The sequence below is a fragment of the Spirosoma sp. KCTC 42546 genome (genome assembly GCF_006965485.1).
Lineage (GTDB): Bacteria > Bacteroidota > Bacteroidia > Cytophagales > Spirosomataceae > Spirosoma.
Window position 1 is genome coordinate 115343 of the sequence record NZ_CP041360.1, and the last position, 230686, is coordinate 346028.

The window sequence follows — 230686 nt, forward strand, 5'->3', positions numbered from 1 at the left end:
TCCGAAATATACTTAGAAAATATACATATGTAAAGGACTAACATGCTGAAAGTGAGCACGACTTTATTAAGTGGTTGTTTTTTTTGATCCCATTATTACATGAACACCCTTTTATGGATATGGGTGGTTACCTGTAAGTAAGTGATCCCCAGGGAATAGACACAATTCAGGCTACTGTCAAACCTAATCAGGAGTAGCTAAGTATCGTTCATTGACGAACTATACCCGGCTACTCCTGATTAGGTTTGAACTGCTAGTTGATAACTTTATTTTTGCCGGAAGAATACCGTGATTGGTACGCCCGTAAAGTCAAAATGATCCCGAAGTCGGTTTTCTAAAAAGCGCTGGTAAGCCTCCTGAACGTATTGGGGAAGATTACAGAAAAATACAAACGTGGGCGAAGGAGTTGGTACCTGAAGCATATACTTAATCTTGATATGCTTGCCTTTGATGGCTGGCGGAGGATACTTTTCGATTTCGGGCTGCATAGCCTCATTCAATTTCGAGGTTGCCACTTTCTTAGTCTTATTCTCGTAGACCTCCATCGCTTTTTCCATTACCTGAAAAATGCGTTGTTTCTCATGAACCGAGGCAAAAATGATTGGCAGATAGTCAATGGGCATCATCCGCTGAATCATTTCTTTCCGGAGTGTATCGGCAGTACGATGGTCTTTTTCAACGGCATCCCACTTGTTCACCATAATGACCACACCCTTTTTCGCTTTCACGGCCTGGCCAATAATGGTCAGATCCTGCGCTTCAAGTCCTCGTGTAGCATCGAGCAGAATAATGCAGACATCCGAATCCTCCATCGCTTTAATCGAGCGCAGGGTCGAATAAAACTCAATATTGGAGTCAATACGAGCTTTACGCCGAATACCGGCGGTATCGGTCAGGATGAAATCTTTACCATAGGCTTTGTAACGCGTGTCGATAGCATCGCGGGTGGTGCCGGCAATAGACGTTACGATACTGCGTTCCTGCCCGGTCAGGACATTCAAAAACGACGATTTACCCACGTTAGGGCGGCCCAAAATAGCGATGCGAGGAATACCCGCGTCAGGATTTTCAACACCAGCTGTTGGAAAATGCTTGATCACTTCGTCCAGTAGATCACCTGTGCCTGTTCCAGTTTGCGACGAAATTGGATATGGATCACCTAAACCTAGTGAATAAAATTCGCTGGCAGCGTGCGCCCGTTCTCCGGTTTCGGCTTTATTAGCCACTACATACACCGGCTTTTTAGTCCGGCGCAGCACGTTAGCAAAATCTTCGTCCAGTCCTGTAATGCCCGTTTGCGTATCAACCACAAAGAGCAATACAGTTGATTCCTGAATGGCAATTTCGACCTGTTCACGAATCGACTCTTCAAACACATCTTCGGAACCAACAACGTACCCCCCTGTGTCGATAACGGTAAAATATTTATCATTCCACTCGGCCGTGCCATAATGCCGGTCGCGAGTAACACCACTTTGGTTATCCATAATGGCCTGTCGCTGTTCCGTCAGGCGGTTAAACAGCGTGGACTTGCCCACATTTGGGCGGCCAACGATTGCAACTATGTTTGCCATTTTTTTTGAAGGAGGAAAGGGAGGAAGGGGAGGAGAGGAAGGAGAAGGCATGGATTTTAAACCCTTTTCCCTTTCCTCCCTTTCCTCCTTCCTCCTTTAACAATTATTCGTCATATCCCAACCGCTTGAGCATACGCTCTTTTTGGCGCCAATCGGGTTCTACCTTAACGAACTGTTCTAAATATACTTTCTTGCCGAAGAAACGCTCGAGTTCTTCTCGGGCCATAATTCCCGTTTTCTTAATCATATTACCCCCCTCACCGAGCAGAATTGCCCGTTGAGTAGCTCGTTCGACCAAAATTTCGGCCTGGATAACAATGATGTCTTCCTTCTCTTTGAAGCCTGTAATGACAACCTCGCTACTGTAAGGGACTTCCCGCTTATAATTCAGGAAGATCTTCTCCCGGATAATCTCAGACGCGAAAAACCGTTCGGGTTTGTCGGTTAGTTCATCCTTTGGGAAGTAGGGTGGATGTTGCGGCAGACGGCTGATAATACCTTCAAATACCTTATCAATATTGAAGTTATTCAGGGCTGAAATTGGAATGATCTCCTGCGCATGGAAGTGCTCCTGCCAGTAGGTGATCTTCTCATTAACCTGGTCCTGTGTAGCCTGATCAATTTTATTGATCAGCAACAGAACGGGAACTTCAGATTTTTGAAGCCGTTCGATGACGTCATTCTCATCGTGTTCTTCGAAGATGTCTGTTACAAACAGAACCACATCGGCATCTTCAATAGAGCCACGCACAAAACTCATCATAGACTCATGAAGTTTGTACTGAGGCTTAATGATACCGGGCGTATCGGAGTAAACGAGTTGAAATTCCTGACCGTTGTGGGTTCCATTAAGGATACCCATAATGCGGTGGCGTGTAGTCTGGGCTTTCGAGGTGATAATAGACAGCCGTTCGCCAACGAGCTGATTCATCAGGGTAGACTTACCGACATTGGGCTTACCAACGATACTGACAAAGCCAGCCTTATGATCGGCCGCTGGATCGTCGGCCGGAAAATTTTCAATGATTTCCTTATTCATCTTTGAGGTGATCCCGCTGGCTGATTACCAGCGGCTTTAGCAAACAACTCCCTGCCGACAAAAAACGTTTCAGGCAGTGCGTAAACTTTTTTTTACAAAGATAGTTGTTTTATAAGAAAGTTTCCGTACTTTTGCAGTCCCAACATCGCGGGATGGAGCAGTTGGTAGCTCGTTGGGCTCATAACCCAAAGGTCGCTGGTTCGAGTCCAGCTCCCGCTACTATATCAAAACCCAATTATCTATAAACTAGGTAATTGGGTTTTTTTTTGTTCACTGTGGGACGGATACGGGGACGGATAGAGTAGAGTGATGTTAAAATCTTATTAGGTAAATTAACTACATTGCTTACTAGTACATGAATGCACACTTTCCACTTGGATAATATTAAGTCCTGTAACAAACGCTTTTTACATATTTTGCATACGAAATGGTTCTAAAGGCATGTTGTTCACATTTAATATCAGAAAATGCCTAGCACAGCTCAGAAAGAAATAACAGTTAGTGTATCAAATTTACACTTTGATCCACTAAACCCACGGCTACCTTCCACGAAGTCAGGCAGTAATGAAGCAATTGTATTAGCATACATGCTGGATAAAGGCACTGTTACTGATATTATGCTTTCAATCGCTGAAAATGGCTTTTATTCACAAGAACCATTACTGGTAGTACCTTCAGCTCATGGTAAAGATCAATATGACGTAGTAGAAGGCAACAGACGTTTAGCGGCGTTAAAGTTATTACTTAACCCTGATTTAGCCCCAACTAAAAAGGGTGCTGTTAAACAAATAGCTGATGAAGCTACAAATAAACCGGAAGAGGTTCCCGTATTAAAATATGAAAGTAGAGATGATATTTTGTTGTATTTAGGTTACAGACATATAACTGGCGTTCATGAATGGGATTCATTGGCTAAGGCACGATATTTATTTCAACTAAAGAATGATAAATTTAAACATTTAGGCTATTTAGATGCTCTCAAAGCAATGGCAAAGACTATTGGGAGCCGTTCGGACTATGTTCATCGCCTATTAAGTGGATTTATATTATATCAGAAGATTGAGCAAGCTAACTTTTTCAATATACCCGGTTTAAATGAAGAAAGCTTTAGCTTTTCATTATTAACTACTGCAACATCATACAAAAACATAGCAGATTTCATAGGGGTCAACGCTAATGTAATTAATGATGGAGGGCCATTAGAAATAAAAGATAAAAACTTAAAGGAGCTTACAGAATGGATGTTTAAAGAAAATGCTGAAGGGTATACTCGTCTAGGTGAATCACGTAATTTAAAATCATTAAATGCTGTGGTTGCTCACGATGCTGCAATAAAAATTTTTAGAGACGGACGTTCGCTCAAAGAAGCTGAAATTTTTACAGATGCACCAGCACAAACTTTTGAAAGTGCTTTAACTATAGCTGCAGAATCACTTAGAGATGCATGGATCACTCTACCAAGCATAGAAATCACATACCCATATCATTTGGATAAGCTGAAAGATATGAATACGTTAATTAGAAATATATTTAATACAGTAACTGTAAAGTTGGTAAAAGACGGGTTAGAAGATTTGCAGTAATTTCATTCTAATGTTCAAGTAACTAATGCTTCAAATTGAGGGAATACCAAATTACAGAAAATTAGATAAACATCTTTGGGCTGATTATGCAGAATTTAAATGCATGTTATCTAAAGATAAGGAATATACGGGTGCAGATTTAGCGGATAATTTATTTACAGCGATTAAAGACTTAAATGTTGAATTCGACTCATTTAATGATGAACAAAATATTATTGATGTACCGTTACTAAAAGATAATGAAGAGCTATTTATTAATGATATTTTCTCTGTAATTAACTATAGGTCAGCTGCTTATGCGTCTAGCTATCCTTTTTATGTTGAAAATAAAAAAATAAAGCAAAAAAAAATCCTTAACCAATTACATCGCTTATATTTATACTTGTTGTTGTGTTCGCATTTAAGATTTATTCCCCAGACAAATTGGGCAGTATTGACTGGTGATTTTGAATATATTTCTAGTTTAGCATTAAAAAAGTGTTTGCCCGAAAGAGCTATTATAAAGATATTTGGTACTACTAAAAGTGGAGGCCCGCCACAGTATGTTGGTACTACTTTTAATAAAATTAAACAACTTGCTGCTGACTTAAATGAAGTATTATTAGCAAACAAAGATGATTTTGCTCCTACTGCAAGTAAAGATAAAGGAATTGATTTAGTGGCATGGATTCCATTTAAAGATAAACAAAATAGCCGATTGATATGCTTTGGACAATGCAAATGCAGCGATCAATGGCCAGCTATGCGTTTCAGCTCTAGTTTAGCACAGTGGAATAATTGGATACATTTCAACAACCATTTGAATAATTTTGCATTCATACCATACTGTTATCGAAAGACAGGTGGATCATGGTTTGATAAATCAAGCATAGGCGATACAATTGTTGTTGATCGCCAACGTATAATCGAATTAATTGAAAGTTTGGGTAAAACTTTCAAATTTAGTTCTCTATCATCAGACAAATTTTTAAGCCAATTACTTGACACAAGTAAATCGGCAACTGTTTAATTTATAAAAATATGTTAACAGCAGTATCTCTTTTTTCAGGCTGTGGAGGGTTTGATTTCGGAGCAAGTAAAGCAGGTATAAAAGTAATATGGGCAAATGATGTTGACAAAACAGCAGCATTGGCTTATAAAAGCTTATTACCTGATGTTGATTTTGTGCAAGGTGATATTAGAAAAGTACTAGATTTTCCAAAAGCTGATGTCCTGATTGGTTGTTATCCATGCACTGGATTTAGTTTAGCAGCTCGTCGTAAATGGCATGAGCGTGAGGATAGAAATCTACAACATATAGAAGGAAATTTTTTGTACCGTGAATTTATTCGAGCAATTGATTACGTCAGACCAAAATACTTATTCATTGAGAATGTCGGTGGAATGACCTCAGCTGATGGAGGGTGGTTTTTCAAACAACAATTAGAAGGTCTTCGTGATAAAGGTTTTGTGGTAAAGCATCATATGCTACATTCTGAAAAATTTGGTCTGGCTCAAACCCGTAAACGTGTCTTTTTAGTAGGTGTTCACAAAGACATAGCAGAAAGTGGATTCACATACAACTTTCCAACGGCAACTCATGGAGAAAAGCTGCTACCATTACAGACAATGTATGATGTACTTAATGGGGTAGAAACAAACATTGAAACAGATGTATGTAATAATCCTTTTCATGGACATTACTTAACCCGTAATCGTAAACGTAGTTGGAATGACCCAAGTTTTACAATAGTTGCAACGGATTCCCATGTTCCGTTACATCCTGCTGGTGAACCCATGGTAAAGGTGGGAAAAGATAATTGGGCTTTACAGGGTCAAATTAATCGTCGTCTATCATGGAAAGAGTGTGCTATTATTCAAGGTTTTCCAGTAGATAAGTTAAAATTTGATGCACCATTAACCCAAAAGTATAAAGTGATTGGGAATGCTGTACCGCCTAATTTCGGCTATGCTATAGTTAAACCAGTAGTCGAGTATGAAGAAAGTACCTGCTTGCCCAATACTTTTGCAGAAGCTTTAGAGCAAATGAATTCAAGTGGTTACTAAATAGAAGCGTGTATTTTAACTAACGTTTTATAATTAACATTTATATCGAAATAATCATATTTAATATGAGCACTTTCTAAATCCTTATGAAAAGATTCATAACACTAAGTTAACATACATTAAATTTTGATTAAAAAATAACCTAATAACTAGGTTATTTTTTTTATTTCAAAAAAAATAGAGAAAATAAAAATTGTATTATAATATAAGATGCTATGAATTTTTAAAGCAAAATAGATAAATTTTTATTTAAAAATATTTAATTAAATATTCGGTAATTTTTTAAAAATTAAAGTGAAAATTTTGAACAAAAAGCGCGAATGGGTCATGTGCAAAAGGATCTATTGACAACCATGTTTTTGCAAATTACCTTTGTTCCATAAATGCTGAATCAAAATGGAAGGAACATTTCAAATAGTAAGGTTTTTAAATAAACTAACACGTGCAATAAGATGAGCATTTACCCTATATTATAAACACAAAAATGCTTGAAAAACTAACACGCCGAAAATTTAAACATGATAATTTTTTAGTCTGCCGTCTAAATAACGAATTATAGTAATACTTCTAACTGTAATTTAAATAAAACTTGACAATAAAATGATAACTACCAATAGTATAGTAATTGAAAATTTACACCCACAAGTTATAAATAATTTAGTAGATCTAATAGCTAATATAAATTCTAAAATAGACCTACTTCTAAATAAAGATATTAGTAATCCTGTAAAATTTATTACAAAGAAGGATGTGGCAATAATTTTTGGGGTTAGTACAAGAACTGTAGCTAATTGGACTGAACTTGGTTTGATACAAAGCTATTATATGGGCGGGCTAATTGTTTATAAAGAACACGAAATTAATGCTGCTCCAATACCAGTATTTAAAAATAAAAATTAGACAAAGCTTATAACAATAAAACAATACTATCAAAAAAATACTCAAAAATTTACCATTATCTATGGATACTATAAGACTTATTTACTTTTTCGAAAATAACCTGCAACTATTACATCATTCACAAGAATTTTTAGAAAATAATTTTGAAGTAAAATTCAATCCATATAATATCAGAAATGAAATGGATGATAAAAAACTTTATAGGTTATATTTTATAAAAAATATGGCAATAAAACTTTATACCAATAGAGTTGTTATTCAAGGAAGTATTCCTATTTATTACTCAGGGACTAATGTTACTGAACTAACAGATGCTGAAATAATAGAATCATTTCAATTAATTCAATTTCAACTCCCATTTGTAAATTGGAGTCAAAGTATTGTTTCAAGATTAGATATTGGAATATGTTTCAAATTGCCCTTTAACCCAAATCTAGTTACACGTTATATTACTGGTTCTAAATACAGTAAAAAAATGGTTTATAAAAGTAATGGAAATACCACAATAATTGGTAATAAGAGCCATCAATTTGAAATCTACAATAAAACTGAAGAATGTGATACAGCCGAAAACAATATCATTAGATTAGAGTACAAAATGTTAAAGTCTTTAATTGTTAGAAAAACGTTTAATGAAGATACAGTTACTTTAAAATATTTATTAAATAATTTGAAAGAGCTACCAAAGATATGGTTTAATTCTTATTCAAATTTAGAGAAAGACTACAATCCTATTTTTGAAACAATAAATAATAAACAGGACTTAGCTCATGCTGCATATCATAGTTTAGGTTATGAAAATTGTTTGACTATTATTGAAAATAGCTATAAAAAGAACTTAATTTCTGAGCCAAAAAAAAGCAATATGAAAAGATTCATTCGAAAACTGCAAAAAGAAGGTAAAGAATTTGCTTCCGTTAAAAGCCCGATGCTAACACTTGATAAAATTGTGGATGAATATATATGTGCTAAGTTAACTGCTAATAATGACCATATAAATTAATGCCAAAAACATGAAAAATTATTTAAATAAGATCTTTGTATTCGGCGCTAATCAAAATGATGAGTTTTCAATGAATAGCGCATTTAAAAGTTACTCGGTTCAATTGTGTTATTTTAAAACAAATATAAGTTCGATTAATTATTTATTCAAAAATTTTATCTCTAATTATAAAAGCCCTTTTTCTATGATTGTTTTAAATGCTGAAGATAATAATCATGAGGAAATTTATGAAAAATTAAAAAAATTTAAATTTACTGAAAACATTCCAATTATTGCATATGGTCTAGAAAATTCAACTGAACAGCTTAAAAATTTGTATTACATTGGTGTAGAACAAATAATTATTAAAGATGATTTCTTTTATGAAAAATTACCAACTCTTTATGATGCATACTATTCAATGAATGAAAAATATACAGCTCATAACATACAAATGTTTATTGATAATGAACTAACTTCTCCATTTCCAATTGTATTGCACTTAAATTAACTAAAAGGTGAAATTTTTATGGAATTAATGTAAAAATGTATAGCTTATTTTAGAAAGCGAATGTTGTCATGATATTTAATGATGGTATTGTTATTGTTATGAATTATCATGTTATAGTTTAATATTTGCCTTTACAACTTACATATTGAATGTTTTAGCATATAAGTAAAGATGGACTTTGATACATATGTGAATGGCTTATCTTCGAACGATCCTTTGAAGATTAAATTGGTTGAATCTGAAGCCAGATACGAAAATATTAAAACAAAATTATTGCAGAATATTTCAATATCTTTCGATGAAACAAAAGTTTTTTGTACTGAATTACTAAATAAAGTTCCTAGTTCAGATGAATTAAAACTTTGCCATCACTGCGAGGATTACACTTTTTGGAATACTTATCTTACTTACTTTAGAAATTTAGCAGGAGGAATAGAATATAAAAAATTTGATTCTAATAAACTGAAAAAAACGTTAGAAAACCAATTAGCTACTACTGGCACAATTGATGCCACATCATTGAGTAAAATTCCAATGCTATACGTAGTAGATCCAGTAGAAGTTGAAAAGGATCTTAATTATTTGTACAACGTTGCCGATCAATGGAAAACGATAATTTATTCTAATAATCAAAATAATAAAGTACTTGAAGCATCTTGTAAAGAAGCAAGAGATCAATTAAAGCTTTTAGAAAAATCTGTGAGAAATTTTCCATTTGATAAAGGAAAATTTTTGTATAAACGTAAAGAAAGAGGTATAATATTAAGGGCAAAATATATCTATTTGCTTGCAAAAGATGTTTTAGAAACTTATAGCTTGCAAGATTTAACGCTCAGTATTTTTGGGAAAGAAATTGTTGTTAATGAATATAGTATAGTTCATATTGTAAGTAGGCATTTTGCTGCTGCTGCACATCAACATTTTGTTGATAAGACTTACCATAATGAAGAAGTTCACCCTAAAAAAATGCATTTATTTTTAAAAAAAATATTTGATATTTACTCTAAACATATTAATCCAAATGGAATGTCACTAGATAAAATTATGTTTAAATTCAAAGGTCAGTTATATATTATTTATACGAGTATACAACAAATTCATTTACGTGGAGTGGGACTTCATAAATACCGTAGATTAAATACGATGTTTCCGGCATCAGAAGAAAAGAAAAAGTTAGAGATGGCTAATGGGTATAATGAAATTGTTGTTGATAAAGATATGTCCATTTACCTTGTTCCTGTTTAAATGTAGAGAACGTAATAATAGTTTTTTAAAAATATTGTTTGCGTATGAATAAAATTTTCCTAGAAATAATAACCCCAGAGTTGATAGATCAGTTGGGAACTATGTGCTTACTTGCCCAAAATATCATTTATAGGGAAATTAACTAAAACTGATTGGTTCCAAAAATTTTGCATTATTTCAGCATGTTCTTCTTCTGAAAGTTTTATGTAGCGTAAAAACGACTTTTCTGATTTATGACCAGTAACTTTCATAATGGTAATTGTTGGAATATTTAGCTTGTACATATTGGTCGCAAAAGAACGACGAGCTGTATGTGTACTTACTAGTTCAAATTTTCTGAAATTTTTGATAATTCTTGCCCCTCCTTTTGTTATTCCTTTACTTACTACTTCATTTAATCCAGCTAATTCGCATACCTCTTTAATGTAATCATTCATTTTTTGATTTGATATACTTCTTGGCAATTTTCCATTGTATTTTTCTAATATTAAATTAACAATTGGATGGCAAGGTATAACAACCTTATCCATTGTTTTTAATTGCTCAAGTTTTATCTTTCCATTCTTTATATGTTCTGGCCGAAGATTAGTTAAGTCTGAAAACCTCAAACCCGTGTATGCACCTACCAAAAATAAATCCCTTATACGTTCTAGTCGCTCATTATTTGATAGATTAAAAGCATATAATAATGTTAACTCGCTTTCAGTTAGGTAAATACTATCAGAATCCTCTTGTGTAACTTTAAAATTTCGACTTTTATAATCTAATTTGTTATTATGACCACTAATTGTAGCTTCATTTAGAAATGTTTTTAACGTTTGTATGTATTTGCCAATGTTATTTTTTGAGAAACTTTTGGCCGTTAAATATTTATTGAAATCAAAATAAAATTCAAGATCAATAGTTTCAAAATCTAACTTTCTACTGTAACTAACGGAGAATTCTGTTAATACATGAAGAACAGTATTATATTTTTGTATTGTTCTTCGTTCAATTTTTTTGCCTGTGTTTGGATTAATACGTTCAGGAGAATTTTTTATAAAGTTTTTAATGAACTTAAATATTTTTGGTTCACTATTTATAGGATCCTTAGTTATTGGGTTCAGATGAGAGATAATTTTTGCTTTCAACGATTCTTTGGAAATATAATCAGTTTCTGATCCAATTTCTTCAGATGCGCTTTGAACGGCTTTTTCAATTTTTAGGAGTTCTGCATTTATTTTCTCTCGATTTTTAGCTGCTAATATTGGTTTGACTCGTTGTTTATCGCAGTTCCAGTGTTCAGGTAGCACCTTATATCCTGTTGGGAGCTTGATACGAGTGTTGTGAAATCGAATTAGGCTGATTATTGGTGTAACAGTAGTCGCATTTGGATCTCTTAGTACAAATGTGGGGTGTAAATCAGTCGTTCTAGGCATAATAAAAGCTATTTCAAAAATTTCAAGTTGAAGTTAGCTATTTTCTATGGGGGACGTTACGGGGGACGGATAACTTTCATAATTATTCACCACAAACACATGTGAGTATCTAATTAAATACTAAGTTATTGATAATCAGCATTTAATTAAATACTTTAGCGAAAGTAAAAGAAGATAAAGGAAAAGGATTACGTTAGGTGAGAGTCCAGCTCCCGCTACTCTGAGAATAAAGCCGTTACGATTCAAAACCGTAACGGCTTTTTCGTTGCACCCCAATAAAGAGTAATCAAGCCAGTTTAAGGCGTCAAATACAATTGCAGTATACGACCAATCTGCGCAATGGTTGCTGGCTTACTGAACAACGAGTTATGTTCACCAAGCAGTTGATGTACTTCAACGCCCTGACGGGCATAGCGACCCCAACCAAAATCTACTTTGCCCTGGCTTGTCCCAAACGCATCCAACTGGGTAACCCGCAGAAACACAAGTTTCCCCTCATAGGACTTAAATTTGTACTGACTATACGCTTCCCGAAAACTTCTGGTCAGCAAATCTGCGGCTTCAACGCTGAGGGATTCAGTTGGACTAGTACCTGCTGAACCCGATAAGCTGGGTACCGATTGCCAGATACGCCGGAGCAAATAGTGACTAATCCAAGGGACTTTTTGTCGAAGAATGGGCAAGAGCACCGCAGGTTGTTTAGGTAAGGAGCGCCAATAATGATAATAATACCGGACGAGCTGATGGATTGGAAACTTGGTATGATTAGCCGCATCTGGATTGATGGGGTAGGCATCAATTAGGGCAAGTAAATGTATCTCTTTGCCCATTTCCTGAAGCTGGCGAGCCATCTCAAAAGCAATAATACCACCTAATGAAAAACCACCAATAGCATAAGGGCCATTCGGTTGCTTCTGGAGGATAAGCTGAATGTAGTAAGCGGCCATAGCCTCAATGGACTCCAGGGGCTGGGTAACCCCGTCCAGTCCAACCGCCCGCAGGCCATACAGTGCCTGTTTCTCCGGCAAGTAGGGAGCCAATTGATAGACATAATTCACATCCCCCGATATAGGATGAATTAGGTAAAGTGCATTTCCGTCCCCTGGTGTCTTCACGCCAACCAGCGATTGCCAGGCCACATCGGATTGACTGGTTTGCAGATAAAGGGTCAGCTGGCGAAGGGTGGGATGGGCAAAGATGCTGCTAATAGGCAGTGAATGAGTAGTCTGACGCTGAATGGCAGCGGTCAGCTGAAGGGCCAACAGGGAGTGACCGCCCAGCGTAAAGAAATCATCATCCAGGCCAACCGTTGGTAAGTCAAGCAGCTCACACCAAATCGTTTTCAACAGCCTGACGACTGACTGATTTAACGATGGGGTATGCCGGACTTGTTCTACTGGATGGGTTATTTCGATAGGGGCTGGTGGGGTAAGTGGAGGAACCGGTTGACTACCAAATAACTGTCCGAAGCCTTGATCGGGCTGGCTCAGAAGTTGCTCCAGTGTCTGAATGAACTGATCGGCCAGTGTGCTCACGGCTTGCTCCGTGAATAAATCGGTCCGGTAGGTAAAGGTACCCATCAGCCCATCCGCGGTCTCCTGGCAGGAAAGACTCAGGTCGAATTTGGCCCTGTGCTGCTGGAAAGGGACTTGCTCAATCTCTAGCTCGTTTAGTCTCCAGAAGTTCGACGTATCTTCCTGCAAGTCAAAAAGTACCTGAACTAATGGCGAATATGCCCGGCTTCGCACGGGACTAACCTCCTCCACAATCTGTTCAAAGGGTAGGGTCTGATGCGTATAGGCGTCTAAGGCCAACTGGCGTACGTTACGGAGAAGTTGCCGGAAGGACAGATCAGCGGAAATGTCTATACGAAGCACAAGCGTATTGACAAAAAAACCGATCAAGCCGTCCAGTTCAGGCTGAGTACGTCCAGCTACGGGGATGCCAATGACGATATCCTGAGTACCCGTGATCTGACGAAGCCAGACTGCGTAAACAGTCAGAATCCGTAGAAATAGTGTCGTGCCTGCCTCCTGAAAGTCGTGCCGAAGCGGCTGCCAGTGTGACTTAGGAACTACAAAGCAGTAATCGGCACCCTTAAATGACTCGATGGCTGGACGGGGTTTATCAATCGGTAACTTAAGTAGGGGTGCTACCCCCGCTAGCTGATTCCGCCAGTAGGCCCGCTGGTGAGTCAGTGTCTCTGGTAGGAAGTGCTCAGTTTGCCACCGCGCATAATCCGCATATTGAATAGGCAAGGGGGGCAGACTTACTGGCTGATCCTGTAGTTTAGCCGTATACAGTAAACTAAGTTCCTTAGCCAATACCTGCGTTGATAACCCATCAAAAATAAGGTGATGGAAATTCAGCAGTACCATCCAGGATTGATCCCCGAGTTTCGCAACATTTACCCGTATTAAAGGCCCCTTTTCCAGATCAAAGGACTGGTAACCTACCTCCCGTAGCCAAGTGGCAATCGTCTCGTTTTGGGCCAAATTCGTTGGTTCGACTAAAAAACTTACCGGAATATCTATTAAAAATGCAGGCTCAATTTTTTGAAAAGCTTCCCCATTAAAATGTCCAAAGGTGGTGCGCAGGATTTGATGTCGGTCAATAAGTTGGTTTAGACTCTGCTGCAAGAACGGTAGGTTCAGCGAGCCTCGAATGCGAAGCACAATCGGTACATTATAGGTCTCCTGTAGAGGATGAATTTGCTCCAAAATCCATAATCGGTTCTGAGCAAAGGAAAGCGGAAACTGGGCTGTTGAATCTGTTCCGTCTGGCGTGTTTACTATGGGTGAAATGGACTGTCGAGGCAACTGATCCAGGTAAGTACTCAGTTGTTGTAAGGTCGGGTGTTTGAAAACATCATTCATGCTTAGCCGTACCCCAAACTGCTGAGAAATAAGAGCGATTAACTGGATCACCATCAGGGAACTTCCCCCCAGATCAAAAAAGTGATCAGTCTCGTTCAGTTCTGCTACATTCAGTACCGATGTCCATAAGAGGATCATCGCTTGTTCGGTCGAGGTCTGTACATCGCTCTGACGGTGGGTTGCGTTTGGGGAGGCCGTTGGCAAGTTTGCCTTGTCGACCTTCCCATTTACCGTCAACGGAATGGCCGTCAAGGGAACAAACACATTCGGAATCAGATAATCAGGCAGGCTGGTTTTCAGAAAAACCCGCAAACTCTCGACCTGAATAATTTCGCCGGATTTAGGGACGATATAGGCTACTAACCGTTTCATCCCGGAGCTTAATTCATCAGCTACCACCAAAGCCTCGCCAATGGTAGGATGCTGACAAAGCGCCTGTTCAATCTCCACAGGTTCAATCCGAAAGCCGCGTATTTTTAATTGATCGTCCAATCGCCCCAGAAAGTCAATAGTGCCGTCGGACTGATACCGGGCCTGATCGCCGGTTCGGTAAAGCCGACTTCCCGGCCGATCACTGAAGGGGTCGGGAATGAATTTGAGTTGCGTAAGCTCGGGTTGATGGAGGTATTCCCGTGCCAGCCCATCACCGCCAATGAGCAGTTCGCCGGGTACGCCCACGGGCATGGGATTCAGAAATGAATCAACAATGTAGAGCTGGGTGTTACTAAGCGGTTTGCCAATCGGTACAGAGCTGGTTTCCCAATGGCCCGTCGATAGGTTATAAAAACTGGCAAATGTGGTGCTTTCTGTCGGGCCATACCCGTTAATTAAGGTGCAGTTAGGCAATTGATGTCGCGCCCGAATGACGTGCTTGGCCGATGCCGCTTCGCCACCAGTTGCCAGTTGGGTCAACGTCACTAAGGAATCAATGCCGCTGTCGACCAACACATTAAATAAGGCGGCTGTAAAAAAAGCAGCATTTACGGAATTAGCCTGAATGGTTTGTTTAATGTCGTCCAGCGACGGCGGATTTTCCATTACCAGAACTAGCCGTCCGCCATTGGCCAGACTTCCCCAGATCTCCAGCGTAGACGCATCAAAAGCCAGGGGAGCCAGTCCCAGCATACAGATTGATTCGTCCAGTCGCATGTAGTTTGCCCCCTGAACGGTGCGCAGGATGGCCCGGTGCGGAATGGCTACACCTTTTGAGCGGCCGGTGGAACCCGATGTAAACAGAACATACGCCAATTGATCGGATCGGATTGGCAGCGACAGGTTATGAACGCTTTGCTGGGTAATCAGGGCCTGGTTTTCATCGATTAGAACTGTGGTAGTCGTTGCTGGCAGGCGATCCAGCCAGATTTTTCGGGTAATGATTGTGTGAATACCCGTTTGAGCAACTAAGCCCGCCAACCGGGCGGCTGGAAACGTAGGATCAAGGGGTACGTACGCTCCCCCAACCTTCAGAATAGCCAGTAAGCTAACGATCATATCGGGCGAACGCTCCAGACAAATACCGATTAACGTCTCAGATTTCACTCCCTGGTTTCGCAGGTGCCAGGCCAGTTGATTGGCCCGATGGTTTAGTTGCTCGTAGGTCAGGGCAAGCGCCCCAAAGCGTAGTGCTTCGGCTTGAGGTCGGAGCTGGACCTGGGCTTCTACCAGTTGATGAATGGTCTGATTGGCTGGGTAGGGAACCTTGGTTGCATTCCAGTCAATGAGCATACGCTGCCGCTCATCTGGAGTCAGCAAGGACACCGAGCGAAGAGGTTGATCTGGATGAAAAACCAGATCTTCCAACAGCATTAGCCAGCGATTCACTAAATCACTCACCCAGTGGACTGACCAGATTGCCGGGTCAAACAATACCTGACTGTCTTGATTCCCTTCTGTAGACAGAATGATCTGTAGCGCCTTTTTCGGAGGGAGTGAATAATCCAGTTCAGCGGTCTTGCAGCCAATAACAATAGGGAACAAAACCGGATCGTTCTCAACAGTCAATGGTTTTAAGGCAGTCTGGGTTGCTAGATTGTCCTGAGTAAAGGTCAGGTGGTTATTTACAGCTATAAGTTCCTGCTGTGTGTCATTCAGCGCCTTTTCAAAGCCAGCATCCCAATCAAATGCCACCTCAACAGGGATATATTCGGCAAACAATCCGACGGTTTCAGCTGATATCTGCGCACTTCGTTCGGATCGATACCCAACACTAACGGATTGCTGATTGGTCAGGCGGGCCAATAGAATCAACAGGGCTGTCATGGCCTGATGACTCTTCTCCGTGCTTTTTAAGCCATTTTTGCCTTCAAAAACCTTATAGAGCGGGATATTGATTTGGCTACGTTCCGGCTGGTTTTCGTTTACTTTATTGGCTGGGACTGACCAGGGGAGCGTTGTAGGTTGAAAATTACTAAGTTTATTTACCCAGTAGGACTGATAAACAGCGCATTGCTTATCATTTTTCCCAATGGCCTGAATGACTTCCGGCGCGGGTAGGGTTAGCAATTGACCTTCAGTAAGCGAAGTCTGTTCATAAAACGTCGCCATTGAAACGGGTTCGCCAGTCAGATTCTGGATCGCACCAATGACCAACAGATAGTCGTTGGTGGCGACCAGCAGTTTGTCAGGCAAAAGGGCTTCGATTGATCCGGAGAGGCACTGTGCCTTTGTTTGGGTTGCCGTTACCTCCCTCACCAGCCAGAACCGTCCCCCCGCCCATAGCTTCAAAAAACCAAAAGGGTTTGACTGAAACCCAAAATCCAGCGCCCGATGCAGACGAGAAATCGTAATTGCTGACTGAGCGAAATTAAGGACCAGATCAGGCCGTTTATTCCGGGCGTAATAGGACCGATGCGTAGGATCCTGTGGCTGTGTCGTTAACGTACCGACTTCTAGTTCATCGAGTATGTCTCGAAAGCAATCAACGGCAACCGAATAACATGTAATATTTAGGCTGATCGAGGTCTCGGTTTCCTGAATCGGGAAGTGCTTTTGCTTTACAATAGCCCCCGTATCAACACCCTTATCGATCAGATGCCAGGTTACGCCATGCGTCTTTTCACCATTGGCCAGTGCCCAAAATGAGGCATGTACCCCGGCATAAGCGGGCAGAGGGCCATCGTGATAATTAAAGGCATATAAGCGGGGAAGCGCCAGTAGTTCCTCGGAGAGGATATATCCGTTCGAAATGCTGAACAAGTAATCGAAAGGCTCCTGGTTTAAAACGGTAATAAAGTGCGACGATGAATCAATAAAAGGAAGCCCGGCCTTCTTGCAATAAGAATGCACCTGAGGGTCCTGACTGATAATTCCTTTAACTAGAAAACCTCGCTGGCAGAGGATTGTTGAGCACTCAATCAGCAGGGTACCCTCACCGATTATAAAACAGCTAGGGGGCATAGAAAAGAACGATATGGATAGACAGTGGGACCATCTATGGATGAGTGCCTCTCCAAAATTAACTACTTTTTAGTAACATATTATCATCTAGATTTTCGATTTAAACCACTAAATGCCAATGAATACCAAATGTCGTTCTGCAAGGCAATACTAAGTGGCTTACTTATGTACTACTTTGTCAATTTCCTAAATAGGATGTTCTGTATGGCGAGAAGTCGATAGCTCAACCATTTTCCAGAAAGGGTGGACGAGTTCGCCTATGAGTAATAATTTCTTCAAGTTGCTTCTGGTAAAAGGAATTACTAGATGGTTAATTATTTCTCATCTAAGTCAATATAAACCAGACTGTTGTCAGTAGACATTTCTTAGTCTTAATTAGGTCTTACTAATGGATAAACTGCCGTTTACTTCTCTTTTAGCCTTCTTTTTACTGACTGGTTTTGTGCTTTATGCACGGCCCTATAAGCTTCTAAGCAGGAAAGCGGGCAGATTAACTTTACTAACTGTTACCCATAATTCCTTGCCTACTACTTTCAATTAACGCCTTTATGCAAACCAGGGAAACTAGTAACGAGGGGGCAGTCAGTAACCTGTACCGAAATTATGTCCTAGCGATGTTGACGCTGGTATACGTCTTCAACTTTGTTGATCGTCAACTCCTGGTTATCCTGCAGGAGTCGATTAAACGAGATTTACACTTATCCGATACCCAGCTTGGCGTGCTTTCTGGGTTTACGTTTGCTCTATTTTACGTCACCCTGGGCATCCCTATTGCACGTTTGGCCGATAAAACCAACCGCAGGAATACCGTAGCAGCCTCCTTAGCCATATGGAGTATAATGACTGCTGGCTCGGGTCTGGTAAGAAACTACATTCAGTTACTATTGGCCCGTGTTGGCGTGGGGATTGGGGAAGCAGGAGGAAGCCCTCCGGCTCATGCGATGCTATCCGATTACTTCCCGCCTGAAAAACGATCTACGGCACTCTCAATCTACTCAACAGGTATTTATTTCGGGATATTGACGGGTTTTTTACTGGGTGGTTATTTGAACCAGCGTCTTGGATGGCGAACCGCATTTTTCGTGGTGGGTATACCGGGCATTATTTTTTCATTGCTGTTTTACACGTCGGTGAAAGAGCCTCAACGTGGAGTAATGGATAGGGATGAAGCACTGGTAATTGACCCTCCTTCGTTGCGTGAGGTGCTAAAGCGGTTGTACTCAACCAAAACTTTTGTTTACCTGGCAATGGCTACAGGCCTGCATGTTTTTTGTATATATGGGCTGCTTAATTGGGCTCCTTCTTTCCTGGCGAGGCTTCATGGGATGACGCAGTCAGAAATAGGCGCTTTACTTGGTCCGATCTTCGGCATTGGTGGAGCAGTTGGTTCGTTCGCTGGTGGGCTCCTGACGGATTATTTGGGGAAAAGGGATAAAGGGTGGTACCTGAAAGCGCCGGCTTATGCAATTATTGTCTCTATCCCATGTGCAGCCGGAGCACTTTTTCTGCAGAATACAGTGTATTCGGTAATCTGTTTAGGCTTGAGTGCGTCGCTTCATAGTATGTATCTGGGGCCATCTGTTGCCGTAGCTCATAGTCTTGTTCCGGCTTCAATGCGTTCCCTTACGTCCGCTATCCTGTTTTTTGTGCTCAACTTTATCGGTTTAGGGTTTGGACCCCTGGTTGTCGGCATGATTAGCGATCAGCTCACCCCGTCTCTGGGTATCGAATCCCTGAGATGGGCCATGTCGATCATAATCATTATAAGTTTTGGATCGACCGCACTCTTTTTAATTGCTGCCAAAAAACTAGCAGTCGATCTAAAGCTGGCGAGATAAGCCTCTGTGCGATGAATTAGTCTGGCCCTGGAAATTACCTGGCTTTTCCGCTATTGCCCTTAAGTGATTTTATTAACTATCTGTTTTTGATACATCCCAACCTAAAAACTATGAACCGTTACATAATCACTCTGTTTTCTCTATTTGCCTTTATTCCGTACTCAACTACGGTACAAGCCCAATCAAAAGCCTTGACGGAAGCTGCTCCTGGGGCTGGTGGGTTTTCTGTAGCCCGCCTTGCTCGATTGGATTCAAGTATGAATGACTGGGTCAGGCAGAAATGGGTGAATGGTTCTGTGGTCCTTATTGCCCGACACGGCAAAATTGTTTTCTATAAGGCTCATGGATACAATGATCCAACTACGAAAGTGCCGCTCGACAGAAATGGGATCTTTCGTGTGGCTTCACAAACAAAAGCACTCACTACGGTGGCCGTAATGATGTTGTGGGAAGAAGGGAAGTTTTCGCTGGACGATCCAGTTTCCAAGTTCATTCCCTCCTTTGCTAATGAAAAAGTGCTGGCTACCTTCAATCCAAAAGATACCACATACACTACTGTTCCGGCTAAACGGCCCGTCTCTATTCGCGATTTATTAACCCATACATCGGGTCTGGGGTATCCAGCAATTGGTACTCCTGCGGAAAATGCCATTTATGCAAAAAACTATGTTACCGGAGGAGTTGGTGTTAAGGGGCAAAAACTTTCCGATGCAATGAACCGCCTGGGCAGCTTACCACTCTTTTTTCAACCCGGTGAACAATGGAAGTATGGATTGAATATGGACGTATTAGGCTACCTGGTTCAGCTCTGGTCAGGTATGACCCTGGACGTTTTTTTTGAGAAGCGTATTTGTCAGCCCCTTGGAATGAAAGATACCAATTTTAATGTGCCGCCCGAAAAAGGCTCCAGACTGGTCAACTTTTTCCTGGGCGATTCTACCGGAACGATCAAAAAGCAGGAATCGGTTTTTGGCGGATCGCTTGATATGAACTATCCCCTCCAAAAAACCGACTATTTTTCGGGTGGTGGTGGTTTGTCATCCACTATTTATGATTATGCTATTTTCCTGCAGATGTTGTTGAATGGTGGGGAATACAACGGTGTGCGCCTGTTAGCCCGCAATACGGTTCGTATGATGACCATGAATCAAATTGGCAACATGAGCCCTACTATGGGTGACCATGCCAGTGAGAACAAATTTGGCTTTGGCTTTTTCATTATCTCTGAAAATGGCAGTAGGTTTACCCCCAGCCAAGCCGGTACTTACTCCTGGGGTGGGGTGTTTTCTACCTCTTACTGGGTTGATCCAAAAGAGAATATGTTGGTATTGATATACCGGCAAATGTGGGGGCCTTATATTACAAATATAGACAAAGTAGTTAAGCCTTTAGTGTATCAGGCAATTAATGATTGATACGTAACGAATACGGGCCATAGGGAGCTGTATCGTGAAAGCAGAATCGGTTTGGCAGTCCGGCGCAACGTACACAAATAAGCTGTAAGTATACTATAGAAAAGTTGAATATTCTTCTGATAATCAACTTTTTACATAAAAAGATATTTGCTTGATACGGGAGCTATTCAGGGAGTATGATTGTTATTAATCAGTGTGGGTGATGTGCTGTTTAGCTCGATAGTTACCCGCTCTTCTACTCCGTTATGACGTCTGAATTAATGCCTATTTTGCCAGTTCTATCAACCCCTCAGCCCCTTGTAAAGTCACCCCGTTTTTGGATGCCCAGGCGGGTCGTTTTTACGGCCGATGCCCTCAAGGAGCCCTATGGCCAGGCTATCTATGAACGCATATCGGCGCTTGATCTACCCATCGAAATCGCCAAAAGCAATCGAATTGCCGGGCTAAGGGGAGCTAATGAACGCGAGACCTATCGAATTGCCAAGAATACCTTAGCCATTGTGAATGCTCCGCCGGGTGCCTTTAAGTTCCAACCCATTCCCCCCTCGGCCGACTGGCAAATGAACCTGGCCGAAGGTTGCCCGGCCCATTGTCAATACTGTTATTTAGCCGGAAGCTTAGCTGGTCCGCCCGTCGTGCGGGCCTACGCCAATCTGCCTAAGTTGCTCGCGCACACCGCTACGTACGAGGGCACTTATCCACCCAACCGGAGCTGGCAGGGTTATGACGTGAACCACCCCACCACCTTCGAAGTTAGCTGTTATACCGATGTGTTAGGCATTGAACACCTGACCGGTGGCTTAGCCGAGTCTATCCGTTACTTCGGAACACGGCTAGTAGGCCACCGTGAACACGGGCAGTTGCGCTTTGTGTCTAAGTACGATCAGGTGGATAGCCTGCTCAACCTGCCCCACAATGGGCAGACCCGCGCGCGCATCAGCCTTAATGCCGATACCATAGCCCGGCGTTTGGAGGGTGGAACGGCTTCGGTAGAGTCGCGGTTGCAGGGCCTGCGCAAACTAGCCCTACCGAAGCAGTTGGGCGGTGGGGGATACCCCATTGGTGTTGTTATTGCGCCTATTATGCCCATTCCCGATTGGCGTGAGCACTACGCATCCTTGCTCGATCGCATCGCTGAGGTTATCGACTTCCCCTGCGATATGAATGCTGAGTTCATTAGCCACCGCTTTACACCTGGTTCCAGGAACATCTTGTTGGCGTGGTACCCTAATACGTCGCTGGAGATGGACGAAACGAAGCGTGCCGAGAAGCGCAACAAGTTTGGTGGCACTAAGTATGTTTATCGCCCCGAGGAGATGAAAGAGATGAAGACTTTCTTCTATGCCGAATGGCAGAAGCGTTTCCCCGAAGCGCCAGTACTTTATTGGACATAAGAGGAATGAGCCGTGGCTTTGCGACGGACCAAAGTTGGTAGCCGTACGTTTCCTGGCCTGTCTTGGGCCTAAACGGGAAAATAGGCACTAAAGGTAGTGCCCAGGCCAGGTTGGCTCGTGGCGGTAATGGCTCCTCCATGATTACTGACTACCTTTTCGCAAATGGCTAAACCCACTCCCGTACCGGCAAACTCGTTTTTGCCGTGCAGACGCTGAAAGACCTGAAAGATCCGATCCAGGTATTTTTCATCGAAACCAATTCCGTTATCAGTCACATCAAGGCGGTGGTAAGCCAGGGCAGGGCGTTTTGGGCTAACGCTGGCTGGCAGGTTTTCGAAGGCAACCCAACTGGCGCTCACTTCAATTAGGGACGCAACCTCAGGTCGACGAAATTTTAAGGCGTTACTGAGGAGGTTCCGAACCAGTTGCTGTAATTGTAAGCGGTCTCCTTCAAGTGTGGGTAACTTTCCAACCACAACACTTGCCTCACTTTCGGCGATCATCAAGTCCAGGTCGAGCAATACGGTCTGAACAATCGTGTCCAGCGATATGGGCGCACTGGTATCTCGGTGCGTAGAGATCCGTGAAAAGCTAAGTAAGTCCCGAATCAGCGTAGACATGCGGCTGGCCGCCGATTGCATTCGTTCCAGATAAACCAGTTCATCGCCTTCGGAACTGGCATACCTAGTCTTTAACAAATCGCCAAATTGCTGAATCTTACGCAGGGGCTCCTGTAAATCGTGGCTGGCAATGTAAGCGAACTGTTGTAAGTTTTCGTTGGATCGCCGTAAATCCTCATTCGAAATTTCCAACTGCTGGGTACGTTGCGTTACCTGCTGCTCCAGAGCGAATTGGGCCCGCCGTTGTGGGGTCACATCCTGAACCATGCCGCTAATCTTGTAGGCCTGACCGGCCTGATTGACATACGCTTTTCCGTGGGAGTGCAAAATTCGTTCTGCTCCATTGGAGTCTGATACGCGGTATTCAACATCATAATGTCCATCAGATCCGCCGGAAATGGCTTGCTGCATGGATGTCCGAACGAGTGCCCAGTCTTCTAACCGCACGAGTCGAAAAGCAAGCTCAGTGGTAATGGGTTCAGTGGGCCCAATGCCATGCCAGGCGCGTAGTCTGGATGAGTACTCAATATGGCCCGTGATCAGATCATAGTGCCAGGTGCCCAACTGGGCCAGCTCGATGGCCGATTGTAGTCCTTCCTGAGCCTCTTCTGTCAGTTGCCGGGTGAGTACCTGCTGGGTAATGTCCTGAGCGGTGCCCGAAAACCGATAAGCCCGTCCCTGCTCATCGAAATAGGCCTGCCCTTTGGCCAGTAACCAGCGGATCTGGGTATCATCCTGACGGATAATTCGGTACTCAATTTCATAGTGCCCGCCCGATTCTGGATTCAATGCCCACTGCATGGCTTTCTGAACCCGTTGCTGATCATCGGCGTGTACATACTGCATGAGCTGTTCGGGTGACTTAAAGTCCCGGACATCCGTTCCGGCAAACCCGTAGAGTTCTTGAGTGCGCTGATCCCACCAGGCAACCTGAGTCCGGAAGTTTAAATCCCAGGTACCAATACCAGCTGCCTGGAGGGCAAATCGCAATCGTTCATTTTCGGCCCCCTGGTCTTGGTTGGGGGGTGTACTACTAACTGCCATCCGTCTCCTGTATTAGTGCCTGATGATTGCTGCTCTGGTCATCTAGTTTACCTGTCTCAAGCTCAACTTTTCCTGGTGACGTTTGTTTGGTCAGGCTCTAGTTTATGGGCTAATGGTCAATTTTGTGCGATAAGGCCGCTCCCTCACTCGACGGTGTTTAGTTACAGCGGGGTATCTACAAAACAAGCGCTGGATGCCATGTCCCAGCTTGTTGAGTGGGTACAAAGTGAACAACTTCGCCAGGCGTTGCAGGGCAGGTTCATCAGCGTGAATCTGAAAGCCAGGTTACCCGATTGGAACAGATAGCCAAACAATTGGGTATTGACCCGGATGGCGAAACCTGTATGGCCATGGAGGAGGAGCCACAACAGCGTGCGCCGGGGGCGGAAGATTTTGATCCGCAGGTGTTCTCCGATATGGCTAAAAAGATGGGTATTAAATACGAATATTAAACGTCAAGCAGCCAATCTTTTTTACGATTTTCAGCACCCACTCCTGTTCCTGATTTTGTAAAGGCTTCACATAGGTGATGTAAATCTAGTATTTGGACGGCTTCTACCCCTAAATCCCCTGAAGGGGACTTTGTCTAAGCATGAGCAAAGTCCCCTTCAGGGGATTTAGGGGTAAAAAAGCTTACTAAAACTCCTAGTGGATCAATTTCTCAAGTCCCCTAAAAGAATAGGAATATGAGTGAGGGCTGGAAATATATAGAATCTGAATCCGTAAGCGGCTATTGGGGAAGTTGGATAACAACAGTAGCTATACCCCGGTTGAGCCCCGATTCCATTCCAGCCGGAGTCGTAAATGACCCTGAACCTGATACTCCTGATACGTTTTAGCGGTTTCGCTGGGCTTGAGTGGCTCATTGTTGGCAGCGTCTTCATCGTACAGATATAGCGTGGGGAGCGTTCCACTTTTAGCGAATAACCGTACCCGGCAAGTGCAACTGCTGGTGCCAGCCAGTCGAATCACCGCATAGCCACTCGTTTTCGTGATCAACTGGTATTCAGCCTGATAAACGGGATAATCCAAAAATACCATGATCGGAACATCTGGAAACCGCTTGTAGGCATAGCTGGTCAAAATATAGGCCAAAGCGCCCCCATACACTTCCTGCCCAACGGAACCGGCCTGTTTCCAGCCCGTCGGCATATCTTCCAGCGGAATGGGTAAGTCATGAATGATGCGCCCTTCCTTGGGGGATTGACTGACCGAATCAGCAGCCAGTTCCGATGGATAATAATAGCGGCCCCGGTGTAGCAAGTATTTCATATACTCCGAAAAAAACAGTCGGATGGAGTCGGGAACATCACGCCCTACCTCCTTGAGATAGTTGATCATGGTAGCCACAATTTCGCCCTCTTCGTAGGCCGCCAGATACGGGGCATCCCGGAGAGGAGCCACGCCCAGAAACGTACTCCGATCAGTGCCAAAGCCGAACTGACAGTCCCAGATCCAGAGCCGGGCAATAACGTTGGCCAGACCTAGTCGACTCAAATCGAAATACAATCGGTTGCCGGTAATTTTCCACAACTTGGCCAGCGTGAGCGCACTCATGATCGTGATATTGCTCTGATAGAGTAGTTCAAACCCTTTACCCCGGAGCCGCTCAGCCGAAGCGATGGCTTCGTCCAGGTAACGGGCTTCTTTCGTGAATTCATAGACCTGTACCATCACGTGGGTGTACAGACCAGCTACGTCCAGCTCCCCGCCTTTCCCGATATCGGTTTCGGCCTTGACCACCTCCAGCGTTCGTACATCGTAAAATACCGGCCAGTCATAGTTGAAATGATGAGCCGCCTTGATAACGAACTCCAGCGAGTTAACCAGTAAGTCCTTGGCCTGGGCATTGCCCTGATGGGCTAACCGGCCTAAATTCATCAATGTGTGTAACAGGTACCAGGAGTCGATCTTAGCTGGGTCCTGTTCCTCACTACGACTAGCCTTATCCTCGGTAAATGTACCGCCGGGTAACCAGCGCATGAGCGTTTGCCGGTTCTCATCATAAAACGAGGGCAGGCTCTGTTGCAGGCTCTCGACCAAGGGCACCGGTTTTTCACTCCAGTGCTGATACTCCCAGAGCGGCACCAGAATAGCCAGTTGCACCATGCTTTCGGGTGGCTTATAGGTTGCATCGACGTAGGCATTCAGATAGAAGTGCTTTTTAATCATTCGCCCGCAATCCGCCGATTCGCTTAAAGCCTCGATTGTTCGTTCGGCCGCTTTGGGCCAGTGATAATACTGGGTTTGGGATTTAGGAAGATGAAGATAAATGCTGGCCATCGCGTCCAGAAACTGGTCCGCGGCTTCGAACTCGCTTTGGGGAATCCGGTCGCTTAAATAAAGAAAGGCATCCGAGATCGTCAGTTCCTGTCCGGCTGGCAATGGAGAGGTGGCCGCTGGTAAGGCGAAGCCTACTTCGGGCCACTGCACACTGACTGTACCAGAGGGTTCGGTTTCTGTTGTCTGGAAATAGTCATTCAGCGCCGTAAAGTTCTGGAAGTATACCAAGGATCCTTCGGCTGGTTTGGCAACAGATAAATAGGCTAGTCCAGAGGTTGGCCCAGACTGTGTGACATAAACCATGCCCTGAGTTGTGGCCGGATTATAGTCCTTGTCCAACACATATACATCCTGTGGGAACGCCTGAACAGTAAAGGGCTGATTGGGTGTCAATGAAGTCGTATAGCGGAGTAGCGGGTAATCACTCCTGGGCAATTCGACGGTTACCTGAAATTGCCCAAGAGCGCCCTCAATCAGGTACTCGACTTTTGTCTTACTTATTTTACCCACCTTGTAGCCCTTGATCATCTGCGGATCAAAGCAGGTGCGAATGGCTAACTGGCCCAACTTGCCAATGGTGTACAGTAGCCAAAATGAATTGGTCGTCAGGCAAATAGCTAAGTGTCCCGTTTCAAGTTGCACATGGGCGTCGGCCCGGTGGGTAGCCTGTTTAAGCTGGTCATTGATACCCGTTACCCATTGGGATGTTTCTTCAGTTTTGGTAAAGGGTTGCCAGTAAGTCGGACTGTTGTACGATTTAGTACGCATTGGCTAGTGTTTGATCAACGTAGATTCTCTAGACTCTAATTGATTCTATCGCTTCTGATAATCAGTACAATAGGATCGGTAGAATCTAAATTAGGAGAGTACCAGGTAATCCGTTAGAAGTTGCCACTGGATTTTCTGATAAAATAGCCATCCTGTTTCGGCAATGAGCGTATTGACAAGGGCTCGATCGCCAGCCTGTGGCTGCTGGTTGTTAATGCCTTCCTGTTTGCCAATCTGGAATGCGCTGAGTGTACACCCCGCAACCTCTACCCGAAACGTGCTGCGAGCCTGATCATTAAAAAAATGCTCGATCTGGTCCGGCTTATTGGCCATCGGATCAGGGCTTGGTTGAACCGTGAACTCCGCCCGCGTTTTGTCTAACGACTTATGGATGACGCGCACCCAATTTTCGGGCGTTGGGCCAGGTAACAGAATCTGAATAAAATCGCCCACGTCGACCGGGCCGTCTGGTTTTGATTTGCCAACCGGGCTATACAGCGCAAAATCTGCCGAAATACTGGACAGGGCCGACCAGCCATTCACATTCAGTAGTTTCGCTACCGACGAGCCGAACGCTGCGCCTGCCGCCAATTCATCCGGAAACGTAGTGTGACTCACATAGATACTGTCTTTGGTTGCCTCGCCCTGCACTACGTTCGCTTCGTGTTGAAGCTGATCAACAATCGACTTAAGTTTCATAGTCTCCAGGTGTCTTGAATCCTTTTCGTACTGGCTCCTTACCGGATCGACTTTTTCTTTTTACGAGATAAAAGGGCGATCACTGCCGTGGTAACAACGACGCCAACCAATAGATTTTTTACCAGCCCTTCGCGGTTATATTTCCAGTCCGCTTTCCAGCCTTTCTCCGCAAAAATATTCGGTATGTGGCCTTGTCGGAGATCATCGACGATTCCTTCCACCACATTGATCCGGTCGGCCAGTAGCAAGGGAAGCCAGTGGCCGTATTCAGACTCACTTGACTTGAAGGCATACCGCCGAATGATGCCACTAAGACCAGATGGGGGAGAAGACGTGCCAAAAACAGCCGTGAGATTAGGCCGTTCGTTGGACTTAAGGACTTCTACCGTTACAGCTTGAAGCGGAGGCCTTTCCCAGTTGAGCCGCTGGTGGTCGTCACCCGTATAGTTTTTTATCGGGTGGGTCGGCTCATTGGTTGGGTCGGCATCCACCCCCCAGCCATTAATATGCGCATACTCGTTTGGCGTTGATTCCATGATTTGAGGGGTTATTTTCTGGCGGATGGCGGAATAAGAATAGGTTTGATGCAATTGTCCAGTTTGGCCGAAAAGATATGATAGGCATCGGCAACTTCTTCCAGAGGTACCCGGTGCGTAATGATTTCCTTTGGATTCAGTCGACCGGCCTGAATATGGTCGATGAGCCTGGGCAGCAGTCGTTTAACCGACGCCTGATTGGCTCGAATCGTGATGCCTTTATTAACCACGTTACCAATTGGTACCAGATTATCGGTAGGACCATACACACCCACAATCGACACAATGCCCCCTTTCTTAACGGAGTTGATTGCCCAGTGAAGCGCCGTGGCCGATCCTGCCTGGAGCAGTAATTTCTTTCCCGTGATGGTTTGTAAGGCACTGCCTGAGGCATCACCGCCCACAGCATCGATACAAACATCGGCCCCAAACCAATCGGTGGTTTTTTTGAGGAATAGAACCGGATCATCCATCGACTTGAAATTGTACGCTTCACACTGGGCATAGTTCCGAACGAAGTCGAGTCGGTACTCCAGATGGTCGATCACAATTACGCGGCCTGCCCCAAATAACCAGGCGCATTTGGCGGCCATGATGCCTACTGGGCCAGCCCCAAAAATGACCACGGTGTCGCCCATTTTGATCCCGCCCATCTCGGCGGCCTGATAGCCCGTTGGTACCACATCGGTTAACAGAACCGCATCATCATGATCCATCCAGTCCGGAATGATAGTGGGCCCCACATCGGCATAAGGAACCCGAACAAACTCTGCTTGTCCACCATCATAGCCACCCGCTGTGTGGGAGTAGCCAAATATGCCTCCCACGGCCGTAGCCTGCGAATTTGATTCGTGGCAGTTACCAAACAGCCCTTGCTTACAAAAAGCGCAGGTGCCACAGGCCACATTAAACGGAACGATGACGTTATCGCCAACGGCCAGTTTTTGAACCGACGAACCAATTTCTTCGACAACGCCAATAAATTCGTGGCCGAACGTCATCCCCACCCGGGTGTCAGGCACAAGTCCATGGTAGAGGTGCAGATCCGAGCCGCAAATGCAGGAACGGGTAACCCGAACAATGGCATCGCCGGGATGAAGGATTTCTGGATACGGTTTATGAGCAGCCCTGACCCGGAAGGGGCCTCTATAATTCATCGCTAGCATGAAGGTATGTCGTTTATGACTTATCTTTTTTTTACTTACTTATTGATTCCCCGTTTTCGATGAAGGATTTCCGGTTTTAGTAGTAGACTTGTGGCCAACACTTCGCTCCCGCTGAGCGGCATGACTTCCGGGTGTCTTAGCCTCTTGTGCTGCATCGGAGGTTTCAGGCCCACTGCTAACCGATGAGGGTGGTATTGGGCCGCTTTTCTTTGTTGACGTTTGTTTGCCAAACTGTTGTTTGTCCTTATTGTAGGGTACTCCCGTACCCTTAAGCTGGCTGTTATTCGCTTTGCTGGTCTGGCTGGTCGACAATGGCGCCTGTTTATCCGTCTTGCTTTGGGCACTTGTCCCTGACTGAGCCCATCCGCTTAGACTGCCTACCAGCAACGTCATGGCAACTGTCATTGTGAATTTTTTCATTTGTTGAGTTGGTTTACGCAGGAGATAATCACCTTACTAGCAAACCTAACCCATACAACACATAGCACATCTGCTGCCGTTGGTTGTAAGGCAACGGTACCCTACCATTGACAGGGCCGATGCCTCACACCTCATCGTTTATCTTGGGTCACTTCCGGATTGAACCGGGTTGAGTAGCTATGAAGTTTTATGTTCCCTTTACCATCGGTGTTTCGCAGGCAGAACAGATCTATGCCGTTAGTAAAAAACGACTCGATGAAATTGGATTTCGGGTTAGCGCCCGGCGTATCAAAAGCCTGTCTTATTGGGTCAATGGTCAACTGGTTTGTCAACAGGTTGGTGATCAGGCTGCTAATGGGGAGATCATTGCCGCCATTTTTGAGAGCGATGTTGGTTATTTTATCAGTACGTATACGGCCAATGAGGAATTGGCTGAATCCATGAGCGTTCGCTACTCCATGCTGATTATGCGTTCAACTGTGGAAGACATCGACAGGTTCGATCAGGAATAACCCATTAGATCACTTACCTGAAAATTGCCTGTCAATTAAGTACTAACCAGGGCGCGGATGAGTTTAGTTGAGTAGCGAAGCGGCTAGACAAGTACTATATCCTTATGGAACCCATTTTGTCAGATTCTCCCCAGCCCTTATCGGCTATTGTCGCTTATTTGTTCGCACAGCGGGAAACCATTTTAAACAACTGGCGAACGGTTTGTCAGGCAGATAGCACGTTAAAAAAAGGCTCCTCGTTGAGCCGGGAGGAATTCAATAATTTACTTCCCCTGATTTTAGACATTCTGGAAGCGCGTCTGCTCGGAAATGCTCCCGAGGCCGACCCGGCTCTGACGGCTCAGGCGCATGGTCTGCATCGCTGGCAAAAATCATTCTCCTTACTCGATACGATGCGGGAGGTTTCTCACTTAACCCAAATTCTATACGATGAATTGAAGCGCTTTCAGGGTTTATTTCCCCAAACAGATGCGCAACTCCTGCTGACTGTTATCCAGAAGATTTCCCAAATCATGCAGGAAGCCATGGAGGGTAGTGTGGTCAAATACGATGAATTGCAACGACTGGAAGCCGTTCAGCGGTCGGCTACACTTCAGCAGGTTATCGAAAAAATGACGGCTTTATCGGATCAACGGATCAATATGCTTCGAACATCCACCCATGACCTACAGGGCGGCTTAGGCATCATTAACGGGGCGGCTTATATGCTCAAACTGGAGGGATTGCCGGACGACCAACGACAGCAGTATCTGGACATGTTGAGCCGTAATCTGGCTAATGTGGAGGTAATGCTGGCAAATTTAATGGACCTCTCCCGGTTGGAAGCGGGCGAAGAAAAACTGCAGCTTGAGTCGATTGATGTGGCTCCGTTCCTGCATGAAATGGTCCAGGCCGGGCAGCCACTCGCTGCTGAACGAAACCTGTTACTCAGGGCCGAGGGGCCTGCCTCGTTATCTGTCGAAACTGATCCTGTCAAACTGCAACGGATTGTGCAGAATCTATTGCTGAATGCCTTAAAATATACCGCCAGCGGATTTATCTCGATTTCCTGGGCGCTGGAGAATGATGCCCGCTGGATCGTGAGTGTTCAGGATTCGGGGCCGGGTTTGCCCTCTACACTAGCAGGCGTATTTGGTGATCAACTAAAGCCGACCGTTGAAGCAACCAGCGTCCTGTCGGTAAATGCGGCAGAGCCTGTGGCCGTTTTGCCCACCAATGTGCCAACCATTCCTTCGCCTGATCAACTGAATGAATTAGGCCATCAGGTTAATCAGGGGGAGGGAATTGGGTTACAAATTGTGAAGCGATTGTGTGAACTATTGAGTGCTAATCTGGAAATCGAAAGCATTTCGGGCCGGGGTACCTTATTTCGTATTCGCCTACCCTTGCGTTATACCTCTAATAAGTAGTTGACTACGAATCCTGCCTGTGTATCAACCACTATACAAGTACTTACGTATTGACATGAACACCTATAGTAACTTCTTTTCGCCTGAACTATCCCACTTTTTGCAAGGCGAGACACCAGTTGAAAACTAGTCCTGAGGGCCTTTTCTTTAGCAACTCCCTGGCTCCATCCCTTAGCTAGTACGTTAGTTATGTTTTTAACCATTAGTTAAGTCTGCCTGATGAAGCCTTTAATTTATGTAATCGATGATGAAGCCGATTATCTTCAACTGGTTCGCTATGTATTTGGTGAATTCTTGCCTGAGTATACCGTTTTGTCGTTTCCAGGCGGTGAGGCTATGCTAAACAGCCTGGAGACGGATCTGAAACGGCCCGCTTTACTGTTGCTTGATTTACACATGCCCGGTATGAGCGGCCTACAGACGCTGGGGCAACTCAAGACCCGAGCAGACTGGAAACTAATTCCGGTCGTGATGGTAACCAGTGCCACTTCAGAAGGCGAAATCCAGGCGTGTTATCAGGCAGGTGCCAATTCCTGTCTGGTAAAACCCATGAGCATACTATCCATGACGAAGCTATTTAAACAGGTCTGTGCCTACTGGGTTAATACCAGTGGGTCAGTAATTCCCTGATCACCTGTGATTTTCTCTACCTACAAACCGAAACAAACGTGCTATTAATTCACCAACTTCTTGAACAGCCGTCCTTACTGGCCTACTTCATTGGAGCGGATAATTATGCCTGGCTTCAGTTTCGCAGTGGCGAACGACGATTACTGGCCAAACCACTAATTTATTTCGAAGAACGGCTCCCGTCTTTCATTCGCATTCACAAAACAGCCCTCATTAACCCGACTTGCATAGCCCATATCCAACAGCCGCCCCGGCCTAAAATGGCAGGATCGGTACGGTTGGTGGATGGCACGGAACTACCCGTGAGCCGTCGGCGATGGCGGCAGGTAGCTCAGTTCTTACAAACTGGCAGTGTGCCAGTTCAAGTCGATAGTTCCCCGTTAGCTATTCAGGCCGACCTGAACGAAGTGACACCACTCCAGATACAGGTAATTATGAGTGGAGATACCTTACTGTTAACAGAGCAGTGCCTTCGTGAACTAGGCGTACCCTATGTATTGCAATCGGCCAAAATAGGGTCAGAACTGGCCTCTGCCTTACTGCTTAGCCCATCCATACAGTGGCCAAAACTCATTCTTATTGATTCCCGATTGAACCGGACTGATAGCCTGTTGACGTTACAAACGCTGAAGGGAAACGCTCGCTTGCGGGCAATTCCAGTGATTTATCTGATACCCCCGACAGAGAATATGATGCAGGCCTACCAACTGGACGCCAATTCGGTGGTAGTTATTCCCGACGATCCAAGTGCACTGGCTCGAATCCTCAACCAGGTAGTCGATTATTGGCTGAGGATCGTTCAATTGGTAGACTAACCAAACCGCTTTCGGCTAAAATAAAGAAATTTCCACCTTGGGTAACGTAACCGTTTCCCACCAATACGTGCGCAGGCTTTGAAAATAACGCAGCCAGTCGGCAGCCAACCGGGGTTTTATTAAATACGATGAGCAGCCGCGCTGGTAGGCTTCGAGAATATCCTGCTGGTTACTAGATTGACTTAATAGTACAACTGGTATTTTGCCCATGGCTGCTGGCATCGCTTTAATTTGCTCCAGAAGTCGCCAGCCATTCTGGCGTTCGGGCAGGTACAGATCCAGCAGAATTAGTTTCGGATAGTTCCATTCTTCGGTGCGGCACTGGTTCAAAAAGAAAAGAGCTTCGGCTTCGGAAGACACCAGCGCAGCGTTTACTTCAGGCAAACACTGGCCGATCGAATCCTTCATTAGCTTCCCGTGGTCGGGATTATCTTCAATAATTAATAGGTTGGCATTTCTAAAATTATCCCGAAGGGCTGGGTTAGTAGAGGCTAGATTTTTCATGAACGTTAATTAGGTGTTTTAGTAGTCAAAAATACAACATAATGTAGCTAAAAACTAGGGACTTACTAGATAAATAGGCTCATTTTAAACTAAGCTGATCGGCTACTGGTAGGAGCCGTTCCCTCACTTGCAGACGAAATGGGGCCATTAAAATTCGGTCCAATGGGTTGAGTTTATAATAAGTTCTCTACTTAACTAAACTGGCTCCTGTAGCCGATTAGCCCTGACCCGCTTACGTATGAACTCAATGTCTGAACCGGCCCCAACCTTACCGTACAAGGGTAAGCAATCCCAATCCATCCTTCATAAACGGCCAACCCGATTGGCTGATTCTACGTCAATAGCTAGTCCAGGCTCAGCACCGGGATTTACGAATCTACTTTGTTTTGCCCACCTTCGATGGAATTTTGTTTATCAACGCCCACAGCACCTCCTTAGCCGAGCGGCCCACCAGTGCCGGGTTTGGTATATAGAAGAGCCCGTCTGGCAGGATAAGTTAGCCCTCGACATACGTAAAGTGTCTGAAAATATTACTGTTGTGGTGCCCCAGCTGCCCCGCGGCATTGACGAACCAACGGCCATTCGGCTCCAGCGGCAGTTAGTCGATCAATTAATTGATCAGCAGACGATAATCGATTATATGACCTGGTACTACACTCCAATGGCACTTCCGTTCACGGATCATCTTCGCCCAAAGTTGGTTTTGTATGATTGCATGGATGAATTGTCGGCCTTTCTGGGTGCGTCGCCACAGTTGATTGAGCAGGAGCAGCGGCTACTGAACCGGGCCGATGTGGTGTTTACCGGGGGCTATAGCTTATATGAAGCCAAGCAAAAACGTCATCTGAATGTGCATGCGTTTCCAAGCTGTATCGATTATGATCATTTTTCTCAGGCCCGAAAAAGCGCCGGACACACCGGTCTGGATGATCCGCACGATCAGGCAGCCATTCAGGGGCCGCGGATCGGCTACAGTGGTGTCATTGATGAACGACTGGATCTGGAGTTACTGGATAATCTGGCAAAACAGCAGTCCGATTGGCAGTTCATTTTATTGGGGCCAATTGTCAAGATCGACCCCGCTACGTTGCCAAAGGGCTCTAATCTTCATTTCCTGGGCATGAAAGCGTATACCGAGTTGCCCGCTTATTTTAGCAACTGGCAGGTAGCTATGATGCCCTTCGCCATCAATGAGGCAACACGGTATATCAGTCCAACGAAAACCCCGGAGTATTTGGCCGCTGGTTTACCAGTTGTGTCAACCCCGATCCGGGATGTGGTACGCACCTATGGTGGTTGGGATCGGGTGGTTATTGCCGATTCTGTATCTGCTTTCCAGCGCGGTATTTCTCTGGCATTGCAGCAGCCATTGGGCAATGATGAATTGGCATTGGACCAGTTTTTACGTAAACAGTCCTGGGACCGGACTTGGCAACACATGTATCGTATCCTTAATGAACAGACTGCTCCTGTAACCTGGGCGTAGTCCACTAAACCATTACCCTCGCGTCAACTTGCCTCCTGACTAATCAGCGTTATAGAGCCGGCCTGGGGATAGTAATAACCAACTGTGGGGCAGAAGGTTGTACTTTTTCGATGCCGGTTCTATAGCGAGAGTGGCTGTTTAATCTTGCCAGCCTTCGGGTTTATACGGTGTTCGGCTATCACTGGAGACGCAAACGGCCAGGGGAGGGCGATCCCGACCAGATGGGGGTTCATTATAGGGAGGATGTCCGTTCATGGCTACAAATAAGCCAGGGGCAGTACCAGTGGCATCACTTCGGGTTAACCAGTAACGAACGGAAGAAACACTCGATACGGTGAAATAACCCACTACGGGTTCATTTTGCTTAGCCACATTATGCACGTTGCCGACTAACAAAGCAGGCTGGCCGCCCGCCACACCGCCTGTAGTCTGGGTCTGGTCGTTCAATCGCTTCAGGTAATCGTAAGCCTTTTTTGTTAGGGAACTTTGCCTAAGTTCAATCAGGCAAGCTTCTTGCGAGTACAGAGGTACCCGGCCAATGCGTATGCCTTTGACTGGATTCCCATTGCTGTACGCATCATTGAATAAAACCAAATCATGACTGTAAAGAATTTCCCAACAGGTCGTTCGACAATTGTAATCAAAAGTAGCCGCGTAGGAGTAGTTTAAATTAAAACTGACACAATCTTCGATTAGCTTACCTTGAGCATCCTTGATTTGGTAAAGTCCGCCATTGCAACTCCGGCACCATTCCTGTCGTTCCCAATCAATCCAGTCCCACCGGTAATAATTGGTTTGGTCAGCCGGATCGGTAAAGTCCACGTAGAAATCATGAGCCGCCGTGTACGTATTGTTTAACCGCTCTGTTGCACTTAGACTGGTGGGATTAAACAAGGCACGCACTTGCCCAATGGGAGCTACAGGCTGTAAGTGCTCCGGGTTTGATTCGTATCGGGTGCCATCCGATAGTGTGAACCTGAGTTGGTAAACATGACCAACTTGCCCCTTGAAGTCGGCGGGTAGTTGATAGCGGCCATCGGTCGTTTCCTCACAGATCACGACCTCTACTGAATCAACAACGATCTGCACGTTCGCCTTAGTAACGGGTACGTACCCAAATCGACCCGTAAGTCGATCTGCCTGGGAGCGATTCAGCCGAACAACCTGAGTCTCTGCTTTATCGGTAATGGTGCAATCAACAATTAAGACATTCAACGAGCTATTGATGGTTGATTCAACCGGATCCACACAGGTAAGTAAGCTTAGACCAGTGCTTAAGCAAATCAACAACTTCACCGCCAGTGAGCGCATAGTTAGCTAAAAACAATCCATCTGGTAAAGAGGATTAGTAGTCTAACCTACTTCTATTCTGTAGCTTCTATGGACGAATGAAATTGTGCCCCAATGCCGACAATTTACTTTTTCTATTGTTCACTTAGCTGATTCCTGATTATCAGGCTTTTGTGTTGCCTAAAAGCCTGACGAGACTTGCCTTACTATACTCCTCTATGAATAACATACAAATTGGCACTTGCGGGCTTAGCGGATCTAAAGCAGGGTATGCCGAGCTATTTTCCTGCGTTGAGATTCAACAAACCTTTTATCAACCGCCCCAACTTAACACGCTGGAGCGCTGGCGGAGGGAGGTGCCAGCTGATTTTGAATTCACACTGAAAGCGTGGCAACTCATTACACACCCAGCCAAAAGTCCAACCTATAAACGGCTGAAACGAAAATTATCGGAGCAGGAGCAGGCAGAGGCTGGATTTTTCAAGCCGACTGTCCTCGTCGATGAGGCCTGGAAATACACACTGGCCTGTGCGCAGGCATTGGGCGCTAAAATGATTCTATTTCAATGTCCAGCCAGTTTTACACAGACGTCAGAACATATCCACAATCTAGTTCATTTCTTTTCCCGTATTGATCGGAGCGGCTTTACCTGCTGTTGGGAACCTCGTGGCCCCTGGGATAAGCACGTTATAAAAGATCTGTGTGAAGATCTTCAGTTGTGGCATGTGGTCGATCCGTTTGTCACGACAACCATGACCCCGGAACAGTGCTACTTTCGGTTGCATGGTCGACAGGGCTGGCGGTACCAATATGAGTCTGATGAATTAGCGGACTTAGTGGAGCTGTTACCAAAGGAAAAAGCCGGATACGTTTTCTTCAACAATATTCACATGCGGCAAGACGCTTTGGTATTAAAGAAACTACTGGAAGCAAGTGTTCATTGAGTCAGGGCTTTCGCAAAAAGGCGTGCCACCATCGCGGAGGCACGCCTTTTTGCGTAACTTCACCACCTTATGCGCCGGCATCAGGGGTAAAATGAATTAGCCCTATACTACGTCATGGAACGATTCTGCCCCTACTAGTTTCTTATAGAGTGTTAACGCCTGCGCCACAACCTGATCCATATTGTAGTAGCGGTATGTTCCTAACCTTCCTACGAAATGCACATCCTGTAGTGAGTCTGCCAGTTGCTTGTATTGACGATAAAGCTCCGCGTTTTCAGGACGTGGCACCGGATAGTAGGGGTCGCCTTCATCCTGCGGGTATTCGAAGGTAAGGCTGGTTTTGGGGTGTTGCTGGCCGGTTAATTTCTTATACTCTGTAATGCGGGTATAAGCATGGTCGTTGGGATAATTGACTACCGCAACGGGCTGATAATCGGCTACATCCAGCGTTTGATGGTCAAACCGAAGGGATCGATAGGGGAGCTTGCCATAACAATAATCAAAATATTCATCGACTGGACCCGTATAGATCAGCTCATCGAATGAGATCTGGTCTTTTACCTCCTTAAAGTCGGTGCTCAGCATCTGATGGATATTGGGATGAGCTACCATCTTTTCAAACATCTTTGTATAGCCCTGAAGCGGCATGTACTGAAATTCGTCCGTAAAGTAGCGGTCATCCTGATTAGTGCGGGTCGGAATTCGGGAGGTCACCATTTTGTCCAGTTCCGATGGGTCAACCCCCCACTGCTTCCGGGTATAACCCCGGAAGAATTTTTCGTACAGATCACGACCTACCTGACTCACTACAACATCTTCGGATGTCCGGATGTCATTGACCGGTTCACCTACCGACTTGAAATAGTCGGCCAACTCCTCGGACGTAAACGTATAGCCGTAGAGCTTGTTGACCGTATCGAGATTGATTGGAATGGGAAGCAGTTGACCATCTACCGAAGCCAGCACCCGGTGTTCATAGGGTCGCCATTCGGTAAACTGCGATAGGTAAGCGAACACATCGGGCGAATTGGTGTGAAAGATATGCGGCCCGTACTGGTGAATCAGGATACCCTCTTCATTGGGGCAATCATACGCGTTACCGCCTATATGGGGTCGTTTGTCGATCAATAATACTGTTTTTCCCGATTGACTGGCTAAACGCTCAGCCAGGACACTTCCGGCAAAACCGGCACCCACAATAGCAAAATCGTATGTCATAAACAGAAAGTATAGTATGAATGGTACTATTCATATAAGATCAACATCAGGGCTTACACAACGGCTTTTCGAATCGTTCCTGTGTGAGGGAACGGTCCCTGTTAGCCACGACCTATTCAACTCTATAGAGGTCCATTCCCTAACTTTATAGTGCATTGCGAGCGTATCTATGTTGTCATAAAGAGACCTCAAATTTTGCCATGAAACGTGTATATGGGTCATCTCAGCCTTTAGCAGGTTTATACCTCTGGTTAGACAGGATGAAGCATTCTGTCTGCTTTGGAATCCTGCCATGCTTTCTCTTCGTTGGCTGTACCAAAAATTCCATTTCGAATTGGTTTGTCGAAGAAGTCTCAAAACCTAATGCCACCGAGGTTACCGCCGTGCGTCTAACGCCAGCCTATACGATTCTGGATGTACAATTTACCAATCCTGGAAAAACCTTTTATACCCAAAAAAAGCAATCCTTACCAATTGGCTACATTTGTGTCAGCCCCAATAGTAAGCTAATTGCTTCATCGGTAAATCGAACTTATTCACTCATCAAAGCGAAAGGCATTCGCCTATTACCTCATGTCGTCAGGGTAGATCCTTTTGAACAGGTGAGCTTCTCGCTGTATTTTGAGCGTCTGGATAAAGGAATTGAATCCTTTGACTGGATTGACACAATCGTGACTGACACGCATACGTTTCACTATGAATTTCCTGGTTTGTCTGTTGAGAATCCAGGTGATAATACCCACGCTCGCTAGCCATGGGCAACCTACAGCCCCAGCTTATTAAATGGTGATTTAGCCACTCAAATCATCAGGTGTTTAGGCGTTAGTCTATAATTGACGCGACCCACTCTTAGTAAAGTTTTTACTTAACTGCGAAAGGTGGTAATACCCTCTTCGTAGATGCGTACTCCTGGTATTTCCCGCACACCATTGGCGATATCGGCTTTAATAGCTGTTTCATCAATGACCCAATATCCGTTGGGCACTTGATTGGGGTCCAGGATGTCAAAGGTCCACCGCATTTGTACGCCTTTCGGTTTAGCAACCAGAGCGACTTCCGGAGTGAGCCAGTTGGTCTCCCCAGGCTTAGCCAGCGAGGCTTGCTGAGCGGCCTCCGTCTGCTGGTGTTCCCGCACACGCAGGAGTTCCCGGTTATAATGCTCTACAGCATCTTTAAGGGGTTGCATAGCTGCCAGGATAGGAGCCGTCATTTCCTTTTCCAACTCCATCCATTCATGTTTCTGCTGATCGAGTTGACGCGTAATCTTGAGCCGTTCTGCCGCCACAAGTTTAATCAAATCGTGCCCCTGAGCAACGTGCTTGATAAGGGCTTCCTGTTGCTCAGGAGTTCCACATACAGCGGGTTGTCGACGTAAGAATGTTACGTAATCCGAAAGTGTTGCCTGAAGTTGCTGGCGCCCGCTGGAATCATTGAGTGAGAGGCCAGTGGCTGGAGTAGTTTGGGTAGTCATACTGCTAAAAGCAATGAAGAGGTATAAATGTTGGCTAAATCATATAGCTGGTTAATTATTATACTTCCATGAATAGGGCAAGGAGAACGAGACACTTAACTACCTGGCTACCGAATCGGCCTGTTTAGCCATTAATTCAATTCCGCTTTAGGTTGGTTAAGCGGGACTATTAAATGACTTGTATAAACAATCCGGTATAGCCGCTGTTAGGAAGTATTAACTCCGCGGTTTTGTCCGCTAGCTAAAACCCAGATGATCATGTTTGAAACCATCTTGAATCTTGTCCGCCAGCATGCTGGACAGTCTGTTGTTAACAACTCAGCCATTCCCAATGAGAAGAACGATACGGTTCTGCAAACGGTCACCAGTAGCATCATGAACGGATTGGGCCAGCAAGCACAGAGTGGTGGCTTAGGTAGTTTATTAGGAATGGTAACTGGTCAGGGGGGAAGTGTAGATGACCATCCTGTCTCCCAGGGGGTTCAACAGACGGTACAACAGGACCTGATGAGCAAATTGGGAATCTCACCCCAGGTAGCTATGTCGGTGGCCGCAGCTATAGTACCCATGGTACTCAGTAAGTTGATGCATAAAGCCAATGACCCTACTGATTCAAGTGTTGATGCCGGAAGTTTGCTCAATTCACTGGGTGGTCAGGGAGGTGGCCTTGGCAACATACTCGGTGGTCTGTTCGGTGGCCACTAAAATCGCTCTCAACTGGTCAGGCAGAGATCAGCGATGATAATTTGAGTTGAGACTGCTAATCAATCAGGCATACGAAAGCAGAATTAGCCTCCTCTACGGTGGTGACTTTCTTTGTGTAATGGAATCTAAATGATATTGACGCATAGTTTAAAGCCCGTGATGCACTCTGCAACCGGGCTTTTTTATGACGTTCAGGCTCAGGCAGGTTTCTATCTATCCATATTGAGTTAGCTCAAGGGTAATCAAAAGAGAGGGGGCTTTCCTAAACTTGGAAGAAGCGAATGGGAGGGGCAACCGATTGGTCTACTTGATCCATGTCGGTTTTATCGCTTTGAGTAGGCTGTAATGGTCGTAACCATCGGTACCGTTAAGGCATGAGCCAGTTCGTCAAGCTGGGTAAAAGCGGGTCCACGCATATCATTCTTACCCGTTCGGTAATCAATAGGCTTCCCTTTATCCACAACAGTCTTTTTTCGACGGGTAAACTTTAGTGTGTTTCGCAGCACACCCGTAATCTTAATGGTTCCTTGATGAATGACGAGGTTGGCAGAATAGTGAAAAGCAGGCGAATCGGGCAAGGGCCGTTCAGTGGTGATAAACAGCAATAGGGCTTTGTCTGATTTAAATGTATATCCCTCTTCAAGCAGCGTATGGCCAATCGTTCTGTACATCACCGAATCGGGCAGTGTGGTGGTTAACTCAATGACCTTAGCTCCCCGAGCGGGCTCTAACGGTTGTGCATAGACCGCTACTTTTGCCAGAAGAAAAAGAAACAGTAGTCCACTTGGGCGATGATTCATCGGCGATGATTTTGTAGTGTCCCGGAAACAAGAAAGTTATCACGACTGACTAACCCCTAAAGAGCAAAAGTCTGAGGTGGACGGCCATAATTACCCCTAAAACAATAGACGGTGGGAACAGTTTATAAACTGCTGATTTCCTCAGAGAAGCCAACTGCTTTTAAGTCGTTGGTTTTTTAATTTCCTCTGAATTTGTTGCAACCATCTTGACTCTTCATTCCATGCATATTCTACTTTTGCTCTCCCTATCAGGCTTCTGGCTCAACGTATCGTCAGATCGACTCCATACTCCTAAAGCTGCTTTGAAAGCGGAGCCTAAATCGGTGAGCGTAGCACAAGGTGAGGTAGCCCGCTGGGCAGGAAACTGCCTACGCTGTAGCTTTGAGAAACGAGCCTGGTCGGCCGTTAACGGTACCTGCTACTACCCCGTTGATATGGATATGAAACCGGGCTCGTATACTATCTCCCGCCGAACGACCGGTGGAAAACTGGAAACGGCTACCATTCATGTCGCCACTAAAGCCTGCGTCCAGGAAGATATAAAAAACTTTCCCAAGAAGGAATACGTCAATGTATCCCCTCAAAATCAGTCTCGTGCTGCTAAAGAAGCCGCTATTGTTAATCCTCTGATTCGCTATAAAGCAACCGTGCGTCCTGCCGTTTTCGATCTGCCGGTGGGTAAGCCTGCCAGTCCACTGCCAAAAGGGGAAGGCAACTTTGGTGCTTGCCGGACGTTTGATGGCCAGCCCCGCGATCGGCATACGGGACAAGACTATCCAGTTGAGCTAGGCGAGTCTGTATTAAGTGTTGGAAATGGCCGTGTATTGCTGGCGGCCAACCAGTTCTATAGCGGAAATGCAGTCTACATTGACCACGGCAATGGCTTAATTTCAGAGTATTTTCATCTGAAGAGCTATTCGGTTAAACCCAATCAAACTGTTACCAAGGGACAGAAGATTGGCCTGGTTGGAGAAACGGGTCGGGTAACGGGTCCTCACCTGCATTTTGGGGTACGCTGGCACGGGGCTTGTATCAATCCAGGCTTTTTACTAATTGATCCTTCTGACATGCAGCAAGTTCAATAAAGGAGAGCCAATAGTCCGGTCGTTCTTTCGGTTGAAGAAATCAACTGGTTTTGTACAAAAAAGGGCACCAGGAACCGGGAGCATAGCAGCTGGATGAGAAATCATGGCTGAGATGTTCGTTGATAAGAAAACAAATCTCTGTAGAGGATTGATCGGATTCTATTTGCGACGCAGCACAGGCTTGCTTCCTGGCTGACTCGTATAAACGCGACTACTAGTTGTTCTGGTACGAGTAGAATCTACAGTTCCAGTGGCGATACCCCGCGTGGCAGCTTCATAACGATCATACGTAGGCCCCGTATAGCGCGTAGGAATAAATGGATTCCCTGATTTTGAGACTTCAGTGATATAGTAAACGCCTGCATAGCCAATTTGCCCCAACATGTCGATGCGCCAATAACTGTAATCATGCCGCCTTACCTTTAGAACGGCTCCTTTAGGTAGCTTGAATAGCGTCTCGGATCGTGAATTTGGTTCTTTTTGGATAGGGCACGACACACTAACCCGCCCGTACCAGGTAGTTGTATCGGGTGGGAGAGGAGGGGAAGCCACTCCCTTACTCTTGATTTCATCAATCGGTTTGTGGGGATAATTGCGGCTTTTAAACGTTTCGTAATCCTTTTCAAGGAAAATGTAAGGGATATAGCCAGTCCTGTTATTGTAGATTACTTTATAGAATTCGCTATCTTTTTGAATAATACTTACCTCTGCCTGTGCAGGCACTGTTACTAAAGTTGGAGAGGTGATAACAGGCTTTTCTTTTAAGGGGGCGTCTGCTAATATATTCTTGCTAAGAGGGTATCTAAATTGATATCTGTCTTGTAGTGTGTCGCTTTGGGCTAACCCAGTTTGGGACAGCAAAAGCAATAAAAGCACGACAGTTTTCATACTACATCGTTCCCGCACAAAGCATACCAATTCTCTCGGCTACACAGGGCGATTTTACTAAACGGTTATAGACTTACCTATTATTTTAAAATGAAACGACTATTTAGGTAATATGTTACTCATTGGCTCGATTATTGCCTATTTTGTTTACGATTGTATCTCGATAGGCGGGGTTACAAGTTCTTATGGGTTAGGTTTAAAACGCTGACCTTACTAAGGTCGGCGTTTTTTGTTAGCACGAGCCCTGAGAAATTTATCAGAGACTCCCGTAGATGTAAATAAATCAGCCTCGCTATACTTAGCGGGGCTGATTACTTTTTTGGGGCTATGGTTAATTTATAGTCAATGGATTGATTTCTAATTCACTAGTTACCTGAGCCTTACACTTCTTTATAGTTGCTGAAGAGATGTGTTTCCGGTGTTTGATCTGGTTAAGGGGTTAGAAGAAAGAATACTACAACAAAGGAGGGTGAGCCAGAAGAGCATATACGTCTGGTAGATTTTACAAACTACCTTCTGAATTGGCAGGATTTTGGAGATTCGTATTTTTTACGAAACTCAGCAAGTATGGCCAACCAAATCAACGTAGACTTACTCAAGGAATATATTAAGACCCTGATTGCCTCTGAGGTAGTATTTCCAGGTACACTACCTCGCCAGTGGGGCAAAGAATTTAGTAAGGATGAGTTGGAAGATATTAATCTTGGCCTAAAAATGATACTCAGGATGGCTGATCCCAGTGTTGATAAAGAACTTCTTCGGGAGTTTAAGCGGGTGGATGCATCGGGTACGTATATCCACTGGTTTCTGTGCAATAACTGGCGAAAGATCGTTCAGTTAATGGCCGAATATCCTTATTTATCTACCCGCGCTAATTTGAAGAGAACCCCAAATTTGCCCAGAAGATAGATGATAGCGTAGCTCCATTATTATTGAGAAATAGCCGGGAATAACGATGCTTATCAACAATAAATCGTTTTTCGAATCCAGGGTTATTTATAAACAATTGTGGGTTAATCAGGTGATGCCTTACCAAAAAAACGCTGACTTCATTGAGGTCAGCGTTTCCGATTCTATCCACACCATCCATACACAAATAGGTGCATGGATATAGTTTGTTAAAAAGAGAAGGCCTTCAGTAACTTACCCTATTATCTGTAAAAAAATAGTATTCCTTCGGTGGTTCACAGAGTTAACAACAACTTCATGGTCTGTCAGCGCCAATACCTCCATACGATAACAATTCTGGCGTGGGTATGCCTGGCTGGTTAAACTACCTGAATACGTATATAGGGACTGGTAAGTCGTAACATAATTCCTATTAATGCGGTTAACTAGGTCTGATTCTTATAGCAACTAGTTTGGTGGTCATTTTACGAAATATAATTATCAAAATTTGCCAATGGGTAGGCGTAATAGTTTTGGTAACCTCGTTTTCAGTAGCACAGTCGGCAGAACCCTGGCCGTTGCAACCCGGAATTTATTTCCCACAGGCACCTCTTCCCGGAAAGTGGCGCAAATCTGTTGGCGTGGTATTTACGACCACACCGCCTGAACTAACCGAAGAGGTTCGGGTGAGTGTGCCTGCTATTGATTTCAATATTCAGCGAGGATTAACGAAGCATTTGTTTTTGACCAGCCGGTTTCAAACCCAGTTTGTGCAGAGCAACCTGGGCCTGGGCCTTCGGTGGGCTACTCCGTTAACGAATCGATTATTCCTGTCAGCTGGGTATGAAATTACAGGATGGCTGGGTGCCTTGCAGGTCAAGGATGTGTTTGCCAGCCAGGCCTATGGAGTTGAAACGTTTCCCAGTGTATCAGTAGGTTATAAGCTTACAAAGGATCTTCGGCTAACGGTTAGGTCAGAGGCTATCATCGACCTGTATTACCGCTCACAGGTAGGTTCGTTGGCCGTTGTATATAATCGCCGGGAAATTAATGGGGTGGCCTTCACTTTTATGCTGGAGCAACCCTTTTATTACAAGCGCCATGTTTCGGTAGGAATACGGGCCGCTTACTCCAATTTCAACTGGCAGCTTTGGTCACTCTACGACACCTTTGACCGAAACCTGTTTTACCCACAACTTATTTTTGGCTTTATCCTGTGAAACTGTCTTTTTATATAGTACTAGGCTCATTAGTTATACTCTTTGACGGCTGTCGAAAGACCTATGAAGCAATCGTTCCCTATGACTTTACAAACCAACCGGGTTCAGGACAATTTGTGCCGGCTATTCGGAAGTCAATGGAAGGTGTTTATACCATTTCAAACGGAGCCAGCCAATTTGGCGAGCTGGCGGCTTTAAAATGGACCTACCTGCTTAATGGAGCCGATACCACTCACTATCTATCCATTTTCACCGGCACTGATGCTACTTATTTTAATCTGGAAAGTGCGCCCGATGCCGACAGTCTGGTGTTGAACGGCTATTGGCGTAAGCTGGTGAATGAGGAAATTGGTGAAGTTCGCCTGATTCTGAGGGAGAAGCATAACGGAAAGCTGCAACTCTTCAAGGGTAGTTTAGCCCAAGGCGACACGCTGGTTGTAGATGGATTATACGGTGATAAATCCGCAGAGCCTAATCATCAGATTACCCTAACCTATAACCGACCCTTAAACCCCAGGCCATTTTCTATCATGGCCCACCGGAGCGGTGGACGAACATCGGACCTGTTGCCTGCTTCAGAAAATTCTATAGAAATTATTAAGCTGGCTTCCCGGCTGGGCGCAACAGGGATTGAAATTGACGTGCGCTATACCAAAGATGGTGTTCCCATTTTATACCACGACAATACCCTGAATCTGCGGCTCATTCAGAAAAGCGGCCTGACTGGCCCTGTTGAAGACTATACCTATCAGCAACTGAGTACCCTGGTTCGGCTGGTTAATGGGGAGAAAATTCCGACTCTTGAAGAAGCGCTGGAAACGGTTGTCAACAACACATCCCTGAATTTTGTCTGGCTCGATACCAAATACATTGGGCCAATGGATAAAGTACAGGCTCTTCAGCAGAAATACCGGCAAAAAGCGATTCTGGCCGGTCGTAACTTACGAATCGTGATTGGCTTGCCCAGCACAGAGGCTGTAGATTCTTATCAGGCACTGGCCGATAAGGCAAACACGCCCATTTTGTGCGAGCTGGATACGGCTATTACAAAAGGATTAGGTGCTCGTATCTGGGCACCTCGCTGGACACTTGGCCCTCAAACGGAGGAAGTGCTGGCCATGCAGGCGGCTGGCCTGACGGTTTTCGTCTGGACACTCGATGAGCCTGAATTTATTCGGGAGTTTATTAGTCAGAATCATTTCGATGGTATTCTGTCTAACTATTCGCCAGTGGTTGCGTATTATCATTATATCGAACAACAGTAAGCGCATGACTATCCGTTTACAAACAATACTAGGGCTGGTTTTTCTGTTTAGTATGAACCTGACCGTACAGGCACAATCGAGAACTCGCCGAATGCGCCAGTTGCCCGTTTTAACGGATACAACACGCGGGCCTTATACGATTGTCGTATCGGCCGGTGGCGGGTTATCTTATTACTCAACACATCTGGGAGTTCCGGCTGCGTTGGAGCAGACCCATGTTAGTCGGTTTGGAGTTCCGGGATCACTGCGTGTGATGTGGTATCCCGATCATCGGCTACGAGTGGGGCTGGAAACGGGCTGGACAACGATGTATAGTTACCGGGGGCAAGTGGCAGGCGACAATGCCCATGTATATGTGTCGGCTGTTCCAATTCTGCTGGTATTCTCGATGCCGTTGGCCTGGTTAAGGGGAACGGATAAAAGCCTGGTCCGTCGGCTTGCCATAACCGCCGGAACGGGTATGTATGTGAATCACTCGCGGCTCGATTATGCCGGAACCGTGTTCAGCAATACAAATAGTCTGGGCTGGATGGCTGCCGCTTCGTATACGTACCCCATTGGACGCAAGTTTCGGGTGGCGGGTGAGTTAAAGTGGTTCGATGCCGTGGCGGCTGAAAACGCTGCGTTTACCGCAGAGCTTCAGCTGGTATGGCGGGCATTTTCCTGGTAACTGGAAGCACGTTATGGAACAAGATACAAACAAACGCGAAATTCTGTTTTTAAGCGATACACAGGCTCCCATGTGGGTAGAACGCCTGGTGCTGCGAACGCATCAGAATACAAAAGCAACCCAGGCAATTTTCAACGAAATCCTGCGAATTCGTCCGGCTGTGCTGTATTGGCTGGGCGATATTGTTTCTCTGGGGTATCGCAACAATAAGTGGCGGATCATTGACCGGTTCCTATTACAATGCACAGAGGTCCGAACGGCCGTGTATGCTATCATGGGAAATCATGATGTGATGGGCCGCCCCCGAAAGGGCGCTAAGAATTTCCAGCAGCGATTTCCTGAACACATTCATACGGGCTATGTAAAAACTACCGATGAGATTGCCGTGGTGATGCTGAATTCCAATTTCAGTACGCTCTCCATTGCTGATCTGGTAACGCAACAAACCTGGTATGAGCAAACGTTAAAGGATCTGGATAACGACCCATCGGTAAAAGTCGTTATTGTGACTTGCCACCACGCGCCCTATTCGAACAGTAAATTAGTGGGTTCGTCTAAACTGGTGCAACAACGATTTGTGCCACCGTATGTCAAATCGCAGAAAGCACGCTTGTTTATTACGGGCCACTCGCATGCCTTTGAGCGGTATGAATTTGAGGGAAAAACATTTCTGGTTATCGGCGGTGGCGGTGGATTGCGTCAGCCCCTCAATACCTCGCCAAGTCGTTTGCCCGATTTAGCTTTAACCTACAAACCAATGTTTCACTACCTCGCTGTTCGGCGAGAAGGTGATGGTTTAGTGTTGAAGTCATACTGTCTCAAAAATGATTTTTCAGGTTTTTCTGAGGGGTATCAATTCGAAATTCCATCCGAAGTATCCGCCTGAGCGGCTCAGCAAAGGTATCAGGGCTTTATACTTACAACTGATTCGCCATTGCTAGGGTCTGGTAGGTATGAAACGAACATTAGCTGGCTTGCTTCTTTTTAGTACATTGTTTAGCTGCCACAAGGAGTCCAGTGTATTTGGTAGCATTGCCAACTGTCAGGTAGCAAACCCGCTCCTTGATTTACCCTGGCTGAAACGTATTATAAATGAACAGTCTGTTCCTTATCTACAAATTGAGCAGGGACAGTACCAGCAGAAAACGGTTTATATTGTTAGTACCTGCGGTTTATGTTTTGCGGGAGGGATTGCTACTGTTTACCAGTGTGATGGTGCTGAAATCTGTCATACTGGCACCTATATACTGGAACCAAATCCATCATGCAGACAGCTCAACGAGGCAATCACCGATAGAAAAGTATTGTTAAGCCGATAGTCACTCTTCATTCAGCATACCAGCGCCTAAGGTCGAAAACAGCGTTTGCCAATACTGCGTTACGGCAGGGTTGTTTTCTTTAATGGATGCATTGGGTTCGAAGGGCAGAATCATCGTAATATCGGGGCTGCCAATGGTGTATCGCTTGAGCTGCTCGGCATCGGCTTTGGCCCATTCGTCGGCCTGAGCGTTGTCTTTTGGGGCTTTTACCTGAAAATCGCGTCGTCCCGGTCCTTTCACACTCTCGATCATATCGCTCAGGTAATAGACCTTGACCGTTGCACCGGTTTCATTCGCTTTCGCAATAACGGGCAAGCTGGCCCAGATGTCCGTTTCCTGATTCGACTTCCCCGTATTTTGAGCAACTAATTGCTGGAGCACCCGCTGCCGTATCTGCGCTTTTTCACGCGTCAGCATCAAATTGAATTCAGTTTCGGCGGCTTCCCGATCTGTTGGGCTAGCCGCTGATACGTCCTCCATTTCAGAACGAACAGTCAAATTCAGCGCACGAGCTTTGGACGTATTTTCATGGATGAAGTACACGTCAAGTTTATCGCCTTTCTGGCGAATGTTTTCGTCAATAATGGCGGTTAGTGCCTGTTGGTATTTCTGAGCGACAAACGCTTTATTGACATTGACACTACGAGTCTTATCCAGAAAAATCAAAGTGTAAACGGGCCCATCGGTAAGGGTTTTCGTTTTGTCGCTACCATCGGAACAGGAAAAGAAAAGGCTAGTACACAGAGAGAAAAAGAGGATGAGCGTGGCACGAAGATTTCGTTGAGTAGCTCTTGTATATCTCTGTGGCATAACAAATTGTTGCATAAGCTTAGTTGATTAATTCCTTGCGTAACGTGCTGTCGGCGGGGGCTTTATGATTCCAGTAATCCGTTTGACTCGTCTTCTTAAGAACTGCCCGCGAGGTCAGAAGGTTATCTTTGGTGTCGTAGGTTTCTTCCCAGCCAACAATTTTATGCGGGAACAGCTTCTCGAAAATAATTACCAGTGTCCGGTCGTCAGTTGGGTATTCAATAGTGTACGATTTAAGAAACGTACCCGGATACAGAACGCCTTCGTAGTTGGCCAGGGTGGCTTTGGCGGGTAGTGGTTCGAGCGATTTGTGCCGTAAGTGCACGGCCATTGTGCCGGGAATCAACTGGATTTCGCCCGTAGGCAATTTGTCCGGATTCAGCCGAATACGGTTCCAGAGTTCATCTTCGAATAGCGCTTTGGCAATGGTATAATTTTCGTCAACCGCTTTTTCCTGATAAGACTTGCCACTTACCTGATACCCATTGTTGCGGTAGTTCACCTGCAGATAGCTGTGACCATCCCACTCCTGATCAGATAGGCTGACTTTCAGTGTATTCGGGAAAAGGGGCGGGCCATCAGTACGGGCGTTAACTGGTGTAAAAACAGAGGTAAGAAGGGAATACTCATAAAGCCCGGTTGAAAATTTTTTTGAATAGGATGTCTTCAGAACGGGTATGGTGTTGTCACCTTTTTCAGCTCTCACCTGCTTGTCGGGCCGGAAATCTTCGGTCATGAAGATCAGCATGGCCTCTCCGGCATTCAGGGCACCGTTTTTAGCCTGCTTAAGTTGGTAGGTATTCAACTCGGCTTTTCCCGAAAACCAGTAGCTGGTGAATTCGGCTGGCAGTGTATCTGCTGGTTTTGGTTTTGTATCGGGTTGTTTCTGAAAAATAGTTGCTTTCTTAACGAAGGCAACTACCACGGCTAGTATCAGAACAATCAGCAGGAAATTTTTGGTAATAATCTGTTTCATAAGATGCCAGCTTCGATCCGGCCACATTGCAAAAGTCAGGCAGATTCGTTTATCTTACAACTGTTTACCAAAACGATTTGCCCAATCATGATACAACCTCTCGCTCGACTCTTCTTTATTCTTCACTTTTCACTCATCACACTTCACGCCCTTATTGCTCAGGTCGAAAAATCACCGCCACGGCATGAAGGCGATGGCCCGTTTGGGAAACTCATCATTCGGGGTGTTACGCTGGTCAACAGTACAGGTGCCCCGCCGGTTGGACCCGTCGACATTGTGGTCGAGAAAAATAGGATTACTCAGATCCGTCAGGTGGGCTATCCTGGGGTTCCAATCGATCCGCGAAGCCGGCCACAGGCTTCGCCTGGCGATAAAGAACTAAACTGTGAAGGCATGTACCTGATGCCGGGTTTTGTGGACATGCATGGTCATATTGGCGGACAGGCGCAGGGAGCGAATGCCGAATATGTGTTTAAACTCTGGCTAGGGCATGGTATCACTACCATCCGTGATCCATCCTGCGGAAACGGTCTCGACTGGGTACTTGAGCATCGGGCTAAAAGCGAACGGAATGAAATTACGGCCCCTCGCATCAAAGCGTACACCGTGTTTGGGCAGGGGTCAAAAGAACCCATCAGTACGCCCGAACAAGCCCGTGCCTGGGTACAACAGAATGCCAAACGTGGTGCCGACGGCATTAAATTCTTTGGTGCTGAGCCGAACATATTTCGGGCAGCCCTGGAAGAGAACAAGAAACTTGGTCTTCGGTCGGCTTGTCACCACGCCCAACTGGAGGTAGCCCGTATGAACGCCCTTGCCACCGCCAAAGCCGGGCTGACTTCACTCGAACACTGGTATGGCCTCCCCGAAGCTCTTTTTGAGGACAAAACCGTACAGAATTACCCGGTTACCTACAATTACAGCAATGAACAGAACCGATTTGAGGAAGCGGGAAATCTTTGGCAGCAAGCGGCTAAACCGGGTTCTGATCGCTGGAATAAAGTGATGGATGAACTCATTGCGCTGGATTTTACCCTCGATCCAACGTTTAATATATACGAAGCCAACCGGGAATTGATGCTGGCCCGGCGCGCCGAGTGGCACGAAGATTACACCATGCCGAGCTTGTGGCGGTTTTATGGGCCAAGTCGTATTTCGCATGGGTCGTATTGGCAGTCGTGGGGTACGGAGCAGGAGGTGGCCTGGAAAAAGAATTACCAACTCTGGATGGCGTTTATTAACGAGTATAAAAACCGGGGTGGACGCGTTACGGCAGGGTCAGACTCCGGCTTCATCTATCAACTTTACGGATTTGCCTACATCCGCGAACTCGAACTCCTGCGCGAAGCTGGTTTCCATCCGCTCGAAGTAATTCGGGCTGCCACTTTAAAAGGTGCCGAAGCACTTGGAATGGCCGATCAGATTGGTTCGGTTGAGGTTGGCAAACTGGCCGATTTTGTGATTGTCGATCAGAATCCACTGGCGAATCTGAAAGTTCTTTATGGAACGGGAGCCATTCACCTGAACGAAAAAAACGAAGTTGAGCGCGTGGGTGGCGTAACCTATACCGTAAAAGATGGCATTGTGTATGACGCCAAAAAACTTCTGGCCGACGTTCGTAAACTGGTAGCAGACGCCAAGCTGAAAGAAAATTTCGAGATTACTCAACCGGGCGTTCCGGCTAAGGCAGGGAAAGTGGGTGGAGGGAAAAATGACTAAAATTGAGTTGTGCCATACGCTATATCCCCAAGATATAGCGTATGGCACAACGCTAAAACTCAACTGTTACAGTGGTTCCCTGGCCGGGGATACTGTCAATGAGCAGTTGGCCTTTGTTTAGCCGTACAAACTCCCGGCTAATTTCCAGACCCAGGCCAGTACCTTTCTCACCCGCGGTACCATAGCTTGTAGCACCAATGCTGGTTGTCTGCTCCAATTGTTCGGCAGCAGTCATGCCTATACCTGAGTCCTGAATAATAAACTGAGACCGGCCGTTTTGCTGACGCGTACTAAGTTGGATGTGCCCACCTTTAGGCGTAAACTTAATGGCATTGTGGAGCAGATTACGCGCTATAATCGTTACCTGATGCTCGTCGGCGGCAACGGGGGCCGTTTCATAATGTGTTGTTACCGTTAACTGCTTGCCGGGAAGTTCGGCACTGTAGAGTTGAAGGATGGATTCGCCTATTTCCGACAAATCGAAGTGCGTCGGATGAACGCGTATGCCTCCCCGCTGGAGTAATGCCCAGTTTAGCAGATTATCCAGCGTAACGAACACCCCATCGACCGTTTGCTGCAATTGAGCGCTTGCCTTCTCATACTGCTGGGCAGTTGCATATCCCTTCTGTACATTCATGAGCTGAATTTTGAGACTCACAATGGGGCTGCGAAGATCATGGCCTATTATGGCAAAGAGTTTGTCCTTTACGTGGTTGAGTTCGCCAAGCTCATGGTTTTTCTGTTGTAACTGTTTGTATTGTTGTTGTACAACCTCCTGAATAGTACCGGCTATTTTCTTAACGGTGTAGGTAACATAAGTAAGTACAATAAAGACGCCTATACCAGAGTTGAATTGTCCAATTTCAAAAGGAAGATTTAACTGCCTAAATACGAGTAGTCTGGCTGTTGCATAACTAATTGCCATTAAAATTGAGACAATCACCGATATTTTACCTTCCAATAAAAGTATTGAAAAGAGAGCAATCATGATAAAATACATCTCAATGTGTACATCTACGTGGGCCAGCAGTCTGGTATAAAGACCCCAGACTGCTGCGACGTACATCGTACTGATCCAATACCATGAAGCAAGCTTTAATTTATATCGATAGGTTAACCATAGAGTTGGGAATACATATAAAGAAATGGTTACCAGATTGTTAAGTGCTCGGTCATAGTTTTTGAAAACAAGGTTGATGGCTATCAGAAGTGCCAACAGCGGTATACCAAACCAACCAATATTAACTAACGTTACAAATCTGACCTGATCAAACGTAGGAAGTTCATCAAGGCGCTCTTTCGGATAAAGTCTTGCCCAAAGACGAGTTGCCCAGTTCATAGCACGGTTAATTATTGGTAACTACGACACCTGCTTGTTGCATAAACTGGAGTACAGCCGGGCGGTATGTGGTGCCAATTGGGAACTTTTTCGTTGACACTTGCACATGGTTGGCTTCCAAATTGCTAAGATGCTGGACATTAATAATGAAGGACTTATGTATTCTAACAAAGCGGTCGCTGGGTAATTCGTTTTCCAGCGTTTTTAAACGCTGATTCAATACTACGGGACCATTCTGCGTATATACTTTTATGTATGTACCGTAGGCTTCAGCGTATAAGATATCATCGAGTACAAATCGATTCAATTTCCGGCCCGATTTAAAGAACATGTGCTTTTTTTCTTCGACGACTGGAGCTGGCTCTACCACCTTCGTAACAACGGGTTGGGGCTGGAGAGCTAATGCCCGACGAATACCCCGTAAAAAACGGAGGTAATCAAATGGTTTAACCAGAAAATCGGCAACTGAATCCAGGTCGTAACAGGATATGGCTGGCTCAACGTGAGCACTTATCATAATAACAGGAGGTAGATTGATCAGACCCTGAAGGAGTTCGACTCCGGTCATACCCGGCAGATTATAATCTAAAAGCAGGAGATCGACGCTGGTATTATTCAGTAGTGAAAAGGCCTCCATGGCCGTGGAACAAACTAACGGTGGCTCAAAAAGAGTTGTCTGAGCCAGATACGCCCTAAGTTGATCAACAAAGGCGGAATCATCCTCAACAATAAGACACGAATACATGAGAAGTTACGGTTTATAACAAGTTACTTGGTAAAGACCATAAATATCAGGCCAAAATGACTGAATAAGTTATGGTTAATGGCATAAAAAAGATTTTTACTGTCAGTAACCGCTAATATGCATAGAATAAGGGCTTATTGATATACTAACAAGTGTATTGTTATATCAATATTTTATTGAATAATATACATAGGAAAGATTTAGTGCCAAACTTAAAAGGTGCAAACGTAGCAGGTATTCTCAACCCAGATAGCCATGCTAGCCGTAGTGAGTGAGCGGGTAGTACGAAGGGTTAATAGGTAAGAAAGTGTGAATGAGTTCTGTTGATAGGTAACATATAATTTGCATTAAATATAGGATCAGTCTTTGTCATAAAGTATAAGTAAAATAGTGGTCAGATTGGGCGCTATAAATATCGGGCCAAAAATCAATGTCGCTCTGAATACCAATGACCTAAACCTTCAGATTTTATCATCTAAAAGCGGTGAATTGGCCCTTATAACGCTGTTTTGGCGTTGAAAAGAAGTGAATAGACGCGTGTATGTTTTCTGGAAACCATCCTACACATCTCAGTATCGTTCACAAGGGAAAATGCCATATACGTATACTAAAAACAGCTGTATACCTATAATTTCTTCTAAAATGGCCTAAAGTAAATCTTACTAGGACGCATTGGCATCAGTTTGGCTAACCATATAGTAACTGATATCTTATAATGAATACCTATTTCTAGAAAAAGAATCGGTTTTAGTATAATGATCAATATTTGTCACTAAGAGCTGTATAAATGAGTATATATTTGCGCGACTACATACACTCATGGTGGGTATATCGTTGATTGACACCACAGATTACAGGTTTCTGAGTATGTAATACGATTCGCCGTTCGGTGCCTGGTCACAAGGTTTTTAGTGCAACACCCACCGGTTACTTGTCAATGATCTTGAAAGAGTTTTACGCTATTGAAAACTTATATAAGCAACCGGTTAATATCATGCGTATTGGTATGCGATGCCCCTTACTTGTTCTGGTACTGATTTTTGCCGGGGAATTGGCGCAGGCACAACTGTATCTTGTTAATGGTAGATGAAGCATCCGGTATTGATTGGTACCCTGCTTACGGAAACACCAGCGGGCTTGGGTAAGTACCAACTGTCATTTACCCATGAAGATAATGTAGGCTATACGGTAAAGGTGAGTAGGCGACACCATTACTGTTAAGCTACTGATTACACCTACCGATATAACCCAATGCTCGTTCACAGTTATACAAACGGTGCTCATCAGTTCGGTGGAGTGTACCCCATTGCTTGGTAGTATTGGCGATTTCGTCTGGAATGACCAGAACAAAGACGGGCAACAGGATTCGAATGAACCCGGCGTTGATGGCGTAATCGTACGGCTATTACAGGAAACAACTCCCGGTAACTACACCGTCGTTTCGACAACCGTGACCTCAGGTGATGGCGCTTACCTGTTCCCGAGCTTGCCAGAAGGAACCTATGTAGTTGAATTTGACAAAACAACGCTGCCCGCCAACTTTACCTTAACCACTGTTAACGCATTAGGCGTAACTAGTTCATTGGATAGCGATGCTGACCCCCTTACCGGACGCTCTGGTTTGATTGCGTTAGTGCCTACGAATCCTGCCCTGCGCGATAGGTTAACAATCGACGCTGGGATTGTTAATTCAGATTGTCCACCTACTGTGAAGTGCATACCTATTGCGATCAAACGAATTCGATAAACAAGCCGTAACTCCGTTTTCTTAACCTAAAAATGTATTATGTCTCCTACCGTATTTCTTGAATCACTGAATTCCTTTTTTAATCTGTCTAACGCAATACTCCATCAAACCCATCTTGATAGAAAAAACACGAGTGTTTTGGGCGATATGGTGGGATTGAGCCACAATAGTGTACGGAATCGATACCGTAATCCTAAGCTTTGGCGCATTAGCGAAATCAAAGTCCTGGCAGATCATTACCATCTGCCCACCCGCAGTTGCACGCATATGCATAATACACTGCCGGATTTGGTTGGGTATCTACAGCAATTGCCTTCTCAGGAACGTCGTAAATTTGAGCGGTTGAGCCAGGTCAAAACGATTAATATGGCAAAGCGCTTAAATGATGACTGGTCACTTCTGGATCTCGAAAAAATACAGAGCGGATTTAAACAGTGGGTTACTAAATAGCTGTTTATCAGAAAGCTAACTAAAGTAAGTTCTGTAGATTCTCGTGAATGCCGTTGATTCTTTATTGGTTGATTATCAGCATGGTTCATGAGAATCTATAGAAACTAGTTTGGGAAACGCTAGGATTGCGTCTTGAATGCATTGGCTAAGGCCTGCAAGGTTGGACTAAGATTGGATAGCTTGTAGCAGATAGCGGCATTGATGACAACCTCCGTGAGGGGTGATCCATCCGCATTGACCAGGTCTTTACAAACGACACCCGGAATAGCGGAGGTATCAAAAAAGGTAGGTACTACGGCAATCCCAATCCCTAAACTGACCAGCCCACTGAGTAATTCGATTGACGAAACCTCCTGAACGATAGCGCCTTCCCGGCTGAATCCGGCTTTTTTACACATTCGCTCAATATCATCGTAAACGGTGTGAATGGCTCGGTTAATATCTACCCATTTTTCATCCCTGAGTTGATCAACAGTGAGTATATCCTTATGGGCGAGCGGATGGTTCCTGGCTAACATCACTTTAAGATAACCCGGTTTTAACGCAATGCCATCCAACTGATTGTAGTGGAAAGGCAGCAACGTTACCCCCAGATCAAGTTGCCCATCCATCAGAGCATCCTGCACCGCCAAGTGAGTTGGGAACTCAATGATTTTTAGATCTATATCCGGAAAACGTTGCGAGCAAACGGTCAGAATGTCCAGAATTCGGCTCCTGATCATCATTCGGTAGGTACCCAATTTTATTTCTTTCTGAGTCAGCCCAATTTTCCGGGTAGCCTCAATGGCCTTTTCTGAGGCCTGTAAAATCTTTCTGGCCTCCTGTAAGAAAAACGATCCAGCTTTAGTGAGCTCAACTTTACGAAGCAACCTGCGTTTCTCCCGTAAAAATAGTTCTACGCCCACTTCCGCTTCCAATAGCTGGATTTGTTGACTAAGAGCGGGTTGTGAAACGGAAAGCTTGTGAGCTGCCCGGCCAAAGTGCAATTCTTCCGCAACAGCCACATAATAGCGTAATCGCCTTAGCTCCATCGGTACGTTTAGTCCAATAAGTTTTTCTTATTACAAGATTACAAAAAACGATTAGACTTTAGCTTTATTTTTTTAGATTATTGTAAGCTATTGGTGGTTGTAAACGACTACCTCCTTTTGACTTCACATGATAAGTCATCTACTTAAATCGGGATGCATATTTATTCTGCTGATTACAATCAGTAGGTATACGGCAGCGCAAAAGTCGGATAGCCCACCCGCGCCGGGATTGTCGTTTGTTGGTCAATTGAACGTGAAAGTAGGTGCACCTTATGTGGTAGGCGAAACCCCGCATGGTCTACGCCGGATTATTCCGATCCTTGGCGGCACCGTTGATGGCCCCAATCTAAAAGGCGAAATCCTGAGCGGTGGAGCCGACTGGCAAATTGTTCGGAAAGATGGGGTAGCCGAACTGGAAGCCCACTATCAGTTTAAAACCGACGATGGCGTTATTATCTATGTCAAAAACGTGGGCTTGCGTGTTGCCACGCCCGAAGTAGCCGCCCGTATAGGCCGGGGTGAACAGGTAAGTCCAACAGAATACTATTTCCGGGCCGTTCCCAGGTTTGAAGCACCACCTGGAAAGTACGACTGGATGAACAACGCGATTTTTATCTGTACGGCCTTTCGGAACCCGGAAACCGTAGTTATTCAAGTTTGGAAGGTCCTTTAATCGCTTCTTTACCTCTTTATCTTACTTTCCGCATGGCTGATCAGTCGAAATGGCTAAACGTTGAGGAACGAGACGACCTCCTGCTGGTTCAACTTACCCGACCCGAAAAACGGAATGCCATCAATGACACCCTGTTGCTCAGTCTGGAGGCTGTTTTTTCGACGGTTCCGGAAGGCGTAAAATGCGCTGTTCTGTATGCTGAAGGTCCACATTTTAGTGCGGGGCTTGATCTGTCGGAGTTACAGGAGCGGGATGTGATCGAGGGTCTGCACCATTCGCGGATGTGGCACCGGGTGCTGGATCGTATTCAGTTTGGTACAGTGCCGGTAGTGGCCGTGCTGAAAGGAGCCTGTGTGGGCGGTGGCCTCGAAATCGCTTCGGCCTGCCATATCCGGGTTGCTGAACAGAGCACATTTTATGCCTTGCCGGAGGGTCAGCGAGGCATTTTTGTAGGCGGTGGTGCTTCCGTCAGACTGCCGAAGCTGATTGGGATGGCGCGGATGGCCGATATGATGTTCACCGGTCGGGTTATTTCGGCCGATGAAGGCATCTGGATGGGCCTCTCACAGTATCTGGCGCTTGACGGCGACGGGCTGACTAAAGGGATTGAACTGGCTACCAAAATTGCCCAGAACGCGCCCATGACCAATTACGCCCTGATGCATGTACTACCCCGCATTGCCGATTCGACCCAATCGGAAGGGCTATTGCTCGAAAGCCTGATGGCCACCATCGCGCAATCATCGCCGGAGGCCAAGCAACGGCTCCGTGATTTTTTGGAAGGACGAGCGAAAAAAGTTGGAGAATGAAACAGGTATACGGTTTATTGTTTTCGGTGGCTACTACGCCACATCCTCAGTCTGTGAGGATACAGAATCATTATAAACCTCAAACCGTAAACCAAAAATCATATACCAATGTCTTTTAAACAGATAGCTTTCGGTCCAACCAAAACCCACAAGACGATTCATCCCGACGGGTCAACCCGATTGCGGCTGGATCAACCGTTGGGTTCGTATCCCGAGAAGCTGACGGAAAAGCTGGTTTATTGGGCACAAATCCAACCGGATCACACATTTCTGGCTCGGCGGGATGCGTTTGGGGAGTGGGTTCGGTATTCGTATAAACAAACACTCGATGCCGTCAGGGCGATTGCGCAGTATTTGCTGGATCAGAAGCTGGGGCCGGATGATACGATCGTTATTTTGTCCGAAAACAGCCTTGAACACGCATTACTGGCCTTAGCTGCGGTTCACGTAGGGATCACCTATTCGCCGATTTCGCCCGCCTATTCGCTGATGTCGAAGGATTTGGGGCGCTTGCAACACTGTCTGGAGTGCATGACGCCAAAGGTCATTTTCGCGCAGGATAGTCGGGTTTACAGTCAGGCATTGGCACTAGCGAAGTCGTTGTTTCCGGAGGCTGTTAGTAGTTCGACAGATTCGGGCAGCGAAATCAACTTTGCGGAAATACTCCAAACAATACCTACTCCGGCTGTTGAACAGGCATTTGCCAACGTGAAGGCCGATACGGTTGCGAAAGTCCTGTTTACGTCTGGCTCAACCGGGCTGCCGAAGGGCGTCATCAACACGCAGCAGATGTGGTGCGCTAACTTGCAGCAGATCACGCAGGTGTTTCCGTTTATGATGACCGAGCCACCCGTAATGATCGACTGGCTTCCCTGGAATCATACCTTCGGAGGTAACCATAACGTTGGGCTGGCCCTTTATAACGGCGGAACGCTTTACATTGACGATGGCAAGCCGACGCCCGCAGGCATTGAAACGACGGTGAAGAACTTACGGGAGATTTCGCCGACCGTTTACTTCAACGTACCAAAAGGGTTTGAGATGCTTATTCCCTATTTCGAACGCGAACCCAGGCTTCGTCAAACTTTTTTTGCCCGGATGAACATGCTGTTTTATGCGGGGGCTAGCCTGGCGCAACCCATCTGGAATCGCTGGGAGGAGTTGGCAGTTGAAACCATCGGCGAGCGAATTCCAATCATCACGGGGCTAGGCTGTACCGAATCTGGGCCATCAGCCTTGTTTGCCAACTGGGGTGGTAGTTTTTCGGGCTTGCTGGGCGTACCCGTAGCGGGCATGGACGTGAAGCTAGTACCCGACGGCGATAAACTCGAAGCTCGCTACAAAGCGCCTAACGTCACGCCTGGTTACTGGCGAAATGCCGAAGCCACGCAAAAGTCGTTTGATGAGGAAGGCTTCTACCAAACCGGCGACGCCGTAAAATTCCTCGACGAGAGTAATCCTGATAAAGGCCTTGTCTTTGATGGCCGTATTGCCGAAGATTTCAAACTCTCGACCGGAACTTGGGTCAATGTGGGCATTCTGAAAGCTAAAGTCATAGCGGCCGGTTCACCCATTGTGCAGGATGTAGTGATTGCCGGTCTCGACCGCCATTATGTTGGAGCTATCCTGTTCCTGAATGTTGATGCCTGTCGAAAACAGACTAATCTTGGTTCCGAGGCAGCATATGCCGATGTACTTCGGCATCCCACCATCAATGATTTTGTGAATGAATTGCTGATCCGGCTTAACCAAACCGCTAAAGGTACCTCTGATCGGATTGAACGGGCCGTTGTTGCGCTTGATCCGCCCTCCATCGACCTGGGTGAGATTACCGACAAAGGTTCGCTGAATCAGCGGGCTATTCTGAAATATCGAACACAATTGATAGACGAGCTTTACCAACCTATGAACAGTGCCCACTTCCCGAAAAGTTAACTTTTCGGGAAGTTTTAACCCCAAACCATGCTGATGAAAACTCCTCCTTTTCGTGCCGACCACGTTGGCAGTTTACTGAGAACCCCCGAAGTCAAAGAAAATCGCCTGAAATGGAAAAAAGGCGAGATTTCTGCCGAAGAACTACGGGCGATTGAAGACATGGCGATTGCCGAAACCGTTAAAAAACTTGAGTCGACCGGCATGCGCTCCATTACGGATGGCGAGTTTCGGCGAGATTATTTTCACCTCGATTTTCTGAAAGAATTATCGGGTGTAACCGTTACCGGTGGTATTGACGCGAACCCCAACGCCAAAGTGGCTGCCGATGGGTTTACACCCCCGGTCCTGAGCGTGACGGGTAAACTCAAACACGTGAAGGATATTCAGGTCGCTGATTTTAACTTCCTGAAATCGGTGGTGACCCAAACACCTAAGGTATCTATTCCTTCACCGACGATGATTCACTTTCGGGGTGGGCGCAAATCCATCGACATTAATTCGTACCCGGATATGGATGAGTTCTTCCATGATTTGGCCGTGGCGTATCGGGAGGAAATTGACCATTTATATAAAGCTGGCCTTCGATACCTGCAATTGGATGATACCAACCTGGCCTACCTCTGCGACCCTAAAATGCGGGCTGCTGCCGTCGAACGGGGCGAAGACCCGAATGAGTTGCCCCGAACCTACGCTGCCCTGATCAATTCAGTCATCGACAATCGTCCTGACGATTTGACGGTGGGTATTCACCTATGCCGGGGCAACTACCGGAGCACCTGGTTTGCCGAAGGGGGCTATGAACCGGTGGCCGAAGTGCTCTTCAATGAGATTAACGTCGACGCTTATTTTCTGGAATACGATGACGAACGCTCGGGCGATTTTGCACCCCTGCGATTCGTACCCAACGACAAGATGGTTGTGCTGGGCATTGTGTCATCGAAAACACGCGAACTGGAAGACATCGACGACCTCTGCAAACGCATTGACGAAGCGGCCCAGTACATGCCGCTCTATAACCTGTGCGTCAGTCCACAATGCGGGTTTTCGTCAACCCACCACGGCAACGACCTAACCCACGACGATCAATGGAAGAAACTAGAGTTGGTTGTGAATACAGCCGTGAAGGTGTGGGGAACGGCGTAAATATGGTTTCGTTACGTGGTTTTCTGTCATTCCGACGTCAGGAGGAATCTCAAGCTTGAATTATGTGAGACTTGAGATTCCTCCTGACGTCGGAATGACAGAAATTCTCAAAGTTCAATCCTTTAAAAACATGAAACGTTACTTCGGCCTCCTAATCACCTTAAGCTTCATATCCCACGCCTTTGCCCAGAATCCCGTTGCCAAAATCGACTCGGGTAGCATCAGCGGAGCCAGGTACGTTATCCTTTTTCCCGAAAACTGGAAAGGGAAGCTGGTGATGTACGCCCATGGCTATGAATTTATGGGCGCTAAACCCCGGCAGAGTCAAAACCCAGGTTTCGCCAAAAATATGAAGCCGTTTCTGGATCGGGGATTTGCGGTGGCCGCGTCGGATTATCAATATCAGGGATTTGCCTTGCCGCAAGGTGTAGACGATACCGAAGCCCTCCGGCAGTTGTTCGTAAAAACGTACGGTAAACCAGATACCACCTATATGGTTGGGCATTCGATGGGCGGTGGCGTAACATTTGCGATGCTCGAAAACTTTGGATCGAATTACAACGGCGGTTTGCCACTTTGCCCTCTATCGAGTCGACCGTATCTGCAATGCCGGAAAGAGTTTGATATGTACGCAACCTTCAACGGGTTGTTTCCAGGTATTGTAACGTCGTTGACTGAGATTTTCGATCTAGCGAAGCCTTATCAGGCCCAGCCACAACAAGCCATGGTGGCCCGCGCTACGGCGATTAAAAAGGCGATTTTAGCTAAAGACTCGACGCTGGCGATTGCCTTTGCCAAGCGTTTTGACCTAAAACTGGACGACCTGCCGTTTTCACTGTTTTTCAACGAGAATGTGCTGCGCGACCTTGCCCAGAAAGCCAAAGGTAATCCATTCGATAATACGAATACCCTGTACAGCGGCTTTCCAAATAATCTGGACGTTAATCAGAAAGCTGAACGCCTTAAGGCGACGGTCAATCCTAACGTTCTGTTTGCTAAATATGATCGAACGGGTAACATTAACAAACCGGTGGTGGTCATGCACACGATTTACGATCAGCTTATTCCGCCAACGTACGGCGTTGTTAACATCGAAAACATGGTGCATCAGCAGGGTAAGGATCAATACTTTACCGTCAAGTATACCAACGGGCAAGGGCATTGTAATTTCACCCCTCAGCAAACGGCTCAGGCATTCGACGCGCTCCGGAACTGGGTAAAAACAGGAGCTAAACCAACGGCTGGATTTCTGAATTAAAGAGTGAAAGAGCGAAAGACTGAATGAGTGGCATAATCGCTCTTTCAGTCTTTCACTCTTTCGCTCATTCACTTACATGATCGACCTCGACAAGATTATCGCTATTGATGTGCACACCCATGCAGAAGCCTCCTGCTGGCATCCGCACGACGACTTCCGACCGGAGCTGGACGAGGCTTTCGCCAAATTTTTCAAATCTGACCACCGGCCAACTATTCAGGAGACCGCTGATTATTACCGGGAGCGGAACATGGCCTTTGTGATGTTCACAGTCGATTCGGAGTTCAACGTAGGCAAGCACCGGATTCCGAACGAGGAAGTAGCCGAAGGAGCGCAGAAAAACGCGGATGTAATGATTGCCTTCGCGAGTATAGATCCGCACAAAGGCCGCATGGGAGCCCGTGAAGCCCGGAATCTGATCGAAAATTATGGGGTAAAGGGCTTTAAGTTTCACCCAACTGTGCAGGGTTTTTATCCCAACGACCGCATGGCCTATCACCTGTACGAAGTCATTGCAGAGTACAAACTGCCGATGTTGTTTCATTCGGGGCATTCGGGTTTTGGTTCGGGCGTGCGCGGGGGCGGAGGGTTGCGGTTGGAATACTCTAACCCAATTCATCTGGACGATGTAGCTATTGACTTCCCCGACAATCCCATCATTATTGCGCACCCGAGCTGGCCCTGGCAGGATGAAGCGCTATCGGTAGCGATGCACAAACCCAATATATATATTGATTTGAGCGGCTGGTCGCCAAAGTATTTCCCAAAGCAGTTGGTGCAATATGCCAATACCCTGCTGAAAGATCGGATGCTATTCGGTACTGATTTCCCGCTGATTACGCCCGATCGCTGGATGAAAGATTTTGAGGAAGCTGGCTTTAAAGAGGACGTCAAGCCGCTGATTTTAAAGGAAAATGCGATTCGGATGCTTGGTCTGAGGTAGACTACCTAAAAAACCTCTTTCTACAGATAACCCCTTGATCTGAAATGGAAGTAAGTGCTAAATCCCTGATTGACCAGCGACCGATTTCGCGGCTGCAATATGCAACCATCGTGATCTGCTTCCTAATGAACATGCTCGATGGCATGGATGTGATGGTCATTTCCTATGCGGCCCCGGCCATTGCCAAAAGCTGGAGCGTCAGCCCCGAAGCCTTGGGTATCGTTTTTAGTGCCGGATTATTTGGCATGACCTTCGGGGCTTTATTTCTGGCTCCGTATGCTGATCATATTGGCCGAAAATCCATGATTCTGCTCAGTGCCGCTATCATGGGCATTAGTATTTATCTGACTTCCCTATCCGCAAGCATTATTCCGCTCATCGCGTTTCGTTTCATTAGTGGTCTCGGCATCGGTAGTATGCTGGCGAGTACAGCTGCTCTGGCTTCCGAATATACGCCCAATAAAACCCGCGATTTCTGGGTGAGTTTTGTCATTTCGGGTTATCCCGTTGGGGCTGTGTTATCGGGATTGGTAGCGGCTAAGGTTATTCCCGCTTCGGGATGGCAAACCATGTTCCAGATTGCGGGCGTTGCCACCTTTCTGGCCTTGCCACTGATTCAATTCTTCCTGACCGAGTCGCTGGATTTTTACCTGAAATCGCAACCGCATCTGGCGCTGGAAAAAGCGAATAGTATACTGGCCAAAATGAGCCATACCCTGGTGGATACCCTACCGAATAAACCCGCCAAACGAACAGGGATACCTATCAAATCATTGCTGGAGGATGAGTATAAATTGCCGACCATTCAGTTGTGGGTTGCCCTGTTTCTGGCGTTCGCTACGCTCTATTTTCTGACTAGCTGGATTCCCAAACTGGCAACAAATGCCGGGCTTCCTATTGAATTGGCTATTTATGCAGGAACCGTCTTCAATGTTGGGGCTTTTTTCGGCATTACAATGCAGGGCTATTTTTCCAGTCTATTCGGCCTGAAAAAGACGATCGGGATATTCCTGATTATGACGGGTGTTGTCATGGCGTCTTTTCAACTCTTTATGGGATCATCTACCTTGCTGCTGGTCTTTGCCCTGCTAGGATTTGGTATTCAGGGGGGATTTGTGGGACTCTACGCCGTGGCGGCCCGCATGTATCCAACCGAATTTCGTACGACAGGTGTTGGCTGGTCAATTGGGATTGGAAGATTGGGGGGTATCATTGGACCCGCCGTGGGCGGTGTGCTTATTGGTATGGGTTTGTCGATGGTGACGAACTTTCTGATTTACGCCGTTCCAACGATCTTTGCGGGCATCATGACCATGTACATTTCGTCGAAGAAGATAAGTTGACAAGCTATGGACAAAGAAGACGCTATAGGTCTAATAGAATGAGGTCCAGGCCATCAACTTTCGCGAAACCTGAATCGAATGTTAGGAGCGGTATCCCTAGGAAGAGGGCTGTAGCGGCAATAATGGCATCGGGTAGTTTGATGCGGTGGCGTCTGCGGATTTTTATCGTTTGCTCTTTGATAGCAGAGATTAATTCGATTAGTCGGCAGCTCTCATCATCAATAAAGTACCGGATTTGCTGTTCACTTTCTTCATCGAGCTGAGAGAAGCTTAATAATTCGATTTCCGTAATGGCTGAGATATATAGAATTTCTCCGTCAATAGCGTTAGTTACTTTTTCATTACCATTGAAGTAATAAATCAGCGCATTCGTGTCGACCAAAATTGCTTTATTCCCATTCATCTCTTACTTTTTTCTGATAAGTAAGTCCATCCATTGGGAATTTAATTTTTCCTGCATACTTCGTTGGGTCAAAGCCTTTGCGAGCCGATTTAGGCTGGTTAGCAATCGCTTTCAGGGCATCATCGACAGCTGATGCGGGTGCATCTTTGGGAATCCGAATAACCATATGTGGTTGTGTTTTTAACAAATATAACCAGATTAACTCATTTTTGATACTGACTAGTCTATGCAACTTGTACATAACGCCATTCATAACGTTGACTTAACGGCCATTGTATCAGACGGCAAATCGTATACCTATCAGCAGTTACTTGATTCGTCCAGGGCCTTTGCGGAACGCCTGCTGAACGGAGCCACCGACCTCAACGAAGCTCGTGTAGCTTTTATGGTAGCGCCGGGATTCGATTACGTGCGGGTGCAGTGGGGCATTTGGCGAGCGGGGGGCATTGCCGTGCCACTAGCGTTGTCCTATCCATTACCTTCGTTGAGGTATGTAATCGAAGATACAGGGGCTCAGATCGTTATTGCGGATAAAGCCTATGTGGATATCCTTGCACCTTTAGCCGAAGAAAAAGGGTTTCGCTTTATCACGCCAGGCGATGAAACAGAGTCAGTCATAGGCCAGTCTCTACCCGAGTTGGATGCCAGTCGCCGGGCTATGATACTGTACACCAGTGGCACGACCAATCTGCCCAAGGGCGTCGTAACCACCCATGCCAACCTTGAAGCGCAAATTTCAACCCTGGTGAATGTCTGGCAATGGTCATCCAGCGATCATATCTTGTGTGTACTGCCGCTGCATCATGTGCATGGTATCATCAACGTGATTTGCTGTGCGCTATGGGCCGGAGCCACCGTCGAATTCCTGCCTAATTTCTCGGCCGAAGCCGTTTTTGATACGTTCCAACGTGGGCAGGTCAATGTGTTCATGGCCGTGCCGACTATTTATTTCAAACTCATCGCCTACTGGGAAAGCCTTCCCATTGAGCGGCAACAGCAAGTAACAGAAACCCTGTTCCGATTCCGGCTCATGGTGTCGGGGTCGGCAGCATTGCCCGTTTCGGTGATGGAGAAATGGAAAACCGTTAGTGGACATACGCTGCTCGAACGCTATGGGATGACCGAAATTGGCATGGGCATCAGCAATCCTTACAAAGGCGAACGGCGGGTAGGTTATATCGGTCTGCCATTGCCCGATGTCAGCGTCCGGCTGGTCGATGAGGAAAATGCGGTCGTAGAAGACGGTCAACCCGGAGAGATTCAGATAAAAGGGGACACCGTTTTTCTGGACTACTGGAATCGGCCCGAAGCCACGCAAAAAGCATTTACCGACGATGGCTGGTTCCGGACAGGCGATATCGCTGTGGTAGAAGATGGCTACTACCGCATGCTGGGCCGCGATTCCATCGATATTATTAAATCGGGTGGTTATAAAATCTCAGCCCTCGAAATCGAAGAAGTGCTCAGAACCCACCCTGCCATCAGCGATTGTAGTGTTGTCGGTATTCCGAACGAAGAATGGGGCGAGTTGGTAGCCGTAGCCGTTATCCTAAGCGATCAAACGGTTTCGGCAGATACCTTACCGAACTGGCTTCGCGAACGCATGCCTGCGTATAAAGTGCCCCGGCAGTATCGGATCGTTGAGGAACTCCCCCGAAATGCCATGGGGAAAGTCACGAAGAATGATCTGAAACCCCTTTTTAAATGACTACTATACAATGGATAAAGTAAAATGAGTGATGGGTCATGACAAACCATTATCCATTATCCATTAGTCATTATGCATGTCTAAACTTGTACCTATATGATAATTTACGGGGTTGGTATTCTGGCCTTCTGCTACGTAATCGGGCAGTTAACGGGCGAATTACTTGGCAGGCTGATTGGTGTAGAGGCCAATGTGGGTGGAGTTGGTTTTGCGATGCTGTTGTTGATTTTCCTGAATGACTGGTTTACCAAAAAGGGCTACACCGACAAACTCACCGACAACGGTATTCTGTTCTGGAGCCAGATGTACATACCCATAGTGGTGGCCATGTCGGCGATTCAAAACGTAAAAGTGGCCGTTTCAAGCGGGGTAATTGCCCTGGTAGCCGGTATTGTTCCTGTCTTGATTTGCCTCGCCATGATTCCCCTTCTTGCTAAATTAGCTAAACCCAAATCCGCCGACCAACATGGAAATTATCACCCGATTTCTTGAAAAAAATGGGTTGATTGTTGCCTTCCTGATCGTTGCGTTGATCATGTATGGCTCGGCAATTATCTCCAATCGGCTCACTAACAAGAAAATCCCGGCTTCCGCCATTGCCATTGTTAGTGGCTTGATCCTGGCTTATATTGGCGGTAAGTATTCGGGAGGTGAAAAAGGCATTGCTGACCTAAAGATATTCTCGGGGTTTGGGCTGATGGGTGGGGCTATGTTCCGCGATTTCGCCATTGTCTCAACAGCCATGGGAGCCAGCTTCGTGGTCATGAAACAGACAGGCTGGGTGGGCGCCTTATCGCTGTTTCTTGGCATTGTTCTTTCTTTTATAGGTGGTGTTGCAGTAGCGTTGCTCTGGGGATATACCGATGCCATTAGCCTAACTACGATTGGGGCTGGTGCCTGTACCTACATCGTTGGGCCCGTAACGGGCGCTGCTATTGGGGCAAGTTCCGATGTGATGGCGCTGAGTATCGCTGCTGGCGTTGTAAAAGCAGTTTTTGTAACGATTGGAACACCCCTGGTGGCCCGATACATTGGCCTTGATAACCCACATACGGCCATGATTTTTGGCGGATTAATGGGAACCACCAGTGGGGTGTCGGCTGGCCTGGCTGCTACCGACCCTAAATTAGTACCCTACGGTGCGCTGACCGCTACGTTTTATACCGGACTTGGCTGCCTGGCTTGTCCATCGGTGCTGTATCTGCTGATGCGATTTTTCTTCATATAGCAGGGCTTTCTCACAAAAGAGTTAAGGGGGTATGCTACCACTAGGTTTTCCCCATTTTACGAAACTGACCCGGTGATAGCCCCGTCTGTTTTTTGAACAGTCGCGAAAAATAGGCTGGGTCTTTGAAATTCAGGACATACGAAATTTCGGATAGGGAATAGGTGGTATTAAGCAGGTACTTCTTGGCTTCATTGGTTAGATTATCGTGGACAATTTGCAGCGCCGACTTTTTTACAACCGACTGGCAAATCCGGTTAAGGTGAACCGACGTAATGTTCAATGAACTGGCGTACTCCTGAATCGTTTTTAACTTATGAATCGACTGTCGGATGAGCTTTTGAAAATCGTTAAAATACTGAAGCGTCCGATTAGGTGAAGTAGGTGATGGAATTTCCGACTCCTGCTGCGTTCGGTATAAGCTGATCAATAGCATCTGAAGTACTAATTGCAGTTGTGTTTTCTTTTCGAGATGATCTTCATTTAACTCCTGAACCAGCCGATTCTTTAACCAATATAATTGATCAAAAACAGCTGGCTGACCTGCAAATGGGTATTGACGAAGCTGATTCAATTCCAGAAAAATGTGGGGCTTTGACTTGAAAAAAGCATCAAGCGCCTGTTCGGCAATGGTGAACACTTCACCAACCATATCTGATTGAAATGCAAATCCATGCAAGGTATTCGTTGGAATCAGTACTACACAGGGAGGAGTGAGGGTAACTCTCCGTAGTTCCGATAACAGTATCCCATTCCCCGATATAAAAAAGAACAGCTGGATTAAATCAGTATGCAGGTGTTCGTTGATGTCCCAATCATACAATCGGCTTCGAACCTCCAGTAATTCATGATGAAGAAAGCTGTCTAAAAATGGGTGTTGGGTGTCGCCATACAATCCCTCGAAGTTTTTTAAACGGGTAGGCATTTATGTTTAAAAAGGATAAATAGTAAGCTAAAAGTGATCATAATGTTCGATTTGTACAAGTCAAATTTTTATTAATCCAAGATAGTTTATAATCATGCTCATAGCTTTGTAGGGAGATTTTCCTAAACCGAAACGCGGTCATTATGAGCGATCTTAGTTACAATCAGTTTGATAGGGAGGTGCAACCGCCCTATCTGGCACCTGACTATAAATCAACAGTGTTACGAGCTCCCTCCAGGCCGTTGGTGGTTATCAAACAATCGCTATCGGAGCTTTCTGGGCCGGTTTTCGGCGAGACGCACGTTGGGCCGTTGGATCATGATTTAACCAAAAACGCGTGTATAAACGGCGCACCTCTGGGTGAACGAATCGTGGTTCACGGCAAGGTGATGGACGAAAATGGTCGGCCCATTCCGCACACGCTCATTGAGATCTGGCAGGCTAATGCGGCTGGCCGCTACGTGCATAAAGTGGATCAGCACGACGCTCCGCTCGATCCTAATTTTCTGGGAACAGGTCGTGTATTGACGGATGCGGAAGGCAATTATCGATTTTATACAATCAAACCGGGGGCGTATCCCTGGGGCAACCATTACAATGCCTGGCGGCCTAATCACATCCATTTTTCTCTGTTCGGGCCGAATATTACGACGCGTCTGGTCACCCAGATGTATTTCCCCGGCGACCCGCTGTTACAGTATGATCCACTTTTTCTGGCGGTACCGTTAAAAGGACGCGACCTATTGGTGTCCCAATTCGATTTGAGCCTTACGGAACCCAGTTTTGCTTTAGGGTATCGGTTTAATTTTGTTCTCAGAGGACATAATTCAACGCCATTTGAAACGGTATAGACCGCAGATTTTTATGATCATTATGATGTTTTATGATTTTACAACTAATTGAAATGACATATGGGGTTGATTATCAACACATAAATTTTATGTGATTGCTTTTAAAAGAAAAATCATTTTTGATCATAAGAATCATAAAAATCTGCGTTCCATCATGTTGCAAACACCTTCGCAAACTGTCGGCCCTTATTTTGCCTACGGCCTGACGCCGGAGCAATATCTATATAACTTTAAAAGCCTGGTCGACAATCAATTGGTAAGCCCACTTGATCAACCCGACGCGATTACCATTACAGGAAATGTATTTGATGGACAGGGGCAAGTTATAACCGATGCCATGATCGAAATCTGGGACGCGCAGAATAAGCGTTTTGGCCGATTCGGGACGGGTACTGACCCTAAAAGTCGGTTTGTTTTTCATACCCTCAAGCCTGAGCCGACAGACGGCCAGGCACCCCATGTATCGGTGATCGTATTCATGCGTGGGCAACTGATCCATTCCTATACCCGGCTCTATTTCTCCGACGAACCCGACTTGAACGAGAAAGACGACGTATTGAATGCGGTGCCTGCTGAACGACGCCATACACTCATTGCCCAAAAGAATGCGGCTGGCTATGAGTTCAATATCTACATGCAGGGTGAGCAGGAAACCGTGTTTTTTGAGGTATAAGCCGTACTAAGTAAATGGACAATGTGAAATGAACAATGCTTAATGCAAATACTTTGATTATCAGGCTGTTTTTCATTTTACATTGTCCATTATCCATTTACTTATTGAGTCATGAGCCTATACACCTATCTATTTTATAGTGCTGACGGACAATCCCTATTATCCGATGATGCTACGCTCGCGCACATGCTTCAGTTTGAAGGGGCATTAGCGCAGGCGCAGGCAAAAAATGGTCTTGTTCCGGTGGCATCGGCAGAAATGATAGTAGCTTGCTGTCAGGCAGATTTATTGGATGTAGATCGGCTCAAAAGGGATAGTTCGCTCAGTGGTAATGCTGCTATTCCACTCGTCAAACAATTGACCGTGCTGGTCCGCCAGCGCGATGAGGAAGCTGCTAAGTTCGTGCATCTGGGTGCAACCAGCCAGGACCTAGTCGATACGGCAACGGTTCTGACAATCAAACAATTTATTGATTGGCTGGACGGTAAGCTCTCGGCGTTGGAAAACAGCCTGGTTCGATTGACGAAACAGTACCGCCGAACCGTCATGATTGGCCGAACGTTGTTGCAGCAGGCAAAACCCATCACGTTTGGACTGAAGACGGCTCTGTGGCTGGAGGGCATCGGTCGTAGTCGGCAGCGACTGACCGATGTAAAGAAACGGGTATTGGTGTTGCAACTGGCTGGTGCTGCTGGCAGCCGCAATAGGTCGATTTCGGCAGAAGTGCATGAGAATCTGGCGACCCAACTGGGGCTAAGACCTTCTGTTTCCTGGCATACGCAGCGGGATAATCTGGCTGAGTTTGCCTCTGTGCTGGGTATTTTAACGGGTAGCCTGGGTAAAATCGCCAAAGATGTTTCACTGCTGATGCAGACCGAAATCGCTGAAGTACTGGAAGGTAAAGCCGAAGGCAAAGGTGGGTCGAGTACAATGCCCCACAAACGCAATCCCGTAACCTCCACGGCTATTCTGGCCAATGCCAATCGGGTTCCCAATCTGGTAGCTACTCTGCTCGCGGCTATGCCCCAGGAACACGAACGCTCCGCCGGACTCTGGCATTCGGAATGGGAGGTGCAAACGGAAATCATGCAGCTAACGGCAGGAACCGTAGAACGCAGTCTTGAATTGCTCAATAATCTGGACGTGGATGAACAACGGATGCGGCAAAACCTCGAACTCACTAACGGCCTGATTTACGCCGAAACCGTTTCGCTGGCACTGGCTCCTAACCTTGGCAAAGCTCAGGCGCATGAACTAGTCGAAAAAGCCTGCTCGCTGGCCGTATCGCAGAAGAAATACCTCAAAGACGTACTCCTTGAGCAACACCTTGATCTATCAGATTTGGATGAGCTTTTCAAACCCGAAAACGCCATTGGCCAAAGCCTCGACATCATCGACTCTATTTTAACGCATTATGACCCTCAACTATAAATTGCAAGGAACTCCCAATAGTCCGGTCCTGATTTTCTCCAACTCGCTCGGGGCGGAACTGATGATGTGGGATGAATTAGTGCCGTATCTGCTGCCCTACTTTCGAGTACTTCAGTACGATACGCGTGGACACGGAGACAGTGATGTTACGCCAGGGCCCTACACCATCGATCTGTTGGGACAGGATGTTGTTGATTTACTGGATAAGCTGAACATTGACCGAGCTTATTTCTGTGGCCTGTCGATGGGTGGCCTCGTTGGGCAATGGCTGGGTATCAATCATCCAGAGCGCATCAAAAAACTAGTAGTCAGCAATACAGGTGCTAAAATTGGAAACGACGACCGCTGGAACGGACGTATTGCTACCATTACCGAGCATGGCATGCAGGCTATTGCGGATGACATGATGGACCGCTGGTTTACGGACGACTTTCGAGCCAGTAACTCGCAACGGATAGCCGACATGAAAGCGATGGTTTTGCGGGCTCCACTCGATGGGTATGCCGCCTGTTGTGCCGCTATCCGTGATGCTGATTTCCGAGAAACACTAAATCAACTGAAAGTTGAAACGCTGGTCATCGCGGGTGACGACGACCCGGTGACGAACGTAGAACTGGCCGAGTTTCTGGCTACGAATATCCCGAATGCCCGCCTACGTGTCCTGCCTGCAAAGCATCTGGCCAGTACCGAATTGCCCGAACAATACGCCCAACTACTCATCAATTTTTTTGTGGGCGAATCAACGGTTGATCGAGGGATGCATGTCCGCCGAACGGTGTTAGGCGATGCTCACGTCGATAAAGCTACAAGCCAGATTAACGAATTCAATGCTGATTTTCAGCAATTTATAACAACCTATGCCTGGGGCGAAATCTGGACGCGACCGGGGCTTTCCAAGCTCAACCGAAGCCTGATTACGCTGGCTATGCTGATTGCATTGAACCGAAAAGCCGAGTTTCAGATGCATATTCGGGCTGCCCTGAACAATGGGGTAACCGAGGACGAAATCAAAGAGGTTATCATGCAATCGGCCCTGTATTGTGGGTTGCCAGCCGCGAATGAAGCCTTTCACTCGGCGCTCGAAATCCTTAACCAACAGCCATGACCCACTATACACAGGTTGGCATTATTGGAGCCGGACCCGCCGGGCTCCTGTTAGCACAGCTCTTGCACCAGCAAGGCATCCGCTCGGTTGTGCTGGAAAATCGGTCGCGCGAGCGCGTCGAAAGTCGGCAGCGGGCGGGCCTGCTCGAACAAAACACCGTTGACCTGCTCCGACAGGCAGGGGCTACCGACCGACTCGACCAGCAAGGACTCGTTCATGATGGTGTTATTCTTAGTTACAACGGCCAGCGACACCGTATTGACCTGGCTAAGTTGACTGGTGGCTCGCGGGTAACCATTTACGCGCAGACCGAAGTGGTTAAAGACCTGATCCAACTAAGATTGAATACGGGGGAACCCATTTTATTTGAGGCCGAAGCCACATCTATTGACGGGCTGGATGGAAATGAGCCGATGATCCAGTATACCCACAATGGAGAGAGCCATACCCTTATCTGTGATTTTGTAGCGGGTTGTGATGGTTTTCACGGCATCTCCCGGCAGACTATCCCCGAGTCGTTAACAACTGCCTATGACAACGTCTATCCGTATTGCTGGCTGGGTATCCTGGCGAAGGTTCCGCCATCGACGCACGAGTTGATTTATGCTTACCATGACCGGGGATTTGCGCTTCACAGCATGCGTTCGCCGGAGATTTCCCGGCTGTATGTGCAATGCGATGTGACGGATACATTGGCCGATTGGCCCGACGAGCGTATCTGGGCGGAACTTCAACTTCGGCTCGGAACAGTGGGCTGGACGTTAATGGAAGGCCCAATTCTGGAGAAAACCATTACCCCCATGCGTAGCTTCGTAAGCGAACCCATGCAGTACGGTCGGCTATTTCTGGCCGGTGATTCGGCGCATATTGTACCGCCAACGGGTGCAAAAGGACTGAACATGGCCGTGGCCGATACAGGGCAATTATTCCATGCGCTTATGGACTGGTATCAGAACGGCAGTGCATCGGAATTGGCTAATTATACGGCTTGCTGTATGCGTCGTGTTTGGCGGGTTCAGGAATTCTCTAACTTCATGACCGAGCTTTTGCACCACAATCCGAACAAGACTCCATTTGAGGCTCAATTGCAGGCCTCCCGATTCAATCAATTAATCACCAGCCAGATGGCCTCGACCGTAGTCGCCGAGAACTACGTAGGTCTGGCCGCTAAACGCGCTAGTGAAGCTCAACAATCCGTAAATTTTCACGTATGAAAACCGTACCTATTCTCGACGTACATACAGCTGCTAAACTGGTTAACGAAGGCGATACGCTTTTGCAGGGCGGGTTTGGGATGACAGGCAACCCCGTTCACCTCATGCACGCTCTGGCCGAAATCGGTACGAAGAACCTGACGTTCATCGGCAATAACACAGGCGAAACCGGTTTAGGTGGCGGGCGTCTGCTCCGGAACGGCCAGCTCAAAAAACTGATCGGCTCGTTTTTTACGTCCAACCCCGATGCTGTAAAAGCCGCCCAAAGCGGGCAGGTGGAGTACGAACTCCTTCCGCAGGGAACACTGGCCGAGGCTATCCGGGCGGGCGGAGCAGGTATCGGCGGCTTTTACACGCCAACCTCTGCTGGAACGCCACTTGCCCAAGGTCGTGAAACGAAAATCATTGATGGCGTAGAGCAGGTATTTATTAAGGGGATTCGAGGGAACGTGGCGTTTATTCGCGCCTGGCGGGCCGATACAGCGGGCAACCTGCAATACCGCATGACCGAAAATAATTTTAACAAAGCGATGGCTACGGCCGCTGATCTGGTCATTGCCGAAGTCGAAGAAATTGTGCCTGTAGGATCAATTGCTCCCGAGTACGTGCATACGCCCGGTTGTTTTGTCGATTACCTTGTTCAGGCCACCCTAACGCTGGATGATTTAGGCATTTCGGCATCGGTCTCGTCGTCCAAAAAAGTGGACGACCGACGTATGAACATGGCGCGACGGGCACTTGCCGAGTTAAAGAAAGGGGATGTGGTCAACTTAGGCATCGGTATCCCGACGCTCGTTGCCGATTTGATCACCGATGAGCAAGGTATTATTCTGCATACCGAAAATGGAATGTTGGGCGTAGGGCCTGTGCCAGCGGATGGTGGTGGAGCGATGGATTACCCTGTTAATGCGGGCAAAATTCCAGTGACAGCCCTCAAAGGCAGTAGCTATTTCGATAGTGCTGATTCCTTTGCCATGATTCGGGGCGGCCATGTCGACGTAGCCATTATGGGTGGTCTGGAAGTGGACGAAGCCGCTAATCTGGCCAACTGGGCCGTTCCTGGCAAACCGCTGCTTGGTGTTGGGGGAGCGATGGATCTGGCGAAAGGTGCCAAACGGTTGATTATTACGATGACGCACACAAACCCGGATGGCTCGTCTAAAATTGTGCCAGAATGCACGCTGCCGCTAACGGCCACCGGTGTTGTCGATATGGTGATTACCGATCTGGCCGTATTCGCCTATCCCGACGGTAAGCTCACGCTCCTCGAACTCATGCCCGGTGCGACATTGGAAGAGGTACAAGCCAAAACAAGTGCGCGATTTCTAATGAGCGAAAGAGTAAAAGAGTGACAGAGCGATTCGCCACTCTCTCCCCCGCTCCGCTTCGGCGGTCCGATTTCACTCATTAACTCTTTCACTCATTAATTTATGATTGACTCATTCATCATCGACGCCATCCGTACGCCCATTGGCAGTTTCGGAGGAAGTCTATCGTCCATCCGAGCCGACGATTTGGCGGCCTTGCCGATAAAAGAACTGCTTAGTCGTAACCCAACTATTCCGCCCGATGCCATCGACGATGTAATTCTGGGTTGCCATAATCAGGCGGGGGAAGATAACCGTAATGTAGCCCGTATGGCCTTGCTGCTGGCTGGATTGCCTTATTCGGTTCCTGGCGAGACGGTTAACCGGCTGTGCTCATCAGGTATGTCGGCGGTTATCCACGCCAACCGGGCCATCAAAGCTGGCGATGGGGATCTATTTATTGCTGGAGGAATGGAACACATGACCCGTGGCCCGTGGGTAATCTCCAAAACGTCGAAGCCGTTCGGCAATGATGCCCAAATGTTCGACTCCAGCTTTGGCTGGCGGTTTGTTAATCCCAAAATGCACGCTCTATATGGTACGGATGCAATGGGTATAACCGCCGAAAACCTGGCTGAGCTCTATGCTATCAGCCGGGACGATCAGGATTTATTTGCCTATAATTCCCAGCAAAAAGCCGCCCGAGCCCAGCAGTCAGGGCGGTTGGCCGAAGAAATCATGGGGGTTGAACTTCTGGCAAAGAAAGGTCCTGTGACCATTTTCAATACCGATGAATTTGTAAAACCACAAACCAGCCTGGACGTTCTGGCGAAACTGAAACCCGCTTTCAAAAAAGAAGGTGGAACCGTGACGGCTGGTAATGCCGCTGGCTTAAACGACGGAGCTGCCGCTATGTTCATTGCGTCCGAAGTGGCTGTAAACCAGTACGGCCTTACCCCCAAAGCGCGAATCGTAGTCTCGGCGGTTGTGGGTGTTGAGCCACGTGTTATGGGTATTGGCCCAGTTCCGGCCACAAAAAAAGCGCTCCAAAAAGCTGGTCTTAGCCTGAATGACATCGACGTGATTGAACTTAACGAAGCCTTTGCCGCTCAGTCACTGGCCTGCACGCGCGCCCTGGGTCTGGCCGACAACGACCCACGTATCAACCCAAATGGCGGAGCTATTGCGCTGGGGCACCCACTGGGTATGTCGGGTACGAGACTAGTCCAAACGGCTGCGCTGGAACTGACAAAACAAAACAAGCGCTACGGGTTGGCCACCATGTGTGTAGGCGTGGGTATGGGCTATGCGGTAATTATTGAACGAGTGTAAGCCATTCGGTACGAATTATTCCTTCTTATTTACCAGGGCTGGCGTGAGAATAAGACCCTCCTGTGGTTCTCGCAGTAGGATACTGTTTTCATCAATCAGATTTTTCAAGGACTTATCAGCAAGCGTATCCAGAAGTTTGTACTTCAATTGAAATAGTTTGGTCTGATTCGCCGATTTCGTCCATTTCATGATCTTACAATGGCAATTGGCGTTTTCACGCGTATTGATAACCTCTTCGAGTGAACCGCCTTTTCCCTGCTTGATAAACACATTTCGGATACCAATCATGTCGTTGCCTTCGCCCGTATCAAAGCTCCAGGTGGTGGCTATACTGGTCAGATAGCCTTTGCCTTTGTCCAATCGCAATAAGGCATGGATGGGGGATTCAACGTTTCCCGAAGCGTTTTTTACCCGGGAATAAATAGAGACAAGCGATGGGGCTTCAAATTGAATATAGCCGATATGATCAATGTTGGCACCGTGTCGATAGAAGGTAAAATAGCCGTCTTTGTAGGTTATCTCCACCAGATTATTGGCCACCTGATGGTAGCGATTAGGATCATTCCCCCTCGCCTGAGGAGCCCCCGTATAGTATAACCAAATACCCGACAGACTATCAATCTCTTCCTGTGTTGGTTGGTAAGGGAGAATCGTCAGGTCTTTTCGGATGGTGTCCCACGCTGCTCGTTCGGTAAACCACTGAAAACCAACAAATACGAGAATAACAAGCAAGCCGATTACACTGATAAGCCAGGCTCTCGTCTGTTTTTGGAGAGACGTTTTTAACTGGTTAGCCTTCTCATTAAGTTCCTGCTGGCAGGTTGCTAATTGTTGTCGAAGAGCTTCCTGTTCTTCTTTCAGTAAGCTTATTGATGCGTTGGTATCGGCTCCTTCAATGAGATGGGTATCTTGTGGATGTTGCTCAAATCCTTTGCGACCAATACCGTACAGATAGATGTAACAGGCATCGGTCAGAAACGAACGTGGATGAGCCACTAACCGATTGTAGGCATCTTTAATTTGAACCCCGGTAATATCATACTTTCGGTGAGGGTAGTCTAACTGCTTAGGGTTTGGATCTGGCGGATACAAGTCATGATCCAGTTGTTGGGCCGTGTGTGGCAACTCATTACTAATGTTGCTGAGCATTTTAGCCACTTCTTCGTAGTTTTTTGGATTTGTGTTCCGTACGATTCGTTGGCCCGTAGCGAGCTGGTACTTTTCCATTACTTTTTCAAGTAAGTACGAAATCTCCTCCTTACCCGTCTTAAGTTTCATGCAAGCTGCTTGTTATGAGCTATTTATAAAAGTTTATTAAGCTTAATAAAATTTTATAAAGATAGGGCTTCATTTATAAACTGCTGGGAAGAATTTATATATAATGAATGATTGACGTAGTAGGATATAAGTAAGATTTGTGTGTATACCTTTGGTCTTATTAGCCGATCCAATACTATGCCTGTTGTTCGTTTACTTGTTTGTATTAGTCTGCAACTCATATCTGTGTTAGCCTTTAGCGCCAAAGTAGATTCGCTCGATGTGCCCAGTGCCGTTATGAAAAAGAATTTTCGGGCGGCAGTCGTAATCCCCGAATCATATACTAAAGGGAAGGCGAATTACCCTGTATTGTATCTATTGCACGGCGGCTTTGGCCATTTCAACGACTGGGCAACGAAACTGCCCGATAAAACCCTGTTGCAGCGGTTAGCCGATCAGTATAATTTACTCATTGTCATGCCAGAAGGCGAAATCTTTAGCTATTATCTGGATAGCCCTGTCATTAAGGATAGCCAGTTTGAAACCTACCTGACGAAAGAAGTCATTGACAAAATCGATAAGACCTACCGTACGGTTCGAACGAATAAAGGGCGGGTCATTACGGGTCTCTCGATGGGTGGCTATGGAGCCTTATACCTGGCCACGCGTCATCCTGATCTGTATGGCGCGGCAGGCAGTATGAGTGGCGCGCTTAATCTGGATATGACTAGCTGGAAACTAACGCCTGAGATGGAGAAAGGCATTAAAAGCGAATTTGAGAAGATTTTAGGGCCATTTTCGCCCGATAGCTACGCGCCTTATTCGGTGATTAATATGGCTGATAACATGAAGGCCAATGGATTGAAGCTGATTTTTGACTGTGGCGTCGATGACTTTCTGATTGAACCCAACCGGGAACTTCACCGTCGGCTGGTGTTCAATCAAACACCCCACGATTACAGCGAACGTCCTGGCGGGCACAGCTGGGATTACTGGCAAAACTCATTGCCGAACCATGTCTTGTTCTTCAACCAAGTTCTGAAAGCGAACGGAACCGCTGTTCAATAAAGCCAATGCGTAGACTATCGACCCAAATCCTGCTCTTTTTTATAGGTTGCCTGCTAACATTCCCCTTGTTTGCCGCCAAAGTAGATACGCTGGATATAACGAGTGCCAGTATGAATCGGACGCTTCGGGCGGCTGTGGTTCTACCCGCACGTTACAAAAAAGCGAAGCAACCATTTCCGGTATTGTATCTGCTCCATGGCGGAACCGGCAGTTTCCGCGACTGGCTCACCAAAACACCCGACAAAACACTACTGCACCGACTGGCCGACCAGTATAACATCATCATCGTAACACCCGACGGCGACCCGACCAGCTATTACTTCGATAGTCCACTCGTTAAAAGCAGCCAGTTTGAAACGTTTATTTCCAAGGAGTTAATCGAGAAAATTGACAATGCATACCGCACGGTTCGGGATCGCAAGGGCCGAATCATTGCGGGTTTGTCGATGGGGGGGCACGGGGCTATGTTTATCTCAAGTCGTCATCCAGACCTGTATGCAGCCGCGGGCAGTATGAGTGGCGTTATGAATATTAACACCGCCAGCTGGAAAGTGCCCGCCGATTTTGCCAAATCCCGGTCTGAAAACTTTGCCAAGCTATTGGGGCCACCCAAAGAAGGCGACACGCCTTATCCGGGCTATACAATGGTCACGCTGGCCGATCAGCTCAAGAAGAATAACCTGCCTTTGATTTTCGACATCGGGGTGGATGATTTTCTGATCAACGGCAATCGCGAGTTACACCGTCAGTTGATGGAAAACAAAACACCCCACGACTATACCGAGCGGCCCGGAGCCCATACCTGGGATTACTGGGGAAATGCCCTGCCTTACCAACTGCTGTTTTTTAGCAAAATTCTGACCGAGAACGGCGTGATGGTTCTTTAACGCAAAAATCAACTCCCAATTTTATAACCCGAATTACCAACCTAAAAACTCCATGAAAATCAAACCAATCCTGTTATCCCTGCTTATCCTTGCGTTGCCTCTGCTGTCTGTTGGGCAAGCCAAAGATCCCATCATAGCGGGCAAAGGCATCGCTACCGTGCCCACCGAATCGGGCAGTGTTAGGGGCTATATTCACAATGGTACGTTTACCTTCAAAGGCATTCCGTACGCCAAAGCTGAACGCTTTATGGCCCCTTCGAAACCTGATTCATGGACAGGAGTGCGCTCTTCCATGACCTACGGACCCGTTTGTCCAATGGACGTAACCACAACAACCTACGACGAAATCGAATTTCCGTTTCACCATGACTGGGGCTATACCAACGAAAACTGCCTGAGTCTGAACGTTTGGACTCCCGAAATCAGCAAAGCGAAAAAACGTCCGGTCATGGTGTGGCTGCATGGTGGCGGCTTTACCGCGGGTTCGTCGGTTGAACTACCGTCGTACGATGGGGAAAACCTGACGAAAAAGGGCGACGTGGTGGTCGTGACGGTCAACCATCGCCTGAACATTCTGGGCTTTCTGGATTTGTCGGGCTATGGCGAGAAGTACAAAAATTCGGCGAATGCGGGTCTGATGGATCTAGTGTCGGCTTTGCAGTGGGTAAAGCAGAACATCGACCAGTTTGGTGGTGATCCGAACAACGTAACCATCTTCGGTCAGTCGGGTGGGGGCGGTAAAGTAACCTGCCTGATGAATGCACCTTCAGCGAAGGGGCTCTTTCATAAGGCCATCGTACAGAGTGGTAGCTACATTACCAGTTTCACGGAAAGTGATGTGATGAAAAAAGTAAGTGCTGCGCTGCTCGAAGAATTGAACTTACAGCCGAATCAGGTCGATTCACTCCAAAAAATTTCATACGAACGGTTGAATGCGGCTGGTAAAAAAGCCCTACGTAAAGTGTCGGATGGGATGAAAGCCGAAGGTCGCCCCGCTTTTGGATTAGGTTGGGGCCCCATTCATGATGGGAATTTCCTGCCTTACCAAACGACAGACCCGGCTGCGATGGCGCTTTCGAAAGACATTCCGCTCCTGGTTGGTTCGACGAAAAACGAGTTTACGCCTTTCAATCCGGCTACCCGCGATATCACGATGGAAGGAGCCAAGGCTAACATACAGAAAAAATACGGCGATAAAACAGACGCGTATCTGGCAGCGGTAAAGAAGGCTTATCCCGAAACGATGAAGCCATCCGATTACATTGATCTCGACTTCAACTTCCGTCCGCTTACCATTCGGCAGGCCAATGGGAAAGCCGTTGCAGGTGCTGCTCCCGTGTATATGTATCTGTTTACGTGGCAGTCGCCGGTGTTGGATGGGGCCTACAAAGCCATGCACTGTATGGAAATTCCGTTCGTATTCGACAACATCGCCCGCTGCGAAGAAATGACGGGTGGTGGCAAAGATGCCCACACTCTGGCTGACAAAATGAGTCGGGCGTGGATTGCCTTCGCTCGAACCGGCAACCCCAATCACAAAGGGCTGCCAACCTGGCCTCAATACAACGCTGAGAGTGGTGCTACGATGATTTTCGACAATACCAATCAGGTAAAGAATAACCCCGACAAGGAGTTATTGGAGATCGCTGCTGGCAAGTCGATGTAGAAAGTAAGTTCACTCACTTACGAGAATCTGACGTATGCTCTCTCTACTTGGCTTTGCCACCATTGGCGTTTTTCTCGCCCTAATCATTACCAAGCGTTTGTCGGTCATTACGGCTCTGGTGCTGGTGCCGCTGGTTTTTGGGTTCCTGGCAGGATTTAACCCAAAAGAACTGGGAGAGATGATTCTGGCAGGCATCAAGCAGGTTGCTCCAACGGGTATCCTGTTGATGTTTGCCGTGCTGTATTTCGCGACGATGCTCGATGCGGGGCTGTTCGATCCTATTAGTACCGCCATCATCCGCTACGTAAAAGGCGATCCGCTAAAAGTGATCATCGGTACGGCAATACTGACCATGATTGTCCACCTTGACGGGGATGGTACGGCAACGTTCATGATCGTGATGTCGGCGTTTCTGCCGATTTACAAACTATTGGGCATCAATCGCCTGATTCTTCCTGGAATTGTAGCGCTGAGCGTTGGCCCGATGCACCTGGTCCCCTGGTCGGGAACTTCGGCGCGAGCCATTTCGACGCTAAAAACCGATGCAACCCAGCTCTTTAATCCAAATATTCCGGCTATTATCGCCGGAATCTGTTGGGTGCTATTTGTCGCGTACTGGTTTGGTCTGAAGGAGCGAAAACGGCTTGGTATTAGTGAGTTGCGCTATGTTCATCACGAAAGCCTGACCGAAGAACAGCGACAATTCCGTCGCCCGAAACTATTCTGGATCAATGCGTTATTGACTATAGGCCTCATTACTACGTTGATGAAGGGTTGGGTACCCGCACCCGCCCTGTTCATTGTGGCTGCGGTGGTTGCCTTGTTGGTTAACTATCCTAAACTCGCCGATCAGCAAAAAGTAGTCCGGAGTCACGGCAATAATATTTTCATGGTATCGAGCATGATCTTTGCCGCGGGCGTTTTTTCGGGGATTCTGACGGGTTCTAAAATGATCGACTCGATGGCGACTTCGGTTGTTTCGTTGATTCCCCAGCAACACGCAGCCTGGTTGCCAACGCTCACGGCCATTACCAGTATGCCAGCCAGTCTGCTCTTTACCCCCGACGCCTACTATTTCGGGGTAGTCCCGATTTTGAGTCAAACGGCTACTCAGTTCGGTATCGATCCGCTTGAAATTGGGCGTGCGGCTTTGTTGGGTCAAATGACAGTTGGCTTTCCGGTTAGTCCTCTTACGGCATCGACCTTTTTGCTGGTTGGTCTGGCCGAGGTTGACTTAGGCGATCATCAGAAATTTATTCTCAAATGGGCCTTCGGCACAACCGTAGTTATGACGTTGGCGGCACTCTTAACAGGCTCTATTCACCTATGAAACAGCAAATTCGTATTGGGTGTGGAGCTGGTTTTTCTGGCGACCGGCTCGAACCAGCCCTCATCCTGGTTCAACAAGGCCAGTTGGATTACCTCGTGCTGGAGTGTTTAGCTGAACGAACCATTGCGCTGGCTCAGAAACGCAAGAGGCAAGACCCAATGTTAGGTTACGACCCGCTGCTGGAGCGCCGAATAGAAAGTCTGTTGCCTCATTTACTGGGAAAGAAGGTTCGGCTGATTACCAATATGGGCGCGGCCAACCCACTGGCTGCCGCTGAAAAAATTGTTGAAATCGCCCGGCGACTAAATCTATCCGTTACCGTAGCTGCCGTTACGGGCGATGATGTATTTAGTCAGCTTTCGGGTGACGAACTGGCGTTGGAAACGAGCAAACCACTGCATGAATCCGGTACGCTTATTTCTGCCAATGCCTACATGGGAGCCGATGCTATTTTGCCAGCCCTGAAAACTAATGCCGATATTATCATTACCGGCCGTGTTGCCGACCCGTCGCTATTTGTAACCCCAATGGTACACGAATTTGGCTGGTCGCTGGAGGATGCGAATCAGCTTGGTCAGGGGACAGTTATTGGCCATTTGCTGGAATGTGCAGGCCAACTCACAGGGGGGTATTTTGCCGATCCCGGCCGAAAAGACGTGCCCGACATGGCGCATCTGGGTCATCCGTTTGCCGATGTGTCGCCAGATGGAACGGCTATTTTTGGTAAAGTAGCCGGTACAGGTGGAATACTGACTGTTGCCACCGCAAAAGAACAGTTGTTATATGAAGTCATGGACCCAGGCCGGTATATCACGCCCGATGTTGTCGCTGATTTCACGCAGGTACGTTTGGAAGAAATAGGGTTTGATCAAGTCAAAGCCACAGGCGGTCGCGGTCAGAAGCGACCCGATACCTTAAAAGTAAGCGTGGGCTACGAAGCGGGCTTTATTGGCGAAGGCGAAATTTCCTACGCGGGTTCAAATGCGTTGGGTCGGGCACAATTGGCTGGTTCAATCATTCAGGAGCGCCTGCAAGATCGTTTTCCCGATCTGCGAGTTGACTATATCGGCAGCACTTCGGTGCATCGAACCAACTTTGGGCAGTACCCAGACCCATATGAAATTCGACTACGCGTGGCAGGGAGAGCTTCAACAGCACAACAAGCGGCTTTGGTAGGCGAGGAGGTCGAAGCGCTTTACACCAATGGTCCGGCCGGTGGTGGCGGGGCTCGCAAATACATTCATGAAGTTGTCGGTATCGTATCGACACTAATGGATCGAACAAAAATAACACCCAGTATCAGCGTCCTCCAATCATGAGAATAAAGCTATATGATATTGCTCATAGTCGGGCGGGCGATAAGGGCAATACATTGACCTTATCGCTCATTCCCTATAGTGCCGAAGATTATCCGTTGCTATGCGCTAGAGTAACTGCTGAGGCTGTCAGTCATCATTTACAGGATATTGTTGCGGGAGAGATAACTCGGTACGAGCTACCCAATCTGCCTGCTCTTCAATTCGTATGCCAGCAAGCGCTAACAGGCGGTGTGACAACCTCGTTAACCATGGATACGCACGGCAAAAGCCTGAGTTACGCATTGCTGGAGATGTGGGTAGAAACTGAAGTTAATGGACAAGGGGCAATGGATAATGGATAATGAATAATGAATAATGAATAATTGGTAGGGCGATAGTAGCCAGTGGATTATCCATTATTCATTGTCCATTTTATTCCTCACTACTGCTTATTACTATCGACCACTAGGCGCTGGTCGCGATTGGCAATGTCCCAGGCGGTGTAGAAGACGAGCCGGGCTGATTTTTCGGCCAGTTTGAAGTCGATTTTCTCGATGTCATCTGTTGGTTTGTGATAATCGGGATGCAGACCGTTGAAATAAAAGATAATGGGAATCTGATGCTTGGCGAAGTTATAATGATCGGAGCGGTAGTAGATTCGCTGAGAATCTTTTGGATCGTTATACTTATAATCCAGCTCCATATTGATGTACTTTTTATTCGTCTCCTCACTGATTTTGTGCAGTTCCGATGAAAGTTTGTCGGAACCGATCACGTAGATATAGTTATCCGATTTGCCCAGATGCAGATCATCAACCCGACCCACCATGTCGATGTTTAAATCAGCGACGGTTTTCTCAAGGGGAATCACCGGACTCATATCCGCGTAATACTGCGAACCTAGCAGACCTTTTTCTTCGCCCGATACGGTCAGGAATAAAATAGATCGGCGGGGTCCTTTACCAGCCGCCTTGGCTTTGGCGAATGCCTGTGCAATTTCCAGTACCGATACCGTACCTGATCCATCGTCGTTAGCCCCATTATTAATCTGCCCATCGGCGCTGATACCGATATGGTCGTAGTGCGAGGAAACGACCAGCACTTCGTCTTTTTTGTCGGTTCCTTCAATAAAGCCCAATACGTTTGATGACTCCGTTTTTTCATCAACCCGATCAGCTTTAACCGCTACGTTGCCTGCTAGTGATGAGGCAACGGGCTTTGTCGATTGCGCAAGTTGAGTGGTTGTTTGCCCTAGCGTGGCGGTGGAGGTATTCAGTAAGGCCGCTGCCATATCTGCTGTAATCAGAAATACACCCGCTGAACCTACATTTTCAGCACCAGGCTTCAGGCTCAATCGATTGAACCGGGCCTGCATGGCGCTACGTTGGGTGAGCAACTGTTTAAACGCTTCGGCCGATTCCGCTGAAACAATAAACACCTGAGCAGCTCCCTTATCCTTTGCTGCCAGGCTCTTTGCCCGCCAGCCGTTTGGCCCGCCCCATTTGGAGGCTTCGCTGCTGCCGCTCACCAGTTTTGTACCATTAGCGGCTTTAGGCTCATCATCCAGCATCACAAGGGCTTTGCCTTTTACGTCGCGCCCTGCATAATCGTCGTAGTTCGTGTCGCTGATACCGTAGCCAACAAATACCGTTTCATAGCTTGTTTCAGTAGGCAGATACAACAAGCCGTTCGGCATGAAATCCTTCTGCGGTTCAAACCGTTTTCCTCCCGCACTCACATAAAAATCACCCCAATTCTTTTTGTAAAGCGTATAGGGCTGTAAATAACCCAGCTTGCCATCCGTTTCCTTAACGATGGGTTTGAGCCCCTCGGCGGCAAACTGAGTAGCAATATAATCGGCGGCTTTGCGCTGGCCACGGGTTCCGGTTTCGCGGCCTTCCATGTCATCGGCAGCCAAGACACGGAGGTGTTTTTCAAGGTCAGCTGCCGTAATAGTATTGGCAAACTTTTCCTGAGCGATACTGGCGAAAGGCAGGCTGATTAGCCCGGCGGCCAGTAGTAGTTGTTGAGAAGTCATTAATCAGGTTTTGATTGGGAATTTTAGATGAAATAGCGAAAGTCCTATGTAGAACGGGACTACTAATTTCCGAAAAATTACTTTACTAAATTCGATTCCTGCTTTTTCTGTCGATTTGTGATCAAGAGAGGAATAATCAGAAAGCTCAGGCTGCTCAACAATAAGGCAAAGCCGGTTTGAACAGCATGCAGAAAGGTAGCTACAATAACGCCTTCGGTGAGCGTCATACCATACAGTACTAAAGCCCGGCTCACCAGAAAGTGATACGTTCCCAGGCCACCTTGTGTTGGTACGGCAATTCCCCCAATGGAACTGACGGTCAGGATCGTTAACGCAGCTTGTGGGGGAAGGGTAACCGTTCGGGGCGATGCAAAGAAGAGCGTGTAGGTGGTTAGAAAGATAAGGCCGTAACTCAAAATGGTTAGAAAAATGAACAGCCATGGTCGTTTCAATTGCTGAATGCTCAGGAAACCACGTTTAATCTCTCCAGCAATGGTTGTCAGCCGAATAATGAGCCGATGCTGCCAGAAGGCGGGACTTCGCAGGAGCCAGTAGAGCAATACGACAATCGTCAGAAAACCAATTGTCAACCCGATTAACAGCGTATTCGATTGACCATTAGGTGAAAATCGATGAACTACGGGCGATAGCAGTTCCACGAGGTATTGACCCACCCGCCTGAATTCCAGCAAAACGGTAAGGCCAATAATCAACAGAAGCATAAAAATATCAACAACTCGCTCGGCCACTACCGAGCCAATACCCTGCGCCAGCGGAACACCATCGGTGCGTTGTAGGGTGCCACAGCGAGTTATCTCCCCTGCACCAGGCACCAGCATACTGGCCAATGAACCGGCCAGCAGGGCTACAGTTGTGCGAAAGAGGGTGGGCTGGTAACCGAGAGCCTGTAAGGTGAGTTGCCAGCGGGCGGCCTTCACCAGATGATACACGCCAATGAGCAAGCCCGTCAAGGCCAGCCAACGATAATCGGCCAGGCGAAACTGAGCTGCCAGTTCAGTAAGAGGAACATCTTTTAGTACGTACCACAGCAGCCCAATTGTTAACAGAACGGGCAATGCTTGCCGTACAAACGATTTATTCATTCGGCCAAATTAGTTATTTGGGAAAGACAATGCAGGAGTTTTAGAAAATTTGGCACGGTATTAGTAAGTTTGATAAGCTATTAGCAAATACCAGTCCAAGCCCATACGTCGATTGTTGTAGCCACCTAACTCATGTCGAAGAAAAGAAAAGGCTCACCCGCCGTTGTTCCCCCTACTCCGGTCGTTAAACAGGTAAAGCCCCAACCTAAAGCAGATTATCACCAACCCGTTAGTTCTCCTAAAGCTATTGAAACTGACGTAGAACCAGCGGAGCAATCTTTTGAATTGATCCGGTTCGACAAGCGTGTGAACTGGTTTCTAGGTATCTGTATAGGACTTTTTGTGCTGCTGACGCTGGCAAAGATCAATTACTCATCAATAGGCATGTGGAACACCACAATACCTGATGGGTCTGACGCGAAACGAGGCATTATTTCGGGGACGCCTAAAGCTATACGGATGGATGAGTGGGCTATTCTGGCTCCATTCATGCTCTCGCAGGCGCATCAGGGATTTCCGCTTGAAAATCCGGCTATTGGTGGCGAAAAAGTGGCTTTGGTTGGCTATTTCCCGATTAATCACTTCATCTCCTTCTTTCGTCCCGACTATTGGGGGTTCTATTTGCTGGATGTGGATCATGGCTTTGCCTGGCGCTGGAATTTTATTCTTTGTTTTGGCCTGATTGCTACCATGCTTGCCTTTATGCTCCTGACCCGAAACCAGTTCTGGCTATCGGTATTGGGCGCTTTCTGGCTGGTTTTTTCACCAGGATTAGCGTGGTGGTCATTTTTCCTGCTTACCAGTATTTATTCCGGATTTGGGATGCTGGTAGCTTCTGCCTACCTGTTTTTCTCGACCCGGACCCGGACCATTCTTATTGCAGGTGTTCTGTTCTTCTGGTGCTTTTCCATGTTTGCCCTAACCTTGTACCCGCCTTATCAGGTACCGTTGGGCTATTTACTGTTATTTCTATTGGTAGGTTACACATGGCGGCATTACGATAAAGAATTACTATTCAATAAAGTATGGCTAAAGCTGGGCGTGTTTGTGGTGGCTTTTGCCGTGATGGGCTTTGTATTTTATGCCTATTACCTGGATGCCAAATCGACCATCGACGTGATGTCGAATACCGTTTATCCCGGCAAGCGGAGCGAAACTGGGGGCACTGGGTTTATTGCCAACTGGTTCTCCGAGTATTTTGCGGGCTGGCTACTGAGCGATCAGGTATTCCCGCAAAGCTGGCTGAACATCTGCGAATTGTCGCACTTCATTACGTTCACACCCGTCATTGCGGTTAGTTTGGTGATCTACTTTACACGTACCCGAAAAATTGACCCATTGCTTGCCATTATTTTAGGCTACGTGTTGATCCTGCTTATCTGGATTGAAATTGGCTTTCCTGCCTTTTTAGCAAAAGCTACCTTGCTCGATGTTAGCCCCACGCGCCGAACCCAAATTCCGTTTGGTATCGCAAACGTTGTGCTGGCTATCTTATACATGAGTTACATCCACGCCAGGAAAATCAAGGTTAGTGGATCGGTAGCGGCTGTACTTTCTGTGGGCATAGTGGCGTTTATGATTTATGCCGCCTGGTTAAATCTGGACGATGCGAAGGGTATTTATAAATCGCACCAGTTGTTTCTGCCAACGCTGTTTTTCATGGCACTGAATTTCCTGCTGCTACCCGTTATTAATTTTCAGTACAAAGAATTGGCGGTAGTTGGGGCAGTTGCGCTGTTTACACTACCGAATCTAAAAATCAACCCCGTAGGTAAAGGGATGGCGCCCATTACGGAAAATGCACTCTATCTGAAAGTGCGGGAACTCCATCTGCAGGAGCCTAAAGCCCGGTGGGTTGTATTGGGAAATCAGTATATCACGTACCTGGTTACGGCTACAGGTGCGAATCAGTTGAGTGGCGTAAAAAACCAGCCTGACTTTAAAACCATGCATGTATTGGACCCAACAGCAAAACGAGATTCGGCTTACAACCGGTACGCGCACGCTGTTTACAATACCTATATCGACCCGGTACATCCGGATACGGTCGTCATTCAAAACCAGTTTGAAGATGGCTACCAGGTTGCGCTTGACCCCTGTTCTCCTAAACTCCGAAAGCTCAATGTTCGCTACATCATCTTCGACCGGGTGCCACAGCCTGTTGAAATCCGGTGCATGAAGCAGGTCGCGAAAATGGGTAATCTTGAAATCTACCGTACTAATGACTGACCAGGTTTTCGTTATTATCCCCTCTTTTAATGAAGGGAAAGTCATTCGCCAGACAATCAAGTCACTGGGTGATCAGTACAATATTGTCCTGATCGACGATGCGTCTACGGATGATACGGCTAATGCAGTTCGTGACTTGCCCATTTATTACCTACGTCACGATATTAATCTGGGACAGGGAGCTGCCTTGCAAACTGGAATGGACTTTGCTCTGCAGCAGGGAGCGGATATTGTCGTTCATTTTGATGCAGACGGGCAACATAATCCGGCGGACATTGATCGATTCATTAACGTATTAAAGGATCAGAAGGTCGATGTAGTACTAGGGTCACGATTTATGCGGCAGGATGATTTTTTAGCGATACCGCGCCTAAGACGTTTACTGTTGAGAGTAGCCAGAATTGTGAATGGATTGCTCACTGGATTATGGCTTTCCGATGCACACAATGGCTTTCGGGTGATGAATAGGCAGGCACTGCGGGCAATTCAGCTGAAAGAAAACCGGATGGCCCATGCTACCGAAATTCTGATGCAGATCAGACGTCGGCAATTGCACTTCGTTGAGTGCCCAACACACATTGTTTATACGGAATACTCACAGGTGAAAGGTCAGCGCTGGCAGGGTGCTATCGATATTTTGATTGACGTATTCATCAATAAATATTTTCGCTAATGAACGCTGAGATTCAATTTGGGTTCACACCCATTCAGCTGCTGCTGTCTGTTTTATTGCTGGTTATAGCCGTAGCGTCGCTGAGACTTTTCCGGAATCGCCTATTGTATCGCTTGTTCTTTGTGGCAATCGTACTAACAGGTATTCTATTCGTGACGGTACCCGAGCTGCCTTATTACATTGCGAACCGACTTGGGGTAGGACGTGGGGTCGATCTGGTGTTTTATCTGCTCTTTACGGGTTTTCTACTGTTGATTGCCGTGTTGTATCGAAGACTGTTACAACATGACGTCATTATTACGCAGATTATCCGGCAAAATGCTATTAAAAATCACAATAGTCCGAACACATACAGCAAAGCAAAAGAACACGCGAAACGGCTTTGAGCAAGATGCAATAGCGAAAGGTTCTATAAACTATGCCATTGCTGGGGAATAATCTGCTGTGGCTGATTGGCAAACCACTGGCTCGGTGCTACAACCACTCGGTCGGCTACTGGATTGAGCCAGGCTCCCCACCAACTGAATGAACTGTTTGCAACGATAGCGTGGCGGCATAAACTCATTAGATACATGTCCTGCCAACTATCGGCCCCACTGTTATGGTCGACAAACGTAGCGGGTCGGAATAAGTCCCTTAATTCCCGTTCCACCCACTCCATATCGTCAGAAAAGACAAAGAAATGAGCATCAGATACCCGTTCGCGCAGGTAGTCGATTGCTTGTTGATAGTATTCCTTCCCACAAAGGCCATGATGCTGATTGGCATTGGTATTCGTTACATAATCACCTCGGCGGATATGAACAAACGTTGCATTGGAGTGGGCCAAAATAGCATTGGCAACGGCCAATGTTGCATGAGATGGGTGTTTCTGAAAGACTAATTGCTTTCTCAGTGCTTCTGTTTCCGATTTGAAGTAATTTTCTGATTGCCAATACCCCAGGCATAATACGTCCTTTGTCTGGTTGAGTAAAACCTCCTGAGAATCCAGGTCTGTTTCACATAACAGAATAGCTTGGTGGCCAGGCAGGAGGGTTTGGCTCAGGGTTCGTAGTACATCGTACGTAGAGGCCGCTTTTTGTGATATGGCAAAAACATCCAGTTCATATTGCCGGGGCGTGTACTTGCGTAGTTTGGCCAGCATGCGGCTTTCCAGCAAGTGTCGTTCCAACTGAAGTTCGGTATGAAGCTGGCGGGCCAAACTGAAACCGAATGCGTACTGGAACAACTGATTTCCCAGCCCTCCCGCCAGAATAGAGATTACCATGCCTGTTGTCTGGCTATAAATGGCCGACTCATTTTCGTTCGGCCAGAAAATTAACGGTAACGAATATTTCGAGGAATTCGGAATACGCATCGATCCGGCGCAGACCGTTCCCAACAATTCGATAGAGAGTAAAATTAGGGGAGAGCAAGTGCCAGAAATCCCGGAAGTAGGTCCGGGAATCAATACTTGTTCCTCCAAATTCAAACTGAATAAAGCGAATGCGCTGTTCCTCGATCAGTTTACTGGCTCCCTTTAAAACGGCTAATTCATGCCCTTCTACATCAATCTTCAACAAATCGATCTGTTTGATCCCCTGACTGGCGGCAAACTCGTCGGCCGTACTAAAAGCTGCGACTTCATGTTGGGCAAATGACACCTGAATGTGCTGCAAATCGCGCTCATACACCGATGTCATCCCCGATTGTTCGGCATCGGTATATAAAGCTAGTTCACCCGCCTGATCGCTTAAACCAATGTTGTGTTTATAGACGTTTTGTTCCGGGACATTTGCTTTTAAGGTTTGATAGGTAGCCCGAGACGGTTCGAAACAATGGATCGTGGCTCGTTTGCCAAACCCTTTCAAGATCATTTGGGCATAGGTGCCCACATTTGCGCCCACATCAAAAATGGTAACAGGCTCGCTCTGTTCCGCCGTTTTGCGGGCTACATAGCGAACAACGTACTCTTCTCCGCTATCGTCCGTAAAGGAGCCTCCGCCATAATTCATGGCGTACAGCGTAAACAAATGCAGTTTTTCGTAAACGGGTTGTAGTAACACAATTCGGGCAGGTGCTAACAACCATTGCAGAAATTTCTTCATAGGCTAATCGACTCGTCGGGTCATCTCAAAAATACCACATCCATACGTGCAGCCAAAATTAGTCTGAACTGCGTCTGAACGTAAATCAGCGTTCTCTACAAATTGCTCATTATCATCGATATATGAAAATCGATCTATGGTATAATGTGGGGCAAATAACTTAACCAGGTAGCTCACTGAAAATACCCGGTGAGCATTATAAACGATTCCCTGTGGGCCAATGGGCGTTGAGAAGTAGAACGTGCCACCGGGTTTGATAATCTGTCGGATATTATCCAACGCTTTTAGATGGCCATTAGCATCAATTGGATCACCGTAGCGTCCTAATCCGAAGTGCTCGATAGCGTGTAAAGTCGAAATGGAATCGGTCGAGTGAATCAGGTCGGCGGGTAAATTCATTAAATCGGCCTGCCGAAAACTAACATTGGGAATAGGCCGGGTTAGCGGACGGATATCAATAATTTCAATTGGCCGATACGAGGCTACATGCCCCACAAACCCGTCAACACGAGAACCAATATCCACATGTTTGATGGGATTATTTTTGAAGATGCGCTGCGACACATACAGGTCCTGAAGGAAGTAATGTTTTATCAGGATACCGCTTTCATCATATCGATCAAAAATAGCCGGATAATAACCCCGGATAGGGAAGTCTGGATGTCCGTTCAGCTGTTTCTTGAGCGTAAAGTAGTCGTTTATATATGCAGGGGTCGCTTTTATGCCGCCCCAAACGATTTGTGTTCCTATTTTGAGGATTCGTCCGATCATGATGGGTTAGGCTTTAATGAGCTGGCGGGCTTTATTCATTGATTTAATAAGAATCCGTTCAGGAAATAGGTTGATAACACGCGTAATTACGGCTATTTTGACCCGATGTAGCCAAGGAGCCGAATAGTCAAATTCCTCAATAAAACGGTTCTTGATAGCTACGTTCGTTTGCCATTTAGCCCGTAAGTTGGTAAAGACTGTATTCGTTGTGTGAATCCGGTAAGCGGTTAGGGCTTCAGGCAGATTGTGCATTCGATACCCAGCCTGCAGCAACCGAAACAGACTGTAATAATCGTTGAAATGAGCAAACTGAATCTGATATAAATCCTCGCTCAGCGTATTTCTGTACATCACGGCCGGATTAGCTATCGGAAACCGAAGGTAAAACTCCTTGTAAATTTCCTCATGCGTAACAGGATAGGCACGCGTACCCGTAACCCGGCCTACTTCATCGATGAGTGTCAATTGACTGCCAACCAGAAAAACGTCAGGATGTTCCTGTAAATAACGTATCTGTTTGGCCAACCGATCGGGCATAGCTACATCATCTGCATCAAGTTTGGCAATAAATTCACCTTTTGCCTGACGGGCCGCTATATTGCTGGCTACTTCACCACCATAACCCAGGGGTTTAGGCTCATATAACACGCGAATACGACTGTCTCGCTGGGCAAAATCAGCCAGTAAGGCAGGCGTTTTGTCAGTTGATCCATTGTCCAGAATCAGTAGTTCGAAATTTGTATACTCTTGATTTAGAATACTTTCTACCGCGTCAGTTATATGCCGCTCACCGTTGTAAACGGGCATGATAACCGATACAAGTGGTGTGTCTGACGTAATCATTGAAAAGGCCAAGGCAATTATCGGACCATAATACGCACAAACTCTCCGAGACTTCCTGATTTTGCTGTAAAAATAGACGCCAGGTTACTGGCAAAATATGTTTCTGTCCAGAGTATGGGACCGTATAGGTCGGAACGACATTGGCCCACTCTCAAACATCCAGCGTCAAATCCAGTTGCTGATAGGCCTTTGACGCTCCATCTGTCAGGCAAAGCCATAACATATAATGCCCCGGCTTCAGATCTTTTTTGTCGAGAACGCAGGAAAAGCCCGGATGGGTATACTGTCTGTTTAACGTATGGTCGGTCACGTCATCCCAAACGTGTTTGTGGGTGTCAAAAACGTAACTGGCGGTTGGGGATTGTGCCACGATCTGAATAACGGTGTTTTTAGGCAAGCCGTTATTGACCAACGCCCAAGACCGATAAAACACCAGAAATTCTGGTGTGCTGTAGGGCTTCACCTCCGAGGTGATCGTATTCGTGGCAACCAATTTTGTTGAATCGAAGGGCTGCGGGCTGCTTTTAAGATCGCGGAAGGTGAGATTTGGAATCTTGTAAAGACCTCGCTTGATCGCATCGTTTAAAATCGGCTCGGCTACGCCCGGATTGCCCCAGTGTAAAAATAGATTCGCGCGATTGTCATTAAAGAAAGCTGTACTGTATTCCAGTTGCTGGGTTCGATCAACAATACGCTGCCGGTTGCTCTGATTGGTGGATGACAAATAAATAGATACTGCAACGCCAAGATAAGCACCGAGTATGCCTAAGCGAAGGTAACGATGGGTAACGACTTCTATAGCCAATACGGCTTGTGTGGCAAATAACATAACGACCACAATACCATAGCGCGGGCTGAACGCCTGCTCTACCCCCATCCCCGACCGGGAAGCCATCAACGACAGACAGGTAAGATAGAGGAATACTAACCAACCCAATACGGGCAAATGGGCCGTAAGCCGTTTCTTATACCAAAGATAGCCGAGCAGTCCTAGCGTTACGAGCAGCAACAGCAGGCCAAATGCCATCGCTAATTTGGCCCGTCCGATACCGACCATCGAGCCGGTTAACGAGAAAAAGTAGCTGATGGCGCGGCCTGTGTGATTAAACAGGGAATCGACAATATCCGGATGGTAGGGCGGCCTGATGTAATTCGTAAAATAGAACCCTACTGTTGCGCCCCCGATGAGTACCCAAACCGCCAGTTTGCGATAGGACTTCAAAAGAGCCAGTAGCGGAATACCCACCATAAACGTGAACATCCCGTTACCGCTGGTAAATGTTGCCAGAATCGCGGCTGCACAGGCAAACGCAAAAGCTCTTCGACCAGCCTGATTTAAACTGTAAATGCTGAATAGAGCGAACGGAATCACATATAAATTCTGCAAGGCAGCCATACTCCAGGTCGACAACTCCCAGTATTGGAACGAAAAAAGCGAGTAGGCGACAGGCAGCAGATACAAAAGTTTCTGATTAAGTGGTAAACCACGGAACGCCACTTTTAAAAAAAGATAGCCAATAAGCAGAAGCGCCAGATTCCCGACCAGAATTAGATGCACGAAATTTAATTGCCCAAATAGCCAGTAATCGGTCAGAAAAACGAGCCGGTCGAAAACAATGCGGTGCTCGTTGTACTGCCAAACGATGAGGTTGAGCTTTCCGCCAGTCGTAAGTTTTCCTGAGGTGTAGTCGGCAATAAAGGAAAGGGCACTATTAAAATCGTCTTCGTAAGGAAAGTTGTAGGCGTTTGTGTAAATGGTAGCGTAATAAAGTACAGCCGGAATAGCTAGTAGTGCACTAAGAAGGAGGTATTGAAAGACCGGTGCCTTTGGCGTCTGTGACGACGAATCTGAGGCTAAAGGGGATGGCCATTCAGGGTGTGAGTTCATGTAGATTGCGCGTTGTATCGATTTGTGTTTCCGGCGGGGAACAGGTAGTTAAACGAAGAAAAGTCGTAATACGAAAAGGATTGTTGTCAAATAATAGAGCAAGTATACTTCATAATACACTATCTGGGTATATGATTCGTCCAGTAAACTACTATCTGGTGATGACAAGGCCGCACAATTCCCTTAACGATACGGCTTTTACGGGAGGATTGCGTAAATTTGTCTGATCTAACAGACTATAGAAACCATCGTTCAATGAAGTTAAATCTTCGTTATCAGGAATCCTTCGAGGACCGTCATCACGGTCAAACAGACGCGGCTCTGACCGAAATGCTTAAAACGGTGGGCGTCCAATCCATCGATCAACTGATTGAGCAGACTGTACCCAAAATCATTCGACTCAAAAATCCGCTGAATTTGCCCGATCCTAAGTCGGAAATGCAGTTTCTGACTGATTTTAAAAAAATAGCCGGACAGAATAAAGTTTTCAAATCCTACATCGGTACGGGATATTACGACACCATCACGCCAAACGTTATCCTGCGTAATATTCTGGAGAATCCAGCCTGGTACACGGCCTATACGCCTTACCAAGCCGAAATTGCTCAGGGACGGCTCGAAGCGCTATTGAATTTCCAGACCGTAGTATCAGACCTAACGGGCATGGATCTAGCCAACGCATCGCTGCTGGATGAAGGCACCGCTGCCGCCGAAGCCATGCATATGCTGTATGCGATGCGGCCAGCCGCCAAGAAAAACGCCAGTACGTTTTTTGTCTCGGAGCGCTGCCATCCCCAAACGATTGATGTTCTGTTAACCCGGGCTACGCCAATTGGAGTCAACATTCTCATTGGCGACCACCGCACGGTTGACCTCACGAACGGGGATATTTTCGGTCTCTTGCTCCAATACCCGGCTACGGATGGGGAAGTATTCGATTATACAGACCTGATTGCTGCTGCCCACGAATTAAATAGTACGGTTGCCGTTGCCGCTGATTTATTGGCCTTGACGCTTCTGAAATCGCCCGGTGAAATGGGTGCTGATATTGTCGTTGGTTCATCGCAGCGTTTTGGGGTGCCGATGGGTTATGGTGGTCCACATGCCGCCTTTTTCGCAACCCGCGATGCCTTCAAACGGCAGATTCCAGGCCGGATTATTGGGGTGTCGCAGGATGCCGAAGGGAAACCTGCTTTACGGATGGCGCTGCAAACGCGTGAACAGCACATTCGTCGCGAAAAAGCTACGTCAAACATTTGTACGGCGCAGGTATTACTGGCGGTTATGGCTGGTAGTTATGCGGTTTATCATGGCCCGCAACGGCTTCGTTCCATTGCCGAGCAAGTGCATGGATTAACAAAGGCATTTGCTACGGCGCTACGTTGGAGTGCCCACGAGGTTAGTACCGAAAATTATTTCGATACGGTTACCGTAAAAGTGTCGGATACCGAATCGTTGAAAAAATCAGCGAAGGCCGCTCAAATTAATCTAAAGTATCTGCCCGATGATGAGCACGTCAGCGTTTCTTTCGATGAAGCCAAAACCTATCATGATCTAACCGAATTGCTGACCGTATTTGGCGTGAAAGCGGATATGGAGGCAATTCTGGAAGGGCTGGAAACTACCTGGCCGGAACAACTTGTCCGAACATCTGACTACCTGACGCATCCGGTATTCAATACATACCACACAGAGCACGAAATGCTGCGGTACTTGAAGTCGCTGGAAGAGAAAGATCTCTCGCTGGTGCATTCAATGATATCGCTGGGTAGCTGTACCATGAAACTGAATGCTACGGCCGAAATGATTCCGGTTACGTGGCCAGAATTTGGTAAGCTTCACCCATTCGCGCCGAAAGATCAAACAACTGGTTATCAGCAGTTATTCAAAGAATTGAATGATTGGCTTTGTGAAATTACAGGCTTTGCCGCCATGTCGTTGCAACCAAACTCGGGTGCGCAGGGCGAATACGCAGGTCTGATGGTTATCCGGGCCTATCACGAAAGCCGGGGCGATTCTCACCGGACAATTTCCCTCATTCCACAATCGGCGCACGGAACAAATCCGGCCAGTGCCGTTATGGCGGGCATGAAAGTGGTCATCGTAAAATGCGATGAGCGCGGTAACATCGATGTCGCCGATCTGAAAGCGAAAGCCGAGCAATACAGTGAAAACCTTTCGTGCCTGATGGCAACCTACCCATCTACGCACGGGGTGTTTGAAGAAGGCATCATTGAAATCTGCGATATCATTCACCAGCACGGTGGACAAGTGTATATGGATGGCGCGAATATGAACGCGCAGGTTGGTTTGACCTCACCGGCTAACATCGGGGCGGACGTTTGTCACCTGAATCTCCATAAAACGTTCTGCATCCCGCACGGTGGCGGTGGACCGGGCATGGGACCAATTGGTGTAGCATCGCAATTGGTGCCTTTCCTGCCGGGGCATTCTATGGTTCATATTGGCGGTAATCAGGCGATCCATGCTGTTTCGGCGGCACCTTACGGTTCGGCTAGTATCCTGACCATTTCCTACGCCTACATCGCGATGATGGGTGGCGAAGGATTGACGAACGCAACCAAACGCGCCATTCTGAATGCCAACTACATCAAAGCGCGCTTAAATGGTCATTACGAAACGCTTTACACGGGCTCCAATGGGCGTTGTGCACATGAGATGATCATTGACTGCCGTCCGTTCAAAACGGCAACGGGGGTTGAAGTTGAAGATATCGCCAAGCGATTGATGGACTATGGTTTCCACGCGCCAACGGTTTCGTTCCCGGTAGCGGGTACCTTAATGATTGAGCCAACCGAATCGGAATCGAAGGCAGAACTGGATCGTTTTTGTGAGGCTATGATTGCTATCCGTGAAGAAATTCGGGAGATCGAAAACGGCCAGGCCGATCGTGTTAGCAATGTACTGAAACACGCACCCCATACCGCTACTGTTGCGTTGAGTGATAACTGGACCCGGCCTTATAGCCGCGAGAAAGCGGTTTATCCATTACCACAGGTTCGCGCCCGAAAATTCTGGCCAAGTGTTAGCCGAATCGATTCAGCCTATGGCGATCGGAATCTGGTTTGCGCCTGTGTGCCGGTAGAAGCGTATGCGGCTGAGGTTGGGGAAGAAGTTAGTGTAGAGCAATAGACTTGATCAATGAAACCTAAAAAGCCACCAGCCTGAATCAGGCTGGTGGCTTTTTAGGTTTCGGTAGTATGGTTAGTATAGAGTAGAAAAACGTAATCAGGGCTATTCTTTTCTTTAAGATAGTATTCATACGTTCAGTAAAAGCGATTTACCGATGTACGCTCGATTTCTTACTTTTTTGGTTTTTTATCTAATTAGTAGTCAGCTACAGGCGCAGCTAGTCAACACGCTACGCTGGAAAGCAGATAGTTCTTATAATACCAAATCGTTTGCCGTAGCAGCGCCTTTCTATGTACAGGCCGGTGAGGTTGCGGAATTTCCTTTCCAGCGTAAACGCGTTTATTACGATGCAGGTTGCTGCTACGCGTTATTGGGTCAGATTGATCTGGCATTTAAGTACCTAACGCTGGTTGTCAAGACGTACGGATATGATAATCTGGCCAATATTGAAAAAGATGCTGACCTAAAAGCTTTACACACAGACAAGCGTTGGCTACCACTCCTTAACAGTATAAAACCTAATCCAATCTACACTGACGATCCACGTAAAGCCAGACTCATTACGACCGATGTTCACAATTTTTGGGAGGCTTATAATCAGGTGCTGAAAGACACTAGTCGGCGTATGCAAATTTACCGGGATCAGTATCTGGCCAGGGCTACACCAGGTTTGCAGGATTATTACGAGTATAAAATTCGTACGCTGGCTAAATTTGTAAAAAGCCAGGAGAAACTGCCTAAGTTTTATGCGTCTCTGCGCCCGAACACCCTTAAAGTTGAAGCTCAGAAGCCACAAATGATCGACAGCTTCATCAAATTTAAAGAACTATACCCTGCCGCTAAATTCCCGAATGTCTATTTTGTGATTGGTAGCTTTAGCAGCGGTGGCACATCTACATCGAATGGGTTAATTATTGGGTTGGATCAAAACTGTCGAACCCCTGCTGTGCCTACTGACGAACTGACCCTTTGGCAAAAAAATAACTTCAGTAACCTTAGCGAATTACCCCATATAGTAGCCCACGAGTTAATTCATTTTCAACAGGGAAGTTTAGCAAATGATACGACGTTACTCCGGGCAGCTTTAGTAGAGGGAATGGCCGATTTCCTGGGTGAATTGATTTCGGGTAAAACCGCAAATTCACGCTTGGGTGTGTACGCCAAAGGGCGAGAGAAGCAGATTTGGGCTGATTTTAAAAAAGAAATGTACCTGAATCGTGCGTCGAACTGGATTGCTAACTCTGCTCAGGAAACCGCCGATAAACCTGCCGACCTAGGATATTGGGTGGGTTATTTGATTTGTAAAGCTTATTATGACGAAGCCGCCGATAAAAAACAAGCCGTTTATGATATGCTAAACATTAAGGATTATCGACAATTTCTTGAGAGGAGTCGGGTGGAAGAGAAGATAGAATGCCTGTGAATACGTAGTAAGTAGTTGGTTGATTCAACCTTGAAATAACCCTCAATAAAAAGCCAATTGTATTCGTTAAAAGTAGTACCCGCCTGAATTTGCAGTATCTTGGGCGCGGAAAAAGTACTCTGCTCACTAACCTCTATGAAAATCAATACGTTGTCTGTACTGCTAATAGCGGTGGGGTTGGCCTCCGGATTAATGGGCTGCAACTCGGCTATGCAGGCGTATAAAAAAGGCGTTCGTCATTACGACGCTGGAGAGTACAATCTGGCACTGAACCAGTTCCAGAAAGCGGCTAAGGGAAACATAGACCCCGCTCGGCTGAATTATTACACGGCAGAATCCTACCGGTTATCGAACCGGTTTGGCGAAGCGGTTCCGTTCTACCAGAAAGCCATTGAAGCCAACACGACCGAGCCAGACGCCCGGTTGAATTATGCCTACGCGCTGAAATCGCAGGGAAATTATACGGGGGCACTCGAGCAATTGCAGCAGTACGTAGCCAATGCGCCCAGAACCACAGCCAAAGGCACACTCGATAAGGCAAAGCGAGAGGTTGAAACCTTAAAGGCCATTGACATCATTGCCAAAAACAAGTCGTTGATTACGCTTCGGAATATGGGTAACCTGAACTCGCCGGGCGCTGAATTTGCGCCCGTTGTGCGGGGCGAAGAGCTCGTGTTTACAGCTTCGCGAAAAGAGCAGGTTTATAAAAATAACGGCCAGCCGATGCTAGGCCTGTATAAAACCAAGCTGAACCAGAATCCCGATGAAACCGGTAGTATGCCCAAACCTGAACTGTTCAGTACAAACATTTTTGAGGGTAATGTGAATGAGGGTACACCGGCTTTCTCGAAGGATGGCAAAACAATGGTGCTGGCACGGGGCAACAATGGCAAACGCAAAGGTGGGTTAGACGTTGATCTGTATATCAGCCGCTTCGATGGTACTACCTGGAGTCAGCCGCTTCGGTTACCCATTAGTGACTCATTAGCCTGGGATGGTTCACCCGCCTTTTCGGGGGATGGTAAAACGCTCTATTTCGCATCGAACCGGGCCGGTGGCGCTGGTGGAATCGACTTGTATCGGACCAGCATCGACGCATCAGGACGCTTTAGTCGCCCGGTCAATATGGGCCGCGATATAAATACCCCCGGCGATGAAATGTTCCCTTATGTTGGCCCGAATGCCAAATTGTATTTTGCCTCAGACGGACATCCCGGTTTAGGGAAACTGGACATTTTTGTGGCCACTCGTTCAGGGGGCGTTACGCGGGTTGAGAATATGGGTCAGCCAATTAACTCGCCAGCCGATGATTTTGGCCTGGTTTATACCGATCCGGCAAAAGGCTTCCTGGCATCTAACCGGACAGGTGGTAAAGGGGACGATGATATCTATTTCTTCCAGGAAGGCCCACCTGCCGATACAACCACGATTGCTAAGAATCCACCGTCAGCCGATGCACCTAAAATCGTACGTTATTTTATAGCAGGAACTGTTTCGGTCAACGAAACTCCCGTTGTGCCACTGGATTCGGCCAAAGTACGAATTCTGGACGATGCCACCGGCCAACCTATTGCCGAAGTAACAACGGGAGAATCGGGCACGTTTGGTAAATATCCATTACAGGAAGGGAAAGACTATACAATTCTGGCCGAACGGAAGGGCTATCTGACTCGTCGGGAGCAATTTACGATGCAGGGTAAAAGCATCCCTCCGGTTTTTCTGACCAAATCCCAGACCGACACAACGTTCTACGTTCCGGTTCTCCTGGATAAATCGGTACTCAACAAGACGTTTGTTTTGGAAAACATTTACTACGATCTGGATAAGTACAATATCCGGGCGGATGCTTCGCCAGAACTCGACAAGATCGTGGTCATTTTGAAAGATAACCCAACGCTCAAACTGGAACTCAGTTCACATACCGATACTCGTTCTTCAGATGCCTACAACCTGAAACTGTCGCAGAACCGGGCAAAAGCCGCCGTTGATTATATCGTGTCGCAGGGAATTTCGGCCGATCGATTAGTGGCAAAAGGGTATGGTGAAACTCGACTGGTGGTTAAAAATGCCAAAACCGAAGAGGAACACCAGCGCAACCGCCGAACAGAGATCAAGATTCTGGAATTGTAAGGCCAGAATCGAATCAAACGAAGTAAACACTATATTTAAGGCCTTGGTTATCGCTTAATAACCAGGGCCTTATTGTTTATGAAGAACGACAGACTGCGTCAATTTTTCGTTGTGTTTAGTGTCATTTCGCTTATCGTTATGAACTATCTCTCCAATGTCGGTGCGTTTGGAGGGAAAACGAACAAAGAAATTTCGGATAAATACCATACGCTGATTACACCGGCAGGTTATGCGTTTTCCATTTGGGGAATCATTTTTCTTGGGTTGCTGGCCTTTGCGGTCTATCAGGGGCTTGGCACCCAGCGAACAAATCCTCGGTTTCGGGCTATAGGCTGGTGGGTTGTATTGAATGGCTTTTGTAATGCCATCTGGAGTCCACTCTTCAATAATGAACAAATCGGAATTGCGCTGGTCGTTATCCTGGTGATGTTGTTTTCATTGCTCATTATTGAGCAACGTCTGTTAGAAAAGAAACACGTTCCCATCGTAGCGATCGACCAAAATGCGACCCTTCCAGAATCGACAACATCATCAGCAGAAACGTGGTTAGCTCGTGTTCCCTTTTCGATCTACTTCGGCTGGCTAACGGTGGCAACGATTCTTAATGTTACTGTGTATTTAAAAGCGACCGATTTTGGTCTGATGGATCTGAGCGAACAAACCTGGGCTGTGGCCATGCTAATTGTAGGGCTATTGGTTGGCACTGTTGTCTTTAACCGGTTTCGAAGTATAGCGTATATACTGGTTTTCGCCTGGGCTTATGTGGCCATCGCCGTTGAGCAAACGAGCTATAATCAAATCAAGCTAGTAGCAGGTGCCGGAGCTATTATTGCGGTAGGGCTGGCCATCGCAGGCCTGATTTCTCGAAAAACACCGTCGTATAGTTAGTGTGGTTACAAAGCGGCTTGCGGTGATGTCAGTTTTTAGAAACTGACATCACCGCAAGATAAAACGCCCACGCTTCTATTGGAGCGTGGGCGTTTACACAAGAGTCTTATCCTGGCTTAAGCCGCTTCGTCTTCCAGTACCGTAATGCTGTTGATTTTATCGCCTTGTTGAATCTGGTCAATTACGTCCAGGCCGTCAACAACTTTACCAAAAACCGTGTGGTTCCGGTCGAGGTGAGCCGTGTTCTGGCGGTTGTGGCAGATGAAAAACTGCGAACCACCCGTGTTACGGCCCCGGTGTGCCATCGACAATACACCCCGGTCGTGGTATTGATTCTCACCGGTTAGTTCGCAATCAATGGTATAGCCTGGTCCGCCCGCACCGGTTCCGGTTGGGTCACCCCCCTGAATCATGAAATTTGGAATAACGCGGTGAAATTTGACCCCGTCGTAAAATCCTTTTTTAGCAAGCGTGATAAAGTTGTTTACCGCTTTCGGGGCATCTTTCTCGAAGAACTCAATGGTCATCGTGCCCTTATCCGTATTCATTTGTGCCTTTGGCATAACCTAATCAATTTTGTTTTGTATGCAAACCTACAACGATTTCCAGTTAATGTGGTTCCATAAACGGGCAACTTTCCATTGACCAGCCAGGCTGAATAGATAAATTAATTCTTTAAATAAGTCAATTATTGGTATTGGTTTTTGTGGAATAATGCAACTAAATTGCCTTGTATTAAGTTGAAAACAAAAAGGAGTAGGGGATGACTTCTTGTTTTTGTGCAATTCTACTCAACGTTATTTTTCTTATTGAGTACTATTACTTCCGTAGGTTTCCTTATTGAGCCATTCGTACCCGTTTATTCTTGTCCTGAACGTCAATTAACGTGGAAAATCAATCGATTCCGTACTACGATAACCTGCCGGATTTTTTGAAGGCTGTGAAGTCGATTGACACCACCAATCGATGCTTCGGTATTTTTCCATTTGAGCAATTTGGCGGACCCGGAGAAGTAATTCCACCGTTTCGAAGTAGTACCTATGTGGCCGCTCTGGTAACTGAAGGGACGGGCACTATTCACCTGGATGGCGTTCCTTATCAGGTTCAGCCGGGAACGTTATATTTTTTGCGCCCCTGGACAGTCCGATCAATCCATAAAGAAGATCAATGGCATGGTCAGGTACTGATGTTTACGTCAGAATTCGTAACCAAGCGGTCGTTGCTTTCCGATCCCATGCAGGAATACCCTTTTTATCGGAAAGGGGCTCAACCGTTAATTCATATTACATCCGATGAGGTAACAGAATTGGCCAGTCAATTTGAACTCATTGCTGCCGAATCTGGTCATCCAACGCGTTCAAAAGCGGATCGATTGGATTTAATTTACCATTTGCTTCAGGCGTTGCTGATAAAGAGCCGCCATACCTACCGCCAGACACTTTCGGCCATCGAGTATTCTCAACCTGTTTCGCTGGTTGAGCGTTTTCAGAGTTTGTTGCAGATGTATTACCTGCCTGATCCCAATCAGGACGCGCCAGTTTTACTTACAGTTCACGAAGCAGCTGAACGATTGCATATTCACCCCCATTATCTAAGCGATATACTGAAGAAATACACGGGTAAAACGGCGCTACAGCATATTCGGGAGCGAACCGCGTTTGAGGCTCAGAATTTAATTCGGAATACGAATCTGACTGTAGCTGAGATTGGTTACCAACTTCACTTCGATGATCCATCCAATTTTACCAAATTTTTTAAGAGCATAACGGGCATAACACCCCGGACCTACCGTGAGCAACTCTATGCTTTAGCCGCATAAGCCAATGTTAACTGGTAATTTTACTAGCCTAATTTTTAGTATCTGCACTTTTTACCAGTGAAACTACAAAACCTACCTGTTCTGTTGATGGGCGTACCGTTAATTTTGAGCCATTAGTAGATAGAGTGATTGCTTAAGGCTTTAGGTACTAATTACTTACCTGATTCATCATGTGGATTGTTCGCTTAGCGCTTGAAAAAAAATATACCATCGCCGTTATGGCGTTGCTGATCATGATAATGGGTGGGCTGGCCGTTACGCAAATGCCAACCGACATTTTTCCGCGTATTAATATTCCGGTCGTATCCGTCATTTGGGGGTATACCGGTTTGTCGACGAACGAAATGGAGAAGATGATCACCAACTTCTCCGAAACCTCACTGATTAATAACGTAAGTGACATTCAACGGCTCGAATCGCAGACCTACAATGGCACTGCGGTTCTAAAAATATTTTTCCAGCCCAGCGTTAAAATAGAAGAAGCACTCGCGCAGGTAACGGCCATTTCGCAGACAATTCTGGTGCGTATGCCGCCCGGAACACAGCCTCCGCTTATTGTCCGCTATAACGCTACCGATGTACCAGTTCTGCAATTAGGCCTTTCGTCAGATAGCCTGACTGAATCACAGATTACCGACTACGCGCAAACGCGTGTTCGGCCGCAGATCTCAACGGTACCCGGTAGCCGTCTATCGCAGGCCTTTGGTGGTAAATCCCGCCAGATTGCGGTGGATTTAGAACCCGAACAATTGGTAGCGTATAATGTCACGCCAGAGGAGGTGACCAATGCCGTCTCGGCTCAAAACCTGACGCTACCGGGTGGTTCACTGCGACTGGCTGAGCGTGAATACAATGTTCGCCTGAATTCCAAGCCTGATGTTATTACTACTTTAAATGACATCCCGATTAAGACCGTTGGTGGAACGACTGTTCACATGCGCGACGTCGCTAACGTGCACGATGGATCTGCTGTTCAATCGAATATTGTGAAGCAGGATGGCAGTAAGGGGGTGTTGATGCGGATCGTGAAAACGGGGAATGCCTCAACGACCGAAATTGTCGATAAGATTAAAAACCAGATTTTACCAACGGTTCGGGCCGCAGCGCCATCAAATCTGCGTATTGAAGCACTGTTCGATCAATCGCTGTTTGTGCGGGCCTCTATCAAAGGCGTATTAGTAGAAGGCTTAATTGCTGCGCTATTGACTGCAGCGTTGATTTTACTCTTTCTGGGAAGCTGGCGCAGTACGCTTATTGTAGCGATCTCGATTCCATTATCTATTCTGTCGTCTCTGATTGTTCTGTATTTGTTGGGCGAAACGCTGAATATTCAAACCCTGGGTGGACTAGCGCTTGCCATTGGTATTCTGGTGGATGATGCAACGGTTACCATCGAAAATATTCACCGGAACGAAGAATTGGGCATGCCGCTACGGCAGGCCATTCTCGAAGGTGCCCAGCAAATTGCCACGCCAACGCTCGTCTCTACACTTACCATTTGTATTGTATTTACGTCGGTTCTGTTCCTTGAAGGACCGGCCCGATTCCTGTTTGGTCCCCTGGCCGAAGCCGTGGTGTTTGCCATGCTGGCGTCTTACGTACTTTCCCGGACACTGGTTCCGGCGCTGGCTGATCTGATGCTAAAGGGTGAGAGCCATGGTACAGGACACGAGCTTGAATCGGCGAGTCGGCCATCGGCCTTTGCTCGTTTTTATAACCGCTTCAATGCGGGGTTCGATCGGTTTCAGGCTCGGTATATTCGGGCTTTGGAATGGGTACTCAATAGTCGTAGAACCGTATTTGCTGTATTTTTAGTGGTGATTATTTTCACCGGCGTGCTGTTGCCGTTTGTCGGGCGTGATTTCTTTCCGCATGTCGATGGTGGGCAAATGCGGCTTCACTTACGTGCACCTGCCGGTACCCGTCTCGAATCGACCGAACAGGTTTCGGCTAAAACGGCTGAAATTGTTCGTGAAGTAATTCCGGAAGCCGAAGTAGGGTCAATTATTACGAACATTGGCCTGACCTCCGAGCGGTATAATTTCTTTTTCTCTGATAACTCATCGGCCAGCTCTGCGGATGCGGAATTGCTGATTTCGCTGAATGAAGACCGTTCGCACTCAACAGACGACTATGCCAGTGAGTTGCGGGCGCGGCTACGTGAAGAAATGCCTGACGTTACGTATTTCTTCCTCCCCGCCGATATCGTCAGTCAGATTCTGAATTTCGGTCTGACGGCCGCTATTGATGTGCAGGTGTCGGGCTTCGACCGCGCTAATAACCTTAAAGTAGCGCGGGATATGCAGGATAAAATCGCGCAGATTCCAGGCCTAGTTGATGTGCATTTGCACCAGGTGCTAGACGCCCCCGAACTGTTCCTGGATGTGGACCGTGAACGAGCTGGTCAATTGGGCCTGACCGAACAACGGGTGGCAACCAATCTGAATATTTCCCTGAGCGGCACCGGTCAGACCCGCCCGAACTTCTGGCCCGATCCAAATACGGGTTTTCCCTACATCATTGCGGTACAAACACCACCCTACAAACTTGACTCATACGAAAAACTGCTTCAAACGCCCGTTACGGCAGGTCAGGCGCAGGCAGGGCCACAACTGTTGAGCAATGTAATGACGATGAGACGCACGGTTGCTCCCGTCATTATCAACCGGGTTAATACACAACCGACCTATGATGTGTATGCGTCTGTCGAGAAAACGGATCTAGGATCGGTTGCGAAGGCGCTGGAGAAAATCTCGGCCGAATACAAAACACAGCTAAAACCTGGTAACGTTATTTCGATTCGAGGGCAGGTGGAGAGTATGGAAAGCGCCTTTAACCGATTGGGTCTGGGTATTGTCTTTGCTGCTTTGCTGGTGTACCTGCTTATGGTCGTTAACTTCCAGTCGTTCCGTTATCCGTTTATTATTATCACTGCCTTGCCAGGTGCGTTGTGTGGCATGGTCTGGATGCTATTTCTGACCGGCACTACGTTTAGTATTCCATCGCTGATGGGCGCAATTATGAGCGTAGGTGTAGCTACGGCAAACAGTATTTTGTTGGTTAGCTTCGCGAAAGATCATTTGCCTGAAGTTGGCGGTAATGCCTACGAAGCGGCTCTCGAAGCAGGACGGACTCGTTTGCGACCTATTCTGATGACCGCCATTGCCATGATTATCGGGATGCTCCCCATGTCGCTGGGGCTTGGCGAAGGGGGTGAGCAGAATGCTCCACTTGGACGGGCTGTTATCGGAGGCTTATTAATGGCCACGTTTACCACGCTGTTATTCGTGCCAGTCGTTTTTAGCTATCTGGCCCGGAAACCAAAGTCGGAGGATCAATCGACACCCGTTGTATCATGAGCTTGATTTATCACATTGTTTCGGCTGCCGATTGGGCTGCACAGGAAAATTCGCCGACTTATGAAGCTGCCAGTTTACAGACGGAAGGCTTTATCCATTTGTCGCAAAAAGAACAGGTGGGCGCAACCTTGGGCCGGTATTATGCAACCGTTCCTGACTTGCTGCTGCTGCATGTCGATACAGAGAAATTAACGCAGGAACTAAAATATGAACTTGCTACGAACAATGAGTTGTTTCCCCATCTGTATGGGCCTCTCAATAAAGATGCTGTTATAGAAATAGAACAATTGAACTAGTTGTCTTTGAGTTACTTATATGAAAGCGTTACGAATCATTATTCCCTTACTGGCCCTCACTGCCCTATTTGTATTTTTCGGAGTATTGCCGAGAATCAAGAATACGCAGGAACTGAAGGCAGCCGCTGATCAGGAAAAAAGCCGGGAGCCGATTGTGAATGCCGTGCCTCTGAAGCACTCGTCCGATACAACCGGCCTGACGCTGCCTGGCCAGATTCAACCCTATCGACAAACACCGTTGTACGCTCGTACGCAGGGGTTTCTGCGCCGGTGGTACGTAGATATTGGTGCGCATGTAAAACAGGGACAGGTATTGGCCGTAATCGATGCGCCTGAACTTGATCAGGACATTGCGCGTGCCAAAGCGGACCGGCAATTGGCTCAGGTTAATCTCGACCGGTTGCAAAGTGTGCAATTGCCCGGTGCCATTGCCAAACAGGATATTGATACCCGCCAGTCGGGTGTTACAGTTGCCCAGGCTAATTTGGGTCGTCTGGAGGCCCTAAAGGACTTGCAGCAGGTCCGGGCTCCATTCAGTGGCGTGATTACCAGTCGGACGGCTGAGAATGGGGTGATCGTGTCGCCAGGTACCGGCCAGCCGTTATTTACAATCTCCGAGTTAGGTACGTTGCGCGTATTTGTCGATGTTCCGCAAACGTACTTTCGTTATATCAAGATCGGTTTGCCCGCAACGGTTATCATCCCTGAGCTAAAGAACCAGAAATTTATGGGTAAAGTAGTGCGGACGTCGGGTACGTTGCGCAGTGATTCACGAACATTACTGGCCGAAGTGGTCATTCCAAATCCTGGGCAGGATTTGCCATCTGGCCTGTACAGCATGGTAAAGTTTGATATGATTGCGGCTAAAGCCCCCGTTTTAATTCCCGCAAATGCCTTACAAATAACGTCCGAAGGCCCGCGGGTTGTTGTGGTTGATCCCGACAAACGGGTTCGGTTTGTTCCAATTACGCTAGGCCGCGACTATGGGACAACGCTTGAAGCCACCAATGGCCTGACCGGACAGGAAATTGTAGTCACTAACCCCAATGACCGCCTTCGCGATGGTCAGAAAGTTCGCTTCCGAAAGGAGATTATTGCGGCCAAAACCGTAGCCCAACGATGAGAAAAAGTATAGTAATTAGTTTATGGTTTGTTGCGGTCGGTGCGCCGATCTATTCGTTCGAGGTAAACGCACAAACAACGCCTATTAGCCCGCCAGGTGGTGCTGTAACCATTCAACCCGGCAACGGGTCGACCAATACACCAGGTACGGTTCAGCCCCAATCACCGGCCACGAATGGAGCTACTGCGCCGACCCCGAACATAACGTCGACTTTCAATTCCGCTGACCTGGCGCCAACGCTGACGGTTAGCGGGTTTCGTCGTTTTGGTGACCCTCTGCTTGAGTCTCTGATTCAATTAGGATTGGATAATAGCCCGAACCTACGGGCGGCATTGAGTCGGTTGGAAGAGGCCCGAATTCGGGTGCGGGTTGCCCAGTCGTTTTTGTCTCCCTCGTTGCGGAGTTCGGCCCTAATTACCACACAGAGTTTGTCTCAGCATCGGCCATTAGCTCTGCTAACGGCGGCACCAGACGAAACTCCCCGTTTTCAGTTGAATACATTTCAATTGCTGCCCATTGACGCCAGTTATGAGCTAGACTTGTTTAAGCGTATTCGGAGCACCATTGCTGTTGCCGATTTGCAGGCACAAGCCAGCGTTGCCGATTACCAGGCGTTTCGCCTGAGTCTTGCCGCCGATATTGCCCGAACGTATCTACTCATTCGGGGAAACGATGCAGAACAAGCCGTTTTTCGTCGGAATATTCAGTCCCGCGATACTACCCTGTCTATTCTTCGTGAACGTTTCCGGGTGGGGCTGATCAACCAAATCGATGTGCAACGAGCCGAAACAGATTATGCTGGTTTACAGGTAACCCTCAAAGGACTGGAGCGCGCCCGTGTTGAGCTGGTCAATGGTCTATCGCAATTATGTGCACAGGACCCATCACAGTTTTCGGTTCCGGTAGGTACTTTACCGGCAACGGTCCCTAGTTATCCATTTGCTACCGTTGCGGTTGATCAATTGCAGAATCGACCTGATCTGGTGCAATTTATTCGTCAGAACCAGATTGCCGCTGCACAGGTAACGGTTCAGGAGAACAGTACCCGACCACGAGTAAATTTGGTTGGTTCGGCAGGCGTACTTTCAGGGCGGGTTGGTCCGTGGTTCACGCCAAGTAGTGGTACGTATATTCTAGGCGTCAATGCATCAGTGCCACTTTATGAAGGCCACCGCGCCCGTCAAAATATCGCGCTCTCGAAACAATTGATCCAAACGAATCAGCAGACGTACCAGCAGGCGATCCAGGTAGCCCAGCGGGATGCCGAAACGGCCCTGGATAACCTTACCCTGTTACGTCAGCAGATTGATCTGCAAGGACAAACGCTCACACTGGCCCGTCGGACGGAACAATATAACCGTGAGCTCTATGTGCGGGGGTTAGCTACCTATCTTGAAGTGCTCGATGCGCAACGTACGATTCTTATAACCGAACAGCAGTTAGTGCAGCTTCGGAGTCAGGAATCTCAGTATGCGGTTGCTCTACTACGAGCTGTTGGCGGGGATTGGTAGCACACTGATTGTCAATGTATAGAGTGATGAAGGAGTCTTACTATATGCCTTATCTAGAGGGCATATAGTAAGACTCCTTCATCTAGTAACTCTTTGTTAAGTTTTTATTAATCTAAAATCGTTTAATAAATAGGTTTGTATTGATACTGTTTATGTGTATTGGTAAATAGATTGTATTGGTTTTAATTGTAAATTGAAGCCGTTCATAGATAGGCGTGATTGGTACGTATGGCCTACACTAAGAATACTAAACTTTTCTGGTATAAAAACAGTAAGATAGTGGCAACTTTGTCACAAAATTAGTTCGATATCAATGAATCACACCTATGTCATTATTATGGCGGGGGGCGTCGGAACGCGGTTCTGGCCTTTCAGCCGGACAAGTTATCCTAAACAATTCCATGATGTTCTCGGTACCGGCCGAACGCTGCTCCAACAAACCGCCGACCGTTTTGACGGCATCTGCCCCCCCGAAAATATTTATATAGTTACCAGTTCGCTTTACAAGGATTTGTGCCAGCAGCAACTGCCGCAACTCTCCGATGATCAGGTTTTGTGTGAGCCCATTGCACGGAATACCGCTCCCTGTGTGGCCTATGCCTGTTACAAGATAGCGCAGCAGGACCCCGAAGCCAACATCATTGTTGCGCCTGCCGATCATATTATTCTGAAGGAAGAGGAATTTCAGCGAACCATTCAGACGGCTCTCGATGCAACGAAAGAGCAGGATATTCTGGTAACCCTGGGCATTCAGCCTAGCCGTCCTGATACAGGTTATGGCTATATTCAATACATTCCGGAGTCTGAGAGTGCGATTAAAAAAGTCAAGACGTTCACTGAAAAACCCCACCTTGAACTGGCTCAACAGTTTGTAGAAAGTGGCGAATTCGTCTGGAACGCTGGTATTTTCGTGTGGAACGCTCAGTCAATCATTAAAGCGTTTGAGGCATATCTGCCTGAAGTCGCCGAGATTTTTGAAGAAGGAAAAGAGGCTTATTACAAAGAGCAGGAAAGTGCGTTTGTCGATAAAGCCTATTCACTCACGAAAAGCATTTCCATTGATAACGGTATCATGGAAAAAGCGAATAACGTATACGTTGTCCTGAGTGATTTCGGTTGGTCGGATTTGGGTACGTGGAAATCATTGTATGAAGTGTCGGATAAGAATGATGACTTCAATGTGGTGGACGGTCATATCATGCTTTACGATACGAAGAACTGCATCATTAAAACGCCGAAAGATCGCCTGGTGGTTGTGAATGGACTGGATGGCTACATTGTAGCCGAGTATGACAACGTCCTGATGATTTGCCGGAAAGAAGAAGAGCAAAAAGTGAAAAACTTTGTAGCCGACGCCAAAGAACGGGGTATTGAGTTTGTTTAAGTAGGTAGTTATAAGTTGTCATTAATGGTCATTGATTGTCATTTACCAATAAATGACAATCAACCAACACCCGTCTGGATCATTTTGGTCGCGTAGCGATCTAATGAAATCCGGACGGGTGCCTTTTTTATATTAACTGGAAAAACTTTGCCCGCTTAAAATAGCAACCTGATTCCGTTCGTTATTCAGCCGTGTTGTACGATTAACCATCCTCGGTTATGCCTGTGAGAGCGGCTTTATCTTTATCTATTCTTTCGTTAAGTGTGGCCTTTGTTGGCCCGCTATTAGCCCAGATTCCCAGTAGTCCCGGCTCGTTTATTTGTAGCTACACGGGCGGGAAAGCGGCCCCCGACGTCATTTGCTCGCCTACGACCCCCTCCAATGGCCATGCTGAGCGCGTTGTTGACCGGATTTTGAAACCTATTGGGCTACTACGCAATTTCAAAGTCATTGAGTGCGCCAATACCTCTAACTGTTTCGCAACCGTCCTCAAAGGGCAGCGATTTATCGTTTATGATGGCGCTTTTATGGCGCAAATTGAGGAAGAAACCGAAACCGACTGGTCGGCTATCAGCATCATGGCGCATGAAATCGGGCACCATTTGCAGGGTCATACGATTGATGGCCGGGGGGGACAACCGATCAAAGAAATTGAAGCCGATAAGTTTTCTGGCTTTGTACTGCACCAGTTAGGGGCATCCCTGGAAGATGCAACGGTAGCCGTGAAAGCACTGGGTGATGAACACGCCACCTCAACCCACCCAGCCAAACCGGCTCGTATCGAGGCTATTCGCAAGGGTTGGCTGGAAGCGGAAGCCATGTATCCCAAAAGCCGAACGGCGGTGAAAACGCCAACCGCTATGGCTCCCAAGCCAATGAGTACCAATACCAGTTTGGCCGCATCATCTCGCCCCGTAGTGGCACCTGCTGCACCCGTCCGCCGGGCTGGTAACCGGGTAACAGTAGGTTGTGTGTCAGGTGATTGCCAGGATGGGACAGGGGTATTTGTTTACCCAACCCTCGAACGCTACGCAGGCGAGTTTGAAGAGGGCGATAAACACGGCGAAGGGACAGAATACTACGCCGATGGTAAAGTGAAATACAAAGGAAATTTTCGGGATAATCTCCGTTCCGACTATGGTGTGTATTACTACCGAAACGGCGATAAATACGTAGGATGGTTCCAGAATAATATTCCTAACGGCAAAGGAACCTACTATTTTGCGGATGGCGATAAGATCGTGGCTACGTTTAAGAACGGTCAGCCAGTGCAGTAATCCAATAGCTACTCTAGTTTATTCGTAACGAGTGTACATTACCAACTTAGTACGAATAACATACACCACAGGGCTATCAATAGTCAGCATAGTATGGCGACTATTGATAGCCCTGTGGTGTATCTGTGCTTCCTGATTCGGACTATTCCCCAATTTCGTCGCACCTAAATCGCCTACAGATGCTTTTGGCTTAACCGATCGGTCAGCCTAAAAAAAGTAAACTATTTTTTCGAATTGGAGGGGACACTTCACCGGTTAGCTACTCTTGTTAGTAGGAGTAGACTATTTGTAGATTTTATTGCCTATATCTCATGCCTATCTATGCCGATTATACGGCTGAGGACCTTGCTCAGGATGATTTCTTTCGGGAATGGGTGCAACAGCCCGATTCTGAAACCAATTTATTCTGGTCTGATTTTCTGACGCGTTATCCTGAAAAGCAGCCTGTAGTTGTAGCAGCCAGAGCCTTGCTGAAAGCGGTTTCGCGGGTGCAGGTTATACCTAGCGTAGAGCAGGGAAACCGGATGTGGGCAATAATTGACCAACATCTTCAGGAAAAGGAAAACACCGTTTTAGCTGACGAACCGCGCCAGTATCAGTTGGGCTTCCGATGGCAGTGGTTGGCGACTGCGGCTTCAATTGCTTTAGTGCTAGGCATTGGGTGGTGGTTCATGCTGAAACCGGGTGCGTCAAATAGCATAGGGACGCACATTGCTACGCCTGGCGAATCGACAGTTGCCTGGATTGAGAAAATGAATACGACCCGCCAGCCATTATCTATTCAGTTGGCAGATGGGAGTCGGGTTGTTTTGGAGCCACAGACTAAACTAAGCTACCCGGAAAAGTTTTCAGATCAAAAGCGCGAAGTCAGCCTGACGGGAGATGGCTTTTTTGAGGTTGTAAAAAATCCCAGGCAACCGTTTCTCGTCTATGCAAACGGGTTAATAACGCAGGTCGTTGGTACAAGCTTTCGCGTGAAAACGCTGGCAAACCTGAATCAGGTAACTGTTGCCGTACGTACCGGAAAAGTGGCGGTGTTTAGTATGAAAGCATTTCAAAAGGCTCAGCAACAGAAGGGCAAGATTGCGCATATGCTACTGTTGACACCGAATCAACAAGCCTTATTTGAGAAAGATAGTGAGCGACTAACGAAAAGCCTGGTTAAGGAGCCCGCGTTGATTAAAAAGCCAGAGAACAATCAGCATTTTGTGTTTGACAACACGCCCGTTACGGATGTGTTTCAAACCCTGGAGGAATCCTACGGCGTAACAATCAAGTATGATCCAGAGGCACTAAAGCGGTGCAATTTGACGGCTCCACTGGGCGATGAGCCTCTTTTCCGGAAGTTGGACCTGATTTGCCAAACGATCGGTGCAACCTATGAAGTTTGGGAAACACAGATAGTTATCACTGGGAAAGGGTGCAACTAATAATCAATTAGCTACCTGGCAATAACACATTAACCCCTTATATATGAGAAAAACCTGACCTGCATTTAAAAAACCGGATCGCCAGGGTGGCCTTGTTGCGACCAAAGCTACCTCAGCAATCCGGCGTTCTTACTGTTCCCGTTCCTTTTCTGGCGTTGCGATTACCCTGAAAAATGGGGACGGGATTGCTTTTGCCCTTCATTTCTGAATCTGTTGAACAAAAACCAGTTTAAAAGTATGAAAAAACCTTGGGAATCACCCTTTTCCCTTTACCATGTCATGAAGATTACCTGTGTACAGTTGATACTGGCTGTAGTCTTTACAAGCCTGACCATAGCCCGGAATGGCATGGCCCAGGAGCTATTAAATCGTACGGTATCCGTTCAGGTGGAGAATAAACCGCTAAAAACCGTTCTGAATCGAATCGAGAAAGCCGCCAAAATAAAGTTTACCTACGTACCGCAACTGATTGATGCCGAGAATAAGGTGTCGGTGTGGGCTGCCAACGATCGGCTTGATGTCATTCTTGATCGACTGCTGAAGCCGCTCAATATCAGCTACCAGGTTTCGGGCAATTATATCGTGCTACGCAAAGAAGCGAGCAGTTCCAGTTTGCCTGATATGGGCCAAATTCCCATTATGGCGGCTGAACTGACAATTGCGGGCACCGTATCCGACGAGAAAGGAGACGTGTTACCGGGTGTTAGCGTACTATTGAAAGGTACACAACGGGGTACTGTTACGGATAGTAAAGGTGAATTTCGGCTGGCCGTTCCCAATAATTCGGCAGTGCTTGTATTCAGCTTTGTTGGGTATCAAAGCCAGGAAGTGGCGGTAGGCAATCAAACGACTCTGACTATTCAGTTAAAGGCCGATGAAAAAGCCCTCAACGAAGTGGTTGTCATTGGCTATGGGGCCGTCAGAAAGCGGGATTTAACGGGTTCCGTAGCGTCTATCGGTTCAACCGAACTCACGGCGCAACCTATTTCCTCATTTAACCAGGCTTTACAAGGCCGGGTAGCGGGTGTACAGGTTACTAATTCCTCAAATGCGCCGGGCGGGGGCGTCACGATTCGGGTACGAGGTGGCAATTCTATTTCAGCCTCCAACGATCCGCTTTACGTGATTGATGGTTTCCCCGTAACGAATCCTGCGTCGGCGCAGGGGGCCAGTGGGTCATCCAATTTTCCGAATGTGCTCTCAACAATCAACCCCAACGATATTGAAAGCATCGAAGTCCTGAAAGATGCATCGGCTACCGCTATTTACGGTTCTCGTGGAGCGAACGGGGTTGTGCTGGTCACTACCCGACGGGGTAAAGAAGGACGATCGACGGTCAATTTTGATACGTATTATGGCGTGTCGAACATCACCAAAATGCTTGAGCTAGCCACGGCTGAAGAGCAAACCGCGCTCAAAAATGAACAACTCCGAAATCTGGGGTTCGCTGAACGATTCGGGTATACAACGGCCTATCCTAAGAAACCGTCAGAATATGGGGTCGGCACCAATTGGCAGAAGGAAATTTACCGACAGGCCCCGATGCAGAACTACCAGCTCTCGTTTTCGGGTGGAACGGATAAGCTTCGGTATCTGATCAGTGGAAATTATTTCAATCAGGATGGCATCATTATTACCAATAATTATAAACGGTACACAGGTCGGATCAATCTGGACGCTACTGTGAGCAACCGGTTCAAAATTGGGACTACGTTTACAGTAAGCCACGGCATTAACAATGGCATTAACGAGACCGGCTATACCGGCAGCCCAGTGGGGGCGGCCCGAACCATTTCTCCGGCAAGTCCAGTATATGATGCTACTGGCAATTGGCAATTACTGAACGTTGGTCCCGGTTCGGGTATGGCCAGTATTGCCAACCCGGTTGCCTTACTACGAACCTCTACAAATGCGCTATTCAGTGATCGGGTGCTGGGTAATCTGTTTGGCGAGTATACATTATTGGCCGGTTTAACTGCCCGCGTTAGCGTAGGTGTCGATCTGCTCAATACCCGACGATACGTTTTCTACACGCCCCAAACGCTGGCGGCTAATACGGTAAATGGCTATGGCTCTAATGGTACGTCGAGCAATGTAAATTTGCTGAACGAGAACACGTTAACCTACAACCGAACGCTGAATGCCAATCATGCCTTCGACATTGTGGCGGGTATTACCTTCCAGTCTAATCGGGAAGACCGCTCGTATCAGGAAGCCCAGAACTTTGCCAACTATACCTTGGGAGCTTATAGCCTGGGGCAGGGATCTGTACTGATCGCCCCCACCACTACGGTTCAAAAATGGGGCTTAAACTCCTATTTAGGCCGGATTAATTACCGGTTCATGGATCGCTATTTATTCACCCTGACCGGTCGACTCGATGGCTCGTCGCGATTTGGGCTTAACAACAAGTATGGTTTCTTCCCCTCCGGCGCTTTTGCCTGGCGTGTATCGGATGAGCCATTTCTGAAAAACAGTAAAGCGATCAGTGACCTGAAATTCCGATTAAGTTATGGCTTAACGGGTAATGATGGGATTGGGCTGTACAGTTCATTACCTTCCTACCTGACTTCCCGTTCCGTCTTTGGAGATACAGAAGTGGTAACGACTCAGGCACAAACCATTGGCAATCCTGATTTGCGTTGGGAAAAAACGGGGCAATTTGATGCGGGATTTGATCTGGGCCTACTTAATAACCGAATTCAGGTAACGGCTGACTATTACATAAAAACAACGACTGATTTACTCCTGGGGATTGATCTGCCTGCTACTACGGGTTTCACAACCGTAATCCGTAATATAGGTAGTCTCACAAATAAGGGTGTTGAACTAGGTATTACATCGGTAAACGTCGACGGAAAATTCAAGTGGACAACATCGGGAAACATTTCGGCGAACCGAAATAAAGTAACCCGCCTGGCCGATGCCGATCAGTATCTGGTCACTGATGGGGGAACGAGTATGCAAACGATTGTAAAAGTGGGCGAGCCTATTGGGTCCTTCTACGGACGGGTTTTTGACGGTGTGTGGCAATCGACCGACGCGGTGAAGGCCGCTGGTACTCTGGCTCAAACAGGCGATATAGGCGGAGCCCCTCGCTTCAAGGATGTGAACGGAGATGGTGTGTTCAATAACGCTACTGACCGTGCCATCATTGGGAATGGCTTACCTAAATTCATCTATGGCCTGACGAATACAGTTTCGTTTAAAGGGCTGGATCTTTCGATTTTCTTTCAGGGTGTGCAGGGAAATCAGATTTTCAATTATACCCGCAGTGTTACAGAGATTGATCCCGGCGCCACGGCGCTTCAAAGCTTTATTGACGATCACTGGCAAACGGAAAAACCATCCAATAATCGTCCCTCGGCCCGGCAGTGGAATTTCACGAATAGCTCGTATCTGATTGAAAACGGCTCCTTTCTGCGGCTTAAAAACGTCTCGCTGGGTTACCGGCTTCCACTGAAAACGAAAGCGATCCGCTCTGCCCGGGTCTATGTAAGTGGCCAAAACCTGCTCACGTTCACCAAGTACACGGGCTATGATCCGGAAGTGAACTCCAACTTCACCAGCAATACGACCTACGGCATTGATAACTATGCCTACCCGCCTTCCCGCACCTTCACCATAGGGGGTACTATCACGTTCTAAGTCGCTAATTCTTTGTCAGTCCTATGCGTCAGGCGCATAATCGCATAAACAGCCATGAAAAAAACTAACTATTTGCTATCCTTATTGAGCTGGCTGCTGGTGGCCAGCAGTTGCCAGAGTAATCTGGAAGAAGTGCCGATCAGTTTTTTGAGCGAATCCAATTCATTTATTACGGCCGCCGATGCAACCACGGCCATTAATGCGGTCTATGACCGGGCCAAGGTTATTTACCAGATACCCATGATTGTCCTTGGCGATTTGAGCGGAGAGGATCTCCTGGTTCGGCCCGATGGCGATCCGGCCGTCAACGAAATCGATCAGTTTAAATATACGGCATCGACAAACTATTTTGACAGCTTTTATACCAACTCCTACGTCGCCATCGACCGGTCGAATCGAGTGATCGAAAACGTCCCAAAAATTGCGATGGACACCAAACTCCGTGACCAGATTGTTGGGGAAGCTAAATTTCTGCGGGCCCTGCATTATTTTAATCTGGTTCGGGCTTTTGGCGATGTTCCCCTAGTGGTGAAAACGACGACCGATGTTGTGAATGTCAAAATCCCCCGTGATCCTGCCGATAAGGTCTATCAGCAGATCATTCAGGATTTGCTGGATGCTGAGAAGGTGCTGCCCGTTAGTTACACCGCAGCCAGCGAAGTTGGTCGCGCTACCCTGGGTGCCGCCAAGTCAATCCTGGCCAAAGTATACCTGACTCGTAAAGACTGGACCAATGCGGCTACGAAAGCGAAAGAGGTCATTGATTCAAAAACCTACAGTCTCGTGGCAGACTATCGGGACGTATTCACGCCCGAAAAAGAAAACGGCCCTGAGCATATCTTCTCGATCCAATTCAGCTGTATTCAGCCAAAGTATGGCAGTTCAATGGCCGAAAATTTTGCCATTTATTTTAGCTATCCAATTAACCTGACGGGTGGATCTCTTCAGGTTACGGATAGCTATGCAAACTCGTTTGTGGCGGGTGATTACCGCAGGCAGGTGGCTGTCATTACCCAGAAAACAATTGCCAATGGCACGGTCGTTATGTCCCGAACCGGGCCTCACCTGGATAAGTACTGGGACCCTAATGCCTGTGGTGCGGGGGCTGCCCGGAATAATTTCCTGGTTATTCGCTATGCTGATGTGCTACTGATGTACGCAGAGGCCCTTAATGAACTGGCTGGTCCTGGCGTTGAGGCCTACAATGCTATTAATCAGGTGCGAACACGGGCGAGGAAAGGCGTCAATACCACGGGTCCGCAGGATCTGTCAGGGCTTACGCAGGATCAGTTCCGTGATGCGATTTTGCAGGAACGAAGCTGGGAACTAGCCGGGGAAGGGCACCGACGATGGGATTTACTGCGTACCGGGAAATTGCTGGCAGCTGCCCAAACCCAAGGCTATACGGTTTCGGATAAATACCTGCTTTTCCCCATACCTACCTTCGAGCGAGATGCCAATCCGTCGCTAACTCAAAATCCGGGTTTTTAAGCAAGTGCAGACTTGCCTATTAGCTGGTATGACCCTGTTGGGGTCACACCAGCTAATGGATGATTAGCCATTAGCTAAATGCTTCCCATTTATTAATCTTAGACAATACGATGAAATCTATTTTCTTTTTTTGCTTACTGCTCACCTGTTGTAGTGCTTTTCAGATAGAAATACCGACTCAAACAGGAACCTACGATGTAGTCGTGTATGGAGGAACTCCCGGAGGGGTTATTGCTGCAGTGGCTGCTGCTCGCGAAGGCGCACGTGTGTTGCTTATAGAACAAACCAAACATGTCGGTGGGCTAAATACCAGCGGTATCGGCACCTCCGAATCCGAACACATGATTGAGGAAACGTACTCAGGATTACCGCTGGAATTTTATGAACGGCTGGGTAAGCATTATGGTAAAAATGGGCCGGTGTTCTATTTCGAGTCGCATGTGGCCGAGAAAGTATTTACCGATTTGCTACAGGAGGCAAAGGTGAAGGTAATGTACACCACCTTTATTAAGTCCGCCAAAAAACAGGGAACAGCCATTCAGTCGATAGCATTGACGAACGGCACGTCCGTAGCAGGGAACGTTTTCATTGATGCCACCTACGAAGGCGATTTACTGGCTCGGGTGGGTGTATCGCATACCCACGGCCGGGAGAGCCGGGAGCAGTATGGCGAATCGCTGGCTGGCGTGCGCTTCATTGATACCCCCATTGAAGCCGCTCCTTACGATGATGCCGGTAAGCTACTGCCGGGTTTTGTCGAACGAGCTACTTTAACCGAAGGGCAGGCCAGTGACCGGGTAATGAATTACAATTTTCGGTTGATGATGTCGACTAACACAGACCGGCGACCGTTTCCCAAACCCGCTTCGTATAAACCCGAGCGCTATGTCTTACTAACCCGCTTGCTTAAAAATCACCCGGAAACGAAACTGGTTGATATTATTGACCTATATTCCTGGACCTACCCAAAAGGCAAGTTTGAGACGAACAACAAACAAAAGGCGGTGATTTCACTAGGACATTTTGGTGGGAATGTGGATTATCCAGAGGCCAGTTACGCCCGACGAGAGGCTATTTACCAGGACCATAAATCCTGGACGCTCGGGCTGATGTACTACTTGGCCAACGATCCATCCGTCCCGGAAACCTTGCGTACCGAAACGGCGGGCTACGGCTTGAGTGCGAATGAATTTAAAGACAATGAAAACTTCCCGTACTACCTCTACGTTCGCGAGGCCCGGCGCATGGTTGGGGCGTATGTACAGACCCAAAAAGATATTCTTCAGGAACGTACAAAACCCGATGCCATCTGTTTAGGCTCTCACTGGATTGATAGTCACCATGTGCAACGGGTGGCTGTTTCGAAAACCCAGTTTGTGAACGAAGGGCGTATCTGGGAGCCAATCAGCCAGCCTTACGAAATCTCCTATCGGGCCATCACACCCAAGGCCACCGAGTGTACTAACCTGCTTGTGCCGGTATGTATATCGGCTTCGCACGTAGGCTTTTGCTCGCTCCGAGTCGAATCGACCTGGATGCAATTGGGCAACAGCGCAGGCATAGCCGCTGCTATGGCCGTAAAACAAAAGAAGGCTGTACAGAATTTAAATGCAGACGAGCTCAAGAAGGCGCTGGAGAAGAAGGGCGTCATTCTGAGTATCGATCACCAGGTATGGAACGGCAACCGGGACATGCCCAAAAAATCGTAGAATTAATTGAACCCAGAGCCGCAGAGAACACAGAACTTTATACACCTCTGTGTCCTCTGCGGCTCTGGGTTCAATTGAGTAGGCAGCACCGCACCGTTTCTTTCGGATTATGGAGATAAAGTAGTCTAACCATCGAAAAAATAACCATGAAGCGGTTTCTCATCGTTACGTTTCTTTTCATCAGTTCAATAGCGGCCGCTCAGGTCCGATTCGCCCGGCTATTCTCAGACCATGTCGTACTGCAACGTCAGCAACCAATTCCGGTCTGGGGTTGGGGTAAACCACGCGAAACGGTTCAGGTAACGCTGGCGGGCCAGACTCAACAGGGAAAAGCAGATGCCGATGGAAAATGGCTGGTGAAATTTTTGCCGCTGGAAGCCGGTGGGCCGCATAAACTGGCCATTTCGGCAAAATCAGGGAAAGCTGAAGTAAATGATGTGCTGATTGGCGAGGTGTGGCTCTGCTCCGGTCAGTCTAACATGGAATGGCCAACGAAACAGGCTACTAATTTCCCCACTGAAAAGAAAAATGCCAACTATCCCCAAATTCGCCATTTTCGGGTTGACCACGAATTGGCATTAACGCCCCAAACAGACCTGAAAGCGGGCGATTGGAAAGTTTGCTCGTCCGAAACCGTCGGAGATTTTACGGCCATCGGGTTTTTCTTTGCCCGGGAGTTATACCAAAAATTGAACATACCTATTGGCCTTCTGCATTCATCCTGGGGTGGGTCGCAGGTGGAGGGCTGGATCAGTAAAGAAGGTATGCTCAGCAATGACGAACTTCGGTCGTATGCCCATACTATGCCAACTACCTGGCAGGCCGCTGATAGTATTGTTGATGCCAAACTGCAACTCCAGCTTCTGGGGAAAGTAAACCCAACTGCCGCCGACGAGCAGAACTATCTGGCGACGGGCTATGATTTTTCCAGATGGAAGAAGGCGGATCCGTTTGGGCAGTGGGACTGGAAAGATATGCATGGGTTCCGTGGACAAGGCTACATGGCCAAACTTGTCGACATTCCGGATGATATGGCTGGCGTGCCAACGACGTTGGCATTGGCTGAAAATGACAGTCCCAATGAAATTTATATAAATGGTACCCGGATTGCGGAAGGTGTGTTGACCGGTGTACGAAAGATTGATATACCCGCCAATACCTGGAAGGCTGGCCCCAACCGGATCGTTATTAAGTTTGGCAATATGGTGAAGCCGGCCTGGTATGGGCTTGGGTTGATGGGCTCAGCAACCGATCTCTATGTAAAGAGTGCAGCCCAGCAGGTCAGCCTGGGGGGCGATTGGCAGCTTATGCCTGCTTTCGCTGAAAAGCATGAATACACCCGCTTCATGAACAACGTAGGTATCAGTATCTACAACGCCATGATTGCTCCGTTAATCCCATTTGCCATACGAGGTGTGCTTTGGTACCAGGGCGAAAGTAATGCCGGACGTGCGTATCAGTACCGGCAAACGTTTCCGCTGCTGATTACCGACTGGCGTAAGAAGTGGAATCCAGATGGACGAAACCCGGATTTCTCTTTTTACTTCGTTCAGCTATCCAGCTATGGCGGTAATCAAAGCAGCAATCAGGGCAGCGGCTGGGCCGAACTTCGCGAGGCCCAAACCATGACCTTAAGCCTGCCCAAAACGGGAATGGCCGTTACGACCGATATTGGCAATCCAAAGGATATCCACCCAACAAATAAGCAGGATGTAGGCCATCGGTTGGCGGTAAATGCCTTAAAACTTGATTATGGTCAAGACATAAATTATAGCTCACCGCTTTACGAGTCGGCCAGCTTTGATGCCGGAAAAGCTATTGTTACGTTCAAACACACGGCTAATGGGTTGATGGTGAAAGATAAATACGGATACTTGAAAGGCTTTGAAATTGCGGGGGAGGACAAAGTTTTTCATTATGCCAAAGCTGAAATCAATGGCAACCGTGTCATTGTATCGCACCCGTCTGTTCAGAAACCCGTTGCGGTACGCTATGCCTGGACAGATGCCCCCGACGAGGCTAATCTGTTTAATTCGGAAGGTTTTCCGGCCAGCCCATTTCGAACCGATTCCTGGCCTGCTGTGTCGAAGGATGTTCGCTTCAACTAAATGGAGCCTGGTGTTAAAAGATAAGTTGATAGCTGCCGTAATACTGGCTAGGCTACCCGAATTGGCGGCTGCTGATTTCAGGAATGATTTCTGCCATTCCTGTTCTCCATTCTGGTTAAGCTTGAGGGTTTCCAGCGCGTGTATTGATTGTTGTTAGTGGATGACGTTGACGCTCGTCATTGTATCTCCTTGATTAATGCACTCACCTTTGTAGATCAATTTCAGTATGGTGCATACCGTTACTGGTTATTCAAACGGATTTTAGGTTGATCGTAACTGCCACAAGCCAGACTGTTTATGTGAAAAGTTGATCTGAGGGTAAAATTAATTGGCCCGAAGTAATGCAGCCTTTAGCCTAAACAGGAATTCATATAGCCCGGGAAAGTAGCGCAGTGCCTACTTATGCTTTACTAAAATATCATCCACAATCTTAACATTCAGCCTATTATGACGCGAGCTATACCTGGAATCAAGCAAATTGGGCAGCTATTATTTTCACGAATAGCGCCTGTAATTGGCGGGGGATTACTGTTTATACAACAGGGTTTCGCTCAGTATACGCCCGGAAATTTAGTTGTTCTTCAGGCGGGTACAGGAACGGGCTCGCTAGTCAATACAGGTAATCCAATTGTGCTTCGAGAGTTTACGCCTACCGGAACGGCAAGTACAACGGTTACGGTCTCATCGTCTGGCGGTGACGCACTCATTATAAGTGGAAGTGCTGCTTCGGAAGGTCTCCTGGCCCGTTCGCCAGATGGTCGTTTACTCGTATTTGGGGGTTATGCGCAAACACTGCCAAACTCAACGCAACTGGCAAATTCAACGAGCGCTACCATTAACCGGGCAATAGGTACAGTTGATCCAGCAGGTACGTTCAGCCGGGTTGCAGTGAGCAATACCTTCCATTCGGCAAATAATATACGAGGAGCTGCTTCGGATGGGTTAACGAACTTCTGGTCTGCAGGAGGCAATGATGGGACCGATTATTTTGGTACGGGCACGGTCGCTACCGTCCAGAACGCCAAAGTTAATACGCGTGCAGTGGCTGTTTTTAACAGCAAACTTTACTTTTCAACACAATCAAGTGCAGGTACATCCACATCACTAGGGATTTATCAGGTTGGTTCTGGGTTGCCCACCACGGCGGGGCAACCGATTTCATTGATTATCGACACGGGTACGGGATCGAATGCGGCAGGCTTTTATTTTAATCCTGCTGGTACGATTTGCTACATTGCCGATGGCCGAACAGTAGCGAATGGAGGAGGAATCCAGAAGTGGACATTCAACGGCAGCATATGGTCCTTAGCGTATACATTTGGAACAGGCGCTGCCTCCACCAATGGAGCCTTTGGTGTTGCCGTAGATTTCTCGGGTGCCAGCCCCGTGATTTATGCCACAACAACCGAAAGTACGGCGAACCGCCTGATAAAAGTCACGGATACGGGTTCAGACGCAACAGTTTCGTTAGTAACTACTGCCCCAGCCAACACAAGTTTTCGAGGGGTAGCTTTTGCTCCGGTAACGCCCCAGCCCGATCTTACCATAACGCTTGCCGCGCCAGCCGCGGGTATCGTTAATCAGCCATTCGATTATTCTGTAGTTGTTAGTAACCCAGGGAGTGCCAGTGCTTCAGGCATTAGCGCTCAGGTTACTTTGCCAGCATCGGGCGCTACCTATATTACCGCCGTTGGAGCCAGTGGCTTTACGGCTAATGAGTCAGGAGGTATCGTTACATTTTCCAACGGTACGCTAAGCGCGGGAGGGAGTACCACCCTTACGGTTAGCGTCACACCTACCGTAACCGGCACGCTCGTAAGTGGTATCGCACAGGTTGATCCGTTAAACACCGTTTCTGAAAGCAACGAAGTCAACAACTCGGCTCAATCCGTTACCACCACTGTAGGGGCAGGTAACCAGCCGCCTACAGCTCCTGTGCTTGTCAATCAAGTAGGGAATGTTGGGGTACCCTTTACCTATACAATTCCGGCATTCACTGATCCTGAAAGCCAATCACTGACCTATGTAATTACCGGTGCACCCGGCGACTTAACGGTCGATAATGCTACCCGACTCATAAGTGGTACGCCTACAACTACGGGTATTTCAACCGTAACGGTGGTTGTTACAGATCCCGGTTCACTCTCTGCAACCGGTACATTCACCATTACTATCAATACCAATCAGCCACCGGTTGCCCCGTCAATTGCGAATCAGACTGCCACGGTTGGTACGGCGTTCAGCTTTACAGTACCGGCGTTTACAGATCCGGAAAGTCAGTCGTTAACCTACGCTATCTCTGGTGTGGGCAATGGACTGTCGGCTAATAATAACACCCGGATCATTAATGGCACACCTACGGCCAGTAGTGTACAGATGGTGACCGTTGTGGCCAGTGATCCAACGGGCCAAACGGCTACCGCTACATTTTCACTTTCGGTTAGTGCAACCCCGGCAGGGTTAATTCAGATTACTGAATACATGTATGCATCAATTAATGAGGGGGGATCTGGTGTTGGAGAATTCGTTGAACTGACGAATGTGGGTAACGCGCCGATTGACCTGACTGGCTGGAGTTTCGATGATAACTCGCGGCAACCCGGATCGTTTACTGGAGTCAGCGCATTCGGTGTTGTTCAGCCTAACGAATCGGTGATTATTACCGATGCCACCGCCGAGCAATTTCGATCGTTCTGGTTTCTTCCCGCATCCGTCAAAGTAGTGGGAGAAAACAGCCAGAATCTGGGCCGAAGCGATGAGATCAATATCTACGATGCCAGTACTAATCTCGTAGCCCGACTTACGTTCAATGATCAGGGGGCCAATCCATCGGGTACGGTCCGTACGCAGTTTGTAAGCGCCTGGCCACAGCGTAATTTATTGGGTCAAACGAATACGGGTGGTTGGCAGCTCTCCGTCGTCAATGATAGTCAGGATTCTTACATGGCTACTACCGGCGACGTAGGCAACCCTGGTGGTTACTTTATTCCCCTTAATCGGTCTGTCAGTATTCATGCCACAACTAACTCGGCCTATCTCAACTTATCCAGCAGCGGCCCTGCCTTTGTAAGTGGCGTACTGAATGACCCCACTGATCCAGCCAGTACGATTGGCCTAAATTTTACCCTAAGTGCCGCCACTAACCTGACCGTGACCGCCAGTAGTAGCAACGCCAGCGTCGTGACCGATGCCAATCTGAATCTGACCGGAACAGGAGCCAGCCGGAATCTCAAAATCACACCCAATGGGATTGGTTATACCACGATAACCCTCACCGTTAGTAGCAGTACCGCATCGGGTTCTTATGTACTTAATTATGCCGCTTCGGCGGCTTCAACTACGCCCGCATTGACACGGTTTCATACGGGGGCTAGTGATGCTTCTACCGCTATCCGTGTCGATGCGGATTATATGCTGGTGGGCGATAGTGAAAACCAGGTTCTTCGACTTTACAATCGGCAGAACTCAGGCTTGCCGCTGGCCGGATTTGATTATAGCTCTTCACTAAATCTGACTGATCTGGCAGGTGCAGTACCTCGAGAAGTAGCTCTTGAGGCATCGGCTATAGCGGGGAACCGCATTTACTGGTTTGGCTCACAGAGTAACAAAGCAGGTGGAGGGGCACGACCGAACCGCGACCGGGTGTATGCTACGGATGTAACCCTAAATGGTGCTAACACGACCCTGGCTTATGTGAGCCGCTACGACTACCTACGGGAGGATATTATTGCCTGGGATGTGAACAACAGTCATGGTAAAGGAGCAAACTATTACGGCTTACAGGCCAGCGCCGATGCCGCTACAGACCCGAAAGCTTCTTCTGGCTACAACATTGAAGGGGCTGAATTTGCGCCCGATGGTAGCACCGTTTATATCGGATTCCGTGCCCCGCAGGTACCCTTGCCAGGCCGGCCAAAGGCGTTGATCATTCCTATCACAAATCTGGCTGGTATTTTGGCGTCTACGGGTGGAACGCTGGGTTCCGCTACCTTTGGCGCCCCCATTGAGCTGGATCTGGGTGGTCGCGGCATCCGGGAGATTCGAAAAAATGCGGCTAATCAGTACCTGATCATCGCCGGATCATCAGGTGGTGCTTCGAATACTCCGCCTGATGATTTCAGACTCTACACCTGGACGGGAGCAGCCACGGATGCACCGGTGCTTCGGGCCGATAACCTGGCTACGCTGGCGGTAGATGGAAGCTTTGAAGCGATTGTAGAGGTACCGTCTGATTTAACGGTAACCAGTCAAATTCAGTTACTTGTTGACAATGGAGATGCGGTTTATTACAACGATGCCACAATTGCCAAGGACTTACCACAGGCCAATTTCAAGAAGTTCCGTAGCGAAGTGATTACCCTGGGTACAGCCCAGCAGCACGATCTGTCGCCCACGGTAGATTTGCCCCAGGCTAATTTTGACGTGAGTGGTCCTGATGCTACCCGCAACTTTATTGTCACGATTGGGGAAGTGGGCGGATTAGCAACTACTGCGGGTACTATTGTCATTACCATGACCGCACCAGCTGGTTATACTGTTTCGTTTGATAATACCCTCACCAGCATCAATGTGACAGATGGGTCCAATAATCCGGTTACAGTGGCTAATACGAAGTGGACAGTTACGAGTAATGTGGCAGACCGCCAGTTGAGTTTGCGTATTAATAGTGGGCAGTTGATCGGAGCGGGTGGTCAGGCTGTATTAGGATTTAGCATAACCCGCACAACAGCTAATTCGGGTAGTGTTTCGAATATCATTGTTAATGTGCAGGACGATGGAGCAAACAACTATGACAGCAACTCTGCTAATAACGTATATTCCCGAATTGTTACTGGACTGTAACGGTGATAATCTGATGAGCTATTAATCAGGATTTAGACAGTCTATTTTATGTGTGTTGACCAGGGGACGAAAACTCTCTGTTAATGCTGTTCAGCAGATCGTCTTCTGTATACGGTTTTTTTAGGTAGCCCATTGCGCCTAATTCCAGCCCTCTTCGCTCGTCAATTGGCTCAGCCAGTGCTGAGATAAAATAGAACGGAAGATCCTGAAATTCAACCGTTCTTCGTATGCTGGTTAATACATCGTATCCACTTAGGCCTGGCATCAATACATCACAAAAAACCAGGTCCGGCTTACATTTGTGAATCAATTCCAGGCCCGTATTTCCTTCAGGGGCCGATAACACCCGGAAGCCCGCTAGTTCTAATAGTTCAACTGTACCCTCACGGATATCGGTATTGTCTTCAATGATAAGTAGGGTTCTCATAAACGCTAAGGAGAATGAATTAAACGTAATTATCACAGCATGATTGATCGTACTCACTAACGATGGTTCACTTGGCTACAAACGGTTTTTTTAGGTAATGTAACGTGTTGCTCCAAGCAGATTCTTTTGGCGCTATTGTGTAAATAACCAGCGTATATAGAGTCCAGGATGCCCAAAGGGTCTATAAAAACTACGTTGGAAGACTATCAATAAATTTAGCTTATAAGGTATACGTTCACGTATAGAGCGTCTTGCTAGTCAAAGCTATACTTTGTTTAACTTTTATCCAATAATAAGGTATTAAAAGTTAAACAAAGTATAGCTTTTTGGTTTTATATATATGAAAAACAACAAAATATTTATTTGAAGTCTCGGCAGTAATTTATGAACTAAGGTAACGAGCCTATGTAATACTGAAAATAGGATTTAATTATGTTTATATAAATAATATATAGGTCGCTATAAATTAAATATTGACCAATATTGGCTATGCACTTAATTCAAATCATACTGCTTCCGTCGATTCATTAACACATTTGTTGGCGCTCCTAGCAGAGCGTTTGTGAATCAACTGTTTATGCCGCTGTATCTGCAATGGCTATGATTGTCTACGCAGGCATGGGATCGACACTATAGTACACCCGATATGAACACTAACCTTAATCCTCTTCGACTTCCTCTGCCAGCGAAAGCTCTCAAAGTATACATTCGTAAACGTGGTAAACTTGATTTTCCGGTTGCAGATCTGATGTTCCTGCAAGCGATCAGTAATTATTGCTGGCTCCACTGGCAGAATGGGCAACGGATGCTCATGCCACGTACCTTGAAATATTACATGGACAGATTGCCGGACGATTGTTTTATTCGACTGCACCGCAATTGCATCGTTAACCTACAGTACATAAGGCGAATAGAGCGAACGAATACGGATAAAGGGGGTTTGGTATACCTGCAATCAGGGGCAATTCTCCCTATATCGCGCCGTCGGTGGCTTTCGTCCCATCAGTTGTTAGCAGCTCATTGCCTACCCACTGACTACTAATTCAGGCTCTTGAATCATGCCCGAGTTAGTAGTCAGTGGGTCGCTTTAACAAACAACTTTGTCGTCTATCACGGAAGGAGGGTTCGTTAGCGGTCTAGCCTGTTTTCTTTGCGATGCAGGCGTGTACTGATATCCAGTATACGGTAAAGCGGACAGGAACCCGATATGCCTGTTATTAATAGAACAAAGGATAAGCATATCAGCAGCCAGTTAAGCGGAAACGTTATCTCCTTAACAAACAGGATAATCATCAGACTCACGCCCACAACAAGACGGAGTACAATATCTACATTACCTAGGTTTGGTTTCATGGCCTTTGGATCTGGTTTATACAACCAAAAGTAAAAGGACCGTTCTAGTTGTAATATGATGAATATTAGGTCGTAAGATGATGATTTTGTGTTTTTTGCGTTAGTCTGTTTTATGCGTAATTAGCTACCCCGCATTCAGAAATTTCCCAACACATAACCGCTTCTTATCCTGGCACAGCGTATACTATTCCCGTTAGTAAGTCGGATCGTTGGTCTGCTTGAACGCCCGGTATCTCTAGGCCATACCGATGCCGCAGAGCGGGTTAAACGTGCCAGTAGCAGCGTATTCTTTCCGGGATAGGATGCATCTGGAATTTGTTTTACCTGAAGTATATTGGTGGTTGTTTTCTAGGCCGAAAAAAGGTTTTTTTGTTGACCTGCTTACAAGAAGGTAACTTTCATAAGTGCTACCCTATTAACTCAGACATACTGAACTGTACGTTGCTTAAAACCTTACTACTGGTTTCTATTAACCTCTTTGCTGTCGTCTATGTAATAGGTCAGCCGTTTATCTGTCGGCAGTTTTCGGCGAATGATGGGCTTCCTTCCTCGTATTGTTTTACCGCACTTCAGGATCACGATGGCTACTTGTGGGTAGGTACATATGGGGGCGTGGGGCGCTTTGATGGGACGACGTTCAAAAATTTCACCGTTAACAATGGGTTAGTCAATAACCAGGCTATAAGTCTTTATCAGGCTAAAGATCAAACTATCTGGATTGGCACTTTCAACGGCATTAACAGCTGGAAACAGGGGCGTTTTCGAACCATAACGACTGTTGGAAACATACCAATTGAACGCGTCTACACGATTACACAAACCAGGGATGGACGTATCTGGGCTACCAGTGATCAGGGCTTACTGGTGTTCGACAACCCCGACGCAGTTCCCAGGCTCTACCAACTCGATGTGCATAACCAACCCGTTAGGCACCTTTGGGGTGTCTGCCAGACGCCTTCGGGGCAGTTGCTGGTTAGTAATACAGACCATCTTTTTCTGTTCGATAAAAACCGGTTTGTCGAAATAAACTACCCCAGCGGCCAACCGGTTGAAGCTCGATGCCTTGTACGAGTAGGCGAGCAGATGTTGATCGGGACTTATGAGCAAGGTGTACTTGACTACAAATCGGGAACGGTTCACCCGATCTATTCGGAGATACTGCCCGCTAACCTACGCGTCTTTAACATATTGACGGATAAGCGACATCGGTTGTGGCTAGCTACCAACCAGGGTGCTATTTGTATTGATAAAGGTAACGTCACGATCCTAAACACGAAAAATTACCTGCCCAGTGATAAATGCCTGGGTATCTGTACCGATGCTGAGGGTACGATCTGGCTTACATCGCCCGAAGGATTAATTCAATGCAAAGAGCGGTTTATAGATGTTTTTACCAAAGCAGATGGTTTATTGAACGATGAGATCTATTCGCTTGGTAAAGACAAACAGGGTGTCATCTATTTTGGTGGCAGCAACGGGGCCTTTTCCGCTTACCGACGTGGCACCTTCTTTCAACCTTTTCCCGCTTTTAACGCAACCAAAACCAGTGGCCTCCCCATCCATTTTACAAAGTTCGATCATAACGGAAATTTATGGGTTTCCTGTGATGTCGATGGCGTTTATAAAATCAGCGCTGGCCGAATCGGGAAACTAACGGCCACGGGTAAATTCTGTTCCGCTTTTCTTGAAGATACCCTACACGACGCCATTTGGATGGGTAATCGAGAGAAACTCTTCCGCTTTCAACAGGACCAGTGGATAACCTATACGCCACCACCCGCTATGGCAGTGGATGATATTCTGGCGCTGTATCAGGACAAACAAAGCCGTTTATGGATAGGTACGTACGGTTTACGGCTATTTGACGGTAAACGATGGACAGACCTGTCTAAAAAGACGAATACAGAAAACGTATTCATTCAATCCATCAAAGCAGATGCAGCGGGCGCTATCTGGGTGGGAACCATTGGGAAGGGGATCCGAAAAATCCGGGTGGATGACAAGGGGGCTATAGTTTCGGTCGAAACTATCTCCATGCGCCAGGGCCTCCAGAACGACAGCGTACTCGATATGGAATTTGACAACGAAGGACAACTATGGGTAGGGTCTTTTGGTGGCATTATGCGTATTGATCTGAAGCGACCAAAAGAGAAAGGACAATATGTGTCCCGAATCTTTAACCGGAATAGTGGCATTCTGGACAATACCTGGCAGGTGGTATCTTTTCTGAAAGACGATGTCGGTAATATTTGGGCGGGCACCTCAAAAGGAGCCATGCGGTTTGTTATACGAGCCATTCCGACGAACACAATTAGCCCGCCGGTTCATATTGTTTCGGCCCAGCGTTTACAAAACACACATGAGTCATCAACCCAGGGGCAGACTGTTGCGGCTGATGCGGTGTTGCCGTATTACCAGAATGCCCTCAATTTTCAATTTGTTGGGATCAGTTTGAGCGATCCTGCCGGTATCCGGTATACGTACAAGCTCGATGGATTGCCAGAAGCCAGTTGGTCCGCATTTTCGAATCAGAACAGTATTAATTTTAACAACCTGGCACCTAACACGTATACGCTGCACGTAAAGGCCATCAACGCAGATGGTATAGAAAGCCGAAAAGAGGCAGCATTCACCTTTGTGATCACTCCTCCATTCTGGAAAACCTGGTGGTTTCGAGTCCTGGTTGTGCTGGCTATTGGCAGCGCTATACTGGCAGCCGTTCAGTTCAGAATCCGTTTCCTGAATGAAAAGCACAAAACGGCTTTACAAATCAGCGAGTGGAAACTGAAAGCCCTCCAAAGCCAGATGAATCCGCATTTTATATTCAACTCGCTCAATTCAATTCAGAACTTTATTATCACGAACAAACCGATTGAAGGGGTTAAGTACCTGTCGAAATTTTCCAAACTGGTCAGGAAGATTTTAGATAATTCCAATTATCAGCTAATGAAACTGGAGCGGGTTATTGAAACCCTACAAATGTATGTTGAACTGGAGGCTATGCGGTTCAATCAGGAGTTCAGTTACCAATTCGTTATCGCCGATGATGAGGTGCTGTATGACACGCTGTTGCCACCTATGTTGTTCCAGCCTTTTGTTGAAAATGCCATATGGCATGGATTGATGCCCAAAAAGGGCGATAAATTACTGCTGATTCAGGTTGAAAAACAGGCCGATACACTGCTTTGCGTTATTGATGATAATGGCGTGGGACGAAGGAACAGTCTAAAAAAAGAAGGACATACCTCTCGGGGAGAATCCATCACGAAAGACACCTTTGAGGCTTTTAACCAACAACTGGGAAAAGAAGCTACACTAACCATTATTGATAAAGTAGCACCATTAACCGGCACCCGTGTCGAAATCCGAATTCCGCTATAGGTTGGACTGATGGGGCATACGGATTGGCTTATTTATCCAATTGTAACGCTGTCAGTCTTGTCGAGTATGTGTATATTCGTAGAAATAAGAATAATCTCTTTCGTTGTCGTATGTCTGGCGAGGAAGTCCTATTTTTCTATTTTGGGGCCGTTAGTGCCATCTGGCTACTAAACGCCGTTCGATGGAGTTTTTCACCAAGCTGGATTGATGGCCTATTTACGTTGCTGGTGCTTATCTCGTTTGCCCAGTCGATCTACTTTGCCTTATTTGCCGAAACCGTTCCCTTACCTAAAGCGGGCTATTTGATTATTCATAGTCTCCACCGAGGACTTATAAAAATCATTTTTCTGGAGTTGATCTACCTGCTCTTTAACGGGGCCAACTGGTCATCTTTAGCCCAAAGAAGGTGGCGCTGGGGACAAGTTGGTTTGACAATCTGCATGCTGATCAATGTAGGGCTATTTTCGTTGTCAGATGAAAATTGGTATCGGTCCGTGGCAGGCCATATCGTTTCAGGAGTGTACTGGTGCCTGATGATCGGAATCAGTGTGATGGGTATAGGTATCGCTGCCAGACGAAAGGATGCCATCGGAAAGACATTTATTATGGGCAGTGTTTTTATGCTGCTCAGTGAGTTGAATGTGTTGGTATACGCTTTGCTGCATCGATGGCCTTTCCCGGACAATGTGGTGTCGATCGACCTGCAAAGGCAGCTACTGTGGGGAGAGCGTATCCTTGAATTACTCAGCTTTTCGCTTTGCCTGGTATTCTACCAACGATATGTGGCCGTTACAAAGGCGGTAGAACAAACGCAGCTAGCCGAACAAATTAAACAGGAGCGCCTGGAGGCTGAACTGGCAATGCAGCGATTAGAGCAGGAAAAAACCAATGTTCAGCTTCGTGCTTTGCAGGCTCAGGTCAACCCACACTTTCTGTTCAACAGCCTAAACTCGTTATCTGCCTTAATCGACGACGATCAGGGGAGGGCCAGTCATTTTGTGGATCAGCTTAGTCAGGTTTATCGCTACCTTCTACGAACGAGTAACCAGGCGCTCACGACACTAGCCAGCGAACTCGACTTTATTGAGTCGTATTACCATCTGCTTAAAACCCGTCATGGTAGTGGGTTAACGCTAACGGTCCAGGTCAATCCTGCTTACCAGGCTAAACTTCTGCCTCCGTTTACCCTTCAGCTATTGGTTGAGAATGCCGTGAAGCACAACATCGTGCTGGCCAATGAGCCTTTACGGATCAACATTGTTACGGATGATGCCGGGTATTTAGTGGTGAGTAATAATCTTCAGCGTAAGCGTACACCCGTATTGTCAAATGGAGTAGGGCTATCAACCATTCTTGCCCAATACCAAAAGCTTGATCAGCTTCCTCCGGATATTATTGAAGGAGAAGGCCGATTTACCGTTCGGCTACCGCTCATTGAATCGTTAAGTGAATTGGCTCCGCAACAGTAACCCAGAAGCAGCTATCTTAGGCGCTTAATCTTATTTCTGGAACTAAACGCAGGAAATGCAAGCCAATGGCACGTTCGGTAGGGATCTTATTATTTGATGAAATTGAAGTGCTCGACTTTGCCGGGCCATTCGAGGTGTTCGGGGTAACGGGTCGGCAGAGTGGGCAAACGCGTTTTTCGGAGCCGCCGTTTCGCGTGTTCACGGTAGCCGAACGCGGGCCGGTTTATGCCCGTAACGGCCTGTGCATTACACCAACTTATCTGCTCAATGATCACCCGCAGGCCGACGTATTGGTGGTGCCGGGTGGCGGTGGCATTCATCCCGATGGTACGCGCTACGGCTCCCGACGGGAGATGAACAACCCGGTCGTGCTGGCCTGGGTGAAGCGGCAGTCCGAAAAAGCCGAACTGGTCCTGTCGGTTTGTACAGGGGCATTTATTCTGGGGAAAGCGGGTCTGCTGGATGGTCTGGCTGCCACAACGCACTACAAGGCCCTGGACGGCATGCGTGAAGCGGCCCCTAAAACGGAGCTACGACCCACTGAACGCTGGGTGGATAACGGAAAGATCATCACCTCGGCGGGGATTTCGGCCGGTATCGACGCGTCGTTGTATGTAGTTAGCAAATTGCATGGTCCGGCAGAGGCTACCGAAACCGCGCGTTATATGCAGTACGACTACTGGGCGTGATCGCTATAACGCGCGGTTTTCGCTTATTTCTTGACCTTGGGGGTTAACCCTGGGGGCATTATACCCGCTTCGTTCTGTTCGTACTTGGGAACTTTGGGCGCACCATGCACCTTGGGCGCTTTCGTGGCTACTTTCTTGATATTCTTGTTCTTCTTTTCCTCGTGTGCCATACTCGTGGGGTTTCCTATACAACACCAACCAGACAAAAACGCTTTATTTAATTTAGCCGCGTTCCCATACGGAACGTGGTAAGCTGTTAGCCTACCGCTTCAACGCTGATTTAAGCGCAGGTAGTTATTTACATAGAAAGTAAAAGACGTAGTAAGTAGACCGGTTCAATAAGGTGCAGGATAGCTTATAAAAGCATTAGGAAATCAACAGAATTAAGCACAAAAAAGCCGCTAGATGTGAATCTAGCGGCTTTTTTGTGTAGCCCGAGAAGGATTCGAACCTCCACAAACAGAACCAAAATCTGTCGTACTACCCTTATACTATCGGGCTGTTTTGCAATTGCGAGTGCAAAGATAACCGATGAAGGGCGTTAAAAACAAATAGTGGGTTAAAAAAAGTAGTTTTTTTGTTCGAATAAATCCCTTACCCGCTGATTTACAAAGGGCTATTAGTTGCTCAAATACTCGCAACCGGCGTAGCAGGGCTAATTTTTTTACTTAATCCCTGTAGCACTTTACCAGGGCCGCACTCAAAAAAGGCAGTGGCTCCATCGGCAACCATGCGCTCTACAGATTGTGTCCAGCGTACGGGCGATGTGAGCTGGGCAATCAGGTTTTCTTTGATTTGCTGAGGGCTGGTGGTGGGCTGGGCGTTTACGTTCTGATAAACCGGACAGCGGGGGGCATTAAACGGCATGTTCTGGACGGCTTCGGCAAACTCCGTTCGGGCGGGTTCCATAAATGGGGAGTGGAAAGCACCACTTACCGCCAGCGGCACCACGCGTTTAGCCCCGGCAGCTTTTAGTCGCTCTTCGGCCAGTTGAATCCCGGCCAAGCTGCCCGAAATAACAACCTGGCCTGGGCAGTTGTAATTGGCCGGAACAACAATCTCTTCTGTGATGCCCGCACATACGTCCTCAATGACCTTATCGGCCAAACCCAGCACGGCTGCCATAGTGGATGGGACCAATTCACAAGCACGTTGCATGGCCGTTGCCCGGACGGACGCTAACCGAAGACCATCGGCAAACGAGAGTACCCCAGCCGCTGTAAGCGCCGACAACTCGCCGAGCGAGTGACCCGCTACCATCTCGGGAGCGAAAGAATCCGTGGTAAGTGCCAGTACTACGCCATGCAAAAAAACAGCGGGCTGCGTATAAATGGTTTGCTTAAGATCATCGTCGGAGCCTTCAAACATAATGGAGGTCAGACTATAGCCCAGTACGTCATTGGCTTCCTCGAACAATTGGCGGGCGGCTTCGGAGTGTTGATAGAGATCGTGTCCCATTCCACGGAACTGCGAACCCTGACCCGGAAATACGTATGCGTTCATAATGAAATTCTGTTGACAGATAAAACGGTCGAAGGGTGCGAAAATAGCGGGATTATTAGGATTGGTCAAATAGGTAATCCAGCGCTTATAACTAATCTTTTATTTTTCAGTGCTTTACCGAGCGTCTGGCCTGATGTGAACTCATACCTGACGCTCGGCTAATTTATTTTCTTGCGCAACGAACAACCCAACAAACAATTGACTACTACATACTGTTGCGAAACCAGCTTAATAAGATAATTTATACAAGCTGTAAATAAGTCATAAAACCGCCGATAAAGGCGCTTAATCTTGTTTCCATGGCGATTGTGCTTTAGCTTTGATGCGCCGTTTAAAGCGGCTTTTTTTCAATCGTTTACACTAAATTTTCGTGTCGTTCACCGTATGGCTTGGGTAACACAAACTCTGTCCAGCTCCCTCGGCCGCAAGGTCATAATGTCGTTGACGGGGCTGTTTTTAAGTTCATTTTTAATTGTTCACCTGGCTGGTAATTTACAGCTATTTAAGGGTGATGGCGGGCGGGCCTTCAATGAGTATACGTACTTCATGACCCACAATCCGCTTATCATGACCGTTTCCTATTTACTGTATACCTCTATTTTGGTACATGCACTCATGGCTTTTGTGCTCACGCGCCACAATCAGGCGTCGCGGCCCGTCAAGTATGCCTATAGCAAGCCAGAGGCAAACAGTGATTGGTCGTCCCGGAATATGGGTATTCTGGGTACGATTCTGCTATTGTTCATCATCATTCACATGCGGACGTTCTGGTACGAGATGCACTTCGGTGCCGTTCCTATGGCCGAGTACGATGGTAAGCAATACAAAGATCTCTATGCCGTGGTACAGGTTGCGTTTGGTGAACTGTGGTACGTTATACTGTATGTAATCTGTATGGTGGCCATTGGGTATCACCTGGCCCATGGTTTCCAGAGCGGTTTCCAAACGTTGGGTATCCGGCACAAAAAATATACGCCCGTCATTGAGTTCCTGGGTAAATATTTCTTTGCCATTATCATTCCGGCTGCCTTTGCGGCTATGCCAATTTACGTGTATTTACAGGTTCACCATATAATTTAAAGAGTGAAAGAGTGAAAGAGCGGAAAAAAGCTTATTAGGCATTCTTTCACTCTTTCACTCCTTCGCTCTTTCGCTCTTTAAATATGAAACTGGAATCTAAAATCCCCGAAGGTCCTTTAGCCGAGAAATGGGCACGGCATAAGTTTGCGTTGAAACTGGTTAACCCAGCCAACAAACGTAAATACGATATTATTGTAGTGGGTACTGGCCTGGCCGGTGCATCGGCGGCTGCGTCATTGGCAGAACTGGGCTATAACGTGAAGGCGTTTTGCTTTCAGGACAGCCCTCGCCGGGCGCACTCGATTGCTGCGCAAGGAGGTATCAATGCCGCTAAAAACTACCAGAACGACGGCGACAGCGTGTTCCGTTTGTTCTATGATACCATTAAAGGTGGTGACTATCGCGCCCGCGAAGGTAACGTTCATCGGCTGGCAGAAGTCAGCGTGAACATTATTGACCAATGCGTAGCTCAGGGCGTTCCGTTTGCCCGGGAGTACGGCGGTACACTGGCTAACCGCTCGTTTGGTGGCTCGCAGGTATCGCGTACGTTCTACGCCCGTGGCCAAACCGGCCAGCAATTGCTGCTTGGTGCTTATTCGGCACTGAGCCGTCAGGTGGCTAACGGGAAAGTGAAATTATACACACGTACCGAAATGCTCGACCTCGTGGTTGAGGGTGGCAAAGCGCGTGGTATTGTTGTTCGGAACCTGATTACCGGGAAAATCGAATCGCATTCAGCCCATGCAGTACTGCTTTGTACAGGCGGCTATGGCAATGTATTCTACCTATCGACCAATGCAATGGGCTGTAATGTTACGGCAGCCTGGCGGGCACACAAAAAGGGTGCTGTTTTCGGTAACCCGTGCTTTACACAGATTCACCCAACCTGTATTCCGGTATCGGGCCATTACCAGTCGAAACTGACGCTGATGTCGGAGTCGCTGCGGAACGATGGACGGGTTTGGGCGCCAAAATCGAAAGAAGACGCTCAGAAGATTCAGAAAGGTCAGTTAAAGCCAACCGATCTGCCCGAAGACGCGCGTGATTACTTCCTGGAACGTCGTTACCCATCATTTGGTAACCTTGTACCCCGCGACGTAGCCTCGCGGAACGCCAAAAACATGTGCGACGAAGGCCGGGGTGTTAGTAAAACCGGACTGGCTGTTTATCTGGACTTTGCCGACGCAATCAAACGCGATGGTCAGAAAACGATTGAGGCCAAATACGGTAACCTCTTCGAGATGTACGAAAAAATCACTGGCGAAAATCCGTACGAAACGCCGATGATGATCTATCCTGCCGTTCACTACACAATGGGCGGTTTGTGGGTCGATTACAACCTGATGACTACGGTTCCCGGTCTGTACGCACTTGGCGAAGCGAACTTCTCCGATCACGGCGCGAACCGCTTAGGGGCATCGGCGCTGATGCAGGGGCTGGCTGATGGTTATTTCGTTATCCCCTACACGGTGGGTGACTACCTGGCAACGATTGGCCCAGCCGATAAACTGCCGGTTGATTCTCCCGTATTTAAGGAGGCCGAGAAAAACATTACCGCTCAAATCAGTAAACTCCTTGCCATTAAAGGGACACGGCCGGTTGATGATCTGCACAAAGAACTGGGTCATATCATGTGGGAATACTGTGGTATGTCGCGTACGGCAGAAGGTCTACAACTCGCCAAGCAGAAGATTCAGGCCCTGAAGAAGGAGTTCTGGTCGAATGCGAAAGTACTGGGCGATGCTGACGAAATGAATCAGGCATTGGAGCAGGCCGGTCGCGTAGCCGATTTCATTGAGCTAGGTGAACTCATGGTTGACGATGCCCTGAATCGCAATGAATCCTGCGGTGGTCACTTCCGAGAGGAATACCAGACCCCCGATGGTGAAGCCCTTCGCGATGACGCTAACTATGCCTACGTGGCTGGCTGGGAGTATCAGGGTGAAGGTAAGCCCGAGTTACTCAATAAGGAACCACTGGTATTTGAGAATGTAAAATTGACACAGCGGAGTTATAAATAAAGTGATGGGTTTACGGTATTCGGGTTATGGTAGGTAGGCTGACGCAAGAGGTGCTTTCGCCAGCCTACCTACCATAACCCGAATACCGTAAACCGTAAATCCGTCAAAGATGAAAATTAACCTAAAAGTCTGGAGACAGAAAAATAATAATACAGCGGGCAAGCTGGTTGAGTATCATTTGGATAACGTATCGGAAGATATGTCCTTTCTGGAGATGTTCGACGTACTGAACGACTCCCTGACCCGGAAAGGAGAAGACCCCGTTACCTTCGACCACGACTGTCGGGAAGGTATCTGTGGTACCTGTTCGATGTACATCAACGGACGGCCACACGGTCCGCAAACGGGGGCTACAACCTGCCAGTTACACATGCGTTCATTCAATGATGGCGATACAATTGTGGTTGAACCCTGGCGGGCACGCGCTTTCCCGGTCATCAAAGACCTTATGGTTGATCGGCTGGCCTTCGACCGGATCATCCAGGCCGGTGGATACGTATCGGTTAACACCGGTTCGGCTCCCGACGCCAACGAAATTCTGATTCCCCGTAGCATTGCCGATGAGGCAATGGATGCTGCTGCCTGTATTGGTTGTGGTGCCTGTGTAGCCGCCTGTAAAAATGCGTCGGCTATGCTGTTCGTTTCGGCAAAAGTGTCGCAATTGGCTATTCTGCCACAGGGGCAGTCGGAGCATAAGGAGCGGGCTGAGCGTATGGTCGCGCAAATGGATGCCGAAGGGTTCGGTGCCTGTTCGTTCACCGGTGCCTGTTCGGTTGAGTGCCCCAAATCCATTTCGCTGGATCACATTGCCCGTATGAACCGCGAGTACCTGGGTGCGAAACTGACTTCGGATAACGTTCAGGGATAAACTAAATTAGCAACAGAAAGCCCGACCAGGATAACTGGTCGGGCTTTCTGTTGGTTAAAGGGATGCAATACGCTCAGAAAGTCTCCCCGTTCTCGCTTGGCTACGCCGAGTGAGTGGTATATTTTTAACGGCCTCTGGCCGGAGAATTGCTAATTACTAAACACGGGCCAGAGGCCCTTGAATGAATATACATCACTCGGCGTAGCCAAGCGAGAACGAAGGATACAACAGCAAAAAGTTTAACGTTAATTCCGCTTCCTGCGCTCTTCCCGTCTCGACTTCTTCGCGTCGTCCAGCGCTTTTTTTGCTTCCTTATATTGACTGGATTTACGTTCCGCCTTGTCGATTACTTCTTTAAAGTATGTCTGAGCAAGGTCGTAGTCTTTCTCTTCGGTCGCAATTTTGGCCAGCCCGATGACTGACGATAAATAATAGCCCGACGTCGTTGCATTTGTCTGTTTAGAGAAATCGACAGCTTGCTGGTAATATTTTTTGGCTTCGGGTATATTCTTATAAAATATGGCGTTAATGTAAGCCAGAATATAGGCTGCTGTTCGACCGCTTACCGCTTCGTAACCCGATTGTGTGCGGCTAATTTTTTCAAGAATATCTTTAGATACCCGTTCCGCTTCGTTCGTACGGCCTGTTACAAAGGCTGACCGGGCGAAGTATCGCTCAAAAAATGGATTATCAGGATACTGCTCGTTCATGTACTTCGACATCTGGTACGCCTTGTCGTACTGATTCTCCATACTGTAAATCTGAACCAGGAAATAGCGAGCCTCAACGCGGGTGTAGAAAGCTGTATTTGCCGTTTTCTCCAACTCTTTGATGCCACTCACTTTGTTTCCTTTCGGAAAAAATAGCAGAATCGGCTTTAAGAGCGGGTAATTTTCGGGAATCCACTGAGCATAGTAATTATACATCCCATCGCCGAATAACAGTTCAGGACTGAAATCGGCATTTCCCTTGCATTTTTCGAAGTACTTCAGTGCATTTTTACCTGCAAATGTGGCCTTTGCCCATTTTTTACGCTCCGAGTAAAGTCGGCTTTTGAAGGCATAGGCAGCCGCAAGAAAAAACGAAGGTTCGAGTTTATTCTCGCTCTTGTCATAAAGTTCTTCGGCCAATGTAATCGTAGAATCCATGTACATCAGGCACTGGTCATCGTAGCCAGTTTCATCTGTATTAGGTACAATTTTCCACCATTCGGCCAATCCCATCAGGAAGGTGGGCATGGGATGTTTCGGATACCGCACCCGCAGCCACCGAAACTCCTTATCGGCCTCGTAGAACTTATAATTATACATCTGGTTGATAGCCTCCGCCGACTCAATCTGAACACCGGGGTGCTTAAGCAGACCATCATAGACCTTATCAAACGCCGACGGGTCATAGAGTTGAGCCTGCGCTATCAGCGCGATGCCCATCAACCATATCGTCAACACAAGTTTCTTCATTTCGTCAAAATTAATTCGTTAGTATATCAACGTAATCCATGGGCTGTGCGTTTGCCAAATGTTATTTTTCCGCCGTTTTTTTGTCAGCGACCTTCGTATCAGCGTATCTTTGCCGCCCCACAGACGCTGATATGATAACTGTAAAAGACAAAACGTTCGTCCCGTTTATTACTGCCGAAGCCATTCAAACGCGCGTTCAGGAGCTGGCCGAACAAATCAACCAGACGTATGCTGGTAAAACACCACTGATCGTGGTTGTGCTGAATGGAGCCTTTTTGTTTGCGGCTGATTTGGCAAAAAAATTAACGATTCCCTGTGAAATCACGTTCCTTCGGGTTTCTTCCTACAAAGGAACCGAGTCGACCGGGCAGCTTAAAGAAATACTGGGGCTAACCGAATCGGTAACTGGTCGAGACCTGATTGTAGTTGAAGATATTGTCGATACGGGCCGAACCCTTTGTGATATTCGGGATCAACTTCTGGCTCAGGAACCGGCATCACTTGCCATCGCTACGTTACTATTCAAGCCAGAAGCCTTACAAAAGCCAATTGATTTACAGTATGTTGGCTTTGAAATTGAAAACCGATTTGTGCTAGGCTACGGCTTGGATTATGACGGCCTGGGCCGAAATACACCGGATATATTGGTGCTTGATTAGTACTAGGAGTGAGGAGCGAGTAGTAGGAGAATGTGATTTGCGTAAGCACTCCTACTACTCGCTCCTCACTCCTAGTACTAGTTTATCGGTCTACTTCGCCCATCACTACGTCAATTGACCCAATTATCGCCACCAAATCGGCCAGCATAGCCCCCCGACTGATTTCACTAATGACCGATAAGTTGTGAAAGCAACAGGAGCGGGCTTTGCAGCGAACCGGTATATCCGATTTACCATCTGTCCGAAAGAAAAAGCCTAATTCGCCCTTGGCACTTTCAGCGCGAGCGTAAAAATCCATTGCCTTCGGGCGAATTTTCTTTGGTACAACTGCCTGAGGGTCATAGTCTCGGGTGCGTCGGTGATCACCCAGAAGTTGATCGAGGCATTGTTCAATAATGCGAATGGATTGGTGGCACTCTTCTACACGAACATTGTTGCGATCCCAGCAATCGCCAACGGTACCCATCTTTCCTTCGCCAATCGGAATATCGAAATCTAGTTCAGGGTAAACCGAATAGCCATCCACCCGTCGCAGATCATATCGCAACCCAGAACCCCGTAACATAGGACCCGTACAACCGTAATTAATGGCCACAGGTAAGGGAAGTACGCCCACATTCGCAGTCCGTTTTACGAAAATTTCGTTTTCGATGACCAATTGCTGCAACTCCACCATCTTAGGCTTTAGGTAGGCAATAAACTCCCGACACCGCTCTTCAAACCCTACCGGAAGGTCATAAAACAAGCCACCTACCCAAATGTAGTTATACAGCATCCGGGCACCACTCACCCATTCAAGCAATCGCTGAATGTGCTCCCGATCACGCATGAGCCAGAGAAAAGGCGTGTAGGCACCTATATCGAGCGCATAGGTGCCAATACCGACAAAGTGAGCGGCAATACGGTTCAGCTCAGCTACCAGCACCCGGATGTATTCGGTCCGTTTTGGAATATCGTTTTGAATGCCGAGCATTCGTTCAACCCCCATCACAAAGGCATGCTCACAGTTCATGGCAGCTAAGTAATCGAGTCGGTCCACGAACGGAATGGCCTGATTAAACGGCAGCGACTGAGCATGTTTCTCAAAACAGCGGTGCAGATAACCAAGGTGAGGAACGACATCAACGATAATTTCGCCATCCGTAACCACCTCAAACCGCAACACACCATGGGTAGATGGATGCTGCGGTCCCATATTCAGGATCATCTCCCCTTCCTGAAGCATATCAGGTCGATAAATGCCGGGTTCCGATGCCCGAAAATGGCCCGGAGCGTATTCGTATTGGATCGTTTGCGTGGTCATGACAGGGCCAAAGGTCGAAAGAGGTAATCCCAATGCCAAACATTACGAACTTTTCTGACCTAATTCACTACAAATCATCAGTTTTTCTAAAGAAGGTGTTGCCTAAGTGAATCGGATTTCGTACCTTTGCGCTCCTTATCGAGAAAACGAACATTAGCGATGGCAAAGAAAGGCGCCAATAGAATCCAGGTTATTCTGGAATGCACCGAGCAGAAAGACAGCGGTGTACCCGGCATGTCCCGGTACATCACCACGAAAAACCGGAAAAATACGCCGGCGCGTATCGAACGGAAGAAATACAATCCGTTCCTGAAAAAAGTAACGTTGCATAAAGAAATTAAATAGTTCAGTTAGTTTAAAGTTTGTAGTCTGTAGTTCGTAGTTTACGCATATTACGCACTTCAAACCGCAAACTTCGAACCTCAAACTACAGACTAAAATGGCAAAAAAGGTAGTTGCAACCCTGAAAACGAAGGACAACGGCAAGGCATTCGCCAAAATTATTAAAGCCGTGAAATCGCCAAAAACTGGCGCGTACACCTTCAAAGAAGAAATGGTTCCGGTTGACGAAGTTCAGGCTGCGCTGAAAAGCTAGTCTTGTCGGAGTCAACATCCCGTGCAAAGACATTCGTCCCACAGCCTTCATGGTTCTGTGGGACTTTTTTTGCTATAGTTTTGTTCAACCAATCAATAGTCAATACGGGGCCATCTGCATAGTCTGCCGTCATTAACGACATTGATGTGACATAGGCTAACAACTTACGACTAATCCACCACTGACTCACGACGATTTTTATGGCTTTATTCGGCTTATTCTCGAAAGAAAAAAAGGAAACACTCGACAAAGGATTAGAGAAAACCAAAGACAGCTTCTTCTCGAAACTTGGCCGGGCCGTAGTTGGTAAATCGACTGTTGACGAAGAGGTACTCGACGAGTTGGAGAACGTTTTGATTTCGTCGGATGTGGGTGTTGAAACAACCGTTAAAATTATCCGCCGGATTGAAGAACGTGTTGCTCGCGATAAGTACATGGGCACGGACGAACTTGACCGGATTCTTCGCGAAGAGATAGCTGCACTGCTTTCCGATAACAACACCTCCGATGTGCCGGACGACTTTGACTTACCTGCCGGTAAAAAACCATATGTAATTATGGTTGTGGGGGTGAACGGTGTTGGCAAAACCACAACGATTGGCAAGCTTGCCGCTCAATTCCACAAACGGGGTAAAACAGTAGTACTGGGCGCAGGTGATACGTTCCGGGCTGCAGCCGTTGACCAACTCAAACTCTGGGGTGACCGCGTAGGGGTGCCGGTTGTTTCGCATGGAATGAATACAGACCCATCGGCAGTAGCTTTTGACGCTGTCAAAAAAGCGACCGACATGAATGCCGACGTCGTTATCATCGACACCGCCGGCCGATTGCACACTAAAGTCAACCTGATGAACGAGTTGACCAAAATTAAACGGGTAATGCAGAAGGTTACACCCGATGCGCCCCATGAAGTACTTCTGGTTCTTGATGGATCGACGGGTCAGAACGCGTTTATTCAGGCAACGGAATTTACCAAAGCAACCGAAGTTACAGCATTGGCTATCACCAAATTAGATGGTACCGCAAAAGGTGGCGTAGTCATTGGCATTTCGGATCAATTCAAAATTCCAGTTAAGTACATTGGGGTTGGTGAGAAAATTGAAGACTTACAAACCTTCAACAAAATGGAGTTTGTGGATTCGTTCTTTAAGAAATGATGTCTGAATGGCTTACCAACTTTCCTTCTCAGACAAAGCACTTAAAAGTCTGAAGCGAATATCACAATCGGACAGTAAACGCATTATTGGTGCGCTTGAAGAATTGGCAAAAGATCCTGATAGTAAAGCTAATGTGAAACGGTTAACGAACCATTCAGATTACGAGTAGGTAATTACCGCGTTCTATACGACAAGCATGACGCGCTTCGCATCATTGCAGTTATTGATGTTGGCCATCGAAAAGATATCTACGAATGACACTAAACGCTCAAATTATTCAATCTGAAGGTAAACCAGCATTTACGGTTATCGCCTACGAAGCCATTCAGCAAAGTCTAGCCTCTTTTGATAATCTTGAAGATTTTGCCGATTATGTTCACGCGCTAACCGTAAAAAACGCGACCACAACCTGGCATACGCTAGATGACGTAAAAAAGGAACTGGGTTTATGAGTATTGGCCTATCTTTTTTAAGAAGTCGAGTGTTTATCCTTATAATAGGAGTAATACTAATCGTGATAAATACGGCCTGCGCTCAGAAGCATACCATCCGAAAAGCAGCAAAATCTGATGCGATTCAGGGCATTTGTGGAACGGTATTGGTAAAGCGGGGTAATCATATGCCGGGGCCTGGCTCACCCCGACCTAATACAGACGGCTCTCCTGTAGAGCGTGAGGTGCTCATTTTCTCGTTGTTGAACATGAGCCAGGTGGAAGCGGGTGAAAATGGATTTATCAACTCCGTTGGGCAGGCAAAACCAATCAAAACGGTCAAATCAGGAACGGACGGCAAATTTTGTGTAAACCTGCCCGTTGGCCGATATTCGGTGATCGTGCAGGAACCGAAAGGCTTGTACGCCAATTCGTTTGATACAAAGAATAACATCTTCCCAGTTACTGTCGAGAAAGGAAAGAGTGCACAAATTAAGATCGAGATTACGCATCAGGCTGTGTTTTAAGTTCCATGAAGAATGCGCTGATCTTATTAGCGATTATTTTTATCCCGTTTATCTGGTTCATCTACAAGATGATTCGGTATACAGACGATACAATAGGTGAAAACTCTCCGCTCTATCGCGAACGGACTTATGAGATTCAGATCGAGCAGTATTTCATCACATTTTATAAGTTACTGCTTATTTTTACAGTTGTCATGATGCTCGTACTGACAAAAATGCTTATCAGTATAGCTCTAAATCAGCACGATCCATTAATTTTTATGGCTGCCCTGCTCTTTTTGGGATTTGCGGTCTATATCCTGTTCGTTTTTTACGTCGATTGGCATTATTGGACCATTACGCGAAATGTTCAGCTAACGCTAAATCCCTTTCACCCAAGCATTCATATCGACAGCCCAGACCAACTAGCGACGCTTACACCTGATAGTATAGACCGAATCGAATTGCATCTTCGAAAAAGCGATAATCCTAAAGAGCCGCTCTATGGCTATGGTTATTATCTGTTTTACCAGAAAGATGGTACGGCTGTCCGGATAAATAATATCTTCTTTACGCACTACGCCGAATTCCTTGAGCGCTTTTTCTCACATACGCCTAGGCAGATTATTTGGCATCGTATTCCCTGGATTCCCCCAATTAAGTAACAGGAAACCCAGAAAGCATCGAACTTTGTAATCCAATGATTACGTTACCCATTACTATCGATTTGACCAATTATTGTTTTGAAAACCAAAGGAGTACGTACTAATAAAATCAATATCGTCACGCTCGGTTGCTCAAAGAACCTTGTGGATTCGGAGGTGCTATTTACGCAACTCAAGGGTAACGGAATGAATGTGACCCACGAGTCGAAAAAAGACGATGCCAACATTGTCGTGATCAATACGTGTGGCTTTATCGACAATGCGAAGGAGGAGTCGATCAATACCATTCTCCGCTATGTAGATGCCAAAGAAGCGGGTATTGTCGATAAAGTGTACGTAACAGGTTGCCTGTCGCACCGTTACAAAGATGAACTCGAAATCGAGATGCCAACCGTTGATGCCTGGTTTGGTACCAACGAACTGCCCCGGATGCTGAAAACCCTTCGCGCCGATTATAAACACGAACTCGTTGGTGAACGATTACTGACAACACCCGCTCATTACGCTTACCTGAAAATTGCTGAAGGCTGTGATCGGCCCTGCTCGTTCTGTGCTATTCCACTGATGCGGGGAGGTCATGTATCGCGCCCAATGGATGAACTGGTGGCAGAAGCAAAATCATTGGCCCGGCGAGGTACTAAAGAGCTGATTCTGATTGCCCAGGATTTAACTTACTATGGTTTAGACCTGTACAAAAAGCGGAACCTTGCTGATCTGGTCAATAATCTTGCCGATGTAGAGGGAATAGACTGGATTCGGTTGCAGTACGCTTACCCATCAGGCTTTCCCATGGAAGTACTGGATGTAATCCGCCAACGACCAAACGTTTGTAATTATCTGGATATGCCGTTGCAAACCGGCTCAACAGAGTTGCTGAAGCTCATGCGCCGGGGTATAACCCGTGAGCGAACCGAAGACTTGATTCATGCCATTCGTGATCGGGTGCCTGGTATAACCCTCCGTACGACCCTGATTGTAGGACACCCAGGCGAAACCGAAGCCATGTTTGGGGAGACCTATGAGTTTGTGGAACGGATGCGTTTTGACCGGATGGGCGTGTTCACCTACTCCCATGAAGATGATACCCACTCATTTACCATGCCCGATGATATTCCAGCGGACATCAAACAGGAGCGGGCCGATGAGTTAATGGAGCTGCAACAGGGTATTTCACAGGAGCTGAATCAGCAGAAAGTTGGGCAAACATACAAGGTACTGTTTGACCGGAAGGAGGGTGGGTATTTCATTGGTCGCACTGAAGCGGACTCGCCGGAAGTAGACAATGAGGTACTTATTCCAGCCACCCAATACGTCCGACTTGGCGATTTTGCCAATGTGCGAATTAATAGGGCTGAGGATTTTGATTTATACGGAGAGGTAGTCTCCTGATTTTACAAACCCGCAAGTGAATCGTGGTGCCCCTCCCGAACCTTGCGGGTTTTTCCGTTGTTGAGCCGAATAAATCCCAACTCTCCGCCTATCGCATGGACTGTCAGTACCTGCCGCTTGCCTCAACCGGCCAGTTTTCGTCTCTTTTCCTCGATTACATTACTCAAAAAGATAGTCTAAAGCCTTTCTACGGTCGTTTTCCTGAGATAGCTGCATTCGGTGGACAAATAGCTGATAAGTCATTTGACGAGTCTAAACGGCGGGTTTTGGTCGATGCGCTTGAACGGCAATATCAACGTATTGACAATAAACCCGATTTTTCGGTGCTGCTACAGCCCAATACGTTTACCGTGACCACGGGTCATCAACTTAATATTTTCACGGGACCACTTTACATTGTCTATAAGCTGATTACGACCATTAACCTGGCGAAAAAGCTGAAAGAAACCTACCCTAATTACAATTTCGTCCCGATTTACTGGATGGCGACGGAAGACCATGACTTTGCCGAAATCAACCATTTCTCACTTTCGGGTCGGAGTTACACATGGCAGACTGAGCAGCGTGGAGCCGTTGGGCGCATGAATCCGAAAGAACTAAAAGCACTCTTTACTCAAATTCCGGAAAAGCTAGTCTTGTTTGAGCAGGCCTACCTCAAACAGGATACGTTAGCAAATGCCGCCCGGTATTACGTCAACGAGTTGTTCGGCACCGAAGGGTTGGTTTGTCTGGATGCGGACGATGCCGCCCTCAAAGGTGTGTTTGCCCCCGTCATGCGCGATGAGCTACTTCATCAGCACTCCGGCGATTTAGTGCAGCAGAAAACAGAAGAATTGGAAGCATTAGGCTACAAAACGGTGATTGCGCCCCGCGATATCAACCTGTTTTACCTCGACGATCAACTGCGCGAACGCATTGAGCGATCAGACGATGGCATTTATAAAGTTCTTCATACAAAACTCAAATTTTCGGAAAGTGAAATCCTGAATGAGCTGGATGAGCATCCCGAACGCTTCAGCCCGAACGTAGTTCTGCGACCTTTATACCAGGAAACGATTCTGCCTAATCTGGCTTATATCGGCGGCCCATCAGAAGTGCCCTATTGGTTGCAGCTGAAAGGCGTGTTCGAACATTTTCAAACTACGTTTCCGATACTGATGCCGCGTAATTTTGCGATGTACGTTCCTTCGGTTAGTGCGAAACGTATTGGCAAACTCGGCCTGACGCCCGAAGAACTTTTTCAGGATACACTTACGATTAAACGCGCCTACGTTGAGCACCATTCCCGCCATACGCTTAAGTTCGATAACGAAAATAAGACCGTAAATAAGGCGCTGGACGCCATTCTGCACAAAGCGCAGATGGTTGACCCAACGCTGGAGAAGGCAGTTCTGGCCGAAACCAAGCGGTTTGCCAATGCCATTACCCGGCTCGAAAAGAAAATGCGCCGGGCCGAAGAACGTAATCAGGAAACTGGAGTTCGGCAGTTGTTAGCCGTTAAAAATGAGCTCTTTCCAAACGGCGGGTTGCAGGAGCGTAGCGAAAACTTCCTGACGTTCTACCTGAACGACCGTAAGTTTCTCCAAAAGATGCTTTCTTCTTTTGACCCTTTCAATTACCAGATGCAGCTTTGTTTAGAGTGAAGTCGACTGGCAGGTGTCAGTCATAATTGTATGAACAAAGCTGAACTACGTCGTGAATTTCTAGCCAGGCGGAAAGCGATGACGACCGATGAGGTAGCCCATCAAAGCCAACTCATTGCTGATCATTTCTTTACCTATTTTGAGCAGAACAAACTTGGAGATACGCCTAGCACGATCCATACGTTTCTGCCCATTAAACGGCATAAAGAAGTTGATACCTGGCCAATTATCGAGCGTATTTGGTTGACGTTACATCAGGTGCATATTAGTGTCCCGGTTACCGATGAGTATAACTACCAATTGGTGAATTATACCATTTTCCCAGCAACTCCTTTAATTGAAAATAGACTGGGTATACCCGAACCCGCTGTTGGAAGTCGGTACGAAACGGATCCTGAGCAAATAAGCATCGTATTGGTGCCCTTACTAGCGTTCGACCAGCAGGGAAATCGTGTTGGCTACGGTGGAGGTTATTACGACCGTTTTTTGGCTGAGCAAGTACCTGGCAGCCGGAAAATTGGCTTGTCGTTTTTCGGTCCGGTTGATCAAGTCGACGGTATTGATAATACAGATATTAAACTAGATGCCTGTATTACCCCTGAACGGTTATACAGCTTTGATTAAGAATAGTTAATAGAAGTTTATCCATATTTTAATATGAATAAATTCTGGTTGTTGTTAACTTTCTCAAAAGAACAACGACTATGAAAAAAATTCTGCTTTTACTCCTCTTAGGCCCGCTACAGGCGTGGGCCCAGCAAGACAGGATAATACCTCCTCCTGTGTCAGCCGAGAATCTTAAGCCCATTGAAAGCGACCTGGTTCCTGCGTACAATGGTCGCTATGGGAATAGTGTACGCACGCAGTATGTTTATGATGGGCTGGATGTTCGCCATGCTAAAGACCTGGGGCAATACATTCTGGCATCTAATAATCCCGATGCAATTCGCGAATTCAACAGCTACTTAACCAGCCGCCATGTGGGTGGATGGTTAATTGCGGGAGGCATTATAACCTCAGGAATTGGCCTAATCGTAGGTATTTCCAATGATCATTCGGGAGAAGCCAGCAAGGGCCCCTATTCGTCAACAGGCGTTGTCAGTAACGGAGTGATATGCTATGGCTATTGCAATTCCGTTCCAGATCGCACAAATCAAAGTGCTGTAAAAGCAGGTGTCACCACTTTCTTTTCTGGACTGATAGTGGCCGCAATTGGTGCCTATATGCTACGTCCGGGCCCACATCTTCGTCGGTCTGTTCAGTATTATAACCGTAGCCTTAAACAGCAAGGCATCTCCTGGCAGTTAACGCCTTATTCATCGTTCTCTAGTTCGGGAGTTGGGTTAGTTGGGCGGTTCTGATTTTTTTAGAATATAATTCCTGACCATCAAAGTTTTACCGTACTTTTGCACTCCAAAAAGGCGGGCAGTCCGCCGTTGCGGGTAACTCCGCTTTTATTAACCACTTAAACGCGGATTTCCATGGCTTCGGCCAACCATCCGCCTTACCAAAATGAAAATCGCAGTCGTTGGCGCCACAGGCCTGGTCGGTGGCGAAATCCTGAAGGTTCTGGAAGAACGTAACTTCCCTGTATCTGAACTTATTCCTGTCGCTTCTGAGCGTTCGGTTGGTAAACAGGTTGAGTTCAAGGGTAAATCGTACACGGTTGTTAGCTTCGAGGATGCTATTGCTGCCAAACCTGCCATTGCGATTTTTTCGGCGGGTGGTGGCACATCGCTGGCATTGGCTCCCAAGTTTGCCGAAGCGGGTATTATCGTTGTTGATAACTCGTCGGCCTGGCGGATGGACCCAACTAAAAAGCTGATCGTTCCGGAAGTTAATGCCGATGCGCTGACTCCCGAAGATAAGATCATCGCCAACCCAAACTGCTCGACTATCCAGATGGTGGTAGCGCTGAAACCGCTCCATGATCGGTATAAAATCAAGCGGGTGGTTGTGTCAACGTATCAGTCGGTAACCGGAACGGGTAAAGCTGCCGTTGATCAGCTTTTTGCCGAACGGGCTGGTAATCAGGAGGTGTCAAAAGTATATCCGCACCCAATTGACCTGAACGTGCTCCCCCATATTGATGTCTTCCTCGATAACGGCTATACGAAAGAGGAGATGAAAATGGTCAATGAAACCAAGAAAATCATGGGTGATGACTCGATACAGGTAACGGCTACTACAGTTCGTATTCCGACAATCGGTGGCCACTCGGAAGCCGTGAATGTTGAATTTGAAACAGAATTTGATCTTGCTGAAGTAGTTGATATTCTGAGCAAAGCTGAAGGTATTATTGTTCAGGACGATCCAGCCAATAAAGTGTATCCAATGCCGCTAACAGCGCATGGGAAAGATGACGTATTTGTAGGCCGCCTTCGTCGCGATGAAAGCCAGCCTAAAACGCTAAATATGTGGATCGTGGCCGATAACCTCCGCAAAGGAGCGGCCACCAACGCTGTACAAATTGCGGAATATCTGCTAAAGCATAATTTGGTTGAAGCAGAAACGGTAGCTGCGTAACCATTATTCCTGACTACTCTATAAAAGTCCCGTTTGGCTTGCTGCCAGGCGGGACTTTTTGTCTATATTGATGTATGAATATGACGCCAGTTATCCAACTCCAGGACCTTCACAAATCGTATGGGTCGACACCCGTTTTGAAGGGGATTAATTTGAGTGTTTCGGCAGGGCAGGTGGTGGGCTACATTGGCCCCAATGGTGCTGGAAAGTCTACGACAATTAAAATCCTGATTGGTATGCTGCCCGATTATACAGGAGAAGCAACTGTTTTGGGTATGGATGTAAAAACCAGCGCCCTCGACATTAAGCGACGGATTGGCTACGTTCCTGAAAACGCAGCCTTATACGACACGCTGACACCCATGGAGTATCTGCAATTCATTGGGCAGTTGTATGGTCTGGAAACCGCCCAGATTGAACGTAAAGCGCTTGAATTGCTACGTCTGTTCCAGCTCAACGACTACACGAATGCCCGGATGACTACCTTCTCGAAAGGGATGAGGCAAAAAGTTCTGCTCATTTCCGGGCTGCTCCATAACCCGGACGTTATTTTTCTGGATGAGCCTCTCTCTGGTTTAGATGCTAATGCAGTTGTATTGGTTAAGGAAATTATCCGTCAGTTAGCGAATAGCGGCAAAACGATCTTTTACAGTTCGCACATCATGGATGTGGTTGAAAAGATTTCGGACCGGATTATTATTATCAATCAGGGACAGATCATTGCCGATGGTACCTTTGTCGAATTGCAGCACCAGCGTCCTGAATCACTCGAACAACTGTTTGCCGAACTTACCGGTAGCGAAGGCCAGACGGGGATCGCCGAAGAGTTTATTCATACCCTGAAAAACTAACTGGTATGACAACCCTTATTCTCTGGCTACTCGACCATCTTCAATCCCTATTTCGGGCAATGGGTGCCGACTATGGGCAACTGCGGGCGATTGTGCAGGTTAAGCTTACGATGGATAATCGTCGTAGCATTGTCTCCTTAGGCCGCTATGGTAAACAATCCGCTGAAAACAATAACAGTTTTATCCGTATTCTGGGCGTTTACACCTTCATTGGTGGCCTTATCAGCCTGAGTATGCTGTCTTTTCCTGAGAAGGAAAGCATGTTTTTCCCACTCACGTTGCAATTTGCCTACGTTATGGCACTTTGCGCGATGACACTTATTTCGGACTTCTCCTCAGTAATTTTGGATTCATCGGATAACCAGATTATTTTGCCCCGGCCTGTTAGCAGTCGAACGCTCTGGCTGGCTCGTGTCGTGCATATTGCCAGCTATCTGTTTGCTATTGCACTTTCGCTGTCAATAGGCGCAATTTTTATCATCTCAATTCGGTTTGGCGGGTTGGCGGGCATACTGGTTTTAGTGTTGAGCCTGCTATCGGCGGTGCTGATGGTATTTCTGACGAATGTATTTTATCTGGTACTCATGCGCTTCATCAGTGAAGAAAAACTGCGTGAGGTGATCAATTATTTCCAGATTGTGATGGCCATTCTGTTCTACGGAGGCTACCAGCTTTTGCCACGCCTGATGGACCCAACAACTAGATTGACTCAGGCGTTCGAACACCAGTGGTGGCATTACCTGATTCCACCAATGTGGATGGCCGGAGCCGTGGATCTGGTTGTTCGCCCAGCCATTGACCGGGTCCATCTAATTTTTCTTACCCTGGCATTCGTCACGCCTTTCGTTGGATTGTGGTTCATGAATCGTTTCCTGACTACCAATTTCACGCAGAAACTAAGTGGCCTCGATCAGGAAAGTCGCCCAGAATCAGCTGCAACTGCCGAGCCGATAATTCCGTCCAATCGTGCAGGATGGGTAGAGCGGTTTTCTGGCTGGTTTACAACCAACCCGCTCGAACGAGCGTCTTTTGCATTTACCTGGCGGGTAACGGGCCGGGACCGAAAATTCAAACTCAAAACCTACCCACAACTGGGCTTTGGGCTGGCTTATGTGGTGGCCATGTCGTTTCAGAGCCGTAGTCTTGGTGCCAGTAGCTTCTTCTATTTGTTTGCCCTTTATTTTGCCAGTATTTACGTGATGGTGGCGCAATATCAATTAAGCGTTTCAGACAATTACAAAGCTTCATGGATCTACGGCAGTGCCCCCATCCGCGAACCGGGTGACCTACTGGTAGGTTCTCTGAAAGCATTGATTATAAAACTTCTAACACCTTTCTACCTGTTACTGTCGGCTTATATTCTTTATCGGTATGGTACGGATAAAATCAGTGATGTACTGCTGGCATTTAGTAATTCGCTGGTGATGTTATTGAGTGCTGCTCTGTTCTCAACTCGCTATATGCCGTTCTCCATTGAGCAGGACGCGCTGAAACAGAACAATACGGCCCGTGGTCTTTTGGTAAGTATCGTGTTAGCAGTTGTTGGATTCTCTCACTATGGCCTGACGTTTATACCTTATGGTGTGTGGATCGCCATTCCTGTATCAATAGCCGTGTTCTGGATTCTACTTAGGCAATATAAAAAAACAGGTTGGGAACGGGTTGTAATGGGATGAGATTATTTACCAATCCTATATTTTCGTAACTTGTTAACATGGCGCCTGTATATAGTACAAATTATTATTTGTAAAGGCTATTAATTACAAATTGGTTAATTTTGGTGTAAATTATTCACTAGTATTTGTATAAAATGCTTGATTATGCATATAAGGTATACATTAAGTATTATTATTTCGATAATTATCTCGCACCTTTCTCCATTCGTTTATAGCCAGGACAACTTATTTCAAAAACTAGAGCAACGAGTCTATATACTTAATAACCAATTGAAATATAATGAATCACAAGCTTTACTACTACCTGTTTTACAGAGCAAGACGTTCAATGCCAGTGAAAAATATCAGGCGGCTATTCTACTTTCCTATACCTACAAGCGTGTATTTGACTACCAGTCTACGCTGAAATTTCTGGAAATGGCGCGAAAATTCGCGCAAGAAACTACCCCAAAAGATCAGTATCTAGCGTCAATTGAAGCCGAAGAAGCTTTTGTGTATTTCGATACGCATGATTACGATAAGGCTGACCAGCTCACAGCACTGCTAGAAAAGTCTGGATTTAAGCACATTAGTCTGGAAAATAAATCAAAGTTGATCATGCAGCGCGGCTACCTACTTTTTCTTGACAAGAAATATGTGGAAGCTGAAGCGATTTACGATCAAGCCATTCAGCAGATGAAGCTATCGACACCCTGCCATTTGCCTATGGCCCTTGTCAAAAAAATGCAGCTCTATAATGCGATGAATCGGCTCGATTTGTTGCAGGATGCCTTGAAACAATCGACCTTCTACGCAGATTCCTGTCATATCATTAAATACCATCTTTATACATACGAAGAGCTGCTGCACATTTACGAAAGCCGAAACGATTTTATCCATCTGGCTGAGACCCAAAAAAAAGTAGATAGTCTGAATACCATCTACGCCAAAGAGGTCAATATTTCTTCGCTACATAATCAGAAAGAGAATATTCTGTTAGGCGAAAAAGATGAACAACTAAAGCAGGAACACACAAGTCGGGGATTTCTTATAATAACCCTGGTGTGTATACTCGCAATCGCTCTTGTTTTATTCATCTGGCTAATCCTGTACAAACGGAAGGTCGAGGTGGAGTTTCTGCGTATGAAAGCTGAGTTGGAATACTATCTGGCTACCAATAAAGAGGCTACGCCCACTAAAACGCCAGCGGAAAAGAAAGAGTTAAGCAATCTATCGGAACGGCAACTGGAAGTACTGAACTGTATGGCATCAGGTATGTCGAACAAACAAATAGCCAACAAACTCTTCATTTCCGAAAACACAGTAAAATACCACATTAAAAATATCTACCAGCTTCTGGAAATCAATGACCGGAAAGATTTTCTGGTTAACATACGGAAATAGACCGTATTACCTAAAAATTGCCTATTAATTCGGTCTGTTTATTGGTTTTTGCTTAACAACTACCCATTCGGGTAGTTGTTATTTAGACTAGACAGTATAGATTTGAGGAACTGCATACAAGTAATTCCTTTGTCTGTCGGCCTACATCACATTTGTGACCTTCTACTGACGAGTTGCTCAGGTGATGTATAACTTATCCTTAAACACTAGCTCTACCTTCTCCTGGCCAATGAACTCGGATAATCATTTTGGCTCACCAAATCCCGCCCTGAATTACCTTGAATTCACTAACTTGCTCGCGCAGTATAAACGGGCTGTTTATGAAAAGTGGCTTCCTATTCAACTTGTGGAGTTCCCCAGGGAAATTCATTTATCTAATTTAGGAATACCAGTCAATGAAGGTGCTGACCCTATAGGCGTAGAGTAGTTGGCCATCCATACGAATAGACTACCGGTTTCCATTAAACAGACTCCGTTGACGCCAAGCCGGATGCCCGTTCCCGTTAAAGCCTCATTAGTTACTTTTCAGGCACAACAGGCATTTTTTGGTAGTGATCGTTACCACTAGGAGAAAACATAAATTTTTCTTCTAAAGAGCGTGTACTTTTATAGGTAGAGTCTCTACGAGAGAAATTTTTATTTTATATCTTCTATCGTTAACGCTCACGCTACCTACATGGAACGGTATCTATCTTTCTTGTTGATATTCATTGCATGGACGGCAGCGGCACAAATCCGAAATCCTGCCAACAAAGCCATTTATCTGGAAGATATTTCCTGGACGAAGGCCCGTGAACTCTTAACTCCTAACGCGGTCGTCGTTATTCCCCTGGGAGCGGGCTCTAAAGAACATGGTCCCCATTTGCCGTTAGCTACCGACTATCAACAAGCCGAAGGTTACGCTAAAGAAATAGCGCTACAACGAAATGTTCTCATTGCACCCATTGTCAGTTATGGGTTTTATCCGGCTTTTCTGAAATATCCCGGCTCTACGAGTATCAATTTTGAAACAGCAACCGCTACCGTTGTTCAAATTGTACGAAGTTTAGCGTCCTACGGCCCCCGGCGGTTTTATATTGTTAATATAGGCGTCAGTACTACGCCAACCTTACTGATGGCAGCAAAAACGCTGGCTGATGAAGGTATCCTACTTTATTATAGCCGCTACGATCGGCAAGGCTTTGTGCAGGCTGAACAGCCGTTTCGCACCCGAGCGTATAGTGGACATGCCGATGAACTTGAATCGTCAAATTTGCTTAATCTGCGTCCCGACCTGGTAGATATGAGTAAGGCTGTGAATGACTCATCTATGAAAGGTAAATCGGGGGGCATAACCCCTGTAATGGTAGCGGGAGGGAACCTTAACACAAGTGGTATTAATGGTTATGCGGCCCTAGCTACAAAAGAAAAAGGCCGTAAAGGAATGGCCGCTTTTGCCAAAGAGCTTATTCGGGAGATTGACAGCGTGAGTACGTGCACTTTGCCGAAGGCTATCGACCGGACTGCTCTCTATGAGTCTTATATAGGCACTTATGTAGATAAAGCGGGAACTGAACTGGTAATTAGCCAAAAAGGCAATCGCTTGTTCTTCTTATGGAACAAGATAGACACAAGCAATTTCTTTCATTTATACCAGGATGCTCCTGATTATTTCTCTTCCATGAATCTGAATGTATTGTTTGTTCGGAATGATCTGGGGCAGGTAACAAAAGCATGGTGTCAGTTTCGAGGGGCGTCTTTTTGGGTAACGAAGTCAAACTAACAGCCTGCTAAACGCCTTGTAAATTCATGCGCAGAAAAGATTTTTTAAAAATAGGCGGTATGCTGGCCGCTACGGCTTCTCAGGCAAGTTTGTACGGTTCTCCGATTAGTAAGGCCAGCAAAGCTAATGCGCCTATCGACTTTATTCACGATGGCTTGTTGCTCTCACCTAAGGAGTATGCGAGCCTGTTGATGAAACTGGCCGATGAAGGGAAAATCAAGCCCGATTATTATTCCAATGGTGGCGTTGTAGAGGAGTTAGAAGCCAAATTTGCCAGCTTATTAGGGAAAGAATCAGCTGTTTTTATGCCAACCGGTACACTCGCCAATCATATTGCGATTCGCCAGTTAGCGGGCCAAAACCGCAGGGTGATTGTTCAGGAACAGAGTCATTTATATAACGATACCGGCGATTGTGCACAGACATTAAGTGGCCTTACCCTTATCCCCTTGGGGACTAATACGGTGGAATTTAGTCTGGATGACGTTGATAGTATCGTCAAGAAGACACAGGGGGGACGTGTGGCAACCCGAATTGGTGCTCTGTCGATCGAGTCGCCGGTACGACGTCAAAAAGACCAGCTATTCAGTTTTGATAACGTTCGTCAGTTAACCGAATATGCAAAGAGTAAGGATATAAAAACGCATCTGGACGGAGCGCGATTGTTTGTTCAGCCCGTTCATACCAACGTATCGGTCATTCAGTACGGTGCGCCTTTTGATACAATCTATACATCGCTCTGGAAGTGTTTCAATGCGGCATCGGGGGCAGTGCTGGCTGGCTCAAAACGCTTTACAGAAAACTTATTTCATGAACGCCGGATGTTTGGTAGCGGATTGCCCAATGCCTGGGCATTTGCTGCCGTAGCCCTGTATTACGCAGACAGCTTTGCTGATGAGTATAAGCAAGCCTGGACAAAGGCACAACAGTTATTTACCCTGCTTCGAAAAGACGAACGATTCAGTATCGCGCAGTTTGAGCATGGTTCTCACATCGTTGAGTTGACCTTAAAAAACGCCAACCCAACCCGTTTTAAAGAAGCGCTGGCTAAAACGAATCTTGAACTGCCAGTTCCTATCAAGAATAGCTTTCTTTTAAAAGTCAATCCCTCGCTCAATCGGGAAACTCCTCAAAATCTTGCCAGCCGATTTTTGGCAGCCTTGATTTAAACGTGGGGGCCGATACTAATGCATAACCCCCTGGTAGCTCTGCCATAAACCGGGATGACGGTTGGGCATTACAGTCAGGGGGTGTGCTAATTCGTTAGGTAATCTAAGGCCCATATTCAGCCGTTAGGACTATTCTTTTTAGTTACTGATTGTAAACGAGTAGCTTCCCGAACCTAAGGGAATACTGACCTGACCATTCGCCTGACTGACGCCTTTCAATTGGGCAACGGGCTTTCCATTTTCGCTGATTTGGCTAAGGCTCCTGGCGGGTAGATAGAGAGTCGCCGTGGTGTTGGCCGGAAGCGTTGTTTTATAGGTCCAGTTCGTTCCATTCCATTTCCATTCACTGCTGATCCGTCCATAAATTGAATCGTAATACCCTTTGGCAAACGTCATTTTATGGGTTGGGTCTGGCGTTGGTTTCAGGACGATCTCACTAAAGCCAGCCTTATTTGGATCTCGCTGAATACCTAAGGAATGGTTATACATCCAGGAGGCTACGGCACCAAACGAATAGTGGTTGAAGGAATTCATACTGTTGTTACCCCCAAATCCATTCTCAACGGTGTACGAATTCAGACGTTCCCAAATAGATGTTGCTCCATTTACTACTGAGTAAAGCCACGATGGATAATCCTGCTGCTGCAACAGCTTATATGCAGTAGCTGAACTGCTATTTTCTGACAGGGCATCGGTTATGGAAGCCGTACCGATAAAACCGGTCATCAATGAATAAGCGGGACGCTCAATTCCGCCATCATCTTTGTTTTTTCGCTCGATTGTCTCGTTCAAATACCGGGCAGCAAACGGTTTATTTTCGTCATTGAACAAACCCAATGCCAGCGGAATAGCATAGGAAGCCTGGGTATCAATTAATTGACCCTTATCCGACTTTTGGGCGTTCTGCTGCTGATTAGGCGGACCCATAAAGCCCGTTTTTACGCCCGATTTAATCGTTTTGTGGGTGGTTTTGTCCACATAAATCTCGTTCCATGCAGTTTTTATTTCGTTTTGTCGTTTCACGAATTGAGCCGCATCATCAGGTTTACCCAGGATGGTTGCCACCTTACCCAGAATTTCCAGATCGTAGGCATAATAAGCCATCCAGAACAACGTATTGTCATTTTTATTGCCTTCAGGACTTAGCCAGTCGCCTAGCGGGCCTTCATTCAGAATACCCGTTTCTTTCTCCACTTTTGTTTCTAAAAACTGGATATAGCGCTTCATGGCGTCGTAATGCTCTTTCAATAGCGCGACATCACCATATTGACGGTACGTTTCCCAGGCCACTACAATCCCGGCACTTCCCCAAAGTGTACCCCCAAACCCACCACCCATCGGAGCAACATCCGTAAATCGCCCATTTTCAGCTTGCACATCCCGCATAGCCAGCAGATGTCTACGCAGAAACAAATCGGCGTTGGTTAGGTAGGTTGCACTTTTGGAGAATACAGAAATATCCCCGCTCCAGCCCATGCGTTCGTTACGGGCGGGGGTATCGGTGGGAATGGACAGGAAGTTACTACGAAGCGACCAGGTAATGTTCTGCCACAGTTTATTGACTAACGCATTTGACGTTTCGTACTGTGATGATAAGGCCGTAATCGAGCTAATTACCAACCCTTTTACATCGGTTATTGGAATGGCTTTTTCAATGCCGGTTAGCTCCAGATACCGGTAGCCGTGAAAAGTGAAGTGAGGCTGTATGGTTTCGTCACCCCCTTTCAGAACATACATATCCTGGGTGAGGGCCGCCCGAATGTTTTCCATCATGACCATGCCCGTGTTGTCTTTGTATTCCGCCAGATTGGGGTACTTCACTTCGGCATAACGCATTGTAATGACTTGTCCCTTTTTGCCGTTTTTGATCATAATCTGCGGAAATCCCACCATGTTTTGTCCCATGTCATAGACAAACACGTGGGGCCGAACTTCCTCCACCTTAAGGGCGGGCATGGTCTTGACCAGACTCGCGTTATTACCCATTTGCCCAACGAGTTTAAAGTCGGTATACGCTAACGTCGATTTCCGTCCCAGGAAGTCGGTAAAGGTTCCATTATAGGCAGTTCCTTCCAAAGGCACGTCAACCACGGGTTTCCAACTCGCGTCGTTATAGGTGGGTGATGTCCAGTTTTTGACCAATGCCTCTTTGGTGGCATCATACACTTCGCCCTGAAAAAACGAACCATATCGAATAGGCCCATCGGTAAATAGCTTCCATTCTCCTGGATTGGACGTAACGATTTGCTCCGTTCCGTCCGTGTAGGTAATGACCATCTTACTCAGCAACGATTGGCGGTCACCGAAGTAATTCCAGCTTTCGCCACTATACGTGATATTGCCGCTCCACCAGCCTTCGCTCAGCCAGGCTCCCAGTGCATTCTTTTGCCCGGCTTTCACCGCACTGGTGATATCATAGGTTTGGTACATATGGTGCTTGTTGTACTGAGTCAAACCTGGGTTGAAGTAATCATTACTTACCCGGTTTCCATTCAGGTATAGTTCATAAATACCCCGTGCTGTTACATACAAGCGAGCTTTGGCGATGGGTTTAGCCTGTGTGGCGAAGGTGTTCCGAAGCATGGGAGCCGCATTTCGACTCGGGTTCGCAAGGACCAATGCGCCACCTTTAACTGTATACTGGCCATTCCCGACGGTTAAGTTGCCTGATTTAAAGACACCTGTATAAGGCTGATTGTGCAGATTCTCGGAAAATAACGCATTGGATGGATACCGGAAATTTCTGATTTCTACCTGCGAAAAGTGAGCCGTTTGATTGGCGGGAACCTTAAACCCAATATCGGCTACCATCGGAAAGCTAATGAAGTTATTTCCACTGCCAACCGGATTAAGGTTGACCCCCCGAGGCCCGAAGCGGGATGGTGGTCCTTCGGTTTTTTCCTTGAGCTTATTGGTATCTTCCTTTCCGTCTACGAATAGCTCAACCAAGCCGAAATTACATTCGGCCGTTACCGTATGCTTCTCGTATTTAGTTGCATTGTTGATGAGCGTCTGAGGAATGTCGAGACTTTTGAATGGCACATCTGCTTTATCTGTTTTCGTGTAGCCAACCCGATACATATTGAGTTTGGCTAAGCCCGTTGGTGAATCATTGACCGCTGAAATATCTAGTTCAAATGCGATATAGCTCTGGTTTTGGCCATTTTCTACCCCCAGGATATTCAAATCTTTGGTCATAAGCCTCCGGTCATTGCCCCCAAAAACAAAAGCAGCTTTGGTCGAGCTGGTTGCTTTATCCAGTTGAATACCAAATTGGAACTTGAATACCGACAGGTAATGCGAATAGAAAACCAAATCGTTATCGCCCCCACCAATCCACTTGGCTCCCGACCAAGCAGACATACCAGGATTCATCAACCCAGTTTCAAACCAGGACGTATTGGTGGCCGTCTGTCCAGTATTATCCCAGACCGTTACTTTCCAACTGTAACGAGTGGTGGGTTGAAGCGAACTACCGGCATATTCTATACCATGTGAAATGCGTGAGTTTACTTTTTTTGAATCCCAGACGATCTGATTTTTGACATCGGTTACAACGATTTGCCAGGCTTTCTGGGAGTAGCCCCGTTTAGCATCCAGCGCCTTCATTTGCCACGAAAAATGGGGATTGGTCTGATCAATCCCTAAAGGCATTGGCTGATAATCAACGGCCAGATTATCAATGGAAATGGCGGCAAAGGCATTGCCAAAGCATATGAGGAAGAGCAGAAACGGTAGGGTAAAGGCTTTCATGGTTATCTTGTTTCCCAGTAAAGGAAGTTGCCTACTTTCTTAAGACGATTTATATAGGCAGAGATTCCTAAATTCTATTTTATCATTTTGATACAATGATAAAAAAGGAACATGATTTATCAAATCTTTTATTGTACCATTTTTGCAGAACAAACGGCGTGAAGCGTTTTAGTCGTAAATAGAGAGTTTCGCTGTAAAATTTGCGTAGCATGCTTCGTCAGAACGACCCTAGAGAAATAAGTCCTCAAGGAGAAGGGTTACTAAAAGGGATTGCCGTTGATCCGGTAATTTTTGGCTTTCATGAGGATCAGTTAAAAGTGCTGATTATTGAGCATACGAATACGGGGTTATATGCCTTACCTGGAGGCTATATTCAGGAAACGGAAGATTTAGATGAGGCTGCTAAACGCATATTGACTATGCGGACGGGCTTGAGCAATGTCTACCTGGAACAATTTCACATCTTCGGCAAGTATGATCGCAATGATCCTGAGGTGGTAAAAAAAATCCTGATTGGCCAGGGATTCACGCCAACCGAAGGTCATTGGAGCCTGAAGCGGTTTATTTCGGTTGGGTATTATGCCCTTGTTGATTATACCAAAACCAGGCTCACCACTGATCCAACAACAGGCAGTTGTGAGTGGTATGAATTTGATAAGATTCCGCCGTTAATTCTTGATCATCGGGCCATCATCGACAAAGCATTAGCTACCCTTCGGAATAATCTTGACCAGATGCTGATTGGGTTTAATCTGTTGCCTGCTCTTTTTACCATGTCGGAATTGCATACGTTGTACGAAACCATTCTGGGCAAAAAATTAGTCGGCCCTAACTTCCAGCGTAAGATGCTAAGTCTGGGAATTCTGGAACGGGTTGACAAGAAGAAAACCGGTAAAGCGCATAAATCTCCCTACTTGTATCGCTTCAAATCAGAAGGCTCATTATAAAGAGTTGGCTAACCCCAATACGTCGTTAGCGTGGGTTTGGGGAGGTTAGGCAGATAGCTCTTCGTAATCAATTTCCATAAAATCAGCCACGCCAGTTAGCCAGTTCTGCTGCACAAACTCGGTATGATCTGGATGATTTGTATACGCATCATAAAGTGCCTGAGTTGCAAATTTCATGGATAGGCCAAAATCAAAATTGTTTTTAGGGCTGATTTGCTTTAGGCAGGCGAAGTTTAATACGCCTGGAATGGCGGCTAGTTTTCGGGCCTCCGCAAAGAAATTCTGCTCGTCAACAGAACCGTTTGGATAGTTTAACGAAAAAAAGACGGTATGAGTAATCATAGATGAACGGTCTTTAAGAGGTAGCTTTTAGGTGTTTAGTTGAATCCGTCGTAATAGGCTAGTGCACTAACCAACTCATGAACGGTAATTTTCTTTTTGGAAAAGTTATTGGGCAGACGCGTCGGTGGAACGGCCAAAACGTTCAGAACTGATTTCCGGGATAACTGAACAGGCCGAAGAGGTGTATTATCCTGTTGCTGGATATAAAAGCTCTTTTTTCGCAAGTACGTACCATCAAATGATTGCTCCAATGTATAGGGTTCGTTGCTCACTGGCCGAAACGTGCATTTGTACTGGGCTAACAGACGGGTTTTTCCTGCATATAACACCCGATAATAAATGCGTTTAGCTTTGTTGTTAAGCCGACTAACAAACTGCATATCATTGATGGTGAAAGCCTCCGGCGAAATCACATGTGGAACTGAATCACCTGGAAACTGGCAGAGGACCTGATTGGTCAACAAATTATACGCAATACCGCAGGGTATGAAGCTTTGAGAACCCACTACCTTGAAGCTGCCAATCTGCCAAATGGGATAGGTCAGGTATTCGCTACCCAGATAAACCGTTTGGGAAAGCCCCTGTTTTCGATCCGTTCGATTAATCAGTAAACCGCTGGGGTCTGTATATGATTGACATATCGTAATGACCCGCTTCTGGTCGTCCTGCGAAACGACACATTGCCCATAACTAACGACTTGTAGTAAAGACAGCAATACGATAAGCAGACGTGAACGGGTCATCGTAGAAATAAAAAAGCAGTGAAGAAACGTCTCGGGCTAACTTCTTTGGTGGAAGTAAGCGAGGAATTTATGAGAGCATAGGGTTTATACGAATCGCTGCTTTACACCCAGTAAAAAAGGTATAAAGCAGCCGCTTCGTAATGGTTGTTTTTTGAAGCTTAACTCAGTGCGTTCCGACAAAAGGCCACACATTTCTTCACTTCAGCTACCGCATTTGAACCCTCCGGTACCTTATACTCCAACTCGACCGTAGCGGGGAAGTTATATTTCTGGTCACGCATTAGCTTCAACACCGCGAGTAAGGGGGTATCGCCCTGGCCCCACGGTAAGTTTCCCTTGCCGTGATCAGCGGTTTGACGGTCTTTGATATGCATACTAGATATACGATCATGCTTTTGCTTGAGAAACACCAGCGGGTCGGGGTTTCCGGCTGCTACGTAATGGCCTAAGTCGAAGTTAATGGCATTCCCCGGCGATTGGGCAAGGGCCGTATCCCAGAACGTAGGTGTTTGCTGTTCATGCCCATGATAGCCTATCCGTAGGCCCTGTTTGTGCGCCATCGTCCCTAATTTAAGGGTTTGGGCATCATTGCTCGGATGCTCTACTGTGACCTGATTGGCACCCAGCAGTTTAGCTGCCTTCAAGCCGTATTCAATCTCGGCGTCCGAATTTTGCATGCCAAACGTATCAGGCTTAAATCCGTAAATTTTTACCCCGGCCTGATTATACATTTTGCGCACTTGTTCAAATTTATCCATAGGTGCCGAGAGCCGCCATTTGGCTACACTCTCCCGGTACGCTTTCATTTGCGCATCCGCATCGGCTAGTTGTTTCTTTTCGTCTTCGGTGAGTTCCTGCTTCTCCCGTCGTTTCCGCATCAACGGAAAAATAGCCTGCATGTTAACCGAATTTTTTGGCGCACCGGCGAATGATTCGGCAGGGCCACCCATCAATTCAATGGCACTTATTCCAGAATCCAGTACGTACTGTAGAGTGGCTTCGGCACTTTGGTCGGGCATATCCCGAAATGAATAGGTGATGACGCCAATCTGTACGCCGTCGATCAACGAATTCGGTTTATCGCCAAGGCTACGGATAAGGGCTGGCGCGCCAAACAGTTTTTGGCTACCAACAACTGCGGTTGACAGAAGGGCTGCCGTAGTGCCTAAAAACTGACGGCGTGTAGGTTGATTTTTCATGGTTTAATGCTGTATAATGGATTGGATTTCAGGAATATAAAAGCGTTTATTGTTGCGAAAATACTTTTAGCTGAGCCATTGACCACGGAATGTCATCCGGCTCATTTGCTAAGCTCTCGCGCAATTGCATCCTTAGAAATTTAGCTTTAACCCCATTCAACGAAATGGTATTATCGCCCTCAACACCCTTTACTTCGGGTAGTGCTTCCCGCCAGGTTTTACCATCAGAAGAAACCTCAATAGCGAACGCTCTGGGGTAGTTCTGGATAAATGGTATTGTCATGGTTGCCATCGGTTGTCCCGGTTTTGGCCGCCAGCCTTTCTTTATCGTTTGCGATGCGGTGAAACGCAATTCGGCTACGTTGATCTCTTTGGGAAATTCAAGTTGATACCACATACCTTTTTCCTGTCGGCCACCCGTCGACCAGCCCTCGTAGGTAAAGGCACTTGCGGGCGAGACATTGCCGCCAATCCGGGTAGATGCCGTATGGCTAGCCGTTGTGGTCAACGATTGTGGTTGTAGTTCATAAGGTGTTGATTTCAGGAGTTGAGCATACTGATAGGCTCCTTTTTGATCCGCCGTTTTTTTACGAACCGTTGCTACCTGTTGCGGTGAAATCAATGACGCATCATTTGACAGCCCATTCCGAATGTACGAAAGTACGTCGGCTACCCACTCATCGGATTGCTCTTTCATACTGGCCATCATGCCACCAGAGTAGGTTTTACCGTCAATGGCGCCTTCCAGACCATGCAAAACAACGCGAATTGCGTATTCTGGATGCGACTGTATGTGTTGCGAGCCCGCTAAGGCCGGAGCCAGCAATCGTCCGTTTCCTGCCGGTGTGCCCATCCCGTTATTTCCATGGCATTGCGAACATAATTCGTTGTAAATCAACGCGCCACGCTCCACTTGTGCTTTCTGATTGGCACTTAGTTCTGATGCCCCGAATGGACCCATATTCCGTTGCTTTGGCGGGGTCAGAATTTGCTCACCAACCAGTTTGACACCCGCAGCTTTATTGATGGTAATAGCCGACTTGATACCATCTTCTAATCCGGGTAGTTTCAAAAACTTGGCGGAAAGCATAGCCTGAATCTGAACGTCGGTGTCGGTATCGGCTAATGCTCGTTTATAATCAGCTTCCAGCGGAGTGCCGCCTGCTTTGTAAAGACTTTCTCCTGCACGAAGCGCCTGTATACGTAGGCGGGGGTTGGTATCGTTCAATAGTTTTTGCACCACACTCGTTTTTAGTGCGCCAAGCCCTTCCAGTGTCCACAACGCGTGCGTTCTGGCTAGTGTATTTTTATCTGTAAGTGCCATTGTGGTCAACTGGGGCACTACAGACAAATCTTTCCGCTGCACCAGAACCTGTTGGGCCAAATCGCGCCACCAGCCATTAGGGTGTGTTAGATGCTTCACTAAATCGGCCGACTTTTCCGTATACATGTTGGGGCGAGTTTTATCCCGTTCTTTACCCTCGTAGGTAATGCGCCAGATTCGGCCCAGACCCACGACTTTATCTAATTGATACTGCTCTATTTTAGTCCGCAGATAAGTACCCTTTTGGGTCCATTGGCCTTCCTGAATAATGCCATGATACATATCCGTAATGTACAGCGTACCGTCAGGAGCAGTGGTCATATCAATGGGACGAAACAGTGGATCGGTCGAACGCAGGAACTCGGATTGTTGATCCTGGTAAACGTTGTGCAGTGTAGTCAGGCCCTCGGTTACTACTGGCTTGACCTGGCGAACAATTCGGGCTACGGGTTCACCATAAAAATACTCTCCTTTTAAGTCGGCAGGAAGTCGGTCACCACGATACACATCATTCCCGGCGGCCCCTGTTACGTGATTCAGTGAGCCATCAGGTTGGCGAACCTCATCCATGCCACCCTGCATGTCGGCCAGTTTTACGGCAGCACCCCAGGGTACGTCAAAGCCTTTGGCAAATTCGTTGGGTACTTCGAAATTACCGTAGTGGATGGGGAACTGGAAATAAGAAGGCAGGCCACTTGCTCCACCCTGAAACCATAATTTACCGTCATCATCGTGGGTAATGCCCCATTGAGCCCTGTTAAAGCCTGTTTTCTCACGAATGACCCCGTTGGGTGTTTCTCGTACCCGGAACGCGTTAACCGTGCTGTATAGCCAGTTGTCCATTCCCCAGTACATAAAAGCCTGCTGATGCTCCACATTGCCCGAACGCCCATATTTATTGGTAAACAGTTCTTTCTTATCGGCCTTACCATCGCCATTGGTATCGGTGTATTTGTAGACATTGTCGGCATCCGATTCCATTGTCAGGATGCAGTCTTTGCCATAAGGCAGCACAAAGCGGGGAAAAATCAGGTTATCGACAAAGGCTGTTCCCGTTTCGTAGACGCCATCGTTGTTTTTGTCTTCCCACCGGGAAATCCGGCTTGTTGGCTTCAACTCGTCTTTTGAGTCGGCCGTGAGCATATACGTTCGAAGTTCCAGCACGTACATCCGTCCATTGCCATCGAAGGAAATAGCAGCTGGTTGCTGTATGGCGGGTTCGGTCAGAACAGGTTCAATTTTGTAGCCCGGTGGTAATAGAAAAAGCTTAGCCTCCTCCGCTGGTGACAAGGGCTGAACAGGTGCTTTAGCCTCTAAATCAACGCCTTTCCAATCCGGGTCTTCGGGGTTAGCGCCTTCTGGTAATTTGGGTTTAGGAAGAGTATCAGCAACAAAAACGTTCTGCTGCAGTCTAATTTGCCGGATTGGGTCAGAACCAATAAATGACGATAAGGCAAGCGCGATCAGGGCGATTACCAGACTACTAATAGAGATAGATTTTAACATAGTATCGAACCCCTGTTTCAACATAAAATCTAGCCTAATTTCCGTAAACTAGCTAATCAAAGCAATACTTTTTCGTGCGAATGTACAACTTCAATAGACTATCGAAGGCTAAACATCGACAGATATACCGTTTTAGTCGATAAATCAGTGTTCTTGGGTGCAATGAGGAGATAAGAGTTGACATAGCTAACGGCAACTGTTGATCAACGCAGTCTCTGCACAGGTTGGGAATGAGCAGGAGAATAGTCTAGAAAGAACGAACGTGGAGCCAATTATTGACCAAATTGATGGGTCCATTGATCACCCTATGAGGATTGATATAGGGAGGTTTGTGAAGGCCAGGAAAGCCTTTGGCGATACTTACCCGCGGCTGAGATGGCCAGCCGCCTGTTGAGCGTGAAGTGGTATCGGCTCCTATAGGAACCATAAAGCGGCTAGTGCTCGCCAATTTAGTTTCTATAGATTCTTTGGGTTCTATTCTGTTGCTAATCAGAATGCAAAGAATTCAAAGAATCTACCGCGCAGGTGGCCCCAAGAAACAATGGAATCCAGTTTGGCCAAGTACTAGTAGCGTATTCATATTCATCCGTTGATAAAAAAATAAGGGCTAAATGCCCTTAATAAGTAGAACTTATCAGTTCAATAAAGAAAGGTGAACAGCACTTTGACTAAAGAGTTACGAAAAATGCAAGAGCCCTACTGCAAAGTCATGCTGCACAATGATTATACCGAACAGAATAGATTACTCCATATGACTCGATTCAAGAGCGCCAAACCGGCACTTCCTCTATCGAACTGAATTTTTATGATCATGGAATTGGCAATACTTTGCTTTCCTTAAATGTAGACATGATCACCATCGTTTGGGTACTGGCCACCTCATCAATTTCGTTGATGACATCGAGCATCAATGCCTGATAAGACGAAATGTCTTTCGCAATTACTTTCAACAGGAAATCGCCTGAACCGGTAATGTGGTGGCATTCGATGATTTCAGGGATTTGATTAACCCGATCCACGAATGACATGGTGGTGTCCTTTTTGTGACCAACCAGCGTGACCATAACGAAGGTGGTAACGCCCAGGCCAATTTTTTCACGGTTTAGCTGCGCATGGTAACTCTGAATAATGCCCGAGGTTTCCAGTTTTTTTACACGTTCGAGTGTAGGAGCGGGCGAAAGGCCAATTTCTTTTGAAAGCTGTGCGTTGGTAATTTTAGCGTTGGCTTGCAGAATCTCTAATACGTTGCGATCTATCTGATCTAATTTATGAATTGACATAAATGGAGGTTGTCTGTTGAATTAATTTATGTGCAGAACACTGCAAAGCTACTATCTTTTACGATAGAAAATTCTTTAAAACCTTTGAATTTTCAGAAAAGTCGAAACAAATGTTGCTAATATGCACCATAAACGGCACAAAATTAAGATTTATATAGTAGTTGCCAAATCCTATTTTTATCATGCGGTATGCATAATAATCCGTTACTCTTTTCTACAAAACAGCTTCTTCGATTTAATAGACTGATTATCGTGGAATAAGTAAGCCTTATGGACGTCTCTGTGCGGTATACTAGAGCGTATAGTTTTTAGATTCTAGTATACCGAATCACATTAACATTCGTATTTAGTAAGAATGGTAAGTAGATCGTGTTTAACCAGGTAAACGAGATAAGCGATGCTGGCTATATGAAAATGCGGAAGAAAGAAAATCTGCCAACAAAAACTTGCCCAGCCTGCAACCGCCCGTTTAGCTGGCGGAAAAAGTGGGAAAAAAATTGGGAGCATGTCATTTACTGTAGTGATGCATGTCGGGGAGTTAGTAAGCGGCTAAAAACAAGCCTAAATCCCAGTATATAGGTTGTCAAACTCGAACTATAGCTACTTTTGTTGATTAACCCATTCTCGGTAATGCGTTCAATTGTTTATTCTTTCCTGCTGCTTACCATGTTTGTCTGGGGTAGCTGCCGTCAGGCAAAGCCCGTTCCTGTGGTTACAAGAAGGCCTCCCGTAAAGGCAGCACGTCCACAAGCTGGCCCAACTTCCCCCGTTGTTCAAAAGCCAGTTGTGGTTAAGACTACGCCACCTAAACCAGCAACCGTAGTGGTAACCGCCCCACTCGATTCTCTCGAAACGGAGGAGGAAACGTATCCAACACCACCACCGCCCAAACGTGAATTCCGGGCAGTATGGATTGCAACCGTTGATAATATTGACTGGCCAAGCAAAAAAGGATTGCCGGTTGCCGATCAGCAGCGCGAAATTCTGGCCATGTTTGACATGCATCAGCAAATGGGCCTGAACGCAGTGATTGTGCAGATTCGGTCGGCGGCCGATGCATTTTATGCAAAAAGTTCAGAGCCCTGGTCGGAGTGGCTAACGGGCCAGCAGGGATTGGCACCCGATCCCTTTTATGACCCGATGGAATTTATGATTGAGCAGGCGCATCAGCGTGGACTTGAGTTTCATGCCTGGTTCAACCTGGATCGGGCAACGTTCAGTAAAAATGCCAGTATAGCCCCAACCAATATCGTTTATCGAAAGCCGAACTGGTTATTAACCTATGGTGGTCGTAAACTCTTTAACCTCGGTATTCCTGAAGTCCGTTCCTATGTAGCTGGCATTGTGGCCAATGTAGTACGGGAGTATGATATTGATGGAATTCATTTCGATGATTATTTTTATCCCTATGCTGAACCCGGCCAGATACTACGCGATGACAGCGTTTATCAGGCTAATTACAATGGGATGACCAAGGCCGATTGGCGCCGTGATAATGTAAACAAACTCATTGCTGAACTTCGGGACTCAATTCGGGCTAATAAGCCATGGATAAAATTTGGGGTTAGCCCCTTTGGCATCTGGAAAAACCAGAATAATGATCCCCAGGGCTCAGCTACCAATGGCGGGCAATCGTACTATGACAATTATGCTGATTCCCGAAAATGGGCGCGGGAAGGCTTAATTGACTACATAGTACCCCAGGTGTATTTCAGTTCGGAATTCGGGCGAGTACCGTATAAAAGCCTTGTAGATTGGTGGACGCGCAATACGGGTAAGGCACATCTGTATATTGGTCATGGCGCGTACCGGGTTGGCCGAGGGTCTGAGCGTGACCCAGGCTGGTCTCGAGCCACAGAATTTCCAAATCAAGTACGTTATAACCGCCAGCAGCAGGCGGTACAAGGTAGCGTATTGTTCAGTGCCAAAAACTTAAAACTCAACCCGCTGGCATTCCGGGATTCGCTGCAAACAAATTTCTATCGCCACATGGCCTTAGTACCTACTATGCCCTGGCTGGATAGTATTCCGCCCATGCCTCCCCGCGACCTGAAAGCGGCTATCATACCAGAAGGAGTAGAACTATTCTGGCAACAATCTGCCGAAGCTAGTGATGGGGATGGTGCCACTTCGTATCTTATTTATCGCTTTGAAGGAAGGCACCCGCGTCTACGCTTAGATGACCCCCGTCATATTGTAGCCCATTGCATTGGCGAGTCCACGACCCGTTTTGTCGATAAGACCGCTGATCCTAAGAAGAAATATGTGTATGCTATAACAGCCATAGACCGGCTTAAGAACGAAAGTCGGGAGGTTATTATAAAGGTACAGTAGTTACTGCATTACATTATCCATAACCTCGCCAATTGGGAGGGCATTAGGGAAAAAGCTGACGAGCTTAAGCAGAATGCCTTCCACTACGGCATCCGGGCAAGAAGCTCCACAGGTAAGCAATACCGTAACCGGATGAAAATCATCTGGTTGGGGTAAGAAGTTCTCCGTAACGACTTCCTGTTTCGTATGCCCATCGAAATGGCGAATAAGCTTATCGGATAGTATTTTCTGTTCTGATTCAATGAAATAGGTTGGTAGTTTCTCTTCGCAGAGTTCAACGATATGCGAGGTGTTGGATGAGTTATAGCCACCGGCTACAATGGCAAAATCGGCCCGGTCTGGAGAAGCGGGATAGGTGAGTAGGGTATAAGTAGCGTCCTGGTTATCGTTGGTCGCATAGCATAACGTGTCTCGGGTATTGGCAAAGTGCGCTTCGGTTGAATCAGTATCCAGACCAAACTTCTGGATCATTACCTGCTTTAAATAATCGGCAATGCTTTGTGTATCAGAGGCCAACATGGTGGTCTGGTTCACTACGCCAATGCGATCCAAATCACGGGTTGGGTCAAATTCCGCCGAATATTGTCCGGCGAACTCAGCGTAAAATTCCTCGGCAGGTAACTCGCCCAGAATGTATTTTGCCAGTCGTTGGGTCTGAGCCATGTCTTTTACGACAACCGTTGGAGCTGCTTCTTTACTGTGCGAAAAGGTAGCGCGCGTTTCTTCATGACTGGGTTTGCCATGGACAATAACTGTATAGTTTTTTTGTCCAATCTGTCCGGCTTTGTTCCATACTTTTTCAACAAATGGGCAGGTAGTATCATACTTAGCCACATCCAAGCCTAGAACTGACAATTGACTCTGCGTTTCCAGGGTTGTCCCGAATGCCGGGATAATCACGACATCATCAGACTTAAGCTCAGACCACGGAATAAGTTGACGCCCGCTGGTATCCATAATGAAGCGCACGCCACGATCCTGTAAATCTGCATTAACATCAGGATTGTGAATCATCTCACTTAACAGAAATATTCGCTTGTCAGGATTTTCGGCAATGGCTTTATACGCAATTTCAACCGCATTTTCGACTCCATAGCAAAAGCCAAAGTGTCGGGCAATCAATATCCGAATTGGACCAAAATCGAGCAGGGTAGGGGTGAAGTCGCGCTTTAATTTATCCCGTTTCCGTCGAAATTCTTTCAGCGGAGTGATGATGCTACTGCGATAATATTCAGGTATATCAAACGATTTCATTACTAAGCGAGCAAACGGGTAGCCGCTAACGTAGTTAGGCTGACCCTAAGAATGGTTATTACTACTTGAAGAACAGAAGCCTAAAACGCTTCGTTCAGTACAAAGTTAACGCCAAACGGTATTGATGTGTAGAAGAAGGCTCATACCCAAATAACTATGCCTAAACGCTTGCTGAAGTACAAAAACTACGATGTTCATAGCATTACGACGATTGCGAACGGAAAACAGAACGCAAACATCGTAACTTGGGTGACCCAGACGGCAATGGATGGCAAGGTGCTCGCCCTAGCTCTATATAAAGTCGATTATACAATAGAGCTGGTTCGCGAAAGTGGTATGTTGAACCTGAACCTGTTAGCAACGGACCAAACCCGCTTGGTTCGAAAGCTTGGTCAGCAGTCAGGTCGTCATCAGGATAAATTTAAAAACCTGCCCTTTGCCCTGGATGATCGCGGTTGCCCCTATTTAACGGAATCTATCGGCTATGCTCAATGCTGCGTTATGCACAGCACCGATGCAGGTGATCATGAGTTATTCATCTGCGAAGTCGTCAAGCAGATTGTTCTCAATCCTGATAAAGAGGTGATGACCAATTCGTTTTTAAAGGAGAAAAAACTGATTCGCGGGTAAATAAGGGCTTTCAATTATATTTGGCTATCGTTGTTACAACCTCCTCTAAGCCAATTTATTGCTCATGCTAACTGCCAGTGTTTCACCTGCCAACCAGTGGTCATGGTGGCAAAAAATCCTATTTCGATTCTGCTGTATTTATGTATTACTGTATATGACCCCCTGGACATGGCTCGGCGATATACCTGTTTTGGGGTTAATTGGTGAGTACTACGGTAAAGCGGAGGCACAACTGGTTAATCTGGCCAACACCTATATTTTTCATGTAAAAGACGTACTCGTTCCGCTGAATGGTAGCGGAGATACATCGTATGGATACGCTCAATTATTTTTCTTTATCCTGACAGCTACTACGGGATCAATCCTTTGGGCGCTACTCGATAGACGCAAAAATTACGACATCGCTTATTACTGGCTACTGGTACTGATTCGGTACTATGTTGCCATGGTGGCGCTCCGATATGGAATTATCAAGCTCTTTGGGCAACAAATGATATTTCCATCAATGAGCGCGCTGGCCACTCCACTCGGCGATTTATTGCCTATGCGTTTCTCGTGGTATTTTATTGGCTATTCAACGCCGTACCAGTTTTTTTCGGGAGCCGTTGAGGTGCTGGCGGGGGTATTACTCTTGTTCCGCCGTACGGGCACGTTGGGTGCATTTATAGCTGCCAGTGTGTTTCTCAACGTAATGATGATGAATCTGTGCTATGACATTCCTGTTAAACTGTTCTCTATTCACCTGTTTCTATTCAGTAATTTACTGTTAGTGGGGGATGCGAAGCGCCTGCTTAATTTCTTCGTTTTCAATAAACCAACGGAACCCGCTCCTCGCCTTACGCTGCCTCGAACATGGATGCGAACGACGCAAACAGCGCTGAAAGTCGTTTTTGCTGGCCTATTTTTGATAATGCCGCTCTTTGGCTCCTACCAGAGAGCATATGGGGTGAGTGATTCTCCCAGGATTCAAATACTGACAAGTGGCTTTTTCACCGTTGACCAATTTAAGGGCAATGTAGCAGATAGTTTACGCTGGAAAGATGTTGTTTTTGAGGCAACTAACTCGGGCAGTATTCAAACCGCCGACACCTTACTCCGGCAGCGATACCGCAGGGGTTATTTCAGTTATACACTTGATTCGCTTAAGCAAACGATTGACTTTAAAAAGTTTGCTACGGATTCCACGGCTCTATTTTCGATGGGCTATACTATGCCTGATACCAATCATATTGTATTGCAGGGTAAAATTCGAAACGACTCAGTTGTAGTCGCTCTTAAACGTCAGAAGCGACATTTTCAATTGGCTGAACGGCAATTTCACTGGCTCTCCGAAGCAAACCGGTAATAGTGGAGCTAATAATCACGCCAATTTTTTAAACACAGAGGCACTAAGGACACAGAGACTTAAAATATTAGTTTTATTATTTTAGCTCTGTGTCCTTAGTGCCTCTGTGTTTAAAATCAAATTAATTAGCTTCAGCTACAGTTCAAGAACTTTCCCCAAAATATCGTCTAAATACTCCCGGGAATTGGCCAGACGGGGTACTTTATGCTGGCCACCTAATTTACCTCGCTGCTTCATCCAGGCATAGAACGTACCCGGTTGGACGACATGGATGCGTGGGCGTTTGAGTACCATATCATTATACCGTTTGGCATCATAGTCGGAATTGACTTGCCGAAGGGTTTCGTCCAGAAGTTGATTGAAACGTTGCTGGCTATCTGGCTCCTGCGTAAACTCAATCACCCATTCATGACAACCGTTGGCGCCATTGCTCATGTAAACAGGCCCGGCAGTGTAGTCGGAAATAATGGCACCCGTTGCTTCGCAGGCCTTTGTGATGGCTGTTTCAGCATTTTCAACGATGACTTCTTCGCCAAAGGCATTGATGAAATGCTTCGTACGTCCACTCACCTTCAGTCGGTGCGGATACAGGGAGGTGAAGCGGACTGTATCGCCCACTCGATAGCGCCATAAACCTCCGTTAGTTGAAACAATGAGGGCGTAATTTTTATCTAGCTCAACCTCGTCAATGGTCAACGCCTTCGGAAACTCCTGGTCAGCTTCGTGAATTGGCACAAATTCATAGAAAATGCCGTAATCGAGCATCAGCAGCATTTCGCCTACGCGACTTAAGTCATCCTGAATGGCGAAGAAACCTTCCGACGCATTATAAACTTCCTGATAACGAACGGTTTTTGATGGGAAAACCTGATGCTGGAACAACTCCCGGTAGGGTTGGAAATTAACTGCTCCGTGCATCATGACCTCGAAATTCGGCCAGACTTCCAAAATATTCGACTTGCCCGTGCGAGCCAGAATTTTGTCAATCAGCACCATACCCCAGGTTGGCGTACCCAATAAACTGGTTACGTTTTCCTGTGAGGTAATTTCCGCCATTCGCTCCAGTTTAGTTTCCCATTCGTCCATCAGAGCAACTTCAATAGAGGGCGTTCGAATGTACTGAGCCCAACTCGGCAGGTTTTTCATAACCACTGCCGATACATCGCCAGTGGCGCTGTTGGTCCCATATGGATTTTGATGAAGGCTACCGCCAATGGAAAGTCCTTTCCCTTCAAACGCCTTGCTATCCGGGTTGTTAGCCACATAGAGGGCCATCATATCTTTGCCCCCTTTGAAGTGGCTTTCGTCCAGCGACTCGGTAGTAACGGGAATAAATTTGCTCCGGGCATTCGTTGTGCCAGACGATTTGGAAAACCAACGAACGGGCGAGGGCCAAAGTACCTTATTTTCGCCCTTCATGACCCGCTCAATGTACGGAAACAGGTCTTCATAGCTCGAAACGGGCACTTGTCGCTGGAAATCTGCGATGGTCTTAATGGAGTTGTACTGGTATTTTCGGCCCCACTCTGTTCGACGACCAGACCGGATCAGGTGGCTGAAAACGTTCTGTTGCACCACGCCTGGTTGCTTCATCATAGCCTCAATGCGCGGTATGCGCCGTTGCAGGAGCCATTTAAGCGTGGTGTTTAGGACAGTCATGGAGCTAAAATATACATAAACTAACCGTGTTGAACGAGTTAGCGAACAAATTTACAACTATTGCGGATTGATTTATATACCGCTTGCCCGGTCAGGATAGTCTGTAATCAGCCCATCAACGCCCCACTCCTTCAATCGGGTCATATCGTCGCGCTGGTTCACTGTCCAGGGAATAACTTTTATCCCCTGCTGGTGTAACCGATTAATTTTATCCCTACTAAGCAATCGGAAATAGGGGCTATAAATATCAGGCTTAAAGCCGAGTTCCTCAATATTCTTCTCTGGGCTGCGGAGGTTTTCAACCAATGCAGATAGCCTGATGTTGGGGTACTTACCTTCGTTGATGCCCTGTTTCCACTGTTTCAATATGGTAAAGTCAAAACTTTGAATTGTTACCCGGTCTGGATTGACCCGATTGAGTTGGTCGTTCGGTAAATGCTTTTTTATAATTGCCTGTACAAGATCGCAAAATGCGGCTGGTTCAGGTTGACTTTTACTATACTCGGATGGCTCGCTTTTGATTTCAATATTATACGAAAATGAGGGAAGGTTCCGGGCTTTTCGATAAGCTTCTGCCTGTTCAATAACTTCGCTCAACAGGGGCTTATACGTTTTCAGCTTTTGCTGTTCTGGGTAAGCTGAGTTGCCTAGTGAACCCACGTCATAGCGTTTGATATCGGCATAATTTATCTGGTACAAGATCAGATTTTTCTGCTCTTTTTTTTCGACTGGCTTTCCATCGGGATCAATGCTGAAGGCTGCGTTGAAATAAGGGTCATGCGAAACGACTACCTGGTTATCCTTACTAATGACTACATCCATTTCTAAGGTTGTAACACCAAGATCAAGGGCTTTCAGAAAAGCGGGGACCGTATTTTCGGGCATCAAGCCCCGGCAGCCTCGGTGTCCCTGCAAATCAAATGTTGGTGATGGCTGAACAAAAGCAAGACCAGTCATGCAGAAAAAGAACAGAAGAACACGCATACGGGTGACTGAAAGGCTCAAAAGTACTACTTCTTTTTAGTTCGGCTTTCTGGATGCTATTTTTCACAACCAGAATTTAGCTGTGTTAGGCCTCAAAAATTGACTGAATGGCCATTATACCTATATTTAAGAACAATTTGTCTTGTTTGAAAAAAGAATATTTTTTGTTTGCTTAGTGCAATCAGTAAACTTGCATTAGCAACGTTTTGCTCACCTTCACGTTAATCATGCGCTACACAAAGGCTATTGTTGTTTCTCTACTTACCATTGTACTCGTTTGGGCATTAAACCGATCCTGGGGAAGTATTCCGGCCTTCGGTCCTTTATTAAGTCCATTTGTAGGGTTTTGGCAAAATGCCGAAGCCGCCAATACTACAGACGAAGAACTCACACTGAACGGTACTAAAGCTCCCGTTACAGTTGTATTTGATGACTTAGCGATTCCCCACGTTTTCGCTCAGAACGACCATGATGCTTATTTCGCTCAGGGGTACCTAACGGCTCGGGATCGGCTTTGGCAGATGGAATTCCAAACCCACGCAGCCGCGGGCCGCGTTTCCGAACTAGTGGGCGACAAAGCACTGGAGCTGGATCGTTTCAACCGCCACCTCGGTATGGGATTCGGAGCCGAAAAAGCCGTAAAGGAAATGATGGCAGATCCTCGTTCCCGAGAGTCGGTTGAGGCTTATACGGCCGGTGTTAATGCCTATATTAATCAGTTGAAACCAGCTCAGTATCCGCTCGAATACAAATTATTAGGGTATGCTCCTGAGCCCTGGCAGCCGATTAAATGTGCTTATTTTCTGAAATACATGTCTGGTGTACTGGCGCTTGGGGCCGATGACCTGAATATGAGTAACGTACTGAAAAAGTATGGTACAGTCGTTACAACGGATCTCTTTCCTGATTACCCATTTCGGGAAGACCCCATTATTCCCGTTGGAACAAAATGGGATTTCACGCCTGTCAAGATACCTGCCGTACCCGCCAACTTACTGCCTGATAAAAAGTCAGTAGCAATGAATTGGCCGGAACAGGACCCTACCATCGGAAGTAATAACTGGGCCGTTGGACCGCAGAAGTCGGCTTCGGGGTATCCAATTTTAGCCAACGACCCTCATTTATCGCTGAGTCTGCCGTCAATTTGGTACCAAATGCAACTCGTAACGCCGACAATGAATGTATATGGAGCCACAATGCCTGGTTCGCCGGGGGTTATTATTGGATTTAATAAACAAGTTGCTTGGGGTGTTACGAATGTAGGCGCCGATGTGCTGGATTTTTACCAGATACGTTTCAAGGACGCTACCCGACGGGAGTACTGGCACGATAATAAGTGGAAAGCCGTCAGCCGTCGGCTAGAAGTTATTAAAGTGAAAGGTATGCCCGATGTTGTCGATACCGTTTTGTATACCCATCACGGCCCCATTATGTATGAGGTAGGGGAGAAGCCATTTGCCAAAAATGTTCCGGTGGGTTATGCCGCTCGTTGGATTGCACACGAAGCCTCTAATGATTTCCTGACCTACTACCTGCTCGATCGGGCTAAAAACCATGACGACTATCGAAAAGCGCTCAGCTATTACGGGGCTCCAGCGCAAAATTTCGTTTTCGCTGACACAGCTAAAAATATAGCTATCTCGCCGAACGGACGTTTCCCCTTAAAATGGAAAGATCAGGGTAAGTTTTTGCTGGATGGCACCAATCCCGCCCACGACTGGCAAGGCTGGATTCCGGCTGCACAGAATCCGCATGTGAAAAATCCCCCCAGAGGTTTCGTGAGTTCGGCGAATCAGTCCTCTACCGATCCAACCTATCCTTATTATATTAACTGGCAATTTGCCCCGTCCGAGCGTGGTACGCGAATCAATCAGCGGTTAACAGCTATGAATCAAGCCACACCCGACAGTCTGCGCTCTTTACAAAATGACAACTTTAATCTTCAGGCGGCCAATGCATTGCCGGTATTTTTGCCCTACATCCAGGAGAAATCATTATCTGGGGAGCAGAAAAAGGCACTGGATATCATGAAAAAATGGCGCTATAACAATGACATTGCTGAGATTGGGCCAACTGTTTTTACCGAGTGGGTTCGCCAATACCTGGATGGCGTCTGGAAAGACGATTTCCCAAGCAATGACACAACAACCTTACGTTACCCAAGTTTCGACCGGACACTTCAGTTGGCGGAGAAAGAACCGAACGCTCACTGGTTTGATGACCTGACAACTCCGGCAAAAGAAACGATTGGCAGTGTACTAACACAAAGTTTTCGTGGGGCCGTTGACTCGCTAACCCGACAGCATGGTGCTATGGGTATATCCTGGCAGTGGGGACCACATAAAGCCACTCGTATTACGCACTTAGCTCGATTAGACGCCCTCAGTGCACTGAATGTGCAAATTGGTGGTGGACGAAGCGTAGTCAATGCCACCAGCGAACGACATGGGCCATCCTGGCGAATGGTGGTGGCCTTAGGGCCAACGCCGAAAGCCTACGGCGTGTATCCGGGCGGGCAATCGGGTAATCCTGGTAGCCCTCATTATCTGAACATGCTTGAAACCTGGCGCACTGGCCAGCTTAATGAATTGCTGTATATGCAAACAGCGCAAGACAAAAATCCCAGAATAAAACGGAAACTGGTTATTAAGTAATGCGGCTGGAAACCCGTGATTCTTTAAAAACTAAAACGTATTAAAAGCGGCTTTTCTGCCGCGTTACACAAATGATTCAAATTCTCATTATTGCCGTTCTAAGTCTACTGGCTCAATTCCTGCTTCCTTGGTGGAGTGTGGCTATTGTTGCTTTTCTTGTTTGCTTCTGGCGCAGTGAGCGTGCAGGCCAGTCATTTTTCTATGGCTTTTACGGTATTGCCATTGTCTGGTTAGTGTATGCGTTTATCCTCCATTCACGCACCGACGGGATTTTCACGGGACGCATGGGCGAATTACTCTTTAAAACGAATAACGCGAGCCTACCGGTTATTGTAACGGCGATTATAGGGGGATTGGTTGGCGGATTGGCGGGGCTATCGGGTTACTTTGTCAAACAGGCCTTTGGAAATCAAATCACAAATCGTACCTCGTAAATCGTAAATCCCTATACCTTTGTAGAATAAACTGATAACTAACTGATTCATTTCCTGTGAAGAATGCCTCGTTGATTCTAAACGTCATCCTGACGATTGCCGTAGCTGTATTGTACTACCTGCATTTTAAAGGTGCGCAGCCTGAGTCCTCAGCTCCCACCGTAACAACACCTGCCGAAGCTAAAGGCAAATCTATTGTGTATGTGAATGTTGATTCACTACTAACTAAATACGACTACTTTAAAGACACGCAGAAAGTGCTTGAAAGCAAGCGGTTCCAGTTAGAAAACGACCTGGCTGGTAAAGGCCGGAATCTACAGAACAAAGTTACGTTCTTTCAGCAACGGGCGGCTACAATGACTCAGGAACAGGGCCGCGCTACAGAAGCTGCCCTTCAAAAAGAGCAGCAGGACATCCTGGCCTATCGGGAGCGGGCTGCACAAAGTCTGGCTGTAGAAGAGCAGGCTAAAAACAAGCAGTTGTACGACCAGATTTACGACTACCTGAAAAAGATCAACGGACAAAACAAATATGAGTTTGTACTAGGCTACACAAAAGGTGGTGGGATTCTATTCGCAGATCAGTCTGTAGACCAGACGAAAGCTATTTTGGATGGCCTGAATAAAGAATATGCGGCTAAGCAAACAAAAAAATAGTTTCTAGTAAATTCCAAAGAGTTGAAACCCGGCTTGTCGAACATTCGTATTCGACAAGCCGGGTTTGTTTTGAACCAAATCGCAAATTTATTTTCCCGGTATAAACCTCCAGTGAATTTCCGGTGTTCTTGAACTTACCCGGTTACCTTTGTAACCCTATTAACCCATTTTGGCGTACCGAAGCCTGATTATCAACTAGAACAAAGTCTGGCTTCTGACACCATATATCCTACATCCTATATCAGTATATGGCTTCTGCTTCTATTGTTAAACAAGTTGATATCAGAAATCGCCGGGCCTCATTTGAGTACGCGTTTTTGGACAACTATACAGCGGGTATTGTTCTGACCGGTACCGAAATTAAATCGGTTCGGCAGGGAAAAGTGAACTTGCAGGATGCTTATTGCCTCATTCATAACGATGAAATGTTTATTCGGCAAATGAGTATTGCCATTTATACAGAAGGTACCCATTACAATCATGACCCCCTACGCGATCGAAAACTGTTGCTTACCAAGCGGGAGATTAAACGTCTTACCGAAAAATTAAAAGATCAGGGCCTGACCATCGTGCCTATTCGACTTTTTACGAATGAACGGGGTTTTGCCAAAGTTGAAATTGCGCTGGCAAAAGGTAAAAAACTTTATGATAAACGCGATAGCATTAAAGAGCGTGAAGTAGAGCGCGATCTGCAGCGGGAACGGTATTGAAATAGTAATAGGTAAATTAGGTGGAGTAAGTGTAATAGATAAGATATTGACCTTTCGCTAGCTTACTACACTAACTCCACGTAGTTTACCTACTACACTTACTTCACAAACAATAACTAAATTTTCGACAGCTATTGCCGTTATGTGGATAACTCTGTAACTTGCTACCGTACAGAGGCATCTAAACGCGATATGGGTAGGAAAGTATTAGTCTTAAATCAAGATTACAGTGCTCTCAGCATTTGCTCCGTTCCCAAAGCATTCCTGCTGGTTTATTTAGATAAAGCCGAACTCGTTGCCGAATCCGAGCAGTTTATGCTCCGAACCGTTTCTGCCGAGTTCCCGATGCCGACGGTTATTCGGCTTCATCGGTACATTAATCTGCCCTACAAAGGCGTCATGCTCACCCGGCAAAACATCTTTAAGCGAGATGGTCATCATTGTCAGTATTGCGGCACTACCGAAGACTTAACGCTCGATCATGTAATGCCTAAGTCACGCGGGGGCAAAACAAGTTGGGACAACCTGGCTACGGCCTGTAAGCGCTGTAATTCACGCAAAGGGGATTTTACGCCAGAAGAAGCTAATTTAAAACTTCGCCAGAAGCCCTTTAAACCGACATTTCTGGTCTTCCTGCGTGAGTTTTCCGGTTCGATTGAAGAAAGTTGGATGCCATTTCTAGCCAAGAAGGAGAAGGCATTTAAGTAAAGCAATTAGGTAAAGCGGTAAAAGTGAAGTGGGTGGAGTGAGTGGAATATGTCACGTCGAACTTATTCCACTCACTCCACCCACTTCACTTTTCTACCTTTCTGCCTTAAACTCAAAGAGTTTTGCCGATTTAGAAACTTTTTTTAGAAAGCAATTGCTATCTTTGCAGTCCTTTTTTGAGGGCAAAATTTTTACAACCAAAAGTCAGTCCGCCATTGACCCACGGGCTGATGTACTGAGTGGGTCAGGAAACTTTTTTTTATGAGCAAAACGCAGCAACGCGAACTGCCGGCATTTGATTGGGACCGGGCAGACAACAAAGGATTTGGAAGTGGCTATTCGGTTGAAGAACATAACCGGATGTTGGAACTGTACGACAACACCCTGTCGGAAGTTAAAGAGAAAGAAGTAGTAATGGGAACCGTCGTTGGGATAACGGACCGGGAAGTATTACTCAACATCGGATTCAAGTCGGACGGCTTGGTACCCGCTTCTGAATTCCGGGATATGCCGGACCTGAAGATGGGTGATGAAATAGAAGTTTACGTAGAAAATCAGGAAGACCCGAACGGCCAGTTAGTCCTATCGCGCAAAAAAGCGAAAGTGATTACCGCATGGCAGAAAATTCAACGTGCGCTTGATGAAGACCTCGTGATTGATGGCTTTGTAAAACGCCGGACGAAAGGTGGTCTGATTGTCGATATTTTCAGCATTGAAGCCTTCTTGCCAGGTTCGCAAATCGACGTGAAGCCGATTCGTGACTTCGACATTTTTGTCGGCAAGAAAATGGAGGTTAAAGTCGTCAAGATCAACTATGCTAATGACAACGTTGTCGTTTCTCACAAAGTATTGATCGAGAAAGACCTCGAAGCACAACGCGCTCAAATCCTGAACAACCTCGAAAAAGGTCAGGTTCTGGAAGGCGTTATCAAAAACATGACCAACTTTGGTGTGTTCATCGATCTTGGTGGTGTAGATGGTCTGTTGCACATCACGGATATCTCGTGGGGTCGTATCAGCCACCCATCGGAAGTTCTTCACCTCGACCAGAAGGTCAACGTGGTGGTTCTGGACTTCGACGAAGACAAGAAGCGTATTTCTCTCGGCATGAAGCAGCTCCAGGCTCATCCTTGGGATGCTTTGGCAGAAGACATTCAGGTTGGTTCGAAAGTGAAAGGCAAAATCGTAAACGTAGCCGATTACGGTGCTTTCCTGGAAATTCAACCAGGTGTAGAAGGCTTGATCCACGTATCAGAGATGTCGTGGTCGCAGCATCTGCGTAACCCACAGGAATTCCTGAAAGTTGGTGATGAAGTAGAAGCACAAGTGCTGACACTTGACCGTAACGACCGTAAAATGTCGTTAGGCATCAAACAACTGACTGAAGATCCCTGGACTCGCCCAGAACTGCGTACGAAATATGCAGTTGGAACCAAGCACAAAGGTCTGGTTCGTAACCTAACCAACTTCGGCTTGTTCCTTGAACTGGAAGAAGGTATCGACGGTCTGGTACACGTATCTGACTTGTCATGGACCAAGAAAATCAAACATCCTTCGGATTTCATCAAAGTTGGTGACGAACTCGAAGTTGTTGTTCTGGAACTAGACGTCGACAACCGTCGTCTGGCGCTAGGTCACAAACAACTCGAAGAGAATCCATGGGATACCTTTGAAACCGTATTTGCGGTTGGTACTGTACACCGTTGCACAATTTTGAGCAAAAACGACAAGATGGCCACCCTCGAACTACCTTATGGTATCGAAGGCTTCTCGTCGCTCAAGAATCTGGGCAAAGAAGACGGAACGTTTGCCGAAGTTGGCGAAACGCTTGATTTCAAAGTAACGGAGTTCTCGAAAGAAGAGAAGCGCATTATGCTCTCGCACACAAAAACGTGGCAGGAGAAAAACGAGCCAGTTAAAGAGCAAAAGGCTCCTAAAGCCGCTGCTGCAAAAACGGCTTCGGCACCAGCTCAGGCTGAACGGGGTGCTACCCTGGGAGACCTCGATGCACTAGCTGCGTTGAAAGAGCAAATGGAAGGTCGTAACTAAGCTTTTTAGCTTTGGATTATAGAATGCCCCTGGACTTTTTTGGTTCAGGGGCATTTTTTTGCAATTGACTTTTCTACATTAAAGATAAAATCGTATGTTTGCACTCCCGAATCCAAGACCTGTCATGTATTCGGTTTTATAAGGTTCCGTGGCCGAGTGGCTAGGCAGAGGTCTGCAAAACCTCGTACAGCGGTTCGAATCCGCTCGGAACCTCAAATGCATACCTTATTACTACGTTATTTTTGCCATTTTGCTACCGCTCAAAATAGAGCCTAGGCAAAATGGCATTTTTTGTAGTAAAAACATCATTGCTAAGCAGTTGTATAGGGAAAAAACGTGGTTATTTTTGTCGTTAATTAGAACCAATATAAATAAAAACGGTGGCACAAATAACTAAACATCAATTTTTGCCTATACAGTAATCGTGTCGTACTTTTGGGCGCTAATAAAAAAGCAGTGGTGATTATGTTGATTCACTCAATTAATATAGTTCATAAAATGAGTTGTTTATACAAGCTTTGCGGAGTCGTAGTTCTATCACTTATGCTGCTGGTTTCCGGTGGCCAGGTGAAGGCACAAGATGCTGCCCCGGCTGCAGCTGCTCCAGCAGGCGGTGGTGATGCTGAAAAAGGAAAGACCCTCTTTACAAACAACTGCGCCCAATGTCACGCAGTAAGTGCTGAAAAAGTTGTAGGACCTGGTCTAAAAGGAATCGAGAGCCGTGCTCCAAGTAAAGATTGGCTGCACAAATGGATTCGGAATTCATCTGCTGTTATCGCTACAGGTGATGCCTATGCTAATCAGGTATTCAATGCAAACGGCAAGGTGCAGATGTCTAGCTTCCCAAACTTAACGGATGCTGACATTGATGGAATTCTGGCCTATATTGACCAGGCTAACAAGCCAGTAGTAGCCTCTACAGGAGGTGGTGACGCTAAAGTTGCTCAAAATACTGGTGGTGGTTCTGCATCGACAGGAGGTCCATCAGAACTCTTCACATTTGTACTGATTGCCCTCCTACTTGTTATGTTGCTGGTACTGGGCGTTCTACTGGTAATCGTGACCATTCTGTCGAAAGCTGTAACACCTGCTACGGATGGAACCCAGGTTACTTCTTCGTTTGGTCAACGATTAAAGACAGGTTTGTCGGATGCCTTTAACAACCCAACTCTTCGTTCTATCGTAATTTGGTTGTTTCTGTTAGTGGCAGCAAAAGAAACGATTGATGGAGCTTATGGAGTCGGTATTCAACAAGGGTACGCCCCTAAGCAACCAATTGCTTATTCACACAAGCTTCATGCAGGTCAATATAAAATTGACTGTAATTATTGCCATACCGGTGCTCAGAAAGGTAAGAACGCTACCATTCCTGCTGCCAACATCTGTATGAACTGCCACGGTGTAATCAAAAAAGAATCGCCAGAGATTCAAAAAATTTACACCGCTATTGAAGAGAATCGCCCCATCGAATGGATTCGGGTTCACAACCTGCCTGATCTGGCTTACTTCAACCACGCCCAACACGTAAACGTTGGTAACGTAGCCTGCCAGACCTGCCACGGCGAAATCGAGAAAATGGAAGTCGTTGAAGCTCGCTCGTCGTTAACGATGGGCTGGTGTATCGATTGTCACCGCCGGACGGAAGTGAATACCAAAGACAATGCTTACTATGACAAGCTCGTTGCTCTTCACCGGAAAGAAAGCAAAGAACCACTCAAGGTTGCCAATATCGGTGGTCTGGAATGTTCTAAATGTCACTATTAATCCACGGGGCCATATAGGCCGGGCCTCATAAGGCCAGCTCATCCAATAGGGTACTTACCGCATACAACACGCATGGAAAATACATCTAAACGGTATTGGAAAGGGGTTGAGGAGTTACGCAATGACGCTACGTTCGTTAAGAACGCAAATAGCGAGTTTGCTAACCCTGACCTGAGCGAATCGTCGAACGACCTGGATGGTTTGCTCGGTGGTTCAAACACCCAACGCCGTGACTTCCTCAAAGTAATGGGCTTTGGTATGGCTGCCGTATCGCTGGCAGCCTGCGAAACACCAGTCCATAAAGCCATTCCGTATATTAACAAACCGGAATTTACATTCCCATCTATATCTGATTATTACGCATCTACCTTCAGTGAAGGTGGCGATTATGCGGCTATTCTGGTAGAAACCCGGGAAGGGCGACCCATTAAAATAGAAGGTAACCCATCATCGAGCATATCAAAGGGTGCTACTACCGCTCGTGCTCAGGCATCGGTTCTGTCACTTTATGATATCGACAAGCTGAAAGGACCAAAGCGTGGCGAATCAGATATTGACTGGGCCACTGCCGACAAGGAAATTATCAGTCAATTGAATTCGGTTGCTACCAAAGGGGGCGCTATTCGTATTATTACGTCTACCATCCTTAGCCCAGCAACCAAAGCTGTGGTTGCTGATTTCGTTGCAAAATATCCAACCACTCGCCACATTACCTACGATGCAAACTCCGTATTTGGTCTTGTACAGGCCAACCAAGCGTCGTTTGGCAAAGCGGTTATCCCATCGTATGATTTCAGTAAAGCCGAGACAATTGTTAGTGTTGGGGCTGATTTCCTGGGAACCTGGATTGCGCCTATCGAGTACATGGGGGCTTATGCAAAAGGTCGCCAAATTGGTGCAATAGGTGGTGGTAAGAAAACCATGTCTCGGCATTACCAGTTTGAGACAGGGTTGTCCATGACGGGCTCTAACGCTGACTATCGGGCACCTATCAAGCCATCTCAGGAAGGACTGGTTGTTGCTGCTCTCTATAATAAGGTAGCCGCTAAATTAGGTGGAACGGCCATTAGTGCTCCATCTGTTGAGGTTGCGCATTTAGATAAAGCTGCTACTGATCTGGCAAATTCGCGCGGTAAAGCATTGGTCGTATCTGGATCAAATGATCCAAACGTACAGATTGTTGTTAATGCGCTCAACAATTTACTAGGTAGCTACGGCTCAACAATCGACATCAACTCGCCGGTTAATTACCGTCAGGGTAATGACCAGCAGATGAATGCCTTTATTAATGAGGCTAAATCGGGTCAGGTTGGAGCTGTATTGTTCTTCGGTGCAAATCCAGTTTATGACCACCCGCGTGGTGCTGAACTGGCTGAAGCATTGCCTAAAGTTGCTCTTTCCGTTTCATTTGCTGATCGGGCCGATGAAACCGCTTCATTATCGAAGTATATAACACCAGCTCCCCACTTCCTGGAATGTTGGAATGATGCTGAGCCAAAGCAAGGTTTTTATAGCCTAACGCAGCCAGCCATCACGTTGATTTTTAAAACCCGTCAATTCCAATCGAGCCTATTGACTTGGGCTGGTAAGCCAAGTGATTATCAGACGTATCTGAAAAATTACTGGCGTTCAACGCAGTATCCAAAAGCTTCGGGCTTTAGCTCGTTCGATGCCTTCTGGGTAAAATGCCTTAACGATGGCGTATTTGAGCCAGACAAAGGGGCAGTAGCCGCTGGTGGCGCTTCGTTTGCTGGAAATGTAGCGCAAGCCGCTTCGGGAATCGCACAACGCTACAAACCAACGACCGGTATGGAACTGGCGTTGTACGAAAAAGTTGGTGTTGGAACAGGGTCTACCGCAAATAACCCTTGGTTACAAGAGTTACCTGATCCCGTTTCAAAAGCGTGCTGGGACAATTATGCGGCCATTTCGCAAAAAACGGCTCATGATATGAGCCTGGCTCAAAATGATCTGGTTACGGTAACAGTAAATGGTAAATCAGTTGAATTGCCTGTATTAATTCAACCCGGTCAGGCCGACAATACGGTTTCCATCGCTATCGGTTATGGTCGTGAGAAAGCAGGTAAATCAGCCAATGGAGTTGGTAAGAATGCCTACCCATTTGTAAGCATCACGGGTGGTTACATTACTTATTCTGCGTTTACTGCAAAAGTAGAAAAAGCAAGTGGCTCACATGTGATTGCTCAGACCCAGACTCACGATACTGTAATGGGTCGTCAGGCTGTACTGCAGGAGTCTATTCTGGCTAAATACCAAAAGAATCCGAAGGCAGGTCGTTATGAGCCTAAAGTACAAACATCAGTAGGTCCAACCGATCCAAACGATATTACCCTCTGGAACGGTTATGGTAAACCAACCCATTCCTGGGGTATGGTTATCGACTTAAATTCCTGCATCGGTTGCGGTACTTGTGTAGTTGCTTGTAATGCGGAGAATAATATTCAGGTAGTTGGTCGTCAGGAAGTAATTAACCGTCGCGAAATGCACTGGATGCGTATCGACCGTTACTACAGCAGCGATGGCGAAGCAGAAAACTACTCGGCAATGGAAGTGGCTTCGGCTAATCCAGAAGTAACGTTCCAACCAATGCTTTGCCAGCATTGCAGTAATGCTCCCTGCGAAACGGTTTGCCCAGTTCTTGCTACTACGCACAGTACGGAAGGTCTAAACCAAATGACCTATAACCGTTGTATTGGTACCCGTTATTGCGCTAACAACTGCCCTTATAAAGTACGCCGGTTCAACTGGTTCAAATACTTTGATAATGATAATTACGATTATCATTTCAATAATGATCTTGGCAAAATGGTCATTAACCCAGATGTAACTGTTCGTTCACGGGGGGTTATTGAAAAATGCTCTTTCTGCGTACAGCGTATTCAGGAGAGCAAACTGACTGCCAAGAAAGAACGCCGTAAGTTAGGAGCTGATGAAGTTCAGACCGCTTGTTCGCAGTCTTGCCCTACTCATGCTATTACCTTCGGTGATATGAACAATCCAGAGAGTACAATCTCTAAAATACTTGAGGTTGAATTAGAAGGGCGGGCTTTCCATGTGCTGGAAGAAATCAATGTGAGACCACAAATCTCATACCTGACAAAAATTCGGAACAAGGACGAAGAGCCTAAAAAGGAAACCAGTAAAGAGTCACACGCATAAACTAATTACGATTTATAACGAGTGAGTTGCAATCAGTAAAACATTGTAATTTCACAAAGCGTAAATCGTCTATCGTAAATCGTAAATACAATAAGTATATGTCGCATGTTACATCAGCCGTAAGAACTCCCCTTATCACCGGTGGCAAAACCTACGCCGACGTGACGGAGGATATCAGCAAGCAGGTTGAAGGCAATCCCACACGCGAGTGGACCATCGCCTTTACCATTGCGGTGATTGTGCTCATTTACGGAGCTGCCTGCGTATTCTGGACCTGGTGGGAAGGCTTAGGCGTTTGGGGCCTGAACAAGACCGTTGGTTGGGCGTGGGACATCACTAACTTCGTTTGGTGGGTTGGTATCGGACACGCCGGTACGTTGATCTCGGCTATTTTGTTATTATTTCGCCAAAAATGGCGGACAGCTGTAAACCGGGCGGCAGAAGCTATGACCATCTTCGCTGTACTATGTGCAGCCAGCTTCATTATGATGCACGCGGGTCGCCCATGGGTAGCTTACTGGTGTTTACCATTGCCTAATACACTGGGCTCGCTTTGGGTAAACTTCAAATCTCCGCTCGTTTGGGACGTATTTGCGATCAGTACCTACTTTACCGTATCGCTGGTATTCTGGTACATGGGTCTTATTCCTGACCTGGCTACAATTCGCGACCGAGCAAAGAGCAAAGTATCCCGTTATATCTACGGTGCCTTCTCATTAGGCTGGAATGGTTCGGCCAAAACCTGGGCTCGTTATGAGTACATGAGTTTAATTCTGGCGGGTCTTTCTACTCCACTTGTACTTTCTGTACATACGATTGTAAGTATGGACTTTGCTACATCGGTTATTCCGGGTTGGCACACCACTATCTTCCCTCCTTACTTCGTTGCGGGTGCTATCTTCTCCGGCTTTGCCATGGTACAAAACCTGGTACTGATTATCCGGGTCGTATTCAAGCTTGAAGATTATATTACGCTAGAGCACATCGAGTCAATGAATAAGGTCATTACCCTGACTGGTTCGATTGTGGGTGTTGCTTATCTTACAGAATTCTTCATTGCCTGGTATTCTGGTGTTGAATTTGAAAGCTATGCATTCATTAACCGTGCTACTGGACCATATTGGTGGGCATATTGGGCCATGATGACCTGTAACGTAATTACACCACAGCTTTTCTGGTCTCGTGCTATTCGTCGGAGCATTGTTTGGACGTTCGTGTTATCGGTAGTTGTAAACATTGGTATGTGGTTTGAGCGCTTCGTAATTATTGTAACCTCTTTACACCGCGATTACCTGCCATCGAGCTGGGCCATGTTCCACCCAACGCTGTTTGATATTAGCGATTATATTTTCTCGTTCGGTTTCTTCTTCACTTTGTTCCTGTTGTTCTCGAAATTCCTACCAGTTGTGAACATGGCTGAAGTTAAAACGATCATTAAATCATCGTCTGAGAAACTGCCAATTTCGGTATCTGGCGTTGCTAAAGGCGAGCGCGTTGCTAACCCAACGTTCAATAAAGACGTAGAATAAAACAGTTATAAGTTTCTGATTTCAACCTCTAAGCAGTGGAGGTTGAAATTAGAAAATCTGAAATAGACGAAAAAAAGGTATGTCAGACGTACATGGTAGCGGTAAATTCTTAGTCGGCATTTTTGATGATGACGATGTAGTATTAGCGGCCGTTAAAGAGGTTAAAAATGCAGGAGTGCGGATTCACGAAGTCTACACGCCATTCCCGATTCACGGATTAGATGTTGCGCTTGGTCACCCACGTAGTCGTCTGGGTATTGCTGCTTTTATGTTTGGCCTGTCCGGGACGCTCACAGCCCTTGCCTTGACATTTTACACAGAAGGCTTTGACTGGCCAATGATTGTTGGGGGTAAAGATTCTTACTCACCAGTCATATACGTACCGGTTATTTTTGAGTTAACCGTTCTCTTTTGTGCCTTAGGCATGGTTGGTACATTCATCGTATCAAATGGTATGGGACCCACGGTAAAACCGTTAATGTACGATCTGAGAACGACCGATAATAAATTTGCAATGGCTATCGACCTAAGCAAGAATAATATTGGTGAGGGTGATATTGAGCAGATTCTGAAGAAATCAGGCGCTGCTGAAGTAAATGTTAAGCAGTTCTAATGTTCAGGATGGGAATGATTACTAAACATACGAGCGTAACAGCACTGGCTATTGCTGGACTCCTATTTGTGGGAACATCCTGCAAAAAGGGACATGATAACACAGGCGTTGAGTACGCCCCGCAGATGTATGATGCTGTAGGTTATGAACCCTATCGTCAGATCAAGGCAAACACCATAAATCCTCAGGGATTAAATATGCGCCTTCCTGCACGTGGTACAGTAGCCCGGCCTAATTATCATACTACATTTGGTGAAGGCAGTGATGCTAAAACCGATTTAATGATGTACAACATTCCGGCTGATAGTATCGGAATAGCAGAACGAGTATTGATAAATCCGATTCCGGAGACTGAAAAAACGCTCGCAGAGGGTAAAATCATATATACCCGTTATTGCAGTCATTGTCATGGTGAAACAGGTAAAGGTGATGGGCTAGTTGCGGCACAATATAAAGGTGTACCTAACTACTCGACTGATGCTTATAAGACAATGAATGATGGCCATATTTTCCATGTAATTACACACGGAAAAGGCCGAATGTGGCCTCACGGTTCACAAATTACGCCAGAGGATCGATGGAAGATTGTGCAATACGTGCATAAACTTCAACAAGGTTAACACAATGCCAGACGCAGTGATAGACACTGACATAGGCAGTTTCTACTAATAGACGTCAAACGTCTTTTTATTAATTGACAACCAAATAAGAATGGCATCGGCTCACGCAATACCGTCCTTAGACGAAGAATTTGAATTTACTGCGGAATCCAAGCGTCGACTTTTGATCGGCATCGGAGCAGGGGTCGCGATGGTAGCAATTGGCGCGTACCTACTGGCATCAGGTGCTGGTTCGCATGAAGCCCACGGAGCTGCCCACGCTGCAGGAGCGCATGAAGCCCATGGAGCAGGGCATCATGAGTACAAATGGACAACCCGTATTTGGGCTAATGTCTGGCTTAACGCAATTTATTTTACAGGAGCATCTGTTATAGGCATGTTCTTCATGTCTTATAATTACTTAGCACAGGCTGGGTGGTCAGTTGCTTTTAAGCGCATTCCAGAAGCAATGCCTGCTTATTTGCCATTTATGTTAGTAGCGATCCTGGCTACATTTTTTATTGCTGGGCATGATATGTTCCACTGGACAAACCCAGCTTTATACGACAAAGCCAGCCCTGAGTTTGATCCCATTATCAATGGCAAAAAAGGTTTTTTAAATACGCCTTTTTACTTAGGCCGCATTATAGTCTATTTTGGTCTTTGGTACTTCCTCTGGCAAAAGTTACGTAGTTTTTCACTTCAGGAAGATTTGTATGGTGGTACATCTTACTACGAAAAGAGTATTAAATTTGGTGTCGCATTCCTATTAGTCTTTGGCGTAACCTCTTCTACGTCAGCTTGGGATTTTGTCATGTCTATTGACACTCACTGGTTCAGCACCATGTTTGGTTGGTATACATTGGCAAGCTGGCACGTAACTGGTTTGGCTATCATTACCTTAACGGTAGTAACGCTAAAAGAGCGAGGTTATATGCAGTGGGTCAATGAAAGCCACTTACATGACCTTGGTAAGTTCATGTTTGCCTTCAGTATTTTCTGGACGTACGTGTGGTTTGCCCAATTCATGTTGATTTACTACGCGAACTTACCAGAAGAGACAATCTATTATCGGGAGCGCTTTAGCGGTTACGGGGGAATCTATAAAGCTCCATTTTTCGTAAACATATTCTTAAACTTTGTATTTCCATTCCTCGTTTTGATGACACGGGACGCAAAGCGTACGTATATTATTTTGAAAGTTGCCGCCTGGGGTATTATTGTGGGTCATTACTTTGATTTTTACACCAACATTATGCCAGGAACAGTAGGTGCGCACGGTGGTTTCGGCTTCGTTGAATTTGGCATGATTCTGATTTTTGCCTGTGGGTTTATCTGGAGTCTTTATTCACAACTGACAAAAGCAAACCTGATTCCTAAGAATCACCCAATGTTAGAGGAAACTCTGCACCACGATATTTAATCCTTAATCCATATTAAATCATGGTTTATATAGTCGCTTTGTTATCGGTAATCTTTTTGGGACTAGCGGCAGTGGTCGTTTCCCGAATGGCCACCGTTGTAAAGAACGCCAATGGCCCGGTTGAAGAAGGGCACATTGGAATGAGTAACCGAATCAATGGGTTACTTATGATTGTCTTCTTTGTTGTAGGCTTAATTGCTGCAGTATGGTCATTCCTGCATGCTAAACAATTTTTTCTACCAGAAGCGTCTTCGCCACACGGACGTCATACCGATTTTCTGTTTTGGCTGGGAATGAGCATAATTACGGTTGCTTTTATTGTAACCAACGCTTTGTTATTCTTTTTTGCTTGGAAATATCAACATAGAGAAGGGTATAAAGCAGCTTACTACCCAGAGAATCATAAGTTGGAATTAATCTGGACAGTTATTCCTGCTGTTGTCATGGCCTTGCTAGTTTTCACCGGATGGAGAGCCTGGCGAGATATCATGGCTGAAGCCCCTGAAAATGCGCAAGTATTTGAAATTGTGGGTAAGCAATTTAACTGGATTGCGCGTTACCCTGGTGTTGACAACAACAAGCTGGGAAGCTTTAACTATAAGTTGATTGACAATAATAACGAGACGGGAATTGACTATACAGACGAAGCATCGTTTGATGATTTTGTATCAACTTCTGAACTGCACATTCCTGTTAATAAGCCAATTTTGTTGAAGATCCGCGCTCGGGATGTGTTACACAGTGTATTTATTCCTCACCTACGGGTGAAAATGGATGCAGTACCAGGTATGCCAACACGTTTTCAATTCACTGCTGATAAAACAACAGATGAAATGAAAAACATTACAGGCAATCCTAACTTTACCTACGAAATTGCCTGTACGGAAGTCTGTGGGCAAGGGCACTTCTCAATGCGTATACGATTGGTTGTTGAAGATGAAGTGTCATGGCAGGCATGGTGTAAGAGCCAAAAACCTTTGCTAACCTCAACTCCAGAATTAGCAAATCGGATACCTGCAAATTTAAAGGCTAAGGCTGCGAAATATTTGCCAGCCGACGCTACGGCTGCACCAGCAGATAGTGTAACCGCATCCGTATTACCATTACCAAAGGGCGTAACAGTAGCTAGTGCTGTACTCCATTAATTTCTAAACTTACAACAAACCAAAACTATGGCGACTGTATCAGCTAATTCGGCAACCGTGGCACATGCAGCAGAGCATGAGCACCATGAGCCGCAAAGTTTTTGGCGCAAATATATTTTCTCGGAAGACCATAAAACCATTGCCAAGCAATATCTGATCTCGGGTATCTTTTGGTCAATCATAGGTATTAGTTTATCGGTCATGTTTCGACTTCAGTTAGGGTTTCCTAATATGAAGTTAGATTTCTTACGTCCAATTCTCGGTACCTGGATTAACGACACTGGTAAGCTTGACCCTGACTTCTATTTGGCATTAGTAACAATGCACGGTACGATAATGGTGTTCTTCGTACTTACGGCAGGTTTGAGTGGCACATTCTCTAACTTCCTCATCCCGTTACAAGTAGGCGCACGTGACATGGCTTCAGGCTTCCTAAACATGTTATCGTACTGGTTCTTCTTTATGGCCAGCGTTCTGATGTTCGGCTCATTGTTTATCGAAACAGGGCCAGCATCGGGTGGATGGGTTATTTATCCACCACTAAGTGCTTTACCACAAGCTCACAAAGGGTCAGAACTTGGAATGACGCTGTGGCTGATTAGTATGGCTCTATTTATCGTATCGCAGTTGCTGGGTGGTATTAATTACATTACTACCGTTATTAACTTGCGAACGCGTGGTATGTCATTCAGTAAGTTACCATTAACAATCTGGGCTTTCTTATTGACTGCTGTTCTTGGCCTAATCTCATTCCCTGTATTATTATCGGCTGCCCTGCTTCTTATTTTTGACCGTAGTTTTGGAACTAGCTTCTATCTGTCTGAGATTTATATTAAAGGAGAGGCATTGCCAAATGTGGGTGGTAGTCCAATTCTGTTCCAACACTTATTTTGGTTCTTAGGACACCCTGAAGTATATATTGTATTGCTTCCAGCGCTCGGTATGACTTCAGAAATCATTGCAACAAACTCTCGGAAACCAATTTTCGGGTATCGTGCCATGATTGCCTCTATGATGGGTATCGCGTTTCTGGCCTTTATTGTATGGGCGCACCATATGTTTGTGACGGGTATGAATCCATTCCTGGGTTCGATATTCATGTTCCTGACACTTATCATTGCGGTTCCATCTGCTGTAAAAGCTTTTAACTACATTACCACGCTGTGGCGAGGCAACATCCGGTTCACTCCAGCCATGTTGTTCTCAATTGGCCTGGTATCATTCTTTATATCAGGCGGTCTAACCGGTATTATTCTGGGTAACTCAGCACTTGATATTCAACTGCACGATACCTACTTCGTAGTAGCTCACTTCCACTTGGTAATGGGTGCTGCATCGGCTTTTGGCTTACTGGCGGGTGTTTACCATTGGTTCCCCAAAATGTTTGGCCGCATGATGAATGAGAAGCTTGGTTATATTCACTTCTGGCTGACGTTCATTGGTATCTATCTTGTATTTTTCCCAATGCACTATATAGGTATTGCTGGTTTTCCTCGCCGATATTATGCGTTTACAAGCTATGATTTCACGAAGAATATCTTTGCTGATATGAACGCGTTTATCAGCTTGGCCGCTATTTTTACCTTTACAGCCCAGTGGATATTCGTCTATAACTTTGTTTATAGCTTAATTAAAGGAAAGAAATCTCCACAGAATCCCTGGAAGTCGAACACGTTGGAGTGGACGGCACCGATCAACCCTGGGCATGGCAACTGGCCTGGTGAAATTCCAGCTGTATACCGGTGGCCATATGATTATAGCAAGCCAGGTGCAAAGGATGATTTCATTCCCCAAAACGTGCCATATTCACAAACTCCGGAATCCAACCTGCCCCATGAAAATGAGCTTATAGGTTTGGAAAAAGAGATTGAGGCACAAAACCTGAATGACCAGTTCAATCAGCCTCACTAATAAACAAGAACAGCGTTTCCGGAGCCTGGTGTTTCTGACAATTATTGTTATCTATCTGGTTATTTTAGCCGGTGGGATTGTTAGAAGTACAGGCTCTGGAATGGGCTGTCCAGATTGGCCAAAATGCTTTGGACGTTGGGTGCCCCCTACGGAAATCTCACAGTTGCCGGTAAATTATCAGGCAATTTATGGCGCAAAGCTGAAGGGAGAGGTTGAATTCAATCCCTTAAAAACCTGGATAGAATACGCCAATCGACTAGTAGGTGTCTTATCCGGTTTTTTCGTTTTTGCTACTCTTATTGCTTCTTTGTCCTATCTACGCAGAGACAAAGTCATTTTCTGGGGGAGTCTTGGTGCTTTTTTACTGATTGGCGCTAATGGTTGGCTGGGTTCTCAAGTGGTGGCTACTGAGTTAGCTCCTCATATGATAACAATACACATGTTATTAGCCATTGCCTTAGTTTTTGCCCTCCTGTTTGTACTACTTAGAGCAAGTGCACCAAAACAGCCTAGAATACTTAATGCAGCATCACAGCAACGGTTATTACTAGTTGCAATAGCTCTAACGTTAGGGCAAATTGTATTGGGCACGCAGGTGAGAGATGCGCTTGATATAGTAGCTAAAAGCTTTGATTATACCAATAGAGAAAGCTGGATTGATCAATTAGACTGGCGGTTTTATATTCATCGTTCATTCTCATTGGTACTGCTCGCTTTTCATCTATTTGTCATTTACCGCCTTCGTAAACTAAATGTAGTTGGTAGAATATCAGATTTGATAAAAGCGCTATTCGCTGTTGTTGTCATCGAAATAGGAACTGGTGTCTTGATGGCATATTTCGGTGTCCCGGCAGTAGCACAGCCAATCCACTTAGTACTAGCCTTAGTCATGATTGGATTACAGTTTTCGATATGGTTTCTGGTAACGCCAACGTTATTAGTGGCTAATCAACTATCTCAGAAATCTCGATTTGTAGAGGTATAATATGGAAAAGGTAGTAGCAGTAACACTTACTAGCGTAAAAGCGAAAGCGTACATTGAGTTGTTGAAATTAAAACTTACGCTGGCGGTCGTATTCTCTGGCGTATTTGGATATTGTCTGGCTGTAGATCAGATTAGTTGGTTGAAAATTGCCATTTTGGTTATTGCTTCAATAAGCATTACTGGTGCTGCAAATATTATCAATCAAATTATCGAGAAAGATTCAGATAAAGTAATGAAGCGGACGGCTACACGCCCCTTGCCAACTGGCCGATTAACCGTGCGTGAAGCAGCTACGTTTGCATTTGTTTTGTTTAGTGCTGCTTGCTATTTATATGTCCAGTTCTTTAATATTCGGGCAGCTGCACTAGCTGTACTATCCTTATTGCTCTACGGGTTTGTTTATACTCCATTAAAACGTAAAGGTCAGATTGCCGTATTTGTAGGTGCCTTACCAGGTGCATTTCCGCCAATGATTGGTTGGGTAGCAGCCACAAACCACTTTGGCTGGGTACCAGGAATATTATTCGCTGTACAGTTTTTTTGGCAGTTTCCACATTTCTGGTCAATTGGTTGGCTAGCTTTTGATGAGTATAAAAAAGCTGGGATACAGATGATGCCTGGTGATGGAAAGACAACCGAAACAGCCTTCAAAATCATGATTTATACACTATTCCTGATTCCTGTAGGTTGGTTGCCTTATCTACTTGGTGTAACAGGAATTACATCGGCATTAGTAGCTATGCTGGGCGGAATCTTGTTCCTTGCACAAACGTTTCACTTGATGAGAACCTGTACCGATAGGGCCGCCCTGCAAATGATGTTCGGGTCATTGCTGTATTTGCCTGTCGTACAGATTGTATATCTGTTAGATAAAGTATAACAACAAATCATGAGTGAATTAGTAAATGACATTTCAATCCTAGAAGAGCCTCAGGAAACGCTCTCAATGAATCCCAGAAAGTTTATACTCTGGTTGTTCATCGTTAGTATTATCATGCTCTTCGCAGCTATGACCAGTGCCTATCTGGTGCGTAGAGCCGAAGGAAACTGGCTGGAATACGATATTCCTTCCATATTTTCTTACAGTTCAGTGGTTCTTATTATGAGTAGCATGACAATGCATTGGGCTTACTTATCTGCAAAAAAAGACAAATTTGGCAGTTTGAAAATTGCGATAACTGTTACTTTTGTGCTTGGAGTGATTTTCCTGTACATGCAGTTTCAGGGTTGGGTTGAATTAGTAAATGAAAACGTGTTTTTTGTTGGAAATCCGGCGGGCTCGTTCATGTATATATTCACAGGATTGCATGGGTTCCACCTGATATCAGGACTAGTTGTATTAGTGGTTGCATTAATAGCTTCTTTCCGGCTACGGATTCATGCTAAAAGCCTGAATCAAATTGAAATTGCTGCCGTTTATTGGCATTTTTTAGACATTTTGTGGTTGTATTTGTTTTTCTTTTTAGTCTATTTTCATTGATAATCTCTTAGACGCATGGCGGCTACTGTAACACACGATACCTTGACGACCGACTCGGAACAAGTGTTCGACAAAAAAACCTGGATGGGTGGTGTTGAACCTATGAAAGTGAGCTACGGCAAGCTGATGATGTGGTTCTTCCTAATCTCTGATACCTTCACGTTCTCTGCCTTACTGGTTACGTATGGCCTGATTCGCTATAGCTATCCAGCTTGGGATCCGGCCATTTATGGGGAAGTGTTCAAATTTTCGAACCTTTATTGGCCAACACCCGAAATGGTGTACGCATCTGTACCATTTTTACATGGTGTACATGCGCCACTGATTTTCGTCGGGATCATGACATTTATCCTCATTTTTAGTAGCGTTACTATGGTACTTGCCGTAGAAGCAGGCCACCGTATGGATCGGGCTGATGTGGAAAAATATATGCTCTGGACGATTCTGGGTGGTTTGACTTTCTTGGGAAGTCAGGCTTGGGAATGGTCACACTTTATCCATGGGACAGAAACCGGTACAACCATCAGCGAAATTGTGAATGGCCAAACCATACAACGCACTATTTTTGGTGCTAACCTGGTAGAAAATCAATATGGCCCTCCAGCTTTTGCCGACTTGTTTTTCTTTATCACAGGTTTTCACGGTACGCACGTATTTAGTGGTGTTGTGCTCAATATTCTGATTTTCTATCGGGCTGCAACAGGTTTATATGATCGTCGTGGTCATTATGAAATGGTTGAGAAAGTAGGTCTATATTGGCACTTTGTCGATCTTGTTTGGGTATTTGTTTTTACGTTCTTCTATCTGGTCTAATAACTGCATTTCTACAATGTCTGATCACTCACACGGAACCCACGAGGTTGGAGAAATTCCACCCGCTAATACAGGTCTTATCTGGCGTACGTTTATAATTCTATCTGTCATTACAGCATTTGAATTTACGCTGGCTTATTTAATGAAAGCCGGAACCTTACGGACTTCCATCTTCGTCCTGATGACGTTGGTAAAAGCTTTCTATATTGTTGGCGAATTCATGCACTTAAAGCATGAAGTTAAAAGCCTCATTTGGGCCATTGTCATTCCGGTAGTTTTTATCATCTGGTTACTGGTTGCTCTATTAACTGAAGGTGGTGCTATAGGCAACGCAGTTTTTGGATTTCATTAACGTATGACAACTACTCGGAAAGCCGGGATCCTGCTCGCTACGCTGCTGGTCCCGGCTTTGCTGTATCTATTCCTCAGGTTTGGTACGCAGAATCACTATGTATTGGGCAGGTATTTACCCAAAATAGACTCAACAAAAGGTGAACCCCTAATGGGCAAGGTCAAACTTCCAGATGGAAGTGTAGTAACCGATACCCTATATAATCACATTCCTGACTTTAAGCTGATTGATCAGGACGGTAAAACGATTGATCAATCTATAGTAAAGAATAAGATTTACGTAGCCAGCTTTTTCTTCACACGCTGTGGTACAATTTGTCCTCGAATTTCATCTCAGCTTACCCGAGTACAGGATATTTTTATTAACAACCCTACAATCCTGTTTCTATCACATACGGTAGATCCAGAACATGATCGCCCGGAACAACTTAAAGCCTATGCGCAGAAGTACCATGCTATCCCTGGCAGATGGTATTTTCTAACGGGTAACAAAACAGATATTTATAATCTGGCAATGCATGGCTATTATCTGCCAACCGTAGATGCAGGCTTAAAAGAGGGCAAACCCGACGAAACTTTTATCCATAGCGAAAAGTTGGTATTGGTAGATAAAGAGGGGATTGTCAGAGGATTTTACGATGGCACAGATAAAGAAGATGTAGACCGTTTAGTGCTAGAAATTAGAGTGTTATTGGATATTTACAGTAAAGAATAATTCATTGAAGCATGCAAACTGTACAACCAGTTCAGGAACAAAAAGCGAATCGAGTAATTAATGCGCTGGCACTGGCTATCCCAATTGCTGTAGCAGTCTTATTGGGTATACGCCAGAAAGTTGATTTGGGAGATTGGACAACTTATTTACCACATATAAATGGCATTATTAATTCACTAACGACAGTCTTACTGTTAATGGGATTTTATTTCATTAAACAGAAAAATGTGGAAGCGCATAAGCGAACTATGTTAACCGCTTTCGCCTTTGGGTCGTTGTTTTTAGTGAGTTATGTGCTCTATCATCTAACAAACGAATCAACACCGTTTGGTGGAGAAGGATGGATTCGTCCGGTCTATTATTTCCTGTTAGTATCACACATTGCTCTGTCGGTGGTTGTTGTATGGTTTGTATTAAGGGCCGTTTATTATGCCATAAGTGGTCAAATTACACGCCATAAGCAGACGGTAAAATATGCCTTCCCAATCTGGTTATACGTTAGCATTACAGGAGTGATTGTATATTTGATGATTAAACCATATTACCTTCACTAATTAAGAAAAGGTATGAGAAGCTGGAAAGTATGTTTGGTAGTTATAGCATTATTGGCTGTTACGCCTGACTTGATGGCACAATGCGCCATGTGTAGAGGGACCGTTGAGAGCACCGTTAGCAATGGGCGTAGTATTGTAGCATCTGACCTGAATTTGGGCATATTATATTTATTAATGGCTCCTTACCTTATTGTTGCGTCAATCGCCTATCTATGGTATCGGAACAGTAAACGAGAGCATGGAAGACGTATCGAAATTACAGGCCGCGTTAAACGGGCTTTGTCCCAGGTGTAGAAAAGGCAAAATTTTTAAAAAGCCATTCTACTCACCAAAAGGATTTGATGAAATGTATGAGCATTGCCCGCATTGTGGGCTACGCTATGAAGTTGAGCCAGGCTATTTTATTGGAGCCATGTATGTCAGTTATGCCATTTCCGGTGGAGTGGCTTTAGTAATTGGCTTTTTATTGTTTTACCTGGGTCATGATCCAGAAGGCTGGGTGTATGCAGCCGTGGTTGCACCTGCGATGCTCGTAATTGCTCCTATAAACTTTCGAATATCGCGCGTTATTTGGCTACACTATGTAGCAGGTATTAGATATATAAAAGGGCTTTAAGAAGCCCTTTTTTTATGGGCAAAAAAAAATTGTAGCTCATGCAACCTATACACTACTATCTTGCATCTTGCCAGTGAACCTAAACAAATATGCTTCGACTTATACCGTTTTTTACGACTGAAGCGCAGTTGATTGCTGCCTTAAAGCGTGGTGAAGGCCGCGCTCATAAAGTCGTATATGAGCGGTTTGCCGGTAAGATGCTAGCCGTGTGCACACGTTATTGTGCTAACCGGGACGATGCCGAAGAGGTAATGCTGGATGGGTTTATGCGGGTGTTTGAAAAAATTGAACAGTTTCGGGAGGATGGGAGCTTTGAGGGCTGGATACGGCGTGTGATGGTGACAGAATCACTTATGTTTTTACGGAAGAATAAACAGTGGCGACAGGAGATACCAATTGAGGATGTTGTGGTAGAACCTGATTATGTCTGGGCAGACACGGCAGTCAATGAAAATGATTTACTCCGAATTGTGAATCAATTACCCGATGGCTATCGTACTGTGTTTAACCTGTATGCAATTGAGGGGTATGCACATGCCGAAATCGCGGAAATGTTAGGTATTTCTGAAGGAACATCAAAATCACAATTGAGCCGGGCAAGAACGTTGTTACAGGCAAATTTGAAGAAATTAGAACACGAACCATCACTGCATCAGCGGGTTGGCTAACATAATTGCTATGAAAAAACAGTCAGAAAATCAGCCAATTGATGATCTGTTTGCCCGGAAATTGGGTAATATGTCCCTGCCGCCAAGCGCTGATGGCTTTGAGCGGCTACAGGCGCGTATGGGCAAAGGTAAACAGGAGGAACGGGTAGTATTCTGGCGTAATCCAGACATACAGCGCTATATGGCTGCTGCTGCCTGCCTGCTCTTAGTGTGCTTGTTTGGATGGCTATATTGGCCATCAGGTAGTAAGGTCACTATTGATGGAATACAAGTAGCGACTACTCAAACGCATAAAATCACTTCAACGGTTAAAAAGCCAGATCAACACGTAGAGAAGCGTGTGGATCAATCAATCGACCCAGACGCAATCCATACTCGTCCAAAACAGAATATAGCTGCCGAACAGCTGGCGGAGGTGAATAAACCACAGACGATTCATGAACGAAATATCGTTTCCAGGAACCCGTCTGCTGACGTTTTTAAACCAGCTCGTAAGTCTGTATCAATTGACCGAAATGAACCAGTTCTGGCGCAGACAACCCCAGTAGCTCCTAAACCCAAGCCAGATGTAATAACGCCAGTTGTAGTACTACCAACTAACCCGTCAACAACTGAACAGGTAGCCGACAATAAGCAAGTGATAAAATCTGCACCAGCCGCTGAACGGGTTCTGGTTGTAACGATTGCTGAACCGGAAGCGTTAGTTGCTGCTCGCCAGGCTGCTAAGGCGTCCATTGATGAGAAGCCCGTAGTGGCAGTCAGTGACAAACCAGAAAAAGAAACCAAAGCGGGTGGTTTGTGGCAGCAGGTCAAACGGATTAAACAAGGGGAAGTATTGGCTCGTCAGGATAACCCAAGCGATGATGAACGGGGTTTACTCGGCCGGGCATATAGTGGCTTGAAACACAGTTTAGATAAAGATAAATCAGCTAAACAATGAATAGGGGATTGTTTTTGGTCGCAGCAGCAACCATATTTTTCATGACGTTAGCGACTCAGGCTAAACCACTCAGCCCAACCGATTCGTTGGTCATTCGGTTTGCGAACCGCACGCGTTTGGTAATTTATGGGCCGGATAAGGCTAGTATTCAGGCCTTGTCGAATTATGACCTCAATAAAATCGTGCGAGAAATGGGCATGAAACTGGATTCTGTACCCGGTGGGCCAACCGCTATTTCGCAGGATGGTGGACGCTTTCTGAAAGATACCGTTCTTGTCGTAACCAAGAAAAAAGATGGGGTTACGATTGTTATTAATGGTAATAGCGACACGACTAAACTAGCTGAATCGCAAAAAGATAGAGATAAAAAGCAGTATGAAGAAGCCTCTCAACGAGCGAAACGTAGGAGAGAGGGAGGGAATTTTGATTATGGGGTGAGCATTGGGTTGAACAACTTCATTCAGCAAAGTACATCCGTTGCATATCCTGAAGATAGTTATGATCTACAGCCTTTGGGTTCACGTTACTTTGCACTATCGATGGGAGCAATGCCAACTATTATCCGTGGAAAATATGCATCATTGAAGTTATACTACGGCGTTGAAGTAGCCTGGAACAACTTCATGTTTGAAGGAAATAACGTGGCCGAAAAGACGGCTACAGGTGTAGCTTTTCCTGATGCAGGCCGTGACCTACAAAAAAGTAAGTTGACCGTTTGTACCATTGGGGTTCCGGTTGTGCCACGGGTTACGTTCTATAATAGTGATGGCCGCAAGGTTTGCCACATCGGCCTGGGTGGTTATGTAAACTACCGACTTGATAGTTATCGGAAGATCAAAGAAGCGGATGGAAGCAGAGACCGTCGGCATTCGGATTATTACCTAACTAATATTCGCTACGGGTTGATGGCTCATTTGGGTATTCGTAGCCTGGATTTTTTTGTGAAGTATGACATGAGTCCATTATTCGAAGCAGGTAAAGGGCCGGATGTTCGCACTTTAGCATTTGGTATTGGCTTCTAAACTATGCCAGAAAAATCTATTTCTATCATTGGCCTGGGTTGGCTAGGGCTGCCATTAGCTAAGCAATTACTAGTGGAAGACTTTCGGGTAAAGGGCAGTACAACATCAGTTGAGAAAGCTGCTTTGTTAAGACAGAATGGCATCGAGACATGTTCACTCCAGCTAACCCCTGAGCCAGTTGGCGACCTTACTCAATTACTTCAGACTGATACGCTGATTATTAATGTTCCACCCAAAGCTGGAAAACTAGGCGAAGATTTTCATCCGACACAGGTTAATTCTCTAACGGATGCAATACGCCAATCGTCAATAAAGCATATCATCTACGTTAGCTCCACATCCGTTTATCCTGAATTAAATCGGATTATTGTCGAACAGGATGTTACAGAGCTTCAGCAATCTGCCTCACAAGGAATAACTAAGGCTGAACAGTTGGTTCAAAGCCTTACTCCCAAACGGCTTGTAACGATACTCCGCTGCGGAGGGCTGATGGGTTACGATCGTATTCCAGGTAAATACATTGCTGGACGGACGGTTGACAGTGGAAATGTACCCGTCAACTACCTTCATCGCGACGATGCTGTGGGAATCCTGACAGCTATCATTCGACAAAAAATAAGTGGAACGTTCAATGCTGTTGCGCCGGAACATCCTACGCGCGAAGCGATCTACCGGAAAAGCTGCGCTGATTTTGGGTATGAACTGCCCACATTCATTATTCCTGCTGACCCAGTCCCATACAAAGTAATTAGCGTACAGAAGCTGATTCAGGAAACGCAGTATCAGTTTCGGTACGCTAATCCACTAGATTTTTTTTATCACCTATGACCGAAGTAAATGCCGAAGTCGAGTTTGCAAGAATCCTCCCGATGATGGCTTGCTTCGTGGGGTGGTTGCACGGTTTAGCGAGGCCAGAAACAGAAAGTAGCCTTGGGCGTGCCAGGTTCGAAAACGCTCGCTAAGCTGTTTATCATACTGAGGTAAGTAATCTATCAATTTGGTCAAGTCAAAGCGGTCTGAGGCCACACCAACGCCCGCACGCTGACCGTCGATGGCATTGCAAGCCTGTTCATAGTGATTCGATTGGGGAATCATGAGCGCGGGTTTACCAAGATAAGCCGCTTCACACACAGACTCGAAGCCCGCCGTAGTCACAATGGCCTTGCAACGGGCCATAAATTCCAGAAAGCGTTTGCCATCAATCGCATGAAAGGTTAGTGTTTCGTCAATAACCTGATCGGCAACAGGTACCCCAGAATGAAATCCGTCCATGCGGATGTCAGGATGTTGTTCATGCGCTTTAAGTAGCTCTACTTTCAGGCCGGACTGCGTAACATAGGCCAATAGGAAATCGCCCACAGATGGTTTCAGTTCTGTTACTTCCTGCCGAAGCAAGGGCGGTACAATACGCAGTCGTTGGCGGGGCTCGTCAGCTTGCTTGTCGAAAGACAAGGCGAGTAGCTCTTGCGCGCCAAAACAGGTTAGCCGCGTATTTAGTTTGAAGGCCTGCCGATAAAACCATTGTCCTTTGGGGCGTTGAAAATTCGGATGAAAAGCCATGTATTGGTGGGCAATGCAGATCATCGGCACGGATGGGCGCAACAAGGCATAAGTCATTCCCCCAAGCATTTCGAAGAAATTAACGACCACATTGGGCTGCTCTGTTTCAATTATATCGCGCACTTTTTGCAGGCTACGCCAGAATGGTTTAGCGTAGCGGATCCCCTGCATAGTAGTTTTGAAGGGTTCGAGTTCATTAGTACCCGCATTATAAACCAACCCTGGGCTAAAAACCGGGGTAATGGGGGCAGTGAATTTCTCGCTAAAAAATGCGGGCACATCCCGTTCAGCAGTTACTCCAACGATGGCACCAATAACTTCATGACCCGCTATTTTTAACAGCTGAGCCAGCGATAGAGCCTGCGTCAAATGGCCTCGTCCTTCACCTTGTACTAAGAATAAAACACGCATAAATCAAAGAGAGATTAAATTGTCGGGATAGGAAGTGCGCTATTAATGAGGTTAGTAACTGGCCTGCTGGATTGTATTTGTGAATTGATTTCGGCCTCTTGCGTTAAATCCATCGTGTAGTACAGAAGACTCCAGTTGCCATCATGGTCTTCAACCAATGCACTCAGCGACTCAACCCAGTCGCCGGAGTTCATGTAAATAATACCGTCGAGTTCTCGGATGGCGGGTTGGTGAATATGCCCGCAGATCACTCCGTCGCAGTTACGAGCGCGGGCTAGCTCAGTCAATTTTTGCTCGTAATCAGAGATATAGCTAACAGCCTGCTTGATGCGCGATTTAATCAGTTGAGACAGGGAATAATAGGGTAAACCGCGCCAGTTTCGGTAGTTATTATAAAACTTGTTGACCCAAAGCAGAAAGGTGTAACCTATATCGCCCAGATAGGCCAGCCACTTCATTTGGGAGGTAATAGAATCGAAGACGTCGCCATGGGTGACGTAGAACTTTTTGTCGCCTGAGCTGAACGTATAATCTTTGCGAATTGAAAAATTCTTACCCACTTTGAGGGGCATTACCTGATCCAGAAAATCGTCGTGATTACCCCGTAGGTAAACAACTTTTGTATTGTAGTGAACGATTTGTCGTAAAACCGTTTTAAAAAAAGCAGTGTGTTTTTTCTTCCAGGTACCGTATTGTTTCAATTGCCAGCCATCAATGATATCGCCATTCAGGATAAGCTTTTGACAAGAGTAATTTCGCAGAAACTCGGTGGCCTCTTTTGCTTTCGACCCGGCAGTGCCGAGGTGAATATCGGATAGCACAATTGTGCGGAACTGGGTGCTTACTTGCATGAACGAAACTAGACATCATACATGATGTAAGATTTATCACACTGTTACTAAATTGACAAGATTATAGCTCTAAGAGCGCAATGGTTCATATTGACTTAACAAACAACAACTAATGGAAAATCCAGTGCTTATTTTCGGGGCGGGGAGCCTGGGCCTGACGGCTTTAGACTTGTTTCAGCGTAACAGTGTGGTGGTTTACGGACTGCTGGATGATAATAAAGAATTGCACGGTAAAGAGTTTGGCGACGTATCGGTGCTGGGCGAAACAGATGATGACGGTTTTCTGAAACTAATCGGGCATAAGTGCGAAGCCTTCGTGGCTATTAGTGATGCCCGCGTACGAAAACGCTTAGTCAAGATGCTGAACGAACGACGGAAAGTGCAACCGGTAAATGCAATTCACGACACGGCAACGGTTTCCATTATGGCTACAATTGGCCACGGAAACCTGATTGCAGCCCGCGCCGTCATTAATCCGTATGCAGAAGTGGGGCAACACTGCATTATTCAGTCCGGTGTAATAATTGAAACCCAGGCAAAACTTGGTGACTACGTCCAGGTTGGAACGGGCAGTGTAGTAAACAGTGGCGTAACGATTGAAGAAGGAGCTTTTATTGGAACTGGTGCCAAATTAATTTCCGGCATTACAGTTGGCAAAGGGGCACGCATTGGAGCGGGATCAGTTGTAGTAGAAAACGTAGAGGCTGGAGCAACCGTATTTGGAAACCCTGCTAAGAAATTGTAAGAAGCGTATTTAAGTGGAGTAGGTAAAGTAAGTGGAGTGAGTTTAGTGAGTGCGTTAGATGTCGTCCACTCGCTAAACTCACTCCACTTACTTTACCAAAATACTATTATTCGACATAGAGAACCTCATTGGCCAGAAAATCCTGGTAGGTGCGTTCGAGGCCCTCTTTTAGTTCGGTTTTGTGTTTCCAACCCATATTATGAAGACGGGAAACATCCATAAGTTTTCTTGGGGTACCGTCTGGTTTATCGGTATTCCAGCGTAGTTCACCTTCGAAGCCTACGATTTCTTTGATGAGTTCGGCTACTTGTTTGATCGTTACATCTTCGCCCGTACCAATGTTCACGAACAACTCGTCGTTATAATGTTCCATTAAAAAGAAACAGGCGTCGGCGAGGTCGTCGGCGTGGAGAAATTCGCGCATCGGCGAACCTGTTCCCCAAACTTCTACGGTTGGCTGGTTGTTAATTTTTGCTTCGTGGAACTTCCGGATCAACGCAGGCAATACATGTGATCCTTGCAGATCGTAATTGTCATTTGGGCCATACAGATTAGTGGGCATGGCCGAAATGAAGTCACAACCATATTGGCTTCGGTAAGATTCACACAATTTAATACCCGTAATTTTGGCAATAGCGTAGGGCTCGTTCGTTGATTCAAGGAAACCGCTCAGCAGGTATTCTTCTTTGAGGGGCTGTGGGGCTAGCTTTGGGTAAATACATGATGAGCCCAGGAACAACAACTTCTTAACACCTGTTTGATAAGCATGATGAATAATGTTCGATTCAATCATGAGATTATCGTACAGAAATTCGGCACGATAGGTGTTGTTAGCCATAATGCCACCGACTTTGGCCGCAGCCAGAAACACATATTCGGGGCGTTCCTGCGCAAAAAAGTCGGCAACAGCCGTCTGATTACGCAAATCCAGCTCAGACGATGTTCGGGTTATAATAGTAGTGTAGCCTTCAGCTTGAAGTTTACGAGTAATAGCCGAACCGACCATGCCTCGATGTCCGGCAACATAAATACGGGCCTGTTTTTCCACGAGAATTGATTATAAACAAACCGCCGACTATTGGCGGACGAGTTGATAAAATAATAAGACTTTATAAAGCGTTGCAAAACTAACAAACTTCAGGGACCAATCGTTTGCCCGTACTATGTTTGCTTATACCTTAAAACTACCGATTTTTTTCATACTGGCAATCGGTATGACCATTTCTGGTGCTCAGGCGCAACCTGCAAGTACTGCGCCGTCTTCACTCACAACGGCGTCGAAACCAGTTTTGGCTCCATCCGGTGCGGCTCCATCGCCCTTTGCCCCGTTCACATCTGTGCCTTCATCACTTACAACGCTTGGTTTACCAACCATGTCGTCGTTAAAGGAGCAAAAGGATGCTTACGTTGCTGGTATAATGCCTGATTTAGGCCTGAAAGTGAAGCAGTTAAAGAAGCTAAAAGCTGAGAAAAAATCTAAAAACAAGCTATCGAAGACCGAATATGAAGGCTTGTCGATGGTCAAGGCATATACAAAATTCGGCAGTGGAGATCGGACTATTGTTGAGGAATTTCACGTCCTTCGCGATAACGATGCGGCTAAACCGTTGCCTTACGTTCGGGAAATCTTTCGGTATTATCAGAAATCAGCCCGGGTAACAAGTTCAATTGTCAAGGACGAAGGCGCTGGATTGTTACTACACGGTTCTTACAAACGCTATCAGAACGGTGATTTGGTAGAGGAAGGATTTTATTATGCGGGGATGAAAGACGGTCGTTGGGAGAAGTATGATGCTAACTTTATGCTTGTCGACAAAACCCACTGGCATTGGGGCGTACCCGCCGAGTCACAGTTAGTGTATTATGATTCTACCCACCGTAAGATCAAGGAAATTGTTCCGAAAGAGTACGGGAAGGTAAAAGGCACCTACATGGCGTTCTATGAAAACGGTCTGCTAGCCGAAGAAGGAAAGTATGACAATGGCGTAAAAGTTGGCCGCTGGACAGAGTATTATCCTATTAATCCAAGTGGCCGTCGGATGCGACGAAAACTCATTCAATACGCCAGCGACCAGTGGGATACCGAATTTGAGCCTTACACCATAACCGAATGGGACGAAAAAGGCAAAGTTACCTTTGAGCAGTCGAAGAAAAAGATCGTACAGGACGACGAAACGGAGAATTAGTTTTGGTGGAGTAAGTTAAAAAGTGGAGTGGGTGTAGTAAGTGCAGTGAGTTAATCAACTCGCTGCACTTACTACACCCACTCCACTTTTTACTTAAAAACCCCCTTGGGGTCTGGCTGTTTAGCCATTAATTCGTTGAGGTAACCAAAGTCGAGCACCGAAAGATCAAGCTTGTGAGCCTGGTGAAAATACTCCCACGCTTTGGGGTAATCTGCTTTTAAATACTGGACAAGCGATAGTTTTTGAAAGGATAAGGCATTCGGATTAAGGGATACCGCTCGCTCCAAATGCCCTTCGGCATCTGACAATACATCCTCATTTGGCTTTTCCTGATATTGCTTAATTTCTACAGTTGCCAGATCGGTCATCAGAACGGTATTACTATCGTCAACAGCTATTCCTTTCTTCATCATTCGGATAGCATCGGGTAAGCGATTCTTCTGATAACAGACCACGCCTAATCCCCAGTAGGCATCGGCGTTTCGGTCGTTAAGCAACCAGGATAAATTGAAACGGTGGGCGGCTGTATCTAACTGGCCGCTGGCAATATAATCCCAGCCCCGAGCTGCAAAAAAAACACTAGCTTCGGTTCGAGTTCCGAAATTACGATCGCAATCATTCAGAAAATGAATTTCCTCATCGATCTGCGCTGTGGTTTTTGGCCGTTCACCAAACAGAGGGAGCGTATTGACTGATTCACCCGTATCGGCAGGGCCGCCAATTGACGTGGATTCCGTTGCTAAAGCAGCTTCCTCCAGATTTTCGTGTACCGATTTAGACTGCCGAACCGGGTCGCCCGAACGTGCCGACGTAATGAACTGCTTAGTTTGTGCAGCCGCCAAAAACGGTAACGCAACTAAAGTACACTGTATCAGCTTGATCCGAACGCTCATAGGAAATCACTATACCTGAGGTATATGCTTTGGTAAAACGAAAGGAGCATCTAAATTAGTGCATTATCTGCAAATTAGCGACGCCCACCCCGAGGCCCAGACCGCTTTGCCCCGCCAACTTTATGGCTGGATCCACCCGGACGAGGTCCTGGTTTACGCGAGAAGGGTTTCTTGACACCGGCTTCTTTTGCTTCGGCTATTGATCTGGCTTTTCCGGGGGGTAGATTTTTTGCTTTCTTGTCATGAAAAGCGCCCAGAAACTCTGGATTATCTTTTCGGCGTTGCTCATCAATTTCCCGAAGCATTGCCTGTTGTTCATCAAACGGAGTTTCTGTAACCTCAACATTAGCCGGGAGCGGTTCCCTGGGAATAGTCATGCGGATAATTCGTTCAATTTTCTGCACATGATACTCCTCTGCCGTAGTCAGAAACGTAATAGCCGTTCCCGTATGATTAGCTCGACCAGTCCGACCAATCCGGTGCACATAGTCTTCGTAGATCAGCGGTAAATCGAAATTGATAACATGACTCACTTCGGCCACATCAATGCCTCTGGCGGCCACGTCTGTAGCTACCAGCACCTGCACGTTCCCTTCTTTAAACGCATCCATGGCATTGATCCGTGTATTCTGGCCTTTATTGGCATGAATAACCCTGATCTTATCGGTCTCTACCACTTTACGTGCCAGAAATTTATAGATGTTCTCTGCAGTGCTTTTCGTTCGGGCAAAAATGATAACCCGTTGGAAGGCATCTTTATTAATCAGATAATCCAGGAGATTAATTTTCGTGCGAAAATTTGGCACTTCATAAATTACCTGACTCACCATTTCGGCAGTTGATGCCTGTGGAGTTACTTCTACTTTGACTGGCGCTTCCAGAAACTCAGCCGATAGCCGTTCAACACGTCCACCGAATGTTGCTGAAAAGAGCAAGTTTTGCCGTTTTGTTGGAATAATCTCCAAGATTGACCGGATTTGGGGCATAAAGCCCATATCCATCATTTTGTCAGCTTCGTCGAGCACCAGTGTACGAATATCTTTTGTGACGATCTCGCCAAGCCGGTACAGATCCATAAATCGCCCAGGTGTAGCAACTAGTAAATCGACTCCTTTGCGAAGTGTTTCAATTTGCGTTTTAGGACCCAGACCGCCGTAAAGTGCCAGATGGCGCAAGCCAGTATATTTGCCTAACTCACTTACCGCTTCATTAATCTGCATGACTAATTCACGCGTTGGGGCCAGAATGAGCGCGCGAGGAGCAGTACCTTGTGCGTACTTAATTTTCATGAGCAGCGGTAGTAAGTAAGCCGCCGTTTTTCCTGTGCCGGTTTGGGCAATGCCCAGCACGTCATGATTACCCAAGCTCAGCGGAATAGTTTGCTGCTGAATGGGGGTTGGTTCTGTATAGCCGAGTTCCGCCACAGCATTAAGTAGCTGACGGTTCAACTCGAACTGCTCAAAAGAGGTGATTTCCATAGGAAGCAGTCGGTAAGTCGGTAAGTCGGTAAGTCAGTAAGTGGCTGGTTCGAGCAGGATACACTTGTGTCAGCCACTTACTGACTTACCGACTTACCGACTTATCAACTTTTTTAAAACTGTTTCAGTATTCGTTCCACGCCACTAACGTAACCTGACCCAAAGAGATTCACATGAACGAGTAGTGGGTATAGATTATAGATGCCAACACGTTCATTAAAACCACTCTGAAGCGGGAAAGCTTCATCGTAGGCATCATAGAATCGCGCATCAAAGCCAGCAAATAATTTAGTAAAGGCGAGTTCGGCTTCCCGGAATCCATAATAAACGGCGGGGTCAATCAGTGCCGGAAGCCCGCTTTCATTAATCAGTACATTCCCCGACCATAAATCGCCGTGTAGGAGCGCCGGACGTTCGTTCGGAATCAAATCAGGTAAGCGTAGACGTAAGCGAAACAACGCATCATAGGCCTGTTTCGATAGCAAACCTTTGTACAGCGCTAAACCGGCCTGAGGTAGCAGCCGGTGTTCGAAAAAGAAATCAAAACCATCTGCGGTAAGCTTATTGGTCTGTGGTAAAGAACCAATGTAGTTATCGAAGTTTAAACCAAATTTAGGTTGCGTACAGGAGTGTAAAACCGCTAATTTCTGGCCTAATGTTTCCCAGTATGTTTTGGCGGGTTTCCCAAAGTCAATGTATTCCAGAATTAAATAAGACTTGCCCAGGTGACGTCCATGCCCAATCACTTGCGGAATCTGAAATGCGTTAGTTGGGCGAAGCAAATCAAGCCCCATTGCTTCAGACTCGAACATGCTTGGCGGTTCTGTAGACTGGTCCTCGAACTGATTCCATTTAATGAAGAATACCCCTGCCGACGAAAATACCTGAGCCGCCGTATTGATGTCACCGCCCGATAAAAACTGGGTTTCGATCACATCAACGGATTGACCTAATACAGAAAACAAGATGTTTTCAAAGAAGGAGAATTGCTCGTCGCCCCAGAAATCCATGCGTTATATAGTGAATGATTTACGCGGTTCCCTGTCGCGATTTTTGGTAGTTTTCCGGTCCAATTAATCAATGGCCCAGTAAAGGGGAACTGTAAACGGTAAACCAGGAACCATAAATTTAAAATGAACGCTCAAATTCAGCAACTATATCACATTGCTCAGAAGCCCACACGCCGAATTATTGGCCTTATGTCGGGTACCTCACTCGATGGCCTTGACGTAGCCTTATGCCGAATTTCAGGTGCCGGACCAACTACTCAAGTCATACTAGAACGCTTTTCTACTGTGCCTTATGATGAAGAGCTGAAAGCTGATATCCGAACAATCTTTGCCAAGACCGAAATTGAATTTGAGCACCTATGTTTGCTAAATCCATATATCGGCCGGTTACATGGGCAGATGATTCTCGATTGCCTGCGTAACTGGGCTATTGAACCTGAAGCCGTCGACATTGTTGCCAGCCACGGCCAAACGGTCTATCATGCCCCCAAAAGTCAGCACCAGCGTGATAAGTTCCCGAATGCTACCCTCCAGATTGGCGATGGTGACCATGTTGCCGCCATCACCGGTGTGATAACAGTTAGCGATTTTCGTCAGAAACATGTTGCTCACGGTGGCGAAGGAGCTCCCTTAGCTGTTTATGGAGACTATTTTATGTTCTCAAAAAAGGACGAAAATCGCCTTCTGCTTAATATGGGCGGTATTGCTAACTTCACCTACTTACCTGCCGATGAGGATGCGGGGAGTGTATTTACAACCGATACGGGACCGGGGAATACAATTTTAGATGCTTATGCCCGAAAATTGTTGAACAAGCCTTATGATGAAGATGGTAAACTGGCCGCTCAGGGTAAGGTGAACCCGATTTTGCTCAACGCTCTAAAAACAAACCCTTTTTTCGACGCGCCATTCCCAAAAACAACAGGTCCTGAAGTGTTTAATATGGCTTACGTTGAAGAAGCTCAAAATCGCAGCCGAACCACCGATTTATCAGATGCCGATTTAATGGTCACCCTGGTCCAGTTCAGTGCCGAAACCATAGTTGATGCTATTCGGCGCGTGATGCATTCTAGCGAGACATACAGTGTCTATATGAGTGGCGGAGGCATGCACAACCCTGTACTGACGGCTTCACTAAAGCAATTGTTGCCTAACTGTACCTTTAGCATCACCGATGAGCTCGGTATCAGTGGTGATGCTAAAGAAGCCGTTTTATTTGCCGTGTTGGCTAATGAAAGTCTGGCCGGAGGAAACACGTCATTTGGCAACAGGCAGGGCGTGCCAAGCGTGACGATGGGAAAAGTTAGTTTTCCCCGTTAGCTTTTTGGCCGAAATACCTTCATCTTATCGGCATCTGTAGTCAGAAAAGGTCCGCCAATCAGGTCAATGCAGTAGGGTATCGCCGGGAAAACAACCGACAGGCATTGACCTATGGCGGTTGGTTTTCCCGGCAAATTAAGCATCAGTGTCTGGTTACGGATACCCGCCGTTTGGCGTGATAAAATGGCTGTAGGAACGTATTTAAGGCTTTCCTGACGCATCAACTCGCCAAAACCGGGCATCATTTTCTGGCAAACAGCTTCGGTGGCTTCCGGTGTAACGTCGCGTAGAGCGGGACCGGTACCCCCTGTCGTTACGACCAGACAGCAACCTTCTACGTCGGCCAGTTCGATTAATGTGGCTTCGAGTTGATCCTGTTCATCGGGAATAACGCGATACACAGGTTCCCATTGACAGGTGAGCCAATCCGTCAATAAGCTAACAACCGCCTTGCCCGGAATGTCTTCATAAACACCCGCACTAGCGCGATCCGAAACATTGATAATGCCGATTTTAATCATGATTTGTAATTAATGTAAAATGAATAATGGTTAATGTATAATGATTGACAAATCTGCCATTACACATTAACCATTATTCATTTTACATTTTAAACTTAAGGTTTCTTTCGTTTCAAAGCCAAGTCGTGCGCCGTGTCGTAGTAGGAACGTAAACTGCTCCAGTCGAACACATCGGCAATGCTTTCAACCCGGTTACGTTGCTTGATGCGGTCGCGCTGGGCCATTCTTACAAAACGGTAAAGTACATCAGCTAACTGGTCCGCGGCTTCGTTGAATGACTGTGTCCGCCGATTGATCACGTAAATACCCCGATTTTCGTAGTCGCGCATGATTTGCATGATGAAATCACCAAAGCCCGACTGGTCGCTTGTAACGGTTGGGATACCGCGGACAACGCATTCCAGAGGAGTATAGCCCCAGGGCTCGTAATAGCTTGGGAATACGCCCAGGTGGCACCCCCGTACAAACTGGCTGTAATCCAGGCCAAACAATGGGTTTGTAGATGCTATGAAATCGGGGTGATAAACGATTTTAACCCGGTCGTATTCATTATTGACCAGGTTTGCTTTCTGGATAAACCGGGTCATATCATCCTCCTGCACCAGATTATGGGTTACAAAAGGAGGGAGATGTTTTGTTTTCCAGCTTTGAACGGTCCGCCGAAGGCGAAGCCGCCAATACTCATCCACAAAGCTGTTTAAATCAGGCAAGGTTGTGCTCTGCGTGTTCGAAGCCGCTGCCTGGAACAGGCGCTCACCTACTTGTTTTTCAATACTTTCGCAAGTCTCCTGGATTTCATCAAGCAACGCACGGGAGTGAAGTACATCGGGATTGATGGATGTATATGGCTGTTTGGTAACCATGAACATAACAACTGTTGTGTCCATATTGGCTTCACGCATCCGGTGATTCAGACGGGCAAGAGCTTCGAGCGTAAGATCATATCCCTTGTTAGAAAACTCGAAACGGCCTGAGGTAAAGAAGTATAGCGTTTTTTCCAGGTCGAATGAATAGCTCTGGAAAAAGTGGCCCATGATAAACTCATGGATTTTCTGTTTATATCGAACGTGCAGATTCTGGAATTCATGAACAGCAGCAAACCGAGTGACGTTCAGTCCATTGGGCAAAACGAGGTCGGGGTTTCGACCCAGAAATACCTCGCATTCACGTGCTGTTACATCGCTGACGGTAGTGAAAACGTGCGACTGTAAAGCCGCTAGCCGCTCAACCGTAGCCTGTGTTTCAATGCCATAGTGCTGGGCTTCACGCTTCCAATCAAAAAATGGGAGTTTACCGTAAAATCCAGGCTCGTTTTGGGCAAGATAACGCCCAAGCATGGTGGCGTGGGTGGTAAAGACAGTGGCCACTTTAACGTTATCACGACGCAGATCAGGCAAACCCGTGCTGGCCATCCATTCGTGGAAATGAGCGACGAAATCAACACGTCGGGCATGATCTTCGGCTAGCAGCGTGATAAAAATCCGCACCATTTCACCGAAGATAATTGTCTGATTGACAAGGTCCTCAACGTTGAGTGTTGAGAGTTGATGATTTAACCAAAGCTGTGTTTTTATTTGGTTCAACTGATCAATACCAATGCTGTTAAGATCGAACAGGACAACACGCGGGCGACCCGTAACAAGCCAATAACCATACTCAACTGTATAGCCCAATTCCCGCATTTTACGAACCGTTTGCCCAATTTCTGTTTCGTCGGGTTCGGTAATGGGTTCAAATTCAGCGGCAGACCGTTGGGGGAAGTAGGGCCCCAGTGCCACGTAGTTATCATCCCACTTTTCGACCATCGCTGGCACTTTCGACCGGATAACCGTATAAATTCCACCTACCTGATTACACACCTCCCAGGCTATTTCGAGTAGGAGCTTCCGCTTCGATGTTGAAAATACCGATTCCAATGTAGTTCGTGATTTTAAATAGTTGTATAGTAGCCGTAATTGCCCACTTTTGGGACGGCAATTAAGTACTATAAACAATAAAAGAAAAACTTGTTTATTTCAAATATGACTTTGCGTCGGTAACCTCTGTCTTTTTTTGCGTTGATAACGTATAGTTAAATCCCGGCTGAATACTATAGGCTCCGTGCTCACCTTTCTTATTTACAGCTAGAAAGCCAACCTGTATATCTTTATAATCTTGTTTTCTTATAATTCGTGAAGCGGCTTCTTCACAAGCTTGTTGAGGGGTGTGCCCCTGACGCATTAATTCGACCACCAGGAATGCGCCACAGGTTCGCATAACTAATTCGCCTAGCCCGGTGGCACAGGCCCCACCAATTTCATTATCGACAAACAGGCCCGCACCAATAATAGGTGAGTCACCCACACGACCCCGCATTTTGTACGCTAGTCCACTGGTGGTACAAGCGCCTGAGATGTTGCCTTTATCATCAATGGCCAGCATACCAATCGTGTCGTGTCGTTCGATATTGGCGATGGGTTTGTATTTGGCTGTTTTTAGCCATTCTCGCCATTCTTTCTCCGCTTTTTTCGTGAGCAGATTTTCCTTTTTAAACCCCTGAGAGAGCGCAAAGGTTAGGGCTCCTTCGCCACTGAGCATCACGTGCGGTGTTTTTTCCATAACCGCCCGCGCTACCGAAATTGGGTGCATAATATGCTCCAGAAACGTAACAGACCCCGCATTGCCTTTCTCATCCATGATACAGGCATCAAGCGTTACATGCCCATCCCGATCAGGACGACCTCCGTACCCGACGCTCATGTCTTCTGGATCGGCTTCAGGAACTTTCACGCCTGCTTCTACCGCGTCCAATGCCCGCCCACCCCGATCTAATACGGCCTGGGCGGCTGCATTGGCCTTAGGTTGTTTCCAGGTTGAAATGACGAGAGGGGTACTAAGTAAAGGGGCTTCATTTGTAGTGAAGTCAACTTGGCTATTGGTGCCATTAGTAATGTCAACTGATTCAGTAGAACCGAATGATAGCGAGGGGAGTAGCCCGGCCAGCGAGCTGAGAGTTAAAAAACGGCGTCGATTTACCATAGATAGGGTGCTTATGACCCAAAATAAAGGAATAAACGGCTGGCATTTGCTACTTTTAGCCAATTTATTCAAAACCAAGCATGGCGCTTCCTGACAAACATATATTACTTATGGATGGCCCCGATAGTAAGGGCCTGATTTACCACGTAACGGGCGTACTATTCCGGCATAACTTAAATATCATCCATAATGATGAGTACGTTAGTCCGTCAGGCCGTTTCTTCATGCGTACTGAATTTGAGGCCGGAGTCGCGCACGACATGTTTGATAGTGCATCTTTACTACATGAATTAAAAACCACATTGCCCGATTCAGCAAATCAGTCTGAAATTACGTTTCGACTGAATCCCAAGCGTAAGAAAAATATTGTCGTGATGGTGACTAAAGAACACCATTGCCTTGGCGAATTACTGATTCGGTACGCGTTTGATGAACTAGACGCTGATATTCTGGCCGTTGTGAGTAACTACAATCTGCTGCAGCCCTTAGTCAGCAAGTTTGGCATTCCATTTCACTACATTTCTCATGAAGGCCGAACCCGTGAAGAACATGAGGAAGCCATTCTGCGAACAATGGCTATTTATGAACCCGAATATGTGGTTTTAGCTAAATATATGCGGGTGCTCACGGCTGGTTTTGTGAATCATTTCCCGAATCGGATTATTAACATTCACCATTCATTTTTGCCCGCCTTTATTGGCGCAAATCCGTACCGGCAGGCCTACGAGCGGGGTGTTAAAATCATCGGAGCTACGGCTCATTTCGTAAATAACGACTTAGACGAAGGGCCAATTATTGCCCAGAATGTAAAGGAAGTGGATCATCGACACACTGCTGCCGATATGGCAACGGAGGGGAAAGATGTAGAAAAAATTGTCTTGTCGCAGGCGTTGAAACTGGTTTTTAACGATCGGGTATTTATCTCCGGTAACCGGGCCATTGTCTTGTAACGCGGACAGGATGTCGGATTGCCGAACCACCGCGTTACACCTGCCGCACCACGGCCTTTATTTTTGCCTCATTAGCTTCTAGATATTCATACTCATCAGGAATACTGGTAGCCATTGATACCGACGGTTGCCGGAAAATCATACGGCTGTCTTCTTTCTGACTACCACTCAGGTGCAACGCATCGACACCCGCTTCTATTAATTGACTGGCATTTTGGGCATTCACACCAGCTCCGGCCATAATCTCAATACGTCCTGCTGAGGCCTCGGCCAATTGGCGCAGGACGGGTAAGCCCAGGTTTACGGTTTGCTGCTGGCCAGAGGTGAGAATACGAACAGCACCTGTGCGTATTACAGCTTCCAGCGCTTCGATCGGATCACGCGTCATGTCGAATGCACGATGGAATGTAACGGGCAAGGGGTGGGCCAACTCGACCAATTCTCGCGTTTGGGCTTCATTTACCTGGCCATCAGGCTGCAAAATACCCAGTACTACGCCATCAGCCTCCAACGTTTTGGCCATTAAAATATCAGCTTTCATAACGGCCAGTTCGGTTTCGGTATAAAAAAAATCGCCCCCGCGTGGCCGAATCATCACATAAAATGGAATGGTCAGGTGCTGGCGAACCAGTTGAATTAGGCCTGCGCTGGGTGTCGTTCCTCCTTCGGCAAGGCCCCCGCATAATTCAACACGTCCGGCTCCGGCTCGCTGCGCTGTGAGGCATGAATCGAGCGAATAAGCGCATACTTCAATAAGCATAAGTAAGTGATAGAGAGGTTAAGCAAAGGCCATATAACCGGGGGCGAAATAAATAGAAACAGTATTTACTAGTTTGTCTCATAAAATTTATTTACTTCGCTACAAACAAACGGCGTTATTGCGCGTTAAAGGCCTAAATCCCGGCAGAATAACGATTGCGAACATTTTTGCCTAAAATAGCTTGGATATTACCGATTTTTTTACTTTTGCACCCTCATTGAAAATAGACATCAAAATACGAACACACTATGTACTGGACACTCGAACTGGCATCCTATCTGGAAGATGCCCCCTGGCCTGCCACCAAAGACGAACTGATTGACTATTCAATTCGCTCAGGTGCCCCCCTCGAAGTAGTTGAAAACTTACAGGAGCTCGAAGACGATGGGCAACCCTATGAGAGCATCGAAGAAATCTGGCCGGATTATCCAACCAAAGATGATTTCTTTTTCAACGAAGACGAATATTGAGTCGTTCGGGAATTTTTTGATAAAAAAGGCGTAACCCTCTTTGGGCTACGCCTTTTTTACGTAACACGGGTTTCTACCGAAACGACCGACCGTCCTCGTTACAATGATTTCGATTCCGTCTCGGGCTTTTTACTTTTTACGGCCCGGTCATATTTTTTTGGCGCATACAGGAAACCGAATGCTTCGGCACCTTCCCGAGTATGTACTTTGTGGTGAATGTAATGCGCCCGCATAATACGTTGCATGTACCGCCCGCTGGTATCAACTTTCAACTTTACGCGCCGATGAACAATGACGTCGTGGAAAACGAAATAGAAGAAACCGTAAAGCGTAACGCCAGCTCCAATCCAGGCCAGAAATTGCCATTCTGGAAATTCGACACCAATAAGAATCAAACTAATAGCGGTCAGGCTAAACACAACGGCAAATAAATCGTTGATTTCAAAAAAACCGTTGTGATGGTTGTGATGGTCGCGATGCCAACTCCACAAAAAGCCATGCATGACATACTTGTGTGTAAACCAGGCAACGCCTTCCATAAAACCGAACGTCCCTAAAACAAGCGCAACGTTTACCAGCATTTTTATGTTTTCTATAAAGTAAGAAGTACTTTAGTAACGGTTAACTAAGTCGAAAAGTTGACGTAGGCAAGCCGAGTTTTTAATGAAAGATAGAGATATGGGCTGGACATTTGCAAGTTTGCAGAAAAGCCGTATATTTATCCCTAGTCAGTGTACAGCCAGATGAACCCATCGGTTATGGACTATCAAGCGCTCAAGAACCTGGTTAAACGGGGAGAGGGTAGCAGTTTAGAGTTCAAGCTGAAAACAAATCATCCCGAGAAAATAATCCGGGGCGTGGTCGCTTTCGCTAATACAAACGGAGGAATCATGCTGATCGGTGTCGGCGACGACAAGAAGATCCTGGGATTGAAATATGCCGATGAGGACGAATACCTGCTCGTCCGGGCTATTAATAAATTTTGTTTTCCCCGAATTTCCTACACTATTGACCGGGTACAACTCTACGACGAACGGGAAGTTCTCGTGATACGTGTGCCCCGAAGCCCAACCCGTCCTCATTATATTATTCCCGATCCGGCAGAACCGGACAACAAAAAGGTGTACGTGCGCGTGGCTGATAAATCGGTGCAGGCCAGCCGTGAAGTGCGCGAGATTTTGAAAGGCGAGCAAGCCGAACGCGACATCCGCTTCAGCTATGGCGAGAAAGAACATAAGCTCATGCAGCACCTTGGCGAACACGACAGTATTACGGTTGACCTATTCGCGAATATTGCCGGCATTTCGCGCCGTATTGCCTCCCGAACGCTTGTGTTGCTCGTACTAGCGAATGTTCTTGAGATTCACCCGAGCGATATAGTGGATCAATACACTCCCAGGGCCATTCAGTAGAGTTGGGTATATGTTGGGAATGTCTTACTTTGTGAAGCTCAGAAACGATGCATCACAAAACCAACGACTATGTCTCAGCCCCCAATTACTCACAAACCGTTTGTACCCGCCACCGAATCACCCGCTGAGTTTACCCTAAAAGCGATCATTACCGGAGCGGTGTTTGGTGTATTGTTTGGAGCCGCTACGGTCTATTTATCCCTCAAGGCCGGGTTGTCGGTATCGGCATCCATCCCTATTGCGGTATTGGCCATTTCCCTCGGTCGTCGGTTTCTGAACACGACCATTCTCGAAAACAACATTATTCAAACGACGGGCTCTGCGGGTGAGAGTATTGCCTCTGGGGTGGTATTCACTATGCCGGGCTTTCTTTTCCTGACTAATGGGAGTGGGGCTGATTTCTTCAATTACTGGACAATCCTGACGCTGGCCATTCTGGGCGGCCTGATTGGTACACTGATGATGATTCCCTTGCGCCGATCGTTGATTGTGCAGGAACATGGTACATTGCCCTATCCCGAAGGTACAGCCTGCGCATCCGTACTGATTGCGGGAGAAAAAGGGGGCGATTTTGCTAAAACAGCCTATCAGGGGTTAGGTGCCGCTTTGCTCTATGCACTTCTGCAAAAAGTACTGCACGTAATTGCCGAGGTGCCCGTTTGGGCCACAAAACAGGCTAATCGGTATTTCCCGTCGGCGCAGGTAGCAGGCGAAATAACACCGGAATATCTGGGCGTTGGCTATATCATTGGATTCCGGATCTCAGCAGTTTTAGTGGGTGGGGGAATTCTGGCGTGGTTGGGGTTAATTCCTCTGTTGGCTTCTCTGGTGCCGGGCGATACGATTGCGCTACAACTTCAAAAGCTTGGCTATTTAACGAATCTGCAAACGGCGGGTGGACCTGGTGGCTGGAATCCAACGACACATACGTTTACTGATACGGCTGCGGCTGTATATCGAGCGTATATTCGACAAATTGGTGCAGGAGCTGTTACGGCGGGCGGTTTTATGACCTTAATCAAAACGATTCCAACGATTGTCTCATCTTTTAAACAAAGTTTCAGCCGCTCGTCGTTGAGTGCTATTGAAACAGAAGACGAATTAAGCTTTGGTAGCCGGACACCGCGTACCGAACAGGATTTAAGTGTTCGAATTGTAATTATCGGCAGTATTTTGCTTACTGCTTTAATGGTTGTGTTGCCTCAAATTCCTGGCGATTCCATTATCACCAAATTATTGATTGCCATACTGGTTATTGTATTTGGGTTCTTCTTTGTGACCGTTGCCAGCCGGATTGTGGGACTGATCGGCTCCAGCTCCTCTCCTGTTTCCGGGATGACCATTGCTACCATTATGGGGACGTCGCTGGTTTTCATTGGCTTTGGGTTAACCGGAAAGGTATATGAACCTGCCGTATTGGTGGTTGGCAGTATGATCTGCGTAGCGGCTGCCAATGCGGGTGGTACGTCGCAGGATCTTAAAACGGGTTATCTGGTTGGTGCTACACCAAAATACCAGCAAATGGCCTTGTTTATTGGCGTCATTGTGTCATCGCTGGTTGTGGGGGCAACGGTAAAGATTCTCGACACGCCCACCCCCGATTTGCTGGCCCAGGGAATTACACACGCTATTGGCTCCGACAAATTTCCGGCCCCCCAGGGAACGCTGATGGCCACGCTTATCAAAGGCCTGCTCTCGTTTAACCTCGACTGGCAGTTTGTGCTGGTTGGCGCGTTTATCGCCTTTGTATTCGAGTTAGTAGGTGTTAGTGCCTTAGCTTTCGCTGTAGGACTTTATCTGCCTCTTTCTACAACGCTTCCTATTTTTGCGGGCGGCCTGGTTAAGTCGATTGTTGACTGGAACGCCAAACGCAAGGGTACTGTAGAAGAAGATGCAGATCTGGGCAAAGGGAATCTCTTCGCAACAGGTCTGGTAGCTGGTGGCGCGTTGGCGGGCGTTGTTGTGGCGTTGCTATCTGTCAACGAGTCGATTTATAATGGATTGGCATCGCTTACGCTGGAACCCGCGTTGGCAAGTGCACTAGGTGAAGGCGGCTATGAATTGCTGGGTGCACTCGCTTTTGTCGGATTGGCAATTGTATTATGGCGGGTGGCGGAGAGCAGACGTTGAGCTGATTTGCGACCGCTTACTAAATGGAGAGGTGTGAGTAGATAAGTAGTTAGGAGTAAGTGCTTTATTAAAAGATAATTAAGCAACCCTCTCCTTAATTACTATCAATCATGCTGAATACGCTCTCGTCGTTTTTCTATCGCATTGCCTCCTGGAAGACACTTTTTCTAGGAGTTGTTCTGTACATGCCTTTCCCAGCTTATTTATTCAAAAATCTGGAAGCGCAGATGAATGCGTTAGCCGGAAAGATAGTAGGGCCAATTGACCTGTTGTTGGGTTATAACCCGGCAAAAATCAGCCAGATGGTTGCGGACTATGGTTCTGAAGGGCGGGCTATTTATGCGCAAGGTGAACTAACAACTGATATTGTTTATCCACTTATTTACACCTTTCTGTTCTGCACCATACTCTCGTTGCTGTTCAGGAACCGAACGTATGCCCCTTTCCAGTTGGTGAATGTATTGCCGGTTGGGATATGGGCATTCGATCTGATGGAAAATGCCTGCATTGTGTACCTCCTTAAAAGCTACCCTCAGGCGTCGGAAGCGGCTGCCCTGCTTTGTTCCGTAGTTACCAACCTAAAATGGGGTGTGACGCTGGTAGTTGCAATTGTATTTGTATACGGACTAATACGGCTGGTAGTCGGTAGTCGGCAACGGACCCAACAAGCTTCGGCTAGTTGAATTAACGAATAAGATAAAACGTAGTCGATTCGTGACTTAACCAGACCCGGCTGTTTATACCTTTAGCGAGCCTGGCCTGCCTTTTTTAATAAGTCAACCACTTTATTGATCGGTAATTGGTCTACCTGATGTCCCTGATCTCCTATAACGGTTTGGGCAGCAAAGAGTGAATTGATAATCGCTTCTTCTGTGGCTTCGATAGCGGCCATGAAAAGTGGCGATACATTGTCGTTACGGAGTACGTTCACTTCATCGAACGAGCTTTGGGTGTCGTGCAGAATTTGATAGGCAGTCGATACCGCAATCACGTAATCACCACTACCGTTAGAGGCAATGCCCCCCGTTCTGGCTAGTCCCATAAAGGCGCGTTTGGCCAGACGTTTGAGATTGCGGGCATCCAACGGTGCGTCGGTTAAGACAACCATCATACAGGAACCATCCAGATTTTCTTTGAAGGAATACTTGCCCAAAGCCGCGCCAATAGGGACGCCAGCTAGTTGCAAGGCACCGCCGAAGTTTGTCTGTACTAAAACGCCGACTGTATAATTTCCCAAAGAGACAGGTAATTTACGGGACGACGTACCAATGCCACCCTTAAACCCAAAGCAAACGGTTCCTGTACCAGCGCCAACATTGCCTTCGTCTACGGGGCCGGTTTTAGCCTGTTTAATTGCATCCAGTACGTGCTGCTTTGTTACGTGTCGGCCACGAATGTCGTTTAGGAAGCCATCATTGGTTTCGCCCACAACCGAGTTCACGGATCGTACCTGTTCGTTGCCTGCCTGGGTTAGCGTATAATCAATCAGT

At 46.5% G+C, this 230686-nt stretch carries 195 protein-coding genes, 3 tRNA genes and 2 pseudogenes (1 of these 200 only partly in view); 139 read left to right on the forward strand and 61 right to left on the reverse strand.

Features of this window, described 5'->3' with window-relative positions:
• Nucleotides 1-266: 266 nt before the first annotated feature.
• Both der and era read right to left on the reverse strand, forming a co-directional pair.
• Nucleotides 267-1574 (reverse strand): ribosome biogenesis GTPase Der, encoded by a 1308-nt coding sequence (der, locus tag EXU85_RS00485; protein ID WP_142770202.1) that lies wholly within the window; start codon nt 1572-1574, stop codon nt 267-269.
• Between the two features lie 103 nt (nt 1575-1677).
• Nucleotides 1678-2613 (reverse strand): GTPase Era, encoded by a 936-nt coding sequence (gene era, locus EXU85_RS00490; protein ID WP_142770203.1) that lies wholly within the window; start codon nt 2611-2613, stop codon nt 1678-1680.
• A 146-nt stretch (nt 2614-2759) separates the two neighbouring features.
• Between era and EXU85_RS00495 the strand changes: the two genes are divergently transcribed.
• The 8 genes from EXU85_RS00495 to EXU85_RS00530 all read left to right on the forward strand — a co-directional run bounded on the left by EXU85_RS00495 (nt 2760) and on the right by EXU85_RS00530 (nt 9880).
• Nucleotides 2760-2832 (forward strand) — tRNA-Met (locus EXU85_RS00495).
• Between the two features lie 248 nt (nt 2833-3080).
• Nucleotides 3081-4196 (forward strand): ParB N-terminal domain-containing protein, encoded by a 1116-nt coding sequence (locus tag EXU85_RS00500; protein ID WP_142770204.1) that lies wholly within the window; start codon nt 3081-3083, stop codon nt 4194-4196.
• 25 nt (nt 4197-4221) lie between these two features.
• Nucleotides 4222-5205: a hypothetical protein gene (locus tag EXU85_RS00505; protein WP_142770205.1), complete on the forward strand. Its 984-nt coding sequence runs from the start codon at nt 4222-4224 to the stop codon at nt 5203-5205.
• Nucleotides 5206-5216: 11 nt separating this feature from the next.
• Nucleotides 5217-6242 carry a DNA cytosine methyltransferase gene (locus EXU85_RS00510; protein ID WP_142770206.1) on the forward strand — a complete coding sequence of 342 codons (1026 nt, stop codon included), beginning with the start codon at nt 5217-5219 and terminating at the stop codon, nt 6240-6242.
• 600 nt (nt 6243-6842) lie between these two features.
• Entirely contained in the window at nt 6843-7142 is a 300-nt protein-coding gene (locus tag EXU85_RS00515; RefSeq protein WP_142770207.1) for a helix-turn-helix domain-containing protein, read from the forward strand.
• A 61-nt stretch (nt 7143-7203) separates the two neighbouring features.
• Entirely contained in the window at nt 7204-8145 is a 942-nt protein-coding gene (locus tag EXU85_RS00520) for a hypothetical protein (protein WP_142770208.1), read from the forward strand.
• A 10-nt stretch (nt 8146-8155) separates the two neighbouring features.
• Nucleotides 8156-8635, forward strand: a complete 480-nt coding sequence (locus EXU85_RS00525) for a hypothetical protein (RefSeq protein ID WP_142770209.1) — start codon at nt 8156-8158, stop codon at nt 8633-8635.
• A 171-nt stretch (nt 8636-8806) separates the two neighbouring features.
• Nucleotides 8807-9880: a hypothetical protein gene (locus tag EXU85_RS00530; RefSeq protein ID WP_142770210.1), complete on the forward strand. Its 1074-nt coding sequence runs from the start codon at nt 8807-8809 to the stop codon at nt 9878-9880.
• 107 nt (nt 9881-9987) lie between these two features.
• Here EXU85_RS00530 and EXU85_RS00535 read toward each other — a convergent pair whose 3' ends face one another.
• Together EXU85_RS00535 and EXU85_RS00540 are read right to left on the reverse strand one after the other, a co-directional pair.
• On the reverse strand, nt 9988-11298 hold the full coding sequence (locus EXU85_RS00535; protein WP_142770211.1) for a site-specific integrase: 1311 nt from the start codon (nt 11296-11298) through the stop codon (nt 9988-9990).
• Between the two features lie 296 nt (nt 11299-11594).
• Nucleotides 11595-17570: a non-ribosomal peptide synthetase gene (locus EXU85_RS00540; protein ID WP_142770212.1), complete on the reverse strand. Its 5976-nt coding sequence runs from the start codon at nt 17568-17570 to the stop codon at nt 11595-11597.
• Between the two features lie 548 nt (nt 17571-18118).
• Here EXU85_RS00540 and EXU85_RS00545 point away from each other — a divergent pair.
• The 3 genes from EXU85_RS00545 (at nt 18119) to EXU85_RS00555 (ending at nt 22217) form a co-directional block, all read left to right on the forward strand.
• Nucleotides 18119-19408, forward strand: a complete 1290-nt coding sequence (locus EXU85_RS00545) for an MFS transporter (protein WP_142770213.1) — start codon at nt 18119-18121, stop codon at nt 19406-19408.
• 110 nt (nt 19409-19518) lie between these two features.
• The gene (locus EXU85_RS00550) at nt 19519-20823 is read left to right on the forward strand and encodes a serine hydrolase (protein WP_142770214.1); all 1305 of its coding nucleotides are present in this window, start codon (nt 19519-19521) and stop codon (nt 20821-20823) included.
• Between the two features lie 245 nt (nt 20824-21068).
• Nucleotides 21069-22217 (forward strand): spore photoproduct lyase family protein, encoded by a 1149-nt coding sequence (locus tag EXU85_RS00555; RefSeq protein WP_246859379.1) that lies wholly within the window; start codon nt 21069-21071, stop codon nt 22215-22217.
• Between the two features lie 68 nt (nt 22218-22285).
• Here the strand turns inward: EXU85_RS00555 and EXU85_RS00560 are convergent, their stop codons facing one another.
• The gene (locus EXU85_RS00560; protein ID WP_142770215.1) at nt 22286-23881 is read right to left on the reverse strand and encodes a PAS domain-containing protein; all 1596 of its coding nucleotides are present in this window, start codon (nt 23879-23881) and stop codon (nt 22286-22288) included.
• A gap of 293 nt (nt 23882-24174) precedes the next feature.
• On the opposite strand from EXU85_RS00560, the gene EXU85_RS35705 reads away from it, so the two are divergent.
• Nucleotides 24175-24333: a hypothetical protein gene (locus tag EXU85_RS35705; RefSeq protein WP_246859381.1), complete on the forward strand. Its 159-nt coding sequence runs from the start codon at nt 24175-24177 to the stop codon at nt 24331-24333.
• Nucleotides 24334-24640: 307 nt separating this feature from the next.
• Here EXU85_RS35705 and EXU85_RS00570 read toward each other — a convergent pair whose 3' ends face one another.
• From EXU85_RS00570 to EXU85_RS00590, 5 genes are all read right to left on the reverse strand, one after another.
• A complete protein-coding gene (locus tag EXU85_RS00570; protein WP_142770216.1) occupies nt 24641-26932 on the reverse strand; it encodes a hypothetical protein in 2292 nt (763 codons plus the stop codon).
• 90 nt (nt 26933-27022) lie between these two features.
• Complete coding sequence (locus tag EXU85_RS00575; RefSeq protein WP_142770217.1) at nt 27023-27631, reverse strand: hypothetical protein; 609 nt, start codon at nt 27629-27631, stop codon at nt 27023-27025.
• 38 nt (nt 27632-27669) lie between these two features.
• A complete protein-coding gene (locus tag EXU85_RS00580; protein WP_142770218.1) occupies nt 27670-28167 on the reverse strand; it encodes a hypothetical protein in 498 nt (165 codons plus the stop codon).
• Nucleotides 28168-28178: 11 nt separating this feature from the next.
• A complete protein-coding gene (locus EXU85_RS00585) occupies nt 28179-29333 on the reverse strand; it encodes a zinc-dependent alcohol dehydrogenase (protein WP_142770219.1) in 1155 nt (384 codons plus the stop codon).
• A gap of 39 nt (nt 29334-29372) precedes the next feature.
• Complete coding sequence (locus tag EXU85_RS00590) at nt 29373-29753, reverse strand: hypothetical protein (protein WP_142770220.1); 381 nt, start codon at nt 29751-29753, stop codon at nt 29373-29375.
• 179 nt (nt 29754-29932) lie between these two features.
• On the opposite strand from EXU85_RS00590, the gene EXU85_RS00595 reads away from it, so the two are divergent.
• The 4 genes from EXU85_RS00595 (at nt 29933) to EXU85_RS00610 (ending at nt 33119) form a co-directional block, all read left to right on the forward strand.
• Entirely contained in the window at nt 29933-30265 is a 333-nt protein-coding gene (locus tag EXU85_RS00595; RefSeq protein ID WP_142770221.1) for a hypothetical protein, read from the forward strand.
• 104 nt (nt 30266-30369) lie between these two features.
• Nucleotides 30370-31674, forward strand: a complete 1305-nt coding sequence (locus EXU85_RS00600) for a sensor histidine kinase KdpD (protein ID WP_142770222.1) — start codon at nt 30370-30372, stop codon at nt 31672-31674.
• Between the two features lie 219 nt (nt 31675-31893).
• Nucleotides 31894-32304, forward strand: coding sequence for a response regulator (locus EXU85_RS00605; protein ID WP_142770223.1), 411 nt, complete (start codon nt 31894-31896; stop codon nt 32302-32304).
• A gap of 38 nt (nt 32305-32342) precedes the next feature.
• Complete coding sequence (locus EXU85_RS00610) at nt 32343-33119, forward strand: LytTR family transcriptional regulator DNA-binding domain-containing protein (RefSeq protein ID WP_142770224.1); 777 nt, start codon at nt 32343-32345, stop codon at nt 33117-33119.
• A 15-nt stretch (nt 33120-33134) separates the two neighbouring features.
• Here EXU85_RS00610 and EXU85_RS00615 read toward each other — a convergent pair whose 3' ends face one another.
• A complete protein-coding gene (locus tag EXU85_RS00615) occupies nt 33135-33623 on the reverse strand; it encodes a response regulator (protein WP_142770225.1) in 489 nt (162 codons plus the stop codon).
• A gap of 238 nt (nt 33624-33861) precedes the next feature.
• Between EXU85_RS00615 and EXU85_RS00620 the strand changes: the two genes are divergently transcribed.
• Nucleotides 33862-35109 (forward strand): glycosyltransferase family 1 protein, encoded by a 1248-nt coding sequence (locus EXU85_RS00620; protein ID WP_246859383.1) that lies wholly within the window; start codon nt 33862-33864, stop codon nt 35107-35109.
• Nucleotides 35110-35247: 138 nt separating this feature from the next.
• On the opposite strand, the gene EXU85_RS00625 is transcribed toward EXU85_RS00620, so the two are convergent.
• A complete protein-coding gene (locus EXU85_RS00625) occupies nt 35248-36420 on the reverse strand; it encodes a DUF4249 domain-containing protein (RefSeq protein ID WP_142770226.1) in 1173 nt (390 codons plus the stop codon).
• A 197-nt stretch (nt 36421-36617) separates the two neighbouring features.
• Here EXU85_RS00625 and EXU85_RS00630 point away from each other — a divergent pair, with 197 nt between their 5' ends.
• Nucleotides 36618-37343, forward strand: a complete 726-nt coding sequence (locus EXU85_RS00630; RefSeq protein ID WP_142770227.1) for a DUF72 domain-containing protein — start codon at nt 36618-36620, stop codon at nt 37341-37343.
• A gap of 102 nt (nt 37344-37445) precedes the next feature.
• Here EXU85_RS00630 and glf read toward each other — a convergent pair whose 3' ends face one another.
• Nucleotides 37446-38561: a UDP-galactopyranose mutase gene (gene glf / locus EXU85_RS00635; protein ID WP_142770228.1), complete on the reverse strand. Its 1116-nt coding sequence runs from the start codon at nt 38559-38561 to the stop codon at nt 37446-37448.
• A gap of 260 nt (nt 38562-38821) precedes the next feature.
• On the opposite strand from glf, the gene EXU85_RS00640 reads away from it, so the two are divergent.
• Nucleotides 38822-39313: a hypothetical protein gene (locus EXU85_RS00640; RefSeq protein ID WP_168207716.1), complete on the forward strand. Its 492-nt coding sequence runs from the start codon at nt 38822-38824 to the stop codon at nt 39311-39313.
• A gap of 113 nt (nt 39314-39426) precedes the next feature.
• On the opposite strand, the gene EXU85_RS00645 is transcribed toward EXU85_RS00640, so the two are convergent.
• Nucleotides 39427-40032 (reverse strand): hypothetical protein, encoded by a 606-nt coding sequence (locus EXU85_RS00645; RefSeq protein ID WP_142770230.1) that lies wholly within the window; start codon nt 40030-40032, stop codon nt 39427-39429.
• A gap of 258 nt (nt 40033-40290) precedes the next feature.
• Between EXU85_RS00645 and EXU85_RS00650 the strand changes: the two genes are divergently transcribed.
• Complete coding sequence (locus EXU85_RS00650; RefSeq protein WP_142770231.1) at nt 40291-40737, forward strand: hypothetical protein; 447 nt, start codon at nt 40291-40293, stop codon at nt 40735-40737.
• A gap of 323 nt (nt 40738-41060) precedes the next feature.
• Here EXU85_RS00650 and EXU85_RS00655 read toward each other — a convergent pair whose 3' ends face one another.
• A complete protein-coding gene (locus tag EXU85_RS00655; protein WP_142770232.1) occupies nt 41061-41537 on the reverse strand; it encodes a hypothetical protein in 477 nt (158 codons plus the stop codon).
• A 221-nt stretch (nt 41538-41758) separates the two neighbouring features.
• On the opposite strand from EXU85_RS00655, the gene EXU85_RS00660 reads away from it, so the two are divergent.
• Nucleotides 41759-42622, forward strand: a complete 864-nt coding sequence (locus tag EXU85_RS00660; protein WP_142770233.1) for a M23 family metallopeptidase — start codon at nt 41759-41761, stop codon at nt 42620-42622.
• A gap of 159 nt (nt 42623-42781) precedes the next feature.
• On the opposite strand, the gene EXU85_RS00665 is transcribed toward EXU85_RS00660, so the two are convergent.
• Nucleotides 42782-43510, reverse strand: a complete 729-nt coding sequence (locus tag EXU85_RS00665; protein ID WP_168207717.1) for a hypothetical protein — start codon at nt 43508-43510, stop codon at nt 42782-42784.
• 567 nt (nt 43511-44077) lie between these two features.
• Here EXU85_RS00665 and EXU85_RS00670 point away from each other — a divergent pair.
• The 6 genes from EXU85_RS00670 (at nt 44078) to EXU85_RS00695 (ending at nt 48872) form a co-directional block, all read left to right on the forward strand.
• On the forward strand, nt 44078-44419 hold the full coding sequence (locus EXU85_RS00670; RefSeq protein ID WP_142770235.1) for a hypothetical protein: 342 nt from the start codon (nt 44078-44080) through the stop codon (nt 44417-44419).
• A 512-nt stretch (nt 44420-44931) separates the two neighbouring features.
• Nucleotides 44932-45618 carry a hypothetical protein gene (locus EXU85_RS00675; RefSeq protein WP_246859384.1) on the forward strand — a complete coding sequence of 229 codons (687 nt, stop codon included), beginning with the start codon at nt 44932-44934 and terminating at the stop codon, nt 45616-45618.
• On the forward strand, nt 45615-46883 hold the full coding sequence (locus EXU85_RS00680) for a glycerophosphodiester phosphodiesterase family protein (protein ID WP_142770236.1): 1269 nt from the start codon (nt 45615-45617) through the stop codon (nt 46881-46883). Before EXU85_RS00675 ends, EXU85_RS00680 begins: the two co-directional genes overlap by 4 nt.
• Nucleotides 46884-46887: 4 nt before the next feature.
• A complete protein-coding gene (locus tag EXU85_RS00685; RefSeq protein WP_142770237.1) occupies nt 46888-47553 on the forward strand; it encodes a hypothetical protein in 666 nt (221 codons plus the stop codon).
• Nucleotides 47554-47566: 13 nt separating this feature from the next.
• Nucleotides 47567-48439 carry a metallophosphoesterase gene (locus EXU85_RS00690; RefSeq protein ID WP_142770238.1) on the forward strand — a complete coding sequence of 291 codons (873 nt, stop codon included), beginning with the start codon at nt 47567-47569 and terminating at the stop codon, nt 48437-48439.
• Between the two features lie 67 nt (nt 48440-48506).
• On the forward strand, nt 48507-48872 hold the full coding sequence (locus EXU85_RS00695) for a hypothetical protein (RefSeq protein ID WP_142770239.1): 366 nt from the start codon (nt 48507-48509) through the stop codon (nt 48870-48872).
• On the opposite strand, the gene EXU85_RS00700 is transcribed toward EXU85_RS00695, so the two are convergent.
• Nucleotides 48873-49697 carry a hypothetical protein gene (locus EXU85_RS00700; RefSeq protein WP_246859386.1) on the reverse strand — a complete coding sequence of 275 codons (825 nt, stop codon included), beginning with the start codon at nt 49695-49697 and terminating at the stop codon, nt 48873-48875.
• A 4-nt stretch (nt 49698-49701) separates the two neighbouring features.
• Nucleotides 49702-50658 carry a hypothetical protein gene (locus tag EXU85_RS00705; protein ID WP_142770240.1) on the reverse strand — a complete coding sequence of 319 codons (957 nt, stop codon included), beginning with the start codon at nt 50656-50658 and terminating at the stop codon, nt 49702-49704.
• Between the two features lie 87 nt (nt 50659-50745).
• On the opposite strand from EXU85_RS00705, the gene EXU85_RS00710 reads away from it, so the two are divergent.
• Nucleotides 50746-52377, forward strand: coding sequence for an amidohydrolase family protein (locus tag EXU85_RS00710; RefSeq protein WP_142770241.1), 1632 nt, complete (start codon nt 50746-50748; stop codon nt 52375-52377).
• Between the two features lie 52 nt (nt 52378-52429).
• Here EXU85_RS00710 and EXU85_RS00715 read toward each other — a convergent pair whose 3' ends face one another.
• The gene (locus EXU85_RS00715) at nt 52430-53716 is read right to left on the reverse strand and encodes a sensor histidine kinase KdpD (RefSeq protein WP_142770242.1); all 1287 of its coding nucleotides are present in this window, start codon (nt 53714-53716) and stop codon (nt 52430-52432) included.
• Nucleotides 53717-53723: 7 nt separating this feature from the next.
• Nucleotides 53724-54461 (reverse strand): LytTR family DNA-binding domain-containing protein, encoded by a 738-nt coding sequence (locus EXU85_RS00720; RefSeq protein WP_142770243.1) that lies wholly within the window; start codon nt 54459-54461, stop codon nt 53724-53726.
• Between the two features lie 1276 nt (nt 54462-55737).
• Here EXU85_RS00720 and EXU85_RS00725 point away from each other — a divergent pair.
• Nucleotides 55738-56208, forward strand: coding sequence for an SdrD B-like domain-containing protein (locus EXU85_RS00725; protein ID WP_168207718.1), 471 nt, complete (start codon nt 55738-55740; stop codon nt 56206-56208).
• Nucleotides 56209-56247: 39 nt separating this feature from the next.
• Nucleotides 56248-56658, forward strand: a complete 411-nt coding sequence (locus tag EXU85_RS00730; protein WP_142770245.1) for a hypothetical protein — start codon at nt 56248-56250, stop codon at nt 56656-56658.
• Nucleotides 56659-56777: 119 nt separating this feature from the next.
• Here the strand turns inward: EXU85_RS00730 and EXU85_RS00735 are convergent, their stop codons facing one another.
• Complete coding sequence (locus EXU85_RS00735) at nt 56778-57689, reverse strand: LysR substrate-binding domain-containing protein (protein WP_142770246.1); 912 nt, start codon at nt 57687-57689, stop codon at nt 56778-56780.
• A 127-nt stretch (nt 57690-57816) separates the two neighbouring features.
• Between EXU85_RS00735 and EXU85_RS00740 the strand changes: the two genes are divergently transcribed.
• The 7 genes from EXU85_RS00740 to EXU85_RS00770 all read left to right on the forward strand — a co-directional run bounded on the left by EXU85_RS00740 (nt 57817) and on the right by EXU85_RS00770 (nt 65793).
• On the forward strand, nt 57817-58362 hold the full coding sequence (locus tag EXU85_RS00740; protein ID WP_142770247.1) for a DUF3237 domain-containing protein: 546 nt from the start codon (nt 57817-57819) through the stop codon (nt 58360-58362).
• A 32-nt stretch (nt 58363-58394) separates the two neighbouring features.
• Entirely contained in the window at nt 58395-59171 is a 777-nt protein-coding gene (locus EXU85_RS00745; RefSeq protein WP_142770248.1) for a crotonase/enoyl-CoA hydratase family protein, read from the forward strand.
• Between the two features lie 108 nt (nt 59172-59279).
• Nucleotides 59280-61106 carry a feruloyl-CoA synthase gene (locus EXU85_RS00750; protein ID WP_142770249.1) on the forward strand — a complete coding sequence of 609 codons (1827 nt, stop codon included), beginning with the start codon at nt 59280-59282 and terminating at the stop codon, nt 61104-61106.
• Nucleotides 61107-61139: 33 nt separating this feature from the next.
• Entirely contained in the window at nt 61140-62249 is a 1110-nt protein-coding gene (locus tag EXU85_RS00755) for a 5-methyltetrahydropteroyltriglutamate--homocysteine S-methyltransferase (protein ID WP_142770250.1), read from the forward strand.
• A gap of 130 nt (nt 62250-62379) precedes the next feature.
• A complete protein-coding gene (locus EXU85_RS00760) occupies nt 62380-63507 on the forward strand; it encodes a S9 family peptidase (RefSeq protein WP_142770251.1) in 1128 nt (375 codons plus the stop codon).
• A 76-nt stretch (nt 63508-63583) separates the two neighbouring features.
• Complete coding sequence (locus tag EXU85_RS00765; RefSeq protein WP_210422427.1) at nt 63584-64450, forward strand: amidohydrolase family protein; 867 nt, start codon at nt 63584-63586, stop codon at nt 64448-64450.
• A 44-nt stretch (nt 64451-64494) separates the two neighbouring features.
• Nucleotides 64495-65793, forward strand: coding sequence for an MFS transporter (locus tag EXU85_RS00770; protein WP_142770252.1), 1299 nt, complete (start codon nt 64495-64497; stop codon nt 65791-65793).
• A 22-nt stretch (nt 65794-65815) separates the two neighbouring features.
• Here the strand turns inward: EXU85_RS00770 and EXU85_RS00775 are convergent, their stop codons facing one another.
• Both EXU85_RS00775 and EXU85_RS00780 read right to left on the reverse strand, forming a co-directional pair.
• The gene (locus EXU85_RS00775; protein ID WP_142770253.1) at nt 65816-66196 is read right to left on the reverse strand and encodes a type II toxin-antitoxin system VapC family toxin; all 381 of its coding nucleotides are present in this window, start codon (nt 66194-66196) and stop codon (nt 65816-65818) included.
• The gene (locus tag EXU85_RS00780) at nt 66183-66362 is read right to left on the reverse strand and encodes a hypothetical protein (protein ID WP_142770254.1); all 180 of its coding nucleotides are present in this window, start codon (nt 66360-66362) and stop codon (nt 66183-66185) included. The genes EXU85_RS00775 and EXU85_RS00780 overlap by 14 nt, the downstream gene beginning before the upstream one ends.
• 60 nt (nt 66363-66422) lie before the next feature.
• Here EXU85_RS00780 and EXU85_RS00785 point away from each other — a divergent pair, with 60 nt between their 5' ends.
• The 3 genes from EXU85_RS00785 to madM all read left to right on the forward strand — a co-directional run bounded on the left by EXU85_RS00785 (nt 66423) and on the right by madM (nt 69132).
• Entirely contained in the window at nt 66423-67904 is a 1482-nt protein-coding gene (locus tag EXU85_RS00785; RefSeq protein ID WP_142770255.1) for an acyl-CoA synthetase, read from the forward strand.
• A 96-nt stretch (nt 67905-68000) separates the two neighbouring features.
• Entirely contained in the window at nt 68001-68396 is a 396-nt protein-coding gene (gene madL / locus EXU85_RS00790; RefSeq protein ID WP_142770256.1) for a malonate transporter subunit MadL, read from the forward strand.
• On the forward strand, nt 68371-69132 hold the full coding sequence (madM, locus tag EXU85_RS00795; RefSeq protein WP_142770257.1) for a malonate transporter subunit MadM: 762 nt from the start codon (nt 68371-68373) through the stop codon (nt 69130-69132). The genes madL and madM overlap by 26 nt, the downstream gene beginning before the upstream one ends.
• 40 nt (nt 69133-69172) lie before the next feature.
• Here madM and EXU85_RS00800 read toward each other — a convergent pair whose 3' ends face one another.
• Complete coding sequence (locus EXU85_RS00800) at nt 69173-70054, reverse strand: helix-turn-helix domain-containing protein (protein WP_142770258.1); 882 nt, start codon at nt 70052-70054, stop codon at nt 69173-69175.
• A gap of 143 nt (nt 70055-70197) precedes the next feature.
• Here EXU85_RS00800 and pcaH point away from each other — a divergent pair, with 143 nt between their 5' ends.
• The 8 genes and pseudogenes from pcaH (at nt 70198) to pcaF (ending at nt 77967) form a co-directional block, all read left to right on the forward strand.
• Complete coding sequence (pcaH, locus tag EXU85_RS00805) at nt 70198-70905, forward strand: protocatechuate 3,4-dioxygenase subunit beta (RefSeq protein WP_142770259.1); 708 nt, start codon at nt 70198-70200, stop codon at nt 70903-70905.
• Nucleotides 70906-71059: 154 nt separating this feature from the next.
• Nucleotides 71060-71578 carry a protocatechuate 3,4-dioxygenase subunit alpha gene (locus tag EXU85_RS00810; protein WP_142770260.1) on the forward strand — a complete coding sequence of 173 codons (519 nt, stop codon included), beginning with the start codon at nt 71060-71062 and terminating at the stop codon, nt 71576-71578.
• Nucleotides 71579-71689: 111 nt separating this feature from the next.
• Entirely contained in the window at nt 71690-73009 is a 1320-nt protein-coding gene (gene pcaB / locus EXU85_RS00815; RefSeq protein ID WP_142770261.1) for a 3-carboxy-cis,cis-muconate cycloisomerase, read from the forward strand.
• Nucleotides 72993-73682 (forward strand): annotated as a pseudogene (gene pcaD / locus EXU85_RS36080) (3-oxoadipate enol-lactonase); the annotation flags it as partial. The gene pcaB and the pseudogene pcaD, both read left to right, overlap by 17 nt.
• A gap of 84 nt (nt 73683-73766) precedes the next feature.
• A complete protein-coding gene (pcaC, locus tag EXU85_RS36085) occupies nt 73767-74114 on the forward strand; it encodes a 4-carboxymuconolactone decarboxylase (protein ID WP_371732035.1) in 348 nt (115 codons plus the stop codon).
• Nucleotides 74111-75328, forward strand: coding sequence for a 4-hydroxybenzoate 3-monooxygenase (locus EXU85_RS00825; RefSeq protein ID WP_142770263.1), 1218 nt, complete (start codon nt 74111-74113; stop codon nt 75326-75328). The genes pcaC and EXU85_RS00825 overlap by 4 nt, the downstream gene beginning before the upstream one ends.
• Nucleotides 75325-76680: a 3-oxoacid CoA-transferase gene (locus tag EXU85_RS00830; protein ID WP_142770264.1), complete on the forward strand. Its 1356-nt coding sequence runs from the start codon at nt 75325-75327 to the stop codon at nt 76678-76680. The genes EXU85_RS00825 and EXU85_RS00830 overlap by 4 nt, the downstream gene beginning before the upstream one ends.
• 78 nt (nt 76681-76758) lie before the next feature.
• Nucleotides 76759-77967, forward strand: coding sequence for a 3-oxoadipyl-CoA thiolase (pcaF, locus tag EXU85_RS00835; RefSeq protein WP_168207719.1), 1209 nt, complete (start codon nt 76759-76761; stop codon nt 77965-77967).
• Nucleotides 77968-77982: 15 nt separating this feature from the next.
• Here the strand turns inward: pcaF and EXU85_RS00840 are convergent, their stop codons facing one another.
• On the reverse strand, nt 77983-79245 hold the full coding sequence (locus EXU85_RS00840; protein WP_142770265.1) for a hypothetical protein: 1263 nt from the start codon (nt 79243-79245) through the stop codon (nt 77983-77985).
• A gap of 177 nt (nt 79246-79422) precedes the next feature.
• Here EXU85_RS00840 and EXU85_RS00845 point away from each other — a divergent pair, with 177 nt between their 5' ends.
• From EXU85_RS00845 to EXU85_RS00870, 6 genes are read left to right on the forward strand one after another with little or no spacing between them, the layout of a single operon-like run.
• Nucleotides 79423-80292, forward strand: a complete 870-nt coding sequence (locus EXU85_RS00845) for an alpha/beta hydrolase family protein (RefSeq protein WP_142770266.1) — start codon at nt 79423-79425, stop codon at nt 80290-80292.
• A gap of 5 nt (nt 80293-80297) precedes the next feature.
• Nucleotides 80298-81179 (forward strand): alpha/beta hydrolase family protein, encoded by an 882-nt coding sequence (locus EXU85_RS00850; RefSeq protein WP_142770267.1) that lies wholly within the window; start codon nt 80298-80300, stop codon nt 81177-81179.
• Nucleotides 81180-81231: 52 nt separating this feature from the next.
• A complete protein-coding gene (locus EXU85_RS00855) occupies nt 81232-82845 on the forward strand; it encodes a carboxylesterase/lipase family protein (RefSeq protein ID WP_142770268.1) in 1614 nt (537 codons plus the stop codon).
• Between the two features lie 34 nt (nt 82846-82879).
• Entirely contained in the window at nt 82880-84175 is a 1296-nt protein-coding gene (locus EXU85_RS00860; RefSeq protein ID WP_142770269.1) for a CitMHS family transporter, read from the forward strand.
• Nucleotides 84172-85494, forward strand: a complete 1323-nt coding sequence (locus EXU85_RS00865) for an acyclic terpene utilization AtuA family protein (RefSeq protein ID WP_142770270.1) — start codon at nt 84172-84174, stop codon at nt 85492-85494. Before EXU85_RS00860 ends, EXU85_RS00865 begins: the two co-directional genes overlap by 4 nt.
• The gene (locus EXU85_RS00870; RefSeq protein ID WP_142770271.1) at nt 85491-85835 is read left to right on the forward strand and encodes a hypothetical protein; all 345 of its coding nucleotides are present in this window, start codon (nt 85491-85493) and stop codon (nt 85833-85835) included. The genes EXU85_RS00865 and EXU85_RS00870 overlap by 4 nt, the downstream gene beginning before the upstream one ends.
• A gap of 80 nt (nt 85836-85915) precedes the next feature.
• Here EXU85_RS00870 and EXU85_RS00875 read toward each other — a convergent pair whose 3' ends face one another.
• Together EXU85_RS00875 and EXU85_RS00880 are read right to left on the reverse strand one after the other, a co-directional pair.
• The gene (locus tag EXU85_RS00875) at nt 85916-87511 is read right to left on the reverse strand and encodes a M28 family peptidase (protein WP_142770272.1); all 1596 of its coding nucleotides are present in this window, start codon (nt 87509-87511) and stop codon (nt 85916-85918) included.
• Between the two features lie 77 nt (nt 87512-87588).
• Nucleotides 87589-88614: a lysylphosphatidylglycerol synthase transmembrane domain-containing protein gene (locus EXU85_RS00880; RefSeq protein WP_142770273.1), complete on the reverse strand. Its 1026-nt coding sequence runs from the start codon at nt 88612-88614 to the stop codon at nt 87589-87591.
• Between the two features lie 132 nt (nt 88615-88746).
• On the opposite strand from EXU85_RS00880, the gene EXU85_RS00885 reads away from it, so the two are divergent.
• From EXU85_RS00885 to EXU85_RS00895, 3 genes are read left to right on the forward strand one after another with little or no spacing between them, the layout of a single operon-like run.
• Entirely contained in the window at nt 88747-90843 is a 2097-nt protein-coding gene (locus tag EXU85_RS00885; protein WP_142770274.1) for a hypothetical protein, read from the forward strand.
• Complete coding sequence (locus EXU85_RS00890; RefSeq protein ID WP_142770275.1) at nt 90836-91516, forward strand: glycosyltransferase family 2 protein; 681 nt, start codon at nt 90836-90838, stop codon at nt 91514-91516. Before EXU85_RS00885 ends, EXU85_RS00890 begins: the two co-directional genes overlap by 8 nt.
• Nucleotides 91516-91902, forward strand: a complete 387-nt coding sequence (locus EXU85_RS00895) for a DUF2304 domain-containing protein (protein ID WP_142770276.1) — start codon at nt 91516-91518, stop codon at nt 91900-91902. The genes EXU85_RS00890 and EXU85_RS00895 overlap by 1 nt, the downstream gene beginning before the upstream one ends.
• A 23-nt stretch (nt 91903-91925) precedes the next feature.
• On the opposite strand, the gene EXU85_RS00900 is transcribed toward EXU85_RS00895, so the two are convergent.
• The 5 genes from EXU85_RS00900 to EXU85_RS00920 all read right to left on the reverse strand — a co-directional run bounded on the left by EXU85_RS00900 (nt 91926) and on the right by EXU85_RS00920 (nt 97105).
• Nucleotides 91926-92783 (reverse strand): alpha-1,2-fucosyltransferase, encoded by an 858-nt coding sequence (locus tag EXU85_RS00900; protein WP_168207720.1) that lies wholly within the window; start codon nt 92781-92783, stop codon nt 91926-91928.
• Between the two features lie 28 nt (nt 92784-92811).
• Nucleotides 92812-93603 (reverse strand): FkbM family methyltransferase, encoded by a 792-nt coding sequence (locus tag EXU85_RS00905; protein ID WP_142770278.1) that lies wholly within the window; start codon nt 93601-93603, stop codon nt 92812-92814.
• Nucleotides 93604-93606: 3 nt separating this feature from the next.
• The gene (locus EXU85_RS00910; RefSeq protein WP_142770279.1) at nt 93607-94374 is read right to left on the reverse strand and encodes a DUF268 domain-containing protein; all 768 of its coding nucleotides are present in this window, start codon (nt 94372-94374) and stop codon (nt 93607-93609) included.
• 6 nt (nt 94375-94380) lie between these two features.
• On the reverse strand, nt 94381-95217 hold the full coding sequence (locus EXU85_RS00915; RefSeq protein ID WP_210422428.1) for a glycosyltransferase family 2 protein: 837 nt from the start codon (nt 95215-95217) through the stop codon (nt 94381-94383).
• Nucleotides 95218-95368: 151 nt separating this feature from the next.
• Nucleotides 95369-97105, reverse strand: a complete 1737-nt coding sequence (locus EXU85_RS00920) for a hypothetical protein (RefSeq protein ID WP_142770280.1) — start codon at nt 97103-97105, stop codon at nt 95369-95371.
• 255 nt (nt 97106-97360) lie between these two features.
• Here EXU85_RS00920 and gcvP point away from each other — a divergent pair, with 255 nt between their 5' ends.
• The 4 genes from gcvP to EXU85_RS00940 all read left to right on the forward strand — a co-directional run bounded on the left by gcvP (nt 97361) and on the right by EXU85_RS00940 (nt 104699).
• Nucleotides 97361-100258, forward strand: a complete 2898-nt coding sequence (gcvP, locus tag EXU85_RS00925; protein ID WP_142770281.1) for an aminomethyl-transferring glycine dehydrogenase — start codon at nt 97361-97363, stop codon at nt 100256-100258.
• 154 nt (nt 100259-100412) lie between these two features.
• Complete coding sequence (locus EXU85_RS00930; protein ID WP_142770282.1) at nt 100413-101681, forward strand: DUF2268 domain-containing putative Zn-dependent protease; 1269 nt, start codon at nt 100413-100415, stop codon at nt 101679-101681.
• A 135-nt stretch (nt 101682-101816) separates the two neighbouring features.
• Nucleotides 101817-103811, forward strand: a complete 1995-nt coding sequence (locus tag EXU85_RS00935) for an OmpA family protein (protein WP_142770283.1) — start codon at nt 101817-101819, stop codon at nt 103809-103811.
• Between the two features lie 78 nt (nt 103812-103889).
• Complete coding sequence (locus EXU85_RS00940) at nt 103890-104699, forward strand: TspO/MBR family protein (protein WP_142770284.1); 810 nt, start codon at nt 103890-103892, stop codon at nt 104697-104699.
• Nucleotides 104700-104815: 116 nt separating this feature from the next.
• Here the strand turns inward: EXU85_RS00940 and EXU85_RS00945 are convergent, their stop codons facing one another.
• A complete protein-coding gene (locus EXU85_RS00945; RefSeq protein ID WP_142770285.1) occupies nt 104816-105262 on the reverse strand; it encodes a peptidylprolyl isomerase in 447 nt (148 codons plus the stop codon).
• Nucleotides 105263-105585: 323 nt separating this feature from the next.
• Between EXU85_RS00945 and EXU85_RS00950 the strand changes: the two genes are divergently transcribed.
• From EXU85_RS00950 to EXU85_RS01010, 13 genes are all read left to right on the forward strand, one after another.
• Entirely contained in the window at nt 105586-106518 is a 933-nt protein-coding gene (locus EXU85_RS00950; RefSeq protein ID WP_142770286.1) for an AraC family transcriptional regulator, read from the forward strand.
• 170 nt (nt 106519-106688) lie between these two features.
• Nucleotides 106689-109877, forward strand: coding sequence for an efflux RND transporter permease subunit (locus EXU85_RS00955; protein WP_142770287.1), 3189 nt, complete (start codon nt 106689-106691; stop codon nt 109875-109877).
• Nucleotides 109874-110173, forward strand: a complete 300-nt coding sequence (locus EXU85_RS00960) for a DUF952 domain-containing protein (protein WP_142770288.1) — start codon at nt 109874-109876, stop codon at nt 110171-110173. Before EXU85_RS00955 ends, EXU85_RS00960 begins: the two co-directional genes overlap by 4 nt.
• A 19-nt stretch (nt 110174-110192) precedes the next feature.
• Nucleotides 110193-111296 carry an efflux RND transporter periplasmic adaptor subunit gene (locus EXU85_RS00965; protein ID WP_142770289.1) on the forward strand — a complete coding sequence of 368 codons (1104 nt, stop codon included), beginning with the start codon at nt 110193-110195 and terminating at the stop codon, nt 111294-111296.
• On the forward strand, nt 111293-112807 hold the full coding sequence (locus EXU85_RS00970) for an efflux transporter outer membrane subunit (protein ID WP_142770290.1): 1515 nt from the start codon (nt 111293-111295) through the stop codon (nt 112805-112807). Before EXU85_RS00965 ends, EXU85_RS00970 begins: the two co-directional genes overlap by 4 nt.
• Before the next feature lie 313 nt (nt 112808-113120).
• Complete coding sequence (locus EXU85_RS00975; protein ID WP_142770291.1) at nt 113121-114191, forward strand: mannose-1-phosphate guanylyltransferase; 1071 nt, start codon at nt 113121-113123, stop codon at nt 114189-114191.
• Between the two features lie 218 nt (nt 114192-114409).
• A complete protein-coding gene (locus EXU85_RS00980) occupies nt 114410-115468 on the forward strand; it encodes a M48 family metalloprotease (RefSeq protein ID WP_142770292.1) in 1059 nt (352 codons plus the stop codon).
• Between the two features lie 311 nt (nt 115469-115779).
• On the forward strand, nt 115780-116898 hold the full coding sequence (locus EXU85_RS00985; RefSeq protein WP_142770293.1) for a FecR family protein: 1119 nt from the start codon (nt 115780-115782) through the stop codon (nt 116896-116898).
• Between the two features lie 237 nt (nt 116899-117135).
• Nucleotides 117136-120546, forward strand: coding sequence for a TonB-dependent receptor (locus tag EXU85_RS00990; protein WP_142770294.1), 3411 nt, complete (start codon nt 117136-117138; stop codon nt 120544-120546).
• Nucleotides 120547-120600: 54 nt separating this feature from the next.
• On the forward strand, nt 120601-122037 hold the full coding sequence (locus tag EXU85_RS00995; protein ID WP_142770295.1) for a RagB/SusD family nutrient uptake outer membrane protein: 1437 nt from the start codon (nt 120601-120603) through the stop codon (nt 122035-122037).
• Between the two features lie 110 nt (nt 122038-122147).
• Complete coding sequence (locus EXU85_RS01000; protein WP_142770296.1) at nt 122148-123746, forward strand: FAD-dependent oxidoreductase; 1599 nt, start codon at nt 122148-122150, stop codon at nt 123744-123746.
• Nucleotides 123747-123892: 146 nt separating this feature from the next.
• Nucleotides 123893-125854: a sialate O-acetylesterase gene (locus EXU85_RS01005; RefSeq protein WP_142770297.1), complete on the forward strand. Its 1962-nt coding sequence runs from the start codon at nt 123893-123895 to the stop codon at nt 125852-125854.
• 447 nt (nt 125855-126301) lie between these two features.
• Entirely contained in the window at nt 126302-130696 is a 4395-nt protein-coding gene (locus EXU85_RS01010) for an S-layer family protein (RefSeq protein WP_142770298.1), read from the forward strand.
• A 46-nt stretch (nt 130697-130742) separates the two neighbouring features.
• Here the strand turns inward: EXU85_RS01010 and EXU85_RS01015 are convergent, their stop codons facing one another.
• A complete protein-coding gene (locus tag EXU85_RS01015; protein ID WP_142770299.1) occupies nt 130743-131123 on the reverse strand; it encodes a response regulator in 381 nt (126 codons plus the stop codon).
• 646 nt (nt 131124-131769) lie between these two features.
• Between EXU85_RS01015 and EXU85_RS01020 the strand changes: the two genes are divergently transcribed.
• Nucleotides 131770-132165: a LytTR family DNA-binding domain-containing protein gene (locus tag EXU85_RS01020; RefSeq protein WP_142770300.1), complete on the forward strand. Its 396-nt coding sequence runs from the start codon at nt 131770-131772 to the stop codon at nt 132163-132165.
• 86 nt (nt 132166-132251) lie between these two features.
• On the opposite strand, the gene EXU85_RS01025 is transcribed toward EXU85_RS01020, so the two are convergent.
• On the reverse strand, nt 132252-132476 hold the full coding sequence (locus EXU85_RS01025) for a DUF2892 domain-containing protein (RefSeq protein ID WP_142770301.1): 225 nt from the start codon (nt 132474-132476) through the stop codon (nt 132252-132254).
• A gap of 441 nt (nt 132477-132917) precedes the next feature.
• Between EXU85_RS01025 and EXU85_RS01030 the strand changes: the two genes are divergently transcribed.
• The 3 genes from EXU85_RS01030 to EXU85_RS01040 all read left to right on the forward strand — a co-directional run bounded on the left by EXU85_RS01030 (nt 132918) and on the right by EXU85_RS01040 (nt 138015).
• Nucleotides 132918-135857, forward strand: a complete 2940-nt coding sequence (locus EXU85_RS01030; RefSeq protein ID WP_142770302.1) for a two-component regulator propeller domain-containing protein — start codon at nt 132918-132920, stop codon at nt 135855-135857.
• A gap of 110 nt (nt 135858-135967) precedes the next feature.
• Nucleotides 135968-137326 carry a sensor histidine kinase gene (locus EXU85_RS01035; RefSeq protein ID WP_246859388.1) on the forward strand — a complete coding sequence of 453 codons (1359 nt, stop codon included), beginning with the start codon at nt 135968-135970 and terminating at the stop codon, nt 137324-137326.
• Between the two features lie 65 nt (nt 137327-137391).
• Nucleotides 137392-138015: a DJ-1/PfpI family protein gene (locus tag EXU85_RS01040; protein WP_142770303.1), complete on the forward strand. Its 624-nt coding sequence runs from the start codon at nt 137392-137394 to the stop codon at nt 138013-138015.
• Between the two features lie 23 nt (nt 138016-138038).
• On the opposite strand, the gene EXU85_RS35235 is transcribed toward EXU85_RS01040, so the two are convergent.
• The 3 genes from EXU85_RS35235 to fabD form a co-directional block, all read right to left on the reverse strand.
• A complete protein-coding gene (locus EXU85_RS35235) occupies nt 138039-138185 on the reverse strand; it encodes a hypothetical protein (RefSeq protein WP_168207721.1) in 147 nt (48 codons plus the stop codon).
• Between the two features lie 260 nt (nt 138186-138445).
• A tRNA-Gln gene (locus tag EXU85_RS01045) sits at nt 138446-138516 on the reverse strand.
• A 126-nt stretch (nt 138517-138642) separates the two neighbouring features.
• Complete coding sequence (fabD, locus tag EXU85_RS01050) at nt 138643-139518, reverse strand: ACP S-malonyltransferase (RefSeq protein ID WP_142770304.1); 876 nt, start codon at nt 139516-139518, stop codon at nt 138643-138645.
• A 384-nt stretch (nt 139519-139902) separates the two neighbouring features.
• Here fabD and EXU85_RS01055 point away from each other — a divergent pair, with 384 nt between their 5' ends.
• From EXU85_RS01055 to EXU85_RS01065, 3 genes are all read left to right on the forward strand, one after another.
• Entirely contained in the window at nt 139903-140598 is a 696-nt protein-coding gene (locus EXU85_RS01055) for a succinate dehydrogenase cytochrome b subunit (protein ID WP_142770305.1), read from the forward strand.
• A gap of 83 nt (nt 140599-140681) precedes the next feature.
• On the forward strand, nt 140682-142619 hold the full coding sequence (locus EXU85_RS01060; RefSeq protein ID WP_142770306.1) for a fumarate reductase/succinate dehydrogenase flavoprotein subunit: 1938 nt from the start codon (nt 140682-140684) through the stop codon (nt 142617-142619).
• Nucleotides 142620-142728: 109 nt separating this feature from the next.
• On the forward strand, nt 142729-143487 hold the full coding sequence (locus EXU85_RS01065) for a succinate dehydrogenase/fumarate reductase iron-sulfur subunit (protein ID WP_142770307.1): 759 nt from the start codon (nt 142729-142731) through the stop codon (nt 143485-143487).
• Between the two features lie 245 nt (nt 143488-143732).
• Here EXU85_RS01065 and EXU85_RS01070 read toward each other — a convergent pair whose 3' ends face one another.
• Nucleotides 143733-144947: a tetratricopeptide repeat protein gene (locus EXU85_RS01070; RefSeq protein WP_142770308.1), complete on the reverse strand. Its 1215-nt coding sequence runs from the start codon at nt 144945-144947 to the stop codon at nt 143733-143735.
• Nucleotides 144948-145078: 131 nt separating this feature from the next.
• Between EXU85_RS01070 and hpt the strand changes: the two genes are divergently transcribed.
• Nucleotides 145079-145606 carry a hypoxanthine phosphoribosyltransferase gene (hpt, locus tag EXU85_RS01075; RefSeq protein ID WP_142770309.1) on the forward strand — a complete coding sequence of 176 codons (528 nt, stop codon included), beginning with the start codon at nt 145079-145081 and terminating at the stop codon, nt 145604-145606.
• An 82-nt stretch (nt 145607-145688) separates the two neighbouring features.
• Here hpt and EXU85_RS01080 read toward each other — a convergent pair whose 3' ends face one another.
• Nucleotides 145689-146909 (reverse strand): NADH-quinone oxidoreductase subunit D, encoded by a 1221-nt coding sequence (locus tag EXU85_RS01080; RefSeq protein WP_142770310.1) that lies wholly within the window; start codon nt 146907-146909, stop codon nt 145689-145691.
• 159 nt (nt 146910-147068) lie between these two features.
• Here EXU85_RS01080 and rpmG point away from each other — a divergent pair, with 159 nt between their 5' ends.
• From rpmG to EXU85_RS01165, 17 genes and pseudogenes are all read left to right on the forward strand, one after another.
• Nucleotides 147069-147254 (forward strand): 50S ribosomal protein L33, encoded by a 186-nt coding sequence (gene rpmG, locus EXU85_RS01085; RefSeq protein WP_012929817.1) that lies wholly within the window; start codon nt 147069-147071, stop codon nt 147252-147254.
• 94 nt (nt 147255-147348) lie between these two features.
• The gene (locus tag EXU85_RS01090; RefSeq protein ID WP_012929818.1) at nt 147349-147504 is read left to right on the forward strand and encodes a DUF4295 domain-containing protein; all 156 of its coding nucleotides are present in this window, start codon (nt 147349-147351) and stop codon (nt 147502-147504) included.
• A 200-nt stretch (nt 147505-147704) separates the two neighbouring features.
• Complete coding sequence (gene ftsY, locus EXU85_RS01095) at nt 147705-148661, forward strand: signal recognition particle-docking protein FtsY (RefSeq protein WP_142770311.1); 957 nt, start codon at nt 147705-147707, stop codon at nt 148659-148661.
• Nucleotides 148662-148859: 198 nt separating this feature from the next.
• Nucleotides 148860-148919, forward strand: a pseudogene (locus EXU85_RS36090) (hypothetical protein); the annotation flags it as partial.
• Nucleotides 148916-149113, forward strand: a complete 198-nt coding sequence (locus tag EXU85_RS01105; protein ID WP_142770312.1) for a prevent-host-death family protein — start codon at nt 148916-148918, stop codon at nt 149111-149113. The pseudogene EXU85_RS36090 and the gene EXU85_RS01105, both read left to right, overlap by 4 nt.
• A gap of 62 nt (nt 149114-149175) precedes the next feature.
• Nucleotides 149176-149619, forward strand: a complete 444-nt coding sequence (locus EXU85_RS01110; RefSeq protein ID WP_246859389.1) for a hypothetical protein — start codon at nt 149176-149178, stop codon at nt 149617-149619.
• Nucleotides 149620-149624: 5 nt separating this feature from the next.
• Nucleotides 149625-150263, forward strand: a complete 639-nt coding sequence (locus tag EXU85_RS01115; RefSeq protein WP_142770314.1) for a hypothetical protein — start codon at nt 149625-149627, stop codon at nt 150261-150263.
• Nucleotides 150264-150341: 78 nt separating this feature from the next.
• Nucleotides 150342-151652 (forward strand): 30S ribosomal protein S12 methylthiotransferase RimO, encoded by a 1311-nt coding sequence (gene rimO, locus EXU85_RS01120; RefSeq protein ID WP_142770315.1) that lies wholly within the window; start codon nt 150342-150344, stop codon nt 151650-151652.
• A gap of 95 nt (nt 151653-151747) precedes the next feature.
• Entirely contained in the window at nt 151748-153295 is a 1548-nt protein-coding gene (gene bshC, locus EXU85_RS01125; protein ID WP_142770316.1) for a bacillithiol biosynthesis cysteine-adding enzyme BshC, read from the forward strand.
• Nucleotides 153296-153325: 30 nt separating this feature from the next.
• Nucleotides 153326-153919, forward strand: a complete 594-nt coding sequence (locus tag EXU85_RS01130) for a 5-formyltetrahydrofolate cyclo-ligase (protein WP_142770317.1) — start codon at nt 153326-153328, stop codon at nt 153917-153919.
• An 80-nt stretch (nt 153920-153999) separates the two neighbouring features.
• Nucleotides 154000-154656 carry a hypothetical protein gene (locus EXU85_RS01135; protein ID WP_142770318.1) on the forward strand — a complete coding sequence of 219 codons (657 nt, stop codon included), beginning with the start codon at nt 154000-154002 and terminating at the stop codon, nt 154654-154656.
• A 151-nt stretch (nt 154657-154807) separates the two neighbouring features.
• On the forward strand, nt 154808-155821 hold the full coding sequence (locus tag EXU85_RS01140; RefSeq protein WP_142770319.1) for an aspartate-semialdehyde dehydrogenase: 1014 nt from the start codon (nt 154808-154810) through the stop codon (nt 155819-155821).
• An 80-nt stretch (nt 155822-155901) separates the two neighbouring features.
• On the forward strand, nt 155902-156672 hold the full coding sequence (locus EXU85_RS01145) for an ABC transporter ATP-binding protein (RefSeq protein ID WP_371732036.1): 771 nt from the start codon (nt 155902-155904) through the stop codon (nt 156670-156672).
• Nucleotides 156673-156677: 5 nt separating this feature from the next.
• The gene (locus EXU85_RS01150) at nt 156678-158348 is read left to right on the forward strand and encodes a hypothetical protein (protein ID WP_142770321.1); all 1671 of its coding nucleotides are present in this window, start codon (nt 156678-156680) and stop codon (nt 158346-158348) included.
• Nucleotides 158349-158618: 270 nt separating this feature from the next.
• Nucleotides 158619-159731 (forward strand): LuxR C-terminal-related transcriptional regulator, encoded by a 1113-nt coding sequence (locus EXU85_RS01155; RefSeq protein WP_246859390.1) that lies wholly within the window; start codon nt 158619-158621, stop codon nt 159729-159731.
• Nucleotides 159732-160407: 676 nt separating this feature from the next.
• Entirely contained in the window at nt 160408-161493 is a 1086-nt protein-coding gene (locus EXU85_RS01160; RefSeq protein WP_142770323.1) for a creatininase family protein, read from the forward strand.
• 26 nt (nt 161494-161519) lie between these two features.
• Nucleotides 161520-162662 carry a low specificity L-threonine aldolase gene (locus tag EXU85_RS01165; RefSeq protein WP_142770324.1) on the forward strand — a complete coding sequence of 381 codons (1143 nt, stop codon included), beginning with the start codon at nt 161520-161522 and terminating at the stop codon, nt 162660-162662.
• Nucleotides 162663-162800: 138 nt separating this feature from the next.
• On the opposite strand, the gene EXU85_RS01170 is transcribed toward EXU85_RS01165, so the two are convergent.
• On the reverse strand, nt 162801-166415 hold the full coding sequence (locus EXU85_RS01170; protein ID WP_142770325.1) for an alpha-L-rhamnosidase: 3615 nt from the start codon (nt 166413-166415) through the stop codon (nt 162801-162803).
• Nucleotides 166416-166624: 209 nt separating this feature from the next.
• On the opposite strand from EXU85_RS01170, the gene EXU85_RS01175 reads away from it, so the two are divergent.
• A complete protein-coding gene (locus tag EXU85_RS01175) occupies nt 166625-167362 on the forward strand; it encodes an NUDIX domain-containing protein (RefSeq protein WP_142770326.1) in 738 nt (245 codons plus the stop codon).
• 45 nt (nt 167363-167407) lie between these two features.
• Here the strand turns inward: EXU85_RS01175 and EXU85_RS01180 are convergent, their stop codons facing one another.
• The 5 genes from EXU85_RS01180 to EXU85_RS01200 form a co-directional block, all read right to left on the reverse strand.
• Complete coding sequence (locus EXU85_RS01180) at nt 167408-167704, reverse strand: Dabb family protein (protein WP_142770327.1); 297 nt, start codon at nt 167702-167704, stop codon at nt 167408-167410.
• 35 nt (nt 167705-167739) lie between these two features.
• Nucleotides 167740-168447 (reverse strand): hypothetical protein, encoded by a 708-nt coding sequence (locus EXU85_RS01185; protein WP_142770328.1) that lies wholly within the window; start codon nt 168445-168447, stop codon nt 167740-167742.
• Between the two features lie 158 nt (nt 168448-168605).
• On the reverse strand, nt 168606-169646 hold the full coding sequence (locus tag EXU85_RS01190; RefSeq protein ID WP_142770329.1) for a sugar phosphate isomerase/epimerase: 1041 nt from the start codon (nt 169644-169646) through the stop codon (nt 168606-168608).
• 46 nt (nt 169647-169692) lie between these two features.
• Complete coding sequence (locus tag EXU85_RS01195; RefSeq protein WP_142770330.1) at nt 169693-172476, reverse strand: c-type cytochrome; 2784 nt, start codon at nt 172474-172476, stop codon at nt 169693-169695.
• Nucleotides 172477-173285: 809 nt separating this feature from the next.
• A complete protein-coding gene (locus EXU85_RS01200; RefSeq protein WP_142770331.1) occupies nt 173286-173756 on the reverse strand; it encodes an Lrp/AsnC family transcriptional regulator in 471 nt (156 codons plus the stop codon).
• Nucleotides 173757-174170: 414 nt separating this feature from the next.
• On the opposite strand from EXU85_RS01200, the gene EXU85_RS01205 reads away from it, so the two are divergent.
• A complete protein-coding gene (locus EXU85_RS01205; protein WP_142776580.1) occupies nt 174171-174335 on the forward strand; it encodes a DUF2256 domain-containing protein in 165 nt (54 codons plus the stop codon).
• Nucleotides 174336-174386: 51 nt separating this feature from the next.
• Nucleotides 174387-176090 (forward strand): glycoside hydrolase family 10 protein, encoded by a 1704-nt coding sequence (locus EXU85_RS01210; RefSeq protein WP_142770332.1) that lies wholly within the window; start codon nt 174387-174389, stop codon nt 176088-176090.
• Here EXU85_RS01210 and EXU85_RS01215 read toward each other — a convergent pair whose 3' ends face one another.
• A complete protein-coding gene (locus tag EXU85_RS01215) occupies nt 176091-177344 on the reverse strand; it encodes a 4-hydroxy-3-methylbut-2-enyl diphosphate reductase (RefSeq protein WP_142770333.1) in 1254 nt (417 codons plus the stop codon).
• A gap of 156 nt (nt 177345-177500) precedes the next feature.
• Between EXU85_RS01215 and EXU85_RS01220 the strand changes: the two genes are divergently transcribed.
• The gene (locus EXU85_RS01220; protein WP_142770334.1) at nt 177501-177974 is read left to right on the forward strand and encodes a flavin reductase family protein; all 474 of its coding nucleotides are present in this window, start codon (nt 177501-177503) and stop codon (nt 177972-177974) included.
• Nucleotides 177975-178128: 154 nt separating this feature from the next.
• Nucleotides 178129-179319, forward strand: a complete 1191-nt coding sequence (locus EXU85_RS01225) for a hypothetical protein (protein WP_246859391.1) — start codon at nt 178129-178131, stop codon at nt 179317-179319.
• A gap of 135 nt (nt 179320-179454) precedes the next feature.
• On the opposite strand, the gene EXU85_RS01230 is transcribed toward EXU85_RS01225, so the two are convergent.
• Together EXU85_RS01230 and EXU85_RS01235 are read right to left on the reverse strand one after the other, a co-directional pair.
• Nucleotides 179455-180978, reverse strand: coding sequence for a GH3 auxin-responsive promoter family protein (locus tag EXU85_RS01230; RefSeq protein WP_142770336.1), 1524 nt, complete (start codon nt 180976-180978; stop codon nt 179455-179457).
• Nucleotides 180979-181050: 72 nt separating this feature from the next.
• On the reverse strand, nt 181051-181962 hold the full coding sequence (locus EXU85_RS01235) for a glycerophosphodiester phosphodiesterase family protein (protein ID WP_371731978.1): 912 nt from the start codon (nt 181960-181962) through the stop codon (nt 181051-181053).
• 227 nt (nt 181963-182189) lie between these two features.
• On the opposite strand from EXU85_RS01235, the gene EXU85_RS01240 reads away from it, so the two are divergent.
• The 27 genes from EXU85_RS01240 (at nt 182190) to EXU85_RS01375 (ending at nt 210309) form a co-directional block, all read left to right on the forward strand.
• Nucleotides 182190-184616, forward strand: a complete 2427-nt coding sequence (locus tag EXU85_RS01240) for a penicillin acylase family protein (RefSeq protein ID WP_142770337.1) — start codon at nt 182190-182192, stop codon at nt 184614-184616.
• Nucleotides 184617-184687: 71 nt separating this feature from the next.
• On the forward strand, nt 184688-185050 hold the full coding sequence (locus tag EXU85_RS01245; protein ID WP_142770338.1) for a hypothetical protein: 363 nt from the start codon (nt 184688-184690) through the stop codon (nt 185048-185050).
• A gap of 56 nt (nt 185051-185106) precedes the next feature.
• Nucleotides 185107-185706 (forward strand): OmpH family outer membrane protein, encoded by a 600-nt coding sequence (locus EXU85_RS01250; protein WP_142770339.1) that lies wholly within the window; start codon nt 185107-185109, stop codon nt 185704-185706.
• Between the two features lie 248 nt (nt 185707-185954).
• Nucleotides 185955-186416 carry an SsrA-binding protein SmpB gene (gene smpB, locus EXU85_RS01255; RefSeq protein WP_142770340.1) on the forward strand — a complete coding sequence of 154 codons (462 nt, stop codon included), beginning with the start codon at nt 185955-185957 and terminating at the stop codon, nt 186414-186416.
• Between the two features lie 192 nt (nt 186417-186608).
• A complete protein-coding gene (locus EXU85_RS01260) occupies nt 186609-187124 on the forward strand; it encodes an HNH endonuclease (RefSeq protein ID WP_142770341.1) in 516 nt (171 codons plus the stop codon).
• 261 nt (nt 187125-187385) lie between these two features.
• Nucleotides 187386-189173, forward strand: a complete 1788-nt coding sequence (rpsA, locus tag EXU85_RS01265) for a 30S ribosomal protein S1 (protein WP_142770342.1) — start codon at nt 187386-187388, stop codon at nt 189171-189173.
• Nucleotides 189174-189315: 142 nt separating this feature from the next.
• Nucleotides 189316-189386: transfer RNA gene (locus tag EXU85_RS01270), tRNA-Cys, on the forward strand.
• Between the two features lie 252 nt (nt 189387-189638).
• Complete coding sequence (locus EXU85_RS01275) at nt 189639-190937, forward strand: c-type cytochrome (protein ID WP_142770343.1); 1299 nt, start codon at nt 189639-189641, stop codon at nt 190935-190937.
• 72 nt (nt 190938-191009) lie between these two features.
• Nucleotides 191010-194117 (forward strand): TAT-variant-translocated molybdopterin oxidoreductase, encoded by a 3108-nt coding sequence (locus tag EXU85_RS01280; RefSeq protein WP_142770344.1) that lies wholly within the window; start codon nt 191010-191012, stop codon nt 194115-194117.
• Nucleotides 194118-194215: 98 nt separating this feature from the next.
• Nucleotides 194216-195646 carry an NrfD/PsrC family molybdoenzyme membrane anchor subunit gene (gene nrfD, locus EXU85_RS01285; RefSeq protein ID WP_142770345.1) on the forward strand — a complete coding sequence of 477 codons (1431 nt, stop codon included), beginning with the start codon at nt 194216-194218 and terminating at the stop codon, nt 195644-195646.
• A gap of 79 nt (nt 195647-195725) precedes the next feature.
• Complete coding sequence (locus EXU85_RS01290; RefSeq protein WP_142770346.1) at nt 195726-196259, forward strand: DUF3341 domain-containing protein; 534 nt, start codon at nt 195726-195728, stop codon at nt 196257-196259.
• 14 nt (nt 196260-196273) lie between these two features.
• Nucleotides 196274-196879: a cytochrome c gene (locus EXU85_RS01295; protein ID WP_142770347.1), complete on the forward strand. Its 606-nt coding sequence runs from the start codon at nt 196274-196276 to the stop codon at nt 196877-196879.
• Nucleotides 196880-196970: 91 nt separating this feature from the next.
• On the forward strand, nt 196971-198281 hold the full coding sequence (locus EXU85_RS01300; RefSeq protein WP_142770348.1) for a quinol:cytochrome C oxidoreductase: 1311 nt from the start codon (nt 196971-196973) through the stop codon (nt 198279-198281).
• A gap of 20 nt (nt 198282-198301) precedes the next feature.
• Nucleotides 198302-199426 carry a cytochrome c oxidase subunit II gene (locus tag EXU85_RS01305; RefSeq protein ID WP_142770349.1) on the forward strand — a complete coding sequence of 375 codons (1125 nt, stop codon included), beginning with the start codon at nt 198302-198304 and terminating at the stop codon, nt 199424-199426.
• 27 nt (nt 199427-199453) lie between these two features.
• Nucleotides 199454-201337: a cbb3-type cytochrome c oxidase subunit I gene (locus EXU85_RS01310; RefSeq protein WP_142770350.1), complete on the forward strand. Its 1884-nt coding sequence runs from the start codon at nt 199454-199456 to the stop codon at nt 201335-201337.
• Complete coding sequence (locus EXU85_RS01315) at nt 201312-202322, forward strand: heme A synthase (RefSeq protein ID WP_142770351.1); 1011 nt, start codon at nt 201312-201314, stop codon at nt 202320-202322. Before EXU85_RS01310 ends, EXU85_RS01315 begins: the two co-directional genes overlap by 26 nt.
• A 1-nt stretch (nt 202323) precedes the next feature.
• On the forward strand, nt 202324-203202 hold the full coding sequence (gene cyoE, locus EXU85_RS01320) for a heme o synthase (protein ID WP_142770352.1): 879 nt from the start codon (nt 202324-202326) through the stop codon (nt 203200-203202).
• A gap of 9 nt (nt 203203-203211) precedes the next feature.
• A complete protein-coding gene (locus EXU85_RS01325; RefSeq protein ID WP_142770353.1) occupies nt 203212-203802 on the forward strand; it encodes a cytochrome c oxidase subunit 3 in 591 nt (196 codons plus the stop codon).
• 15 nt (nt 203803-203817) lie between these two features.
• Complete coding sequence (locus EXU85_RS01330) at nt 203818-204615, forward strand: cytochrome c oxidase subunit 3 (protein WP_142770354.1); 798 nt, start codon at nt 203818-203820, stop codon at nt 204613-204615.
• A gap of 16 nt (nt 204616-204631) precedes the next feature.
• Entirely contained in the window at nt 204632-204967 is a 336-nt protein-coding gene (locus tag EXU85_RS01335; protein ID WP_142770355.1) for a cytochrome C oxidase subunit IV family protein, read from the forward strand.
• Between the two features lie 3 nt (nt 204968-204970).
• A complete protein-coding gene (locus tag EXU85_RS01340; RefSeq protein WP_142770356.1) occupies nt 204971-205681 on the forward strand; it encodes an SCO family protein in 711 nt (236 codons plus the stop codon).
• Nucleotides 205682-205692: 11 nt separating this feature from the next.
• Entirely contained in the window at nt 205693-206235 is a 543-nt protein-coding gene (locus tag EXU85_RS01345; RefSeq protein ID WP_142770357.1) for a DUF420 domain-containing protein, read from the forward strand.
• Between the two features lie 238 nt (nt 206236-206473).
• Nucleotides 206474-206851 (forward strand): DUF983 domain-containing protein, encoded by a 378-nt coding sequence (locus EXU85_RS01355; protein WP_142770359.1) that lies wholly within the window; start codon nt 206474-206476, stop codon nt 206849-206851.
• An 89-nt stretch (nt 206852-206940) separates the two neighbouring features.
• A complete protein-coding gene (locus EXU85_RS01360; protein WP_142770360.1) occupies nt 206941-207519 on the forward strand; it encodes an RNA polymerase sigma factor in 579 nt (192 codons plus the stop codon).
• 10 nt (nt 207520-207529) lie between these two features.
• Entirely contained in the window at nt 207530-208459 is a 930-nt protein-coding gene (locus EXU85_RS01365) for a hypothetical protein (protein ID WP_142770361.1), read from the forward strand.
• Nucleotides 208460-208500: 41 nt separating this feature from the next.
• A complete protein-coding gene (locus EXU85_RS01370; RefSeq protein WP_246859392.1) occupies nt 208501-209481 on the forward strand; it encodes a hypothetical protein in 981 nt (326 codons plus the stop codon).
• 3 nt (nt 209482-209484) lie between these two features.
• Nucleotides 209485-210309: an NAD(P)H-binding protein gene (locus EXU85_RS01375; protein WP_142770363.1), complete on the forward strand. Its 825-nt coding sequence runs from the start codon at nt 209485-209487 to the stop codon at nt 210307-210309.
• Here EXU85_RS01375 and EXU85_RS01380 read toward each other — a convergent pair.
• Nucleotides 210304-211452, reverse strand: coding sequence for a glycosyltransferase family protein (locus EXU85_RS01380; protein ID WP_142770364.1), 1149 nt, complete (start codon nt 211450-211452; stop codon nt 210304-210306). The genes EXU85_RS01375 and EXU85_RS01380 overlap by 6 nt on opposite strands.
• Before the next feature lie 14 nt (nt 211453-211466).
• A complete protein-coding gene (locus EXU85_RS01385; protein ID WP_142770365.1) occupies nt 211467-212303 on the reverse strand; it encodes a UDP-2,3-diacylglucosamine diphosphatase in 837 nt (278 codons plus the stop codon).
• Between the two features lie 112 nt (nt 212304-212415).
• On the opposite strand from EXU85_RS01385, the gene EXU85_RS01390 reads away from it, so the two are divergent.
• Entirely contained in the window at nt 212416-213048 is a 633-nt protein-coding gene (locus tag EXU85_RS01390) for an acetyltransferase (RefSeq protein ID WP_142770366.1), read from the forward strand.
• Between the two features lie 106 nt (nt 213049-213154).
• Here the strand turns inward: EXU85_RS01390 and EXU85_RS01395 are convergent, their stop codons facing one another.
• Nucleotides 213155-214096 carry a GDP-L-fucose synthase gene (locus EXU85_RS01395; RefSeq protein WP_142770367.1) on the reverse strand — a complete coding sequence of 314 codons (942 nt, stop codon included), beginning with the start codon at nt 214094-214096 and terminating at the stop codon, nt 213155-213157.
• Between the two features lie 166 nt (nt 214097-214262).
• Between EXU85_RS01395 and EXU85_RS01400 the strand changes: the two genes are divergently transcribed.
• Nucleotides 214263-215234, forward strand: a complete 972-nt coding sequence (locus EXU85_RS01400; RefSeq protein WP_246859393.1) for a toxin-antitoxin system YwqK family antitoxin — start codon at nt 214263-214265, stop codon at nt 215232-215234.
• Between the two features lie 89 nt (nt 215235-215323).
• Here EXU85_RS01400 and EXU85_RS01405 read toward each other — a convergent pair whose 3' ends face one another.
• The 3 genes from EXU85_RS01405 to EXU85_RS01415 form a co-directional block, all read right to left on the reverse strand.
• The gene (locus EXU85_RS01405) at nt 215324-216127 is read right to left on the reverse strand and encodes a tetratricopeptide repeat protein (protein WP_142770368.1); all 804 of its coding nucleotides are present in this window, start codon (nt 216125-216127) and stop codon (nt 215324-215326) included.
• A 74-nt stretch (nt 216128-216201) separates the two neighbouring features.
• On the reverse strand, nt 216202-217605 hold the full coding sequence (locus EXU85_RS01410; protein ID WP_142770369.1) for a DEAD/DEAH box helicase: 1404 nt from the start codon (nt 217603-217605) through the stop codon (nt 216202-216204).
• Nucleotides 217606-217718: 113 nt separating this feature from the next.
• Nucleotides 217719-218615: a fructosamine kinase family protein gene (locus EXU85_RS01415; RefSeq protein ID WP_142770370.1), complete on the reverse strand. Its 897-nt coding sequence runs from the start codon at nt 218613-218615 to the stop codon at nt 217719-217721.
• Between the two features lie 123 nt (nt 218616-218738).
• Here EXU85_RS01415 and EXU85_RS01420 point away from each other — a divergent pair, with 123 nt between their 5' ends.
• Nucleotides 218739-219935 (forward strand): anhydro-N-acetylmuramic acid kinase, encoded by a 1197-nt coding sequence (locus EXU85_RS01420; protein WP_142770371.1) that lies wholly within the window; start codon nt 218739-218741, stop codon nt 219933-219935.
• Here the strand turns inward: EXU85_RS01420 and mog are convergent.
• From mog to EXU85_RS01435, 3 genes are all read right to left on the reverse strand, one after another.
• A complete protein-coding gene (gene mog / locus EXU85_RS01425; protein WP_142770372.1) occupies nt 219932-220456 on the reverse strand; it encodes a molybdopterin adenylyltransferase in 525 nt (174 codons plus the stop codon). The genes EXU85_RS01420 and mog overlap by 4 nt on opposite strands.
• Nucleotides 220457-220551: 95 nt before the next feature.
• Complete coding sequence (locus EXU85_RS01430; protein ID WP_142770373.1) at nt 220552-222372, reverse strand: glycosyltransferase; 1821 nt, start codon at nt 222370-222372, stop codon at nt 220552-220554.
• A gap of 94 nt (nt 222373-222466) precedes the next feature.
• On the reverse strand, nt 222467-223474 hold the full coding sequence (locus EXU85_RS01435) for an isoaspartyl peptidase/L-asparaginase family protein (protein WP_142770374.1): 1008 nt from the start codon (nt 223472-223474) through the stop codon (nt 222467-222469).
• An 80-nt stretch (nt 223475-223554) separates the two neighbouring features.
• Between EXU85_RS01435 and purU the strand changes: the two genes are divergently transcribed.
• Nucleotides 223555-224424, forward strand: coding sequence for a formyltetrahydrofolate deformylase (gene purU, locus EXU85_RS01440; RefSeq protein ID WP_142770375.1), 870 nt, complete (start codon nt 223555-223557; stop codon nt 224422-224424).
• A 34-nt stretch (nt 224425-224458) separates the two neighbouring features.
• Here the strand turns inward: purU and EXU85_RS01445 are convergent, their stop codons facing one another.
• On the reverse strand, nt 224459-225184 hold the full coding sequence (locus EXU85_RS01445; RefSeq protein ID WP_142770376.1) for a copper homeostasis protein CutC: 726 nt from the start codon (nt 225182-225184) through the stop codon (nt 224459-224461).
• Between the two features lie 248 nt (nt 225185-225432).
• Between EXU85_RS01445 and EXU85_RS01450 the strand changes: the two genes are divergently transcribed.
• A complete protein-coding gene (locus EXU85_RS01450; RefSeq protein WP_009284883.1) occupies nt 225433-225654 on the forward strand; it encodes a DUF2795 domain-containing protein in 222 nt (73 codons plus the stop codon).
• Between the two features lie 98 nt (nt 225655-225752).
• Here EXU85_RS01450 and EXU85_RS01455 read toward each other — a convergent pair whose 3' ends face one another.
• Nucleotides 225753-226235 carry a sterol desaturase family protein gene (locus tag EXU85_RS01455; RefSeq protein ID WP_142770377.1) on the reverse strand — a complete coding sequence of 161 codons (483 nt, stop codon included), beginning with the start codon at nt 226233-226235 and terminating at the stop codon, nt 225753-225755.
• 162 nt (nt 226236-226397) lie between these two features.
• On the opposite strand from EXU85_RS01455, the gene EXU85_RS01460 reads away from it, so the two are divergent.
• The 3 genes from EXU85_RS01460 to EXU85_RS01470 all read left to right on the forward strand — a co-directional run bounded on the left by EXU85_RS01460 (nt 226398) and on the right by EXU85_RS01470 (nt 229879).
• The gene (locus EXU85_RS01460) at nt 226398-227066 is read left to right on the forward strand and encodes a helix-turn-helix domain-containing protein (protein ID WP_142770378.1); all 669 of its coding nucleotides are present in this window, start codon (nt 226398-226400) and stop codon (nt 227064-227066) included.
• A 69-nt stretch (nt 227067-227135) separates the two neighbouring features.
• Nucleotides 227136-229196: an OPT family oligopeptide transporter gene (locus tag EXU85_RS01465; RefSeq protein ID WP_142770379.1), complete on the forward strand. Its 2061-nt coding sequence runs from the start codon at nt 227136-227138 to the stop codon at nt 229194-229196.
• Nucleotides 229197-229306: 110 nt separating this feature from the next.
• Nucleotides 229307-229879, forward strand: coding sequence for a hypothetical protein (locus EXU85_RS01470; RefSeq protein ID WP_142770380.1), 573 nt, complete (start codon nt 229307-229309; stop codon nt 229877-229879).
• A gap of 62 nt (nt 229880-229941) precedes the next feature.
• Here the strand turns inward: EXU85_RS01470 and EXU85_RS01475 are convergent, their stop codons facing one another.
• On the reverse strand, nt 229942-230686 hold the 3' portion of the coding sequence (locus EXU85_RS01475; protein WP_246859601.1) for a P1 family peptidase. The gene runs 320 nt beyond the window's last position; 745 of the gene's 1065 nt are visible here — the last part of the coding sequence; its start codon lies beyond the right edge, outside the window — the gene reads right to left on this strand; the stop codon is at nt 229942-229944.

Coding starts and splice junctions, on each gene's coding strand:
- der (WP_142770202.1), bottom strand. CDS start 1,574: ATGGCAAACATAGTTGCAATCGTTGGCCGCCCAAATGTGGGCAAGTCC.
- era (WP_142770203.1), bottom strand. CDS start 2,613: ATGAATAAGGAAATCATTGAAAATTTTCCGGCCGACGATCCAGCGGCC.
- EXU85_RS00500 (WP_142770204.1), top strand. CDS start 3,081: ATGCCTAGCACAGCTCAGAAAGAAATAACAGTTAGTGTATCAAATTTA.
- EXU85_RS00505 (WP_142770205.1), top strand. CDS start 4,222: ATGCTTCAAATTGAGGGAATACCAAATTACAGAAAATTAGATAAACAT.
- EXU85_RS00510 (WP_142770206.1), top strand. CDS start 5,217: ATGTTAACAGCAGTATCTCTTTTTTCAGGCTGTGGAGGGTTTGATTTC.
- EXU85_RS00515 (WP_142770207.1), top strand. CDS start 6,843: ATGATAACTACCAATAGTATAGTAATTGAAAATTTACACCCACAAGTT.
- EXU85_RS00520 (WP_142770208.1), top strand. CDS start 7,204: ATGGATACTATAAGACTTATTTACTTTTTCGAAAATAACCTGCAACTA.
- EXU85_RS00525 (WP_142770209.1), top strand. CDS start 8,156: ATGAAAAATTATTTAAATAAGATCTTTGTATTCGGCGCTAATCAAAAT.
- EXU85_RS00530 (WP_142770210.1), top strand. CDS start 8,807: ATGGACTTTGATACATATGTGAATGGCTTATCTTCGAACGATCCTTTG.
- EXU85_RS00535 (WP_142770211.1), bottom strand. CDS start 11,298: ATGCCTAGAACGACTGATTTACACCCCACATTTGTACTAAGAGATCCA.
- EXU85_RS00540 (WP_142770212.1), bottom strand. CDS start 17,570: ATGCCCCCTAGCTGTTTTATAATCGGTGAGGGTACCCTGCTGATTGAG.
- EXU85_RS00545 (WP_142770213.1), top strand. CDS start 18,119: ATGCAAACCAGGGAAACTAGTAACGAGGGGGCAGTCAGTAACCTGTAC.
- EXU85_RS00550 (WP_142770214.1), top strand. CDS start 19,519: ATGAACCGTTACATAATCACTCTGTTTTCTCTATTTGCCTTTATTCCG.
- EXU85_RS00555 (WP_246859379.1), top strand. CDS start 21,069: ATGACGTCTGAATTAATGCCTATTTTGCCAGTTCTATCAACCCCTCAG.
- EXU85_RS00560 (WP_142770215.1), bottom strand. CDS start 23,881: ATGGCAGTTAGTAGTACACCCCCCAACCAAGACCAGGGGGCCGAAAAT.
- EXU85_RS00570 (WP_142770216.1), bottom strand. CDS start 26,932: ATGCGTACTAAATCGTACAACAGTCCGACTTACTGGCAACCCTTTACC.
- EXU85_RS00575 (WP_142770217.1), bottom strand. CDS start 27,631: ATGAAACTTAAGTCGATTGTTGATCAGCTTCAACACGAAGCGAACGTA.
- EXU85_RS00580 (WP_142770218.1), bottom strand. CDS start 28,167: ATGGAATCAACGCCAAACGAGTATGCGCATATTAATGGCTGGGGGGTG.
- EXU85_RS00585 (WP_142770219.1), bottom strand. CDS start 29,333: ATGCTAGCGATGAATTATAGAGGCCCCTTCCGGGTCAGGGCTGCTCAT.
- EXU85_RS00590 (WP_142770220.1), bottom strand. CDS start 29,753: ATGAAAAAATTCACAATGACAGTTGCCATGACGTTGCTGGTAGGCAGT.
- EXU85_RS00595 (WP_142770221.1), top strand. CDS start 29,933: ATGAAGTTTTATGTTCCCTTTACCATCGGTGTTTCGCAGGCAGAACAG.
- EXU85_RS00600 (WP_142770222.1), top strand. CDS start 30,370: ATGGAACCCATTTTGTCAGATTCTCCCCAGCCCTTATCGGCTATTGTC.
- EXU85_RS00605 (WP_142770223.1), top strand. CDS start 31,894: ATGAAGCCTTTAATTTATGTAATCGATGATGAAGCCGATTATCTTCAA.
- EXU85_RS00615 (WP_142770225.1), bottom strand. CDS start 33,623: ATGAAAAATCTAGCCTCTACTAACCCAGCCCTTCGGGATAATTTTAGA.
- EXU85_RS00620 (WP_246859383.1), top strand. CDS start 33,862: ATGAACTCAATGTCTGAACCGGCCCCAACCTTACCGTACAAGGGTAAG.
- EXU85_RS00625 (WP_142770226.1), bottom strand. CDS start 36,420: ATGCGCTCACTGGCGGTGAAGTTGTTGATTTGCTTAAGCACTGGTCTA.
- EXU85_RS00630 (WP_142770227.1), top strand. CDS start 36,618: ATGAATAACATACAAATTGGCACTTGCGGGCTTAGCGGATCTAAAGCA.
- glf (WP_142770228.1), bottom strand. CDS start 38,561: ATGACATACGATTTTGCTATTGTGGGTGCCGGTTTTGCCGGAAGTGTC.
- EXU85_RS00640 (WP_168207716.1), top strand. CDS start 38,822: ATGAAGCATTCTGTCTGCTTTGGAATCCTGCCATGCTTTCTCTTCGTT.
- EXU85_RS00645 (WP_142770230.1), bottom strand. CDS start 40,032: ATGACTACCCAAACTACTCCAGCCACTGGCCTCTCACTCAATGATTCC.
- EXU85_RS00650 (WP_142770231.1), top strand. CDS start 40,291: ATGTTTGAAACCATCTTGAATCTTGTCCGCCAGCATGCTGGACAGTCT.
- EXU85_RS00655 (WP_142770232.1), bottom strand. CDS start 41,537: ATGAATCATCGCCCAAGTGGACTACTGTTTCTTTTTCTTCTGGCAAAA.
- EXU85_RS00660 (WP_142770233.1), top strand. CDS start 41,759: ATGCATATTCTACTTTTGCTCTCCCTATCAGGCTTCTGGCTCAACGTA.
- EXU85_RS00665 (WP_168207717.1), bottom strand. CDS start 43,510: ATGAAAACTGTCGTGCTTTTATTGCTTTTGCTGTCCCAAACTGGGTTA.
- EXU85_RS00670 (WP_142770235.1), top strand. CDS start 44,078: ATGGCCAACCAAATCAACGTAGACTTACTCAAGGAATATATTAAGACC.
- EXU85_RS00685 (WP_142770237.1), top strand. CDS start 46,888: ATGACTATCCGTTTACAAACAATACTAGGGCTGGTTTTTCTGTTTAGT.
- EXU85_RS00690 (WP_142770238.1), top strand. CDS start 47,567: ATGGAACAAGATACAAACAAACGCGAAATTCTGTTTTTAAGCGATACA.
- EXU85_RS00695 (WP_142770239.1), top strand. CDS start 48,507: ATGAAACGAACATTAGCTGGCTTGCTTCTTTTTAGTACATTGTTTAGC.
- EXU85_RS00700 (WP_246859386.1), bottom strand. CDS start 49,697: ATGCAACAATTTGTTATGCCACAGAGATATACAAGAGCTACTCAACGA.
- EXU85_RS00705 (WP_142770240.1), bottom strand. CDS start 50,658: ATGAAACAGATTATTACCAAAAATTTCCTGCTGATTGTTCTGATACTA.
- EXU85_RS00710 (WP_142770241.1), top strand. CDS start 50,746: ATGATACAACCTCTCGCTCGACTCTTCTTTATTCTTCACTTTTCACTC.
- EXU85_RS00715 (WP_142770242.1), bottom strand. CDS start 53,716: ATGAACTGGGCAACTCGTCTTTGGGCAAGACTTTATCCGAAAGAGCGC.
- EXU85_RS00720 (WP_142770243.1), bottom strand. CDS start 54,461: ATGTATTCGTGTCTTATTGTTGAGGATGATTCCGCCTTTGTTGATCAA.
- EXU85_RS00730 (WP_142770245.1), top strand. CDS start 56,248: ATGTCTCCTACCGTATTTCTTGAATCACTGAATTCCTTTTTTAATCTG.
- EXU85_RS00735 (WP_142770246.1), bottom strand. CDS start 57,689: ATGGAGCTAAGGCGATTACGCTATTATGTGGCTGTTGCGGAAGAATTG.
- EXU85_RS00740 (WP_142770247.1), top strand. CDS start 57,817: ATGATAAGTCATCTACTTAAATCGGGATGCATATTTATTCTGCTGATT.
- EXU85_RS00745 (WP_142770248.1), top strand. CDS start 58,395: ATGGCTGATCAGTCGAAATGGCTAAACGTTGAGGAACGAGACGACCTC.
- EXU85_RS00750 (WP_142770249.1), top strand. CDS start 59,280: ATGTCTTTTAAACAGATAGCTTTCGGTCCAACCAAAACCCACAAGACG.
- EXU85_RS00755 (WP_142770250.1), top strand. CDS start 61,140: ATGAAAACTCCTCCTTTTCGTGCCGACCACGTTGGCAGTTTACTGAGA.
- EXU85_RS00760 (WP_142770251.1), top strand. CDS start 62,380: ATGAAACGTTACTTCGGCCTCCTAATCACCTTAAGCTTCATATCCCAC.
- EXU85_RS00765 (WP_210422427.1), top strand. CDS start 63,584: ATGATCGACCTCGACAAGATTATCGCTATTGATGTGCACACCCATGCA.
- EXU85_RS00770 (WP_142770252.1), top strand. CDS start 64,495: ATGGAAGTAAGTGCTAAATCCCTGATTGACCAGCGACCGATTTCGCGG.
- EXU85_RS00775 (WP_142770253.1), bottom strand. CDS start 66,196: ATGAATGGGAATAAAGCAATTTTGGTCGACACGAATGCGCTGATTTAT.
- EXU85_RS00780 (WP_142770254.1), bottom strand. CDS start 66,362: ATGGTTATTCGGATTCCCAAAGATGCACCCGCATCAGCTGTCGATGAT.
- EXU85_RS00785 (WP_142770255.1), top strand. CDS start 66,423: ATGCAACTTGTACATAACGCCATTCATAACGTTGACTTAACGGCCATT.
- madL (WP_142770256.1), top strand. CDS start 68,001: ATGATAATTTACGGGGTTGGTATTCTGGCCTTCTGCTACGTAATCGGG.
- madM (WP_142770257.1), top strand. CDS start 68,371: ATGGAAATTATCACCCGATTTCTTGAAAAAAATGGGTTGATTGTTGCC.
- EXU85_RS00800 (WP_142770258.1), bottom strand. CDS start 70,054: ATGCCTACCCGTTTAAAAAACTTCGAGGGATTGTATGGCGACACCCAA.
- pcaH (WP_142770259.1), top strand. CDS start 70,198: ATGAGCGATCTTAGTTACAATCAGTTTGATAGGGAGGTGCAACCGCCC.
- EXU85_RS00810 (WP_142770260.1), top strand. CDS start 71,060: ATGTTGCAAACACCTTCGCAAACTGTCGGCCCTTATTTTGCCTACGGC.
- pcaB (WP_142770261.1), top strand. CDS start 71,690: ATGAGCCTATACACCTATCTATTTTATAGTGCTGACGGACAATCCCTA.
- pcaC (WP_371732035.1), top strand. CDS start 73,767: ATGCATGTCCGCCGAACGGTGTTAGGCGATGCTCACGTCGATAAAGCT.
- EXU85_RS00825 (WP_142770263.1), top strand. CDS start 74,111: ATGACCCACTATACACAGGTTGGCATTATTGGAGCCGGACCCGCCGGG.
- EXU85_RS00830 (WP_142770264.1), top strand. CDS start 75,325: ATGAAAACCGTACCTATTCTCGACGTACATACAGCTGCTAAACTGGTT.
- pcaF (WP_168207719.1), top strand. CDS start 76,759: ATGATTGACTCATTCATCATCGACGCCATCCGTACGCCCATTGGCAGT.
- EXU85_RS00840 (WP_142770265.1), bottom strand. CDS start 79,245: ATGAAACTTAAGACGGGTAAGGAGGAGATTTCGTACTTACTTGAAAAA.
- EXU85_RS00845 (WP_142770266.1), top strand. CDS start 79,423: ATGCCTGTTGTTCGTTTACTTGTTTGTATTAGTCTGCAACTCATATCT.
- EXU85_RS00850 (WP_142770267.1), top strand. CDS start 80,298: ATGCGTAGACTATCGACCCAAATCCTGCTCTTTTTTATAGGTTGCCTG.
- EXU85_RS00855 (WP_142770268.1), top strand. CDS start 81,232: ATGAAAATCAAACCAATCCTGTTATCCCTGCTTATCCTTGCGTTGCCT.
- EXU85_RS00860 (WP_142770269.1), top strand. CDS start 82,880: ATGCTCTCTCTACTTGGCTTTGCCACCATTGGCGTTTTTCTCGCCCTA.
- EXU85_RS00865 (WP_142770270.1), top strand. CDS start 84,172: ATGAAACAGCAAATTCGTATTGGGTGTGGAGCTGGTTTTTCTGGCGAC.
- EXU85_RS00870 (WP_142770271.1), top strand. CDS start 85,491: ATGAGAATAAAGCTATATGATATTGCTCATAGTCGGGCGGGCGATAAG.
- EXU85_RS00875 (WP_142770272.1), bottom strand. CDS start 87,511: ATGACTTCTCAACAACTACTACTGGCCGCCGGGCTAATCAGCCTGCCT.
- EXU85_RS00880 (WP_142770273.1), bottom strand. CDS start 88,614: ATGAATAAATCGTTTGTACGGCAAGCATTGCCCGTTCTGTTAACAATT.
- EXU85_RS00885 (WP_142770274.1), top strand. CDS start 88,747: ATGTCGAAGAAAAGAAAAGGCTCACCCGCCGTTGTTCCCCCTACTCCG.
- EXU85_RS00890 (WP_142770275.1), top strand. CDS start 90,836: ATGACTGACCAGGTTTTCGTTATTATCCCCTCTTTTAATGAAGGGAAA.
- EXU85_RS00895 (WP_142770276.1), top strand. CDS start 91,516: ATGAACGCTGAGATTCAATTTGGGTTCACACCCATTCAGCTGCTGCTG.
- EXU85_RS00900 (WP_168207720.1), bottom strand. CDS start 92,783: ATGGTAATCTCTATTCTGGCGGGAGGGCTGGGAAATCAGTTGTTCCAG.
- EXU85_RS00905 (WP_142770278.1), bottom strand. CDS start 93,603: ATGAAGAAATTTCTGCAATGGTTGTTAGCACCTGCCCGAATTGTGTTA.
- EXU85_RS00910 (WP_142770279.1), bottom strand. CDS start 94,374: ATGATCGGACGAATCCTCAAAATAGGAACACAAATCGTTTGGGGCGGC.
- EXU85_RS00915 (WP_210422428.1), bottom strand. CDS start 95,217: ATGATTACGTCAGACACACCACTTGTATCGGTTATCATGCCCGTTTAC.
- EXU85_RS00920 (WP_142770280.1), bottom strand. CDS start 97,105: ATGAACTCACACCCTGAATGGCCATCCCCTTTAGCCTCAGATTCGTCG.
- gcvP (WP_142770281.1), top strand. CDS start 97,361: ATGAAGTTAAATCTTCGTTATCAGGAATCCTTCGAGGACCGTCATCAC.
- EXU85_RS00930 (WP_142770282.1), top strand. CDS start 100,413: ATGTACGCTCGATTTCTTACTTTTTTGGTTTTTTATCTAATTAGTAGT.
- EXU85_RS00935 (WP_142770283.1), top strand. CDS start 101,817: ATGAAAATCAATACGTTGTCTGTACTGCTAATAGCGGTGGGGTTGGCC.
- EXU85_RS00940 (WP_142770284.1), top strand. CDS start 103,890: ATGAAGAACGACAGACTGCGTCAATTTTTCGTTGTGTTTAGTGTCATT.
- EXU85_RS00945 (WP_142770285.1), bottom strand. CDS start 105,262: ATGCCAAAGGCACAAATGAATACGGATAAGGGCACGATGACCATTGAG.
- EXU85_RS00955 (WP_142770287.1), top strand. CDS start 106,689: ATGTGGATTGTTCGCTTAGCGCTTGAAAAAAAATATACCATCGCCGTT.
- EXU85_RS00960 (WP_142770288.1), top strand. CDS start 109,874: ATGAGCTTGATTTATCACATTGTTTCGGCTGCCGATTGGGCTGCACAG.
- EXU85_RS00965 (WP_142770289.1), top strand. CDS start 110,193: ATGAAAGCGTTACGAATCATTATTCCCTTACTGGCCCTCACTGCCCTA.
- EXU85_RS00970 (WP_142770290.1), top strand. CDS start 111,293: ATGAGAAAAAGTATAGTAATTAGTTTATGGTTTGTTGCGGTCGGTGCG.
- EXU85_RS00975 (WP_142770291.1), top strand. CDS start 113,121: ATGAATCACACCTATGTCATTATTATGGCGGGGGGCGTCGGAACGCGG.
- EXU85_RS00980 (WP_142770292.1), top strand. CDS start 114,410: ATGCCTGTGAGAGCGGCTTTATCTTTATCTATTCTTTCGTTAAGTGTG.
- EXU85_RS00985 (WP_142770293.1), top strand. CDS start 115,780: ATGCCTATCTATGCCGATTATACGGCTGAGGACCTTGCTCAGGATGAT.
- EXU85_RS00990 (WP_142770294.1), top strand. CDS start 117,136: ATGAAAAAACCTTGGGAATCACCCTTTTCCCTTTACCATGTCATGAAG.
- EXU85_RS00995 (WP_142770295.1), top strand. CDS start 120,601: ATGAAAAAAACTAACTATTTGCTATCCTTATTGAGCTGGCTGCTGGTG.
- EXU85_RS01000 (WP_142770296.1), top strand. CDS start 122,148: ATGAAATCTATTTTCTTTTTTTGCTTACTGCTCACCTGTTGTAGTGCT.
- EXU85_RS01005 (WP_142770297.1), top strand. CDS start 123,893: ATGAAGCGGTTTCTCATCGTTACGTTTCTTTTCATCAGTTCAATAGCG.
- EXU85_RS01010 (WP_142770298.1), top strand. CDS start 126,302: ATGACGCGAGCTATACCTGGAATCAAGCAAATTGGGCAGCTATTATTT.
- EXU85_RS01015 (WP_142770299.1), bottom strand. CDS start 131,123: ATGAGAACCCTACTTATCATTGAAGACAATACCGATATCCGTGAGGGT.
- EXU85_RS01020 (WP_142770300.1), top strand. CDS start 131,770: ATGAACACTAACCTTAATCCTCTTCGACTTCCTCTGCCAGCGAAAGCT.
- EXU85_RS01025 (WP_142770301.1), bottom strand. CDS start 132,476: ATGAAACCAAACCTAGGTAATGTAGATATTGTACTCCGTCTTGTTGTG.
- EXU85_RS01035 (WP_246859388.1), top strand. CDS start 135,968: ATGTCTGGCGAGGAAGTCCTATTTTTCTATTTTGGGGCCGTTAGTGCC.
- EXU85_RS01040 (WP_142770303.1), top strand. CDS start 137,392: ATGGCACGTTCGGTAGGGATCTTATTATTTGATGAAATTGAAGTGCTC.
- EXU85_RS35235 (WP_168207721.1), bottom strand. CDS start 138,185: ATGGCACACGAGGAAAAGAAGAACAAGAATATCAAGAAAGTAGCCACG.
- fabD (WP_142770304.1), bottom strand. CDS start 139,518: ATGAACGCATACGTATTTCCGGGTCAGGGTTCGCAGTTCCGTGGAATG.
- EXU85_RS01055 (WP_142770305.1), top strand. CDS start 139,903: ATGGCTTGGGTAACACAAACTCTGTCCAGCTCCCTCGGCCGCAAGGTC.
- EXU85_RS01060 (WP_142770306.1), top strand. CDS start 140,682: ATGAAACTGGAATCTAAAATCCCCGAAGGTCCTTTAGCCGAGAAATGG.
- EXU85_RS01065 (WP_142770307.1), top strand. CDS start 142,729: ATGAAAATTAACCTAAAAGTCTGGAGACAGAAAAATAATAATACAGCG.
- EXU85_RS01070 (WP_142770308.1), bottom strand. CDS start 144,947: ATGAAGAAACTTGTGTTGACGATATGGTTGATGGGCATCGCGCTGATA.
- hpt (WP_142770309.1), top strand. CDS start 145,079: ATGATAACTGTAAAAGACAAAACGTTCGTCCCGTTTATTACTGCCGAA.
- EXU85_RS01080 (WP_142770310.1), bottom strand. CDS start 146,909: ATGACCACGCAAACGATCCAATACGAATACGCTCCGGGCCATTTTCGG.
- rpmG (WP_012929817.1), top strand. CDS start 147,069: ATGGCAAAGAAAGGCGCCAATAGAATCCAGGTTATTCTGGAATGCACC.
- EXU85_RS01090 (WP_012929818.1), top strand. CDS start 147,349: ATGGCAAAAAAGGTAGTTGCAACCCTGAAAACGAAGGACAACGGCAAG.
- ftsY (WP_142770311.1), top strand. CDS start 147,705: ATGGCTTTATTCGGCTTATTCTCGAAAGAAAAAAAGGAAACACTCGAC.
- EXU85_RS01105 (WP_142770312.1), top strand. CDS start 148,916: ATGACACTAAACGCTCAAATTATTCAATCTGAAGGTAAACCAGCATTT.
- EXU85_RS01115 (WP_142770314.1), top strand. CDS start 149,625: ATGAAGAATGCGCTGATCTTATTAGCGATTATTTTTATCCCGTTTATC.
- bshC (WP_142770316.1), top strand. CDS start 151,748: ATGGACTGTCAGTACCTGCCGCTTGCCTCAACCGGCCAGTTTTCGTCT.
- EXU85_RS01130 (WP_142770317.1), top strand. CDS start 153,326: ATGAACAAAGCTGAACTACGTCGTGAATTTCTAGCCAGGCGGAAAGCG.
- EXU85_RS01135 (WP_142770318.1), top strand. CDS start 154,000: ATGAAAAAAATTCTGCTTTTACTCCTCTTAGGCCCGCTACAGGCGTGG.
- EXU85_RS01140 (WP_142770319.1), top strand. CDS start 154,808: ATGAAAATCGCAGTCGTTGGCGCCACAGGCCTGGTCGGTGGCGAAATC.
- EXU85_RS01145 (WP_371732036.1), top strand. CDS start 155,902: ATGACGCCAGTTATCCAACTCCAGGACCTTCACAAATCGTATGGGTCG.
- EXU85_RS01150 (WP_142770321.1), top strand. CDS start 156,678: ATGACAACCCTTATTCTCTGGCTACTCGACCATCTTCAATCCCTATTT.
- EXU85_RS01160 (WP_142770323.1), top strand. CDS start 160,408: ATGGAACGGTATCTATCTTTCTTGTTGATATTCATTGCATGGACGGCA.
- EXU85_RS01165 (WP_142770324.1), top strand. CDS start 161,520: ATGCGCAGAAAAGATTTTTTAAAAATAGGCGGTATGCTGGCCGCTACG.
- EXU85_RS01170 (WP_142770325.1), bottom strand. CDS start 166,415: ATGAAAGCCTTTACCCTACCGTTTCTGCTCTTCCTCATATGCTTTGGC.
- EXU85_RS01175 (WP_142770326.1), top strand. CDS start 166,625: ATGCTTCGTCAGAACGACCCTAGAGAAATAAGTCCTCAAGGAGAAGGG.
- EXU85_RS01180 (WP_142770327.1), bottom strand. CDS start 167,704: ATGATTACTCATACCGTCTTTTTTTCGTTAAACTATCCAAACGGTTCT.
- EXU85_RS01185 (WP_142770328.1), bottom strand. CDS start 168,447: ATGACCCGTTCACGTCTGCTTATCGTATTGCTGTCTTTACTACAAGTC.
- EXU85_RS01190 (WP_142770329.1), bottom strand. CDS start 169,646: ATGAAAAATCAACCTACACGCCGTCAGTTTTTAGGCACTACGGCAGCC.
- EXU85_RS01195 (WP_142770330.1), bottom strand. CDS start 172,476: ATGTTAAAATCTATCTCTATTAGTAGTCTGGTAATCGCCCTGATCGCG.
- EXU85_RS01200 (WP_142770331.1), bottom strand. CDS start 173,756: ATGTCAATTCATAAATTAGATCAGATAGATCGCAACGTATTAGAGATT.
- EXU85_RS01205 (WP_142776580.1), top strand. CDS start 174,171: ATGCGGAAGAAAGAAAATCTGCCAACAAAAACTTGCCCAGCCTGCAAC.
- EXU85_RS01210 (WP_142770332.1), top strand. CDS start 174,387: ATGCGTTCAATTGTTTATTCTTTCCTGCTGCTTACCATGTTTGTCTGG.
- EXU85_RS01215 (WP_142770333.1), bottom strand. CDS start 177,344: ATGAAATCGTTTGATATACCTGAATATTATCGCAGTAGCATCATCACT.
- EXU85_RS01220 (WP_142770334.1), top strand. CDS start 177,501: ATGCCTAAACGCTTGCTGAAGTACAAAAACTACGATGTTCATAGCATT.
- EXU85_RS01225 (WP_246859391.1), top strand. CDS start 178,129: ATGACCCCCTGGACATGGCTCGGCGATATACCTGTTTTGGGGTTAATT.
- EXU85_RS01230 (WP_142770336.1), bottom strand. CDS start 180,978: ATGACTGTCCTAAACACCACGCTTAAATGGCTCCTGCAACGGCGCATA.
- EXU85_RS01235 (WP_371731978.1), bottom strand. CDS start 181,962: ATGCGTGTTCTTCTGTTCTTTTTCTGCATGACTGGTCTTGCTTTTGTT.
- EXU85_RS01240 (WP_142770337.1), top strand. CDS start 182,190: ATGCGCTACACAAAGGCTATTGTTGTTTCTCTACTTACCATTGTACTC.
- EXU85_RS01245 (WP_142770338.1), top strand. CDS start 184,688: ATGATTCAAATTCTCATTATTGCCGTTCTAAGTCTACTGGCTCAATTC.
- smpB (WP_142770340.1), top strand. CDS start 185,955: ATGGCTTCTGCTTCTATTGTTAAACAAGTTGATATCAGAAATCGCCGG.
- EXU85_RS01260 (WP_142770341.1), top strand. CDS start 186,609: ATGGGTAGGAAAGTATTAGTCTTAAATCAAGATTACAGTGCTCTCAGC.
- rpsA (WP_142770342.1), top strand. CDS start 187,386: ATGAGCAAAACGCAGCAACGCGAACTGCCGGCATTTGATTGGGACCGG.
- EXU85_RS01275 (WP_142770343.1), top strand. CDS start 189,639: ATGTTGATTCACTCAATTAATATAGTTCATAAAATGAGTTGTTTATAC.
- EXU85_RS01280 (WP_142770344.1), top strand. CDS start 191,010: ATGGAAAATACATCTAAACGGTATTGGAAAGGGGTTGAGGAGTTACGC.
- nrfD (WP_142770345.1), top strand. CDS start 194,216: ATGTCGCATGTTACATCAGCCGTAAGAACTCCCCTTATCACCGGTGGC.
- EXU85_RS01290 (WP_142770346.1), top strand. CDS start 195,726: ATGTCAGACGTACATGGTAGCGGTAAATTCTTAGTCGGCATTTTTGAT.
- EXU85_RS01295 (WP_142770347.1), top strand. CDS start 196,274: ATGATTACTAAACATACGAGCGTAACAGCACTGGCTATTGCTGGACTC.
- EXU85_RS01300 (WP_142770348.1), top strand. CDS start 196,971: ATGGCATCGGCTCACGCAATACCGTCCTTAGACGAAGAATTTGAATTT.
- EXU85_RS01305 (WP_142770349.1), top strand. CDS start 198,302: ATGGTTTATATAGTCGCTTTGTTATCGGTAATCTTTTTGGGACTAGCG.
- EXU85_RS01310 (WP_142770350.1), top strand. CDS start 199,454: ATGGCGACTGTATCAGCTAATTCGGCAACCGTGGCACATGCAGCAGAG.
- EXU85_RS01315 (WP_142770351.1), top strand. CDS start 201,312: ATGACCAGTTCAATCAGCCTCACTAATAAACAAGAACAGCGTTTCCGG.
- cyoE (WP_142770352.1), top strand. CDS start 202,324: ATGGAAAAGGTAGTAGCAGTAACACTTACTAGCGTAAAAGCGAAAGCG.
- EXU85_RS01325 (WP_142770353.1), top strand. CDS start 203,212: ATGAGTGAATTAGTAAATGACATTTCAATCCTAGAAGAGCCTCAGGAA.
- EXU85_RS01330 (WP_142770354.1), top strand. CDS start 203,818: ATGGCGGCTACTGTAACACACGATACCTTGACGACCGACTCGGAACAA.
- EXU85_RS01335 (WP_142770355.1), top strand. CDS start 204,632: ATGTCTGATCACTCACACGGAACCCACGAGGTTGGAGAAATTCCACCC.
- EXU85_RS01340 (WP_142770356.1), top strand. CDS start 204,971: ATGACAACTACTCGGAAAGCCGGGATCCTGCTCGCTACGCTGCTGGTC.
- EXU85_RS01345 (WP_142770357.1), top strand. CDS start 205,693: ATGCAAACTGTACAACCAGTTCAGGAACAAAAAGCGAATCGAGTAATT.
- EXU85_RS01355 (WP_142770359.1), top strand. CDS start 206,474: ATGGAAGACGTATCGAAATTACAGGCCGCGTTAAACGGGCTTTGTCCC.
- EXU85_RS01360 (WP_142770360.1), top strand. CDS start 206,941: ATGCTTCGACTTATACCGTTTTTTACGACTGAAGCGCAGTTGATTGCT.
- EXU85_RS01365 (WP_142770361.1), top strand. CDS start 207,530: ATGAAAAAACAGTCAGAAAATCAGCCAATTGATGATCTGTTTGCCCGG.
- EXU85_RS01370 (WP_246859392.1), top strand. CDS start 208,501: ATGACGTTAGCGACTCAGGCTAAACCACTCAGCCCAACCGATTCGTTG.
- EXU85_RS01375 (WP_142770363.1), top strand. CDS start 209,485: ATGCCAGAAAAATCTATTTCTATCATTGGCCTGGGTTGGCTAGGGCTG.
- EXU85_RS01380 (WP_142770364.1), bottom strand. CDS start 211,452: ATGCGTGTTTTATTCTTAGTACAAGGTGAAGGACGAGGCCATTTGACG.
- EXU85_RS01385 (WP_142770365.1), bottom strand. CDS start 212,303: ATGCAAGTAAGCACCCAGTTCCGCACAATTGTGCTATCCGATATTCAC.
- EXU85_RS01390 (WP_142770366.1), top strand. CDS start 212,416: ATGGAAAATCCAGTGCTTATTTTCGGGGCGGGGAGCCTGGGCCTGACG.
- EXU85_RS01400 (WP_246859393.1), top strand. CDS start 214,263: ATGACCATTTCTGGTGCTCAGGCGCAACCTGCAAGTACTGCGCCGTCT.
- EXU85_RS01405 (WP_142770368.1), bottom strand. CDS start 216,127: ATGAGCGTTCGGATCAAGCTGATACAGTGTACTTTAGTTGCGTTACCG.
- EXU85_RS01410 (WP_142770369.1), bottom strand. CDS start 217,605: ATGGAAATCACCTCTTTTGAGCAGTTCGAGTTGAACCGTCAGCTACTT.
- EXU85_RS01415 (WP_142770370.1), bottom strand. CDS start 218,615: ATGGATTTCTGGGGCGACGAGCAATTCTCCTTCTTTGAAAACATCTTG.
- EXU85_RS01420 (WP_142770371.1), top strand. CDS start 218,739: ATGAACGCTCAAATTCAGCAACTATATCACATTGCTCAGAAGCCCACA.
- mog (WP_142770372.1), bottom strand. CDS start 220,456: ATGATTAAAATCGGCATTATCAATGTTTCGGATCGCGCTAGTGCGGGT.
- EXU85_RS01435 (WP_142770374.1), bottom strand. CDS start 223,474: ATGGTAAATCGACGCCGTTTTTTAACTCTCAGCTCGCTGGCCGGGCTA.
- purU (WP_142770375.1), top strand. CDS start 223,555: ATGGCGCTTCCTGACAAACATATATTACTTATGGATGGCCCCGATAGT.
- EXU85_RS01445 (WP_142770376.1), bottom strand. CDS start 225,184: ATGCTTATTGAAGTATGCGCTTATTCGCTCGATTCATGCCTCACAGCG.
- EXU85_RS01450 (WP_009284883.1), top strand. CDS start 225,433: ATGTACTGGACACTCGAACTGGCATCCTATCTGGAAGATGCCCCCTGG.
- EXU85_RS01455 (WP_142770377.1), bottom strand. CDS start 226,235: ATGCTGGTAAACGTTGCGCTTGTTTTAGGGACGTTCGGTTTTATGGAA.
- EXU85_RS01460 (WP_142770378.1), top strand. CDS start 226,398: ATGAACCCATCGGTTATGGACTATCAAGCGCTCAAGAACCTGGTTAAA.
- EXU85_RS01465 (WP_142770379.1), top strand. CDS start 227,136: ATGTCTCAGCCCCCAATTACTCACAAACCGTTTGTACCCGCCACCGAA.
- EXU85_RS01470 (WP_142770380.1), top strand. CDS start 229,307: ATGCTGAATACGCTCTCGTCGTTTTTCTATCGCATTGCCTCCTGGAAG.